This is a genomic window from Photobacterium kishitanii (assembly GCF_003026355.1).
GTDB classification, from domain to species: Bacteria; Pseudomonadota; Gammaproteobacteria; order Enterobacterales; family Vibrionaceae; genus Photobacterium; species Photobacterium kishitanii.
The window spans coordinates 1-230686 of record NZ_PYON01000003.1; the positions used below are offsets into that span (position 1 = coordinate 1).

At 40.1% G+C, this 230686-nt stretch carries 221 protein-coding genes and 2 tRNA genes (1 of these 223 cut by a window edge); 162 read left to right on the plus strand and 61 right to left on the minus strand.

All coding sequences use genetic code 11. The features are described 5' to 3' along the window. Nucleotides 1-389: 389 nt before the first annotated feature. The 3 genes from ppx to C0W29_RS03940 form a co-directional block, all read right to left on the minus strand. Nucleotides 390-1913 carry an exopolyphosphatase gene (gene ppx / locus C0W29_RS03930; protein WP_107174079.1) on the minus strand — a complete coding sequence of 508 codons (1524 nt, stop codon included), beginning with the start codon at nucleotides 1911-1913 and terminating at the stop codon, nucleotides 390-392. Beyond that, nucleotides 1900-3987, minus strand: a complete 2088-nt coding sequence (gene ppk1, locus C0W29_RS03935; protein ID WP_045045510.1) for a polyphosphate kinase 1 — start codon at nucleotides 3985-3987, stop codon at nucleotides 1900-1902. Before ppk1 ends, ppx begins: the two co-directional genes overlap by 14 nt. Before the next feature lie 115 nt (nucleotides 3988-4102). Then, entirely contained in the window at nucleotides 4103-4609 is a 507-nt protein-coding gene (locus C0W29_RS03940; protein ID WP_045043395.1) for a glycine cleavage system transcriptional repressor, read from the minus strand. Between the two features lie 175 nt (nucleotides 4610-4784). On the opposite strand from C0W29_RS03940, the gene C0W29_RS03945 reads away from it, so the two are divergent. The 4 genes from C0W29_RS03945 to phoU all read left to right on the plus strand — a co-directional run bounded on the left by C0W29_RS03945 (nucleotide 4785) and on the right by phoU (nucleotide 10250). Continuing rightward, complete coding sequence (locus C0W29_RS03945; protein ID WP_045045511.1) at nucleotides 4785-7013, plus strand: ABC transporter permease subunit; 2229 nt, start codon at nucleotides 4785-4787, stop codon at nucleotides 7011-7013. 14 nt (nucleotides 7014-7027) lie between these two features. After that, nucleotides 7028-8665 (plus strand): phosphate ABC transporter permease PstA, encoded by a 1638-nt coding sequence (gene pstA / locus C0W29_RS03950; RefSeq protein ID WP_045045512.1) that lies wholly within the window; start codon nucleotides 7028-7030, stop codon nucleotides 8663-8665. A gap of 68 nt (nucleotides 8666-8733) precedes the next feature. Then, nucleotides 8734-9531, plus strand: a complete 798-nt coding sequence (pstB, locus tag C0W29_RS03955) for a phosphate ABC transporter ATP-binding protein PstB (protein WP_173425437.1) — start codon at nucleotides 8734-8736, stop codon at nucleotides 9529-9531. An 11-nt stretch (nucleotides 9532-9542) separates the two neighbouring features. After that, the gene (phoU, locus tag C0W29_RS03960; protein ID WP_036795870.1) at nucleotides 9543-10250 is read left to right on the plus strand and encodes a phosphate signaling complex protein PhoU; all 708 of its coding nucleotides are present in this window, start codon (nucleotides 9543-9545) and stop codon (nucleotides 10248-10250) included. A 93-nt stretch (nucleotides 10251-10343) separates the two neighbouring features. Here the strand turns inward: phoU and C0W29_RS03965 are convergent, their stop codons facing one another. Further along, a complete protein-coding gene (locus tag C0W29_RS03965) occupies nucleotides 10344-11084 on the minus strand; it encodes a copper homeostasis protein CutC (protein ID WP_045045513.1) in 741 nt (246 codons plus the stop codon). Nucleotides 11085-11303: 219 nt separating this feature from the next. Then, nucleotides 11304-11915 carry a peroxiredoxin C gene (locus C0W29_RS03970; protein WP_036795868.1) on the minus strand — a complete coding sequence of 204 codons (612 nt, stop codon included), beginning with the start codon at nucleotides 11913-11915 and terminating at the stop codon, nucleotides 11304-11306. Nucleotides 11916-12046: 131 nt separating this feature from the next. On the opposite strand from C0W29_RS03970, the gene C0W29_RS03975 reads away from it, so the two are divergent. The 3 genes from C0W29_RS03975 to aceA all read left to right on the plus strand — a co-directional run bounded on the left by C0W29_RS03975 (nucleotide 12047) and on the right by aceA (nucleotide 16596). Continuing rightward, nucleotides 12047-12949, plus strand: a complete 903-nt coding sequence (locus tag C0W29_RS03975) for a hydrogen peroxide-inducible genes activator (protein WP_036795867.1) — start codon at nucleotides 12047-12049, stop codon at nucleotides 12947-12949. 688 nt (nucleotides 12950-13637) lie between these two features. Then, complete coding sequence (gene aceB / locus C0W29_RS03980; RefSeq protein WP_045045514.1) at nucleotides 13638-15251, plus strand: malate synthase A; 1614 nt, start codon at nucleotides 13638-13640, stop codon at nucleotides 15249-15251. A 37-nt stretch (nucleotides 15252-15288) separates the two neighbouring features. Then, complete coding sequence (gene aceA, locus C0W29_RS03985) at nucleotides 15289-16596, plus strand: isocitrate lyase (protein WP_045043400.1); 1308 nt, start codon at nucleotides 15289-15291, stop codon at nucleotides 16594-16596. A gap of 62 nt (nucleotides 16597-16658) precedes the next feature. Here the strand turns inward: aceA and C0W29_RS03990 are convergent, their stop codons facing one another. Further along, nucleotides 16659-17141 (minus strand): CBS domain-containing protein, encoded by a 483-nt coding sequence (locus tag C0W29_RS03990; RefSeq protein ID WP_036795863.1) that lies wholly within the window; start codon nucleotides 17139-17141, stop codon nucleotides 16659-16661. 272 nt (nucleotides 17142-17413) lie between these two features. Here C0W29_RS03990 and queA point away from each other — a divergent pair, with 272 nt between their 5' ends. From queA to secF, 5 genes are all read left to right on the plus strand, one after another. Further along, on the plus strand, nucleotides 17414-18466 hold the full coding sequence (gene queA, locus C0W29_RS03995; RefSeq protein ID WP_045043401.1) for a tRNA preQ1(34) S-adenosylmethionine ribosyltransferase-isomerase QueA: 1053 nt from the start codon (nucleotides 17414-17416) through the stop codon (nucleotides 18464-18466). A 252-nt stretch (nucleotides 18467-18718) separates the two neighbouring features. After that, nucleotides 18719-19888 carry a tRNA guanosine(34) transglycosylase Tgt gene (gene tgt / locus C0W29_RS04000; RefSeq protein ID WP_065173433.1) on the plus strand — a complete coding sequence of 390 codons (1170 nt, stop codon included), beginning with the start codon at nucleotides 18719-18721 and terminating at the stop codon, nucleotides 19886-19888. A 26-nt stretch (nucleotides 19889-19914) separates the two neighbouring features. After that, entirely contained in the window at nucleotides 19915-20253 is a 339-nt protein-coding gene (gene yajC, locus C0W29_RS04005; protein WP_045045515.1) for a preprotein translocase subunit YajC, read from the plus strand. 37 nt (nucleotides 20254-20290) lie between these two features. Next, nucleotides 20291-22144, plus strand: a complete 1854-nt coding sequence (gene secD, locus C0W29_RS04010; protein ID WP_045045516.1) for a protein translocase subunit SecD — start codon at nucleotides 20291-20293, stop codon at nucleotides 22142-22144. A gap of 12 nt (nucleotides 22145-22156) precedes the next feature. Continuing rightward, nucleotides 22157-23104 (plus strand): protein translocase subunit SecF, encoded by a 948-nt coding sequence (gene secF, locus C0W29_RS04015; RefSeq protein WP_036795856.1) that lies wholly within the window; start codon nucleotides 22157-22159, stop codon nucleotides 23102-23104. A gap of 265 nt (nucleotides 23105-23369) precedes the next feature. On the opposite strand, the gene suhB is transcribed toward secF, so the two are convergent. Continuing rightward, complete coding sequence (gene suhB, locus C0W29_RS04020) at nucleotides 23370-24170, minus strand: inositol-1-monophosphatase (protein WP_036795855.1); 801 nt, start codon at nucleotides 24168-24170, stop codon at nucleotides 23370-23372. Between the two features lie 243 nt (nucleotides 24171-24413). Between suhB and trmJ the strand changes: the two genes are divergently transcribed. The 22 genes from trmJ to C0W29_RS04130 all read left to right on the plus strand — a co-directional run bounded on the left by trmJ (nucleotide 24414) and on the right by C0W29_RS04130 (nucleotide 45039). Beyond that, complete coding sequence (trmJ, locus tag C0W29_RS04025) at nucleotides 24414-25154, plus strand: tRNA (cytosine(32)/uridine(32)-2'-O)-methyltransferase TrmJ (RefSeq protein WP_036795854.1); 741 nt, start codon at nucleotides 24414-24416, stop codon at nucleotides 25152-25154. Nucleotides 25155-25263: 109 nt separating this feature from the next. Beyond that, nucleotides 25264-25779: a Fe-S cluster assembly transcriptional regulator IscR gene (iscR, locus tag C0W29_RS04030; RefSeq protein WP_036795853.1), complete on the plus strand. Its 516-nt coding sequence runs from the start codon at nucleotides 25264-25266 to the stop codon at nucleotides 25777-25779. 31 nt (nucleotides 25780-25810) lie between these two features. Next, on the plus strand, nucleotides 25811-27025 hold the full coding sequence (locus C0W29_RS04035; RefSeq protein WP_036795851.1) for an IscS subfamily cysteine desulfurase: 1215 nt from the start codon (nucleotides 25811-25813) through the stop codon (nucleotides 27023-27025). Between the two features lie 33 nt (nucleotides 27026-27058). Then, nucleotides 27059-27445 (plus strand): Fe-S cluster assembly scaffold IscU, encoded by a 387-nt coding sequence (iscU, locus tag C0W29_RS04040; RefSeq protein ID WP_036795849.1) that lies wholly within the window; start codon nucleotides 27059-27061, stop codon nucleotides 27443-27445. 17 nt (nucleotides 27446-27462) lie between these two features. Beyond that, nucleotides 27463-27786, plus strand: a complete 324-nt coding sequence (gene iscA / locus C0W29_RS04045) for an iron-sulfur cluster assembly protein IscA (RefSeq protein ID WP_036795847.1) — start codon at nucleotides 27463-27465, stop codon at nucleotides 27784-27786. A gap of 88 nt (nucleotides 27787-27874) precedes the next feature. Next, entirely contained in the window at nucleotides 27875-28390 is a 516-nt protein-coding gene (gene hscB, locus C0W29_RS04050; RefSeq protein ID WP_045043402.1) for a co-chaperone HscB, read from the plus strand. A gap of 33 nt (nucleotides 28391-28423) precedes the next feature. Beyond that, complete coding sequence (hscA, locus tag C0W29_RS04055) at nucleotides 28424-30277, plus strand: Fe-S protein assembly chaperone HscA (RefSeq protein ID WP_045045517.1); 1854 nt, start codon at nucleotides 28424-28426, stop codon at nucleotides 30275-30277. 2 nt (nucleotides 30278-30279) lie between these two features. Beyond that, nucleotides 30280-30618, plus strand: coding sequence for an ISC system 2Fe-2S type ferredoxin (gene fdx / locus C0W29_RS04060; RefSeq protein WP_036795845.1), 339 nt, complete (start codon nucleotides 30280-30282; stop codon nucleotides 30616-30618). Nucleotides 30619-30746: 128 nt separating this feature from the next. Then, complete coding sequence (gene iscX, locus C0W29_RS04065) at nucleotides 30747-30944, plus strand: Fe-S cluster assembly protein IscX (protein WP_036795844.1); 198 nt, start codon at nucleotides 30747-30749, stop codon at nucleotides 30942-30944. A 147-nt stretch (nucleotides 30945-31091) separates the two neighbouring features. Further along, nucleotides 31092-32375, plus strand: a complete 1284-nt coding sequence (gene pepB, locus C0W29_RS04070; protein WP_045045518.1) for an aminopeptidase PepB — start codon at nucleotides 31092-31094, stop codon at nucleotides 32373-32375. 111 nt (nucleotides 32376-32486) lie between these two features. Next, nucleotides 32487-33764: an aminopeptidase PepB gene (gene pepB / locus C0W29_RS04075; protein WP_107174080.1), complete on the plus strand. Its 1278-nt coding sequence runs from the start codon at nucleotides 32487-32489 to the stop codon at nucleotides 33762-33764. 67 nt (nucleotides 33765-33831) lie between these two features. Further along, the gene (gene ndk, locus C0W29_RS04080) at nucleotides 33832-34260 is read left to right on the plus strand and encodes a nucleoside-diphosphate kinase (RefSeq protein ID WP_036795839.1); all 429 of its coding nucleotides are present in this window, start codon (nucleotides 33832-33834) and stop codon (nucleotides 34258-34260) included. A 248-nt stretch (nucleotides 34261-34508) separates the two neighbouring features. Then, nucleotides 34509-35630 carry a dual-specificity RNA methyltransferase RlmN gene (gene rlmN / locus C0W29_RS04085; protein WP_045043406.1) on the plus strand — a complete coding sequence of 374 codons (1122 nt, stop codon included), beginning with the start codon at nucleotides 34509-34511 and terminating at the stop codon, nucleotides 35628-35630. A gap of 57 nt (nucleotides 35631-35687) precedes the next feature. Next, nucleotides 35688-36446 carry a type IV pilus biogenesis/stability protein PilW gene (gene pilW / locus C0W29_RS04090; protein WP_045045520.1) on the plus strand — a complete coding sequence of 253 codons (759 nt, stop codon included), beginning with the start codon at nucleotides 35688-35690 and terminating at the stop codon, nucleotides 36444-36446. Continuing rightward, a complete protein-coding gene (gene rodZ, locus C0W29_RS04095; RefSeq protein WP_045043407.1) occupies nucleotides 36436-37401 on the plus strand; it encodes a cytoskeleton protein RodZ in 966 nt (321 codons plus the stop codon). The genes pilW and rodZ overlap by 11 nt, the downstream gene beginning before the upstream one ends. A 16-nt stretch (nucleotides 37402-37417) precedes the next feature. Further along, nucleotides 37418-38530, plus strand: a complete 1113-nt coding sequence (gene ispG / locus C0W29_RS04100; RefSeq protein WP_036795833.1) for a flavodoxin-dependent (E)-4-hydroxy-3-methylbut-2-enyl-diphosphate synthase — start codon at nucleotides 37418-37420, stop codon at nucleotides 38528-38530. 104 nt (nucleotides 38531-38634) lie between these two features. Next, nucleotides 38635-39903, plus strand: a complete 1269-nt coding sequence (gene hisS / locus C0W29_RS04105) for a histidine--tRNA ligase (protein ID WP_036795832.1) — start codon at nucleotides 38635-38637, stop codon at nucleotides 39901-39903. Between the two features lie 13 nt (nucleotides 39904-39916). Then, on the plus strand, nucleotides 39917-40528 hold the full coding sequence (locus tag C0W29_RS04110; protein ID WP_036795830.1) for a YfgM family protein: 612 nt from the start codon (nucleotides 39917-39919) through the stop codon (nucleotides 40526-40528). Between the two features lie 10 nt (nucleotides 40529-40538). After that, nucleotides 40539-41702, plus strand: a complete 1164-nt coding sequence (gene bamB / locus C0W29_RS04115; protein WP_045043409.1) for an outer membrane protein assembly factor BamB — start codon at nucleotides 40539-40541, stop codon at nucleotides 41700-41702. Nucleotides 41703-41878: 176 nt separating this feature from the next. Continuing rightward, nucleotides 41879-43384: a ribosome biogenesis GTPase Der gene (gene der, locus C0W29_RS04120; protein WP_036795827.1), complete on the plus strand. Its 1506-nt coding sequence runs from the start codon at nucleotides 41879-41881 to the stop codon at nucleotides 43382-43384. Between the two features lie 74 nt (nucleotides 43385-43458). Continuing rightward, on the plus strand, nucleotides 43459-44367 hold the full coding sequence (locus tag C0W29_RS04125) for an alanyl-tRNA editing protein (protein ID WP_235868996.1): 909 nt from the start codon (nucleotides 43459-43461) through the stop codon (nucleotides 44365-44367). Between the two features lie 441 nt (nucleotides 44368-44808). Then, on the plus strand, nucleotides 44809-45039 hold the full coding sequence (locus C0W29_RS04130; protein ID WP_045043410.1) for a zinc ribbon domain-containing protein: 231 nt from the start codon (nucleotides 44809-44811) through the stop codon (nucleotides 45037-45039). Between the two features lie 70 nt (nucleotides 45040-45109). Here C0W29_RS04130 and xseA read toward each other — a convergent pair whose 3' ends face one another. Beyond that, a complete protein-coding gene (xseA, locus tag C0W29_RS04135; protein ID WP_045043411.1) occupies nucleotides 45110-46462 on the minus strand; it encodes an exodeoxyribonuclease VII large subunit in 1353 nt (450 codons plus the stop codon). Nucleotides 46463-46735: 273 nt separating this feature from the next. On the opposite strand from xseA, the gene guaB reads away from it, so the two are divergent. The 3 genes from guaB to C0W29_RS04150 all read left to right on the plus strand — a co-directional run bounded on the left by guaB (nucleotide 46736) and on the right by C0W29_RS04150 (nucleotide 51801). Beyond that, nucleotides 46736-48199 (plus strand): IMP dehydrogenase, encoded by a 1464-nt coding sequence (gene guaB, locus C0W29_RS04140; protein ID WP_036795823.1) that lies wholly within the window; start codon nucleotides 46736-46738, stop codon nucleotides 48197-48199. A gap of 113 nt (nucleotides 48200-48312) precedes the next feature. Then, entirely contained in the window at nucleotides 48313-49896 is a 1584-nt protein-coding gene (gene guaA, locus C0W29_RS04145; protein ID WP_045043412.1) for a glutamine-hydrolyzing GMP synthase, read from the plus strand. A gap of 345 nt (nucleotides 49897-50241) precedes the next feature. After that, nucleotides 50242-51801, plus strand: coding sequence for an AbgT family transporter (locus C0W29_RS04150; protein WP_045043413.1), 1560 nt, complete (start codon nucleotides 50242-50244; stop codon nucleotides 51799-51801). Between the two features lie 142 nt (nucleotides 51802-51943). On the opposite strand, the gene fghA is transcribed toward C0W29_RS04150, so the two are convergent. Together fghA and C0W29_RS04160 are read right to left on the minus strand one after the other, a co-directional pair. Further along, nucleotides 51944-52792 (minus strand): S-formylglutathione hydrolase, encoded by an 849-nt coding sequence (fghA, locus tag C0W29_RS04155; RefSeq protein WP_036795819.1) that lies wholly within the window; start codon nucleotides 52790-52792, stop codon nucleotides 51944-51946. A 90-nt stretch (nucleotides 52793-52882) separates the two neighbouring features. Beyond that, nucleotides 52883-54013: an S-(hydroxymethyl)glutathione dehydrogenase/class III alcohol dehydrogenase gene (locus tag C0W29_RS04160; RefSeq protein WP_036794131.1), complete on the minus strand. Its 1131-nt coding sequence runs from the start codon at nucleotides 54011-54013 to the stop codon at nucleotides 52883-52885. A 226-nt stretch (nucleotides 54014-54239) separates the two neighbouring features. On the opposite strand from C0W29_RS04160, the gene C0W29_RS04165 reads away from it, so the two are divergent. Further along, a complete protein-coding gene (locus tag C0W29_RS04165; RefSeq protein WP_036795816.1) occupies nucleotides 54240-55130 on the plus strand; it encodes a LysR substrate-binding domain-containing protein in 891 nt (296 codons plus the stop codon). Between the two features lie 13 nt (nucleotides 55131-55143). Next, nucleotides 55144-55677 (plus strand): tRNA adenosine(34) deaminase TadA, encoded by a 534-nt coding sequence (tadA, locus tag C0W29_RS04170; RefSeq protein WP_045045566.1) that lies wholly within the window; start codon nucleotides 55144-55146, stop codon nucleotides 55675-55677. 68 nt (nucleotides 55678-55745) lie between these two features. Here the strand turns inward: tadA and C0W29_RS21730 are convergent, their stop codons facing one another. Together C0W29_RS21730 and mltF are read right to left on the minus strand one after the other, a co-directional pair. Beyond that, on the minus strand, nucleotides 55746-55913 hold the full coding sequence (locus C0W29_RS21730) for a hypothetical protein (protein ID WP_173425431.1): 168 nt from the start codon (nucleotides 55911-55913) through the stop codon (nucleotides 55746-55748). A gap of 273 nt (nucleotides 55914-56186) precedes the next feature. Next, nucleotides 56187-57677, minus strand: a complete 1491-nt coding sequence (gene mltF, locus C0W29_RS04175; RefSeq protein ID WP_373455554.1) for a membrane-bound lytic murein transglycosylase MltF — start codon at nucleotides 57675-57677, stop codon at nucleotides 56187-56189. Nucleotides 57678-58069: 392 nt separating this feature from the next. Between mltF and purL the strand changes: the two genes are divergently transcribed. The 3 genes from purL to glnB all read left to right on the plus strand — a co-directional run bounded on the left by purL (nucleotide 58070) and on the right by glnB (nucleotide 63019). Next, nucleotides 58070-61987 carry a phosphoribosylformylglycinamidine synthase gene (purL, locus tag C0W29_RS04180; RefSeq protein WP_045042695.1) on the plus strand — a complete coding sequence of 1306 codons (3918 nt, stop codon included), beginning with the start codon at nucleotides 58070-58072 and terminating at the stop codon, nucleotides 61985-61987. Nucleotides 61988-62176: 189 nt separating this feature from the next. Then, a complete protein-coding gene (locus C0W29_RS04185; RefSeq protein ID WP_036795813.1) occupies nucleotides 62177-62581 on the plus strand; it encodes a hypothetical protein in 405 nt (134 codons plus the stop codon). Nucleotides 62582-62680: 99 nt separating this feature from the next. Further along, complete coding sequence (gene glnB, locus C0W29_RS04190) at nucleotides 62681-63019, plus strand: nitrogen regulatory protein P-II (protein ID WP_036795812.1); 339 nt, start codon at nucleotides 62681-62683, stop codon at nucleotides 63017-63019. A 65-nt stretch (nucleotides 63020-63084) separates the two neighbouring features. Here the strand turns inward: glnB and C0W29_RS04195 are convergent, their stop codons facing one another. After that, nucleotides 63085-63693 (minus strand): YitT family protein, encoded by a 609-nt coding sequence (locus C0W29_RS04195; protein ID WP_045045584.1) that lies wholly within the window; start codon nucleotides 63691-63693, stop codon nucleotides 63085-63087. A gap of 367 nt (nucleotides 63694-64060) precedes the next feature. Here C0W29_RS04195 and glyA point away from each other — a divergent pair, with 367 nt between their 5' ends. The 9 genes from glyA (at nucleotide 64061) to pgpA (ending at nucleotide 71650) form a co-directional block, all read left to right on the plus strand. Next, entirely contained in the window at nucleotides 64061-65311 is a 1251-nt protein-coding gene (gene glyA / locus C0W29_RS04200) for a serine hydroxymethyltransferase (RefSeq protein ID WP_045042694.1), read from the plus strand. Nucleotides 65312-65529: 218 nt separating this feature from the next. Beyond that, a complete protein-coding gene (gene nrdR / locus C0W29_RS04205) occupies nucleotides 65530-65979 on the plus strand; it encodes a transcriptional regulator NrdR (protein ID WP_036795808.1) in 450 nt (149 codons plus the stop codon). A 12-nt stretch (nucleotides 65980-65991) separates the two neighbouring features. After that, complete coding sequence (gene ribD, locus C0W29_RS04210; RefSeq protein ID WP_045045567.1) at nucleotides 65992-67116, plus strand: bifunctional diaminohydroxyphosphoribosylaminopyrimidine deaminase/5-amino-6-(5-phosphoribosylamino)uracil reductase RibD; 1125 nt, start codon at nucleotides 65992-65994, stop codon at nucleotides 67114-67116. 23 nt (nucleotides 67117-67139) lie between these two features. Further along, the gene (locus C0W29_RS04215) at nucleotides 67140-67796 is read left to right on the plus strand and encodes a riboflavin synthase (RefSeq protein WP_045045568.1); all 657 of its coding nucleotides are present in this window, start codon (nucleotides 67140-67142) and stop codon (nucleotides 67794-67796) included. A gap of 47 nt (nucleotides 67797-67843) precedes the next feature. After that, nucleotides 67844-68947, plus strand: a complete 1104-nt coding sequence (gene ribBA, locus C0W29_RS04220; protein ID WP_036795805.1) for a bifunctional 3,4-dihydroxy-2-butanone-4-phosphate synthase/GTP cyclohydrolase II — start codon at nucleotides 67844-67846, stop codon at nucleotides 68945-68947. A 202-nt stretch (nucleotides 68948-69149) separates the two neighbouring features. Continuing rightward, nucleotides 69150-69620 carry a 6,7-dimethyl-8-ribityllumazine synthase gene (gene ribH / locus C0W29_RS04225; RefSeq protein WP_036795804.1) on the plus strand — a complete coding sequence of 157 codons (471 nt, stop codon included), beginning with the start codon at nucleotides 69150-69152 and terminating at the stop codon, nucleotides 69618-69620. Further along, a complete protein-coding gene (gene nusB, locus C0W29_RS04230; protein WP_036795802.1) occupies nucleotides 69620-70093 on the plus strand; it encodes a transcription antitermination factor NusB in 474 nt (157 codons plus the stop codon). Before ribH ends, nusB begins: the two co-directional genes overlap by 1 nt. A 75-nt stretch (nucleotides 70094-70168) precedes the next feature. Beyond that, entirely contained in the window at nucleotides 70169-71152 is a 984-nt protein-coding gene (gene thiL / locus C0W29_RS04235; RefSeq protein ID WP_045045569.1) for a thiamine-phosphate kinase, read from the plus strand. 9 nt (nucleotides 71153-71161) lie between these two features. Beyond that, nucleotides 71162-71650, plus strand: coding sequence for a phosphatidylglycerophosphatase A (gene pgpA, locus C0W29_RS04240; protein WP_080888876.1), 489 nt, complete (start codon nucleotides 71162-71164; stop codon nucleotides 71648-71650). A gap of 88 nt (nucleotides 71651-71738) precedes the next feature. Here pgpA and dxs read toward each other — a convergent pair whose 3' ends face one another. The 3 genes from dxs to xseB are packed head-to-tail and all read right to left on the minus strand — an operon-like array spanning nucleotide 71739 to nucleotide 74766. Further along, nucleotides 71739-73604 carry a 1-deoxy-D-xylulose-5-phosphate synthase gene (dxs, locus tag C0W29_RS04245; RefSeq protein ID WP_045045570.1) on the minus strand — a complete coding sequence of 622 codons (1866 nt, stop codon included), beginning with the start codon at nucleotides 73602-73604 and terminating at the stop codon, nucleotides 71739-71741. 24 nt (nucleotides 73605-73628) lie between these two features. Then, nucleotides 73629-74531, minus strand: a complete 903-nt coding sequence (gene ispA, locus C0W29_RS04250) for a (2E,6E)-farnesyl diphosphate synthase (RefSeq protein ID WP_036795798.1) — start codon at nucleotides 74529-74531, stop codon at nucleotides 73629-73631. Next, nucleotides 74521-74766, minus strand: a complete 246-nt coding sequence (gene xseB / locus C0W29_RS04255; RefSeq protein WP_036795796.1) for an exodeoxyribonuclease VII small subunit — start codon at nucleotides 74764-74766, stop codon at nucleotides 74521-74523. Before xseB ends, ispA begins: the two co-directional genes overlap by 11 nt. Nucleotides 74767-75125: 359 nt before the next feature. On the opposite strand from xseB, the gene pomA reads away from it, so the two are divergent. The 3 genes from pomA (at nucleotide 75126) to thiI (ending at nucleotide 78481) form a co-directional block, all read left to right on the plus strand. Next, nucleotides 75126-75887, plus strand: coding sequence for a flagellar motor protein PomA (gene pomA / locus C0W29_RS04260; protein ID WP_036795795.1), 762 nt, complete (start codon nucleotides 75126-75128; stop codon nucleotides 75885-75887). A gap of 6 nt (nucleotides 75888-75893) precedes the next feature. After that, a complete protein-coding gene (locus tag C0W29_RS04265) occupies nucleotides 75894-76808 on the plus strand; it encodes a flagellar motor protein MotB (protein WP_373455552.1) in 915 nt (304 codons plus the stop codon). A 221-nt stretch (nucleotides 76809-77029) separates the two neighbouring features. After that, nucleotides 77030-78481: a tRNA uracil 4-sulfurtransferase ThiI gene (thiI, locus tag C0W29_RS04270; RefSeq protein ID WP_036795792.1), complete on the plus strand. Its 1452-nt coding sequence runs from the start codon at nucleotides 77030-77032 to the stop codon at nucleotides 78479-78481. 100 nt (nucleotides 78482-78581) lie between these two features. Here the strand turns inward: thiI and C0W29_RS04275 are convergent, their stop codons facing one another. From C0W29_RS04275 to C0W29_RS04310, 8 genes are all read right to left on the minus strand, one after another. After that, the gene (locus C0W29_RS04275; RefSeq protein WP_045042689.1) at nucleotides 78582-79190 is read right to left on the minus strand and encodes a DJ-1 family glyoxalase III; all 609 of its coding nucleotides are present in this window, start codon (nucleotides 79188-79190) and stop codon (nucleotides 78582-78584) included. Next, nucleotides 79183-80088, minus strand: a complete 906-nt coding sequence (gene panE / locus C0W29_RS04280) for a 2-dehydropantoate 2-reductase (protein ID WP_045045572.1) — start codon at nucleotides 80086-80088, stop codon at nucleotides 79183-79185. Before panE ends, C0W29_RS04275 begins: the two co-directional genes overlap by 8 nt. 108 nt (nucleotides 80089-80196) lie before the next feature. Continuing rightward, nucleotides 80197-81000 (minus strand): nucleoside-specific channel-forming Tsx family protein, encoded by an 804-nt coding sequence (locus tag C0W29_RS04285; protein WP_045042687.1) that lies wholly within the window; start codon nucleotides 80998-81000, stop codon nucleotides 80197-80199. Nucleotides 81001-81322: 322 nt separating this feature from the next. Next, on the minus strand, nucleotides 81323-82711 hold the full coding sequence (locus tag C0W29_RS04290; protein WP_036795787.1) for an AmpG family muropeptide MFS transporter: 1389 nt from the start codon (nucleotides 82709-82711) through the stop codon (nucleotides 81323-81325). Nucleotides 82712-82890: 179 nt separating this feature from the next. Then, nucleotides 82891-83259, minus strand: coding sequence for a hypothetical protein (locus C0W29_RS04295; protein WP_036795786.1), 369 nt, complete (start codon nucleotides 83257-83259; stop codon nucleotides 82891-82893). 48 nt (nucleotides 83260-83307) lie between these two features. Then, the gene (locus C0W29_RS04300; RefSeq protein WP_045045573.1) at nucleotides 83308-83859 is read right to left on the minus strand and encodes a peptidylprolyl isomerase; all 552 of its coding nucleotides are present in this window, start codon (nucleotides 83857-83859) and stop codon (nucleotides 83308-83310) included. After that, complete coding sequence (locus C0W29_RS04305) at nucleotides 83860-84435, minus strand: YajG family lipoprotein (protein WP_230850425.1); 576 nt, start codon at nucleotides 84433-84435, stop codon at nucleotides 83860-83862. It lies immediately after the preceding gene. An 80-nt stretch (nucleotides 84436-84515) separates the two neighbouring features. Next, a complete protein-coding gene (locus C0W29_RS04310) occupies nucleotides 84516-85640 on the minus strand; it encodes a methyltransferase (RefSeq protein WP_045042685.1) in 1125 nt (374 codons plus the stop codon). Between the two features lie 148 nt (nucleotides 85641-85788). Here C0W29_RS04310 and bolA point away from each other — a divergent pair, with 148 nt between their 5' ends. The 9 genes from bolA to nqrM all read left to right on the plus strand — a co-directional run bounded on the left by bolA (nucleotide 85789) and on the right by nqrM (nucleotide 93926). Then, nucleotides 85789-86103: a transcriptional regulator BolA gene (gene bolA, locus C0W29_RS04315; RefSeq protein WP_045042684.1), complete on the plus strand. Its 315-nt coding sequence runs from the start codon at nucleotides 85789-85791 to the stop codon at nucleotides 86101-86103. Nucleotides 86104-86661: 558 nt separating this feature from the next. Beyond that, on the plus strand, nucleotides 86662-88002 hold the full coding sequence (locus tag C0W29_RS04320) for a Na(+)-translocating NADH-quinone reductase subunit A (RefSeq protein WP_045045585.1): 1341 nt from the start codon (nucleotides 86662-86664) through the stop codon (nucleotides 88000-88002). 3 nt (nucleotides 88003-88005) lie between these two features. Further along, nucleotides 88006-89250, plus strand: a complete 1245-nt coding sequence (locus C0W29_RS04325) for an NADH:ubiquinone reductase (Na(+)-transporting) subunit B (RefSeq protein WP_036795780.1) — start codon at nucleotides 88006-88008, stop codon at nucleotides 89248-89250. Beyond that, nucleotides 89240-90031, plus strand: coding sequence for a Na(+)-translocating NADH-quinone reductase subunit C (locus C0W29_RS04330; RefSeq protein ID WP_045045574.1), 792 nt, complete (start codon nucleotides 89240-89242; stop codon nucleotides 90029-90031). Before C0W29_RS04325 ends, C0W29_RS04330 begins: the two co-directional genes overlap by 11 nt. Beyond that, nucleotides 90024-90656 carry an NADH:ubiquinone reductase (Na(+)-transporting) subunit D gene (locus tag C0W29_RS04335; RefSeq protein WP_045045575.1) on the plus strand — a complete coding sequence of 211 codons (633 nt, stop codon included), beginning with the start codon at nucleotides 90024-90026 and terminating at the stop codon, nucleotides 90654-90656. Before C0W29_RS04330 ends, C0W29_RS04335 begins: the two co-directional genes overlap by 8 nt. Nucleotides 90657-90663: 7 nt before the next feature. Next, nucleotides 90664-91260 (plus strand): NADH:ubiquinone reductase (Na(+)-transporting) subunit E, encoded by a 597-nt coding sequence (nqrE, locus tag C0W29_RS04340; RefSeq protein WP_036795777.1) that lies wholly within the window; start codon nucleotides 90664-90666, stop codon nucleotides 91258-91260. A gap of 23 nt (nucleotides 91261-91283) precedes the next feature. Then, nucleotides 91284-92507, plus strand: a complete 1224-nt coding sequence (gene nqrF / locus C0W29_RS04345; RefSeq protein WP_045042683.1) for an NADH:ubiquinone reductase (Na(+)-transporting) subunit F — start codon at nucleotides 91284-91286, stop codon at nucleotides 92505-92507. A 160-nt stretch (nucleotides 92508-92667) separates the two neighbouring features. After that, nucleotides 92668-93693, plus strand: coding sequence for an FAD:protein FMN transferase (locus tag C0W29_RS04350; protein WP_045042682.1), 1026 nt, complete (start codon nucleotides 92668-92670; stop codon nucleotides 93691-93693). Between the two features lie 11 nt (nucleotides 93694-93704). Further along, the gene (gene nqrM / locus C0W29_RS04355; protein WP_036795773.1) at nucleotides 93705-93926 is read left to right on the plus strand and encodes a (Na+)-NQR maturation NqrM; all 222 of its coding nucleotides are present in this window, start codon (nucleotides 93705-93707) and stop codon (nucleotides 93924-93926) included. An 89-nt stretch (nucleotides 93927-94015) separates the two neighbouring features. Here the strand turns inward: nqrM and C0W29_RS04360 are convergent, their stop codons facing one another. Beyond that, nucleotides 94016-95230 carry a GGDEF domain-containing response regulator gene (locus C0W29_RS04360; protein ID WP_045042681.1) on the minus strand — a complete coding sequence of 405 codons (1215 nt, stop codon included), beginning with the start codon at nucleotides 95228-95230 and terminating at the stop codon, nucleotides 94016-94018. Between the two features lie 246 nt (nucleotides 95231-95476). Here C0W29_RS04360 and dinB point away from each other — a divergent pair, with 246 nt between their 5' ends. Next, the gene (gene dinB / locus C0W29_RS04365; protein ID WP_173425432.1) at nucleotides 95477-96538 is read left to right on the plus strand and encodes a DNA polymerase IV; all 1062 of its coding nucleotides are present in this window, start codon (nucleotides 95477-95479) and stop codon (nucleotides 96536-96538) included. Between the two features lie 83 nt (nucleotides 96539-96621). Here the strand turns inward: dinB and C0W29_RS04370 are convergent, their stop codons facing one another. After that, the gene (locus C0W29_RS04370) at nucleotides 96622-98082 is read right to left on the minus strand and encodes an aminoacyl-histidine dipeptidase (RefSeq protein WP_045042679.1); all 1461 of its coding nucleotides are present in this window, start codon (nucleotides 98080-98082) and stop codon (nucleotides 96622-96624) included. Nucleotides 98083-99163: 1081 nt separating this feature from the next. Between C0W29_RS04370 and C0W29_RS04375 the strand changes: the two genes are divergently transcribed. The 6 genes from C0W29_RS04375 to C0W29_RS04400 all read left to right on the plus strand — a co-directional run bounded on the left by C0W29_RS04375 (nucleotide 99164) and on the right by C0W29_RS04400 (nucleotide 105797). Beyond that, nucleotides 99164-100453 (plus strand): NCS2 family permease, encoded by a 1290-nt coding sequence (locus C0W29_RS04375; RefSeq protein WP_045042678.1) that lies wholly within the window; start codon nucleotides 99164-99166, stop codon nucleotides 100451-100453. A gap of 69 nt (nucleotides 100454-100522) precedes the next feature. After that, complete coding sequence (gene gpt, locus C0W29_RS04380) at nucleotides 100523-100981, plus strand: xanthine phosphoribosyltransferase (RefSeq protein ID WP_036795766.1); 459 nt, start codon at nucleotides 100523-100525, stop codon at nucleotides 100979-100981. A gap of 182 nt (nucleotides 100982-101163) precedes the next feature. Beyond that, entirely contained in the window at nucleotides 101164-102423 is a 1260-nt protein-coding gene (frsA, locus tag C0W29_RS04385) for an esterase FrsA (protein ID WP_036795764.1), read from the plus strand. A gap of 247 nt (nucleotides 102424-102670) precedes the next feature. After that, nucleotides 102671-103081, plus strand: a complete 411-nt coding sequence (gene crl / locus C0W29_RS04390) for a sigma factor-binding protein Crl (protein WP_036795762.1) — start codon at nucleotides 102671-102673, stop codon at nucleotides 103079-103081. A gap of 250 nt (nucleotides 103082-103331) precedes the next feature. Next, complete coding sequence (proB, locus tag C0W29_RS04395; RefSeq protein ID WP_045042677.1) at nucleotides 103332-104486, plus strand: glutamate 5-kinase; 1155 nt, start codon at nucleotides 103332-103334, stop codon at nucleotides 104484-104486. A gap of 69 nt (nucleotides 104487-104555) precedes the next feature. Continuing rightward, nucleotides 104556-105797 carry a glutamate-5-semialdehyde dehydrogenase gene (locus tag C0W29_RS04400; protein ID WP_045042702.1) on the plus strand — a complete coding sequence of 414 codons (1242 nt, stop codon included), beginning with the start codon at nucleotides 104556-104558 and terminating at the stop codon, nucleotides 105795-105797. A 96-nt stretch (nucleotides 105798-105893) separates the two neighbouring features. Here the strand turns inward: C0W29_RS04400 and C0W29_RS04405 are convergent, their stop codons facing one another. The 4 genes from C0W29_RS04405 to C0W29_RS04420 form a co-directional block, all read right to left on the minus strand. After that, complete coding sequence (locus C0W29_RS04405) at nucleotides 105894-106436, minus strand: NUDIX domain-containing protein (protein WP_045045576.1); 543 nt, start codon at nucleotides 106434-106436, stop codon at nucleotides 105894-105896. Then, nucleotides 106429-106659: a DUF2897 family protein gene (locus C0W29_RS04410; RefSeq protein ID WP_045045586.1), complete on the minus strand. Its 231-nt coding sequence runs from the start codon at nucleotides 106657-106659 to the stop codon at nucleotides 106429-106431. Before C0W29_RS04410 ends, C0W29_RS04405 begins: the two co-directional genes overlap by 8 nt. Before the next feature lie 216 nt (nucleotides 106660-106875). Beyond that, nucleotides 106876-108006: a succinyl-diaminopimelate desuccinylase gene (gene dapE / locus C0W29_RS04415; protein WP_045042675.1), complete on the minus strand. Its 1131-nt coding sequence runs from the start codon at nucleotides 108004-108006 to the stop codon at nucleotides 106876-106878. A 13-nt stretch (nucleotides 108007-108019) separates the two neighbouring features. After that, nucleotides 108020-108373, minus strand: coding sequence for an ArsC family reductase (locus tag C0W29_RS04420; protein WP_045045577.1), 354 nt, complete (start codon nucleotides 108371-108373; stop codon nucleotides 108020-108022). A 246-nt stretch (nucleotides 108374-108619) separates the two neighbouring features. On the opposite strand from C0W29_RS04420, the gene C0W29_RS04425 reads away from it, so the two are divergent. After that, nucleotides 108620-108901, plus strand: a complete 282-nt coding sequence (locus C0W29_RS04425; RefSeq protein WP_036795756.1) for a winged helix-turn-helix domain-containing protein — start codon at nucleotides 108620-108622, stop codon at nucleotides 108899-108901. Nucleotides 108902-108972: 71 nt separating this feature from the next. Here the strand turns inward: C0W29_RS04425 and C0W29_RS04430 are convergent, their stop codons facing one another. Together C0W29_RS04430 and narQ are read right to left on the minus strand one after the other, a co-directional pair. Next, nucleotides 108973-109599, minus strand: a complete 627-nt coding sequence (locus C0W29_RS04430; RefSeq protein WP_045045578.1) for a response regulator — start codon at nucleotides 109597-109599, stop codon at nucleotides 108973-108975. Nucleotides 109600-109603: 4 nt separating this feature from the next. Next, nucleotides 109604-111304: a nitrate/nitrite two-component system sensor histidine kinase NarQ gene (gene narQ, locus C0W29_RS04435; protein ID WP_045045579.1), complete on the minus strand. Its 1701-nt coding sequence runs from the start codon at nucleotides 111302-111304 to the stop codon at nucleotides 109604-109606. A 305-nt stretch (nucleotides 111305-111609) separates the two neighbouring features. Here narQ and napF point away from each other — a divergent pair, with 305 nt between their 5' ends. From napF to C0W29_RS04465, 6 genes are all read left to right on the plus strand, one after another. Then, a complete protein-coding gene (gene napF / locus C0W29_RS04440; protein WP_045045580.1) occupies nucleotides 111610-112098 on the plus strand; it encodes a ferredoxin-type protein NapF in 489 nt (162 codons plus the stop codon). Between the two features lie 19 nt (nucleotides 112099-112117). After that, on the plus strand, nucleotides 112118-112390 hold the full coding sequence (locus C0W29_RS04445; RefSeq protein ID WP_036795750.1) for a chaperone NapD: 273 nt from the start codon (nucleotides 112118-112120) through the stop codon (nucleotides 112388-112390). Further along, complete coding sequence (napA, locus tag C0W29_RS04450) at nucleotides 112387-114873, plus strand: periplasmic nitrate reductase subunit alpha (RefSeq protein WP_045042670.1); 2487 nt, start codon at nucleotides 112387-112389, stop codon at nucleotides 114871-114873. The genes C0W29_RS04445 and napA overlap by 4 nt, the downstream gene beginning before the upstream one ends. A gap of 68 nt (nucleotides 114874-114941) precedes the next feature. Next, the gene (locus C0W29_RS04455) at nucleotides 114942-115460 is read left to right on the plus strand and encodes a nitrate reductase cytochrome c-type subunit (protein WP_045045581.1); all 519 of its coding nucleotides are present in this window, start codon (nucleotides 114942-114944) and stop codon (nucleotides 115458-115460) included. 29 nt (nucleotides 115461-115489) lie between these two features. Beyond that, a complete protein-coding gene (locus tag C0W29_RS04460) occupies nucleotides 115490-116065 on the plus strand; it encodes a NapC/NirT family cytochrome c (RefSeq protein ID WP_045042668.1) in 576 nt (191 codons plus the stop codon). Between the two features lie 15 nt (nucleotides 116066-116080). Next, nucleotides 116081-116218 (plus strand): TIGR02808 family protein, encoded by a 138-nt coding sequence (locus C0W29_RS04465; RefSeq protein WP_080888875.1) that lies wholly within the window; start codon nucleotides 116081-116083, stop codon nucleotides 116216-116218. A gap of 81 nt (nucleotides 116219-116299) precedes the next feature. Here C0W29_RS04465 and C0W29_RS04470 read toward each other — a convergent pair whose 3' ends face one another. Together C0W29_RS04470 and C0W29_RS04475 are read right to left on the minus strand one after the other, a co-directional pair. Beyond that, nucleotides 116300-116755 (minus strand): DUF1499 domain-containing protein, encoded by a 456-nt coding sequence (locus C0W29_RS04470; RefSeq protein ID WP_045042667.1) that lies wholly within the window; start codon nucleotides 116753-116755, stop codon nucleotides 116300-116302. Between the two features lie 11 nt (nucleotides 116756-116766). Next, nucleotides 116767-117117: a DUF2956 domain-containing protein gene (locus C0W29_RS04475; protein WP_045042666.1), complete on the minus strand. Its 351-nt coding sequence runs from the start codon at nucleotides 117115-117117 to the stop codon at nucleotides 116767-116769. Between the two features lie 425 nt (nucleotides 117118-117542). On the opposite strand from C0W29_RS04475, the gene C0W29_RS04480 reads away from it, so the two are divergent. Beyond that, complete coding sequence (locus C0W29_RS04480) at nucleotides 117543-118007, plus strand: DUF2919 domain-containing protein (RefSeq protein WP_235868997.1); 465 nt, start codon at nucleotides 117543-117545, stop codon at nucleotides 118005-118007. 19 nt (nucleotides 118008-118026) lie between these two features. Further along, the gene (locus C0W29_RS04485; RefSeq protein ID WP_045042664.1) at nucleotides 118027-118443 is read left to right on the plus strand and encodes a hypothetical protein; all 417 of its coding nucleotides are present in this window, start codon (nucleotides 118027-118029) and stop codon (nucleotides 118441-118443) included. 260 nt (nucleotides 118444-118703) lie between these two features. Here C0W29_RS04485 and crr read toward each other — a convergent pair whose 3' ends face one another. The 5 genes from crr to cysZ form a co-directional block, all read right to left on the minus strand. Beyond that, a complete protein-coding gene (gene crr / locus C0W29_RS04490) occupies nucleotides 118704-119213 on the minus strand; it encodes a PTS glucose transporter subunit IIA (RefSeq protein ID WP_036795738.1) in 510 nt (169 codons plus the stop codon). A 43-nt stretch (nucleotides 119214-119256) separates the two neighbouring features. Beyond that, nucleotides 119257-120981: a phosphoenolpyruvate-protein phosphotransferase PtsI gene (gene ptsI / locus C0W29_RS04495; RefSeq protein ID WP_045042663.1), complete on the minus strand. Its 1725-nt coding sequence runs from the start codon at nucleotides 120979-120981 to the stop codon at nucleotides 119257-119259. A 55-nt stretch (nucleotides 120982-121036) separates the two neighbouring features. Continuing rightward, complete coding sequence (locus C0W29_RS04500; protein ID WP_045042662.1) at nucleotides 121037-121294, minus strand: HPr family phosphocarrier protein; 258 nt, start codon at nucleotides 121292-121294, stop codon at nucleotides 121037-121039. A 319-nt stretch (nucleotides 121295-121613) separates the two neighbouring features. After that, entirely contained in the window at nucleotides 121614-122582 is a 969-nt protein-coding gene (gene cysK / locus C0W29_RS04505) for a cysteine synthase A (RefSeq protein WP_045045582.1), read from the minus strand. 247 nt (nucleotides 122583-122829) lie between these two features. Beyond that, nucleotides 122830-123591 (minus strand): sulfate transporter CysZ, encoded by a 762-nt coding sequence (gene cysZ / locus C0W29_RS04510; protein WP_045042660.1) that lies wholly within the window; start codon nucleotides 123589-123591, stop codon nucleotides 122830-122832. Between the two features lie 351 nt (nucleotides 123592-123942). On the opposite strand from cysZ, the gene zipA reads away from it, so the two are divergent. The 6 genes from zipA to C0W29_RS04540 all read left to right on the plus strand — a co-directional run bounded on the left by zipA (nucleotide 123943) and on the right by C0W29_RS04540 (nucleotide 131613). Continuing rightward, nucleotides 123943-125376, plus strand: a complete 1434-nt coding sequence (gene zipA, locus C0W29_RS04515) for a cell division protein ZipA (protein ID WP_107174083.1) — start codon at nucleotides 123943-123945, stop codon at nucleotides 125374-125376. Nucleotides 125377-125516: 140 nt separating this feature from the next. Continuing rightward, the gene (gene ligA, locus C0W29_RS04520; protein ID WP_045042658.1) at nucleotides 125517-127535 is read left to right on the plus strand and encodes an NAD-dependent DNA ligase LigA; all 2019 of its coding nucleotides are present in this window, start codon (nucleotides 125517-125519) and stop codon (nucleotides 127533-127535) included. Nucleotides 127536-128070: 535 nt separating this feature from the next. Further along, entirely contained in the window at nucleotides 128071-129480 is a 1410-nt protein-coding gene (locus C0W29_RS04525) for an OprD family porin (protein ID WP_045042657.1), read from the plus strand. Between the two features lie 133 nt (nucleotides 129481-129613). After that, nucleotides 129614-129802, plus strand: coding sequence for a hypothetical protein (locus tag C0W29_RS04530; RefSeq protein ID WP_045042656.1), 189 nt, complete (start codon nucleotides 129614-129616; stop codon nucleotides 129800-129802). 175 nt (nucleotides 129803-129977) lie between these two features. Further along, nucleotides 129978-131402, plus strand: a complete 1425-nt coding sequence (gltX, locus tag C0W29_RS04535) for a glutamate--tRNA ligase (protein ID WP_036795724.1) — start codon at nucleotides 129978-129980, stop codon at nucleotides 131400-131402. Between the two features lie 135 nt (nucleotides 131403-131537). Beyond that, a tRNA-Ala gene (locus tag C0W29_RS04540) sits at nucleotides 131538-131613 on the plus strand. 41 nt (nucleotides 131614-131654) lie between these two features. On the opposite strand, the gene C0W29_RS04545 is transcribed toward C0W29_RS04540, so the two are convergent. Next, nucleotides 131655-132191, minus strand: coding sequence for a hypothetical protein (locus C0W29_RS04545; protein ID WP_045042654.1), 537 nt, complete (start codon nucleotides 132189-132191; stop codon nucleotides 131655-131657). Between the two features lie 869 nt (nucleotides 132192-133060). Between C0W29_RS04545 and C0W29_RS04550 the strand changes: the two genes are divergently transcribed. The 12 genes from C0W29_RS04550 to wecA all read left to right on the plus strand — a co-directional run bounded on the left by C0W29_RS04550 (nucleotide 133061) and on the right by wecA (nucleotide 148333). Further along, the gene (locus C0W29_RS04550; protein ID WP_045044257.1) at nucleotides 133061-135178 is read left to right on the plus strand and encodes a polysaccharide biosynthesis tyrosine autokinase; all 2118 of its coding nucleotides are present in this window, start codon (nucleotides 133061-133063) and stop codon (nucleotides 135176-135178) included. Between the two features lie 328 nt (nucleotides 135179-135506). Further along, complete coding sequence (locus tag C0W29_RS04555) at nucleotides 135507-136712, plus strand: hypothetical protein (RefSeq protein WP_146145241.1); 1206 nt, start codon at nucleotides 135507-135509, stop codon at nucleotides 136710-136712. A gap of 30 nt (nucleotides 136713-136742) precedes the next feature. After that, on the plus strand, nucleotides 136743-138131 hold the full coding sequence (locus C0W29_RS04560) for a lipopolysaccharide biosynthesis protein (RefSeq protein ID WP_045044258.1): 1389 nt from the start codon (nucleotides 136743-136745) through the stop codon (nucleotides 138129-138131). 41 nt (nucleotides 138132-138172) lie between these two features. After that, nucleotides 138173-139243 carry a glycosyltransferase gene (locus C0W29_RS04565; RefSeq protein WP_045042649.1) on the plus strand — a complete coding sequence of 357 codons (1071 nt, stop codon included), beginning with the start codon at nucleotides 138173-138175 and terminating at the stop codon, nucleotides 139241-139243. A gap of 6 nt (nucleotides 139244-139249) precedes the next feature. Next, the gene (locus tag C0W29_RS04570) at nucleotides 139250-140410 is read left to right on the plus strand and encodes a glycosyltransferase family 4 protein (RefSeq protein ID WP_045044259.1); all 1161 of its coding nucleotides are present in this window, start codon (nucleotides 139250-139252) and stop codon (nucleotides 140408-140410) included. A 155-nt stretch (nucleotides 140411-140565) separates the two neighbouring features. Then, on the plus strand, nucleotides 140566-141582 hold the full coding sequence (locus C0W29_RS04575) for a sugar-transfer associated ATP-grasp domain-containing protein (RefSeq protein ID WP_045044260.1): 1017 nt from the start codon (nucleotides 140566-140568) through the stop codon (nucleotides 141580-141582). A gap of 337 nt (nucleotides 141583-141919) precedes the next feature. Further along, the gene (locus C0W29_RS04580) at nucleotides 141920-142927 is read left to right on the plus strand and encodes a sugar-transfer associated ATP-grasp domain-containing protein (RefSeq protein ID WP_045044261.1); all 1008 of its coding nucleotides are present in this window, start codon (nucleotides 141920-141922) and stop codon (nucleotides 142925-142927) included. Between the two features lie 9 nt (nucleotides 142928-142936). Then, a complete protein-coding gene (locus C0W29_RS04585; protein ID WP_045042643.1) occupies nucleotides 142937-143809 on the plus strand; it encodes an ATP-grasp fold amidoligase family protein in 873 nt (290 codons plus the stop codon). Continuing rightward, a complete protein-coding gene (locus tag C0W29_RS04590; RefSeq protein ID WP_045042642.1) occupies nucleotides 143809-144816 on the plus strand; it encodes an NAD-dependent epimerase in 1008 nt (335 codons plus the stop codon). Before C0W29_RS04585 ends, C0W29_RS04590 begins: the two co-directional genes overlap by 1 nt. 4 nt (nucleotides 144817-144820) lie before the next feature. Then, nucleotides 144821-145933 carry a glycosyltransferase family 4 protein gene (locus C0W29_RS04595; RefSeq protein WP_045042641.1) on the plus strand — a complete coding sequence of 371 codons (1113 nt, stop codon included), beginning with the start codon at nucleotides 144821-144823 and terminating at the stop codon, nucleotides 145931-145933. A 10-nt stretch (nucleotides 145934-145943) separates the two neighbouring features. Further along, a complete protein-coding gene (locus C0W29_RS04600) occupies nucleotides 145944-147110 on the plus strand; it encodes a nucleotide sugar dehydrogenase (RefSeq protein ID WP_045042640.1) in 1167 nt (388 codons plus the stop codon). A 143-nt stretch (nucleotides 147111-147253) separates the two neighbouring features. Beyond that, on the plus strand, nucleotides 147254-148333 hold the full coding sequence (gene wecA, locus C0W29_RS04605; RefSeq protein WP_045042639.1) for a UDP-N-acetylglucosamine--undecaprenyl-phosphate N-acetylglucosaminephosphotransferase: 1080 nt from the start codon (nucleotides 147254-147256) through the stop codon (nucleotides 148331-148333). Nucleotides 148334-148400: 67 nt separating this feature from the next. On the opposite strand, the gene C0W29_RS04610 is transcribed toward wecA, so the two are convergent. Beyond that, nucleotides 148401-148477: transfer RNA gene (locus C0W29_RS04610), tRNA-Arg, on the minus strand. Between the two features lie 46 nt (nucleotides 148478-148523). Beyond that, on the minus strand, nucleotides 148524-149660 hold the full coding sequence (locus C0W29_RS04615; RefSeq protein ID WP_045042638.1) for a flagella assembly protein FlgT: 1137 nt from the start codon (nucleotides 149658-149660) through the stop codon (nucleotides 148524-148526). Nucleotides 149661-149806: 146 nt separating this feature from the next. On the opposite strand from C0W29_RS04615, the gene C0W29_RS04620 reads away from it, so the two are divergent. Next, nucleotides 149807-150442, plus strand: coding sequence for a FlgO family outer membrane protein (locus C0W29_RS04620; RefSeq protein ID WP_036795707.1), 636 nt, complete (start codon nucleotides 149807-149809; stop codon nucleotides 150440-150442). Between the two features lie 11 nt (nucleotides 150443-150453). Further along, entirely contained in the window at nucleotides 150454-150900 is a 447-nt protein-coding gene (locus tag C0W29_RS04625) for an LPP20 family lipoprotein (RefSeq protein WP_045042637.1), read from the plus strand. A 4-nt stretch (nucleotides 150901-150904) separates the two neighbouring features. Here the strand turns inward: C0W29_RS04625 and C0W29_RS04630 are convergent, their stop codons facing one another. From C0W29_RS04630 to flgA, 3 genes are all read right to left on the minus strand, one after another. Next, complete coding sequence (locus tag C0W29_RS04630; protein ID WP_045044262.1) at nucleotides 150905-151333, minus strand: flagella synthesis protein FlgN; 429 nt, start codon at nucleotides 151331-151333, stop codon at nucleotides 150905-150907. 39 nt (nucleotides 151334-151372) lie between these two features. Beyond that, on the minus strand, nucleotides 151373-151678 hold the full coding sequence (gene flgM / locus C0W29_RS04635) for a flagellar biosynthesis anti-sigma factor FlgM (RefSeq protein ID WP_045042635.1): 306 nt from the start codon (nucleotides 151676-151678) through the stop codon (nucleotides 151373-151375). 137 nt (nucleotides 151679-151815) lie between these two features. Continuing rightward, nucleotides 151816-152472 carry a flagellar basal body P-ring formation chaperone FlgA gene (flgA, locus tag C0W29_RS04640; protein WP_235868998.1) on the minus strand — a complete coding sequence of 219 codons (657 nt, stop codon included), beginning with the start codon at nucleotides 152470-152472 and terminating at the stop codon, nucleotides 151816-151818. A 170-nt stretch (nucleotides 152473-152642) separates the two neighbouring features. On the opposite strand from flgA, the gene C0W29_RS04645 reads away from it, so the two are divergent. The 11 genes from C0W29_RS04645 (at nucleotide 152643) to flgJ (ending at nucleotide 162411) form a co-directional block, all read left to right on the plus strand. Next, nucleotides 152643-153584, plus strand: a complete 942-nt coding sequence (locus tag C0W29_RS04645; RefSeq protein WP_045042634.1) for a chemotaxis protein — start codon at nucleotides 152643-152645, stop codon at nucleotides 153582-153584. 52 nt (nucleotides 153585-153636) lie between these two features. Then, on the plus strand, nucleotides 153637-154464 hold the full coding sequence (locus tag C0W29_RS04650; protein ID WP_045042633.1) for a CheR family methyltransferase: 828 nt from the start codon (nucleotides 153637-153639) through the stop codon (nucleotides 154462-154464). A 269-nt stretch (nucleotides 154465-154733) separates the two neighbouring features. After that, nucleotides 154734-155129 (plus strand): flagellar basal body rod protein FlgB, encoded by a 396-nt coding sequence (flgB, locus tag C0W29_RS04660; RefSeq protein ID WP_036795698.1) that lies wholly within the window; start codon nucleotides 154734-154736, stop codon nucleotides 155127-155129. A gap of 3 nt (nucleotides 155130-155132) precedes the next feature. After that, nucleotides 155133-155549, plus strand: a complete 417-nt coding sequence (gene flgC / locus C0W29_RS04665; protein WP_045044264.1) for a flagellar basal body rod protein FlgC — start codon at nucleotides 155133-155135, stop codon at nucleotides 155547-155549. A gap of 17 nt (nucleotides 155550-155566) precedes the next feature. Continuing rightward, complete coding sequence (locus C0W29_RS04670) at nucleotides 155567-156313, plus strand: flagellar hook assembly protein FlgD (protein ID WP_045044265.1); 747 nt, start codon at nucleotides 155567-155569, stop codon at nucleotides 156311-156313. A gap of 8 nt (nucleotides 156314-156321) precedes the next feature. Continuing rightward, nucleotides 156322-157674, plus strand: coding sequence for a flagellar hook protein FlgE (gene flgE / locus C0W29_RS04675; RefSeq protein ID WP_045044266.1), 1353 nt, complete (start codon nucleotides 156322-156324; stop codon nucleotides 157672-157674). Nucleotides 157675-157821: 147 nt separating this feature from the next. Beyond that, nucleotides 157822-158571: a flagellar basal-body rod protein FlgF gene (flgF, locus tag C0W29_RS04680; protein WP_045044267.1), complete on the plus strand. Its 750-nt coding sequence runs from the start codon at nucleotides 157822-157824 to the stop codon at nucleotides 158569-158571. Between the two features lie 19 nt (nucleotides 158572-158590). Further along, nucleotides 158591-159379 carry a flagellar basal-body rod protein FlgG gene (gene flgG, locus C0W29_RS04685; protein ID WP_036795690.1) on the plus strand — a complete coding sequence of 263 codons (789 nt, stop codon included), beginning with the start codon at nucleotides 158591-158593 and terminating at the stop codon, nucleotides 159377-159379. Nucleotides 159380-159470: 91 nt separating this feature from the next. Continuing rightward, complete coding sequence (locus C0W29_RS04690; RefSeq protein WP_045044573.1) at nucleotides 159471-160193, plus strand: flagellar basal body L-ring protein FlgH; 723 nt, start codon at nucleotides 159471-159473, stop codon at nucleotides 160191-160193. Between the two features lie 49 nt (nucleotides 160194-160242). Next, nucleotides 160243-161334 carry a flagellar basal body P-ring protein FlgI gene (locus C0W29_RS04695; protein WP_045042630.1) on the plus strand — a complete coding sequence of 364 codons (1092 nt, stop codon included), beginning with the start codon at nucleotides 160243-160245 and terminating at the stop codon, nucleotides 161332-161334. 96 nt (nucleotides 161335-161430) lie between these two features. Continuing rightward, nucleotides 161431-162411 carry a flagellar assembly peptidoglycan hydrolase FlgJ gene (gene flgJ / locus C0W29_RS04700; protein WP_045044268.1) on the plus strand — a complete coding sequence of 327 codons (981 nt, stop codon included), beginning with the start codon at nucleotides 161431-161433 and terminating at the stop codon, nucleotides 162409-162411. 68 nt (nucleotides 162412-162479) lie between these two features. Here flgJ and C0W29_RS04705 read toward each other — a convergent pair whose 3' ends face one another. Next, nucleotides 162480-162665: a hypothetical protein gene (locus tag C0W29_RS04705; protein WP_036795686.1), complete on the minus strand. Its 186-nt coding sequence runs from the start codon at nucleotides 162663-162665 to the stop codon at nucleotides 162480-162482. Between the two features lie 153 nt (nucleotides 162666-162818). Here C0W29_RS04705 and flgK point away from each other — a divergent pair, with 153 nt between their 5' ends. From flgK to C0W29_RS04890, 37 genes are all read left to right on the plus strand, one after another. Further along, nucleotides 162819-164840 carry a flagellar hook-associated protein FlgK gene (flgK, locus tag C0W29_RS04710; protein ID WP_235868999.1) on the plus strand — a complete coding sequence of 674 codons (2022 nt, stop codon included), beginning with the start codon at nucleotides 162819-162821 and terminating at the stop codon, nucleotides 164838-164840. Between the two features lie 12 nt (nucleotides 164841-164852). Further along, nucleotides 164853-166109, plus strand: a complete 1257-nt coding sequence (gene flgL / locus C0W29_RS04715) for a flagellar hook-associated protein FlgL (RefSeq protein WP_045044269.1) — start codon at nucleotides 164853-164855, stop codon at nucleotides 166107-166109. An 828-nt stretch (nucleotides 166110-166937) separates the two neighbouring features. Continuing rightward, complete coding sequence (locus C0W29_RS04720) at nucleotides 166938-168365, plus strand: flagellin (RefSeq protein ID WP_045044270.1); 1428 nt, start codon at nucleotides 166938-166940, stop codon at nucleotides 168363-168365. Between the two features lie 87 nt (nucleotides 168366-168452). Then, complete coding sequence (locus C0W29_RS04725) at nucleotides 168453-168851, plus strand: flagellar protein FlaG (RefSeq protein ID WP_045044271.1); 399 nt, start codon at nucleotides 168453-168455, stop codon at nucleotides 168849-168851. Nucleotides 168852-168866: 15 nt separating this feature from the next. Beyond that, nucleotides 168867-170252 carry a flagellar filament capping protein FliD gene (fliD, locus tag C0W29_RS04730; protein ID WP_045044272.1) on the plus strand — a complete coding sequence of 462 codons (1386 nt, stop codon included), beginning with the start codon at nucleotides 168867-168869 and terminating at the stop codon, nucleotides 170250-170252. Nucleotides 170253-170264: 12 nt separating this feature from the next. Continuing rightward, the gene (locus C0W29_RS04735) at nucleotides 170265-170582 is read left to right on the plus strand and encodes a hypothetical protein (RefSeq protein WP_045044273.1); all 318 of its coding nucleotides are present in this window, start codon (nucleotides 170265-170267) and stop codon (nucleotides 170580-170582) included. 52 nt (nucleotides 170583-170634) lie between these two features. Next, nucleotides 170635-171036, plus strand: a complete 402-nt coding sequence (gene fliS, locus C0W29_RS04740; protein WP_036795678.1) for a flagellar export chaperone FliS — start codon at nucleotides 170635-170637, stop codon at nucleotides 171034-171036. Nucleotides 171037-171287: 251 nt separating this feature from the next. Then, nucleotides 171288-172733 carry a sigma-54 dependent transcriptional regulator gene (locus tag C0W29_RS04745; RefSeq protein WP_036795677.1) on the plus strand — a complete coding sequence of 482 codons (1446 nt, stop codon included), beginning with the start codon at nucleotides 171288-171290 and terminating at the stop codon, nucleotides 172731-172733. A 313-nt stretch (nucleotides 172734-173046) separates the two neighbouring features. Further along, complete coding sequence (locus tag C0W29_RS04750) at nucleotides 173047-174069, plus strand: sensor histidine kinase (RefSeq protein ID WP_036795675.1); 1023 nt, start codon at nucleotides 173047-173049, stop codon at nucleotides 174067-174069. Nucleotides 174070-174098: 29 nt separating this feature from the next. After that, nucleotides 174099-175475, plus strand: coding sequence for a sigma-54-dependent transcriptional regulator (locus C0W29_RS04755; RefSeq protein WP_045044274.1), 1377 nt, complete (start codon nucleotides 174099-174101; stop codon nucleotides 175473-175475). 62 nt (nucleotides 175476-175537) lie between these two features. Then, complete coding sequence (fliE, locus tag C0W29_RS04760) at nucleotides 175538-175849, plus strand: flagellar hook-basal body complex protein FliE (RefSeq protein ID WP_045042620.1); 312 nt, start codon at nucleotides 175538-175540, stop codon at nucleotides 175847-175849. A gap of 62 nt (nucleotides 175850-175911) precedes the next feature. Then, nucleotides 175912-177657, plus strand: a complete 1746-nt coding sequence (fliF, locus tag C0W29_RS04765; protein WP_036795671.1) for a flagellar basal-body MS-ring/collar protein FliF — start codon at nucleotides 175912-175914, stop codon at nucleotides 177655-177657. Then, the gene (fliG, locus tag C0W29_RS04770; protein ID WP_036795670.1) at nucleotides 177650-178690 is read left to right on the plus strand and encodes a flagellar motor switch protein FliG; all 1041 of its coding nucleotides are present in this window, start codon (nucleotides 177650-177652) and stop codon (nucleotides 178688-178690) included. The genes fliF and fliG overlap by 8 nt, the downstream gene beginning before the upstream one ends. Before the next feature lie 45 nt (nucleotides 178691-178735). After that, nucleotides 178736-179542 (plus strand): flagellar assembly protein FliH, encoded by an 807-nt coding sequence (gene fliH, locus C0W29_RS04775; protein WP_036795668.1) that lies wholly within the window; start codon nucleotides 178736-178738, stop codon nucleotides 179540-179542. Further along, complete coding sequence (gene fliI, locus C0W29_RS04780; RefSeq protein ID WP_036795666.1) at nucleotides 179539-180855, plus strand: flagellar protein export ATPase FliI; 1317 nt, start codon at nucleotides 179539-179541, stop codon at nucleotides 180853-180855. The genes fliH and fliI overlap by 4 nt, the downstream gene beginning before the upstream one ends. 45 nt (nucleotides 180856-180900) lie before the next feature. Then, the gene (gene fliJ / locus C0W29_RS04785) at nucleotides 180901-181344 is read left to right on the plus strand and encodes a flagellar export protein FliJ (RefSeq protein ID WP_036795665.1); all 444 of its coding nucleotides are present in this window, start codon (nucleotides 180901-180903) and stop codon (nucleotides 181342-181344) included. A gap of 130 nt (nucleotides 181345-181474) precedes the next feature. Continuing rightward, nucleotides 181475-182845 (plus strand): flagellar hook-length control protein FliK, encoded by a 1371-nt coding sequence (locus tag C0W29_RS04790; RefSeq protein WP_052671536.1) that lies wholly within the window; start codon nucleotides 181475-181477, stop codon nucleotides 182843-182845. A 93-nt stretch (nucleotides 182846-182938) separates the two neighbouring features. Next, nucleotides 182939-183418, plus strand: a complete 480-nt coding sequence (fliL, locus tag C0W29_RS04795) for a flagellar basal body-associated protein FliL (protein ID WP_036795664.1) — start codon at nucleotides 182939-182941, stop codon at nucleotides 183416-183418. A 7-nt stretch (nucleotides 183419-183425) separates the two neighbouring features. Then, complete coding sequence (fliM, locus tag C0W29_RS04800) at nucleotides 183426-184478, plus strand: flagellar motor switch protein FliM (RefSeq protein ID WP_045042614.1); 1053 nt, start codon at nucleotides 183426-183428, stop codon at nucleotides 184476-184478. A 15-nt stretch (nucleotides 184479-184493) separates the two neighbouring features. Beyond that, nucleotides 184494-184880 (plus strand): flagellar motor switch protein FliN, encoded by a 387-nt coding sequence (gene fliN, locus C0W29_RS04805; protein WP_036795660.1) that lies wholly within the window; start codon nucleotides 184494-184496, stop codon nucleotides 184878-184880. A 9-nt stretch (nucleotides 184881-184889) separates the two neighbouring features. After that, nucleotides 184890-185246, plus strand: a complete 357-nt coding sequence (gene fliO / locus C0W29_RS04810; RefSeq protein ID WP_045042613.1) for a flagellar biosynthetic protein FliO — start codon at nucleotides 184890-184892, stop codon at nucleotides 185244-185246. Further along, nucleotides 185233-186072, plus strand: coding sequence for a flagellar type III secretion system pore protein FliP (fliP, locus tag C0W29_RS04815; protein ID WP_045042612.1), 840 nt, complete (start codon nucleotides 185233-185235; stop codon nucleotides 186070-186072). The genes fliO and fliP overlap by 14 nt, the downstream gene beginning before the upstream one ends. Before the next feature lie 36 nt (nucleotides 186073-186108). Next, on the plus strand, nucleotides 186109-186378 hold the full coding sequence (gene fliQ, locus C0W29_RS04820) for a flagellar biosynthesis protein FliQ (protein ID WP_036795654.1): 270 nt from the start codon (nucleotides 186109-186111) through the stop codon (nucleotides 186376-186378). Nucleotides 186379-186436: 58 nt separating this feature from the next. Continuing rightward, the gene (gene fliR, locus C0W29_RS04825; protein WP_045044275.1) at nucleotides 186437-187219 is read left to right on the plus strand and encodes a flagellar biosynthetic protein FliR; all 783 of its coding nucleotides are present in this window, start codon (nucleotides 186437-186439) and stop codon (nucleotides 187217-187219) included. Between the two features lie 62 nt (nucleotides 187220-187281). Next, nucleotides 187282-188412, plus strand: coding sequence for a flagellar biosynthesis protein FlhB (gene flhB, locus C0W29_RS04830; protein ID WP_036795652.1), 1131 nt, complete (start codon nucleotides 187282-187284; stop codon nucleotides 188410-188412). 159 nt (nucleotides 188413-188571) lie between these two features. Then, nucleotides 188572-190668: a flagellar biosynthesis protein FlhA gene (gene flhA, locus C0W29_RS04835; protein WP_045044276.1), complete on the plus strand. Its 2097-nt coding sequence runs from the start codon at nucleotides 188572-188574 to the stop codon at nucleotides 190666-190668. 51 nt (nucleotides 190669-190719) lie between these two features. Continuing rightward, nucleotides 190720-192342 (plus strand): flagellar biosynthesis protein FlhF, encoded by a 1623-nt coding sequence (gene flhF / locus C0W29_RS04840; protein WP_045044277.1) that lies wholly within the window; start codon nucleotides 190720-190722, stop codon nucleotides 192340-192342. After that, the gene (locus C0W29_RS04845; RefSeq protein ID WP_045042609.1) at nucleotides 192335-193225 is read left to right on the plus strand and encodes a MinD/ParA family protein; all 891 of its coding nucleotides are present in this window, start codon (nucleotides 192335-192337) and stop codon (nucleotides 193223-193225) included. Before flhF ends, C0W29_RS04845 begins: the two co-directional genes overlap by 8 nt. Next, nucleotides 193218-193940 carry an RNA polymerase sigma factor FliA gene (locus C0W29_RS04850; protein ID WP_045042608.1) on the plus strand — a complete coding sequence of 241 codons (723 nt, stop codon included), beginning with the start codon at nucleotides 193218-193220 and terminating at the stop codon, nucleotides 193938-193940. Before C0W29_RS04845 ends, C0W29_RS04850 begins: the two co-directional genes overlap by 8 nt. A gap of 79 nt (nucleotides 193941-194019) precedes the next feature. Next, a complete protein-coding gene (cheY, locus tag C0W29_RS04855; protein ID WP_036795644.1) occupies nucleotides 194020-194391 on the plus strand; it encodes a chemotaxis response regulator CheY in 372 nt (123 codons plus the stop codon). 31 nt (nucleotides 194392-194422) lie between these two features. Next, complete coding sequence (locus C0W29_RS04860) at nucleotides 194423-195142, plus strand: protein phosphatase CheZ (RefSeq protein WP_036795642.1); 720 nt, start codon at nucleotides 194423-194425, stop codon at nucleotides 195140-195142. 8 nt (nucleotides 195143-195150) lie between these two features. Then, nucleotides 195151-197259 carry a chemotaxis protein CheA gene (locus tag C0W29_RS04865; protein WP_045044278.1) on the plus strand — a complete coding sequence of 703 codons (2109 nt, stop codon included), beginning with the start codon at nucleotides 195151-195153 and terminating at the stop codon, nucleotides 197257-197259. A gap of 73 nt (nucleotides 197260-197332) precedes the next feature. Continuing rightward, nucleotides 197333-198496 carry a protein-glutamate methylesterase/protein-glutamine glutaminase gene (locus tag C0W29_RS04870; protein WP_045044279.1) on the plus strand — a complete coding sequence of 388 codons (1164 nt, stop codon included), beginning with the start codon at nucleotides 197333-197335 and terminating at the stop codon, nucleotides 198494-198496. A 10-nt stretch (nucleotides 198497-198506) separates the two neighbouring features. Beyond that, nucleotides 198507-199283 carry a ParA family protein gene (locus C0W29_RS04875; RefSeq protein ID WP_036795638.1) on the plus strand — a complete coding sequence of 259 codons (777 nt, stop codon included), beginning with the start codon at nucleotides 198507-198509 and terminating at the stop codon, nucleotides 199281-199283. Next, complete coding sequence (locus tag C0W29_RS21940; RefSeq protein WP_045044280.1) at nucleotides 199276-199992, plus strand: chemotaxis protein CheW; 717 nt, start codon at nucleotides 199276-199278, stop codon at nucleotides 199990-199992. Before C0W29_RS04875 ends, C0W29_RS21940 begins: the two co-directional genes overlap by 8 nt. A 20-nt stretch (nucleotides 199993-200012) precedes the next feature. Continuing rightward, entirely contained in the window at nucleotides 200013-200507 is a 495-nt protein-coding gene (locus C0W29_RS04885) for a chemotaxis protein CheW (RefSeq protein ID WP_045041746.1), read from the plus strand. Further along, nucleotides 200507-200941 carry a DUF2802 domain-containing protein gene (locus C0W29_RS04890; protein ID WP_036795633.1) on the plus strand — a complete coding sequence of 145 codons (435 nt, stop codon included), beginning with the start codon at nucleotides 200507-200509 and terminating at the stop codon, nucleotides 200939-200941. Before C0W29_RS04885 ends, C0W29_RS04890 begins: the two co-directional genes overlap by 1 nt. Before the next feature lie 18 nt (nucleotides 200942-200959). Here C0W29_RS04890 and C0W29_RS04895 read toward each other — a convergent pair whose 3' ends face one another. Both C0W29_RS04895 and C0W29_RS04900 read right to left on the minus strand, forming a co-directional pair. Continuing rightward, nucleotides 200960-201271 (minus strand): EscU/YscU/HrcU family type III secretion system export apparatus switch protein, encoded by a 312-nt coding sequence (locus C0W29_RS04895; protein ID WP_036795632.1) that lies wholly within the window; start codon nucleotides 201269-201271, stop codon nucleotides 200960-200962. 20 nt (nucleotides 201272-201291) lie between these two features. Next, nucleotides 201292-202146: a hypothetical protein gene (locus C0W29_RS04900; protein ID WP_045044281.1), complete on the minus strand. Its 855-nt coding sequence runs from the start codon at nucleotides 202144-202146 to the stop codon at nucleotides 201292-201294. 114 nt (nucleotides 202147-202260) lie between these two features. Here C0W29_RS04900 and ccmA point away from each other — a divergent pair, with 114 nt between their 5' ends. The 10 genes from ccmA (at nucleotide 202261) to C0W29_RS04950 (ending at nucleotide 210369) form a co-directional block, all read left to right on the plus strand. Further along, nucleotides 202261-202911, plus strand: a complete 651-nt coding sequence (gene ccmA / locus C0W29_RS04905) for a cytochrome c biogenesis heme-transporting ATPase CcmA (RefSeq protein ID WP_036795630.1) — start codon at nucleotides 202261-202263, stop codon at nucleotides 202909-202911. Nucleotides 202912-202916: 5 nt separating this feature from the next. After that, nucleotides 202917-203585, plus strand: a complete 669-nt coding sequence (gene ccmB / locus C0W29_RS04910; protein WP_036795629.1) for a heme exporter protein CcmB — start codon at nucleotides 202917-202919, stop codon at nucleotides 203583-203585. 116 nt (nucleotides 203586-203701) lie between these two features. Further along, entirely contained in the window at nucleotides 203702-204433 is a 732-nt protein-coding gene (locus C0W29_RS04915) for a heme ABC transporter permease (RefSeq protein WP_036795627.1), read from the plus strand. 7 nt (nucleotides 204434-204440) lie between these two features. Continuing rightward, complete coding sequence (ccmD, locus tag C0W29_RS04920) at nucleotides 204441-204647, plus strand: heme exporter protein CcmD (protein ID WP_036795625.1); 207 nt, start codon at nucleotides 204441-204443, stop codon at nucleotides 204645-204647. Further along, entirely contained in the window at nucleotides 204644-205123 is a 480-nt protein-coding gene (gene ccmE, locus C0W29_RS04925) for a cytochrome c maturation protein CcmE (protein ID WP_036795623.1), read from the plus strand. The genes ccmD and ccmE overlap by 4 nt, the downstream gene beginning before the upstream one ends. A gap of 3 nt (nucleotides 205124-205126) precedes the next feature. Continuing rightward, nucleotides 205127-207118 (plus strand): heme lyase CcmF/NrfE family subunit, encoded by a 1992-nt coding sequence (locus C0W29_RS04930; RefSeq protein ID WP_036795622.1) that lies wholly within the window; start codon nucleotides 205127-205129, stop codon nucleotides 207116-207118. Further along, nucleotides 207111-207692, plus strand: a complete 582-nt coding sequence (locus C0W29_RS04935) for a DsbE family thiol:disulfide interchange protein (RefSeq protein ID WP_036795620.1) — start codon at nucleotides 207111-207113, stop codon at nucleotides 207690-207692. The genes C0W29_RS04930 and C0W29_RS04935 overlap by 8 nt, the downstream gene beginning before the upstream one ends. Further along, entirely contained in the window at nucleotides 207692-208207 is a 516-nt protein-coding gene (locus C0W29_RS04940; protein ID WP_036795619.1) for a cytochrome c-type biogenesis protein, read from the plus strand. Before C0W29_RS04935 ends, C0W29_RS04940 begins: the two co-directional genes overlap by 1 nt. Beyond that, a complete protein-coding gene (gene ccmI, locus C0W29_RS04945) occupies nucleotides 208204-209493 on the plus strand; it encodes a c-type cytochrome biogenesis protein CcmI (RefSeq protein WP_036795618.1) in 1290 nt (429 codons plus the stop codon). The genes C0W29_RS04940 and ccmI overlap by 4 nt, the downstream gene beginning before the upstream one ends. Before the next feature lie 72 nt (nucleotides 209494-209565). After that, on the plus strand, nucleotides 209566-210369 hold the full coding sequence (locus C0W29_RS04950; RefSeq protein WP_036795617.1) for an MlaA family lipoprotein: 804 nt from the start codon (nucleotides 209566-209568) through the stop codon (nucleotides 210367-210369). Nucleotides 210370-210402: 33 nt separating this feature from the next. Here the strand turns inward: C0W29_RS04950 and C0W29_RS04955 are convergent, their stop codons facing one another. The 5 genes from C0W29_RS04955 to C0W29_RS04975 all read right to left on the minus strand — a co-directional run bounded on the left by C0W29_RS04955 (nucleotide 210403) and on the right by C0W29_RS04975 (nucleotide 216229). Further along, nucleotides 210403-211416: a trypsin-like serine protease gene (locus C0W29_RS04955; RefSeq protein WP_045044282.1), complete on the minus strand. Its 1014-nt coding sequence runs from the start codon at nucleotides 211414-211416 to the stop codon at nucleotides 210403-210405. A 409-nt stretch (nucleotides 211417-211825) separates the two neighbouring features. Next, complete coding sequence (locus C0W29_RS04960) at nucleotides 211826-213070, minus strand: outer membrane protein transport protein (RefSeq protein WP_045044283.1); 1245 nt, start codon at nucleotides 213068-213070, stop codon at nucleotides 211826-211828. 356 nt (nucleotides 213071-213426) lie between these two features. Beyond that, nucleotides 213427-214665: an outer membrane protein transport protein gene (locus C0W29_RS04965; protein ID WP_045044284.1), complete on the minus strand. Its 1239-nt coding sequence runs from the start codon at nucleotides 214663-214665 to the stop codon at nucleotides 213427-213429. A gap of 273 nt (nucleotides 214666-214938) precedes the next feature. Further along, nucleotides 214939-215673 carry a DUF3379 family protein gene (locus C0W29_RS04970; RefSeq protein ID WP_045044285.1) on the minus strand — a complete coding sequence of 245 codons (735 nt, stop codon included), beginning with the start codon at nucleotides 215671-215673 and terminating at the stop codon, nucleotides 214939-214941. Beyond that, entirely contained in the window at nucleotides 215666-216229 is a 564-nt protein-coding gene (locus C0W29_RS04975) for a sigma-70 family RNA polymerase sigma factor (RefSeq protein WP_036795609.1), read from the minus strand. Before C0W29_RS04975 ends, C0W29_RS04970 begins: the two co-directional genes overlap by 8 nt. 611 nt (nucleotides 216230-216840) lie before the next feature. Between C0W29_RS04975 and fadI the strand changes: the two genes are divergently transcribed. Next, nucleotides 216841-218151 carry an acetyl-CoA C-acyltransferase FadI gene (fadI, locus tag C0W29_RS04980; RefSeq protein WP_045044286.1) on the plus strand — a complete coding sequence of 437 codons (1311 nt, stop codon included), beginning with the start codon at nucleotides 216841-216843 and terminating at the stop codon, nucleotides 218149-218151. Then, nucleotides 218151-220253, plus strand: coding sequence for a fatty acid oxidation complex subunit alpha FadJ (fadJ, locus tag C0W29_RS04985; RefSeq protein ID WP_045044287.1), 2103 nt, complete (start codon nucleotides 218151-218153; stop codon nucleotides 220251-220253). Before fadI ends, fadJ begins: the two co-directional genes overlap by 1 nt. A 68-nt stretch (nucleotides 220254-220321) precedes the next feature. Here fadJ and C0W29_RS04990 read toward each other — a convergent pair whose 3' ends face one another. Together C0W29_RS04990 and C0W29_RS04995 are read right to left on the minus strand one after the other, a co-directional pair. After that, nucleotides 220322-220603, minus strand: coding sequence for a hypothetical protein (locus tag C0W29_RS04990; protein WP_045041738.1), 282 nt, complete (start codon nucleotides 220601-220603; stop codon nucleotides 220322-220324). A gap of 211 nt (nucleotides 220604-220814) precedes the next feature. Beyond that, nucleotides 220815-223580, minus strand: a complete 2766-nt coding sequence (locus C0W29_RS04995) for an insulinase family protein (protein WP_045044288.1) — start codon at nucleotides 223578-223580, stop codon at nucleotides 220815-220817. Between the two features lie 276 nt (nucleotides 223581-223856). On the opposite strand from C0W29_RS04995, the gene sixA reads away from it, so the two are divergent. Continuing rightward, on the plus strand, nucleotides 223857-224330 hold the full coding sequence (gene sixA, locus C0W29_RS05000) for a phosphohistidine phosphatase SixA (protein WP_045041736.1): 474 nt from the start codon (nucleotides 223857-223859) through the stop codon (nucleotides 224328-224330). Nucleotides 224331-224342: 12 nt separating this feature from the next. Further along, complete coding sequence (locus C0W29_RS05005; RefSeq protein WP_045041735.1) at nucleotides 224343-224702, plus strand: hypothetical protein; 360 nt, start codon at nucleotides 224343-224345, stop codon at nucleotides 224700-224702. On the opposite strand, the gene smrB is transcribed toward C0W29_RS05005, so the two are convergent. Further along, the gene (gene smrB, locus C0W29_RS05010) at nucleotides 224699-225229 is read right to left on the minus strand and encodes an endonuclease SmrB (protein ID WP_036795602.1); all 531 of its coding nucleotides are present in this window, start codon (nucleotides 225227-225229) and stop codon (nucleotides 224699-224701) included. The two genes, C0W29_RS05005 and smrB, sit on opposite strands and share 4 nt — an antisense overlap. Before the next feature lie 53 nt (nucleotides 225230-225282). Between smrB and prmB the strand changes: the two genes are divergently transcribed. Beyond that, a complete protein-coding gene (gene prmB, locus C0W29_RS05015) occupies nucleotides 225283-226215 on the plus strand; it encodes a 50S ribosomal protein L3 N(5)-glutamine methyltransferase (protein ID WP_036795601.1) in 933 nt (310 codons plus the stop codon). Nucleotides 226216-226272: 57 nt separating this feature from the next. Here the strand turns inward: prmB and cydX are convergent, their stop codons facing one another. The 5 genes from cydX to C0W29_RS05040 all read right to left on the minus strand — a co-directional run. Beyond that, the gene (gene cydX / locus C0W29_RS05020; protein ID WP_036795599.1) at nucleotides 226273-226374 is read right to left on the minus strand and encodes a cytochrome bd-I oxidase subunit CydX; all 102 of its coding nucleotides are present in this window, start codon (nucleotides 226372-226374) and stop codon (nucleotides 226273-226275) included. Nucleotides 226375-226391: 17 nt separating this feature from the next. After that, nucleotides 226392-227528, minus strand: coding sequence for a cytochrome d ubiquinol oxidase subunit II (cydB, locus tag C0W29_RS05025; RefSeq protein ID WP_045041734.1), 1137 nt, complete (start codon nucleotides 227526-227528; stop codon nucleotides 226392-226394). Between the two features lie 14 nt (nucleotides 227529-227542). Further along, nucleotides 227543-229129 carry a cytochrome ubiquinol oxidase subunit I gene (locus C0W29_RS05030; RefSeq protein ID WP_045041733.1) on the minus strand — a complete coding sequence of 529 codons (1587 nt, stop codon included), beginning with the start codon at nucleotides 229127-229129 and terminating at the stop codon, nucleotides 227543-227545. 440 nt (nucleotides 229130-229569) lie between these two features. Further along, nucleotides 229570-230268, minus strand: a complete 699-nt coding sequence (gene queC / locus C0W29_RS05035) for a 7-cyano-7-deazaguanine synthase QueC (protein ID WP_045041732.1) — start codon at nucleotides 230266-230268, stop codon at nucleotides 229570-229572. Between the two features lie 307 nt (nucleotides 230269-230575). Then, nucleotides 230576-230686, minus strand: the end of a protein-coding gene (locus tag C0W29_RS05040) for a PLP-dependent cysteine synthase family protein (protein WP_045044289.1). The gene runs 981 nt beyond the window's last position; 111 of the gene's 1092 nt are visible here — the last part of the coding sequence; its start codon lies beyond the right edge, outside the window — the gene reads right to left on this strand; the stop codon is at nucleotides 230576-230578.

The window sequence follows — 230686 nt, forward strand, 5'->3', positions numbered from 1 at the left end:
ATATAAGTATATGTTATGTTTATTATAAGCTCGATGAATTAATATAACTTGTGATAGATATAAAATCAATAAATATACAAGCTTATAAAATCTAGTAATTATATAAAATCATTGGTTGTAATAATAGTTATTGAGTGTAATTATTGTTTTTTTTAGTGTTTTTCGATATTAAATAAACGGTTTCTGATATGTGGATATATTTTATTTAAACTTTGTGGTTATTGTGATGTAGTAAAAAATATTTAAAGTTTTATTTTTTGCTATTTGAATTTTATTATTAAATTGTAAATAATAAATGTAATCAAAGAATATAACTTTTATATCCATTCTTATTAAAAAGAATTCAAAAGGTACATTTTTATATGGTGTCTAAGTGTTTTTATTGAATATTAGCTATCTAATTCTGCAATAGTTAATTGCCAGCCTGCTTTATGCCAGTATTGTTGCTCTGTTACTAGATCTGCTGCGAGTAGAGTATTGGTTGTTAGCCAATTTTTCGGCAAAGTTAATTGCCAGTGTTCGTTATTGACTGTGAGTATAATCTGCGGTAAAGGAATAATACTACGTTGACCGTTAAGAGTAACAGCAAGCCGTAATGCTCTTATTAATGGATATAACTGCTTACGTTTATAAATCGTCAGTGATGGAATTTCACCAAGTTTCAATCGCTTACGTTGGAAGCGAACTAATGTTGCGAGCAATGTTTGTTGATCGACGCTAAATCCCGGCATGATGCTATAGCGTAATAAATAGGCTGAATGGCGGTGAAACCCTGGATAACTAATACTTAAACCAACCTCATGCAATAATGATCCCCAAGCGAGTAAAGTGACTAATTCTGCGTGATTATCGGTAGGTGATGATTCAATTTGAGTATATAGCGCTATCGCGGTGCTCTTTACGCGTTGAGCTTGAGGCATATCAATATTATATTGCTGTGCTATTGCTGTAGCAGTACGGCTGCGAATATCGCAATGACGAAAACGTTGTTCCATTTCATACAATAATCCTTCACGCAGTGCTGCGTTTGAAAAATGCATTTCAGTAATATTCAATGCTGAAAATATGGCACTTATAATCGCGACCCCTGCAGCAAAAACAGGTTGTCGATCCTCACTTAACCCGACTAAGATTAATTTATGCTGATGTTTGCAAGCAATGATTGTGGTGATTAATTGCTGTAATCGAGGCTGAGTGAGTATTCCATCACGGTGCCCTTGGGCAATTAACACTGCTTGAATTGCTTTAATTGTACCGGATGCGCCTAATACTTTCTGCCAGCCAAGTTGTTTATATTGATTAACAATCGTTTCTAGCTTTTGATGTGTCGCTAATTGTGCCGCGGCGAAATTGGTTAGGTTGAGTTTACCATCGGCAAAAAATTTTTTAGTGTAACTCACACAGCCGATATGTTTGCTGCAAACCTTATCTGTTTCAAATCCTGAGCCAATCACTAATTCAGTGCTACCGCCACCAATATCAATTACCAGTCTTTTGCCTTGTTCGGGTTGAGTATGGGCGACACCTAAGTAAATTAATCGTGCTTCTTCTGTGCCAGCGATGATTTCAATGGGGTAAGGCATAATGGTTTCAGCACGACGAATAAAAATATCAGCATTACGTGCTTGCCGAAGGGTATAAGTTGCAGCGACACGTACATTTTCAGGTTCAAAACCTTGAAGCCTTTCAGCGAACATAGCTAAACATGCTAATCCGCGTTCAATGGCGTCCTGGCTAAGGTTATGTTGATTATCCAACCCTGATGCTAGATGTATACGTTGTTTATAACGGCTGATAATTTGCAGACGTTGGCCGATAACCCGCGCAATGACCAAATGAAAACTGTTAGAGCCAAGATCAAGTGCTGCAATTTGTCGTGGCTGAGGAGCGTGGTGTTGGTTATGATTTGGCATGATGTTTTTGCTCCTTACGTGCCAGACGACGTGATTGATCTTCACTACGTTTTAAATAATTATAAATAGCTGTTTGGGAACGTATTTTACGGCGTTTTCCACGTTTTATATAGTGGTTACTCATTGATTGTTCAACAATGCGCGCTTTTACAGTGTCGGCCAATTGGAGGTTAATAATGTCGATAATACGTTGTTTAAGTTGCGGTGATAGAATAGGACAGCCGACTTCAATTCGCCGATCTATATTACGATACATCCAATCAGCAGAAGAAATAAACACCTTTGGCCGGTCATTATTGGTAAAAATATACACCCGCGAATGTTCAAGAAAACGATCAACAATACTAATAATGGTAATGTTTTCACTGATGCCTTTTATATTGGCAATTAGACTGCACATGCCACGGATTATTAATTGGATCTTAACTCCATGTTGGCTTGCGCGATAAAGCTGATCAATTAAGCCTTTATCAATTAAATTATTCAGTTTGAGGGTGATACCAGCCGATCGGTTTTGTTGAGCATGGTAAATTTCATTCTCAATAAGTGCGTATAGACGAAGCCTCGCGTTGGTTGGCGATACAATTAAATAGTTGAAATTGACCTTAGTGGCGGGGTTAGCAATATAATCAAACAATTGCTGTACTTCATGAGTTATCTCTGCATGGGATGTAAATAGTGAAAAGTCAGTATAGCTTTTGGCGGTTTGCTCGTTAAAGTTACCTGTACCGATATGAGCGTAATGAACCAATTGGTGTTGTTCTTGACGGCTGACAAGGCATAGTTTTGAATGGATTTTTACTTCAGCAATACCAAATAATACCGTGATCCCGGCCGTGGTTAACTGTTGTGCCCAATCAATATTGGCTTGCTCATCGAATCGAGCTTGCAGTTCTACTACTACTGTTACCTGTTTGCCATTACGGACTGCGGTAATTAAGCTATCAATAATGAGTGACTGTTTAGCGACTCGATAAATATTAATCTTAATTTGGCGAACAGCGGGATCTAACGCTGCTTGATGTACAAAATCAAGCATATGTTGAAAGCTGTGATAAGGGTAATACAATAAAATATCTTGGGCTTTTATTGCGCTAAAAACTGTTTTAGCACCGCTGAAAGAGTAATTATCGATAGTTGGCAACGGAGCATGATTAAGGTATTTATTGCCGATAGTAGGAAAAGTGATTAAATCGTTACAGTGCTGATAACGCCCGCCTACAATAATTGTATCGAAACATGATAGCTTGAGTTGGTTAGATAACAACCGAAGCAATTTTGATGGCATGGTGTGTTGATACACTAACCTGATAGGCTTTGCCGTTAGACGTTGATTTAACTGTAGGGATAGTTGGTGCAATATATCATTGCTATCAGCCTCAAGCTTATAGTCAGCATTGCGGGTTATTTTAAGCGCATAAACGCTGAGCTGAGCGGTTGCGGTTAGATCATTAAAAATATCCCAGATACAGTGACGGATAATATTTTCAATAAAAATAAACTGATGCTGGTTGTTACTGCTAGGGAGTTGCACTAAGCGGGGTAATTTTTCAGTTAGAATTTCAATTAAAACATAATCAACCTTAGAACCTCGGTTGATCATTACCGCTAAGTACGCACAGTTATGCTGTAAACGTTGCACTAAATCAATACTGTTAGTCAGCGAAATCGTCGTAATATGGGGCAGAATATATTGACGAAAATAGGGTTTAAGCCATAGTTGCTGATGAGGGTGGAGTTGATGTTCATCTATCAGATAAATACCTTGTTGTGTCATTTCAATCAGTAGCGCATCATAAATGACATCAAAGGTTTGTTGTGCTTGTAAGCTTCGTTGTTGAATTTGATCTAATAATTGTTGTGCTTGATTATCTTGGCCGTGACTATGTAATAGTTGGCGCTTAACTTTGGCCACCCGCACTTTGTAAAACTCATCAATATTATTGGCATAGATACCAAGAAAACGTACTCGCTCAAGAAGCGGTACTGAGTTGTCTGCAGCCTCTTGTAATACCCGTTCATTAAATGATAGCCAGCTGAGCTCTTTTTCAAGATAACGATTATTGATGGTCATTCGGTGTCAATATCCTTGCTACTTTGCAGCCATCAATATGATATTTGATATAAAATGGCATGGTAAAGCATGATGATTCGCGTTACATTGCTTTAGTGTATGCCATCTGATTGATTTAGCTAAGCGTTTCAATATCTATAGTTAAATCATCTGCTAACTGCTCAAGTTGTTGCTGAATCATATCTGCGTTAATTTCTGGTGGTGTGTGTAATTGAAACTCAGCCTCAAAAATAGGGTAGCCCCAGTTAGGTGCGCTTTGAGTCGCGGTTTTTAATTTGGCAATATTAATTCCGAGCAAGGTTAAGTGACGAGTGACTTCTTTAACAATACCACGTCGATCATTGCCAGTAACTGTGAGCTGCTGGGCAACATAAGGTATAGCCGCTTGGGTGTGATCTTCGACGATGTGTATTTGTAGCGCTTCAATTTTCGTTAAAGCTTGGCGCAGTGATATAAAGTGTTCAGTTGCAACTTCTATTTGTATTATGCCTGCAAATTGACCGCCAAGCTGGCTGAGTGAACTCGTTACCCAATTAGCATGATTGAAGTAGACGGTGTCAGATAATTGCTCTACAAGCCCAGGTTTATCTTTACCAATTATGGTTACAATCAGTTGTTTCATCACGTCGGTCCCTTGTCGTTATAACATTATGGTGGCATTTTTTTGTGGTTGTTTTTTAAGCATGGCCGTAAAACGTGATTTAGCCAACTCAAATAATTCTCATGGTTATGGTTGTCATAAATCTGTCATAAAATAGCAATACACTTTTAAGCGTATAAATAGGTTAGAGGTCATAATGGCAAACGCCAGCACATTATTAAGGAAAGAGAACCGCTTTCGCCGTGGTAAAGATACATTAGCCCGGATTGGTGTTACTGCTGGCGGTATTTTTGTTTTGATCACTTTAATGCTGATTTTCTTTTATTTGTTGTATGTGATTGTACCTATTTTTTCGTCTGTTTCTGTTACTCCTAAACAGCACTTTTCATTACCTGTAGCCAGTAAAACTGCATTATTAGGGGTTGATGACAGTAATACGATTGCTTACCGTTTTAGTCGTGATGGTAAGGTTACTTTTGTAAAATTACCCTCACAGTCTCAATCAGCCGATGTGGTCAAACAGCAGGCAATTATTGCTAATCCAACCGCATATGGCGTTAGTTTGCCACGTGATGGCATGATCGCTTATGGCACTACGCAAGGTCAGGTGACGATAGTTAAACCCGAGTTTGCATTGACTTTTGCTGATGCACATAAGCAATTGCAACCCAGTATTGAATATCCTTTTGGTAAAACACCGTTAGCGCTCGCGCCAACAGGAGAAGCAATCACTCAGTTAGCTATTTCTGGTCGAGATGATCGCACCGTCGTGGTCGGTAAGACTGCGACTAACCACCTTTATGGCTTGAGTTTACTGCTACCTGAAAATGTCATACAACGCGCGCAAGGTTGGCAGCAGCAGCAGTTTGCAATTAATAATACCCCTGTGAAAATTGATGACTTTCAATTAACACCAGATGGTAAGACGCTGTATGTATTAAGTGGCTCAAATTTATATTTATATAAGTTAACCCCCAAAAGCGCTTTTCTGCGTAAAATTGAAAATGTTGCTACGGGTAGCAGTAAGCCTGTTTCCATTACCTTATTATCTGGCGCTAATTCATTATTAATAACTAACTCTAATAATACTATTTCGCAATGGTTTGAAGCAGTTAAAGAAGGGCAACGGCAATTAATTAAAGTGAGAACGTTTCAGTTCTCGGCTAGCCCCTTAGTGAAAATAGTACCAGAATATTACCGTAAGGGTTTTTTTGCGATTCAAAAAGATGGTACTACCTCGGCTTATTACACTGCCGAGCGCAAGGTAATATACAAAGAAAAAGTCTTTAGCAAAGTACCGACTGATATTGCCATTTCTCCTAAAGCTAATTTGTTAGTTACCTTTGATGATGGTCGTTGGCAGAGTTACCAAGTTAAAAATGCTCATCCTGATATTGGACTCTCATCACTATTACAGAAAGTGTGGTATGAAGGTTATGCTGAGCCTGATTATGTATGGCAATCAACCTCTGCTAGTGATGAATTTGAACCTAAATTAAGTCTAGTACCAATTGTATTTGGTACCCTTAAGGCTGCGATTTATTCGATGTTTTTTGCTATTCCATTAGCACTTGCTGGGGCTATTTACACTGCTTACTTTATGTCAAATAAAGTCAGAAAAGTTATTAAACCGACTGTAGAATTAATGGAAGCATTGCCGACGGTTATTTTGGGTTTTCTAGCCGGAGTATGGTTGGCACCGATTGTTGAGCAATATCTTGCAGGGATCGCACTTGGAATATTCTTTTTACCATTAAGTATTATTGTTGTTGGCTGGAGTTGGTCAATGCTACCGGGGCAATGGCGCTCACGTGTTCCTAATGGTTTCCATATCGCATTGTTAATTCCGGTAATTATAGCGGTGACCTATGGCTGTTTTGGTTTAAGTCCATGGATTGAAACGCAGTTTTTTAATGGTGATTTGCAAGGGTATTTAAACAACCATTTAGGTATTGGTTATGATCAACGTAATGCGTTAATTGTCGGTATAGCAATGGGATTTGCGGTTATTCCAACTATTTTTACCATTGCTGAAGATGCTATTTTCTCGGTACCAGCACATTTAACAAAAGGGTCATTAGCTTTAGGTGCAACCCAATGGCAGACCTTAACCAAGGTCGTATTGTTGACGGCAAGTCCTGGTATATTTTCGGCGATTATGATGGGTTTAGGGCGCGCGGTGGGGGAAACCATGATTGTGTTAATGGCAACGGGTAATACCCCTGTTATGGATTGGAATTTACTCCAAGGATTACGCACCTTAGCTGCAACTATTGCCATTGAGATGCCAGAATCAGAGGTGGGTAGTTCACATTATCGAGTGCTGTTCTTAGCGGCATTTGTATTGTTTGTGTTTACCTTTGTATTTAATACAATTGCTGAAGTCGTTCGACAACGATTACGCGAAAAATACAGTTCGTTATAATAAGTGATACAGCAATGATTAAATGGTTTAAATCTGGTTCACCATGGATTTGGTTAACAGCGGGTGCGGTCAGCTTAAGTTTGGTTGCTGTACTCGGTTTATTATTATTGATTGGTTATAAAGGCTTGAGTTATTTCTGGCCAGCACCTGTATATCAATTTGATGTTAACCTTAATGGTAAACAGCAAGTGGTGATTGGTGAACTTTATCAACGCACTATGGTTCCAGTAGATCAGCTTGCGGATGCTGGGGTTGATGTTAGTCAGTTTACCCAAGACAGTGTGCCGCGTTATTTAATTAAAACCGGTAATCGTGACCAGGGCGCATTAGATTTCTTAACGGTATTAAGTACCCAAATTATTCATCAACAAGTCGCTAATAATATTGCGGTGGTTGAGCGTGAAAGCAATGGTAAGTTTTATGGCTATCCAGTAAAGGTGATCGAAGCTGGTGAACCACAATCGCTATCACAATTACCAGCAGCATTAGCACAAGCCGATAAAGTACGTTCCGAATTACGCTCATTACAAGGCAACGAGATTGCAAATATTAATTGGCATTTAGAACGACTAAGAATTGAAAAACGGCGACTAGAATTAAGTGGTAAATTGACCGCAGATGATAGCTTACGTATTGAACGTGAGCAGGCAAATTACAATACGATTTATAAGAATATTGAAAATCGGTTATTTGCACTACAAGGGCAACTAGACCATGACGCGTTAGTATTACGCGATCAAAGTGGCAATAATGTAACAATTCCAATGATGCAAATTTTGGATATGTGGCGACCAAATAATTTGTCGTGGCTTGAAAAAGTGCAGCATTGGGGACGCCACGTATATAAATTTCTAGCTGAAGCGCCACGTGAAGCCAATACTGAAGGCGGTGTTTTTCCTGCCATTTTTGGTACGGTATTTATGGTGCTATTAATGAGCGTAATGGTGACACCATTGGGCGTGCTTGCTGCTGTCTATTTACATGAATATGCTAGTAATAATCGTTTTACAAAACTAATTCGGATTGCGGTGATTAATCTCGCGGGTGTACCATCGATTGTGTATGGTGTATTTGGGTTAGGCTTTTTTGTGTATATGGTTGGTGGCACTATTGATGATGTGTTCTTTTCAGCCCAATTACCAACCCCGACATTTGGTACTCCGGGTATTTTATGGTCCGCATTGACGTTAGCCATCATGACATTACCGGTTGTGATTGTGTCAACTGAAGAAGGTTTAGCGCGTATTCCGAGTTCAGTGCGTAATGGTTCATTAGCACTCGGGGCGACACAAGCCGAAACCTTATGGCGAATTGTATTGCCAATGGCGAGTCCTGCAATCATGACTGGACTTATTCTTGCCGTTGCACGAGCTGCGGGAGAAGTTGCACCATTAATGCTTGTTGGGGTGGTAAAAATGGCATCAACATTACCACTAGATATGCACTTCCCATATGTTCACTTAGATAGAAAATTCATGCACTTAGGTTTCCATGTGTATGATGTTGCTTTTCAGAGCCCTAATGTTGAAGCTGCGCGTCCATTAGTGTACGCCACCTCATTTTTATTGGTGACGGTTATTATCAGTTTGAACTTAACTGCAATTGCTATTCGTAACCACCTTCGGGAAAAATTCCGCGCTTTAGAGCAATAGCTGTGAGTATCAATAACACGAGATCAACTATGTATAACGATCGTTCTCTCTTCACCGACCACTCGCCAATGGGATTGTTTGAGCCGTTGGATTTATCGTTACTGCCTGACGATAAAACGGCATTATCAATCGAAGGCTTGAATCTCCATTACGGTCAAACTCAAGCATTGTTTGATATCAATATGCGGATTGCTAAAGGGCAAGTTACTGCGTTTATCGGTCCTTCTGGGTGTGGTAAATCAACCTTGCTAAGTTGCATAAATCGCATGAATGATCTTATTGATGGCTGTCATATTGACGGTAAAGTCATGCTTCATGGCCAGAATGTGTATGATAATAATGTCGATGTTGCCGCGCTACGACGTCGAGTCGGGATGGTGTTTCAACGACCAAATCCGTTCCCTAAGTCTATTTATGAAAATGTTGTTTATGGGTTGCGATTACAAGGGATCAGCGATCGACGAGTCCTTGACGATACCGTTGAAAACTCATTACGATCCGCAGCATTATGGGACGAAGTGAAAGGTCGTTTGCATGAAAATGCGTTTGGTTTGTCTGGCGGCCAGCAACAACGATTAGTGATTGCGCGTGCGATTGCGATTGAACCTGAAATTCTATTATTAGATGAACCGACATCTGCATTGGATCCGATCTCAACCTTGACCATTGAAGAGCTAATTAATGATCTCAAGGCTAAATATACCGTAATCATTGTTACTCATAATATGCAGCAAGCAGCGAGAGTGTCAGATCAAACTGCTTTTATGCATATGGGGGAACTAGTGGAATATACTAGTACCAATGATATATTTACCACTCCCAAAGAAAAACGTACTGAGGATTATATTACAGGGCGTTATGGTTAAGGATCGACAGAATGTTAAATACAATTAGCCTTGGCCGTCATATTTCTGGTCAGTTTAATCATGAATTAGAAAGTATTCGTACCCATGTATTAGCGATGGGGGGCTTGGTCGAGCAGCAATTAGCCGATAGTTTAAAAGCATTGCATAAGCAAAATGAAGAATTAGCTAAGCGAGTGATCAAAGATGATCACAAAGTAAACGCGATGGAAGTTGCGATTGATGAAGCCTGCACCCGTATTATCGCTAAGCGCCAGCCGACGGCGAGTGATTTACGGCTGGTGATTGCAATTATTAAAACCATTACCGATTTAGAGCGTATAGGTGATGTTGCGGAAAGTATTGCTAAAGTTGCTTCTGAGAATTTTACTAATAAGCAGTATAACTTATTAGTATCCCTTGAATCGTTAGGTCAGCATGCGGTGCGAATGTTACATGAGACTTTAGATGCGTTTGCACGAATGGATGTAAAAGCGGCGATCGAGGTTTATCAAGAAGATGACCGCATAGATCGTGAATATGAAGCTATTATACGTCAATTAATGACTTATATGATGGAAGATCCTAATTCGATACCTAATGTCATGAAGGTGATGTGGGCTGCGCGATCGATTGAACGGGTTGGTGATCGTTGCCAAAATATTTGCGAATATATTATCTATTTTGTGCAAGGCAAAGATATTCGCCATACTAATCCAGAAGATATTAAAAATATGTTATAGCTCGTTACGTTATTGCATCGCTAAAATAAACAGGGACGTGATAATCTATAGTGAGATAATACGTCCCGATTAAACGATAGCGTGGCGTTATTGTCACGCCTGAAGTTGAGTGACAACTGCAGCTATGTTTGCTTCACCTGTAATTGGGATCTCAAAATCATCAATATCAGCATTACCCATATGAGCTTGCTTAGCGACGGTGATCATGCCACTTGGGCGAGTGGTTTTGCCTGATAGATGGATCTCATTAATGCCTGTTTGAGTAATAATTTCTCGTACGTTTTGACTGTTAATGCCAGCACCCGCCATAATCTTTAACCGATTACCGCAGTATTGATGCATTTGCTTAATCATGCCAATACCGTCATAAGCGTTAGCGTGTAAACCGGATGTTAGAATTCGTTCACAACCAGCAGCCATAATCGCATCTAACGCTGCTATTGGCTCAACACACTGATCAATAGCACGATGAAAGGTGACCCCCATACCTTGAGCTTGTTTAACGAGGCGAGTAACAATATCGCTGTCTATTAATCCATGTGGCGTTAATACTCCAATTACAACACCTTGTAATTTTGCCTGCTTAGCTGCATAAATATCGGCTAGCATGATTTCGACATCCTCGCTGCTGAACAGAAAGTCACCTTGACGTGGGCGAATCATCGCATATACGGGAACGGTGGCATATTTAGCTGCGGCATGCATAAATCCCATACTGGGCGTCAATCCACCGAGAGCTAATGATGAACATAGTTCAATACGAGTTGCGCCACCTTGTGCGGCATAACGCAGTGATTCAAGATTATCGATACAAACTTCAAGTTGAATAGTCATTGATTATTAGCAGTCGTATAAAAAGAGGATGTTCAGTGTAGAAGATAATTGCAGAGGGAGCGAATAGTGGCGATTGATAATGTGCGGTGGGTAGAAAATGAAGTTAAAAAAAGGGCTCGGTATATTCCGAGCCTCATTGTATTTTTTATTTGAGCTGACTTTGGCTCTATGTAGCACTAATGCGATTTATAACACCGTGAGCATGGTGTTAACTGGTAATTACTTCTTACCTAGGTCTGCAGTGTGCTCAGATAGGTAGTCTGCTACACCTTTTGGTGATGCATCCATACCTGCTTTACCTTCTTCCCACTGTGCAGGACATACTTCGCCATGCTTCTGGTGGAAGTTCAATGCATCAACCATACGTAGCATTTCATCGATGTTACGACCTAATGGTAGATCGTTAACTACTTGGTGACGAACCATGCCGTCTTCATCGATAAGGAAAGAACCACGGAAAGCAACACCAGCTTCTGGATGCTCAACATCGTAAGCTTTACAGATTTCGTGCTTAATATCAGCAACTAATGGGTATTTAACTTGACCGATACCGCCATCTTCAACAGCAGTGTTACGCCATGCGTTGTGCGAGAACTGTGAATCAATTGAAACACCAATAATTTCTACGCCTTTCGCTTGGAAATCTTCAAAGCGTTTATCAAAAGCAATTAGCTCTGATGGGCATACGAAAGTAAAGTCTAGTGGGTAAAAGAAAACTACTGCTTTTTTACCTTTAGTAAATTCTGAAAAGTTGAATGTATCAACAATTTCGCCGTTACCTAGAACAGCTGCAGCAGTAAAATCTGGTGCCTGACGACCTACTAGTACCATTTTGGTGCTCCTTAAATATTGGGGTTTGCCAACCTTTTTAGGCGGGCTCCATACTTGGACAAGACAAACTATAGCTAAACTGTTAAATTGAAAAAAGCGGAATAAACAGATTGAAGTAATCGAAAAATACGATGAATAAATTTCCATCACTTAAACAGCTTCATTATTTAGTTACTCTATCGGAAACACATCATTTTGGCGAAGCCGCTAAACGATGTTTTGTGAGCCAGTCGACATTAAGTTCTGGTATTCAAAATCTTGAAGAGTTACTTGATTGTCACTTAGTTGAACGTGATACCAAGGCTAAAACGTTAGTCTTTACGTCTATGGGCGAACAAATAGTCAGTAGAGCACGAGAGTTATTAGCTTGTAGTCGTGATCTTGTTGAGCTTTCTCGTTGTTGTGGTGATGGTATGGAAGGACCATTGCGGGTTGGTTGTATTCCGACAATCGCGCCTTTTTTATTATGTGGTTTAGTCCAACAAGTTAATACGTTATATCCCAAGCTCAATTTGCTCTTGCGTGAAGATACCACCACTAATTTATTGGAGGCGCTTCAGCATGGTGAAATGGATGTATTAATTTTAGCATTGCCTGTCGATATTCATGGTATGTCGAGTCAGATTGTCGGTCGTGACGCATTTAAAATGGTGATCAGTAAAAATCAAGCAGCGTCGGTGACAATCCCGCTGCATTATGCTGATCTGCCTGATAAGTCAGTTTTCTTACTAGAGAAAGAGCATTGTTTGACTGAGCATGCGGTATCTGCTTGTAAATTGACGTCTAAAGAAAAAATCAATCCATTTACGGCAACTAGCTTACATACTTTAGTCCAAATGGTTGCTAATGGTTTAGGAACGACATTTATTCCACAGATGGCAATTAAACACGGTATTTTAGAAAATCAAAATCTAGTGGTTATTGAACCACCGGGTCAAGATGCTTATCGTGAAATTGGTTTGGTGTGGCGACCAACATCAAGCCGTACAGCTGCTTTTGAAAAGCTTGGAGAGATCGTTAAAAGTTTACTGTAAGTTCGTTTAATGGCTAATTATGGTATTAAAGCCTCAAGTAATGATAAAAATTATGCTGTGATTTTAGGGTAATTATTATGGTTACTTAGGCTTTTTTGTGAGTTCTATATTGACCGAGGTTATATTTAACAGTTTTTAGTTGAATATACTGCTTTTTTACTAATGATTAAAAGATTATATTATCGAGCGATCTATCTATAAGTCGCTGTTTTGTTGAATAAATTTGTTTCAGCGTGCAAATTAATCCCTTTCTTATCCGTTACCTTCTAACACAACTTGTTTTATTATTTTGTTTTTTGGCAGTTAATTATTTTACTAATCATCATCTTATATAAAAATAAACTATGACTATTTGTTTTAAACGCCTTTTTAACTCAATATTACTATCAGATTTTATGTAATTTAATTACGTAACAACTAACAAAAAATTGTTATTTATGTATAAACTTAAATTCCGAGTAAATAGCTAAGATTTTTGTGAATTTGGTATTTTACATATTTTACGGTTTAATCTAATTCATTGATAGTATTGAGTTTGTGTTTTTTGTTGCGTTTCTAATTACTGTTATTTATTTGCATTCCAACTATGGTTACGGCAACGTAAATATAGGCTTTAAATAATTTAACAGGGAATCATTGCTTTTGTTATTGATAAAAGTAGTGATTAAGTTACATGCTGGAGGCGTATATGATAAAGACAGCCATTCAAGCAAACGATCGTACTCAGTTATTACTGCAGCAACCTCTGACGGAGCAGCAACAACAAATTATAACTGCCGATGCGTTAGGGTTTATTGAGCGGTTAGTTGAACGCTTTGCTGAACGAGTACCGTTATTATTAGAGGCGCGAGAGCAACAACAATTAGCGATTGATCGCGGTCAACTTCCTGATTTTATACCAGAAACAAGAGCTATCAGAGAGGCTGACTGGAAAATACAAAATATTCCCCATGATTTACAAGATCGCCGTGTAGAAATCACTGGTCCTGTCGATCGTAAAATGGTGATTAATGCGTTAAATGCTAACGTAAAAGTATTTATGGCTGATTTTGAAGATTCTTTTTCTCCGTCGTGGAATGCGATTATTGATGGTCATCAAAATCTGCGTGATGCTGTTAATGGCACCATTAGTTATACCCATCCCCAAACAGGTAAACACTATCAGCTTAATGATGACCCAGCGGTATTGATTTGCCGTGTTCGTGGTCTGCATCTACTTGAAAAAAATATACTTTGGAATGGTCAGCCTATTCCAGGAGCATTATTGGATTTTGCACTTTATTTTTATCTTAATCATCAAGCGTTATTAGCCAAAGGTAGCGGTCCTTATTTTTATTTACCGAAACTACAGGCTTACCGAGAAGCGGCATGGTGGAGTGATGTCTTTAGTTATACCGAAGATGAATTTGGTTTAACTCGCGGTACCATAAAAGCAACGGTATTGATTGAAACATTACCTGCTGCATTTGAAATGGATGAAATATTATTTAATCTTAAAGAGCATATTGTTGGGCTTAATTGCGGACGTTGGGACTATATTTTTAGCTATATAAAAACCTTGCGTAATTTCCCTGAATGCATTTTGCCTGATCGCCAAGTGGTGACGATGGAAAAACCATTTCTTAATGCTTATTCACGTTTATTAGTGCGTACTTGTCATCGTCGTGGTGCATTAGCTATGGGGGGAATGGCGGCGTTTATTCCAGCCAAAGATCCACAACAGCAAGCATGGGTGTTAAATAAAATCCAAACCGATAAAGCACTTGAAGCTAATAATGGCCACGATGGTACGTGGGTCGCTCATCCAGGGTTAGCAGATACCGCACGGGCTATTTTTGATGATGTGCTTGGTCAGCGTACCAATCAACTGGATGTGAGCCGTGAACAAGATACACCGATTACGGCAGCAGAATTATTAGCACCCTGTGATGGTGAGCGAACAGAAGCCGGTATGCGACACAATATTCGAGTAGCAGTGCAATATATTGAAGCATGGATTTCAGGTAATGGTTGTGTACCTATCTATGGCTTAATGGAGGATGCTGCGACGGCTGAAATTGCTCGCGCTTCCATTTGGCAATGGATAAAACATGGTAAAACGTTATCCAATGGTCAAGTGGTTACTAAAGCATTATTTACTCAAATGTTGGCCCAAGAAATGCAGATATTACAACAAGAGTTAGGCCAAGAACGCATTGATAACGGCCGTTTTGAAGAAGCGACTTATTTGATGTCGCACTTGGCAACCAGCGATGAATTAGACAATTTCTTAACTCTCAAAGGTTATGACTATTTAGTGTAATAACGGATTACCGCCAATTGACTAGAGGGATATTATTATGACATTAACTCGCCAACAACAAATTGCAGCCCTAGAACAAGATTGGGCTGAAAATCCACGCTGGAAACACGTTAAGCGCACTTATACCGCCGAAGAAGTTGTTAATCTTCGAGGGTCATTTATTCCTGAGCATACTATCGCCCAACGTGGTGCCGATAGATTGTGGGAATTGGTTAATGGTAGCGCTAAAAAAGGTTATGTTAATTGTTTAGGTGCTTTGACTGGTGGACAAGCCGTACAGCAGGCAAAAGCAGGTATTGAAGCGATTTATTTATCCGGTTGGCAAGTTGCCGCTGATAATAATACCGCATCAGCAATGTACCCTGATCAGTCGTTATATCCGGTTGATTCAGTCCCTGCGGTGGTGAAGCGAATTAATAACTCTTTCCGTCGAGCTGATCAAATTCAATGGTCAAATGGCGGCTCTCCTACTGAGGGTGTCGATTATTTCTTACCGATTGTTGCAGATGCAGAAGCTGGTTTTGGTGGCGTACTTAATGCTTATGAATTAATGCGTAATATGATTGAAGCGGGTGCTGCTGGGGTTCACTTTGAAGATCAATTAGCCTCGGTGAAAAAATGTGGCCATATGGGGGGGAAAGTCTTAGTGCCAACCCAAGAAGCGGTTCAGAAATTAGTCGCGGCTCGTTTAGCTGCAGATGTTGCGGGTACAACAACGTTAGTCATTGCGCGAACAGATGCTAATGCTGCTGATTTGTTAACTTCTGATTGCGATCCATATGATAAAGATTTTATTCTTGGCGATCGCTCTGCTGAAGGTTTTTACCGGGTTCGAGCCGGTATCGATCAAGCCATTGCGCGAGGTTTAGCTTATGCACCTTATGCAGATTTAATTTGGTGTGAAACGGCAAAACCATGTTTAGAAGAAGCGCGTAAATTTGCCGAAGCGATTCATGAACAATACCCTGATCAGCTATTAGCTTATAATTGTTCACCGTCGTTTAATTGGGAAAAAAACCTTGATGCGGAAACTATCGCTAAATTCCAACAAGAATTAGCTGATATGGGGTATAAGTACCAATTTATTACTTTGGCTGGTATTCATAACATGTGGTTTAACATGTTTGAACTTGCCCATGCTTATGCGCAGGGTGAAGGTATGCGTCATTATGTTGAAAAAGTACAACGTCCAGAGTTTGAAGCCGCAGCTAAAGGTTATACTTTTGTTGCTCATCAGCAAGAGGTTGGAACGGGTTACTTTGATACCATGACTAATACCATTCAGGGTGGTAATTCGTCAGTGACAGCATTGACGGGGTCAACAGAAGAAGATCAGTTTAAATAAACGTGTTTGATACGCTGATTAATTTTATCGAGGGGAGCGTTATGCTCCCTTTGTGGTCATGGTTATAATTCTCGTAATATATCAATATCATCAAGATTATCTTGTTCTTGTTCAATCGGATCCACTTCATCTTGCATTTCAAGTAATGTTATCGCAATCGCAACAAAATCACTGTTAGTAATAATGCCAACCAGTTGTTTATTCTCAACCACAGGTAAACAGCCGATCTGGTGTTTTTGCATATACAGTGCAGCTTCTTTGAGGCCGGCATGGCTATCAACACTGAAAACATTACGGTTCATGCAATGTTCAAGTAATGCTTCTAACGGCGAGTGTGAATGGCTGGCGATAACTGATTTTAAATTAGAGTCTTGAGCAGCAAGTACATCACGTTGAGAAATTAACCCCAGTAAGTGATGATTATGATCGGTAATAGGTATATGACGAATAGACAGGGTTTGCATCATTTCTTTAGCATCAAATAAGCTGCTATTACGTGATAGTGTATGCGGTTTGGGGGTCATCATATCGGCAACTGTAAACATTAAAATCTCCCATTTTCATATAATAGTTGATATGTTTTTTTATTAATCTACTCCTTTGAATGTAGCGAATTATTGGTGATTATCCCATGACAGCGGTCATAAATTTCAAATGTCATAAACGATTAAACTTCAGCCCTTATTGTTAAATAAAGACAGAGTAGCTTGTTCGGCGAAAGTTTTTTATGGAAAAGGCGCTTTAATTGCTACGGGGTTTCGCATCTTTGGTGGAGTTAAGTATAATGCCCGCCTGCTGTTATTTAAGGCGTATTACGATGCAAGTTTCTGATTTTGATTTTGAGTTACCGGACGAGCTGATTGCTCGCTATCCACAACCTGAACGTACTGCGAGCCGTTTGTTACATATGACGGGCAATACTGGTGAATTAGCGCATAAAGGTTTTAAAGATGTGTTAGATCTGGTTGAGGCTGGGGATTTATTAGTTTTTAATAATACCCGTGTTATACCTGCGCGTATGTATGGTCATAAAGCGTCTGGTGGTAAAATTGAAGTGTTAGTTGAGCGGATGTTGGATGATAAATCTATTCTTGCTCACGTGCGCGCATCTAAACCGCCAAAGCCTGGTAATGAATTGTTATTAGGTGAAAATGGTGAGTTTTCTGCTGAAATGGTTGCTCGCCACGACGCGCTATTTGAAATTCGTTTTAACAGCGATAAAACTGTCCTAGAGATTTTAGATCAGGTGGGGCATATGCCATTACCGCCTTATATCGATCGCCCTGACGAAGATGCAGATAAAGAGCGTTACCAAACGGTATATAACGCGAAACCAGGTGCCGTGGCTGCACCTACTGCTGGTTTGCATTTTGACGATAAACTGATGGCTGATTTAAAAGCTAAAGGGGTTAATTTTGCATTTGTAACTTTGCACGTCGGCGCAGGAACTTTTCAGCCAGTACGTGTTGATGATATTAACGATCATCACATGCATTCTGAATATGTTGAAGTACCACAAGAGGTTGTTACGGCGGTTAATGAAACCCGCGCAAATGGTGGTCGTATTATTGCTGTCGGTACCACATCGGTGCGTTCATTAGAAAGTGCAGCACAAGATGCAGTTAAGAATGGTACTGAGTTAAAACCATTTTTTGGTGATACGGAAATCTTTATTTTCCCAGGCTATCAATTTCAGCTAGTGGATGTGCTAATTACTAACTTCCACTTGCCTGAATCAACACTGATTATGTTAGTGAGTGCATTTGCTGGTTATGATCATACGATGAATGCTTACCATCAAGCGGTTGCTAATCAATATCGTTTCTTTAGTTACGGCGATTCGATGTTTATTACCCGTAAAAACGTGTGATATTGATTACGTTAACATTTATTAAAAATTAAGTATTTAGGCTGCTTTTTGTTACAATTGCAGCCTTTGTTGTCTTTGCTACATGATGTAAATTTTTTCATGTAGAATTTACAACATAATAAATGCTTTTTGCTCCACTTTATCGTGACGATTATTTATTGTAACGCTAATGCTGTGAGCTACTATGGTCGTTATTAACGGCCATTATTTTTGTGGCTGATCAGGCAATCGCCTGTGGGGCTTAATCCTGTAATGGGAATCTGTCAGATTGTTTCTCTGGCTTTTGGAGGTCTTGTGAAATTTGAATTAGATAAAACTCAAGGGCGCGCACGTCGTGGTCGTTTGCAGTTTGAACGCGGTACGGTAGAAACGCCAGCATTTATGCCTGTAGGTACTTACGGTACTGTAAAAGGTATGACACCTGAAGAAGTTGAAGACACTGGTGCACAAATCATTCTAGGTAATACGTTCCATTTATGGCTACGCCCTGGACAAGAAGTGATGAAGATGCATGGTGATTTACATGACTTTATGCAATGGAAAGGTCCAATCTTAACCGATTCAGGCGGCTTCCAAGTATTTAGCCTTGGCGCATTACGTAAAATCACTGAAGAAGGTGTTCATTTCCGTAACCCGGTTAATGGTGACAAGATTTTCATGGATGCTGAAAAATCTATGGAAATTCAAAAAGATCTTGGTTCTGATATCGTAATGATCTTTGACGAATGTACGCCGTACCCAGCAACCCACGACGAAGCGAAAAAGTCGATGGAAATGTCACTTCGTTGGGCTCAACGTAGCCGTAATCACTTTGATAAGCTTGAAAATCCAAATGCATTATTTGGTATCGTTCAAGGTGGTGTATACGAAGATTTACGTGATGTTTCAGTGGAAGGTTTAACCAGCATTGGTTTTGATGGCTATGCTGTTGGCGGTTTGGCTGTTGGTGAGCCAAAAGAAGATATGCACCGTATTCTTGAGCACACATGTCCAAAACTACCAGAAGATAAGCCTCGCTACCTTATGGGTGTAGGTAAGCCTGAAGACTTAGTTGAAGGCGTTCGTCGCGGTATCGACATGTTTGACTGTGTAATGCCGACTCGAAATGCCCGAAATGCACACTTGTTTGTGACTGGTGGTGTGATCAAGATCCGTAATGCGAAACATAAAACAGATACAACACCACTAGATCCTGAGTGTGACTGTTACACTTGTCGTCATTATTCAAAAGCGTATTTATATCACCTAGATAAATGTAATGAAATTCTAGGTGCGCGTTTAAATACCATTCATAACTTACGTTACTACCAGCGTTTAATGGCAAGTATCCGTAAGTCAATTGAAGAAGATCGTTTCGATGCATTTGTAGAAGAATTCTACGCGCGTCGTGACCGTGAAGTTCCACCATTACAAATTGTATAAATCATAATAAATCGAGGACGTTATAAATGAGCTTTTTTATCTCTCAAGCACATGCTGCAACTGAAGGTGCATCTGCAGGTGGTTCACCGTACCAGTTATTCATTATGCTGGGTCTGTTTGCTGTAATTTTTTACTTCATGATTTACCGCCCACAAGCTAAACGTGTTAAAGAGCACAAAACGCTAATGAGCTCGATGAGTAAAGGCGATGAAGTAATGACTAACGGTGGTCTTTTAGGTCGTATTACTAAGTCATCATCTGAAAGTGATTACATCGTTCTTGCGCTAAACGACAATACTGAAGTAACTATCAAAAAAGACTTCATTACTGCTGTTTTGCCAAAAGGCACAATGAAGTCTTTATAAGACTATAAAAAAACATTCGCTTTGAAGGATCATAGCAGTGCTTAACCGATACCCTCTGTGGAAGAACTTACTAGTGTTGTTCGCACTAATTATAGGTTTGCTTTACGCACTTCCCAACGTATACGGTGAAGATCCAGCGATTCAAATAACCGGGGCGCGTGGCGCCTCGGTTACTATGAGCGCTTTGGATACCGTCACCGAAGATTTAAAAAAGAACAATATCCCCTATAAGTCAGTTGTCTTTGAAAAAGGCTCAGTACTGGTTCGTTTTCAAGATACTGATACCCAAATCAGCGCTCGCGATATTCTTAATAGTGAATTAGGTGACAAATATATTGTTGCACTAAATCTCGCCCCCTCAACCCCCTCTTGGTTAGAAGCTATTGGTGCTACACCGATGAAGCTTGGTTTAGACTTGCGTGGTGGGGTTCATTTCCTGATGGAAGTGGACATGGATGCGGCGATGGAAAAACTATTAGGTCAGCAAGAAGAAACTTTTCGAGTTGAACTACGCCAAGATAAAATTCGCTATCGTGCCATTGATAAAACGAAAGAAACGGTTTCTGTACGTTTGCGTGATGCCGCTCAATTAGAGCAAGCAAAAGCAGTATTAGAACCGCTTCATCCCGATATGGTGTTTACTGCAAGTGACGCGAAAGGACGTTTTGTTTTAACGGCAAGTTTTTCTGAAGCGCGTCTTCAAGAAATCCGTAATTATGCTGTTGAGCAAAATATTACTATCTTACGTAACCGTGTTAATGAGTTAGGCGTTGCTGAACCATTAGTACAACGTCAAGGCGCTAATCGGATAGTGGTTGAGCTTCCGGGTGTTCAAGATACGGCACGCGCTAAAGAAATTTTAGGTGCAACCGCAACGCTTGAGTTCCGTGAAGTGGATAGCAGTGCAGATCTTGCCGCGGCAGCTGCTGGTCGAGTTCCTGCTGGTAGTGAAATTAAGATGACCCGTGATGGTCGTCCTGCAGTATTGAAAAAGCGCGTTATTCTAGCGGGTTCTCATATTACTGACGCAACTTCAAGTGCTGATGAATATGGTCGTCCACAGGTGAACATCTCGCTAGATACTGAAGGCGGCAGTAAAATGACGGCGTTCTCACGTAATAATGTCGGCAAATTAATGGCGACAGTATTTACTGAGTACAAAGACAGCGGTAATCGTACTTCTGAAGGCAAAGTCATTCTTGAAAAGCATGAAGAAGTGATTAACCAAGCCACTATTCAAACGGCACTGGGACGTAACTTCCGCATTACTGGTATTGACTCACAACCAGAAGCTCACAACCTCGCATTGCTATTACGTGCAGGTGCGTTAATTGCACCAATTTCAATTGTTGAAGAACGCACAATTGGTCCATCTATGGGTCAACAAAATATCGATATGGGTATTCAGGCATGTATCTGGGGGATGGTGGCAGTAATGCTCTTTACCTTATTGTACTACCGTGGTTTTGGTTTGATTGCCAACTTAGCATTGATGATGAATCTAGTATTGATTATTGGTGTGATGTCGATGATTCCTGGTGCAACTATGACCTTACCTGGTATTGCCGGAATTGTATTAACCGTAGGTATGGCTGTTGATGCTAACGTGCTTATCTTTGAACGTATACGTGAAGAGTTACGTGACGGTCGAAGCCCTCAGCAAGCGATTCAACAAGGTTATGCGAATGCGTTTAGTACCATTGCTGATGCGAATATCACAACCTTAATGACAGCGATTATTTTGTTTGCTGTTGGTACTGGTGCAATTAAAGGTTTTGCAGTGACATTATCGATCGGTATTTTAACCTCGATGTTTACAGCAATTATCGGTACTCGTGCTGTGGTTAACTTAATCTATGGCGGTAAACGCATAGATAAGTTGTCAATTTAGGAGGGCGCATAAATGAAACAATTATTGAATGCGGACAAAGTTACTGACTTTATGCGTTGGTCAAAATTAGCGTTTATTTTCTCGTTAATGATGATTGCGGCTTCTATTGCGACAATATCGACCAAAGGGTTGAATTGGGGCTTAGACTTTACTGGCGGTACGCTTATTGAAGTTAGCTTTAAAGACCCTGCTGATTTACCGTTAATTCGTGAGTCATTGGCAAAATCTGGTTTTGGTGATGCGATTGTACAGAACTTTGGTACTGCTCGTGATGTAATGGTACGTTTGCAACCCCGTGACGGTGTTAAAGGTGAGACGCTGGGTAACCAGATCATTGAGGCTTTAAAAACTGGAACGGGTCAGCAAGTTGAAATGCGTCGCGTTGAGTTTGTTGGTCCCAATGTCGGAGATGAATTAGCAGAAGCGGGCGGATTGGCGATTTTAATTGCGCTAGTTTGTATTCTGCTTTACGTTTCAGTGCGTTTTGAATGGCGTTTAGCCGCAGGTGCGGTGTTGTCATTGGCACACGATATTATCATTACTGTCGGTATCTTTTCGATATTACAAATTGAAGTTGATTTAACTATTGTGGCAGCATTGCTAACAGTCGTCGGTTACTCACTTAACGATACCATCGTAGTGTTTGACCGGATTAGAGAAAACTTCCGTAAAATGCGTAAACAAACTTCTGAAGAAATAATGAATTGCTCTCTTTCTCAAACATTGAGTCGAACATTAATTACTTCCAGTACAACCTTGTTTGTAGTGATTGCCTTGTTCTTAAAAGGCGGCGCGATGATTCAAGGATTTGCATTAGCATTATTGATTGGTATTACTGTCGGTACTTACTCTTCAATCTATGTGGCTTCAGCGTTAGCGCTTAAATTGGGGATCACCCGTGAGCACTTAATGCCAACGCCATTAGATAAAGAAGGTGAAGAGCTTGATGCGATGCCATAGTGGTAACTAGTGCGCATGGGTTACACAGCATAATATAAATTATACGGAGTCTTTGGGCTCCGTTTTTTATGACCTAATTTAGCTATGCTTTCGTCATTCTCTAGCTTGGGCTTACAAATGAGAGAGGGTGTCTATGCGTTATGCTGGTGGCTTTAAGCTGACCAACAAATTATATGATCGGTATAAAGAGATAACTAATAGAAACAAAAACGCCCCGCTGTGAATATCAGCGGGGCGTTTTTATTTAGCGGGTTGTAATCAATGATTACTTAGTCAAAGCATCGCTACCGAATTCACGGATTTTAGCAAGCATTGGCTTAACTACACGTGCGTTACCAGCAACAATGTTGCCAGACGTTAGGTAGTTAGTGTTACCCGTAAAGTCAGCACAGATAGCACCAGCTTCACGCGCGATTAATTCACCAGCAGCAAGTTCCCAAGGCTTTTGGCCTAGCTTGAATACACCGTCAACGCGGCCAGCAGCTAGGTAACAAAGATCCAATGCAGTACAACCTGATTGACGCATGTCATCACATTCTACAAATAAAGCATTTTGGATTTTTAGGTAACTTTCAGCGTGTTGTTTAGCAGCAAAAGGAAGACCTGTTGCTAACACAGTACCAGTTAGATCACGTGGCTGAGATGCACGTAGACGTAGGCTGTTAAGTTGCGCGCCTGAACCACGAGTAGCCGTGAATAGTTCGTTACGAGCTGGGTCGTAAACTGCAGCAACTTCTGTACGACCACGCATACGTAGTGCGATAGAAACTGCATAGTGAGGGTAACCGCGAACGAAGTTCTTGGTGCCATCCACTGGGTCAATAATCCACTGACACTCTTTGTCACGTCCGTCTCTATTACCAGATTCAGCTGCGATGATGCAGTGATCAGGGTAAGATTTCAGGATTGTCTCGATGATGATAGCTTCTGCTTCATGATCGATATTGGTAACAACATCATTACCTTTATTAGCAACCTCAATAGATTGAGGTTTTTCTAGAGATTTAATGACATGGTCACCAGCCTTTCGCACAGCGCGAATGGCAATATTAAGCATCGGATGCATAGGATTTTCCCAACGGATGTTAAAGAACTAAAAAGCGGCGGCGAGTATAACAGAGCTATAAAAAAAAGGAAGTGGTTATTTTTTCGACGTTAGCTGGCATTGAAAAAATGAAAATGACGGTATTTTATTTATTGATGGCAGTAATAGGTAATAACAAGCATCAAACAGACATGTTTTCTTCATTTTTGTTATGGCTGTGCTACTATCTCTGAGCGTTAAATTAGACTGGAATATAGCGACATCATGTTAGATAAAATTCGCGTTGTCCTCATTGGCACGTCACATCCTGGAAATATCGGTTCTGCAGCTCGCGCAATGAAAGTAATGGGGTTAACTAACCTTGTTCTTGTTGATCCCGCATGTGAAATTGATAGTCATACAATTGCTTTAGCAGCCGGTGCTGCTGATGTAGTTGAGAACGCTAAAATTGTAAAAACATTAGATGAAGCCGTTGCTGATTGCGGTTTGGTTGTTGGTTCAAGTGCACGCTCACGTACACTTGAATGGCCACAATTAGACCCACGTGAAAATGGTATTAAAGTTATTGCTGAGTCTGAACAGCACCCAGTAGCAATTTTATTTGGTCGTGAACGTACCGGCCTTACCAATGAAGAATTACAAAAATGCCATTGCCATGTTTATATTCCAGCTAATCCTGAATATAGCTCGTTGAATCTTGCGATGGCTGTGCAAACGATAAGTTATGAAGTTCGAATGGCGTATCTTGATGCGACGAAGCATCAATCTACTGCGATTGTTGATGAATACCCACGTGCAGATGAACTTGAACGGTTTTATGATCATCTTGAAAAAGTGACCAGCCAAACTCGATTTATTAATAAAAATCATCCTGGTATGGTGATGGTGAAACTGCGTCGCATGTTTACTCGTGCTCGTCCTGAGCAGCAAGAGTTAAATATCTTAAGAGGTATTTTATCGTCAGTAGAAAAGACGATTGAAACCTTAGAGAAGAACAATAAATAACAGTGGTAGTAAAAGGGTAAAAGACCTACTGTTTTAGTGGGTTAAATACTTGACCAAATTAGTCAGGTATGAGAGACTGCTTGTATAAATTCAAGTAGGTAGCCATGTTATGAAGTTGACCTCAAAAGGAAGATACGCAGTGACGGCAATGTTAGATGTAGCATTGCATTCACATAATGGACCAGTACCGTTGGCTGATATTTCAGAACGTCAAGGGATCTCACTGTCCTACCTAGAACAACTATTTTCGCGTCTTCGTAAAGCGGGTCTGGTTACAAGTGTCCGTGGTCCTGGTGGTGGTTATCGCCTTGGTGAAGATGCCAGCAGTATTGCTGTTGGTATGGTTATCGCAGCAGTTGATGAATCAGTTGATGCAACTAAGTGTCAAGGTAAAGGCGGTTGCCAAGGTGGCGTCCGTTGTTTAACTCATACCTTATGGCATGATCTAAGTGATCGTATCAGCGGATTCTTAAATAACATCACTCTTGGTGAGTTGATGAAGGATAATGACGTACAAACTATTGCTGATCGTCAGGATGTAATCCTACAAAGTAATAATAAAACATCATTTGCAAATAAAAAATCACACGACAGCGCCCCTATCGGTGTCGATGTCCGCTCCTAGAGACCAGACGTTCGTGTTTTCGGAGAAGAAAATGAAACTGCCAATATATTTTGATTACTCTGCAACTTGTCCTGTAGATCCTCGTGTTGCTGAGAAAATGGTTCAGTGTTTAACTATGGATGGTACGTTTGGTAATCCAGCGTCACGTTCACACCGTTATGGCTGGCAAGCGGAAGAGGCGGTTGATGCTGCTCGTGAGTATATTGCTGAGTTAATCAATGCTGATCCCCGTGAAATTGTGTTTACCTCGGGTGCTACAGAATCTGATAACCTTGCAATTAAAGGTGCTGCCCACTTCTATAATAAGAAAGGTAAGCACGTTATTACATGTAAAACTGAGCACAAAGCGGTTCTTGACCCATGTCGTCAATTAGAGCGTGAAGGTTATGAGGTAACTTACCTTGAGCCTGAGTCAAATGGTCTTATTGATTTGGCAAAACTACGCGACGCAATGCGTGAAGATACTGTGCTGGTTTCTATTATGCATGTGAACAACGAAATTGGTGTTGTTCAAGATATTGCAGCTATTGGTGAAATTTGTCGTGAAAATAAGACAATTTTCCATGTGGATGCAGCACAATCTGCAGGTAAACTACCGATTGATGTGCAAACTACTAAAGTGGATTTAATCTCATTTTCTGCGCACAAGATTTACGGTCCTAAAGGTATTGGCGCATTATATGTACGCCGTAAACCTCGTATTCGTCTTGAAGCACAAATGCACGGTGGCGGCCATGAACGTGGTTTCCGTTCTGGTACTTTACCAACGCATCAAATTGTCGGTATGGGTGAAGCATTCCGTATCGCTAAGCTAGAAATGGCACAAGATTACCAGCACGCAGTTGATATGCGTGAGCGTTTGCTTAAAGGCCTTGAAGGCATTGAAGAAATGTCAATCAATGGTGATTTAGAGCACCGTATTCCCAACAACCTAAACATCAGTTTTGCGTTTGTTGAAGGCGAGTCATTGTTAATGGCATTGAAAGATCTTGCTGTATCATCAGGTTCTGCATGTACATCTGCGAGCTTAGAGCCTTCTTATGTACTACGTGCATTAGGTCTAAATGATGAACTAGCGCATAGCTCAATTCGTTTCTCTTTTGGTCGTTTTACTACTGCTGAAGAAATTGATTATGCTGTGGCTCAAATTAAAGAAGCAGTCGACAAACTACGTGCAATGTCACCACTTTGGGATATGTTCAAAGATGGCATTGATTTAGATACAGTTGAGTGGGCACACCACTAATCTGCGGTTAGACATTATTCGAGGGAATTTATCATGGCATATAGTGAAAAAGTCATCGATCATTATGAAAATCCGCGTAACGTGGGTTCATTTGACAACGACGATAAAAACATTGGTAGCGGTATGGTGGGTGCACCAGCCTGTGGCGATGTAATGAAACTTCAGATTAAAGTAACTGAAGATGGCATCATTGAAGATGCAAAGTTTAAAACCTATGGTTGCGGTTCTGCTATTGCATCAAGTTCACTGATCACTGAATGGGTGAAAGGTAAAACATTAGACGAAGCAGCATCAATCAAGAACTCTGCAATCGCAGAAGAGCTTGAATTACCACCGGTTAAGGTTCACTGTTCAATTCTTGCAGAAGATGCAATTAAAGCAGCAGTTAGCGATTATAAGAAGAAACACGAACAAAAATAATTTCTGAGGTTTGAAGTATGGCCATTACTATCACTGAAGCGGCAGCAAGTCGCGTATCGACTTTTTTAGCTAATCGAGGCAAAGGCATTGGTTTGCGTCTCGGGGTTCGCACTTCAGGATGTTCGGGTATGGCGTATATCCTTGAGTTCGTCGATGATCTTGACGAAGGGGACCAAGTCTTTGAAGAGCAAGGTGTAAAAATTATCGTTGATGCAAAAAGCATGGTTTACCTTGATGGGACTGAGCTTGATTTTGCCAAAGAAGGCCTTAATGAAGGTTTTCAATTTAACAACCCTAACGTGTCTAGCGAATGTGGTTGTGGTGAAAGCTTCAACGTATAATTGCTCATAGTGTTTTATTAAACCTGGCTACTGGCCGCCATCGTGGCGAGTGAGTTGTCAGGTTTATTTTTTATATATGGTTGCGATTATGAATCATTTCGAATTATTTGGATTACCGTTTCAATTTGATGTTGATAACGGTTTATTAGCAACACAATTCCGCGAATTACAGCGTCGATTCCATCCGGATAACTTTGCCACTGCATCCGAGCGCGATCGGTTACTGTCAGTACAAAAAGCAGCTCAGATTAACGATGCCTTTCAAACGCTAAAAAATCCTGTTTCCCGCGCTGAATATATGCTTTCTGAACGCGATGAAGATATTCGCGGTGAGCAAAAGACACTTCAAGATATGGACTTCTTAATGCAGCAAATGGAGCTGCGAGAAGCGTTGGAAGCTATTTCTGAGTGCGCTGATCCTGAAGCTGCCTTAGTGGATTTTGAACAACAAGCTGCAATTATGTATCAACAACAGCTGCATAAACTGGCACAATTGCTCAATCAAGAAAATTGGTTTGAAGCTGCAGATGCAGTACGTAAGTTAAAGTTTATTGTTAAGTTGCGTGATGAAGTCGAACGTCTTGAAGAATCATTATTCGATTAATCATTCACTTGTGTTATTTAGACAGGAACGATAATGGCATTTTTACAGATTTCTGAACCCGGTCAAAGTGCAGCTCCGCATCAGCAAAAATTAGCGGTCGGCATTGATTTAGGGACGACAAACTCATTAGTTGCAACCGTCCGTAGTGGCGTTGCAGAAACATTGAAAGATGCTGAAGGACGTTCAATTTTACCGTCAGTTGTGCATTATGCGGCGAAGCATGTACTAACTGGCGATGCTGCGCGTGCGTATGCGCAACGCGATCCCGTTAATACTATCTTATCCGTTAAACGTCTAATGGGACGCTCATTGGTTGATATTGAGCAGCGTTATCCGCAATTGCCTTATCAATTTACCGCATCAGAAAATGGCTTACCGCAATTGGTTACCCGTCAGGGTGCGATGAATCCAGTGCAAATATCAGCGGAAATCTTAAAATCATTAAGTCAGCGTGCAGTCGAAAGTTTAGGTGGCGAGCTTGAAGGGGTGGTGATCACCGTTCCTGCTTATTTTGATGATGCACAACGTGCGGGTACAAAAGACGCAGCTAAGTTAGCAAACCTAAATGTTTTGCGCTTACTTAATGAACCAACAGCGGCAGCAATTGCTTATGGCCTTGATTCTGGCCAAGAAGGTGTCATTGCTGTTTATGATCTTGGTGGCGGCACTTTTGATATTTCGATTTTACGATTATCAAAAGGTGTATTTGAAGTTTTAGCCACTGGTGGTGATTCTGCGTTAGGCGGAGATGATCTTGACCAGCTTATTGCTGAGTGGATCCTTATTCAAGCCGAGTTAACAGCGACATTAACACCACAACAGCGCCGTGAATTACAAGATGCAGCTCAACAAGCGAAAGTGGCATTAAGCGATAGTGATAGCGTTGCAATTAATGTCCTTGGTTGGCAGGGTGAAATTACGCGCGAGCAATTTAATGATTTAGTGACACCATTAATAAAGAAAACCTTATTTGCTTGTCGTCGCGCACTCAAAGATGCTGATATCACGATTGATGATGTGATTGAGACAGTGATGGTGGGGGGATCAACCCGTGTGCCATTAGTGCGTGAATTGGTTGGAACATTTTTTGGTAAGACACCATTAACTTCTATCGATCCTGATCAAGTGGTAGCTATTGGTGCCGCTATCCAAGCCGATATTCTGGTGGGTAACAAACCTGACGCTGATATGCTGCTATTAGACGTGATTCCATTGTCATTAGGCATTGAAACCATGGGCGGCATGATCGAGAAAATTATTCCACGTAACACCACGCTACCTGTTGCTCGCGCACAAGAATTTACCACCTTTAAAGATGGCCAAACAGCAATGTCTGTTCATATCGTTCAAGGTGAGCGTGAAATGGTTAATGATTGCCGTTCATTAGCGCGATTTACTTTACGTGGTATTCCACCAATGGCAGCAGGTGCTGCGCATATTCGTGTTACTTATCAAGTTGATGCAGATGGTTTATTGTCTGTAACAGCCATGGAAAAAAGCAGCGGTGTGCAATCATCAATTCAAGTGAAGCCATCTTATGGTCTTTCTGATGATGAAATTGCAACTATGTTACGTGATTCAATGACATTTGCTCAAGATGATAAAGACGCACGTGCATTAGCTGAACAACAGGTAGAAGCCGATCGTGTCCTTGAAGGGTTAATTGCTGCGTTGGCAGCAGATGGTGAAACCTTATTAAGTATTCAAGAACGCGGTGAGTTAGAAGCTGTAATGATGGAACTGGTTCAATTACGTCAGAGTGGAGACACTCGTACAATTGAAGCAGGAATTAAGAAAACTGATAAGGCCAGCCAAGAATTTGCGTCACGTCGAATGGATCAATCTATTCGTCAAGCGTTAGCTGGTCAGTCTATTGATGAGGTTTAGGCATGCCTAAGATTATAATTTTACCCAATGAAGAACATTGCCCAGAAGGCGCAATTTTAGAAGCACAATCTGGCGAAACTATCCTAGATGTTGCACTGCGCAATGGCATCGAAATTGAGCATGCGTGTGAAAAATCTTGTGCATGTACCACGTGCCATGTTGTTGTCCGTGAAGGATTTGATTCTCTTAATGAGAGTGATGAACTTGAAGATGACATGCTAGATAAAGCATGGGGACTTGAGCCAGAATCTCGTTTAAGTTGTCAGGCACGAATTGCTGATGATGACTTAGTGGTCGATATTCCACGTTATACGGTTAATCTCGCTTCTGAAGCACACTAATCGAAATACTTAAATAGGTCGCCATAATGGTGGCCTATTTTTTTAGCTATTGGTTATGGTTAACGTTACTTATCAGCGTTACGGCTGCGTAAGTTTGTTATTTTCTATTTAAAAATTGAGGATTTATTATGAGTTTACAATGGATTGATTCGCGTGATATTGCCATTGAATTGATTGAACTATACCCAGAAGTTGATCCAACCCAAGTCCGTTTTACTGATCTAAGAGAGTGGATCATTGCACTTGATGAATTTGAAGATGATATTGATCACTGTAATGAAAAGATTTTAGAAGCGGTGCAAATGTGTTGGATTGAAGAGCAATAATTACAATAACGAAAAAGCCTGTTTTCTTGTTGCCTCTCAAGGTTGATAAGCATAGTCTTATTAGTTACAAAATTAGAATAACAATAACGCAGTAATCAGCTTGTTTTAATTGCTTTGGCTGTGTGATCTTTATCAAGGAGCTTATCAATGTCTACCATGATGTCAGTATTTCTTTCTCATCAAGCAGCAGATAGTCACTGGGGTGCAAATGCGCTGGTGAGTTTTAATACCGAAGGGACTTTTATTCATGTTACCGCAACAGATCCCTTTGGTGATATTCAACGTGCTGCTCGCCGTTTGGACTCACAAGGAATTAAGCAGGTTACACTGATAGGATCTGAGTGGGATCAAGACTCTATCTGGGCTTTTTTACAAGGCTACCGTAATCCTAAAGCTGATAATAATGTGATTTGGTCGGCGTTGAATGAAGCTGATGAAGCTGAATTACAGGCACGTATTAAAACTATTAACTGGGTGTGCGATATTATTAATCAGCCAGCTGATGTGGTTGCGCCATCACAACTTGCCGCGCGCGCTGGCGAGTTTATTAAGTCATTAGCTCCTGAACATGTCACCTACAAGATCGTTAAAGGTAACGATTTATTAGATGAAGGTTGGAATGGTATTCATGCTGTTGGTCGTGGTTCTGATCATCGTCCTGCAATGCTACGTTTAGATTACAATCCGACGGGTGATGCAAATGCGCCTGTTTTTGCTTGTCTTGTCGGTAAAGGCATTACCTTTGATTCTGGCGGTTATAGTATAAAGCCTTCTGCGGGAATGGCGTCTATGAAAGCGGATATGGGTGGCGCAGCGTTAGCAACCGGCGGTTTAGCGCTAGCAATGGCACGTGGTCTCAATAAGCGTATTAAATTAGTGCTATGTTGCGCTGAGAACATGATTTCAGGCCGTGCATTAAAATTAGGCGATATCATTAAATATAAAAATGGTAAAACCGTTGAGGTGCTAAATACTGATGCTGAAGGGCGTCTAGTGTTAGCGGATGGGCTGATGTATGCCAATAGTCAGCACCCAACATTGATCATTGATTGTGCAACACTAACGGGCTCTGCCAAAATGGCATTGGGTAATGATTACCATGCATTATTAAGCTTTGACCAGGATTTATCGCGTCGAGCTTTAGCTGCGGCGTCGCAAGAAGGTGAAGGTATGTGGCCACTTCCTTTAGCTGAGATACATCGTAATATGTTGCCATCGAACTTTGCTGATTTGGCCAATATTTCGAATGGTGATTTTATGCCTGGGGCAAGTACTGCGGCAGCATTTTTATCCTATTTTGTTGATGATTATCAGCAAGGCTGGATGCATATTGATGCCAGTGGTACTTATCGTAAGAGTGCTAATGATCAATGGGCAGCTGGTGCGACGGGTATGGGTGTTAAAACTCTAGCGCGTATTTTAGCGCAATAATTATCGCAAAAAAATAAAGCCTTCTTAATCTACTTTAAGAAGGCTTTTTTTATATTTAAATTACGCTAAATATAAAATATAGACTATAAATAAAACAAGAGGTTATCAATAATGTTGACAGTAAATTTATCAAAAGAGCCCGCACGCGCTCCTTGGGGTATTAATGCTTTGATCAGTTATCAAACTGATAGTGTCACTGTGCATTATGATGATTCATTTAGTTTACGTCGTATTCAGCAAGCTGGGCGTCAAATCCAAGCTCAAGGGGTTGAAGCTGTTAGTTTAAATGGTGACGGTTGGAACTATGAACGTCAGTGGGCATTTTATTGTGGTTTTGCCGCGACGAGGCATACCGTCACTATCAAATGGGCATCAATAGATGAAGATGAGCTCGAGCTATTAAATGCTCGTCGACATAGTCATGATTGGGCGCGTCAAATTATTAATGCAGGCCCTGATAGTGTTTATCCGCAAAAATTAGCGCAAGCGGCAGTATACTTTTTATCCGAAATTGGTGGCGAGCATATTAGTGCTCAAATGATTGTTGGTGATGAATTACTCGCTGATGGTTGGATTGGTATTCATAGTGTTGGTCGTGGTAGCCAACACCCACCAGTACTGTTGGAAGTTGACTATAATCCAACCGCGGATCCAAATGCGCCAGTCAGTGCATGTTTAGTGGGTAAAGGGATCACTTTTGATTCTGGTGGCTACAGTTTGAAGCCCAGTGCCGGCATGGTGAGCATGAAGTGTGACATGGGGGGCGCGGCAACGGTTACTGCTGCGTTAGGTTATGCTATTGCACAAGGCTTAACACAACGAGTTAAACTTATTCTTTGTTGTGCTGAAAACATGGTATCAGGCGATGCTTATAAACTTGGTGATGTGTTAACGTATAACAATGGCGTATCAGTTGAAATCGTCAATACTGATGCTGAAGGTCGACTCGTACTAGCAGATGGCTTGTTACTTGCCTCTGCGACCAAAGCCCCTTTAATTATTGATGCTGCGACGTTAACGGGCGCAGCAATGATGGCAGTTGGCAGTGATTACAATGCTATTTTCGGTTTTGATAAAGCATTGTTAGCACGTGCACAACAGTTATCTGAATTGGTTAATGAGCCTGCATGGCCATTACCACTTGAAAAATGGCATCAAGATTATTGCCCATCAGCGTTTGCAGATACTGCTAATAGTCGCGTTCAGAAAGGTGGTGGTATGGGAGGCGCATCGAATGCTGCTGGTTTTTTATCGCGCTTTGTCGATACCGATAATAGTCGCTGGATTCATTTCGATTTAGCGGCGTGTTATCGTGATAGCGCTGATCCACGTTGGGCAGTCGGTGCAACGGGCTTAGGTATTGCAAATATTGCAGGATTACTGTTGTAAGTAATGGTGCTTATCAGTGGGTACTAAGTAAATGGACGGCAACTAGACTCAAAAGGAAACTATAATAATGACAATAGAAAAAACTTTTTCAATCGTAAAGCCTGATGCTGTTAAACGAAATTTAATTGGCACTATTTATCAACGTTTTGAAAATGCTGGCTTGAAAATTGTCGCAGCCAAAATGCTGCAACTTACTAAAGTTCAAGCTCAAGGGTTTTATGCCGAGCATGAAGGTAAACCTTTTTTTGATGAATTAGTTGATTTTATGACATCAGGCCCTGTAATGGTGCAAGTGCTTGAAGGGGAAGATGCCATTGTTCGTTACCGAGAATTGATGGGTAAAACCAATCCTCAAGAAGCTGCTTGCGGTACTATTCGTGCGGATTTTGCGATTAGCTTACGTTATAACTCCGTTCATGGTTCAGATAGTCCGGTATCGGCAGAGCGTGAGATTGGCTACTTTTTTGCTGCTGATGAGTTATGTCCTCGTAGTTAATGATTGCGAGGTGATGAAAAAATAAGCAAAACCAAATACTAAAGGGAGGCTCAGGCTTCCCTTTGTTATCTTAAGAGCCAAGATTGTTATAAGCGCTAAAATAACCATACAGTGAACGGGTGGAAACCCGCGCATAAAGGCTGTACAATTTCGCGCCTTAAACCCTGATAACTATGATGAGACTGCCAATTGCAGATCTCCGAGTTATAAAGGCGCAGCAATAGTCATTTTTAGTGAGGCACCAACCGATGACAACTGTCAAAATTAATCTGCTGGATTTCGATCGCAAAGGTCTGCGTAAATACTTTGCCGAAGAGCTTAATGAAAAGCCATTCCGTGCAGATCAGATAATGAAATGGATTTATCATTTCGGTTGTGATGACTTTGAGCAAATGAACAATATCAATAAAAAGTTGCGTGAAAAATTACAGCGTGTTGCTGAAATTCGTGCACCAGAAGTATCAAATGCACAATACTCATCTGATGGCACCATTAAGTGGGCAATGCGTGTTGGCGATCAAGACGTAGAAACGGTTTATATTCCTGATGAAGATCGCGCGACGTTGTGTGTGTCATCTCAAGTGGGTTGTGCACTAGAATGTAAATTCTGTTCAACAGGCCAACAAGGCTTTAACCGTAATCTACGTGTATCTGAGATTATTGGTCAGGTATGGCGCGCATCAAAAGAGATCGGCCTGCAAAAAGAAACGGGTCGTCGTCCAATTACCAATATCGTAATGATGGGGATGGGTGAGCCATTACTGAACATGAAAAATTTAATTCCAGCATTAGAAATTATGCTTGATGATCTAGGTTTTGGTTTATCTAAACGTCGTGTTACGGTATCAACATCAGGTGTGGTTTCTGGTCTAGAGCAAATGATCGGTACTATCGACGTTGCACTTGCTATTTCACTGCACGCGCCAACGGATGAATTGCGTTCACAAATCATGCCGATTAATGATCGTTGGAATATTGAGACCTTCCTTGATACGGTCCGTCGTTATGTTGACTCAACCAACGCTAACCGCGGTCGTGTAACGATTGAATACGTACTGTTGGATCATGTTAATGATGATATGGAGCATGCGCGTCAGTTAGGTCGTCTATTAAAAGATACGCCAGCGAAAATTAACTTGATCCCATTTAATCCATATCCGGGCTCTCCGTACAAAAAACCTAGTAATTCACGTATAGATCGCTTTATGAAAACTCTAATGGAGTATGATTATACGGTAACGGTACGTAAAACGCGTGGTGATGATATTGATGCTGCATGTGGTCAGTTAGTCGGTGACGTTATCGACCGTACAAAGCGAACTCAAGCAAAACTACCTGTGGGTGACGCGATTGCTGTTAAAACCCTTTAATTAGATTAGCGATTATAATCACTTCGCGGTTTAACAAGGATGTTAAGGTGAGTAAAAATGATACGATGGATGAAGTATCCATTATTTTCTTGTTTACTGGTGGCAGGATGTGCCACTGTGACGGTAGAAGATAGCGCTGAACAATTTAATGCCATTGATGCTGCTGAAGCGCGAATGACATTAGGGTTAAATTATTTAAAAGTAGGTCAGTGGCAACGTGCTCATGAAAATTTGGAGCAAGCATTACATTATGCGCCTCATTATTATCGAGTACAAAATGCCATGGCCTATTATTATCAAAAGGTTGGTGAAATAGACGCGGCAGAAAAAATGTATAAAAAAGCCTTAAAGGATGCACCTGAAAATGGTGATGTTCTTAATAATTATGGGGCGTTTTTGTGCAGTGAGGGACGTTATGACGAAGCCATCAGTGCTTTTGTTAAAGCTATTAATCAACCTTACTATTATCTTATTTCGGCAAGTTATGAAAACGCAGGTTTATGTAGTCGTAAACAAGGCAATAACTTACAAGCGATAGATTATTTTGAAAAAGCACTTTCTCATGATCCATATCGTCCGAAATCAATGTTACAACTGGCACGACTAGAATTAGACGCTAATAATTATAAAGACGCTCGTGTACTGTTGTTTAAATTTAATAAGCGATATGGGTATACAGCAAATAGTTTGTTGTTGCTTATTCAGTTAGAAAACCAAACTGGACGGTTAACTTTGGTCACCAAATACGCTAACTTATTAAAAGAACAATTCCCTAATTCTCAGCAATATCAGAATTATCTAGCCAATGAATACTGAACATAACGATTCACCGCAATCAGATAATGTTGCACGACCAGGCGATATGCTTCGTCAGGCGCGTGAGCAACTTGGTTACTCGCAAACAGATATTGCTAATCGATTACGATTACGTTTATCTGTTATTAATGATATCGAAAGTAACTGCTTTGATAGTGAAAAAATATCTACATTTACCAGAGGGTATGTGAGGTCCTATGCAAAGTATGTTGGTTTAGATGACGTTGCTGTCGTCGCTTTATTAGACGACTACGGTCATTCAAAACCTAAAGCGCAAGAAATGCAAAGTTTCTCACGCCGAACTAACCGTGAAGCACATGATAGTCGTATAATGGGGCTAACATGGATTTTAGCGGTAATTTTTGTGGGTGTTACTGCTGTATGGTGGTGGCAGAATAGTCATTTAGATCGAGACTCAACACCTGCGGTTGATGTTGCGAATGTTGAAGCATCTACACCAGCGGCTACAACACCCGCAGTGAAACCATCAGCAGCGGTTGCGACTACTGATACTACAGAAGCAAATGCTACAGTAACAGACGTTACAGCGGCTGCGGTAGCGACAGCACCGGTTAATGCCGATGCTAGTCAAACATCGTCAGCGAAGACTGAAACTGCAACACCAGCAGTTGAACCGGTTGCTGTAACGGCAACTGATACTGAAGTAAAAGATACCGCGGCAGTGGCGGCTGTTACTGCAACTGACGTTGAAGCGGCACCTGCATTACAATTAACCTTTACTGCTGATTGTTGGGTTGATGTTCGGGATGCAAATGGTAAACGTCTCGAAAGTGGTATTAAGACGGCTGGTCAAACACTGGATATTGATGGCAAGGCGCCATTCCGAGTTCGACTTGGTGTGCCGAGTGCCGTTAAAATAGAAATTAAAGGGCAACCTTTCGATCTTAGTCGTTATCCGACTGGTCGACCTGTAACCTTAACGTTGCCGCAGTAATAGAGAATGATAAAACATGCATAACGAATCACCCATTATACGTCGCCAATCAAGCCGAATTTATGTCGGTAATGTACCTATCGGCGATGGCGCTCCGATTGCTGTTCAGTCAATGACTAACACCCGTACTACGGATGTTGAAGCAACGGTTGCTCAAATTCGAGCGCTGGAAAAAGTAGGTGCCGATATCGTTCGTGTTTCTGTACCGACGATGGATGCTGCTGAAGCGTTTAAGTTGATCAAGCAACAAGTCAATGTTCCTTTGGTTGCAGATATTCATTTTGATTACCGTATTGCATTGAAAGTGGCTGAATACGGCGTTGATTGTTTGCGCATTAACCCAGGTAATATTGGTCGTGAAGATCGTATTCGCTCAGTGGTTGAATGTGCGCGTGACAACAATATTCCAATTCGAATTGGAGTAAATGGCGGCTCGTTAGAAAAAGAAATTCAACAAAAATATGGTGAGCCAACGCCGGCTGCGTTAGTTGAATCAGCGATGCGCCATGTGGAGATTTTAGATCGACTTAACTTTGATCAATTCAAAGTGAGTGTTAAAGCTTCTGATGTGTTTCTTGCAGTTGAATCTTACCGTCTATTAGCTAAGCAAATTATCCAGCCATTGCATTTAGGTATTACGGAAGCTGGTGGTGCACGTGCAGGTTCAGTGAAATCAGCAGTGGGTCTAGGAATGCTATTAGCTGAAGGCATTGGTGATACTTTACGTATTTCATTAGCCGCTGATCCTATTGAAGAGATCAAAGTAGGATTTGATATTTTAAAATCGCTGCGTATTCGCTCGCGTGGAATTAACTTTATTGCCTGCCCAACTTGTTCGCGCCAAGAGTTTGATGTCATCGCAACCGTCAATGAATTAGAGCAACGCTTAGAAGATATCGTGATTCCAATGGATGTTTCTATTATTGGTTGTGTGGTTAATGGCCCAGGTGAAGCTGAAGCCTCGCATCTAGGTATTGCTGGCGGTAATCGTAAAAGTGCCTTCTATGAAGACGGTATTCGTCAAAAAGAACGCTTTGATAACGATAATGTGATTGATCAACTTGAGGCTAAAATCCGCGCAAAAGCCTCAATGTTAGACCTAAACAATCGTATTGATATTACGCAATAACATAAAATAGTAAAAACCATGCTGTTATTGTGGCAGCATGGTTCACTATTTTTGCAATAAATTATATATTCGATTTAAATCCCCATCGAAAAATGAGAATAATCGTGGCGAAACAAATTCAAGCAATTCGAGGCATGAACGATTGCCTACCAACACAAACTCCACTTTGGCAAAAAGTCGAAGGTACAGTTAAACAAGTGATCAGTGCATATGGTTACAATGAAATCCGTATGCCAATTGTTGAGTCGACACATTTGTTTAAACGTGCAATCGGTGAAGTTACTGATGTTGTTGAAAAAGAAATGTACACCTTTGATGATCGTAATGGCGATAGTCTGACATTACGTCCAGAAGGTACAGCAAGCTGTGTGCGTGCTGGTATCGAAAATGGTCTACTTTATAATCAAGAACAACGTTTATGGTATATGGGTCCAATGTTCCGCCATGAGCGTCCACAAAAAGGTCGTTACCGTCAATTCCACCAAGTAGGTGTGGAAGTGTTTGGTATTGATGGGCCTGATGTTGATGCTGAGCTTATCATGATGACGGCTCGTTTATGGCGTGAGCTTGGTATTAATGACCATGTTCGTCTAGAGTTAAATTCTATTGGTTCACTGCAAGCACGTGCAGAATACCGCACCGCATTAATTGCGTTCCTTGAACAGCATATGGATGTGTTAGATGAAGATGCTAAGCGTCGCATGTACACTAATCCACTGCGTGTACTTGATTCTAAAAATCCGGCAATTCAAGAGATTCTTGTTGATGCGCCAATGCTTTCAGCGTACTTAGATCCGGAATCACAGCAACATTTTACTGGATTATGTGAACTATTAGACGCTGCTGGCATCAAATATCAAGTAAATGAGCGTCTTGTACGTGGTTTAGATTATTATAACCGTACTGTATTTGAATGGATCACTGATAGTTTAGGTGCGCAAGGTACAGTATGTGGTGGTGGTCGTTATGACGGTCTAGTTGAACAACTAGGCGGTAAAGCAACCTCATCAGTTGGTTTTGCGATGGGCCTTGAGCGCTTGGTATTACTGATGGAAGCATTAGAACAAGACGATGTACGTCGTTCTGTGGATGTTTACATGGTAACTGCCGGTGAAGGTACATTAGCTGCTGGTATGATGCTTGCAGAAAAATTACGAAATCAATTACCTCAGTTACGCATTATGTCTAACTTTGGTGGTGGTAATTTTAAAAAGCAATTTAAACGTGCTGATAACGTAGGAGCAGCTATTGCCCTGGTTCTTGGTGAAAATGAAATTGCACAAAACACCGTAGTGGTTAAAGATTTACATGGCGGTGAACAAACAACCATGGCACAGGACGAGGTTGCCGCGAAGTTGGCAGCATTGATTTAAGAGAGGACAGGAAGTGAACGAGTACGCCACAGAAGAACAACAGGTTGAAGCGATAAAATCGTGGTGGCAAGATAACGGCAAAGCCGTTGTTCTAGGCGCCGTGATTGGTTTAGGCGGTCTATTAGGCTGGCGTTACTACCAGTCTGAAGTCCATGCTGCGAAGCATTTAGCATCAGATTCCTATACTCAAGTAGTTACAGCTCTCGACAATAATAGTAAAACTGCTGTCACTGAAGCGCAAACGTTCATTGAAGCTAATAAAGGCAGTCAATATGCTGTTCTTGCAGCATTACAATTAGCGAAAGTTCAAGTTGAGAATAATGACCTTGATGGTGCGATTGCGCAACTGAACTGGGTGATCAGCAACACTAAAGATAACGCTATTTTACCGTTAGCTGTAACGCGCTTAGCTCGTATTTATGCAGAACAGCAAAAATTTGATCAAGCTTTAGCTGAACTTAAAAAAGTAACGATTCCAAGCTGGAACGAAAATATTGCTGAATTACGTGGTGATATTCTGCTGCAGAAAGGTGATATTCCAGCAGCTCGTGAAGCATATATAGAAGCTCAGCAAGATGGTTCATCACCAGCATTGCAGATGAAGCTTAATGACTTAGCTCAATAAGGCGGACATGATGCATAAGGTGTTAAAACGAGCTTTAGCCGTAGCAGTTGCTGTGAGCGTATTATCTGGTTGTGCCAGTGAAGTCGATTCTATTCATATGGCACCATTGCCAAAAGTCGATAATACTTTCACCCCTAAAACAGATTGGAGTCATGACGTTGGTAGCGGCGTTTCTGGCTACTATTCAAAACTGACCCCAGTTGTTGGTCAGGGTAAAGTTTTTGTTGCTGACCGTAATGGTTTGGTTGAAGCTTTAGATCCTAGTAACGGTAAAGTGTTATGGGAAAATAATTTAGAAAAAGATACCCCCGTTAAAATTTCTGGAGGCTTGGTATTAGCTGAAGGAAAGATCTTTATGGGCACCGAAAATGCGGATGTTATCGCATTAGATGCTGAAACAGGTAAAGAAGTTTGGCGGGCTAAAGTTGCTGGTGAAGTGTTATCAAAACCATTAGTAGATAGTGGTATTGTGGTTGTTAATACTAGTAGCGGTGTGCTTCAGGCACTTAATGCTGATACTGGTAAAAGCAAATGGCAAATCAGTAATGAAATTCCAACACTAACATTACGCGGTACCAGTTCGCCGGTTGCGATTGCTGGTGGTGTTTTCTGGGGGCTATCAAATGGCCGTTTAGAAGGTGCTATTTTGGATAATGGCCGTGTGTTATGGCAGCAAACTATTTCAACCCCTAAAGGTTCAACTGAAATTGATCGTTTAGTGGATGTAGATGCTGCGCCAGTAATTGCTGGCGATCGTTTATACTCTATCGGCTATAATGGTTCATTAGTATCGATTGATCTTCGTAGCGGTCAAATTGCGTGGAAACGTAATTATTCATCAGCAACAAACTTTGTGGTTGATGGCAACAAATTGTTCTTGGTAACCGCGAAAGATCATATCGTTGCAGTTGATGCGCGTAGTGGTACTGAACTATGGCAAAATAAAGATCTTCAATATCGTCAACTGAGTGCGCCAGCTGTTATTGATGGTTATTTAGTGATGGGTGATGCTGAAGGGTATCTTCATTGGTTAGATACTCAATCAGGTGAATTTGTTTCACAAGAATCGATTGATGGTAGCGGTATTGCGGTGCCACCAGTTGCGCTAGATGATAATGGTTTTATTGTTGTTACCCGTGATGGTGAAATCAACAAAATGCAAATATCGAAATAAGTCGGTATACTGTCGCTAGATTAATTTGTCGGCTCCAGCTGTCTTATGCAGTTGGAGCCGTTGTTGTTATATCCGTTGTGTATATTATTGTCGGATGAAGATAAGTAAATATGCTTATTTGAGGCAAGAATGAACGGTAAAATGTCAATTATGACTATGAAAAGTAAGAGGTAATTATGATTCCTGTTGTTGCCCTTGTCGGGCGCCCAAACGTGGGTAAATCGACGTTGTTTAATCGTCTTACTCGCACGAGGGATGCACTAGTTGCAGACTTTCCTGGTTTAACTAGGGATCGTAAATACGGTAGAGCTGAGTTAGAAGAGCACGAATTTATTGTTATTGATACCGGTGGTATTGATGGCACAGAGGAAGGTGTTGAAACTAAAATGGCTGAACAGTCATTGGCGGCTATCGAAGAAGCAGACGTAGTACTGTTTTTGGTTGATGGTCGTGCGGGATTAACATCGGCTGATGAAGCAATTGCAAAACACCTGCGTAGCCGTGAAAAGCCAACATTTTTAGTGGTTAACAAAGTTGATGGTATTGATCCTGATACTGCGTGTGCTGAATTTTGGCGTTTAGGTGTTGATGCGATGTTCCAAATTGCAGCAACCCAAAACCGTGGCGTGACAGCACTAATGGAACGCGCGTTAGCACCATTCTCTGATAAATTGAATGCAGAGTTAGCCGCTGAAAATGGCGAAGACGGTGAATTTACTCTTGAAGATTTAACCTCAGTTGCAGATATCGAGAAAGCAAACCTTTCTGAAGAAGATGCTGAAGCTGCGTATAAACGTCTACAAGAGCAACCAATTAAGATGGCTATTATTGGTCGTCCTAATGTGGGCAAATCAACGCTAACTAACCGTATTCTCGGTGAAGAACGTGTTGTTGTTTACGATATGCCGGGAACAACACGTGACTCTATCTATATTCCAATGGAGCGTGATGGTCAAGAATACGTATTGATTGATACTGCTGGTGTTCGTCGTCGTAAGAATATGAGCATGGCGGTTGAGAAGTTTTCTGTTATTCAAACATTGAAAGCTATCGAAGATGCTAACGTCGTGTTGTTAGTCATTGATGCACGTGAAAACATTTCAGATCAGGACTTAAGCCTACTTGGTTTTGTACTGAACTCTGGCCGCTCATTAGTAATTGCAATTAATAAGTGGGATGGTTTAGATAACGACGTTAAAGAGCGTGTTAAATCTGAACTAGATCGCCGTCTTGGTTTTGTTGACTTTGCGCGTATTCACTTTATTTCTGCATTACACGGCACCGGTGTTGGTCACTTATATGAATCAGTTATTGAAGCTTATAAGTCAGCGACTAAGCGTATTAGTACATCATTACTAACGCGTATTATGCAAATGGCACAAGATGATCACCAGCCACCAATGATCCGTGGCCGTCGTGTGAAACTTAAATATGCTCATGCTGGTGGTTATAACCCACCGATTATTGTTATTCACGGTAACCAAGTTAATGACCTTCCTGGTTCTTACAAACGTTACCTGATGAACTACTACCGTAAGTCATTAGAAATGATGGGTACACCTATTCGAATTCAATTCCAGAATAGCGAAAACCCATTTGAAACGACAAAGCAAAAGTTGACTGTTTCTCAAGAGCGTCAACGTAAGCGCTTAACCAGTGCTTTACACGATCGTAAAAAGTAATTCTAACGATTGTGTGTTGTTTTTAGATGTGAAAGCCCAGCCATAGTGTTGGGCTTTTTTATAAGGAAAATACCATGTCTGCTGTTACTGCAACGATTGCTATGCCTACGATTATTACACCAACCACAGTACTTTTTACTCAAAATAAGTGGCAAATAAACACCACTATTGTATGTGCTGTTGCTGCTGAAAAAAGCGGTACCTGGGTGGTGGTAGAACAAACCCCTTTTCATCCTGTGAGCCATATTTGGCCAGATCACCCAGCAGATCGTGGTGAATTAATCTATCAAGCAGTATCTTATGCTGTGAGCGATTGTGTTGTTGGTGCGATAGAAATAGCGACCCAACAATTATATATCGGGAACGATATCCCTGTTAAACGAGATACCGAAGGCTGGGCATTTGTCGTTGTACATTATATAGCATCAGCGCTGACTATTAGTTCAGGTGCAGAGGTAACATTGGTGGTTGATAAAGCTTACCAGCAAGGTTTAAGTCTCGGTCACAGCGGTGGTCATTTATCATCATTGGCATTAAATAAAGTGCTTCATAGTGATTTTTGGCGTAAAGATCCCAGTCGACGTGATGAGTTAAACCATTATGATTTTCATAGCTACGCTCAAGAAAAGAGTATCGTTACTGAAAACTGCAGTACTGATCACTACCGTTTAGGTAAGACATTACGTAAACGAGGTTTAAACAGTGCTGAAATGGTTGCCGCTCTAACGCAAATAACCTTAAAGATTAATCAGCAATTAGCGCAATGGATCCAGTTATCAACCTCGATAGTCATGCGTCGTGAGGGCGATAGTTTGACGGACTCGCGCTATTGGCAGTGTGATTTAGGTATTGAAGGTATAGTTGAAATTCCTTGCGGTGGAACCCATGCCAATTCATTAGCTGAATATAAAATGTTAACGGTTAAATTTGAGGTTATCTCTGATCAAGAGCTAATAATGATAACAACTGCCGTACCCGCTTAAGGGATTGTTAGTTATTATTTAAAATCGTCTGCGGACGATTTTTTTTGCTCTGAATGATAGATATTTATCGAAGTATCTGAAATTTTATGGCTCTAGATCGTATTTATAGTGATTTATTAAATACTGTTAATTGTGTTTTTATACGGAAAGTGTAGTTTTTTATCCTGTTTAAAATCCATATACAGAACATGTAACTTATGCTTTCGGGATGCGTATTGATAAATATTCTTTTACTACCTGATCGCTGATCGTAGTTAATAAACACGATGATCACCCATAAGGGTAATGATCATCGAGAGGATCATGCGTGTAGTATCGTCGTGAATTAATTAAAACTAGCGCCTAGTCAGCAGCGACTATTTATTGAGTTGTTTTAATTTTAGTGGCATCTAACTCAATAATTTTGCATGCTAGAGTAAATTCATTTAGGAGTTAAATAGCGTGAGTGAAAATATTTGTCCGCAATGTGAGAGTGAATTGAGTTGGAAAGATCAGGGATATTTTTGTGATTATTGCCAACAAAAAGTGACTAAAACGGCATTTTGTCCTGATTGTTCTGAGCAATTAGAGAAGCTGCAAGCCTGTGGTTCAGCAAGTTATTTTTGTAATCACTGCAATGAATTAAAATCAAAGTCTCGTGTTAAAACTGTATTTAATATCGTTGCTGATTAAGGCTGTAACGATGATATATGCCGCAATAACTGTCACTATTGCGGCATAAGAGATGAGTGGTTATTAATAATTAGTGGTTAGTGACTGTGGTATAAATTTTACCGTCAGTAACGGTTGTAATCAGTTGATCTCCCGCTTTAACCTGATCGCAATGGCGAATGACATTGCCTTTATCATCACGGGTAATTGAATAACCACGACTAAGGGTTGCCAGTGGACTTACTGTATCTAATTTCTCAGCCGCCAAGGCTAATTTATGGTTAGCATTAAGTAAGTGACGATTCATTGCATCTAATAAACGTCGTTGAGCATTATTCAGCGCTGTTTTATCGTGTTGAAGGCGCTGCTGTGGCGAATAAAGTGATAGCTTATATTGATTTTGAGTAATACGTTGTTGTTGTATTTGAATCTTTTTTAGCATTATCTGCTGTAACTTACGGCTTATATCATCTAAATGTTGTTGTTGTTGATTTAAGCGTAGTTGCGGATGTTGGCGATCTAAACGATGATTTAATTGACTAATATGCTGCTTTTGCTTCGATAAATAAAACTGAATAGCATGCTGTAATTGCTGTTGTTTATGCTTGATCTTATCCGTTTGACTACTGTTATCTCGGCTGATTAATTCTGCTGCGGCTGATGGTGTAGGGGCACGCATATCGGCAACGAAATCGGCAATAGTAACATCAACTTCATGGCCGACCGCACTCACTATTGGGATTTGGCTAGCGGCAATAGTACGAGCAACGATCTCTTCGTTAAATGCCCATAAATCTTCTAATGAGCCACCACCACGGCCAACGATTAAAATATCACATTCTTGGCGCGCATTAGCACGTCCAATCGCTTGAGCAATAGATATCGCAGCACCATCACCTTGAACCATGGTGGGATAAATAACCACGGCTAAACTTGGATCGCGACGTTTTAATACCTGCAAAATATCGTGTAGGGCAGCACCGGTTTTTGAGGTAATAATACCGACACGCTGCGGCTGTTGCGGTAATGGTTTCTTCAATGATTGTGCAAACAAGCCTTCTGCGGCAAGGGTCATTTTTAGCTGTTCAAACTGCTGTTGTAGGCGTCCATCGCCTTCAGGCTGCATGCTTTCAATGATCAGTTGATAGTCGCCACGAGGTTCGTAAATAGATAAACGTGCTTTGACTAATACTTGATTACCATTGCCCGGTTTAAAGCTTACATGGCGATTAGTACCTTTGAACATCGCGCATTTTACTTGGGCTCGAGAGTCTTTAAGGGTGAAGTACCAGTGGCCAGAGACTGGCATTGAAAAATTCGACAATTCACCAACAAGCCAAACAATCCCCATTTCATTTTCAAGGATCAGACGGACTTGGGCATTGAGACTGGAAACAGTGTAGATACGATCGTTGGATTGGCTTTGAGAAGCGAATAGAGTCACGAAGTGAAGTACCTGCTAACGAATGGGTGGCGGCAGGCGGTCAGAAAACTATCAAATAGAACGAAAAACGCCTAGGCAGATCAATGGACAGATCTTGGCCGTATTTCGTCGACCGCATCACCGGATAGTTAACCGAAATATACTACTCAGCAAATGTTTTTTGTCAATAAAAAAAATAAAAATAATGATAGCCAAACGATTGCTTCATACGTATAATCCGTTCGCAATATTTTAATCTTCTTTGTAAACCTTTAAATTGGTGTGAGATATTGCATGTTACGAATTAAAAAAGAAGCGTTGACGTTTGATGATGTATTATTAGTTCCTGCTCATTCTACAGTCCTACCTAACACTGCCGATCTGCGCACCCGCCTCACGAAAGAGATTGCTCTTAACATTCCTATGCTATCAGCATCTATGGACACCGTGACTGAAGGTCGCCTAGCCATTGCACTTGCTCAAGAGGGCGGCATTGGTTTTATCCACAAGAATATGTCTATCGAACAACAAGCGGCTGAAGTTCGCATGGTTAAAAAGTTCGAAGCTGGCGTTGTTGCAGAACCTGTTACTGTTAAACCTGATAACACTATTGCAGATGTTAAACGTTTAACCGAAGAAAATGGTTTTGCAGGTTACCCTGTGGTTACAGATAACAACGAATTGATCGGTATTATTACTGGTCGTGATGTACGTTTTGTTACCGACCTTTCAATTAAAGTTGAAGAAGTGATGACTTCTAAAGAGAAACTGGCTTCTGCTAAAGAAGGCGCATCTCGTGAAGAAGTTGAAGCTATCATGCAACAGTACCGTGTTGAAAAAGTATTGTTAGTCGATGATAACTTCCGTCTAAAAGGCATGATTACTGCGAAAGATTTCCAAAAAGCTGAGCGTAAGCCTAATGCTTGTAAAGATGAGCGCGGCAGTTTACGTGTTGGCGCTGCTGTCGGTGCTGGCGGTGGTAATGAAGAGCGTGTTGCTGCATTAGTTGAAGCAGGCGTTGACGTATTACTTATTGATTCATCTCATGGTCATTCTGAAGGTGTTTTACAACGTATTCGTGAAACTCGTGCTTCTTTCCCTAATCTTCCAATTGTTGGTGGTAACGTTGCAACAGCAGAAGGTGCACGTGCACTGATTGAAGCAGGCGTAAGCGCTGTTAAAGTCGGTATCGGCCCTGGTTCAATTTGTACTACTCGTATTGTTACAGGTGTGGGTGTTCCACAAATCACTGCTATTTCAGAAGCAGCATCAGTTGCTGATCAATACGGTATTCCTGTCATTGCTGATGGTGGTATTCGTTACTCTGGCGATTTATGTAAAGCGATTGCTGCAGGTGCATCATGCGTGATGGTTGGCTCAATGTTCGCGGGTACTGAAGAAGCACCTGGTGAAGTTGAATTATACCAAGGTCGTTCATATAAATCATACCGTGGCATGGGCTCATTAGGTGCAATGTCAAAAGGTTCTTCTGACCGTTACTTCCAATCAGATAACGCTGCAGACAAGTTAGTGCCTGAAGGTATTGAAGGTCGTGTTGCTTACAAAGGTTTGATGAAAGAAATCGTGCATCAGCAAATGGGTGGTTTACGCTCAAGTATGGGTCTAACTGGCTCTGCAACGATTGAAGATTTACGTACTAAAGCGGAATTTGTACGTATTTCTGGTGCCGGCATGAAAGAATCTCATGTGCATGATGTAACGATCACAAAAGAAGCACCTAACTACCGTATGGGTTAATTGTTAGGCAGTCAGTAGTCTTTCGACGAAAACGATTGCCTAAGTTGCGAAGTTAGATAAAATCGGGGCTAGATATAGCCCCCAATACATTCAATTTTTGAGATAGCTCTATAATGACCACTACCGCAAATATTCATGATCAACGAATTCTTATTTTGGATTTTGGCTCACAATACACTCAGTTAATTGCTCGTCGTATCCGTGAAATCGGCGTTTACTGTGAGCTTTGGAGCTGGGATGTTGATGAAGCTGATATCCGTGATTTCAATCCAAACGGTATTATTCTTTCTGGTGGTCCTGAAAGTGTAACTGAAGCGGGTTCTCCTCGCGCACCACAGTATGTATTTGAAGCGGGTGTTCCTGTGTTTGGTGTATGTTACGGCATGCAGACCATGGCAGAACAACTAGGTGGTAAAGTTGCAGGTTCTGATGAGCGTGAATTTGGTTATGCGCAAGTTAAGATTGTTGAGCAAACTGCTTTCTTAAAAGATATTCAAGATGCAGTTGCTGCTGATGGTACACCATTACTTGATGTGTGGATGAGCCATGGTGATAAAGTAGTAGAAATCCCAGCTGATTTTATTAAAGTTGCTGAAACAGATACCTGCCCATTTGCAGCAATGGCAAATGAAGAGAAGCATTTCTACGGGGTGCAATTCCACCCAGAAGTAACCCATACTCGCCAAGGTATGAAGTTAATTGAAAACTTCGTGATGAATGTGTGTGGTTGTGAAAAGCTATGGACATCAGCCAATATTATTGAAGATGCGATTGCACGTATCAAAGAGCAAGTGGGTGACGATGAAGTTATCCTTGGCCTATCTGGTGGTGTTGATTCATCAGTAGTTGCAATGCTTATCCACCGTGCGATTGGCGATAAACTAACATGTGTATTTGTTGATAATGGCTTGCTTCGTCTTAACGAAGGTCAGCAAGTAATGGACATGTTCGGTGATAAATTTGGTTTAAATATCGTCCACGTTAAAGCAGAAGATCGTTTCTTAAATGCATTGGCTGGTGTTGATGAGCCTGAAGCGAAACGCAAGATCATTGGTCATGTGTTTGTTGATATCTTTGATGAAGAATCAAAGAAATTAACCAATGCTAAATGGCTAGCGCAGGGTACGATTTACCCTGATGTGATTGAATCGGCAGCATCTAAAACAGGTAAAGCACATGTGATTAAATCACACCATAACGTTGGCGGTTTGCCTGATGATATGGAAATGGGCTTAGTTGAGCCATTACGTGAGTTATTTAAAGATGAAGTACGTAAGATTGGTTTAGAACTTGGTTTACCTTACAACATGCTTTTCCGCCACCCATTCCCTGGGCCTGGTTTAGGTGTACGTGTTTTAGGTGAAGTGAAGAAAGAGTACTGTGATTTGCTACGTCGTGCTGATGCTATTTTCATTGAAGAATTGCATAATGCTGATCTTTACAACAAAGTATCACAAGCCTTTACTGTATTCTTACCTGTACGTTCAGTGGGTGTGATGGGTGATGGTCGTAAATATGATTGGGTTGTGTCGCTACGTGCGGTAGAAACTATCGACTTTATGACAGCTCATTGGGCACATTTGCCATACGATTTCTTAGGTAAAGTATCTAACCGTATTATCAATGAAGTAAATGGTATTTCACGTGTGGTTTACGATATTTCAGGTAAGCCTCCTGCAACTATTGAGTGGGAATAATTCCCAATTTACTTGCAATAATTGAATAATAAAAAGCATCTACGGGTGCTTTTTTTATGGCTGTTATTTGGAGTAAGCAAAGCGATATAGTTCTCGCCTATGGGATGTTGTTAATAGCTTGTTCGATTTATGTTTTTTGTAAGTGTCGTATTAATGATTGGTTACAATATGTTGTGGTAGGTAAGTGCTATAAGTAGGTCTATAACACTGTTTGTTGTGGTAATTTCATTACAATCGTTCAGCGAATATTCAGATTGAAATCGAGCGAAAAAACACAATGAGATCGACTACATGTAAGTAGATCCGCACTGCAAACATAACAGCATAAGAAGGACATGGACTACCATGAACGAAAAAACACTTAAGCAAGCACCGCCTCCATCTACAAGTGCGATGGACAAATTTTTAAATGGTATTGAGCGCGCAGGTAATAAAATTCCTGATCCTGCTTTACTGTTCTTTTGGGGTTTAGTAACCGTTTGGGTTCTGTCTGCGGTGCTATCACAGTTTGATTTTGGTCTTGTGCATCCAGTAACTAAAGACGTAGTTCAAGTCAATAACTTGTTAACTGGCGATGCAATCGCGAGCTTTTTGGCGAACATGGTGAAAAACTTCACTGGTTTTGCGCCATTAGGTATTGTATTGGTTGCGATGTTAGGTGTTGGTGTTGCTGAAGCGTCAGGCTTTATTAATACTGGCCTTAAAAAGATGCTAAATGTTACGCCAGCTAAACTACTTACACCAATGCTGATTTTAGTGGCGATTGTATCGCACACTGCTGCCGATGCAGGTTATGTATTAGTTATTCCACTAGGTGGTATTATCTTCCACGCTGCAGGTCGTCATCCTCTTGCAGGTATTGCAGCTGCGTTTGCGGGTGTTTCAGGTGGTTTCTCTGCTAACTTTATTCCTTCTGGTATCGACCCGTTATTAGCTGGCTTCACGCAAGAAGCAGCACGTATTATGGATCCTACTTATATTGTTAACCCGTTAGCGAACCTAATGTTCACTGGTTTATCATCATTTGTTATTGTCGGTATTGGTTGGTACATCACTGATAAAGTGATTGAGCCTCGCTTACAAAAAACAGCAATTGATGCCGATGCTGAAGAAGCACCTGATATGGGTTCTTTTACACCACTAGAAAGTAAAGCGTTCTCATACGCTGGTTGGACTATGCTAGCGGGTATTGCACTACTAGTTGCTGCTGTATGGCCTGAAACATCGCCATTACGTTCACCAACGGGTGAAGTGGCGGCCTTCAATGCCCCTGTAATGCAATCTATCGTACCATTGATTTTCATCCTGTTTGTTATTCCAGGTATTATCTACGGTAAAGTAGCAGGCACTTTCAAGCAAAGCAGTGATGTGATTAAAGCAATGTCGACCACAATGGCTGGTATGGCTGGCTTTATGGTAATGGTGTTCTTTATTGCACAGTTCTTGGTAGCGTTCACGCAATCAAACTTAGGTACGCTATTAGCACTTTCTGGTGCACAGTTATTACAAGAAATGAACCTACCGGGTCAAGTGACCATCGTTGGTATGATTTTACTAACGGCAAGTGTTAACTTGTTAGTGGGTTCTGCATCAGCTAAGTGGGCATTGATTGGACCTATCATGGTACCAATGTTAATGGCTGTAGGTATCTCTCCTGAATTGACTCAAGCGGCTTACCGCGTAGGTGACTCAGTATCTAACATTATTTCGCCAATGATGGTGTTCTTCCCATTAGTGGTAGTTTACATGCAGCGTTATGTTAAGAGTTCAGGTATTGGTACATTAGCGTCAATGATGATGCCGTACTCAATTGCAATGCTAATTGGTTGGACTGTGTTCCTATTAGTATTCTGGACACTAGGTATTCCTCTAGGTGTTCAAGCGCCTTACACTTACAGCATGTAATGATTAGATTTTAATAACGATAGTTAGCATTAATAAATAGTTATCGTTAACGAATAAAAGCCTCGACCAGTATGACTGTTCGAGGCTTTTTTGTGTTTTATTAATCCCTGTCTGCAAAGAGGAGTTTAATAAAAATCAGTGATTATTTATTGAAGTTTTCAACGTGGAAACGAAGGTGATCGTCAATAAATGATGCCATAAAGTAGTAGCTGTGGTCATAGCCATCTTGCATACGAACTTCTAGTGGATAGTCATTTGCTTCTGCTGCTGCAACAAGTGTTTCAGTGCGAAGTTGGCCATCGTTGTAGAAATTATCGTGGGTGCCTTGATCTACTAGCATGGGTAGTTTGATTTCAGCGATACGCATCAATTCACTTGAATCGTATTGCTTCCAATTCTTAGTATTGCTACCTAAATAACCAGTGAAGGCTTTTTGACCCCAAGCACTATTCATTGGATTAGTAATTGGGCTAAATGCTGATGCAGAGCTGTAACGCTCTGGATTACGTAAGGCAATCATTAATGCACCATGTCCACCCATAGAGTGGCCAGTAATTGCACGTTGCTCAGTCACTGGGAAGTGGGCTTCAATCAATGTTGGTAATTCATTTACAATGTAATCATACATTTGGTAATGACGGTTCCACGGTGCTTCTGTGGCATTAACATAGAAACCAGCACCAAGGCCAAAGTCATAAGCGCCTTGTGGATCGTCGGCAACGCCGTCACCACGTGGGCTAGTATCTGGAGCAACAATAGCAACACCTAATTCGGCAGCCATACGTTGAGCACCTGCTTTTTGCATAAAGTTTTCATCAGTACAAGTTAAGCCTGATAACCAGTAAATAACCGGTACTTTTTTTCCTGCTGCACATTGTGGCGGCAAGTAAATAGCAAAACGCATATCACAATTTAGGACTTCTGAGCGGTGAGTATATTGCTTATGCCAGCCGCCAGCACTTTTATTACAGCTAATATTTTCTAATGGCATTGGATTTGATCTCTTGTTAAATCTGCGCAGAGTGTAAGTGCTCTGCGCATTTTTTATGGCGTTATTATAGAAAGCTTATGTATATCAAGCTTACTTATCGAAGTGAATAACCGTACGGATACTCTTACCTTCGTGTAATAGGTCGAATGACTTGTTGATGTCGTCTAGGCCCATGTTGAATGAGATGAAGTCATCAAGCTTGAATTCACCTGCCATGTAACGGTCAACGATACCAGGAAGCTCTGAACGGCCTTTAACGCCACCGAATGCAGAACCACGCCATACACGACCAGTCACAAGTTGGAATGGACGGGTAGAGATCTCTTGGCCTGCGCCAGCAACACCGATGATAACTGATTCGCCCCAACCTTTGTGACAACACTCAAGTGCTGAACGCATAACGTTAACGTTACCGATACACTCGAAAGAGTAGTCTACGCCGCCATCAGTTAATTCAACAATCACTTCTTGAATTGGCTTATCGTAGTTCATTGGATTGATACATTCAGTTGCGCCTAGTTTACGTGCTAGGTCAAACTTACTTTCGTTGATATCAATTGCAATAATACGGCTTGCTTTAGCCATAGTACCACCAATGATTGCCGCAAGGCCGATACCACCAAGACCAAAGACTGCGATAGTGTCGCCTTCTTGAACTTTAGCTGTGTTAAGTACTGCGCCCATACCGGTTGTTACACCACAACCTAATAGACATACTTCTTCAAGCGGTGCTTCTTTGCTAATTTTAGCTAAAGAAATTTCTGGTAGTACAGTGTACTCAGAGAAGGTAGAGCAGCCCATGTAATGGAAGATTGGCTGACCGTCTTTGTAGAAACGGGTTGTGCCGTCTGGCATTAGGCCTTTACCTTGAGTTTCACGTACTGCCTGACAAAGGTTCGTTTTACCTGATAGGCAGTATTTACACTTGCCACACTCTGCAGTGTAAAGTGGGATAACATGATCGCCAACCTCAACACTTGTAACGCCTTCACCAACCATTTCAACGATACCGCCACCTTCGTGACCAAGGATCGCAGGGAAGATACCTTCTGGATCGTCACCTGATAATGTGAATGCATCTGTGTGACATACGCCAGTTGCAACGATGCGAACTAATACTTCGCCAGCACGAGGTAACATGACATCAATTTCTTCAACAGAAAGTGGTTGTTTTGGACCCCAAGCAATAGCAGCTTTTGATTTGATAAATTTGTCAGTCATAATCTTCACTCTAAATGTATTTATTTCTACTTCATCAAAAGTAGATGAGAATTGGGTGGAAAGGGAAAAGTAATTATTTTCTTGCCCCGTTTCGATGGTTGCTATTGTATTTGTTTCTCGAATAATGATAATTACCTAAAAGTGCAAATTACTTTTACATATGTGTAATAATCATCAATGTAATGGTCATTATGACGTTCGATCTCGTTATCAATAGGTATCTAAGATGTTTTTATGGGAAGGTGTTACAGAGTTTGTTGCTGTAGCAGAAACAGAAAGTTTTACCGCAGCGTCAAAGCGACTCGGTATTTCTACTGCGCAAGTGAGTCGTCAGGTGAGTGCGTTAGAAAATAGACTCAACACCAAATTGTTCTATCGTACTACGCGTAAGGTTTCATTAACTGAAGAAGGCAATGTCTATTACCAACATTGTCGTCAGGTGTTAGATGGTCTTGAAGATGCTGAACGAGCGATCAGCAATTTGCGTGGTAAACCGCAGGGATTGATAAAATTAACAGCACCAGTAACTTATGGCGAAAAGTATATTATGCCATTAGTTAATGATTTTATGCTGCAGTACCCTGAAGTAGAAGTGACAATTGATATGACTAACCGCCAAGTCGATTTGGTGGAAGGCAGTTTTGATCTAGCGATTCGTTTAGGGCGTTTAACCAGTTCATCAATGATGGCTAAGCGTCTGACGAGCCGCACTATGTACGTGTGTGCTTCGCCTGAATATTTACAGAAATTTGGTATTCCACATTCATTATCTGAATTGCGCCAACATAATTGCTTGATTGGTAATTATGATCATTGGCGGTTCCAAGAATCAGGTAAAGAAAAAAGCATTCGTGTTAGCGGTACCCTTAATTGTAATAGTGGTTATGGCTTGCGAGATGCGGTTCTTAAAGGTATCGGTTTAGCGCAATTACCCGATTACTATATTGATAAAGATTTAGAGTCAGGCGCTATAGTGCCTATTTTGACTAATTATCAAGAACCTGATGAAGGTATTTGGGCGCTTTATCCACATAACCGCCATTTATCACCTAAAGTGAGAATGTTAGTTGATTATCTTGCTGAGCAATTGCCCCATGTTAGTCATTACGATTTGTAAGTATCGATAACAGATGTCAAATAAAATACTAGAAACTGTGTCTACAGCAGCAACCGATGATGCTTTTATGCGTCGAGCAATGGAATTAGCCACTCTAGCTGAGGCTGAAGGTGAGGTGCCTGTTGGTGCAGTGATCGTTCATAATGGCGTGATTATTGGCGAAGGTTGGAACCGCTCCATTGGTCATCATGATGCTACTGCACATGCGGAAATGATGGCATTACGCCAAGCAGGGCAAGCATTACAAAATTACCGTCTGATTGATACTACCTTGTATGTGACGTTAGAGCCTTGCCCTATGTGTGCTGGTGCGATGGTGCATAGCCGAATTGGTAAAGTAGTATTTGGTGCGCATGATGCTAAAACTGGCGCTGCCGGTAGTATCATGAATTTGCTTAGTTACGAGGGGGTTAATCATCATGTTCAGTATCAAGGTGATGTACTTGCTGCTGAATGCCGCGCGCAGCTACAAGCTTTTTTTAAGCGTCGTCGTGCTGAAAAAAAAGCCGCAAAGATAGCTGCAAGGCAACAGCAAGATGATGTTTGAGGTTGGGTCGTACTAAATAAAATAAGCTCGGACGTCATTTATTATATAAATTATTCCGAGCTTGTTGTTTAGTGCGTTGGGCAAGACTGTTCTGTGGTTGACGTTAGAATGCAGCTACGTTGACGCCAGAGAATTTTTTTACGGATATTACTGCTTAGGCGTTTACGGCGCGTTGCTGCTGAGGTAATACGTTTCGCGATATGCTGAGTTTTTGATTTTAATTTGGTTAATTTCATGGATCCATCCATTGAGTCGATATCACAGTGAAACAATCAACCAGCGGATAAACATCGCTGTCACTGTGAATCATGCCATTATCTAATGTCGTTAATTTATTATGCATAGCAATGCACTTATTGATAGTGATCTTTGTCGGTTAATGATCAAAGGTTGATCAATCTCCCACTCCTAGCAAAAGCAGATGATTATTCTAAGCAATGCGGCCTAAGCCGCAGAGTTTACGTTATGAAATCGAAGTGCCTTGCTTTAAAAACCTATTTTATAATCGTTTACGGCGTAGCATTTGTTTTTAGCGTTACCGTTGCTGGTGTTAGCGATGTTTGCGGAAGGCTAATGGTTTGCAGGCCATCAATAATTTTTAAATTTTCATTTTCAAATTTACTGCTATGGGTACGCTCATAACCAATAATGCTTTGGTAATAACGGCGGATCCCCTCGACATAATTTAAGGCCTCATCACCTCGAGCATAACCGTAGCGAGATTGAGTGTAATATTTACGTTGTCCCAATAATGGTAGTCGCTGTTTTACATCGACCCAAGTGTTAGGGTTGCCCCCTTGAGCTTTAGTGAGTCGACGTGCGTCCATTAAATGGCCAAAGCCGACATTATAAGAGGCGAGTGCAAACCATACTTTTTCATGTTCTTCGACACTATCGGGCACGCGAGCGATCATCTTTCGTAGATATTCACTGCCACCGCGAATGCTCTGTTCTGGGTCTAACCGATTGGTTACGCCCACTGATTCTGCTGTCGGTAAGGTTAGCATCATCATGCCACGCACGCCGGTTGGTGACACCGCTTGGGGATTCCAATGTGATTCTTGATAAGATAGTGCCGCTAACAACCGCCAATCAAAACCATTGGCATACTGTTTAAACAAGGCTTCCCATTGTGGCAAAGTATTATTAACTGCCCGCAAAAAAGCCCGTGTATCAACATAATCAAATTGATCAATATGGCCAAAATATTTTTCTTCCAGCTGAGCAATCGTACCGTTTTGCTTCATCTGTCCAAAAAACTCGATCATTAGAGCATATAAACTATCGTTACTACTTTGTTTAACAAACCAGCTTACGGGTTCATCTTGAGTTAATTCAAGCGCGACGGCGATATCTGGATGAATGCGTTGTAGTAATGCCACATCAACAGAGTCAGCAACGGTATAATCTAACTCGCCTTTAACAACTTTAATTAACAGATCGTTAATGTCTGATTCTGGAATCGATTGCCATTTTAAGCTTGGATGACTTTTACGAATAATATTGAGCTGTTGTTCATAGCTAGATTCACTTACGACAGCCAGACGACCGTTATTTTTCGCGAGTTCAGCTAAGCTTCGTGGACGACGTTGGCCTTTTTTATACACCACAATCTGACTGGCATAATAATAAGCCGGAGCGGGATGAAAACCTTGAAGGCGATCGGGAGTTACCGCGAGTCCTGCGGCAATAATATCAATATCACCACGTTCTAATGCTGGGAATAATTCTGATAAGGTAAACATTGCGGTTATTTCAAGTTTAACCCCGAGCTTTTTTGCAAAGGCTTGTGCTAGCTCATAATCCAACCCTGTTGGACCTTCCGCGCCAATATAGTAGGACAGTTGGTTATTTAAGGTCCCTACCCGTAATACGCCACTCTCCCTAATCTTTTCAAGGCTGGTGGATTTGTTTTCTTGCCATTGGCAGCCGTTGGTAAGCATGACTAATAACAGAATGCTCATAAAGCGGCGTAGTAGAGTGAAGGATTGAATATTTATCAACTAGGCAGACCTACAGTAAAAATTAACGTCTACTTATATCAAACCCTGTTAATTGCGCAAAGTTGAACGACTAAGTTGATGGGGATAATTTAGAGATTGGAAGAGATAAGTGAATATTAAGTGATTTAATGGTTAAAAAATGACCCAAAAATAACGGTGGTGAGTATTTTTTTGATGTTTTTATAAGGATTGAAAAAAAAACACGCAAACGGTTGCGTCAGGTGTTACGTCACAAAAAAAATTCCATTATACTAGGTGCTCGTGAACAGTCGCGTAATAGTGAAGCAGTGGATAGTAATGTACTAGGTGCTATTGAGGTAAGTTTCTATGGCTGTGGAACTTAGGTCAATATCACTTTTTTTAACCTGCTAATCGAGAGACCTTTGCACATGGAAATTTTGCGTGGTTCACCCGCTTTGTCTGAGTTTCGCGTTAATAAGCTACTTGAGCGTTGTCATGAGTTAGATCTGCCAATTACTAGTATTTATGCTGAGTTTACGCATTTTGCTGATGTGGCGACAACGTTAACGGTTGATGAACAAGCTAAGCTAACAAGTCTACTCACATACGGCCCAACGATTGCAGAGCACGAGCCTAAAGGCTTATTGCTACTTGTTACTCCTCGCCCTGGTACTATTTCTCCTTGGTCTTCAAAGTCGACCGACATTGCTCGCAATTGTGGTTTAACTTCCATTAAACGTCTTGAGCGTGGTACAGCATATTATGTTGAATCATCATCTGCGCTAACAATGTCACAATTGAGTGAGTTGAAAGCATTACTTCATGACCGCATGATGGAAGTGGTACTGGATAATGTTGAGGCTGCGGCAGCGTTATTTATCCAAGCTCAACCTGCTGCGGTTAAAAGCGTTGATATTCTCGTGGGTGGGCGCCAAGCATTAGAGCAAGCAAACTTAACTTTAGGCCTTGCATTAGCGGAAGATGAAATCGACTACTTAGTTGAAAACTTCACTAAGTTAGGTCGTAATCCTAATGACATTGAATTAATGATGTTTGCTCAAGCGAATTCTGAGCATTGTCGCCACAAGATTTTTAATGCTGATTGGACCATTGATGGTGTCGATCAGCCAAAATCATTATTTAAAATGATTAAAAATACCTATGAGCACAACCATGAGCACGTATTGTCAGCTTATAAAGACAACGCCGCAGTAATGGAAGGTTCTCATGTTGGACGTTTTTTCCCCGATCCACAATCACGTCAATATACTTATCATCAAGAAGATACTCACATTTTGATGAAAGTTGAAACCCATAATCATCCCACTGCAATTTCACCGTGGCCAGGTGCGGCAACAGGTTCTGGTGGTGAAATTCGAGATGAAGGTGCAACCGGTATTGGCGGTAAACCTAAAGCTGGCTTGGTTGGCTTTACTGTGTCTAACTTACGTGTTCCTGGCTTTGAACAACCATGGGAAACTGATTTTGGTAAGCCTGATCGTATTGTGACCGCATTGGATATTATGCTTGAAGGTCCATTGGGTGGTGCGGCATTTAATAATGAATTTGGCCGCCCAAATTTGCTTGGTTATTTCCGTACTTATGAAGAAAAAGTCACTTCTCATGCTGGTGAAGAAGTACGTGGTTATCATAAACCAATCATGATTGCTGGTGGTATGGGTAATATTCGTGCCGATCATGTGCAGAAAAAAGAAATTCCTGTTGGCGCTAAGTTAATTGTACTTGGTGGTCCGGCAATGAACATTGGTCTTGGTGGTGGTGCTGCGTCATCGATGGCATCAGGACAATCAGCAGAAGATTTAGATTTTGCTTCAGTACAGCGTGAAAACCCAGAAATGGAGCGTCGTTGTCAGGAAGTGATTGATGGTTGTTGGCAAATGGGGGATGACAACCCGATTGCCTTTATTCACGATGTTGGCGCGGGTGGTATTTCTAACGCCTTACCTGAGTTAGTTAATGATGGTGAGCGTGGTGGTAAATTCCAGTTACGTGATGTGCCAAATGATGAACCAGGCATGAGCCCACTTGAGATTTGGTGTAATGAATCACAAGAGCGTTATGTATTAGCGATCGCACCTGAAAACATGGCAACATTTGATGCTATTTGTCAGCGTGAACGTGCTCCTTATGCGGTAGTGGGTGAAGCAACGGCTGAGCGTCATTTAACCCTTGAAGACAGCCATTTCGATAACACTCCAATTGATATGCCAATGGATATTTTATTGGGTAAAGCGCCGAAGATGCATCGTGATGCACAAACATTAACGGTTGTTGGACAGCCACTTGATCGCAGTGATATTACGATTGAGGCTGCTACTCAACGCGTATTACGTTTACCGGCTGTCGCTGAAAAAACGTTCTTGATCACTATTGGTGATCGTAGCGTGACAGGATTGGTCGCCCGCGATCAAATGGTCGGTCCTTGGCAGGTTCCTGTTGCGAACTGTGCAGTAACTGCGGCAAGTTATGATAGCTATCACGGCGAAGCGATGTCGATGGGTGAGCGTACGCCTGTTGCCTTACTTAATTTTGGTGCATCAGCTCGTTTAGCTGTCGGTGAAGCAATTACTAATATTGCAGCAACTGATATCGGTGATATGAAGCGGATAAATTTATCGGCTAACTGGATGTCACCAGCAGGTCACCCGGGTGAAGATGCTGGTTTGTATGAAGCAGTAAAAGCCATTGGTGAAGAGTTATGTCCTGCATTAGGGTTAACGATTCCAGTGGGTAAAGATTCAATGTCGATGAAGACCAAGTGGCAGCAAGATGGTGAAGAAAAACAAGTTACATCACCATTATCGTTAGTGATCACCGCCTTTGGTCGCGTTGAAGATGTCCGTAAAACCGTTACTCCACAATTGCGTACCGATAAAGGTCAATCAAGCTTATTGCTTATTGATCTAGGTTGTGGCCAAAATCGCCTTGGTGCAACAGCACTAGCACAAGTTTATAAGCAATTAGGTGATAAGCCTGCTGACGTTGATAGCCCTGAGTTATTAAAAGGCTTCTTCTATGCGATGCAGACCTTAGTGCGAGAGCAAAAGCTATTGGCTTACCATGATCGTGGTGATGGTGGCTTGTATGTCACTTTAGCTGAGATGGCATTTGCAGGTCACACCGGTATTGAAGTGGATATTAATACGACTGCAACTGATGAATGTGATGACGTGCTGGCAGCGCTATTTAGTGAAGAACTCGGTGCTGTGATTCAGGTGCGTAGTGATGATGTTGAGGCAGTTCAAGCGGTATTAGCGGCTAATGGTTTGGAAGCATGCAGTCATATCATTGGTACTGTGATTGATGAAGATACCGTACGTATTTGGAATGGTAATGATTTAGTGCTTGAGCAGAGCCGCACTGAATTACGTGCAATCTGGGCTGAAACCACTTACCAAATGCAAGCTATGCGTGATAATCCAGCGGGTGCATTGCAAGAGTTTGAAGCGAAGCAAGACAGCCAAGATCCGGGGTTAAATACCAAGCTAACATTTGATATTAACGATGATGTTGCTGCACCGTTTATTGCTCCAGCGATTAACTTTGGTGCGAAGCCACAAATGGCTATTTTACGTGAGCAAGGAGTTAACTCCCACGTTGAAATGGCAGCCGCGTTTGATCGTGCTGGCTTTGAAGCTAAAGATGTTCATATGAGTGATATTCTTAGCGGTAAGGTACAGTTAGATGGCTTTAATGGTTTAGTTGCTTGTGGTGGCTTCTCATATGGTGATGTATTAGGTGCTGGTGAAGGTTGGGCAAAATCAGTATTGTTTAACAATATTGCTCGTGACCAGTTTGCTGCATTTTTTAATCGTCCAGATACGTTGGCATTAGGTGTGTGTAATGGTTGTCAGATGATGTCTAACCTACATGAGTTAATCCCAGGCGCTGATTTATGGCCACGTTTTGTGCGTAATGAGTCTGAGCGTTTTGAAGCGCGTTTTAGTTTGGTTGAAGTACAAAAGAGTGATTCTTTGTTCTTTAATGAAATGGCGGGTTCTAGAATGCCAATTGCCGTTTCTCACGGTGAAGGGCGAGTTGAAGTGCGTAATGCTGCTCACCTTACTGCGATTGAGCAATCTGGCACGATTGCGCTTCGTTACCTTGATAACTATGGTAACGTAACTCAAAATTATCCAGCGAACCCGAACGGCTCACCCAATGGTATTACTGGTTTAACGACCCAAGATGGGCGTGTCACTATCATGATGCCACATCCAGAGCGTGTATTCCGTACTGTCGCTAACTCTTGGCATCCAGATGATTGGAATGAAAATAGCCCATGGATGCGTATGTTCCGTAATGCACGGGTTAACTTTAGCTAACGTTGACGTTATCTAGCATTATAAAAGCTGCCATTGTTGGCAGCTTTTTTTATGTGGTAACTATGGCAATTATAAAATTAAGGATGAAGTTGACATTGATCACATTAACCGTGAAAAAACATTGGGATAATTAACGTAACCAATAAGTAAAAATGACCACAGTGTCGTTACAAGGATGAAACAATAATAATGGGATTGGATATTCCCAGCAGTTATCGCCTAATTGGTGCGACTAAATTACTTGCTGTTGTAGTGATTATTGGTCTAATTCAACATGTTGAGATGTTAATTCATGCATTAAGATTTGATTTGCTTGGTATGGTGCCAGTGATTGTCACGATATTGGTCTTGATTTCAGGTGTACTTGCCTGTATTGGATTATTTCTGGGTCAGAAATGGGGGTTTATTCCGCTCTATTTCTATATACCCGCTGTAACATTATTTCTGCAATTTAGTTTGATTCCTTTTATTCCTAATGTTTTTCCTGCTAAATATCATGATATTGCTATTATGGTGATCAATGGTTTGGTATTACTGTATTCAGTGTTGCTACTTTTGCGGCGCATGGAGACTAATTACATTCAAGACTATTAAATGTTATTAAATTACGGCATTGAATCTGTGATAATAACCTTAATTTAATCAAGTCGGTGATCTCGGTCCCGATCTTCTGCTCAGCAAAGGATGATGATAATGAAAAAAATTGAAGCCATTATTAAGCCATTTAAACTTGATGATGTTCGTGAGGCGTTAGCTGAAGTGGGTATCACAGGCATGACAGTGTCAGAAGTAAAAGGATTTGGTCGTCAAAAAGGCCATACTGAACTTTACCGTGGTGCAGAATACATGGTCGATTTTTTGCCTAAAGTTAAAATCGAAATTGTTGTAACAGATGAAGTTGCAGAGCAATGTATTGAAACAATTGTGGAAACTGCACAAACGGGCAAAATTGGCGATGGTAAAATCTTCATGTTTGATATTGAGCGTGTAGTACGTATTCGTACTGGCGAAGAAGATGAAGATGCTATTTAAATTGTGGTGATCAATCATAATTGAGATTGAATTTGGGGCAGCTAAGCAGCCCCTTTTTTATGGGATTATTTTTTAGGTTGGAGAGTTGCAGTATAGCGTTCAGGCTTGTAATTAATTGCCAATACCATATTGATCATAATCACACCCACAATAGACAGTATTAACAACTCTGGACTGATAAATAGACAAGAAGTAATTAAAATCATGCTATCAATCGCAAGTTGAATTTTACCGGCAGAAATTCCAAATTTATGCTGTAGAAACAGCACCAGTACATTAAAGCCGCCAAGGCTAGTACGGTGCCGAAAAAGGATCAACATCCCCACTCCCAGTAATAAGCCGCCAAATACTGCGGCAAAAACAGGGTTAAGTACCTCAATGGTGATCAAGTGCGGTAAAACATCAACCATTACGGAAACTAAGCCGCCACAAAGAATACTGCTAAGTGCAAACCGTTTACCCATTTGAAACCACGCCATTAAATAAAATGGGCAATTGAGAATAAAATACAATCCCCCTAATGAAATCGGTATAAAGTGACTGACTAACAAAGCTAACCCCGCAGTTCCGCCAGTTAATAAATGGCTTTGTTGGAGTAAAAAAAGTCCCACTGCGGCAAATAGTGTCCCGGTAAAAATAGCAATAACGTTTTCATAGCTTGGGTGTTTATTGATGTGCACATTATCCTCCTTGTGATGAATTACGATTGTAAAAGGATTAAGGAGTTAACAATAGTTTGCATGTTAAATTAGTGATTGTGGTACGTATTTAATTATTTACGGTAATGTAAAATAATTGAGTGATTTTGAGGTGGCTGTCTACATCAGTGTAAAGTAAAAAACAGCGTGTAAAATTCAGTTAAACCATCAAGATAATAAATAAAACATCATTTAGGACTTTCTGATTTAGATCAATTTATGTAAGATGGTCGACAGATAAAAAGTAAAACGAAAACGTTTGCGTCCCCGTGGCGCCTAGGTTTGTTGTTTTTCGTTTTTTACTTAAAAATAGTATAAAACTTAGCTGAGTCAGGAGATACAGATGTTAAAGCGCGATATGAACATTGCTGATTATGATGCGGAACTATTTGCAGCTATTCAGGAAGAAACTGCCCGTCAGGAAGAACACATCGAGTTGATTGCTTCTGAAAACTACACTAGTCCACGTGTAATGGAAGCGCAAGGTTCTCAGCTGACAAATAAATATGCTGAAGGTTACCCAGGTAAGCGTTATTACGGTGGTTGTGAGTTTGTTGATAAAGCTGAGCAGCTTGCAATTGATCGTGCTTGTCAGCTATTTGGTGCTGAATATGCAAACGTTCAACCGCATTCAGGCTCTCAAGCGAATAATGCTGTTTATATGGCATTGTTGAATGCAGGCGATACTGTATTAGGTATGAGCTTGGCACATGGTGGCCACTTAACGCATGGTTCTCCTGTAAACTTCTCTGGTAAGTTATATAACATCATTCCTTATGGTATTGATGAAAATGGTCAAATTGACTATCAAGAAATGGAAGCTTTAGCGTTAGAGCATAAACCGAAAATGATCATCGGTGGTTTCTCTGCTTATTCTCAAGTTGTTGATTGGGCTAAAATGCGTGAAATCGCTGACAAAGTTGGCGCATATTTCTTTGTTGATATGGCACACGTTGCTGGTCTTATTGCTGCTGGTGTTTATCCAAACCCAGTACCACATGCGCATGTGGTAACAACGACGACCCATAAAACATTAGCGGGTCCACGTGGTGGTTTGATCCTATCAAGCGAAGGCGAAGATCTTTATAAAAAGTTAAATTCAGCGGTTTTCCCTGGCGGCCAAGGTGGCCCATTAATGCATGTTATCGCAGCAAAAGCGGTTGCATTTAAAGAAGCGATGGAGCCTGAGTTCAAAGTTTACCAAGCAAATGTGGTTGTAAACGCAAAAGCAATGGTTGATGAGTTTATCAAGCGTGGTTATAACATTGTCTCTGGTAGTACTGAAAATCACTTGTTCCTAGTGGACTTGATTGATAAAGGTATTACAGGAAAAGAAGCGGATGCAGCACTAGGTGCAGCGAATATTACTGTTAATAAAAATAGCGTTCCAAATGACCCACGTAGTCCATTTGTAACTTCAGGTATTCGTGTTGGTACGCCTTCAATTACACGTCGTGGTTTTAACGCTGATGATGCACGTCAACTTGCGGGTTGGATGTGTGATGTGTTAGATAACGTCAATGATATTGCGGTTATTGAAGCAACTAAAGTGAAAGTACTTGAAATTTGTAAGCGTCTCCCTGTTTACGCATAATGTGGTGATGGTGGGGTGATTTAATCCCCATCATTATACGCTCATATAAGGCTTGCCTGTTTATAGGTGAGCCTTTTTTGTTTTATTAATAAAGTAACAATTATAATTATTAATGATAATTGTTACTTTTTAAGCCAATTTATTAGAAAAAAAGGGGTGATAGTCTTATTAAAGCGATGAAATGGGTTACACTGAGTCGATTGAATGTAGGAGGCTAAATGCATTGTCCTTTTTGCGGTGCAAATGACACCAAAGTAATCGATTCTCGATTGGTTGCAGATGGCCACCAAGTGCGCCGACGCCGCCAATGTTTAGCGTGTAATGAACGCTATACTACGTTTGAAACGGCAGAGCTTGTTATGCCTCGCGTAGTTAAAACAAATGGTAACCGTGATCCGTTTAATGAAGATAAATTACGCGGCGGTATTCAACGTGCGTTAGAAAAACGTCCAGTGAGTACTGATGATATTGAACGTGCGATCAATAGCATTAAATCTTGCCTTCGAGCGACGGGTGAACGTGAAGTCCCGTCAGAGATGATAGGTAATTTAGTTATGGAAGCATTAAAAGAATTGGATAAAGTTGCTTATATCCGTTTTGCTTCTGTTTATCGCAGTTTTGAAGATATTCGTGAGTTTGGTGAAGAAATCGCCAAGCTGGAACGTTAAGACTAATAAATAATGACACACACTGATCAACAAATGATGTCGCGAGCGATAACGCTTGCCAAGCATGGCTGTTATACCACCGCACCTAACCCAAATGTTGGGTGTGTGATTGTCAATGATGGCGACATTGTCGGTGAAGGTTATCATTATCAAGCAGGGCAACCTCATGCTGAAGTGTTTGCCTTGCGACAGGCACAGCAGCGTGCACAAGGTGCAACGGTATATGTCACCTTAGAGCCTTGCTCTCACTATGGACGCACACCACCTTGTGCTGAAGCCTTAATCAATGCCAAGGTCGCGCGGGTTGTCTGTGCTATGGTTGATCCTAATCCCGCTGTTGCTGGACGAGGTATTGCCTTATTGCGAGCTGCTGGTATTGAGGTTGATGTCGGTGTATTAGCATCTCAAGCACAAGCACTCAATCCTGGTTTTATTAAGCAAATGTCACATCAAATGCCGTATGTAGAGCTCAAACTAGCGGCGAGTTTAGATGGACGAACAGCATTAGCGAATGGTGTCAGTAAATGGATAACCGGCCCTAAAGCGCGCGCTGACGTACAACATTTTCGTGCGCAGGCAGGAGCTATCTTATCAACCAGTGCCACTGTTATTGCAGATGATCCTTCATTGAATGTCCGTTGGAGTGAATTAGAAGAGTCAGTCCAGCAAGCCTATCCTCAGTCCGCATTACGTCAGCCTACACGGGTTATTATTGATAGTCAGAATCGACTCACGCCTGAATACCAACTGTTTCATCTTCCGGGAGAGACCATCCTTGCTCGAACTGAAATCGGTACAGAAGCGTGGCCTGATTCAGTACAACAATGGCAAATCCCCACTCAAACCGATAGTCATCAGCTTGATTTAGTTGTTTTAATGTCGCGGTTGGCAAATTACGGTATTAATCATATTTGGGTTGAAGCTGGCGCTGGTCTGGCCGGAGCATTATTGCAACAGCAGCTAGTTGATAGTTTGATTTTATATCAAGCACCTAAGTTGATGGGCAGTGATAGCCGAGGTTTGATTGATATCACTGGGCTGACAGCAATGTCACAAACACCGCTATTAACGATAACTGATGTTTGTATGATTGATTGTGATATTCGCATTATAGCAACCGTACATAATAATAAATAAAGTAGTGAAATTAAGGGTTTATCATGTTCACTGGAATTATAGAAGCTGTCGGTAAAATATCTGCGCTAACACCTAAAGGTGCTGATGTTTCTGTTACCGTTGATTCAGGATTATTAGATTTAGCTGATGTTAAGCTAGGCGATAGTATTGCCACTAACGGCGTATGTCTCACTGTCGTAAAACTGACGGGTAAAGGTTATGTTGCTGATCTTTCATTAGAAACATTAAACCGTACTGCATTTGCAAATTATAAAGCCGGCCAAGTCGTTAATTTAGAAAAAGCCATGTTAGCAACCACGCGTTTTGGTGGGCATATGGTTTCTGGTCATATTGATGCTGTCGCTGAAGTGATTGAGCGGCAGCATATTGGTCGTGCAATTGAATTTTGGATTAAAGTACCGCCACAGCTTGCAAAATATATTTCAGAGAAAGGTTCGGTGGCTGTCGATGGTATCAGCTTGACGGTGAATGCTGTTCGTGGCGATGAGTTTAAATTAACGATTGTGCCACATACTGCTGCTGAAACGACAATGGCTGATTTCAATGTTGGTCGTAAAATTAACCTTGAGGTTGATGTTATCGCGCGTTACCTTGAACGGTTAATGCTTGGTGAAAAAGCAGCAGAGAAACAATCTAAAGTAACGATGGATTTATTGGCGAGAACAGGGTTTCTCGGTTAAGCATTGCTTTATGGTCAATAAAGCAACATAAGAATAAGGGTAGTATTATGGCTTTAAGTAGTGCAAAAGAAATCATTGATGATATTCGCCAAGGAAAAATGGTTATTTTGATGGATGATGAAGATCGCGAAAATGAAGGCGATCTTATTATTGCATCAGAAAAAATCACCCCTGAAGCCATTAACTTTATGGCAATGTATGGTCGTGGTTTAATTTGCTTAACATTAAGTAAAGCGCGTTGTCAGAAATTGGGCTTACCATTGATGGTTCAAGATAATACTGAACAATTTGGTACACCTTTTACCATTTCTATTGAAGCTGCGACAGGTGTTACAACAGGTATTTCCGCTGCAGATCGTGCCCGTACTGTACAAGCAGCCGTTGCTGCTGATGCGACGGCGGCTAATATTGTAATGCCTGGTCATATCTTTCCATTGATGGCACAAGAAGGCGGCGTACTTACTCGCGCAGGCCATACTGAAGCGGGTTGTGATATTGCGCGTTTAGCAGGTCTTGAACCATCAAGCGTTATTGTAGAGATCTTGAATGAAGATGGCACCATGGCGCGTCGTCCACAATTAGAGATTTTTGCTGAGAAACATGGTCTAAAGCTCGGTACAATTGCTGATCTTATTGAATACCGTAATCACCATGAAACCACCATTGAACGTGTTGGTGAATGTAAGCTCAATACTGAATTTGGTGAGTTTGATATGATCACTTATCGCGATAAGATTGATGATCAAATTCATTATGCGTTGTGTAAAGGTGACATTGAAGCTGATGCTGCGACATTAGTACGTGTGCACTTACAAGACACCTTTAAAGATATTCTACAATCAGGTGCGACTCAGTGGACATTGCCTGCAGCAATGCAACGTATCAGTGCAGAAAATGGGGTACTGGTGATACTGAGTAAGCAAGAATCAACTGATAGTATTATTAACAAAGTTAAAAATATTGCGGCTGAGAAAGAAGGCCGACCACAAGTGAAGATGAGTCCATATAATCCATCACGCCAAGTTGGTGTTGGTTCGCAAATTTTATCTGATCTTGGTATTGGTAAGATGCGTCTATTATCATCAAGCACACAACGTTATCATTCACTGTCAGGTTTTGGCCTTGAAGTCGTTGAATATATTTGCGAATAACGATCTATTTTGACTAACAGCATTTAGGTGTTGAGCATTATTATGATTGATAATGTGTGCTTATTGGTTGGTTCTACAACGAATAAGCAATAAATTTTAACAAATCCTCTGAAACCGACGGTTGTGCGTAGCAGACATATCGTAAAGTGTGTTAGACTCCCGCGGTTTCTCAAACCGGAAAGACATAGTCACAGGAAGGCCCATGAAGGTAATTGAAGGCGCCATCGCGGCACCAAACGCAAAAATTGCTATCGTAATTGCACGCTTTAATAGCTTTATTAACGAAAGTTTACTTTCAGGTGCATTAGATGCGCTGAAACGTCAAGGTCAGGTTAGTGAAGATAATATCACTGTTGTTCGTTGCCCTGGTGCTTATGAACTACCGCTTGTTGCCCAGCAAGTCGCGAAGAGTGATCGCTATGATGCTATCGTAGCATTAGGCTCAGTTATTCGTGGTGGAACACCTCATTTTGACTATGTTGCCGGTGAGTGTAATAAAGGTCTAGCACAAGTTGCACTAGAGTATAATACTCCAGTTGCTTTCGGTGTGTTGACTGTTGATTCTATAGAACAAGCCATTGAGCGTGCCGGTACCAAGGCTGGTAATAAAGGGGCAGAGGCTGCACTAAGCGCGCTCGAAATGGTAAATGTCCTGTCCCAAATCGAATCCTAATGGGGGTTACTGTGAAACCAGCCGCGCGTCGTAATGCACGTCAATTTGCTGTACAAGCAATTTATTCTTGGCAACTTACTAAAGGTAATGTTGCTGATATTGAACAATATTTCCTTTCTGGCGATAAGTTTGAAGAAGAAGAACATCAAGCTGATGCGCCTGTATGTAAAGCGCCTGATACTGATGTTAGCTACTTCCGTGATTTATTTGCAGGTGTTGTATTAAGTCATCAAGAACTTGATAGCAAAATGCGCCCATATTTGTCTCGTCCGCTTCAGGATCTAGACCAGATGGAACTTGCACTACTTCGTCTTGCAATGTACGAGATGGTTAAGCGTGAAGACGTACCATTTAAAGTTGTGATTAACGAAGCAATCGAATTAGCGAAACTCTTCGGTGCTGAAGATAGCCACAAATTCGTCAATGGTGTATTAGATAAAGCTGCACCATCTCTACGTAAAAAAGATAAATAATTTTTTATTGCGTTGAGTAAGATGAAAGAAGTCAGCTTATTAGCTGGCTTTTTTTTATTTAGGGAAAAGAGAACCATGGCAAAAAATGAATTTGATATTATCAAACATTATTTCGCACAGCAGCAATTACATCGCGATGATGTCGCTTTAGCGATAGGTGATGATTGCGCCTTAGTTGATGTACCTGCTGATCATTATATAGCGGTAAGTACTGACTCTTTAGTTGCTGGTACCCACTTTTTAGCCGATGCTGATCCAGCATTGGTTGCTTATAAGGCATTAGCATCTAATTTAAGTGATTTAGCTGCAATGGGTGCAACGCCAGCATGGGTGTCATTAGCGTTAACATTACCTACGATTGATGAAGCGTGGTTAGCGCCTTTTTGCCATAGTTTTTTTGAGTTAGCCAATCAATATAATATTCAATTAATTGGTGGCGATACGACTAAAGGTCCATTGAGTATCACATTAACGGTGCAAGGATTAGTGCCTCGAGGTCAAGCATTAACTCGCAGCGGGGCCCAAGTCGGTGATGATGTTTATGTTACAGGTAACCTTGGCGATAGCGCCGCAGGGCTAGCATTGATATTAAACCAACACCACTGTGATGCCAATTTAGCATCGGTACTTGTTGAACGTCATTTTAAAGCCTCTCCTCGAATTAGTGTTGGTGAGTCTTTACGTGGTATTGCTTCGGCTGCATTGGATATTTCTGATGGTGTGGTTGCAGATGTGAAGCATATTGTTGATAGATCGAAGGTGGCAATTGAGATTGACGTTGAGCAATTACCGCTATCTGCTGAATTGTTAGCATTTTGTGGTGGCGATCGACAACGAGCACAACAGTTGGCATTATCCAGTGGTGAAGAATATGAACTTTGTTTTACCGCCCCTACTGCTAAGCGAGATGCATTAAAAGCTGCTTTAGCGCATACTAATGTTAAATATAGTTGCATTGGTAAAGTGAAGGCGGGTAGCAATCTGTCATTATTACAGCTAGGTAAACCACTGACATGGCAATTATCTGGTTGGGATCATTTTGTCGTTACAAATAACTAAGGTATTCGCGTGAGCACAAATCCAAAAGATTTATTAAAAATGAACAATCCTTGGCATTTATTAGCCACAGGGTTTGGCAGTGGTTTAGCAAAATATATCCCTGGTACTATGGGAACGCTGGCGGCAATTCCTTTATACCTTATTCTGGCCCAATTACCTTTTGGTTGGTATTTAGTGGCAGTATTAGTCGCTGCTATTATCGGGATCCGTATTTGTCATATTACTTCGAGTGATATGAAGGTGCATGATCATGGCAGTATTGTATGGGATGAATTTGTTGGGTTCTGGATTACGATGGCGGTTGCGCCAACGGTATCGTGGAAATGGATCTTAACTGGTTTTATTCTATTCCGCTTTTTTGACATGCTTAAGCCATGGCCGATCAGTTGGTTAGATAAACATGTTGAGGGTGGTTTTGGAATCATGATTGATGATGTTTTAGCTGGATTTATGGCGATGATATCATTATGGTTCATTGGCTACTGGTTAGGCTTTTAAATCATAAGCACTGATAACGAACAATAAAAAAGCCATGAAGTTAATTTTTCATGGCTTTTTTGACCGTATTATTTGAGCTAATTAATGCTTATTTGGCAAGATACTCAAGAATTTGTTTCTCAATGCCTGGGCCGTCAATTTCTAGCATTTGATGCAGCTCAGCTTGGGTACCTTGTTCGATGAAACGATCAGGTAAACCAATAGTTAGTACCGGCATAATGCATTTCTGTTGCATTAGAAACTCAATCACACCGCTACCAGCACCGCCAGCAATAGCATTTTCTTCAACCGTTACTAACACATCATGGTTAGCGGCTAGTTCAAGAATTAATGCTTCATCAAGTGGCTTCACAAATCGCATGTCTGCCACCGTTGCATTCAAGTTTTCAGCAGCATCTAAGCTATAACCTAGCATGGCACCAAAATTTAAAATCGCAACTTTTTCACCTTGGCGACGGACAATACCTTTACCAATTTCTAATGCTGTCATGGTGTCTTCGACTTCAGTACCGAGACCACAACCACGCGGATAGCGTACAGCGGTAGGACCTTGATGCTGATGACCGGTATAAAGCATTTGGCGACATTCATTTTCGTCACTTGGTGCCATGATCACCATATTGGGGATGCAGCGCATAAAACTAATATCAAACGCACCTTGGTGAGTTTGACCGTCAGCGCCAACTAATCCTGCGCGATCAATAGCAAACATTACCGGTAAATTCATAATAGCGACATCATGAATTAATTGATCATAGCCACGTTGTAAGAAGGTTGAGTAGATCGCCACAATCGGGTGGTAACCACCAATTGCCATGCCGCTTGCTAGTGTAACGGCATGCTGCTCGGCAATTGCTACATCAAAATATTGGTCTGGATACTCTTTTGAAAAGCGCACCATACCTGAGCCTTCACGCATGGCTGGTGTAATCGCCATGAGCTTGTCATCGACAGCTGCCATATCACATAACCAGTCACCAAAGATTTTAGAAAAAGTTGGGCTAGTATTTTTTGCTTTAGGCAGTGGCTTTTCGCTTAAATCAAATTTTGGTACGGCATGGTAATTAATTGGATCAGCTTCTGCGGGCGCATAGCCTTTACCTTTTTTAGTCATGACATGCAGAAATTGCGGCCCTTTAAGGTGACGCATATTCTTGAGCGTTTTTACTAACTCATCAATATCATGGCCATCAATTGGACCGATATAATTAAATCCAAGTTCTTCAAACATCGTACTTGGAACAACCATGCCTTTAATATGTTCTTCAGCACGTTTAACGATTTCTTTAATCGGTGGCGCATTAGATAGTACTTTTTTTCCGCCTTCGCGAATTGATGCGTAAAAGTTACCTGCTAGTAAATGGGCTAAGTGATTACTTAAGCCGCCAACATTTTCAGAAATTGACATCTCATTGTCATTAAGGATGACTAACATATCGCTATGTATATCACCGGCATGGTTCATGGCTTCAAATGCCATTCCTGCTGTGATTGCACCATCGCCAATGACACTGACAACTTTACGGCCAAGCGCTTCTTTTTCTGCCGCAATAGCCATACCTAAACCGGCACTGATTGAGGTAGACGAGTGGCCTACTGACAGAACATCGTATTCACTTTCACCACGCCAAGGAAAAGGATGTAATCCACCTTTTTGGCGAATAGTTGACATCTGATCGCGACGGCCAGTTAAAATTTTATGTGGGTAAGCTTGATGACCAACATCCCAGATCACGTGATCAAATGGGGTATTATAGACATAGTGAAGCGCAACGGTCAGCTCGACTGTACCGAGTCCGGAGGCAAAGTGGCCGCTAGTTTGGCTAACCGTCTTGAGTAAATAAGTACGTAACTCATCACAGACTTGAGGTAGACTTTCAGCGGGCAATAATCGTAATTCATCTGGCGTATTAACTAATGCGAGATGCGGGTATTTTGATATATCCAAAGTCATAACAGTTCGGCGCTTTTACTGATTTTAGTTGTTGCGCTCGATAACATATCGGGCAAAAACTTCCAATTGATAGGTATTGTAAGGTATTGCTGCTAATGCTTGTAGCGCTTCTTGATAAAGTTGTTGTGCTTTTTGTTGCGCACCTTCTAACCCGAGTAAGGCGGGGTAGGTACTTTTATCAAGCTCAAGATCTGAACCTTGAGGCTTGCCTAGCGTTTCAGTGTCGCTGATTACATCTAAAATGTCATCTTGAACTTGAAATGCGAGGCCAATGGCATCGGCATACTTGTCTAGCTGTGGCAGAATTTGACGTCCTTTTTCGCCTGCTGCCAGCGCACCTAAGCGAACCGCACAACGGATCAAGGCGCCTGTTTTATGTTTATGAATTAATTCTAGTTGCTCAAGTCCAACATGTTGGCCTTCAGCTTCTAAATCGAGAGCTTGTCCAAGACACATTCCTGCAGCGCCAGATGCTTGTGCTAATTCACTGACCATTGCTATACGTTGTTGATGTCCTTCTGGACTCAAGCGGCCTTGGGCAATAATTTCAAAAGCTAATGTTTGTAGGGCATCACCAGCTAAAATAGCCATTGCTTCATCAAATGCGATATGACAAGTAGGCTGGCCGCGGCGTAAAGCATCATTATCCATTGCTGGTAAATCATCATGAATTAATGAATACGCATGAATGCATTCAACAGCAGCGGCGGCAGTATCGAGATCGTCATAATCGACCCCAAGCATTTCACCAGTAACATATGTTAGGTAAGGGCGCGCACGTTTTCCACCCAGCAGAGTACCATGCTTCATCGCTTTTAGCAGGGTTTGCTCTGAAAAAGGCTGTTTTGTTAACCAATTAATTAAGCATTGGTTGTTACGTTGTTGCAGCGTTTTAAGTGTCTGCGATAGCGATACACTATTCGTCATGGCTTGGCTCAAAGTCAGTTAGTGGCGCATTATCATCTGCGCGTAATAAAATTTCTACTCGTTGTTCTGCTTGAGTTAACTTTAATTGACTGTTACGAGCTAATGAAATACCACGCTCAAATTTCTTTAGCGCATCTTCTAATGGAATATCACCTGATTCTAGTTCATTGACAATGGCATCTAGCTCATCAAGTGCGGCTTCGAATGCCATATTTTCTGGTTTTTTTGCTGCCATATCATTTTCACTCTTATCTAAGTGCAAGAAAAATAACGTAGTGACTATCTAAGGTCAAATTATGTCACAGTAATCTGTGCCACAGACAGTAATTTTCATAGTTGGGATCAATAAATATCACTCAATGATAGAAATAAAACCCTAAATGAAACGTAATTATGGCCGATAAAGAGTTAGCTTGCGGTAGGTAGTGCTATTGATCTTTTATCCTATAGATCGCAATGTTTTATTTTATAAGGCGATTATGGTGCTGCTGTTTGATGAACCGTTAATATTATCCTTATAAATTCTTGTTCTATGTTAACTGGCTGTTAGATCGTTAACGTAATAATTATCAACGGCAGTTAAGGAGATTTTGCGTGGATTTGGCAACTCTTATCGGATTATTTGGAGCATTCGCTTTTATTTTAATGGCAATGTTGGTAGGGGGCGATTTGGTGATGTTTGCCGATGCTTCCTCCGTTTTCATTGTCATTGGCGGTAGTTTGTTTGTTGTACTGATGAAATACAATATCCATCAGTTTTTTGGCGCGGCTAAAATTGCAGCTAAAGCGTTTATGTTTAAAACCGATAAACCTGATGATCTGATCGCTCAAATTGTCACTATGGCTGATTCTGCGCGTAAAGGCGGTTTTTTAGCATTAGAAGAAATGGAAGTGGGGAATCCTTTTTTACGCAAAGGTATTGATTTACTGGTTGATGGTCATGATGCTGATACTGTGCGGATGATGCTAAGAAAAGACATTGCTTTAACCAATGAGCGCCATGAACAGGGCGCAAGTATTTTTTCATCACTCGGTGATGTTGCACCTGCAATGGGAATGATCGGTACGCTAATTGGTTTGGTGGCAATGCTGTCGAATATGGATGACCCTAAATCGATAGGCCCTGCGATGGCTGTGGCATTGTTAACCACATTATATGGTTCTATCTTGGCTAATATGGTGGCATTACCTATCGCTGATAAACTGATGCTGCGTAAAAATGAAGAACGTTTGAATAGGTTGTTGATTCTTGATGGCGTACTTGCAATCCAAGAAGGACAAAATCCGCGGGTGATAGATAGTTATTTAAAAAATTATCTGCATGAGAAAAAACGTCGATTAAATTTTGATGAATAAGAGCTAATGATGGATTCTTTACCACCAAAATATAAAAAAGGCTCCCCACCATGGATGGCGACATTTGCTGATCTGGCAACGCTATTGATGTGTTTTTTTGTGTTGTTATTGTCATTTTCTGAAATGGATGTACTGAAATTTAAACAAATTGCTGGCTCAATGAAATATGCATTTGGGGTGCAAAATGTACTGGATGTTAATGATATACCGAAAGGCACCAGTGTTATTGCTCAAGAATTTCGTCCTGGTCGCCCAGAACCGACTCCGATTGAAGTGATCATGCAGCAGACAATAGATATGACTAAGCGCTCCTTAGATTTTCATGATGGCGTATCAGAGCGTGAAGGTGGATCGCGTAAAGACACGGTTACATTAGATGGTGGTAAAAATGATAATACCGACCTTGAGCAACGCGACCAACAACAGCAAGCTCAATCACAAGATCAGATCACTCAAGTATTAACTCAAGCATTAGCGCGAGAGATCACTGACGATACCGTAGAGATTGAATCGTTTGGTCAACAATTGGTGATCCGCATTAAAGAAAAAGGGGCTTTTCCAGAAGGTTCTGCATTTTTACAACCTAAATTTATACCACTTATTCAACAAATTACAGAGTTAGTGAAAGATGTGCCAGGCATCATTCGTATTAGTGGTCATACTGACAATCAACCGCTAGATTCTGAACTTTATCGTTCAAATTGGGATATATCATCTCAACGAGCGGTGTCTGTCGCTCAGACGATGGAACAAGTAAAAGGCTTTAATCATCAACGGATGCGTGTTGTTGGCATGGCAGATACCGCCCCGATTGCTGATAATAAAACCATCGAGGGGCGTAGTCGCAATCGACGGGTTGAGATTTCAATTGTACAAGGTAAACCTTACTATTCGAAAGAAGTCAGCACTGATAACAACTAATCATTGAGTTTTTTGATGGGATATTTGCTGGTTGGCATGATTGTGACTAAGGTAAACACAACATAAATGCCAATAATAATCGCGCGCCACGGTAAGATAAGTGATGCTGTTAGCATATCCTTGTTTCAGTGGCAGACACCTTGCTGTATAATTTGCGCCTTTAATTCCGTTTGGTACTTTATTCTGTTTGGTACTTTAGACCCAGTGAAGCGAAGTGTGTTATGAAATTTATAGTTAAACCACATCCAGAGATTTTTGTTAAAAGTGACTCTGTACGTAAGCGTTTTATCAAAATTCTTGAATCTAACCTGCGCATTATTTTAAAGCGTCAGTCTGAGTCTGTTAGTGTTTACAACCGTCGCTTTTCATTAGAAGTGAACGAACCTGATGAAACTAAACGTGACATGGTACTTGCAGCATTAACGCAAACACCAGGTATTCACCATTCACTTGAAGTTCAACAGACGGAATTTACTGATCTTCATAATATCTTTGAGAAAACACTAGAACTTGTTGGTGATAGCCTTGAAGGTAAGACATTCTGTGTGCGCGCAAAGCGTGTTGGCCAACATGACTTCACTTCAATTGAAGCTGAGCGTTATGTCGGTGGTGGTCTTAATCAAGCGATTGAGTCCGCAAAGGTAAAACTTAAAAAACCTGATATTACCGTTAATATTGAGATAGAACATAATCTACTTAACCAAGTATTATTCCGTCATAAAGGTTTAGGTGGCTTCCCTCTAGGCACTCAAGAAGACGTATTAAGCCTTATTTCTGGTGGTTTTGATTCAGGTGTTTCAAGCTATCTCCATATTAAACGTGGCAGTAAAGTACATTACTGTTTCTTTAATCTTGGTGGTCCAGTGCATGAGATTGGTGTTAAGCAAGTTGCTCACTTCTTATGGAAAAAATACGGTTCATCTGCCAAAGTTAAATTTATTGCGGTTGATTTCGATCCTGTTGTGGGTGAGATTTTAGAAAAAGTTGACGATGGTCAAATGGGTGTGATCCTAAAACGTATGTTTATGCGTGCTGCGGGTCGTGTTGCTGATAAGTTTGGTATTCAAGCATTAGTGACTGGTGAAGCATTAGGTCAAGTTTCTAGCCAAACACTGACTAACCTTCGTATGATTGATAACGTGACCGACACGTTAATTCTTCGTCCGCTAATTAATTGGGATAAAGAAGATATTATCGATGTATCACGTCAGATTGGTACCGAAGATTTCGCAGCGACTATGCCTGAATTCTGTGGTGTGATCTCAAAGAGCCCGACAGTTAAAGCTGTAAAATCAAAGCTTGAGATTGAAGAAGCGAAATTTGACTTTACGATTCTTGATCGCGTTATAGATGAGGCACGAGTGATGGATATTCGTGAAATCGAAAAACAGAGCCAAGAACAAGCCCCTGAGGTTGAACTCGTTGATCTCATTGCTACTGATGCTGTCGTGCTTGATATTCGTAGCCCAGATGAAGAAGATGAAAGCCCGCTAGAATTAGACGGTGTGGAAGTGAAACATATTCCATTCTACAAGCTAGCTACTCAGTTTGGTGACTTACCGAAAGATAAGACTTACTTACTGTACTGTGCTCACGGTGTGATGAGTCGTTTACAAGCTTTATACTTGAAAGAGAATGGCTTTGAAAACGTGAAAGTGTATCGTCCACTGTAAATTAAAGCCTATTGGTCTTGTTTGGCCACTATAGCCTCTAAAAAAGCCCTCATTATGATCTGATCATTGAGGGCTTTTTATTTTTAAACTAAAACGTACATTAACGCTCAGGCATGACGTCGTAATGCATATTTGGCCATACCACCATTGATTCAGCGATAGGTGCTGTTTTGGCTTTGTTAGTCAGTTGGGTAACAATATCAAGTGCAAATTCTTGCGCAGTGCCTGGGCCTTGGCTGGTCAGTAATCGCGCCTGTTTGTCATATACCACCCGCTTAGGACGCAGTTGTGCTGCAGGAATTTGGTGATGAAAAGCAGGGTGACAGGTCATTAGTGCTTTAGTAAACATATCATTAGCTGCAAACATAATTGCAGGTGTCGCACAAATAGCGGCAATTAACTTACCATCATAGTGGTGCTGTTTAACAAACTCGACCACCAATGGACTATCACGAAAATGCTCGGCGCCAGCAACGCCACCGGGTAATACCACTGCATCAAATTGGTCATCAGCAATGGTTATTAATGCGGTATCAGCGACCAGTTTAATGCCACGTGAGCCCGCAACTATCAACGCACCATCTTCGGCGGCACTGGCAACAATCACTTCAAACTCTGCCCGTTTTAAAATAGCGATGGTGTTAATTGCTTCCATCTCTTCACTGCCAGGGGCAATACAAACGACAATACGAGGACATAATTCATTCATGGTCTTGTGACTCCATGTGTTTAATCGCCTGCCACAATTGTTTATTTATTGGTGTGTCAATGTGGTGGCGCTGAGCTTGTTGGACTAAGTAACCGCTAATATAGTCGATTTCCGTCAGGCGGTGATGAAAAATATCACGATTCATTGATGAATAATTGGCTGCGGTAGCAGTAATAACGGTATCAACTTGGTGGCGCAATTGTTGTTGGGTGGTACTAAACCCTTCCGCTGTCATTACTTGGGCGACTTCGTTACAAATATTATCAAGTTGTGATTGATAACAAGCTTGGGCTAAGTCACCGTTACAGCATTGGTTTACGGCTGTTAGCGGGTTAATTGCACAATTGATGGCTAATTTTTGCCATAGCGGTTGATAGATATTAGCTTGCCATTGGCTTGGAGATAATGCCGCGTTAAAGACTTTAGCAATATTGGATTGTGTTTGTGCTTGCTGATTGATAGCCCCCAGTGATGTTTGTCCTAAGCCTGTATGATGAACCGTTGTTGGGGTCGATTTGAAAGCGGCTTGAGAGGTGGTGGCATAGATAATTGGATTATGGGGTAATAATTGTTGGACTTGATGTTGGCTACCAATACCATTATGCATAATAACCACTACACAATCAGCGCTCAAATAGGGCAGTAGTGGAGTAATTGCTGTGGTGACTTGGAATGCTTTGACTGTAACAATAAGGAGCTCACTGGCTGCGAGAGCATGAGGATCATTACAGTTGAAAGAGTAGTTATTACTGGTGTTGGGTGCGTTCAATTCACTAAAATGGAGCGTTGTTTCTGTCGCAGAATTTCTGGTCCACAATTGCACATTATGCTGCTGTTGGGTTAATTTTACTGCCCATAATGCACCAATGGCACCAGCACCTAACAGGGTTATGTTCACAGTTGAGTCCGTTATTTAGCTAATTTATTGCATGATAACATTGTGATTAATAACAGCGATCAAAAAAGGCGCTATCAGCGCCTTTTTTTATGGTGTTATACCGTCAGCTTAGAATTTGTAAGATAGGCTGAAGTATTGTGAAACACCTGTTGATTTAAGACCCGCAGAGTCTTTAATGCCGTATACATTGTAGTAAGCTTTGAGGCCGTAACCAACCGCATAGCGATCTGTATGCCATACAAGGCCGTTGTACATTACACCGCCGTTGCTTGCTGATGCGTATTCTTTTTTCATACCAAATTGGTAATCAAGGTAACCTTGGTAAGAGATGAAAGTGCCGTTTTCAAAAGTATAAACAGGTTTGAACCAGTTAGTTGATACTTGGTAACCGTTCCAATCTTTTTTGTTCATGTCATACAATGAGTAAACATTGAAGCCCATTTTGCCTAACCATGGCATTTCAATGTCAGAACCTAGACCAACGAAGTAGTTATTAACGCCGCCGTTATTACCACCATAGTTAAATAGTGTCGCAACATACAATTCTTTTACAGGACCGAAAGATAAATCTTTACCAGTTAATGCATCAAGTGAAATGCGTGGTGCAAATTTCATGAACATTTTATCTGGTGAAGATGCTTTATCGCTGCTACTAGAGTTAGTTAGGTTAAATACATCAACGTAACCATAAAGATCAAAAATTCCTGAGCGACCACCAAATTCCATTTCTAAGTAGTCGTGACCTGAATGTGCATCTGCAGGACGAGGTAATTCTTTTAGCGCGTACATTAAGTTGAATTGCATCCATTTGTAATCATTCTTATGGATGTTGTCAGAGTAATCTGCCGCATTAGCTAACGAAGGTAGTGCTGTTGCTGCTAAAACGCTTAATGCTACTAGTGATTTGCGCATCTTGATATCTCGCTCATGTTGATCTAGATGGTGGGATTTTGGCCGCCCCGTTTTGTTGGCGCTGATTCTAGTGCTTTATTGCACGTTTGGGAATGAAACGATTGCGTCATCCTTTTCTACTTGTGATCATGATCTAATGTAATCGATTACACTGATTGTAAAGTGTGATATTGATCCATTGAGTAATGATAAAAGTGAACTTTAAATGTGCTTAATTGACTAACGGGCTTTAATTTTTGGAGGGCGATGTTAGAGAATAATGAAAGAGGAAGTTAGCTATGATGGCTAACTTCCTTTGGCGTGATTATTTTATAACAGGTTTTTAAGGCTGGTGGGTCGGTGTAGCGACAATATTAAGCGCTGAGTTATTGGCTAATATACGAATTAATATCAGCACTGGAATGCCCATTAATGCTGTGGTTAAGAAAAATACGTTATAGCCAAAGTGATCGATATAGACACCGGAGAAACCAGCAATAAATTTAGGGAATAACACCATTATCGAGCTAAATAGCGCATATTGGGTGGCAGAAAATGCGACATTGGTCAGGCTCGACATAAAAGTAATAAATGCTGCGGTTGCAATACCTGCCCCGAGGTTATCTGCTGAAATAACCACAGTTAACATTTCAATATTATTGCCGACGTAACTAAACACAATAAATAACAGGTTAGTGATCGCAGATAACAGTGCGCCTAGTGCCAGTATTTTGAGGGTGCCAAATTTACTGACTAAAATCCCCCCCAGTCCAGCACCTGCAATGGTCATTATGACCCCGAAAATTTTTGATACTGAAGCGACTTCATTTTTAGTAAAGCCCATATCAACATAGAACACATTTGCCATTACTCCCATTACAATATCTGAAATACGGTAACAGCTGATTAGAAGTAATATCAGTAGCGCATTTTTGCCGTAACGCTGAAAGAAATCTCGAAATGGCATAATAACTGCGGTATAGAACCACGCGCTCAAATTAGCATGGTGCTTATTGTAGCCTTTATTAAGCAGTAACTGTTTGTAATCCGCTTCTATAGAATCGATGGCACGATTATCAATTGTCGGTTCTTTGACAATCAAGGTCGTAATAACGCCAATCAACATCATGGCAGCCATCATAAAGTAAGCGCTTTTCCAGCCACTTGGATCATAACCTGTGTCCGAGCCAAACCATGCAGCAAACGCTAATGCTCCGGCTCCTGCCATGATCATAGCTAATCGATAACCTGCTAAATAGGTTGCAGATAATGCTGCTTGCATTCTTTCGGTTGCGAGTTCAATACGAAAAGCATCAATAACGATATCTTGAGTTGCAGAGGCAAAAGCGACCATGATGGCAAAAATAGCAAATTGAAGCAGGTCGGTTTGAGGATTACTTAACGCCATACCGCACAATGACAAAATAATCACAATTTGTGAAAATAGCATCCAGCCACGACGACGGCCAAATAGGCGTGAGAAAATAGGTAATGGAAAACGATCTACAAGTGGTGACCATGCCCATTTAAAACCATACGCTAAAGCTACCCAGCTAAAAAAACCAATACTGGTTTTACTTACATCAGCCTCTCGCAGCCAAAAAGACAGGGTACCAAACACTAATAAGATTGGTAAGCCTGATGAAAATCCGAGAGCTAACATGATTAAGGCTTTAGGGTTAGCATAAACTCGCCAACCTTGGGTATTTTGTTGAGGTGTCGCTTTATCCATATCTTCCTCTGGCAACCAACGTAACAATACTCGTCGTTAGCATACTGAATATTTGAGATTTTTGTTGTAAAACTAAAGCTTAGCAGCTATCAAAAATATGCGCATTGACTTGATGATTATCAGACAAATATTTTACTATTTAATTCTATTTAATCGCAGATTTATATAAATAAGTAATACTAAGGGCGATTTATTGCAGTAACTTCAGGGGATGGACCAATATTGAGTAAATAGCAGCTGAGGGTTGCTACTTTGTGCTGAATAAAGCGATCTCCGATTAACTGGTAATCACTTATACCATTTAATGTCTGTACTAAAGACCAATAGCTTGCTTCATATTGATTTGCAGGTTGTGGGTTGTCATGGGGTAGCGTCCACCATTGTGCTAATTGATGGTTAAATAAGTTTTGTAGTTGAATATAACTAATATCACCATGGCTGGCAGCTATCGCATTGAGTGCTAAAACGGGAGCGTTATCGACAACAAATTGTTGCAAACACCGTTCTTGTTCTGGCATTTCAGGACGATTATAAGCAAGTGTCAACATAGACGTCACCTGTTACGTGAGTGACTACGTACAGGTGACGTAATCACATTATTTAATGACTTTCATCGCTTCAATAATAATCGGTTGCGTTGGTATATTTTGCATACCTGTACGTAGATCTGTTGTTGTTTCTATGGTTGCCATTTTTTCAACTACAGGAAAGCCTTTTATTACCTTACCAAATACAGCATAGCCTGTTCGGTTACCTTGGGTATTTAAGAAATCATTATTTGCGAGGTTAATATAAAACTGACGCGTAGCCGAGTTTGGATTCTGAGTGCGTGCCATTGCAATTGTTGCGATATTATTGGCTAAGCCGTTGTCTGCTTCATTTTTGATTGGTGGGTAGCTAGGGCGCTGTTTTAATGCTTTATCAAACCCACCACCTTGTGCCATAAAGCCTGGAATAACGCGATGGAAAATAGTACCTACATAGCTACCATCATCGACGTAACGTAGAAAGTTTTTAGTGGTAATAGGTGCTTTAGCTTCATTCAGTTCAACGGTAAAGTTACCTAAATTGGTTGTAACCAACACTTTTGTGGCTGCGCTAACAGGTAACGCAACTAGCAAGCATAGTGCTAATAAAAAACGCGACATTTATACATTCTCCGTAAGGTATTTATTTAGTTCGCTATCGCTAGCGATTTCGTTGAGGACTGAATTCATGAGTTTATTCATGCTTGTTGCAATATCTTTATCTGATGCCTTTAGTGCATCTTCACGGCTTGAACGGCCTGAGTAACGCTTAATAAATTGTCCATCAGGAGTATTTACTGTTAATTGCAACTGTAACTCACTGTGCATGTTATATTTTACTAGCCCTTGTTTGACGGTGACTAAGGCTTTTTCAACAGTAACCATCATGGTTGATGTAGCACTATCCGTAATGCTAAATCCTTGGCCGCTAAGTTGTTGCGCTAACGCTTGGCGTAATGTGGTGGAAACGGGTTGTTGGGGTTGAATAACTTGCACATTTTCAGTACCGCTATCAATTGCCGCAATATAACTATTCGGTGCCTTATCAACACTGGTAAGGTTGAGGGCTTTATGATTTGCCCATGGCTGTGAGGTAAATACAGCGGTAGGCGTTAATGTAATCGGTGGTGTGGGTTGTGTTGCAGCACACGCACTTAATACTAATGTTGATGCTAGCAGAACGTATTTTTTTATCATAAAGCATTCCCTTTGCTTATTCGTGGAAGTAAGTAACTATTGTCGTTTAAATGTCTATTTAGACGACAATAAGGTTTAGTCTATTTTGTTGCGCGTAAGACAACAAATTTATCATTATGGCCAATGGTGTCGACTTTAGTGAAAATACGATTTAATTTTTCATGGTATTTTAACTGACGATTACCAATGATGATCAACTCGCCATGTGGACGTAATACCCGTTGTGCATCACAGAACATTTGCCAAGCAATGTGATCGGTAATGGTATTGTTTTGATGAAACGGTGGGTTACATAACACCAGATCAGCACTTTGATTGTTAAAGTTATCTAAGCAGTTAGCGACCATAACGTCGAATTTTTCTGTGCTCGCCAGGTTTAATTGTGCATTTTCTTGGCAAGATGCTGCCGCCATAAAACTTTCATCAACACAGGTAATATTAGCGTGTGGGTTTAAACGTGCCGCTTTAATGCCAATAACACCATTACCACAGCCAAGATCAATAATATCTTTGTATTGAGGCTTTGATTGAATGAAATCTAACAAAAAACGGCCGCCAATATCTAAGCTATCACTTGAGAATACATTGGCATAGTTAGTGATGGTTAGATCATGTTCTGGTACTGTCCAGCTTGTTGGCTGTGGCATTGGAGCTGCTAACGACTTATTGACAGTAGTGAAAATTAGTCGTGCTTTTTTGACCGCGAGTGACGTTTTAGTTTCACCTAAATATTTTTCAAACAGTTTTAATGTTGATGAATGAATTTCTTTTACTTTACCTGCGGTGATCACCACACAATCTTGTGGTAATAGATGACACAGTTGTTGTAACTGCCAACTAAGTAGCCGATTATTTTTAGGTTGTTTAATTAAGACTAATTGTGGATTAATTGGTAACTCAGCTAAACAATCGATAATCGCAATTGTCGGTAAATTGTTTTCGTTGAGGTTATTAGTAATGGCTTGTTGAGTAATAAATGAATCAGTTACGGTAGTGACTTGGGCTTGATTTGCAAACCAACAACTTAATGCACCGAAATTATCATTGATGATCAGTACAGGACGTTGAGGATCAAGTTCCATCGCGTGGCAATAATTGATCAAATATTCATCTGCGGCATCCCATGCTTGCAGGGTTTCATTTTTGCGTACTGGAAAACGGGTTAGCGTTAAAGTACGTTGGTGCAAGGTTAGCTCTGGTTTCATTAATAATAACTTTCGAGTATGTTGACGAAATAGTAGAGCATTTTCGCAGAACAGTGAAAGGCTTGAAAGGAAATCTATCAAGTTAACGCCATAATAATGCGCGATTGTTGTCGTTTATGGTAAAAATCGCTTTTAAACTGAGGATATTATGATTCAGCCCCAAATCGAAGCAAAGTTAAAGCACAGTTTTGATCCTGTGCATGTTGACGTAATCAATGAAAGTTATATGCACAATGTGCCTGATGGTTCTGAAAGTCATTTCAAAGTCGTCGTGGTCAGTGCTCAGTTTGAAGGTCAACGGCTTATCACCCGTCATCGAGCGGTAAATCAGTGTTTAGCTGATGAATTAGCAAACCATATTCATGCACTTGCGATTCATACTTATACTGAATCAGAATGGCAGCAACAACTGAATGCGCCAGCATCACCCCAATGTCATGGTGGCTCAACACTTGATAAGTGATAGAGCTATCAATTTTACTAAAGTCGTTAACTAAACGGCTTTTTTTATGCCATTTTGAATGACTTACAGTAATGACTGTGGTTGATTAATATTATTGATAAAATGTTAAAGATCTCTTAAAAATAATACTGATTATCTCATGGTTGATAATAAATTTGTGTTTATGTTGATATCATGTGTTGTTGAGTGGTGGTTTTTACAGCATTGTTAAATAATTAATAAATTTAAAAAATTCATATTTATGTAAAAATATCCTGTAAATGTGCAGTTGATCATGTTTATTAGTCAATAAAGCTATTGCGTCCTATTTGTTGCTTGGTTTTCACACGGAATCGCGTGGATTACCATAGAAAAAACGAGTTAATTAGTGGTAGAATCGCGGGCTGAAAAATTACTCGTTTATTAGGTTTGTAGCGAGATAGTTAACTGGATGTTGCGATGCGGAGTCGTTCTGTGGTTGTTGTCACTGCCTGTTTATCGATATCAGGCCAAGGAACGCAGTATCTTAATTACGCAATATGAAAATTCTTTTTTCCCTTTAATGTAGTGCAAGTGCGTATGATTACAATAAAAAAGGGTTTGGACATCCCAATCTCAGGGACTCCAGCCCAGGCGATACATGATGGCAATGCCATTTCTAAAGTCGCCTTGCTTGGCGAAGAATATGTTGGTATGCGTCCTACAATGCATACTCGCGTAGGGGATGTAGTGAAAAAAGGTCAGGTTCTTTTTGAAGATAAAAAGAACCCGGGTGTTAAATTCACTGCTCCAGCTAGCGGCAAGGTAGTTGAAGTTAATCGTGGTGCTAAGCGCGTTCTACAATCAGTAGTTATTGATGTAGAAGGTAATGAGCAAATTACGTTTAACAAATATGATGCAGCTCAATTAGCACAACTAGATCGTGCAGTTGTCGTTGATCAATTAGTTGAATCTGGTATGTGGACAGCGCTTCGTACGCGCCCGTTCAGTAAAGTACCTGCTGTTGGTTCAGAATCGAAAGCGATTTTTGTTACTGCGATGGATACTAATCCGTTAGCGGCTAACCCAGAAATAATCATCAATGAGCAAAATGATGCGTTCATTGCTGGTTTGACTGTGCTTTCACGTTTGACCAGTGGCAAAGTTTACGTATGTAAATCAGGTGCAAGCTTACCTCGTTCGGCTGAAGCTAACGTTGAAGAGCATGTATTTAACGGTCCACACCCAGCAGGTTTAGCCGGTACACATATTCATATGTTGTTCGGTGCTGATGCCAAGAATATTGCATGGAACATTAATTACCAAGATGTGATTGCATTTGGTAAGTTGTTCCTGACTGGTGAAATTTTCACTGATCGTGTAGTAGCACTTGCAGGTCCTGTTGTGACTAACCCACGTTTGGTACGTACACAAATCGGTGCTTCTATTTCTGAGTTAACTGATTCAGAAATGATGCCTGGTCAATTGCGTGTGCTATCAGGTTCAGTACTTAACGGTGTTAAAGCTGAAGGTGTTCATGGATACCTTGGTCGTTATCACTTACAAGTTTCTGCACTACGTGAAGGCTACGAAAAAGAATTCTTAGGCTGGATTGTTCCTGGTAAAAACAAGTTTTCTGTTACTCGCGCCTTTATGAGCCAGTTCTTCCCAGGTCAGTTGTTCAATATGACAACTACGACTAACGGTAGTGAGCGTTCTATGGTGCCAATCGGTAATTACGAAAAAGTAATGCCGCTTGATATTGAACCAACATTATTACTGCGCGATATCTGTGCCGGTGATATTGACAGTGCACAACAGTTGGGCTTACTAGAACTAGATGAAGAAGATCTAGCACTATGTACGTTCGTATGTCCTGGTAAATATGAGTTTGGTCCAATGATGCGTGAGTGTCTGGACAAAATTGAGAAGGAAGGGTAATTCATGGGTTTCAAGAATTTCCTCGAAGGTATCGAGCACCACTTTGAACCAGGTGGTAAGCATGAGCGTTGGTTTGCGTTGTATGAAGCGTTTGCCACTCTTATGTATACACCGGGACAAGTGACGCGTTCATCTGCGCACGTGCGTGACAGTATCGATCTAAAACGTATCATGATCATGGTATGGTTTGCGGTATTCCCAGCGATGTTCTGGGGTATGTATAACGTGGGTGATCAAGCGATTGCTGGTCTTAACCACCTATACACTGCAGATAAACTAACAGCAGTTATTGCTGCTGACTGGCATTACTGGTTTACCCAAATGCTTGGCGGTACGCTATCAGCGTCTGCTGGTTGGGGTAGCAAGATGCTACTTGGTGCAACTTACTTCTTACCTATCTACGCAGTAGTTTTTGCGGTTGGTGGTTTCTGGGAAGTGTTGTTCTGTATGGTACGTAAGCACGAAGTTAACGAAGGTTTCTTTGTAACGTCGATCTTATTTGCTTTGATCGTTCCGCCAACACTACCACTTTGGCAAGCAGCTTTAGGTATTACCTTTGGTGTTGTTGTCGCAAAAGAAATTTTTGGTGGTACAGGTCGTAACTTCCTTAACCCAGCACTTGCTGGTCGTGCTTTCCTATTCTTCGCATACCCAGGTCAGATTTCTGGTGACCTAGTATGGAATGCGGCGGATGGTTTTTCTGGCGCGACACCGCTAAGTCAGTGGTCTCAAGGTGGTCAAGCAGACGTAGTTAACACTATTACTGGTCAATCAATCACTTGGATGGACGCTTTTGTTGGTCATCTTCCAGGTTCAATTGGTGAAGTATCAACACTTGCTATCCTTATCGGTGGTGCATTTATTGTTATTATGGGCATTGCTTCATGGCGTATTATCGCCGGTACAATGATCGGTATGATCGTTGCTGCAACGCTATTTAACATTATCGGTTCAGATACTAACCCAATGTTCAACATGCCTTGGCAGTGGCACCTAGTTCTTGGTGGCTTTGCGTTTGGTATGATGTTTATGGCGACAGATCCAGTGTCAGCTGCGTTCACCAATAAAGCAAAATGGTGGTACGGCGCATTGATCGGTGCAATGGCTGTAATGGTACGTGTAGTTAACCCTGCATATCCAGAAGGTATGATGCTAGCGATTCTATTTGCTAACCTATTTGCACCTCTATTTGACAACCTAGTTGTTCAAGGCAACATCAAACGGAGACTGGCTCGTCATGGCAAGTAATAAGGATAGCTTCTCAAGAACGCTGATTTTTGTTGTAGTATTGAGCCTAGTGTGTTCAATCATCGTATCTACAGCAGCAGTTGTTCTACGTCCAAAACAGCAAGAAAATGCGGTACTTGACGTACAGCGTAATATTCTTGCTGTTGCGGGTCTGCTAAACAAAGACACTAACATCAAACAAACGTATAACCAGTTTATCGAGCCTAAGCTTGTAAACATTGATACTGGTAATTATGTTGCTGAAGTTGATGGCGAAAATGCAGCTAAATACAATCAACGTGAAGCAGCGAAGAATGATAAAGAATCTATCAAACTTCCAGCAAACGAAGATTTAGCAAAGATCATTCGTCGTGCAAACGTAGCGACTGTTTATCTTGTTAAAGATGCAGCTGGCACGCTAACTAAGGTGATCCTACCTATTCACGGTAATGGTTTATGGTCAATGATGTATGCATTCGTTGCTGTTGCAACTGATGGTAATACTATTGATGGCATCACTTACTATGATCAGGCGGAAACTCCTGGACTGGGTGGTGAGGTTGAAAACCCAACATGGCGTGAGCAGTTTGTTGGTAAGAAGTTGTACGATATGAACTTCAAACCTGCAATTAAAATCCTTAAGGGTGGTGCACCTGTAGGTACTGATCACCAAGTTGATGGTCTTTCTGGTGCAACGCTAACAAGTAACGGCGTACAGCATACCTTCGATTTCTGGTTCGGTGCACAGGGCTTTGGTCCTTACCTTGCTAAGTTACGTGCAGGAGATCTGAATAATGGCTGATACTAAAGAAATGAAAAAGATCCTGTTTGGACCTTTTATCAGCAATAACCCAATTGCATTACAAATTCTTGGTGTTTGTTCAGCGTTAGCGGTAACTACTAAGTTAGAAACTGCGTTTGTAATGACAATTGCAGTAACATTGGTAACTGCATTTTCGAACTTTTTTGTATCATTAGTTCGTAATCAAATTCCAAACAGTGTGCGTATTATTGCGCAAATGGCGATTATCGCATCATTGGTAATCGTGGTTGACGAAGTATTACGTGCTTACCTTTACGATGTATCAAAGCAACTATCTGTATTCGTTGGTTTGATCATTACTAACTGTATCGTAATGGGTCGTGCGGAAGCATACGCAATGAAATCAGCACCAGTACCAGCATTTCTTGATGGTATCGGTAACGGTTTAGGTTACGGTTTTGTGCTAATTACTGTTGCTTTCTTCCGTGAGCTTTTAGGCTCAGGTAAGTTATTTGGTATGCAGGTATTACCACTGGCTTCTGATGGCGGTTGGTACCACCCGAACGGTCTGATGCTGTTGGCTCCTTCTGCGTTCTTCCTAATTGGTTTCATGATCTGGATTATTCGTACTTTCCGTCCAGAACAAATAGAAGCGAAGGAGTAATAGGAATATGGAACATTATATTAGCCTATTGATTCGCTCGATTTTTATCGAGAATATGGCGTTATCTTTCTTCTTGGGTATGTGTACTTTCCTAGCTGTATCTAAGAAAGTTAAGACCTCTTTTGGTCTAGGTGTTGCGGTAATCGTAGTACTTACATTATCTGTACCGTTAAACAATCTTGTGTACAACTACGTACTTAAAGATGGTGCGATTTTCCCAGGTGTTGACCTTACCTTCTTGAACTTCATTACGTTCATTGGTGTTATCGCGGCATTGGTTCAGATCCTTGAAATGGTTCTTGACCGTTTTTTCCCGCCGCTATACAACGCGCTAGGTATTTTCTTACCGTTGATCACAGTTAACTGTGCGATCTTCGGTGGTGTATCTTTCATGGTGCAACGTGATTACAACTTCACAGAATCAATCGTCTACGGCTTCGGCTCTGGTGTTGGTTGGATGTTGGCAATTGTTGCGCTTGCGGGTATCCGTGAGAAGATGAAATACTCAGATGTACCTGCGGGTCTTCGTGGTTTAGGTATTACCTTCATCACTGTTGGTCTTATGGCGTTAGGCTTTATGTCTTTCTCTGGCGTACAGCTGTAATCAGGATAAGGAAGGAATAGTCAATGGATATTATTCTTGGCGTAGGCATGTTTACCTTGATTATCCTGGCTCTAGTTTTAGTGATTTTATTCGCTAAATCTAAGCTAGTACCATCAGGTGACATTACTATCTCAGTAAACGGCGATCCAGAAAAAGCGATCACCACAGGTGCAGGCGGTAAACTACTGAATGCACTTTCTGCTAACGGTATTTTCGTATCATCAGCATGTGGTGGCGGTGGCTCTTGTGGTCAGTGTCGTGTGAAGGTCAAATCTGGTGGTGGCGATATTCTACCAACAGAACTTGATCACATTTCTAAAGGTGAAGCACGTGAAGGCGAACGTCTAGCGTGTCAGGTTAACGTTAAATCTGACATGGATATCGAGCTTCCTGAAGAAATTTTTGGTGTGAAGAAGTGGGAATGTTCAGTTATCTCGAATGATAACAAAGCAACCTTCATCAAAGAGCTTAAGCTTCAAATTCCAGATGGCGAAACAGTACCTTTCCGTGCTGGTGGTTACATCCAGATTGAAGCGCCAGCTCACCACATTAAATACTCAGACTTTGATGTACCAGAAGAGTACCGTGGTGATTGGGATAAGTTTAACTTGTTCCGCTTCGAGTCTAAGGTTGATGAAGATATCATCCGTGCTTACTCAATGGCTAACTACCCAGAAGAATTTGGTATTATTATGCTAAACGTGCGTATTGCTACGCCGCCGCCTAATAATCCTGATGTGGCTCCTGGTCAAATGTCATCATTCATCTGGTCACTAAAAGAAGGTGACAAGTGTACTATTTCGGGTCCTTTTGGTGAGTTCTTCGCTAAAGACACTGAAAATGAAATGGTATTCGTAGGTGGTGGTGCAGGTATGGCGCCAATGCGTTCTCATATCTTCGACCAACTTAAGCGTCTACACTCTAAGCGTAAGATGTCTTACTGGTACGGCGCACGTTCTAAGCGTGAAATGTTCTATGAAGAAGATTTTAATGCACTAGCTGCTGAAAACTCTAACTTTGTATGGCATTGTGCATTGTCCGATCCACAGCCTGAAGATAACTGGGATGGCTATACTGGCTTTATTCACAACGTTCTTTATGAAAACTACTTACGTGATCATGAAGCACCTGAAGATTGTGAGTACTACATGTGTGGTCCACCAATGATGAACGCTGCTGTTATCAGTATGCTGAAAGATCTTGGTGTTGAAGATGAAAACATTCTATTGGATGATTTCGGCGGCTAATTATTAGCCCTTCGCCTTGAAAGAAGGCTGGCCTATTATGGCCAGCCTTTTTCGTCATTAATGAATAGTAATGTTATTTTTATTGTGGTTATTATCTAGAGGTAATAGCGAATGATGGTCACTAGAGTAAAAATTACCTTTATTTCATTGGAGTAGTTGAATGAAAATGTTCCTGATACGGGCTGTGGTTGTAGTTACAGCATTGTTAGCACTTGCCGGCTGTGGTGATCAGCGTCAGCAAATCACCATTAATGGCTCGACGATGGGAACCTATTATTCAATTAAAATTATTAATCAAGATGGTTTGCCTACTGCGAAAGATATTCAACAAGAGATTGACCGCCGCTTAGAGCTGGTTAATGATCAAATGTCGACTTACCGTCCGAAATCTGAATTAAGCTTATTTAATCAGGCACCAGCAAATCAACCATTTCCAGTATCAGCTGCAACAGCTAAAGTGATCACTGAAGCATTACGAATATCTACAGTAAGTGATGGTGCTTATGATGTAACTGTTGGGCCTGTAGTCAATTTATGGAGCTTTGGCCCTGAAGCGCGCCCTGAATCTATTCCAACGGATAAAGAAGTCGCAACTCGTCTTTCTGAAGTCGGTTATCAACACCTACAGGTACTAGCCGGTAATAAGTTGGTAAAAGATGAAGCTAAGCTGTATGTTGATTTATCTTCTATTGCTAAAGGTTACGGGGTTGATGTTGTTGCTGACTATCTGAAAGATGATCTTCATGTGAAAAATTTCATGGTCGATATTGGTGGTGAATTACGTCTACAAGGCAAAAATAAAGCCAATGTATTATGGCGGATTGCGGTTGAAAAACCGGTTGAAAATGAACGTGCAGTACAAGAAATTTTACAAGCAGGTGATATGGCTATCGCGACATCTGGTGATTACCGTAATTACTTCGATGAAAAAGGTGTACGCTATTCTCACTTGATTAACCCTAAAACGGGTCGTCCAATTGATAATCATGTAGTATCAGTAACGGTTATTGCACCATCATGTATGACGGCTGATGCTTATGCGACAACATTCTCTGTAATGGGAGAGGATGAATCAATTGCATTAGCAAACCAAGAAAATATCCCAGTAATGTTGATTGTAAAAACCAAAGATGGCTTTGTTGAATACAAATCAAATACCTTTGAGCAATACGTAGATAAAAAATAATAGAGGCATCCATGGCAATTTATTTAGTAACATTTGCTGTTTTTCTACTGGTTATTATTGCAATGGCAGTAGGTTATATTTTCCAGCGTAAATCGGTGAGTGGCAGTTGTGGCGGGTTAGATGGGATTGGAATCGCAAAAGAATGTGATTGTCCTGAACCATGTGATGCCCGTAAAAAGCGTGAAGCTCGTGCTGCACGTCAAGCTGAGTGGAAAAAGAACCAGATCATTTAAGTGGCTTGAATACTATTAAGTAAGTCATTACTTACTATAAAGCCTAAGTACGACTTCTGAAGTCATACTTGGGCTTTTTTATGTCATCATCACGATTGAACTAGACAGTTACGACCCTGTTGCTTAGCTAAATAGAGGTTATCATCAGCCTGTTTGATTAATAGGTTAAGCGTATTATGGGCATATACAGCCCCAATACTTATGGTTACTTTGATATAAGTATCTTGATACGGAATGTTTAGGGTTGCAATGCGAGTACGTACTAACTCTAAAGTCTGTAAAAAAAGGCGTTGAGGGCCATTATAATAAATACAAAACTCCTCTCCTCCGAAGCGAGCAACAATTGCTTCGGGAAAATGGGCTGCAATAACTTTACTGATCGTCACCAGTACAGTATCACCGCCATCGTGGCCATAGCTATCGTTCACTTTTTTGAAATGGTCAATATCAACCATGGCAATATTTTGCTTGGCTTTAGTGGTTGGTGTATTAGCAAAAAAGTAGCGTCTATTCCATAATCCTGTGAGTGTATCTTGATTGGCCATTTTATAGAGCTGCTTAGCATTGTCTTTCATATTTAAAATATGATGGATACGACAATAAAATTCTTCTTGGTTAAATGGCTTATATAAGAAATCGTTGGCGCCTGCTTTTAGAAATTGTGCTGTTAAGGTGTGATCATTGCTGGCTGATAAGCCTAATATAGCAATATCATCACGGTTATATTGATGACGAATTTCTTGAATCATGGTGATGCCATCTTTTTTAGGCATATCATTGTCAGCAATAATTAAACTTATATCGTCAGCTTTGGCAAGTAATGTAAGTGCTTGCTCGCCGTCTTCAGCTTCAATAACGGTCAAGTTTTGTTTTTCGAGTAGTTGGCAGATATGACGTCTTATTGTCGGGGAATCTTCAACGACTAAGGCTTTATAACCAATGTTGGCTTTTAAACGCTGTAATAATGGAATTAGGTAGGCAATAGAAGCTGGGCTGTCTTTTAATAAATAATCTAATACACCTTTGGTTAATATTTGCTCTCTAATTTGATCATTATATTGCGCTGTTAGCACGATCGACTTTAGCTCATGGCTTAAAACAACATCAATAATTTCGCCATTTTCAGCATCAGGTAAGCAATAATCAAGTATTGCACAAAAGAAAGCATGTGGTTGTATTAACAGTGATTGTGCTTGCGCTAATGTGGTTGCAAAGATGGCTTCAAATCCTGCTTGTTGAAGTTGATCTTTAAGGTAATGACGAAATGTGCGACTGTCCTCAACAACGAGCACTTGATAGGGCAAACTGAACTCCAAAAAAGAAATAAGGCTCTTTTATTGATAATGGTAATAATAGATCATTAATTTTAGTCATAATCGTTGGTTAATGTCATTTATTTTGTTAATTATTTTATGCTGTAATGTTTGGTTTTATATACAAAATAGGGCGTTGAGATATTTACTATGATTAAGTAAACTGAGGTAAGATAGCTGTATATAAAAACAGGTATGTGTTGTGTTTATTGATGAGTATTTGCTGTGACTAATTTGATGCCTATTCAACGCAAAATTATCCATGTTGATATGGATTGTTTTTATGCGGCTGTTGAAATGCGTGATAATCCAGCTTTACGTGATATTCCGATCGCTATCGGTGGACGCTCTGAACAACGAGGCGTGGTTAGCACTTGTAATTATTTAGCGCGTAAATACGGTGTTCATTCAGCAATGCCGACAGCGAAAGCAATGAAACTATGTCCGCATTTAACCTTAGTTCGTGGAAGGATGGATGTATATCGCCAAGTTTCGCAACAGATACGTGCGATCTTTGCGCGTTATACCGATAAAATTGAGCCATTGTCATTAGATGAAGCTTATTTAGATGTCAGTGACTGTGAGATGCTTCATGGCTCTGCAACTTTGATTGCACAGCATATTCGTCAAGCCATTGAACAAGAATTGCAATTAACGGCATCTGCTGGGATTGCCCCGGTAAAATTTATTGCGAAAGTTGCCTCTGATCTTAATAAACCTAATGGTCAATATGTAGTAACACCGGAACAAGTTGATGATTTTGTAGCGGAATTGAAATTAGAAAAGATTCCAGGGGTCGGTAAAGTCACTATCCAAAAATTACATCAGCAAGGTTTGTATGTTGGTCGGGATGTACAAAATTATGCTCAGCAGCAGTTACTGCAACAGTTTGGTAAGTTTGGGCAGTCATTATGGTTACGTGCGCATGGTATTGATGAACGAGAAGTCATTGTTGAGCGTCAACGTAAATCGGTTGGTGTTGAGCGTACCTTTAATAAAAACATCAGCAGTTATGATCAATGTTGGCAGGTGATTGAGCACTTACACTTAGAATTAGAGCAGCGATTACGTAAAGTACGTCCCCAATTGAATATTGCTAAGCAAGGGATTAAATTAAAATTTGCTGATTTTCAACAAACGACAGTAGAACATACTTGCCCCAAATTGGATAAGCAGCAATTTATTATCTTATTAAAAGAAGCACTCACACGCCAACAAGGTCGAGAAATTCGATTAATAGGTTTAAGCGTTGGTTTAGAGCAAGGATTAAAAGCGCAGCAGTTATCATTTAGTTTTTGATAGCTATCGAAGCTGTAATTACATAATAAAAAAAACGGGCGCAGAGCCCGTTTTTTATTTGGTTTGCAAATTAGCGATGCGGGTTATTTTTTAACCGGAATGTTTTTTAGAATCGCTAACATTTGATCCCAGAACATTTGTACGGTATCAATTTTCACTTTCTCATCAGGAGAGTGTGGGAACTTGATTGTCGGACCAAATGAAAGCATGTCCATTTCTGGGTAAGGTTCTTTAAATAGACCACATTCAAGACCAGCGTGGATCACCATAATGTTAGGCTTGTTACCGTACATTTGTTGGTAAGTATCACGGAAAACTTGCATGATTTCAGAGTCTGCATCAGGTTTCCAACCAGGATATGCTCCTGATACTTCACATTTAGCGCCAGCAAGCGCAGCGAGTGATTGCAACATTGCTTCAACGTAGCTACGACCTGAATCGATCAATGAACGAATAAGGCATAGGATAGTTACCTTGTCAGCTTCAGTGGTGATCACACCCATGTTTAATGATGTTTCTACGACACCTTCAATGTCATCGCTCATGCGAATAACACCATTAGGGCATACATTTAAAATATTCATTAAACGAGTTTGATCAGCCATTACCATGATATCGCTAGGCAGTGCACATGTTTCAGTAAAGATAGTAATATCAGTTTCAACATGACCTAATTCAGCTTTAACCATCTGTTGGTATTCAGCGAATAAAGTATTTAGTTGATCAATGTTTGCTGCTGGTAATGTCGCAATGACACTAGCTTCACGAGGTAGAGCGTTACGTAGGCTACCACCGGTGAAGTTATTGATACGTAAACCAAGCTCTTCGGCGTGATTAATAAAGAAACGTGCCATTAATTTGTTAGCGTTGCCACGACCAGTGTGAATATCACAGCCAGAGTGACCACCTTTTAAGCCTTTAACCACTAATTTAATTGCTTGATGTTCCGCTGGGATTGCCTCACGTTGAATATCAACGGTTAATGCTGCGTCAACACCGCCAGCACAACCCATGTAAACTTCGCCTTCTTGCTCGGAATCAGTATTCAACAGAATATCGCCCTCAAGCCAACCAGCCTCTAGGCCAAATGCGCCTGTCATGCCTGCTTCTTCATCGATAGTTAGCAATACTTCTAAAGGGCCATGCTCGATGTCTTTAGCCGCTAAAATAGCCAGACAAGTCGCCATGCCCATACCATTATCAGCACCTAACGTTGTTCCCGTTGCTGTTACCCATTCGCCATCAATGAAAGGTAAGATTGGATCTTGTGTAAAGTCGTGTACTGTTTCTTCATTTTTTTGTGGCACCATATCAATATGCGCCTGAAGTACAACACCTTTACGATTTTCCATACCAGCTGTCGCTGGCTTTTTAATAATAACGTTACCGGTATTATCGCGACGAACATCTAGCCCTTCAGCTTGTGCGAAAGACACGATGTATTGCGCCAATTGTTCCTCATATTTCGATGGATGAGGGATTGAACAAATTTGGTCAAAGAAATGCCAAACAGCTTTTGGTGATAGTTGAGTAATTTCAGACACAGTAGCCTTCCTTTATATATACGCGATTGGGCTAGTGTCATTTTGTAGGGTCTTAACCGTAAAATGACAAAATAGGTAGCGAGTATTTTTATCGCTTTGGTTTTAGCATATCACTCTGTCTTTAGGGGAGATAGGGCAAATAATAAAATCTTATACCACTGATTTCTGCAGTTATGGCGTCACTGATGACGCTATAGTCAACCATAACTATGGTTATGCAGTTAATATGATCAAAGATGCTAAAAAGCACTCAAAACGCGATACTTTGAAATATAATAAAACAATAATGTAATAAATTTACATAAAAGCCATTTCTCAAGCTTAAAATCCAAAAAGTGTGAGCTAGTTAAAAAAAATGTTGTAACTTTATTTCGTTTTGGCTATAGTTTAGACAAGCCATGATGATTGGCACAATAATTAACACGATATGTTCAGGATGAACCCGATTATCGCCTCCAAGGAACCGAGAATAAGTGAGCCATGACGGCAACCCACCATCTATATATGTTGGTGTACTTATGATTAAGGTGATTTAAATGAAAATTTTTTCTTCAATGACACATTTTTGGAATAGTCGCGCGGTATATACAAGTAATTTCTATTACCCAGCGCCTTACCGTTACTAATTAGATTTATTGTCTGGTTGTTTTACAACGAGACAAATGCAAGTTTGTTCACCCCTTATATTAAGAATATCTCGATAATGCTATCCTGTTATCTGCAACATTCTGCCGCCACTTCTATATTGAAGTGGCGTTTTTTTTATCTGCTTTAATATCATCTCTATTTCTTTGCTTTTATTATCGGTCTTTATTAACCCTTCTTTAGCGGTATAAAAAGTAAATGCTCAAAAAACAATCAAGCCAGTTTTTCTTTTAATATGCTGATAAGTATAGCTAAAAGTACATTTTATTAGAGTGTCTAAATAGCATTAGTTATTGTTTTACGCTTTTCAACGATAAAATCTGGAAATTGAGTGATCGCATGATTATAATCAGCGCCGAAATGGATTGCGCAATCGTTTTCTATTTCTTAACGTTGTTTGTTTAGTTTATTGCGTATCTCTAAGGAATCGAGAAGCATGCTAGAAAAGTTATTTAAACTCAAAGAACATGGCACTACAGTGCGCACTGAAATTATGGCCGGTGTGACCACTTTCCTGACAATGGCTTATATTATTTTTGTAAACCCCACTATGTTAGCCAGCACAGGAATGGATCAGGGTGCAGTGTTTGTTGCAACCTGTTTAGCGGCAATGATTGGTTGTTTTGTGATGGGTTTTTATGCTAACTATCCAGTAGCACAAGCACCTGGTATGGGACTAAACGCATTTTTTACTTATACCGTTGTATTAGGTATGGGTCATACATGGCAAGTGGCGTTAGCTGCAGTATTTTTATCAGGTTTGTGCTTTATTGCGCTGAGTGTAATGCGAGTACGTGAGTGGATCATTAATGCAATCCCTCATTCATTACGTATTGGTATCTCCGCTGGTATCGGTTTGTTCTTGGCTTTTATCGCCCTACAAACATCTGGCATTGTGGTTGCAAGTCCTGCGACTTTAGTAACAGCGGGTGATTTAACCAGTTTCTCAGCAATGATGGCAGGGTTAGGCTTTTTCTTAACAATTGGCTTAGTACAACGTGGTTTTAAAGCGGCGGTTTTGATTGCGATTTTAATTGTCACCGCAATCAGTATTGTTGCTGGAGAAGTTGATTACAACGGCATTATGTCAATGCCACCAAGTATCGCACCTACCTTTATGCAACTGGATTTTTCTGGTGCGATGGAAGTTGGCTTAATTTCAATTGTGTTTGCATTTTTGTTTGTAGATTTGTTTGATACTGCTGGCACATTGGTCGGTGTTGCGACTAAAGCCAACTTAATTGGCGAAGACGGTAAATTACCACGTCTAAACCGTGCGCTATTAGCTGATAGTACAGCAACCTCGATTGGTGCATTACTGGGCACCTCAAATACGACATCTTTTGTTGAGAGTGTGTCGGGTGTCGCAGTTGGCGGTCGTACAGGTCTAACAGCCGTTACTGTTGGCATGTTATTCTTATCAGCGTTATTTTTTGCACCGCTAGCGGGCATGGTTCCAGTATATGCTACCGCTGGTGCATTGTTTTATGTTGCCATTTTGATGATGTCAGGCTTGGTATCAATTGATTGGCGAGACCTAACAGAAGCTGCGCCTGTTGTGGTTGTCTGTTTACTAATGCCTTTAACATACTCGATTGCAGAAGGTATTGGTCTTGGTTTTATTACCTTTGCGGTAGTTAAAGCGTTAAGTGGCAAGGGACGTGAAGTAAATATCAGCGTTTGGGTTATTTCAGCGTTATTCCTTGCGAAGATTATTTTCTTATAAGTGTAATGTTACTTACACTTACATAAATTTATGCGGTTTTCGAATCGCTGTTTCAGAGGTTGTTTTACTATGAGTAATAAATTCGTCATCACTTGGGATAACATGCAAATGTACACACGTCAGTTAGCAGAGAAATTGCTACCGGCTGAACAGTGGACAGGTATTATTGCAGTTAGCCGTGGCGGTTTAGTGCCAGCTGCTATTTTGGCGCGCGAATTAGGCATTCGTCATATTGATACGGTATGTATTGCTAGTTACGATCATGATCATCAGCGTGATATGAATGTGATCAAGAAAGCTGATGGTGATGGCGAAGGCTTTATCGTGGTTGACGATTTGGTTGATACTGGTGGTACCGCTGAGAAAATTCGCGAATTGTACCCACGCGCTAAATTTGTGACGGTATGTGCCAAGCCTGCTGGTCAGCATTTAGTTGATGATTTTGTTGTTAGTATTCCGCAAGATACTTGGATTGAACAACCTTGGGATATGGCGGTTACTTTCGTTGATCCAATTGCTAAAAAGTAATTAAGTTGTCTCGAGCTGATTAATCGATACTGTTATTGAGTGTTGATGATCGGCTTTGGAAACTAAGTTTTATCGAAGACGCTACTTTGTTAGCGTCTTTTTTTATGGATTTAACTTATTGAGGGCGGTTTAGGTATATTATCTAGGTCTATTAAAATAAGTGATATACGTTGGAGGATGCTGTGTCTGAACCGTCAAAACAAAATCTATCAGAGAAGCTATTTGCACCACGTCAAACCAGCAAAGAAACATCGAATATTGTTAAAATTGCGCATGTTCGCAGTGGTGATGTAAACAATGCACTTGATGGTGAAAGTCAGCTTGGTTGGTATCGCGTCTTACGGCGTCCGCAATGGATATGGCAAGGTGTTGATCCTATTGAGCAAGAAGCAATTTTAGCGCGGATTGCAGCCTCAACCGCCCCTCGTACAAGTGAGCATTTATTAGATACTGTTATTGGTTATCGACCAGGTAATTGGACTTATGAATGGTCACAATTAGCGTCTAATTATCAGCAATTAGCACGTACTGCGGCCAATAATGGTGATAAGTTAGCTGCGTCAGAATTGTTATTAAAAGCCAGTACTCATTACAGCATTGCTGCCTATCCTTATATAAAAGGCGATCAACTGGCTGATCAAGCTGAGCTACAAGCTAATCAAAGTTACCGTGAGGCGATTGAGTTACGCCCGCATGATATGCGTAAAATTGATGTTAAATATGAAAATAAGACCTTTGAGGCGTTCATTCATTTACCGCGTACTGATAAGTTATTACCAACGGTAATTGTGAGCGGTGGTTTAGCAACCTTACAAAGTGATTTGTGGCGATTATATAAAGATTATTTAGGCCCTGCAGGATATGCGATGGTGACGTTAGATATGCCATCTATTGGCCATAGTGACCGTTGGAATTTAACTGAAGATACCAGCCGTCTGCATCAAGCATTATTACAACAAATTCGAGATGTGCCTTGGGTCGATAATCGTAATGTTGCCATGGTGGGGTTACGTATGGGCGGTAATGCTGCCATTCGACTGGGATTTATGGAACCTACACGTTTAAAAACCTGTGTCAGTATTGGTGGTGCAATTAATAGTTTTCTGACACAACCGAAGTTATTAGATCAAATGCCACGGATGTATTTGGATGTACTAGCATCTCGGATGGGTAAAAATGGTCAAGCAGAAGCAAGCATCAAATCCCATCTACCTGCCTGGTCATTAAAAAACCAAGGTATTTTAGGCCGTCGTCGAGTGGATATTCCGATGTTAGGTATTGGGTTGAAAAATGATCCTATTTGCCCTGAAATGGACAATCAACTGATTGCATTATCAAGTTATGGTGGTAAAGCGATTACTTTACCTGAAAAGCCAATTTATGATGGCTATCATCGAGTGATGACTGAAGTCGTTAAATGGTTAGACGATAAAATGCAGTAATTGCCATACTTAGCTCTGAGCTTCAATAGTCGCGGAATCACAGCATAATGTGATTCCGCTTTTTTATAACCAAATATATTGTCATGATATTGTTAGCAAATTTAGTCGCTATGGTTTGTTATTTTGTTAAATCTTATCCATACTATAAGAAATTATTATTGTGCTAAGCGTGTTTTAAGGCGTTATGAATAATGGTAACAAGTATTACTTGCGCATCAAATGCCGCTGACTATGGATGGAGAATATAATGACAATCGCAACGAGCTTTCCACCACATGGACGTTTAATGTCTAAATTGACCGCAATTGGTCCCTATCTTCGTGAAAAAAAATCACAGCCGCAACGGTTCTTTTTTGATTGTTTAGCCAGTTGTGTTAATGCTGAAAAAGAGCCAGAACAGCGAGAATTTTGGGGCTGGTGGTTAGTAATGACAGCCACCGATACTGGCTATGAATATGAATATGATTTTGGTCGTTTTAATGCTGCTGGAGAGTGGGTTAATGGTAAATTGCCAGCAAAACATCGAGATGCAGTATTAAAAACCTTGGTTGATTTCTATCCTAAACTGACCTTATTCATTGTTGATGAATGTGAGTTAACGTTAGTATCTGCAGCAACATTAACTCAAGTACCGCTGGCTGAATTATCAGCTCAATAAAACAATTATTATTATTGATGATCTTTTCCATCACCACTGGTGGCATTAAATTGTGATGTTATGAAATGACAATAAATAAGCACCAATATTGTCACTATGTGGTGTTGTGGTTATTCGGTGTGTGTATTTATGCTTAAACAACCCGCTAAAGCCCGTTAATATTGTTTTTGTCATTGTTTTTTTCTTGTGCTTTTCAGTAGGGATTGATACAACAAAGAACATTTATTATTTCAATCTATTGTTTGATCTCATGGCTGATTCAAAAAAATCTAATGCTCAAAAGCAAGACGTTGCTGCTGGTGCTGCAACCCATACAATTGTCGTCAAACTAGGTACTAGTGTGCTAACCGGTGGCACACTAAAACTTGATCGTGCTCATATGGTTGAGTTAGTGCGTCAATGCGCTATGTTACGTAGTCAAGGCCATAAAATTATCATTGTTACTTCTGGTGCGATTGCTGCTGGTCGTGAGCATTTAGGTTACCCCGAACTACCCAAAACCATGGCGAGTAAGCAATTGCTTGCAGCTGTTGGACAAGGACGCTTAATTCAAGAATGGGAAACCTTGTTTGGTATTTATGGGATCAACATTGGCCAAATGTTATTGACGCGTGCCGATTTAAACGATCGTGAGCGTTATTTAAATGCGCGCGATATGTTAGTTGCGCTATTAGATAACGGTATTATTCCGGTTGTGAATGAAAATGATGCGGTAGCAACTACTGAAATCAAAGTGGGCGATAACGATAATCTATCTGCTTTGGTGGGCATTTTAGGTGGTGCGGATAAGCTATTATTAATGACTGATCAGGCGGGTTTATTTACAGCAGATCCTCGTAGCAATCCTGATGCAGAACTTATTCATGAAGTACATACTATTGATGATAAGTTACGTAAATTAGCGGGCGGTACTGTCGGCGGTTTAGGTACTGGTGGTATGGCTACCAAGTTACAAGCTGCTGAAGTGGCGTGTCGTGCTGGTATTGAAGTGATCATTGCTGCTGGTCGTCGAGTTGATGTCATTATTGATCTTGCTGCAGGTAATGCTGTTGGTACTCGTTTTCTACCGCTAAAATCGCCGCTTGAAGGTCGTAAACAATGGATTCTTGCAGGTCCACCACCAGCGGGCGATATTGTCATTGATGATGGTGCCGTCATGGCAGTGAAACAGAAAGGCAGTAGTTTACTTGCTAAAGGTATTACACAAATAAAAGGCACATTTGAACGTGGCGAAGTAGTACGAATTTTTGATAGTAAGAATGTATTACTGGCACGTGGTATTAGCCGTTATTCAAGTGAGGATATGGCTAAAATTGCGGGTAAACACAGCCATGATATTCATCATGTTTTAGGTTATGAATATGGCCATGCAGCAATCCATCGTGATGATATGGTTGTTATTTAATAGCTGTGGTAAGTCACATCAATCAGTTAATTCGAATTTAATTAAGGAATTATTGTGAATCTTGAAATAATGGGACATGCTGCGCAGCAGGCTGCGTTTGAATTAGCCACCACAGCAACAGCAGTAAAAAATACTGCGTTAGCAATTATCGCTGATGAATTAGAAGCTAACCAAGTTGCCATTCTTGCCGCTAATAAACAAGATATTGATGCTGCTGTAGCAAGCGGTATGTCAGATGCTTTAATTGATCGGTTATTGCTTAATGAAGCACGTATTAGTGCGATTGCTAATGATGTGCGTAACGTGATTAATTTAAATGATCCTGTTGGTGCTGAACTTGATAGTCGTGTACTTGAAAATGGTATGCGTTTAAGTCGTCGTCGCGTTCCATTAGGTGTTGTTGGTGTGATTTATGAAGCCCGTCCTAATGTGACTATTGATATTGCAGCGTTATGCCTTAAAACAGGTAATGCTAGTATTTTGCGTGGAGGGCGAGAGACCTTCCATTCAAATATGGCGTTAGTTGAAGTGATTCAGGCTGCGTTAGCAAAAGCGGGTTTACCTGCGGCATCAGTGCAATATATTGATCAACCCGATCGCGAATATGTGTCACAGTTACTAAAGTTAGATCAATATGTTGATATGATTATTCCGCGTGGTGGTGCCGGCCTACATAAAATGTGTAAGGAAAATAGCACTATTCCGGTGATCATTGGTGGTTTTGGTATTAGCCATATGTATATTGATGATAGCGCCGATCTATCGCGTTCATTAGATGTGGTGGAAAATGCGAAGGTACAACGTCCTTCCGCATGTAATTCACTTGATACATTATTGGTTAACGAGCAAATAGCCGCGACTTTCTTATCGCGTTTAGTTGAACGGATGAATAAAGCGCAAGTAACATTCGTTGCTGATGATGCTGCGTTTAACTTACTTGAAGGTAAAGCGAGTTTATTACGTAAAGCTGAAGATGGTGATTTTGATACTGAATGGCTAAGTTATACCTTAGGCGTTAAAGTGGTTGCCAATGTTGATGAAGCTATTTTTCATATGCGTAAACATAATGCGAGCCATTCAGATTCGATCTTAACTAACAACCTGCAATCGGCTGAGCGGTTTGTGAATGCTGCAGGTTCTGCGGCAGTATATGTTAATGCTTCAACCCGTTTTACTGATGGAGCGCAATTTGGTTTAGGTGCCGAAGTTGCCGTTTCAACTCAAAAATTGCATGCACGCGGTCCTATGGGTCTCGAAGAACTGACGAGCTATAAATGGGTTGGTATTGCTGATTATTTAAGTCGTCCGTAATATCGCCGTTATGTGATTAATATCAAAGATAATAAATATCAAAAAAGCTGCCGTAAATGGCAGCTTTTTTATTGGTTTAGATTTGCTATTAATCGCTTAGATCGCCTGTTTGAGTTTTGCTAGCCCATAAGCGGCAATGGTAACGCAGTCTTTTAATTCACCATTGATAATCATTGCTTCAAAATCGGCAATGGAAAAAGATTGGCTGATTAAATCTTCTTCTTCAATATCTCGGTGCTGCTCTGGCGCTGTATGTAATTGGGTTGCTAAATAGATATGACAGGTTTGATTTAAAAAACCATAAGCAATAAATTGACTCCCGAGATAAGTCATTTTACTCGCGATTAATCCCGTTTCTTCTTGTAGTTCACCTTTAGCGAGGTCAAGATGATTAGCATCAGGATTTGCTTCCCAAGCCCCTTGTGGGATCTCCCAGCAGCGTTGCTGAATGCTATACCTAAATTGCTGTACTAAGTGAATGTAGCCATTATCAATCGCTAAAATAGCGGCACAATCAGGCTTCTCTACGACGCCATAAATACCTTCGGCACCACTTTGACGTTGGATTTTATCTTCTCGTACTGTCATCCATTTATTTTGATAAACAATACGGCTGTCTAATTTTTTTATATCAGTCATTTTTATCCTGCGGGTTACTCTTCTCTAGCATATGGTTATCATCCTGAATCTGATTAGTATCAGATTTTTCTGATGGCTGAGATTCATCATGTGGTGGTTGTGGCGGATGTCTTTTTTTGAGTCCTGTTCGCATATAGGCAGTATATTTTAACGCGGCAATATTACTGGCAATAACCGCAAGAATAATCACACAAATTACCCAAGGATTAAAAAACCATTCCATATTCACCTCACAATGATAATTTTCATTTGAACCCATCAAATGCATCACTACAGTTGATAATGAACCATAAACTAGGGTGATAGAATACCAATAATATGCATTAGCTGCGATGATTTACTTATGATAACAATGCATAATTATCTATCAATTATCGCATGATTAGCTGTTCAGTGGCGTTATCTGAACAGCTATGATTATGGTCAAAATCACGGGTGGTTATAAAATCTTACCCAGGATACGCTGGTACATATCAGTAAGTTTTTCAAGATCAGTGACTTTAACGCATTCGTTGACTTTGTGGATAGTGGCATTAACGGGTCCAAGTTCAACGACTTGTGCACCTGTACGTGCGATGAAGCGGCCATCAGAAGTGCCACCTGTTGTCAGTAATTGTGGTGGCGTGTGGTTTATTTCAGTGATAGCAGCCACAACCGCATCAACTAAAGTACCACTGTCAGTTAAAAATGGATGCCCGCTTAACGTCCATTTCAAATCATAATCTAATCCATGCGCATCAAGTATTGAATGTACTCGACGTTTAATATCAGCATCGGTTAATTCAGTGCTGAAGCGAAAATTAAATTGCACTTTAAATTGACCTGGAATGACATTGGATGCCCCTGTACCTGCTGCAACATTGGGAATTTGAAAGCTCGTTGGTGGAAAGAAGTCATTACCATCATCCCAATGGGTTGCTGCTAATTCGGCCAAAGCGGGTAGTGCTTTATGGATCGGATTATTGGCTAAGTGAGGATAGGCAACATGGCCTTGAATACCATTCACTATCAGATCGCCAGTAATTGAACCGCGACGACCATTTTTAACAATATCACCAACAGCATGAGTGCTTGATGGCTCACCAACAATACACATGTCTATTTTTTCATTACGTGCTTCTAGGGTGTCGACAACACGAGTTGTCCCATTAATGAAAGGCCCTTCTTCATCGGAGGTAATCAATAATGCAATCGAGCCGTTATGATGCGGATTTTGAGCAATAAAACGCTCAATCGCAACCACCATGCAGGCAAGTGAACCTTTCATATCTGCAGCGCCACGTCCATGTAAGTAGCCGTCAATAATCGTTGGTTCAAAAGGAGGGGTATGCCATTGTTCTACTGGGCCTGAAGGCACAACATCAGTATGGCCAGCAAACACAAACAATGGCGCTTGTGTGCCACGGCGAGCCCATAGGTTGGTCGTATCTTCAAATACCATCGTTTCAATAATGAATCCCAACGCTTGTAAGCGTTCGATCATTATTGTTTGGCAGCCAGCATCTTCGGGGGTAACTGAAGGGCGGCTCATTAAATCTTTTGCGAGTGTAATAACGGGACTGTCAGACATCCTTGTATCCTTGTTATTTAGTAAGAAAAATAGCTTGGTATTGGTCAGGTTTAAAACCGAGGTAGTAATTATTATTATGCTTTAATAATGGTCGTTTAATCATTGCGGGTTGTTCTAGCATTAATTGCAATGCTGTTTCACGATTTAACTGCTCTTTTTGTTCAGCCGTTAATTGACGGAAAGTCGTGCCGCGTTTATTGACCATTGCTTCCCAACCTAATGCCGCTTCAAAGGTTTCTAGTAACGCAAGATCAAGACCATCGACACGGTAATCATGAAATTGATACGCAATATTTTCAGCGGCGAACCAGTGCTTCATTTTTTTGATGGTGTCGCAATTTTTTATACCGTAAGCAATTGTAGTCATATTTGGGCTGGCTTTTTTATAATAAGTAAGTCGTCTTTTATAGCGAGATTATCGGGTTATCGCAACCGTTGCACTTTATTGGTTGCTATTTACAGTAAGCAACAATAATGATGATTATCATGAAAATGAGATCAAACTCGCTTTTATTAGTATCCATAATGATTAAACCGAAGACCTCGTTGATCAAACGCAACATCCTCATTTGAGAACTGGCAATAATAGGAGCAGTATATTATGGAGGCCCCAATGGAACTGAATCCAGTTTTTGCCCGTAGACTTTATCTGGCGTTACTTGTTGAACACACAGAGCGCCCTAATGTTCCTCGTCTAATTGAACAAACAGGTTGGCCACGACGGACAATTCAAGATGTATTAAAAGCCTTGCCTGGATTAGGCATCGAATTGACTTTTATTCAAGATGGACGGCGCCATAATGATGGCTATTATAAATTAAGTGATTGGGGACCTTTTGATCTGCAATGGGTTGAGTCACGAGAACAAGATTTAATAACGTCTTTAGCATTGTAAGTCATAATAAGCATCGCGCGGGTGTTATATCGACCGCAGTGTATTTATTTACACTGCGGTTTTTTATAGCATTAGTATCCTAATGTTTGTAAATAAAGTACGGTTGCTGCTGTGCGTGATTTTACTTGCAGTTTTCGCAATAAACTTTTCATATGTACTTTGACTGTTGCTTCTGAAATAAACAAAGACTCAGCAATGACTCTATTAGTATGGCCTTTAGCAACTTCTTGTAATATTTGATTTTCTCTATCTGTCAGGCTTGATAAAATCGTATTGTCAGCACTGTTATTACTTAAAAAAGCCGTCACAATCTCGCAGTATGCTTTACCCCCCATTAATGCAGTTTTTAATAATGCAATCAACTCGTCAGGTTCAGTATCTTTGAGTAAATAGCCATCAGCACCGGCATCGATGAGTGCTTTAATATCAGTATGATTATCAGATACCGTTAGAATAACAATACAAGCATCAATACCTTCATTACGTAATGTAATTAGGGTGTCTAAGCCAGACATACCTTTCATATTGAGATCTAATAAAATAAGATCAACGGGGATTTTATGTGCAAGTGCTATCGCTTCATTGCCATTACTGGCTTCACCAATAACATCAAATTCAGCTTCAAAACTGAGCAATTGCCCAATACCCCGACGCATTAACGGATGATCATCGACGATCATTACTTTCCAAGCTGACATATTTTTATCCCTCAGATAATGCAAATTGCAACTTAACTTGGCTGCCAAAACCAATTTGAGAATGAATGGTTAATTGACCTTTTAAGCATGAGGTGCGTTCTTGCATGATATTTAAACCATAGTGATTAAGTTTCGATTGCGAGGGATCAAATCCAATCCCATCATCTGTAATTTCAACGCTAATTATGTCTTGATGTTGGTGGCAACAAACTCTGATATGGCGGGCATTAGCATGCTTAATCGCATTGAGTACTGCTTCTCGAATAATCTGTAATAAATGGACTTGATTATGAGCAATCAGAGCCATTGAGGGTAATTGGTTCTCAATGCTAAATTGCGCTGAGGTTTGTTCTCGCAATGGAGCCAGTAATTGAGTGAGTGCCTCACTAAAATTGGCTTCTTTAATGGTTAGCCTAAACGTACTTAATAGTTCCCGTAATTGGGTGTAAGCATTAGCTAATTCTTCATCAATAGTTTGTACCGTTTGCCACTGGTTATTATTGCTATCAGTCGTGACGTTGAGTTGCCGCTTTAATAAGGTTAATTGAATTTTTAGATATGATAATGATTGTGCTAGTGAGTCGTGCAGTTCGCGGGCAATCGTGGCTCGCTCTTCCATTAACAGTAATTGTTCTGTCTGTTTTTGAGCGCGATTGTAATAAATTCCGCGACTTAAAATATTGGCAATATTTTCGATCAAAGCGAGATCTGGACAGGGTAGCTGATATTGCCACCATAATTGGCCCATCGTCTCGCCATCAATGAGTAATTGTTGCTGATGCCAAGCGGTTGATTGGTGTTCACCGACGATGATTTCTGTGGTGGTGCCATTGGATTCTTCAATAATGAGTTTGGCAGCGGTTAAACCATCAATTGCAATTAAGGTTTCTAACATATGTTGGAAATGGTGGTGAGTTAAGCGACTAACGGATAGTTGTTGTGAACAGTTATAAAGTACTTTGAGTGATTCATTAGCATGGCGTAGACGGTGAGTTTTCTCACTAACGCTTTGTTCTAAATCCGAGTAAAACTTATCTAAATCTGCCGCCATTTGAGTAAATGTACGCGCAAGAATACCTAATTCATTGCCACTATTATTATTGATGGTTAATGCAAATTGATGCTGCTTAATTTGTTTACATCCCGCCATTAACTGGTTAAGCGGCACTACTATTTTTCGTTGTGTAAACTGAATCGTAAATAATACCACCATTAAGATAAGCAATAATCCCACCGCACTAATTAATGCTAACAGATGTAATTTGTTTTCGGATGATTGTTGTAACTCAAATACAAATTGATCAATGCGGTCAACAAAAGGGGCGACTTGAGCTAAATATCCGTCTTTATCTATTTGATCTAACTGTGAACGTACTGCCTGCCAAGTTAACACTAATTCAGTGTAATGATTCTGTATTTTCTGCGGTACATACCAATGGTGCAATGCTTGCATGGTTGGTGATGTTAACGATTGTTCAAACGCAACGGTATGGCTGCTAAGCAGCGGTGATTGAGTTTCAATATCAAATGCTAATCGATAACTTTGCATTCTTAATGAGCCTGCAGTATTGATGGCAGCAGCATCGTTCAGGCTCGAAACTAACATGCACAACGCTAAGCTGATTGTGGTTGAGACCAAAAACAAAATTGCCACCATCGAACGACCAATTGTAGTGGTAACTGAATTAACTTTTTGTTGGTGCATTATTGGGGGGTGACCTATTGATGTGAATAGTTATTAATAGAATGAGGCGGCGTTAATCATCTCTTACTGTCATATTTATCATTTTAATTTTTAGATGACGGATTACGCGATAAATTTGCCAAATATTAGACATTATCCCGTATGTTTTATTGATCTAGAACAAGGTATAGGGGTAATTACCCCTTAGGGGGTATGTTCGTAGTTATGACGATATTTAAAAATAACGTAAAAGAACATTAATAGAAAGTGAATAGTAACAAAGAAAATGATTTGTAACCATTTACGGTTAAGCGAAAGGAGGGGCTGTGATAAATCGTTCGCGTCGAGGCTTATTTACTCGCCAACGGCCATCTCAACAGCAGCGTTTGCCTTGGATAAAGGATGAAAACACCTTTACTGACCAGTGCCAGCGTTGCAATGCTTGTGTTGATGTTTGCCAAACTAAAGTCATTGTTAAAGGCGACGGTGGTTTTCCTATGGTGGATTTTCATCATGGGGAAGGGGAATGCAGTTTTTGTTATCAATGCGCGCATGTATGTCCCGAACCATTATTTGAACCACAGCAACAACCACCTTGGCAACAAACCGTGACAATTAATGCATCCTGTATCGCATTGAATAATATTGAGTGCCGCAGTTGCGGTGATCAATGTGAAACTCAGGCTATAACCTTTGTTCTACAAGTGGGTAAGGTTGCCCAACCGATGATAAATGATGCTGCTTGTAGTGGCTGTGGTGCATGTATAAGTGGCTGTCCAGTGGCTGCGATTGAAATGATAGCGCCTGCAGTTTAAAGAATTAGAGAGAGTAAACATGACATTACATGAAGTGCATACCTCAAGCCTTATCGTTCACGTTAAGCCACAATATTTAGCAGCGATTAGCCAACAAATTTTAGCAATACCAAATACTGAAATTCCTGCGACAAGTGAAGAAGGTAAAATTATCGTAGTACTTGAGACAGAGAACCAAGGCTACGTAACTGATGCAATTGATAAAATTAATAATTTAGACCATGTGTTAATCACTTTTTTGGTCTATCACCATATTGAGCACTATGATTCACAAGCTGAGGGTAAGCTATGAAAATGACAAGAAGAGCATTTGTGAAAGCGAATGCTGCAGCGTCTGCTGCTGCGGTAGCGGGTATTTCGTTACCAGCGTCAGCAACGAATTTAATTGTGAGTTCTGATGAAACTAAAATTAAATGGGATAAAGCGCCATGTCGTTTTTGTGGCACTGGTTGTTCAGTTCTGGTCGGGACTAAAAATGGCCGAGTCGTGGCAACTCAAGGTGATCCTCAAGCACCGGTGAATAAAGGCCTTAATTGTATTAAAGGCTATTTTTTATCGAAGATAATGTACGGTAAAGATCGTTTACAAACGCCTTTATTACGTATGAAAGATGGTCAGTATCATAAAGAGGGTGAGTTTACACCTGTTTCATGGGATCACGCCTTTGATGTGATGGCTGAGAAGTGGAAAGCTGCGCTGAAAAAACAAGGCCCATCGGGAGTTGGCATGTTTGGCTCGGGTCAATGGACGGTAATGGAAGGTTACGCTGCGTCTAAAATGATGAAAGCGGGCTTCCGTTCTAATAATATCGATCCCAATGCTCGCCATTGTATGGCATCTGCAGTAGTAGGGTTTATTCGTACCTTCGGTATTGATGAACCAATGGGCTGTTATGACGATCTTGAACATGCTGATGTGTTTGTGTTATGGGGCTCAAACATGGCGGAAATGCATCCAGTATTATGGACGCGACTAACTGATCGCCGTTTGAGTCATCCTCACGTTAAAGTCAATGTATTATCGACTTATGAGCATCGTTCGTTTGAGTTAGCCGATAACGGCATGATTTTCCATCCTCAAACTGATTTAGCGATTGCTAACTATATTGCTAATTACATTATTGAAAATGATGCCGTTAATTGGGATTTTGTGAATAAACATACCCATTTTAAACGTGCTCAAACCGATATTGGTTACGGTTTACGGGATGATAATCCATTACAAAAACAAGCTGCGAATCCTAATTCTGGTGATTTATTTCCAATGACGTTTGAAGAATATAAAGCGTCAGTGGCGGATTATACTCTTGAAAAAGCCTCCCAAATGTCAGGTGTAGAGCCTGAAAAATTGGTTGAGTTAGCTAAATACTATGCTGATCCTAAACTTAAGGTGATGTCATTGTGGACCATGGGTATGAATCAACATACTCGAGGTGTATGGATGCAAAGTTTGGTTTATAACTTGCATTTATTAACCGGTAAAATCTCAACCCCAGGAAATAGTCCATTTTCATTAACTGGTCAGCCTTCGGCGTGTGGTACTGCGCGTGAAGTAGGAACATTCGCTCACCGTTTACCGGCCGATTTACTGGTCGCTAATCCTAAGCACCGAGCAATTGCTGAAAATATTTGGAAACTGCCTGAAGGTACTATTCCACCTAAACCGGGTTATCACGCAGTACAGCAAGATCGAATGCTGAATGACGGTAAATTGAATGCTTACTGGGTGATGTGTAATAACAATATGCAAGCGGGTCCAAATATTAATGAGGAACGTTTACCAGGTTACCGCAATCCCGATAACTTTATTGTATGTTCAGATCCTTATCCTACGGTTACTGCGCAAGCCTCTGATTTGATTTTACCAACCGCAATGTGGGTCGAAAAAGAAGGCGCTTACGGCAATGCTGAACGCCGTACTCAGGTTTGGTATCAACAAGTAAAAGCGCCAGGTGAAGCTAAATCTGATTTATGGCAGATCATGGAATTCTCAAAGCGATTTAAGGTTGAAGAAGTCTGGGATGAGGAGCTGCTTAATAAGATGCCGCAATACCGTGGCAAAACTATGTACGATATTTTGTTCCGTAATGGCCAAGTTGATAAGTATCCATTAACGCAAGCGCAGCCATTAAATGATGATGCGCAAGCGCAAGATTGTTATGTTCAAAAAGGCTTATTTGAAGAATATGCTAGCTTTGGTCGAGGTCATGGACATGATCTTGCTCCTTATGAAACTTATCATAAAGTGCGTGGTTTACGTTGGCCTGTTGTTGATGGCAAAGAAACTCAGTGGCGCTTTAAAGAAGGTTCTGATCCGTACGCTAAAAAAGGCTCGGGTTGGGATTTCTATGGCAAACCTGATGGTAAGGCACTTATTATTTCAGCGCCTTATGAAGCACCACCAGAAGTGCCTGATAAAGATTATGACATGTGGCTTTGTACCGGACGTGTGCTAGAACATTGGCATACTGGCACCATGACTCGTCGTGTACCTGAGTTATATAAAGCAGTACCTGATGCGTGGTGTTATATCAATCCTCAAGACGCCAAAGCTCGTAATCTTCGTCGTGGTGATGAAGTTTTATTAGCCTCTCGTCGAGGTGAGGTGCGCTGTCGAGTAGAAACTCGTGGTCGTAACCGCCCTCCCGTTGGATTAGTTTTCGTACCGTTTTTTGATGCCAATATTTTAGTCAATAAATTGATTTTGGATGCTACAGATCCATTGTCGAAACAGACAGATTTTAAAAAGTGTCCGATTAAGATCACCAAGATCTAATTCATTAATTCAGCGAACGAGGCTTGTCGTTCGCTGTGACTAGAATATGCTTAGCAACGGAGAACAGCATGAAACGATTATTTTTTGCAGTATTAGTCGCAGGGCTGATGCTTACAGGTATCGCTCATAGTGATGATAGTGATTCGGTAATAGCAACGACCACTGCAGCGAATATTGCAGCAGCAGCTAAATTAGATAATCCTGGTGGTATCGGCGGACTTGAATCATTACGAGGTATGACAGAGTTAGAGACCACACGCCCAGCCGATCCTATGAAACATTATCCTAAAGATCAGGGCGTAATTGATAGTGATTATGTTTATCAGCCACCACTTATTCCACATACTATTCGTCATAATGAAGTCTCGCTTAATGCTAACAAATGTCTTGCTTGCCATAGTTGGAAAAACGCCAAAGAGATGAATGCAACTAAGATCAGTGTGACGCATTATATATCACCTCAGCAAGGCCAAGTGTTGTCTGATGTTTCACCAAGTCGTTATTTTTGCTTACAGTGTCATGTACCTCAAGCAGATGCTAAGCCATTGGTTGAAAATGATTTTAAACGCGTAAATGCATTACGTTAATCGTGACTGAATAGTAAAAGGGCTTATCTATGAAGTTGTTAAAAACATTTTGGTTACGACTAAAAACACCCAGTAAAGTCGCAGTTGGATTAGTACTTTTTATGGGGTTTATGGGAGGGTTATTATTCTGGGGCGGATTTAATACCGTGATGGAAAAGACCAACTCTGAAGAATTCTGTGCAGGGTGTCATGCGCCAATCGTTAAAGAAATTCAAGAAACGATTCACTTTTCAAACCGTTCAGGAGTAAGAGCGATTTGTTCTGATTGTCATGTGCCGCATAATTGGACCGATAAAATTGTCCGTAAGGTGCAAGCATCAAAAGAGATCTACTCACATATGATGGGCACTATTGATACCCCTGAAAAGTTCAATGCCCGCCGTGGTCATCTTGCTGAGCGAGAATGGCAGCGAATGAAAAACAATGATTCTCAAGAATGTCGTAATTGTCATCAGTTCAATTATATGGATTTTTCTGAGCAAGCTCCGCGTAGTGCAAAGCAGCACTCAACAGCATTAGCATCCGGTGATAAAACTTGTGTTGATTGCCATAAGGGGATTGCCCATAAGTTACCTGACATGAAAGATGTGGCAGGGTGGCAATAAACCAAAGGAGAAACGATGAGTACTCTAGAATCAGTAATTTGGCATGTACTGGGTTATGCTGCGATGCCGATGATCATTTTATTTGGTTTTGCAGCAGTCGCTGCGGTGTGTGTATGGCTGTTGTCGTTAGGTAAAGATAAAAAACTTGATTAAATAGTTATAACAACATGATCTTTAAACCATGGTTGCGGTAGTGAATACTAAAGCAACCATGGTTTTTTGTTATAGGGCATGTTAATTGCTGGTGGCGGTGTCGTGTATCAGTTGCTGCTCGACTAATAACGATCTAAATTGTTGAGCTCGTTTACGGTTAACCCCGAAATCGGAGTAACCACTACGGGAAATAGATCTTACGTGCAGCTGTTGGGCTTGTTGTTTAACTTCGAAGTCATCAATGAATCCAAACATCGCACTACGGACTTCAATATGAAAATAATGGTCATCATGTTCAACGAGTTTTGCTCCAGGTAGCGTTTGTGCTAGCGCTATAATCTCTGCCCAGCTTTGTATACCTTTAGGTGTAAGCATAAAGGGGGCGAGTTTAAATTTTTCACGTTGCTCGATAGTTGATACACAATGGGATTTATTATCGCATGGTGTGTCTATTTGACGCTGCCATGGCGTTGATTGTGGATCAGCGCAGCCAGTTATTAATCCACTTAATGCTGTTATAAAGCCAACAATCTTCATATTTTTTCTCATCATAGTGTGTTGGTGTAAGTTAAATAAATGCCGAAACCAACCCAAGAAGCAATGATGATTCCCCAAGGTAGCCAATGCTGCTTATAGATAATTTGCTGGACAACCGCTGGAGTGTCGATTATTTCGGTTTGATTATTTTTAGTTTGGGCGCTTTTCTTTTTTAATTTATCACGCTCCCTTGATTTGGCTTTTTGTTGTTTTTTATATTGTTCAATGCCTTTCTGAATTCCTTGTGCGATTAGTTTGGTTTGCTCTTTGGTTTGGCCTTCTTTTTGGGTTGCTTTAGCAACTCGTAACGCTTCTATTTGTGTTTCTGCAGAAGGAGCAGCGTTCTTTTTTATGGTTGTCATGCGCACTATTGACCTTTCTGATGAATGATAACTGATTGAGATTATATCTGATTACTCAATCTTAGCAGTAGTGTTGCCATATGTGTGGTTGTTGTTATATGTGTTGAGATTTATATATTTGGTTTTTTTTGTATGAAAATTACAGTTTTAGATGAATATGGTGTTAATAGTATATTCATATTGTAACTTTATGATTAGAAATAATTTAGTTTGATAATCTGTTATTTGTTGCTGGTTAAAAAATAACCATTAGTTGTCGGTTTTAGATCAAAAAACGTGACTTGCTAGGCAATATAAATAAATGAAAAGTGCGGTGATCCACAAAAATAGCGCTTAAATTGTACTTAATATGCGTTGATCGATTAGAGTCGAAATCAAGCCATAGCGTGCTGATGTTGTCTAGATTGATGCGTGTTGAGTTGAACATGTGTGAGGAAAGTTGTTTGCTTTATCCTATCAATGCCTACGATGATCATGGGCTGTTAAAATTAAATAAGATGCTATGGCTGGCACTGATTTTTAATGCGAAAGCACTGGTGATTTTTGTCATGGCAGGTGTTAGTCGAACTCAAGGAGGACAACTTCTTGAATTGATTTACCCACTGCGAGACACACTTTATATCGGCATGGTGTTGGGAATGCCAGCCTTATTATTAATGTGGTTATCAGGTCAGCGCAATAACAATAATAAGGTTTTACATTATTTGTGGCAGCATGGAAAAAAATTATTAATAGCTGCTTACAGTATCGATTTTGCTTTGCAAATATATCACCTCGTGTTGAGTCAAGGCGCATTTTCTTGGGTGCGCGCATTAACCTTGTTGTTAACAGTTTGGCTTGGATTGTATTTAGTTCGAAGCTCACGAGTAAAAGATGTATTTGCACATTAGCTTGTAAGAGGTAGTCGTAATGGAAAAGTTCGCAATGGGTAAAGGGCAATTATTTCTAAGTACATTATTGAGCCCATTAGCAATGGCTGATTGGTTGCTGGATGTAAGCTTTGAAATGCATAGTGCTTGTCGCCTACGCCAAATGGTAAATACATCATTGTCATTATTACCTGGCGAAGAAACCATTTTTTTTGAAGGCTTAAGCCAAGATAATCATCATTCATACCGTGAAGTGGTTGGTAGCGCACAATTGTTAGATGTTTCAGCAGATAGCGTGAGCATTGCATTTCAAGTACAAGAGCGATTAGATGATGGCGGTTGGCGGACGATTCTGGCACAAACGTTATCGACAGGATTAAATATGCCGATGCTATTTGAATCAGGTGAGCCTAGCTGTGAACATGTAAAATTACAGGTTGAGGTGATGACTGCATAAGTTGTTAGCTATCTTAATGTATTATCAGACCATAAACGCGACTATTTATAGTGGCGTTTTTTTATGGGTGTATTTTATGACAACAGTAACCCAAGATTGTCGCTGAGAGACGTAAGCCTATTATTGAGTCTATGGTATTAAATTGAAGGATCACGGTGTGTCTGAGCCTTTGAGGCTTGTTTATGTAAGCTTAAATGAATTTTATTAGACATAAAAAAACGCAGCTAAAAAGCTGCGTTTTTATTAAGATATCAACAATCTTATTTCTTGATGCGTAGTACTGGTGTTTCACCAACGTTTACAGCACCAGATAGCTTGATCAACTCTTTGATCTCATCCATGTTAGAGATAACTACAGGCGTCAATGTTGACTTAGCTTTCTCTTCTAGGATTGCAAGATCGAATTCGATGATAGTGTCGCCAACTTTAACAGTTTGGCCTTCTTCAGCGATGCGAGTAAAACCTTCGCCTTTAAGTTCAACAGTATCAATACCGAAGTGAACAAAAAGCTCGATGCCATCGTCAGACTCAATAGAGAAAGCGTGGTTAGTTTCGAAAATCTTACCAATAGTACCGTTTACTGGTGCAACCATTTTGTTGCCAGTTGGTTTGATAGCAATACCGTCACCAACAATTTTTTCAGCAAATACTACATCAGGCACATCTTCGATGTTAACGATTTCACCAGAAAGAGGTGCGATAATTTCAATTGCACCAGCTTCGCTGCTGTCGTCAGAAACCATTTTCTTTAATTTGTCAAACAGACCCATATCGTTGCTCCTAAGCGTTGTTATTTTATCTGCTGCTATATTATTAGCAGATGGTCTTTTCTGCGATGAATTTTTCTACGTGCTCTTCAATCTCAGCTGCAGTAGGAAGAGTCAATGCATGCTCTGCCATTGCTTTAACGTCAGCAAAGTTAGCATTACGGATAACTTTCTTAACGCGAGGGATAGAAATTGCACTCATGCTGAACTCGTCAAGACCCATACCTAATAGCAGTAGGGTAGCACGTTCGTCGCCAGCAAGCTCGCCACACATACCTGTCCACTTACCTTCAGCGTGAGAAGCATCGATAACTTGCTTGATCACAGTAAGTACAGCAGGAGATAGCGGATTGTAGAGATGAGAAATAAGCTCATTACCACGGTCAACTGCTAGAGTATACTGGGTTAAATCGTTGGTACCAATACTAAAGAAAGAAACTTCTTTAGCTAAATGGTGCGCAATCGCTGCTGCTGCTGGTGTTTCAACCATAACACCGATTTCGATGTTAGCGTCAAATGCCAAGCCTTCAGCCGTTAATTCAAGCTTAAACTCTTCAATTGCTGCTTTTAATGTACGTACTTCTTCAACCGAAATAATCATCGGGAACATGATACGAACTTTACCGTGAGCTGATGCTCGCAGAATAGCACGGAATTGGTCACGAAGAATTTCAGGACGATCTAGGCTGATACGAATTGCACGCCAACCCAAGAATGGGTTCATTTCTTTAGGAAGATCTAAGTAAGGTAGATCTTTATCACCACCGATATCCATAGTACGGATAATCACTGGCTCGCCATGCATTGCTTCTGCAACTTCTTTGTATGCTTGGTACTGTTCTTCTTCTGTAGGCAGAGAATCACGGTCCATAAACAAGAATTCAGTACGGTATAGACCAACGCCTTCACCGCCATTACGATTAACGCCGTTACAGTCTTTAACTGTACCGACATTACCGCATACTTCAACTTGCTTACCATCAAGTGTAATAGCAGGAAGATCTTTTAGCTTTGCTAATTCTTCTTGCTCTGCTTTATCAGCATCACGGATAGCTTTAAATTTGTTTAGTTCATCTTCAGTCGGGTTGATAATAACCTGATTATTGATTGCATCAAGAATCAGCATATCGCCGCTCTTAACTTGAGATGTAACTGTATTCGTTCCTACAATAGCAGGAATTTCTAGTGAACGTGCCATGATAGAGGTGTGTGAAGTACGACCACCGATATCAGTAATAAAGCCAAGAACGAACTCTAGATTAATTTGTGCAGTTTCTGAAGGTGTTAGGTCGTTAGCGACCAAAATCACTTGCTCATTAATTGCACTTAAATTGATAACATTAATGCCTAATGCATTCTTAACAAAACGGCTACCGATATCACGAATATCACTTGCACGTTCTTTTAAGTATTCGTCATCTAAAGATTCAAGCGTTTGTGCTTGTTCTTCAATAACTGAATAAATGGCAAAGTCAGCAGACATTTTATCTTTAATAAGGGCTATAATTTCTTCTTCTAGCTCCTCATCTTCAAGCAACATGATGTGGCCTTCAAAGATCGCTTCTTTCTCTTCACCAAACGTTACACGTGCTTTTTCTTTGATTACTTCAAGTTGCTCTGCAGATTTCTTTCGAGCATCGAAGAAACGTTGAATTTCGTTATCAATCTGGTCTGCAGCGATTGGAGTTTTGTTTAAAACAACCTCTTCTTCTTGCAGCAGTAGTGCTTTAGCAAAAGCAATACCTGGAGATGCCAAGATACCTGAAATCATAGCCTTACCTTAATTTGTTCTATAAAAACTAGGGATTTAACGAATAAATTGCGAATTAGTGCAGTGTATCCATTAGAGCAACAAGGTGGTCTACTGCTTCTTGAGCTTGTGCGCCTTCAGCAGAAATTGTTACTAGTGTACCTTTTACTAAGCCTAGAGTTTGTAGTTTGAATAGGCTCTTCGCGCTTGCGCTTTTACCGTTAGAAGTAACAGTAATGTCAGCGTCGAATGTTTTCGCTTCTTTAACGAATTGAGCTGCTGGACGAGTGTGTAAACCATTTTCTGCTGTGATTTCAACTTGCTTCTGATACATATTTCACCCCGATTTAGATATAGTCGTTATATTAATAGTTTGCTTTATGAGCTATAACCTATGTGATTATAAATCTCAGCATATTATTCAAGCAGTATAAACTACCTAATAATATGGTGTCTTAGCTTTAATCCAAGTCAAAGTTTTATGAGAAACTTTTTTGGTATTAATCAAAATTGACTAATAGTTGTCCTTTTATTTTGATGCTAAAAATAAAGCGCATCAGCTTTATAGTAAAGCTGGGAATAAAATGCAACAAAAAAGCCCACAAAGGGCCTTTTTGAGTGTGGATATTCCTATCTAACATCGCAAAATGTGATCACTGTTGGGTTTCTTTTTCTGTAAAGATACCAGCGAAAAGTGCGGTTGATAAGTAGCGTTCACCCGAACTGGGTAAAATTACCACGATATTTTTATCCGCAAATTCTGGTCGAGCAGCAATGTTATTGGCAGCAACAACAGCAGCTCCTGATGAAATTCCAGCCAATATACCTTCTTCATCCATTAAACGACGCGCCATTTCAATCGCATCATCAGAGCTGACTTGCTCAATTTCATCGATAAGGGCTAAATCAAGGTTGCCTGGAATGAAGCCAGCACCGATACCTTGAATTTTATGTGGTGCAGGTTGAACTGTATTACCATTTACGGTTTGAGTGATCACTGGGGATTCTGCGGGCTCTACTGCAACGACAGTAATTGCTTTACCTTGTTGTTGTTTAATATAACGGCTGACCCCTGTAATTGTACCACCTGTGCCAACACCCGAAACGAAAACATCAATTTCACCATCGGTTGCATCCCAGATTTCAGGCCCGGTAGTTTGTTCGTGAATAGCGGGGTTCGCAGGGTTATTAAATTGTTGTAGTAGTAGATATTTACTAGGGTTTGAGTTGACTATTTCTTCGGCTTTATCAATCGCACCTTTCATGCCTTTAGCCGCTTCAGTTAGAACAAGGTTTGCCCCAAGAGCTTTTAATAATTTACGGCGTTCAAGACTCATACTTTCTGGCATGGTTAGCGTTAGTTTATAACCACGAGCAGCAGCAACAAAAGCAAGAGCAATACCTGTATTACCACTGGTTGGTTCTACAAGTTCAATCCCTTCTTTCAATAGGCCATTTTTTTCTGCTTCCCATACCATGTTGGCGCCGATACGACATTTAACACTGAAACTTGGATTACGTGCTTCAATTTTTGCAAGCACCTTACCATTACTGACACGATTAAGGCGTACCAGCGGGGTGTTACCAATAGTGAGAGAGTTATCTTTGTATATTTTGCTCATACTTCGTTCCTTCGTGACAAATTAGACTCAATGTTGAATAGATTAAGCATATACCTGTCTCGATATTTGCAAAGTAATTAATGGTTATATCTTATTGTTATTATGTGATAGTTGCTACTATTATTAATTAATTGTAGCTAAAAGGTTGCGTAAAGTTGTTGTCGAGGTGGGATTTATTTGTGGTGGATAAAAAAGAAAAGGCCAATAGCACTATAGCTATTGGCCTTAATTTAAAACTTAATTGCGCTTAATAACGTTTAAATTGGGTGCGATAATGATCCACCCACATTGCTGTTGCTCCACAAACGGCAACGGGCATTACAAATAAGTTAATAATAGGCACCATAGTTAGTAACATCACAACGGCACCAAAACTTAATGCTTGACCTCGTTTTTGTTTAAGGGCGTCTCGCATATCAGGAAAAGGCACTTTATGATTATCAAAAGGGTAATCAACATATTGAATTGTCATCATCCAAGCGTTGAATAAGAACCATAGTACTGGCGCAACAGTTTGGCCAATAGCTGGAATCCACATTAAAATGAGTAATCCAATCGCTTTAGGTAGATAATACTTAAGCTTGGTCCATTCTCGACCCATGGTTCGAGGCAGATCTTTTAATAATGCTTTGAAACTATCATCTGGTGGCGTTTGTCCGGTGAGTTTCGCTTCAAGGTATTCAGCTAATAATCCATTAAATGGTGCTGCAATCCAGTTAGCAATTGTACTAAAGAAGTATGAAAATGAAACTAAAGCAGCAATAGCCAGTAGTGGCCATAAGATATAGGAAAGCCATTCCAGCCAGCTAGGTAAATAGCTTAACCAATGATCAATCCAGCCGCTCAAATGGCTTAATAATGTCGCAAAAGCGCTACCGAGTAATACAATATTTATCAGTAGCGGGATGAGAACAAAACGGCGCGTACCTGGTTGAGACGCAAGCTGCAGGCCTTGAAAAAAATAACCAGCACCACTGGTTGCTGGTTTAATATTATGCTGTTGTGGCATTTCTTTCTCCTGAACAAGTATTTTTTAGCGATTTACTGTTCATTTGTTTAGATTTCTTTATGAATGTTAATAGCCGAGGTAGGATGGAATCAACCAACAAAATTGTTGTCACTACTTTGACGATAAAATAAAAATGATGAGTAACAATACAAAAATGATTTAAATTTGTACAAAAATTACTAAGCTTACACTATCTTGATGGAATCTCGATATTCATCTTCTCATTGTCAAGTGAGTTTTGGTACAGTAAGTCATTCGGTGAGAAATTCTAACTAGATACTAAGTTTCCTAGTAGATTTTTTTCTATTATTAACCCCGTAAAGGGACAACGAGTTAATTTAGAGTATTCATATGCAGGAATTGCGTCTGGTTCTTATTATTGTTGGTGCGTTAGCAATTGCAGCGCTTCTTTTTCATGGTCTATGGACGAGTAGAAAAGAAAAGCCAGCTAAATTTGGTGAGAAACCACTAAGTAAAATAGATGAAGCAAATCTTGATAGTCAAGATATTGCCCAAGAGAGTGTTAGTGACGTCCGTGTTGTGAATAATGCACCGGAAGTGACAGAAACTAAGTCAAATCAACCTGACGCTACTGAAACTAAATCAGCTTCTAAGCGTAAAGAGCCTGGTTTTAGTTTTGGTGAACGTCCTCAACATGATCCTTTATTGGGTGAAACAGCTCCTCAAAGTGTAACCTCGATGCCGAAAGTTACAACTCATGAGCGTATTGAGCCACAAATGCACATTGGAGCTGCGCCTCAATCAACAGTAGCAGTTCAACCAGCCGTTGCAGCTCAACCAGCCGTTGCAGCTCAACCAACAGTTGCCGCTCAACCAGCCGTTGTCGCTCAACCAGCCGTTGCCGCTCAACCAGCCGTTGCCGCTCAACCAGCCGTTGCCGCTCAACCAGCCGTTGCCGCTCAACCCGCCGTTGCCGCTCAACCAGCCGTTGCCGCTCAACCCGCCGTTGCCGCTCAACCCGCCGTTGCCGCTCAACCAGCCGTTGCCGCTCAACCAACCGTTGCCGCTCAACCAGCCGTTGCCGCTCAACCAGCCGTTGCCGCTCAACCAGACGTTGCAGCACAACCAGCCGTTGCAGCACAACCAGCCGTTGCAGCACAACCAGCCGTTGCAGCACAACCAGCCGTTGCAGCACAACCAGCCATTGCCGCTCAGCCAACTGTTGCAGCTGAAACTGTTACAATTCCAACTCCTATTTTTACGCCTGTCATTGAAGATGAGAAGTCGCAAGAACGTGCTGTTGAGAATGTTGTAACTGAAGCTGTTATAACAAAAACACCTGAGCCTGAAATTACACCAGAACCAGAACAGATCCCTGAACCTGAAGTATTACCTGAACCAGAGCCGCTACCACCAAGCTATTTGTCTGTTTGTGTGCATGCGCGTAAAGGTAAGGTATTGCGCGGGCCATCATTATTTGCATGTTTAGAGCGTAATGGTTTGATTTTTGGTGAAAACTCAGTTTTCCATCGTCATGCTGATTTAGCGGGTACTGAACCTGTGATTTTTTCTGTAACTAATTTGCTTAATCCTGGTACGTTTCCTGAAACTAATTACCAGCATTTTGAAACGCCAGGCATTGGCTTCTTCTTAATGTTGCCATGTTATGGTAAAGCGTCGAGTAACTTTAATATGATGTTACAAACCGCACAGCAAATTGCCGATCAATTGAATGCAGATGTGATGGACCAAGATCGTGTCATGATCACACCGAACCGCATTGCAGCATATCGAGAAAAATCAGTAAAATATAATCAATGTTAATCAAATAAATTATTATTACTGATTGAAATTCAGGCTCCCTCGGGAGCCTGAATTTTATTGTATCTATTGTTATAACCGTAATGATTTGAAGTTTTGTTATCAGATTCATTAATCAACATTTTCTTCAGGTAGGAATTGAAATGAGCACCGACCTTCAGCAACAACTTGCCAGCTTAAAACAACAACTCGATTATCATGGCCATCGTTATTACGTTGAAGATAACCCTGAAATACCGGATGCTGAATATGATCGTCTGATGCAACAATTATTGGCGATTGAAGCTGAACATCCCCAGTGGGTAACTAATGACTCTCCTAGCCAGCGTGTTGGTGGAAGTGCGCTTGATGGTTTTACGCAGGTTACCCATGAAATAGCGATGTTGTCATTAGGTAATGCATTTAATGATGATGATTTACGTGACTTTCAAAAACGACTTCAAGACCGGTTACGTGATAGCAGCAGCATTAGTTACTGTTGTGAGCCGAAATTGGATGGCCTAGCGGTTAGTTTAATGTATGAAAATGGGGTGCTTGTGCAAGCGGCAACCCGTGGTGACGGCGCAACGGGGGAAAATATTACTCATAACGTGCGTACTATTGGTGCGATTCCATTGCGGTTACGTGGTGATGATTGGCCACAGCGATTAGAAGTGCGTGGTGAAGTTTTTATGCCCAAAAAAGGGTTTGAGGAGCTTAATGCGACAGCGCTTAAAAAAGGTCTTAAAACTTTTGCTAATCCACGTAATGCAGCAGCAGGTAGTTTACGTCAGCTAGATCCTAAAATTACAGCGACTCGTCCACTCAGTTTTTATGCATATGCAGTCGGTGTAGTTGAAGGACGTGAGTTAGCGGATACTCAATATCAACGTCTATGCCAATTAAAAGCGTGGGGACTGCCAATGTGTCCTGAAATTCGTTGTGTAGACAGTATTGAAGCTGTGATTGAATATCATCAAATGATTGGTGAAAAACGTCAATCTTTAGGATATGAAATTGACGGGGTGGTGATCAAAGTTGATCAATTGGATCTGCAATCACAACTTGGGTTTGTTGCGCGTGCACCTCGCTGGGCAATTGCGTATAAGTTTCCGGCTCAAGAAGAAATGACACTATTAAAAAATGTTGAGTTTCAGGTTGGGCGTACCGGTGCAATTACACCGGTTGCGAAACTTGAACCAGTGTTTGTTGGCGGTGTTACTGTCAGTAATGCTACGTTACACAACGCTGATGAAGTGGCTCGATTAGGGGTTATGATTGGTGATACGGTGATCATTCGCCGTGCTGGTGATGTGATTCCACAAATAGCAGCAGTCGTTGAGTCTCGTCGTCCTGCTGATGCGACTGCTATTGTGTTTCCGACCGAGTGTCCGGTGTGTCAATCGAAGGTTGAGCGAGTAGAAGGTGAGGCTGTTGCTCGCTGTTCTGGAGGCCTATTTTGTCAAGCTCAGCGCAAAGAAGCACTGAAGCATTTTGTATCGCGTAAAGCATTGGATGTCGATGGCTGTGGTGAAAAAGTGATAGAGCAGTTGGTTGATCGTGAAATGGTTACAACTCCAGCTGATTTGTTTAAGTTCAGTGCTGGAGAAGTAACGGTACTTGAACGGATGGGTCCTAAATCAGCGCAGAAGTTAATTGATGCGCTAACGGCTTCAAAGCAAACTACATTAGCGCGGTTTATTTATTCATTAGGTATTCGTGAAGTGGGCGAAGCCACTGCGGCTAATGTCGCGAATTATTTTGAAACCTTAGAAGCAATTAGTCAGGCATCTAAAGAGCAACTAATTAAAGTGCCAGATGTGGGTGAAGTGGTTGCGGCACATTTATTTAATTTCTTCCGTGAACCACATAATATGACAGTTATTGATGATTTATTAGCGCAAGGTATTCATTGGCCTGTAATTGAAAAGCCACAAGCAGGGGTCGAATTACCGCTCGATGGCAAAGTGGTAGTACTGACGGGGTCGTTATCACAATTAACCCGTGGTGACGCTAAAGCTGCATTACAAGCATTAGGAGCGAAAGTAACCGGTAGTGTGTCTAAGAAGACGGATTTATTGGTGGCGGGTGAAGCAGCCGGATCTAAATTAGCGAAAGCTCAAGAGTTGGATATTGAAATTTGGGATGAGCAACAGCTGGTTGATTTGATCGCAAACGCATAAAAATAACATCATTTAATATTTAAGCCTCACTGAAGTGGGGCTTTTTTGTAACCATTGTTTAACAACTTGTGGCGTAAATCGTGGCTAAAAAACTTAATTTTTAAGGTTTATTTAATGGTGGTAATGAAAAATATTTTTGATTGACAGCTGTAGTTTATTATTTTGCATATTGCTAATAGTACTATTTATAAAATACGACACTGTTCACAATAATCATTGATTGTTTTTATAACATGTTGTTTTAAAGGGGTTATATTTAACTTTTGGTTTTGAAATGAAAACATATGACATTGATCACGATAGCGCCAAAAGTTTGCACTCAATCATGTTTTCACTATTTAAAAGTAAGTTCTTATTGATGTTTTGCGCTGCGAAAGTAGTCTTAACGTCGAAGTTAATTAAAAGTTCAATTTAAAACGAAATAATATGAATTGGTTGAAATGATTCGACCGACATATAAGAGATTTACTTGCTACCTTCGGCGGCCAACCTTTCAGGGACAAGTAAACAGCTAATATCTTTTAGGAGTTATTCCATGGAATCAAAGTTTTTTAAAGTTTCGGCTTTAACCGCAGCAATGGTAGGTGCATTATCAGCTGCACCTGTAATGGCAACAGAAGACAGTGCAGCTGGTCCAGAATATGTAACAGCGGTTAATGAGTTTCTTGATGATTCAACATTAGCGGGTGTTGCTGTTGTTGATACGCGTGCTCGTACTCGAACTACTGGCAAACCTGGCGGTCAAGATGGCGATACGTGGAGTCGTCTAAACTATTCTGCTTACAACCTTATTTTAGACTTCACATCTGGTTACCATAATGGTTGGTTAGGTGCTGATGTTGGCGGTTATATCTCTGGTGATTTATACAACGAGAGTGCGCAAAATGGCGATGGCGAATATTTAGCTAACGAAATTTCTACTGCTAAAAACCTTGATTGGGGTTCAGGTGAAGGCAAAACGGTTAAGATCACTAAAGCTGCATTGAAATTTAAAGCAGGTGAGAATGTAGATGGTCGTTTTGGTTTTACTCAAGCAAATGGTAACGGTGTTTTAGGTAACGTATGGTCTTTTGTACCAGGTACCTACCGTGGTGCTGAATTAAATGCAAATATTGGTAACTTTAAAGCAACTTACTTCATTGCTGATAACTACACTGCGCCATGGATTCTAACTGAGCAAGGTTATGCAGATGCTCTATGGGCTGATACTTCTTGGGGTATTGCTCACTCTTTAGGTTTACAAGGTAACGCAACAGAAGATCTATACCTACAGTTTGGTATTGGTCAAGTAACTGATGTTAAGTACCAAAATGGTGTTGACTGGGCTAATAACGTTGTAACTGGTTACCATGATGCTATCGATACAACAGGTTATAAAGTTTACGCTAAGTATAACATCAATGACACTATGTCTATTGCTTATGACTTCTATGGTACAAATGATGACGTACAATATGAAGGTCTAGGTTACACCACGGGTCTATCGTTTAATGCTAAGTTTGGTCAGTTCTCATGGATGACAGATCTTAACTACGCGAAAAGTGATAACGACCGTGATGTTAACCCTCGTATGATTTACACATACGGCATGACTAACGGTACATACTCACTATGGTGGGATGCGCTATCTGATTGGAACAAATCAGGTGAAGTTTCTATCTATAACCGCCTATCATACGATCAAGGTGATGGTTGGAATTACTACTTAGGCTTTGGTTACGGTTCTGGCGGTAAGTCAGCAGCTGAAGGTGCGAAGGGTGATTGGGATTACGAGAGTGAGTACGCGGTTAACGGTACAGTTTCTTACTCAGTACAAAATGGCGCACTTAAAGGTTCTACATTACGTCTACACGCAACAATGCTAGAGCGTGATGAGTATGCTGGTGCAGCTTCTGCAGATGAAACAGATGTACGCTTCCAAGTTATCATTCCTTATACTTTCTAATATAACAATTAGTTAGGTAAGAATTTAAAAGCCCATTTTTATGGGCTTTTTTATTGTCTCAAAAAAGAGAATCTTATTATAAATTATCTTCCTACAATTGAGCTGATTGGCTCAATTAGTTAAAGGTAGGAATATGAGAAAATATATTATTACTATTATTGCAGCTGTTACATTTACTGTAAGCATGGGCGCTTTTGCCAATGGCGGTTCTAATGGTGCTGGAGGGTTTGGTCAAACGTATTGTCATTTATCTAATAATGAAACAATTTTTGTCCCGTGGTTTATTTGTAAGCAGCATGGGGGGGAATCACACGATTTTTAACTTCATAATGGAGAAGGGATTCTCTCATTTTGTTTATATATAGCTATGATCATCACTATTTTACGCTCTATTCCTTCTGATTATTGTAGATTTACCCCACAGTGCTAGAATACCAATCAATAGATTTAGCACAGTAGCTTTTACTGTGTCATCCATCATTCATAAGGTAATCTCAATGACGGTTAAAACTCGCTTTGCACCAAGCCCAACTGGCTTTTTGCACGTTGGTGGTGCGCGCACAGCACTGTATTCATGGCTATTTGCTAAGCACATGGGTGGCGAATTCGTATTACGTATCGAAGACACGGATATCGAACGCTCAACTCAAGAAGCGATTGATGCGATTATGGAAGGCATGGAATGGTTAGAGCTGAATTGGGATGAAGGTCCTTATTACCAGACTAAGCGTTTTGATCGTTACAATGAAGTGGTTGATCAACTGCTAGCAGAAGATAAAGCTTATAAGTGTTACTGCCCGAAAGAGTTGCTTGATGAAATTCGTGAGCAACAAATGGCTGACGGTGTTAAGCCTCGTTATGATGCTAACCACCCAAAAATTATTGCAGCTAATGCGGCGGCAACAGCAGATTCACCATTCTGTATCCGTTTCCGTAACCCGAAAGAGGGCACAGTGATCTTTGATGATAAGATCCGTGGCCATATTGAGATTGCTAACAGCGAGCTTGATGATTTAATCATTCGTCGTACAGATGGCAGCCCAACATATAATTTTTGTGTAGTTATTGATGACTGGGATATGGGTATTACTCAGGTTGTTCGTGGTGAAGACCATATCAACAATACCCCACGTCAAATTAACATCTACAAAGCATTAGGTGCACCAGTACCTGAGTTTGCACACTGTGCAATGATCCTTGGTGATGATGGTGCTAAGCTTTCTAAGCGTCATGGTGCTGTTGGTGTAATGCAATACCGTGATGATGGTTTCCTACCTCATGCATTGCTTAACTATTTAGTACGTTTAGGTTGGTCTCATGGCGACCAAGAAATCTTCTCGCTACAAGAGATGATTGATTGCTTTACGCTTGAGTCAGTAAGTAAATCAGCATCAGCATTTAATACCGATAAATTGTTATGGTTAAACAACCACTACATTAAAACGGCAGCGCCTGAATATGTTGCTAAGTACCTACAATGGCATTTAGATCAAAAACAAATTTCAATTGAAAATGGCCCGGCGATCACTGAAGTGATCACTTTAGTGGGTGAGCGTTGCCATACACTGATTGAATTAGCAGAGCAATCACGTTACTTCTACCAAGATTTTAGTGAGTTTGAAGCTGGCGCGGCTAAAAAGCATTTACGTCCAGTTGCTAAAGACGCATTGGCATTAGCACTTGCAAAAGTTGAAGCGCTTGATGAATGGACAACAGAGAACTTACATACTGTAACGACACAAGTTTGTGAAGAGCTTGAGTTAGGTATGGGTAAAGTTGGTATGCCATTACGTGTGGCGGTTACTGGTCAAGGTCAATCACCATCAGTTGATGCTGTAATGCAATTGATTGGTAAAGAGCGTGTGATTACGCGTATTAAGATGGCACTAGATTATATTGCTGCCCGTGAAGCTAACGCGTAAACATTAGTTATCACACAAAAAGCGAAAGCATAACTTATGCTTTCGCTTTTTTTATAACTAGCGTAAACCGGATCACATTTTCAATTTTACAGTGGTGACATTGTTTAAAAAGAACAATATTATAAACAATATATAGGGGCTATAGCTCAGCTGGGAGAGCGCTTCGCTGGCAGCGAAGAGGTCATCGGTTCGATCCCGTTTAGCTCCACCAAATTTTAAACCTCGTCAGTTAATGGCGGGGTTTTTTCATTTTTAGAACCGAGCATTGATAATCGGGAAAATAGATAGATTCTTACTGACAAAAGTACCTGATTTGTCGTAGTTAATTAAGCCAATTTGTACACCTTTATTGATATGATCTGTAGCATTAATCAAACCAAATTGTAGCCCATTTAAGGAAGCGGCATAGTTAAAGCTACCAAACTGAGCACCAGTAAAATTGCCCCCAGTGTAGTTGACTAAACCAAAATCAGCACCTTTAGCTCTATTGTTATTCCAGTTAGCTAAACCAATCTCTAAGCCAGTCATACTTGATGTCGTATGGTTAATACCAAACGCTAATCCAAGGTTAAGTCCAGTAAAGTTATCAATAGTTGATAAGCCTAATAATGAAAAGTTAATTCCTGTTACTTGGCTTGTTTGCCCATAAAGCACATTTAAACGTACTCCTGATACATTATCAGTCGGTAAATTAACCGTGGGTAGTGAAAGCTGTATAGGTGTTGCAGCCAGTACTGTCGAGGATAAAAGAGTAGCGGTTAATGCAATGGTTACGAGGGTTAACTTCATCTAGAGTCTCAAATTGTCTGTTATTAATTTTTTAAAAACTTATATTAAATATAAGAATATATAGATAGTAACTTTTAGTAAATAAATAAAAGTAAGCTTTAAAATTGATAAAATAAGCATTTGTAGATAATCGATATTTTATTGAAAGCTATTAATGTAACTAATTTTATAATTTAGCAGCCATGATTAATCACAAGCATTTCTTATTGCTATGATATGTATTTGTTTTATATTTAATTGAAATAAATAAAGTATGTATAAATAATATATTCACCAAGCGAATCACTTTGTTTATATATATATATGTAGCAGTGTTTATGGTTTTTTTTAGCACTTAAAATGTTTTTTTTATTTTAATATTCTTTTTGATTTTAATTTATTGTTAGTGATTGTTAACTTGTATCTTGTTGTTTTTGGTGTTTTTTATTTTTTTATGTTGAGTTTTCGGGGTAATTCAAAAGATTTAAATGGTGTTGGATTATTATTTTCTTTACTGTGGAGATGTTTGAAAACAATTGCATGGATTGAAATTAATTAACCATTAAACATTTATTGGTTAATGAATTTTATTATTTAATGTAACTGTTAATTAAGTGCCATATATATATCCTTTATTTTGATGGTTTTATATGGTTATAAATAGATTTAACGAGAAAAAACAAAAGGTGAGGTAAGATTAAGCGAATGAGGGGCTGTAACCTTAGGGCGGTAGCATATTTAATCATTGGTATATATCTTAATTATTTGTCTGTATGACAGCTCATCGTTAAAGTAAATAATGACTTTAGTGTAATTGTTTACTCTTAATTATTTACTCAAAAAATTTTCAAAACTTCCTTTTAGTTAACCATATTGGATTGAAATCATTCATGACTGCCATTAGTAATAAACAAGTAAAGCCCACTTCGACAGCGAATGAAGAAATCGACTTAGGTAAGGTTTTTGGTGTTTTGCGAGATAGTAAAAAATCTATTCTTGCCATTACCATTGTCTTTACTTTATTAGGTCTGATTTATTCTGTTTTTGCGACCCCTATTTATAGATCTGATGTATTGATTCAAGTTGATTCAATAAGTGATGGTTCTCCTGCATTTGGAGAAGCAATGGCAAAAGAATTTACAACAGAATCTTCAGCGGTCACCGAGATAGAGTTAATTAAATCTCGTCGAGTGATTGGTAAAGCCGTAGATAAGTTAAATTTGACAACATCTGTTACTCCAGATTACTTGCCTATTATTGGTAAAGGATTAGCGCGTTTAACCGGGAGCCAGAGTAGTGCAACGGTTGCTCATTTTATGGTGCCTGCTGACGCTCAAAACAATACTTACAAGTTGAAAATTACTAATGCAGATACTGGTGAGTTTGTAGTAACTGATGAAGATAATAGTAATGTTAAGCTAGCAGGTTTTGTCGGCCAGCCAGTTAAAGATCAAGGATATAGTTTATTGGTAACTGCGTTAACGGGAGTTAATAACGACACCTTTACAGTTAAAAAGTTATCACGATTTGATGTTATTGCTGATTATCAAAAATCGCTAATGGCGACTGAAAAAGGCAAAGATACAGGTATTGTTGAAGTCTCATTACAAGGTCAAAATCGATTACAGACTCAAAAGATCCTCAACAGCATTAGCGAAAACTATTACTTAATGAATGCTGATCGAGCAGCAGCTAGCGCAGATAAGAGCTTAGAGTTTTTAAATTCACGCCTGCCGACAATTAAATTAGAACTAACTAATGCAGAAAATAAGCTTAATAAATACCGCGAAGCTAATCAATCAGTAAACATGGAAATGCAAGCGAAGTCATCGCTTGATGAACTTGTTGCTTTAGATGGTCAGATTAATGAATTGAGCTTCCAAGAAGCAGATATTTCACGTAGTTATACTAAAGAGCATCCACTTTACAAAGCGTTAATTGAAAAACGTAATGATCTTCTGGGCCAAAAAACACGTTTAACACGCAAAATTGATCAAATGCCGGAAACACAACGAGAAATCATTCGTTTAACACGACATGTTGATGTTAATCAGCAGACATATATGCAGATCCTTAATAAGATTCAAGAACTTGAAATAGTTAAAGCGAGTAGTTCTGCAAGTGTACAAATTATTGATACAGCATCTAGCAGTGCTAAACCTGTTGCACCTAATCGTATTCTATTAGTTGTTGCCCCTGCAATTCTTGGTTTAATTCTGGGTGCATTAATTGCTCTATTCCGTGTTATTTTAAATAATACAGTTGTTGATCCGCAGCAATTAAAAACAATTGGTCTTCCTGTTTTTGCTTCAGTACCAAAAACACCAAAAGCAAAGAAAACATCAAATGCTATTTTGGCTGAAATTGAGTCAGATGATATTTCAGTTGAAGCACTACGCACGTTGCGCAATCGTATATTTTTAGCAATGGATAGTGCGAATAACAATACAGTATTGCTAACAAGTGCTAGTTCAGTTACTAAATCAGGAAAAACATTTGTGATTACTAACGTCGCAGCATTGATGGCTGAAGCGGGTAAACGAGTGTTAATTATTGATGCTGATATGCGTAAGGGCAAAATTGCATCAGCACTTAATGGCAAGCAAGCTAACGGTTTAGCTGAATTACTTAGCGGTAAAAATGATTTAAAAACTGTGGTGAAAACATCACAAGTTACTAATATGGATTATATTTCTGGTGGTGAAAATGCACATTCACCCGCTGAACTGTTAATGCATAATGAATTTAAAACATTATTAGCATGGGCTGCTGAACATTACGATGTTGTGATTGTTAATTCACCACCAGTACTAGCTGTTGTTGATGCTGCGATTATAGGTGCAGCAGTAGGTACAACAGTAATGGTTGGTTGTTATGGTGCTGATACTTTAAAAGATGTTAAACAAGCAAAACAACAATTTGAAGATAATGGCGTTGAAGTTAATGGTTTTGTACTAAACAACACGATTAAGAAAACAAGTAATCAAGCAGTCTTTAATAAATACTGATAAATTATATTTAAGATAAAATGGTTATGGTGATAGCTTGCCATAACCATTATCATAATTAAGCAACGTAAAGATTTACATCTACTAATCATCCAAGTTAAACTTATTGAATTGTTTTGCTACGAAAATTATTAAAATAATTTTTAGAGTTGATTTTATTAAAACTCATCTTAATAGTCATCATAGTAAGTTTTAGGTTGTATAAATATAATAAAAACGTATTTTTATTATACTTTTTGATTGTAAATATAAATATCATATTACCAAGTTAAATTAATATCTTGGTATTGTATTATGTTAGTTAACCTTATACTGTGATTAAATAAATATGATTTCAAATACTAAAATAAGCCAAGTTGTATTTTGGATATCTGTAGTAATTATCTTTATCGGATTTATGGAAAATATAAATGAGCTAAGATATAACTTAATGATTCCATTAATAGCTATAGGATGGGTATTACACTTTACTTATAGTGATCATAAAATTGATAGTCATAGCACTAAATCTTTTATACTGCTTTCTGGAATAGTTGCACTAATAGCATTACCCTCATTACTAAAAATTTATCCGCATGCACATAATTTAATAAGGTATACCTACTATAGTTTTGTAGTTGGTTTAATTGTTAAATTATTCTCAGTATATAGTACTTTCGTATTCTTAAAAGGAGATATAAATAAATTAGAAAGAATGTTGAAGTATGTAATAATACTAAATTTGTCAATGTTTTTTCTACAGTTTATTGTTGTTTTTGGCACTGGGTATTATATAGATCCACTAAAAGCAATTACTGGGGAACCATCACGGTATGGTGCTCAGATAGTTCTTCCTGTTATTGGTCAAATTTACCGCTGTACTGGATTTTATGAAGAGCCATCAACATATTCTGGATTTATAGCTGTTCTGCTTGCTTGTAAGCTTTATCTAAACCCTAAAGTTGATAAGATAGTAATTTTATGTGCTATTTCAATTATTTTATCCTTCTCAGTTGCTGCTATTGGTTATGGTTCTATTATTATTCTCTACTTTTTATTAAAAAGTAAGGCTAGTTATCTAAAATATATTATATTTTTATTATCACCATTGGCTGTCGCAATTATTGCAGGCATTGCAATTGAACGATTAAACTCTCTTGGTGGTGACGCACAAGATATTCGTGCTAATCTAAATGCTATGGTATTTGCTCAGCAGCTACCGATTTTAATTTTTGGTAATGGTGCTCTAGGAATTATGCCGGCCGCTGCCGATGTGATGAATACTACAGGTGCTGTGTTCCGATTAGGAATTGCATCTTTTAATGATAATGGGATGTGGTTATTTTTTATTATTAAATTTGGATTTTTTGGTTTAGCTGTAATTGGTAGTTATTTATTTGTCAAAACAAAGACATTATTAAATAGAATCATGTTTTTTGTGATACTTTTGACTAAATTAAGTTTTTTATATTTTGGTTTTATATTTTATATTTTCTTAATATTCAACAATAAAGTTGTTTTAGATAATGATAATAAAAACATTGATAATGACTAAACAGATATTAAGTAAATAGAGGAATATATTGTGAATGTTCGCGAATTCAAAGCTTTCTTTTGGAGTTTCGTTGATGGTGTAGGCTCTCAAGGTAGCCAGTTAATTATTACAATTTTATTAGCTCGGCTATTAACACCTGCTGATTTTGGTATAATTGGCTTAATTTCTGTCGTAGTATACTTATCTAATGTTATAGGAAATGGAGGTTTAAATAATAGTTTAATAAGAAAAGATAAATTAACAGCTGATGATTTTACTTCGGTTTTTATATTTAATATTAGTATTGGTATTTTACTATATGTTATGATCTTTTTATCATCTGGTTTTTTATCTAATTTCTTAAATTTACCACAAGCAGAAGTTTATTTTAAAATATATGCGTTAAGTATTGTATTTACAGCTTTTGAGCAGATCCAACGTGTAAAATTAACAATAGATTTAAATTTTAAAACTCAGGCTAAAATTACATTGTTCTCTGTTATTCTTAGCGGAATTGTAGCGTTAATTTTAGCTAAACTTGGGTTTGGTGTATGGGCTTTAATTATACAAGCTGTTTTCTTATCAGTTATTCGATGCTTTATTTTTTGGTATGTAATAGGTTGGAGGCCTACCGGGCATTTTAAAATGCCATTATTATTAGAACATCTTAGCTTTGGATATAAGTTATTGTTAGGTAATGTTATTGATGTAGCCTATAGGTATATGTTTAATTTAGGTATAGGTAAGTTTTATTCTGTAACTGATCTCGGTTTTTATAATCAGGCAACAAAGCTTACAGAAGTACCATCAATGACGATAACAACAATTGTTCGTCGAGTTAATTATCCTATCATTAGTAATTTAAGAAATAATAAAAAATGTTATTTTAATAATTTGATTAATATAGCTTCTTATATTACAGCCATTTATTTACCGGTTTCTTTGTGGTTATCATTCAATTCTCATAACATAATATCGAAATTACTTGGTGAAAAGTGGGTTGATGCGAGTCCTTTTTTATCGATACTAGCTATAGCTTTCTTTATTGTCCCTTTTTCTAATTTATTTGGCAATATATTGTCAGTTGAAGGACGAAGCGATCTATATTTTAAAATAAGATTATTTGTAAAATTAATCCTAAGTGTTTTATTTATCATAATTCATTCTTATGGTATTAATTTTGTGTTGTTTTTTATTGCTTTCGCAACTTTTTTTGAGTGGATTGTTAATATTATAGTTTCATATGTATATTTTAAATTTCCTGTTTTTAAATATCTTAAAAGATTGACCTTTATTATTATTCCAATTATTTGTTCAAGTTATTTAATTAATAATTATATTTTGATAGATACAGTAATAGTTGATCTGGCCGTGAAGCTAACAGTAAGTATGATTATACCTGCATTTATTTTATTTTTATTATCGAGAGAAAAGGTTTAATTAATAGCCTTTATTGACTAGTTATTTTATTTGGTTATGTTATGTCACAAAAAAGTATAGATTTATTTATAGATGCAATAAGAAAAGGTGGAGCTGAACGAGTTTGTGTAAATTATGCAAATTATTTAGCTGATAACGGTTATAAAATACGAATTGTCATTTTTAAAGAATATGAAGATTCTTATATTGATCTTGTAGATAAGCGTGTTGAGATAATATCTTTAGGTTGTCATGATGCATCATCTATGATTAAAAAGATAAAAGCTATAAAGTTCATTTTTTCTGAAACAGTTATAGTCTTTAATCATCAAATGTCCATTGCATTATGGTTCTATCGTCAATTTGGAAGTAAAGATAAATTTAAATTGATATCTCGTAATGTGAATTATCTCAGTCGAGATTTATACACATCAAAAAATTCAATAAAAAAATGGGTGACTATTTTATTAACTAAAATAATCTATCGCCGAATTGATTGTTTTGTTGCTCAATGCAATGATATGAAAAAAGATATGGTAAATTATCTTTCTGTACCTGAAAGTAAAATTACAGTTATTTATAATCCAGTCTCTACTAGTGTTTATAAAAAAGAAAATATAGAGAAAGATATTGATGTACTGTTTGTTGGACGAATAAGCAAGCAGAAAGGCTTACCATATTTAGTCTCTGTTATTGATGGTATTGTTAGTAAAAAACAAGCTAAAGTTTGCATTGTTGGTAAAGGTGTTCTTGAAGATGAATTAGATAAAGAATTATCTAATCTGGAAAAGAAACATAATATTGAGATTTTGCGAGTACGCTCGACTGATGATGTTAATGGTTACTATAATCGTTCTAAGTCTACAATATTAACATCTCTTTATGAAGGGTATCCAAATGTTTTGGCTGAATCATTAACTGCTGGAACGCCTGTTGTTTCATTTGATTGCCAAAGTGGCCCTAATGAAATTATTCGAGATGGAATTAATGGCTATTTAATCCCATGCTTTGATACAGAATTATTTGTTGATAAACTAGAATTGATTCTAAATGGAAATAAATTAACTGACATTCGAGATTTTAATAGTGAAAATAGTTTCAGCATTTTAGAAGAATTGATTAATAAAGAGTAAATAATAATGAATAAAAAAATTCTGGTTATTAGTGATCATCAGGGAGGTGGTGCCGGACATGTAGCAATACAGTCTGGATTATTATTATCAGATCAAGGCTATAACGTTGACTATATTTTTGGTGATGATTTTTTCAAGTTTAATGCTATAGGTTATTGTTGTAACTATAGTGCGATTGATATAATTAGGAAAAAATTAGCAATTAGTAAGCCAGACATTATATTAATCCATAATTTTGATCACTTATGGAGTCCATTGTTTTTGATTGAAATTAATAAATATAAAGAAAAAACGGGGGCAAAAGTAATTATGACTGTTCATGATTATCATATTATATCCGCTTCGAATTCTTTATCTTATTATGAAAACGCTGAGAAAAAATTCTTTAAAGAGCCACCATCATTTAAAGTATTATTGACAAAAAAACTTGATAGACGTAGTTATGTTTATGGTTTGGCGCGTTTAGTACAATGGTATCCATATTATTCTGTATTGAATTTACAAAAAACGTTTGATCATTTTATGTGTCCGAGTGAATTCATTTATAAACAAGTAGTAAAGCGTTTCGATCCCTCTATTGTGAGTATTGTACATAATCCTACATCTGCAACTATTTCATCGTGTCAGCTTGATAATGATAATGTTGTTATTACATTTGCTGGACGTTTAAGTAAAGATAAAGGAATTTATGATTTTATTAAATCAATGGCTGACTCAAAATTAGTGTCACCTAAGAATATTACGATTAATATTATTGGAAAAGGTCCTTACTTTAATGATCTTGAAAAATTAGTAGATATTCTTAAAGCTCAAAATATTACTATCGTATTGCATGGATTACAAAAATTTGAAATTGTTAAATCTATTTTTGAAAATTCAACATATGTATTATTACCTTCATTGTGTTATGAAAATGCACCATTAACCTTGATTGAGGGTGTTTTTGCAGGCTGTAAAATATTAACAATGAATTATGGTGGCATGGCTGAAATTGCAAATAAACTTGACGATTCAATTTTAATGGATGATTTTAGCTCAACATCTATTCAGATGGTTTTGGGAAAATTAAATACAAATAAAGAAAAACAGGCTACATTGAATGATTTTTATCTAGATTATTCTAATGATAGCTATATATCAAAAGTTGAAAAATTATTTCATAATTAAATTAATTCAGTTTCTTTTTGGTACTACAGTATAAAAGGGATTTAAATACTGTTTTACTATTTTAAATATTTATCGGTTTATTAAATAACAATATAATATACATATTCATCGATATATTAAATAACAATATAATTGTTGGTAGTGTAAGGTTTAAAATGAAAAATAGCTTTTTACGTCGTCGTATTTTTGATTTTCGTGCAGGAGTAAAGGATTTAATTTGGGGGATGAAAAATCCAGAATCTTTTAAGCGAAAAAATAATCTCAGTCCAATAATGGGAAGATTTTCATCTCATAAATTTGAGCTGCTTTCGGGCGTGAAATCGAATGATTATCTTTCTGATTCTTTTTATTTTAATCAAATGGAAGGTAAAATAAATAAGTTTGAATTAAGTGATTATTTCAACCATAAAGGTTATTTACCTTCTATTTTACAATCCAATGCGATTCCATTATTGATTAATTATATCTCTGGTGTCGTTTATGATGCTGACGATAAAATTATTGATGTTAGTACTGTGGCTAGCAGGTTACGTAATGATCCTATTAATGAAGAGTTTGTCATTAAAAGGAGTGTTGGTACTGGTGGTGGAGAAAGTGTTGAGATTGGTAATGCTGATAAAATCATCCCGTTCTTTAATCTTTATCGCAAAAAGAAATATGATTTTGTTGTTCAGCCTTTAGTTAAACAACATGATAAATTAGCTGAGTTTAATCCGTCATCACTAAATACAGTGCGTATTATGACATTAGCTTATGATGGTAATGTTCACCATGTTTCAAGTATGGTGAAGATGGGAGGCCCAGGCGGAAGAATTGATAATGTTAGCGCAGGAGGTTTATGCATTGGCATTAAAAATGATGGTTCATTAACAACCTTTGGTTTTGATTGTAACTTAAATAAAACGACGCGCCATCCGCAAACTCAGCTTGAGTTTCCAGATAATTATGAAGTACCTTTCTTTAACGAGATGGTTGAAGTTGCCAGGGAAAAACATAAATTATTTAAGAGCCATGGCATCATTTCATGGGATATTAGTGTTGATAATAATGGTTACGTTACTATTATTGAATGTAATACAGCATGGAGTGGCTTAGAGTCGCATCAAGCATTTCATGGGCCAGTATTTAAAGACCATATGACATATATAAAAAATATTAATCAAAAGCATTAAATAGTATTGTAAAAGAATGATAAATTATCTTTTTTGATAAACATTTAGACTTAATACCCTTTATTTATCCTGAATTTAGAAGTTAGCTCAAATTATTAGTTAATTTATCCGAAAGTAAATGCTTATAATAGTTAACACTTAATGTTGATTTGCTTTTATATTTATATACATAGTTGATCAAATAACTATGTATATAGCAATGATAGATCTTTTTTTTTCATTGTTTTTTTATATGTTTTATTCATGTCATTATTTTTACACTTTAATCTACCAGTGGGTTTGAGATATTTGTTAATAGCGAGATGTGTATAATAAAATTGTTATATAAGGTCAAAGAATGAAAGATAGTTTTCCTCGTCGTTTTGCTTATGAGATTTTAGCAAATATCAGATTTATTAAATATGGTATTAAAAATCCAAAATCTATAAAGTATAAAAATATGTTAAGTCCATTAACTGGTCGTTTTTGGAGTTATAGATATCAAGATGTTTGTGGTATCGAATCAGATAAGTATTTATCTGAGCCTTTTTTTTATAATAGATTAGAGGCAAAAGTTAATGATTTTGGGCTAAATAAATTTCTTGATCACAAAGGTTATATTTCAAATATCTTAAATGGTAATACAGTTGCAATTATCGCAAATTGTATCGCTGGAACTATTTATGATAGTAATGATAAAGTTATCGAATTTAATGATTTAGTCTTATTGCTTGAACGATCTGACCCAAAATTAGAATTTGTTATTAAACGGAGTATTGGGACCGGGGGAGGGAATGGTGTTGAAATTGGAGTTGCAAAGCATATTGTCCCATTTTTAAAGTCCTATTTTGATGAAAAATATGATTTTGTAATTCAACCAGTTATAACTCAGCATGATGATTTGGCTATTTTTAATCCATCATCAATTAATACTGTTAGGGTGATGAGTTTTTCTTATCATGGCAATGTCTATCCTATTTCAACAGTATTGAGAATGGGTAATGGCGGCCGCATAGATAATTCGGCAGCCGGTGGAGTATCTATTGGTGTCGATAATACCGGTAAGTTACGTGATTTCGCTATTGATCACGATTTTAAAAAATACTATCAACATCCGGGAACATCAATTAATTTTTCAGATGGTTATTTTATTCCTTATTTTAATGAGTTATTGGAACTTGTTAAAGATAAGCATAAATTTTTAAAAAGCCACGGTATCATTTCGTGGGATCTGACTGTTGATAATGACGGGAATATGTCAATTATCGAATATAATGCAGGTTGGGGAGAGATAAATTTCCATCAAGCAAATAACGGTCCCATATTTAAAAATCATATCAAATATATTAGATGTATTAATAAGTGAGGTTGTAACGTGGAAAGTCTAGAATTTAGATTGTTCTCCAAGATCATCTCTAAAATACCAATAAAGACACGATTACAAATTTTATTTTTTCGCAAGTTTAAGCGATTTATTAATTTTGATAATCCTCGGACATATAACGAAAAAATTCAGTGTAAAAAGATTGCGGACCGCAGTGAATTATTAACGATTGGTGCTGATAAAATAAAAGCCAAGGAATTCGTTAAGAAAATTGTACCTGAATTATATTTACCCAAAATATTATGGATGGGTGATTCTCCTGAGTCGCTTGATAATTTAGATTTATCAACGTTACCTCAGGACTACGTATATAAAGCTAACCATACTAGTCAGACGCTTGAAATTATTCGTCATGGTAATCATCTTTCTAAATCAAAGATGAAAGGGTTAGCAAAAGACTGGCTGAAAAAAGATCAGTCTGGTGCATTAGGTGAGTGGGCATATGAAAATATTCCACCACGAGTATTTATTGAAGAATATCTTGAGTTTAATGGCCAGGAGCCAGACGATTACAAGTTATATGTTTTCAATGGTAAAGTTGGCTTCATTCAGTTAGATTCTGGTCGCTTTACAAGTATGACCCGTAACCTTTATGACACCAATTGGGAAGAACTTGGGTTTGAGTATCATCACCCTCGTCGTGATCCAGCTCCATCAAGGCCGGAATATATTGATGAAATGATCCGTATTGCTGAAAAAATTGGTCAACGATACGATTTTGTTCGAGTCGATTTATATTTTTACAAAGGAAAAGTAACGTTTAGTGAACTGACTATGTATTCAGCATCAGGGTTTTTAACTATGCCTGATGATTGGGATCTAAAAATCGGTGATCTATGGACACAAAATTATAAGGTGAAATAATGAAATATTTAGTGACTGGTGCTGCAGGTTTTATAGGCGCAAAAGTAAGTGAAGAATTATTAAAAAAAGGTCATGACGTTGTTGGTATTGATATCATCAATGATTATTATGACGTTGCGTTAAAAGAATCACGCTTAGCACCACTACTAAAAGACAGTAGATTTGTCTTCAAGAAAATTGATATTGCTCATTCTCAAGATGTACTTGATTTATTTGCTGCCGAAAAATTTGATCGCGTTGTTCACCTTGCTGCTCAAGCTGGTGTGCGTTATTCGATTGAAAATCCAATGGCATATGCCGATAGTAACCTTGTAGGTCACCTGAATATTTTAGAAGGTTGCCGTCATAATAATGTTGCTCACCTTGTTTATGCATCATCAAGTTCAGTATATGGCCTTAATGCGAAAACACCATTCTCAACTGCAGATACTGTTGATCACCCTGTTTCACTTTATGCTGCGACTAAAAAATCGAATGAGTTAATGGCTCACTCGTACTCGCATTTGTACAATATGCCGACCACTGGATTACGTTTCTTTACTGTTTATGGTCCTTGTGGTCGTCCAGACATGGCACCCTATATTTTCACCAAGAAAATTTTGGATGGCGAAACTATTGATATTAACAATAATGGTGATATGTGGCGTGATTTCACTTACATTGATGATATTGTTGAAGGCGTTATTCGTATTGCAGATGTTATCCCTACTCGTAATGATCAGTGGACGGTTGAAGAAGGAACGCCAGCTTCAAGTTCTGCGCCGTACAGTGTTTATAACATCGGTCACGGGAGCCCAATTAATTTGATGGACTTTATTAAAGCCATCGAAGCTGAATTAGGTATTGAAGCCACTAAGAATTTCCGTGGCATGCAACCTGGTGATGTGTACCAAACTTACGCTGATACGCAAGACTTATTCAAAGCAACTGGCTATACCCCTAAAGTAGGCGTTAAAGAAGGCGTTGCGAACCTCGTTCGTTGGTATAAAGAATTTTATAATAAGTGATCCCATGGCGAAGATAGCTATATCTGCCAATACGAGTTGGTATTTATTTAATTTTAGAAAGAACACTATATTAGCGTTAATCGAAGCTGGTCATACAGTGACGGCGATTGCTCCTCGAGATGATTATTCAATAAAGCTTGAACAATTAGGGGCGCGATTCATTGATATTGATATTGATCAGGGTGGCACGAACCCGGTTAACGATACTAAAACTTTTTTTGCGTTTAATAGTATTTTCAAGGCTGAAAAGTTTGACGTTGTACTAAACTTTACCCCTAAAAATAATATTTATGGCACCGTAGCGGCATCTAAAAATGGCACGAAAGTCATTAACAATATTGCCGGTCTAGGCATTATTTTTATTAACGAAAATTTGACAGCAAAAATTGCACGCGGCTTATATAAATTTAGTCAACGTCGTGCAGATAAAATTTTCTTTCAAAACGAAGATGATCGCGGATTATTTATTGATAATAAGTTGGCGGATATTTCAAAGACGGATCGTTTACCTGGTTCTGGTGCCGATCTCTCACGCTTTGCAATATCACCAGCGGCTGACGATGGCGTGGTGAGCTTTTTATTAGTAGCACGGATGCTGTATGACAAAGGTATTGGTCATTATGTTGAAGCTGCTCGTGAATTGAAGCAACGCTATGGCGATAAAGTACAATTTAATTTACTTGGCTTTCTCGATGTCAATAATCCTTCAGCAGTGTCAAAAGCTGAAATGCAAGTATGGGTTGATGAAGGTATTGTTAACTATCTTGGTTTTTCAGATAAGGTCGAAGAAGAGATTGCTAAAGTAGATTGCATGGTATTACCTTCTTTTTATCGTGAAGGTGTTCCGAAGTCATTACTTGAAGCGGGTGCAATGGGAAAGCCGATTGTTACAACAGATAATGTTGGTTGCCGCGAAACTGTCGATCATGGTGTAAACGGCTATCTTTGTCAGACACGATCAACAGTAAGCCTAGTGGAAATGCTCACTAAAATGATTGAGCAAACTCACCAAGAACGTCTTAATATGGGCTTAGCGAGTCGCCAGAAAATCGAAAATGAATTCGATGAAAAGATTATAATTAACAAGTATTTAACAGCCATTGAAAGTATTATCTAAGAGAGATTTGATGAAAATTACTATTGCAGGTACAGGCTATGTAGGTCTGTCAAATGCCATGCTATTGGCACAAAACAACGATGTTATTGCAGTTGATATTATCGAAGAAAAAGTAAATCTTCTTAATAATAAAAAATCACCGATTGTTGACCGCGAAATTGAATATTTTCTAGAAAATAAAGAACTTAGCTTTGTTGCAACGCTTGATAAGCAAATGGCTTACAAGGATGCTGAATATGTTATTATTGCAACGCCAACAGATTACGATAGCGTTAATAACTATTTCAATACTTCTTCTGTAGAAGCTGTGATTCAAGATGTGTTAGCGATTAATCCTGATGCTGTAATGATTATTAAATCAACAGTGCCAGTTGGTTATACTAAAGAAGTTAAAGAAAAGTTTGGCTGCGATAATATTATATTCTCGCCTGAGTTCTTACGTGAAGGCCGTGCACTATACGATAACTTATATCCATCACGCATCATTGTTGGCGAGCAAAGCGAACGCGCAATGGTCTTTGCTCAGTTATTGCAGCAAGGTGCTATTAAAGAAGATATAGAAGTACTGTTTACTGACTCAACAGAAGCAGAAGCAGTGAAACTATTCTCAAACACTTATTTAGCAATGCGTGTGGCTTACTTTAATGAGTTAGATACTTATGCTGAAACCAATAATTTGAATGCGCGCCAAATCATTGAAGGTGTTGGCTTAGACCCTCGAATTGGTAATCACTACAATAATCCATCATTTGGTTATGGCGGCTACTGTTTACCAAAAGATACTAAGCAGTTACGTGCTAACTATAAAAATGTACCTAATAGTATTATTGGTGCAATTGTTGATGCTAATACAACTCGTAAAGACTTTATTGCTGATTCTATTATTAGCCGTAATCCAAAGCGTGTCGGTATATATCGTCTTATTATGAAGTCTGGATCTGATAATTTCCGCGCTTCAAGTATTCAAGGTATTATGAAGCGTATTAAAGCTAAAGGTATTGAGGTTGTTATTTATGAGCCAGTACTTGCAGACGCTGAATTTTTCCACTCTAAAGTTATTAAAGATTTAAACCAATTTAAACAAGAGTGTGATGTTATTGTTTCTAATCGTATGGCTGAAGAATTGAGTGATGTAGCTGACAAAGTTTATACTCGCGATATATTCCAAGAAGATTAATTATAATAACAATCAATGAGTTTTTATCTTGGTATTAATTTAATTGATTAATGATCGCAATTAACTGAAACAGTAGGGAATTAAATGTTCGCTATTGTTTCTTTTTATTTGCGGAATGTATACGATTTAAAAAAGTGTTTGTTATGTTTACTGGATATTGTTTTATATTTATCTCATCATTGATATTTTTATTTGTGATGAGAGTTATAGCAAAATTTGTTGGTTTAGTGGATAAGCCTAATGAGCGAAAACATCATAAAGGAGCAATTCCTTTAGTTGGTGGTATTTCTATTTTTGCTGCTATATCAGTTACCTTTTTATCATTTCTACCCCATACCCGCGATTTATATTTATATTTAAGCTGTGCTTTAGTGCTGATTATTCTTGGGGCATTTGATGATCGTTTAGATATAAGTTTTAAAATACGCTTAATTGTTCAAGCAGCTATTTCTCTCGCCATGATTGTGATTGGCGGACATAGCTTACATAATCTTGGCTTTTTAATGGGTAGTGAAACGATTCATTTATCGGCTTTCATCAGTTATATTATTACTGTTATTGGTGTTATTGGTGCAATCAATGCATTTAATATGGTTGATGGTATTGATGGGTTATTAGGTGGGTTAGCTGCGGTTACTATTGGTTCGATGGGCGTTGTTTTCTACTTATCTGGTAATACTTACTTAAGTACAGTTTGTGGCTTGATTGTGGTAGCGATCATTCCTTATATCATGCTTAATCTTGGTATTCCATTTGGCTCTAAAGCAAAAGTCTTTATGGGTGATGCTGGTAGTATGTTTATCGGTTTTACCGTTGTATGGTTATTGATTAAAGCAACTCAAGATCCTGCGTCATATGCTTTTAAGCCTGTATCTGCATTATGGCTTATTGCGATCCCATTAATGGATATGGCTACAATCATGATTCGTCGTATTCGTAAAGGCCAGTCACCATTCAAGCCGGATCGTGAGCATCTACATCATATTTTTCAACGTCTTGGATTATCATCACGTCAGACATTATTAACTATTTGTTCAATGGCATTAGTGTGTTCTGTGATTGGTCTATGGAGTGATTATATTGGTATTTCAGAATCAACAATGTTCGTTGCTTTCTTAGTGATGTTTGTGTGTTACTTTACTGCAATTAGTCATATTTTTCGTATTGTGACTTTTGTTCGTAACATACTGGGTATCAAAACGCATAAATCAAGATCTCGTTAATTAGTCAATACTATCCCAGAAACGACAAAGGCTTAGCAATCGAAGATTACTAAGCCTTTGTTAAATATGGCGCTCCCTGCTGGAGTCGAACCAGCGGCCTTCCCCTTAGGAGGGGGACGCTCTATCCATCTGAGCTAAGGGAGCATTCGCACAGTATACGCGAAAATTAGCAGAGTTTAAGAAAATAGTATCATTGATTCAACTGCTTGGTTAGTAAATCACCAGGTTGGATACTTGAAGCCAGTTGTGGTTGGTTAACGCGAAGTTCTGCCGACTTTTCATAGACGCGATCAACGGTTAAGGTAATTGCGGTTTCAACCATGCGATTACGTGGAATTCCCTTTTGATCGATAAACCCAGCACTATGCCATAATTTAAGTTGATCGCCATTCCGTACGCCATGTACTCGGCCAACATTGATTTGAGCCACACCCTGATGAATATTAATGATTTCAGGCAAGCTAGCACGACACGAAAGTGCACTTTCAATATCAAGCATCATATTTTGAGTAATGCGCTGAATACTTTGGCCATAGGGTGAGACCCAAAAACGTGCGCTTTTAGTATCAACATGACTTGTGCGAGCAAAAGGCCATAAGCCAATATCACGGTAGCTATTTTGATAGATCATTTCACCGGTTTTGCCATCCATAATATCTAAGCTAACAGCAAACTGACGGTTAATGGTGTCAGCTTGTAATAAGTGATCATCAACGGTGGCTGAAATATCAGTGATCTCGCCACTGACTAAATATTGTGCGTCATTATCTTCAGCTAGCATCATCATGGCATCGGCATGATTGGCGCTAAAAGGGACTTGAGTAATTCCCGTAACTAAAAAACTTTGTGAACGTCGCTGAATGTTTTTTTGTAATACTGTTGAAAAATCTTCACCTAATCGATAAATACTCCCCATTGCCGCCTGTTGAGGCTCTGCTAGTGAAAACCTCCCCAGTAATAATCCTTTCTTATATTGTACCTTGTGGCAACTTTTTGCCGAAGGGTAAATATCTATTCTGGCTGTGACATACATTTTGCCGCCAGCATCTTTTTGTTCTAGCACACTGATATGCCGAATCTCATTGCCACTAAAGCGGTATTGTTGCCGATCTTCTTGTAAATAAGTTTTGAGCTGCGGTAGGCTCGCAATCTCACCGCCAGTAAATGTCATCGCTTGAAATACAGCATTCTCTAACGCATTCACTCGTGCTGTGGCTTTACTTTCAAGAATGATTGCTTCGCCTGTCACTTGTACCCATTGCGCGTTACTGGAGTTTGAGATCAGTAGGCACAATGCGCTCAAACAGATTAATATTTTTTTATTCATAAAAGACCAGTTTAGGTATGTTTTTTGCTTTAATCGAGACATAGCCGTAAAGGAATGCAAAGAGTGTTCCCAATTGGTGTTTATCATTAAAGAAATTGTGTTTGTGAACGATATATTTTTTATCACGCGTATCGAGAGTGGCAAAAATGAACAATATTATACTGGTGGTGTGTGCGCTGTTATTAACAGCCTGTGCAGCACCCCAAGTTTATAACGGTAAAGAGCAATTTTCCTCAGCAGGGTATTCATTAACAACAACGCCACGCCATACAGTTGATTACTTTGTTGAAGGCCTTACTAATCAGTTGATTGAATCAAATCAATATTTAACCGCCAGTACTCCTTTAGCGGTGACTTCATTTGTTGATTTGCAAGATATGGGAGCAACTAATTGGCTCGGAAATGTCGTCAGTGAAAACTTTATGTTTCAAATGCAGCAGCGCGGTTTTACGGTGGTTGATTATAAGTCAACAGGCGTGATTAAAGTCACTCGTAATGGTGATTTTAGTATTAGTCGAAATTGGCAAGAGCTATCTGCACAACAGCCTGTTGACTATGTACTTACTGGTACCATGTTACGTCAAAGTGGGGGGGTGTTGGTGAATGCACGTATTATTGGTATGCGATCGCACGTAGTGATTGCCACCGCGCAAGGCTTTTTACCTGCTGAGCGTATTGGGCGTGATTTAGACTTCATGAATAAGATTCAACTTCGTAATGGCGTGATTATGCGTACTGAACTACAACAGCCGACTACTAATAATGTGGTACTGCGACCTTAAGGATAAGCTCAATGACTCAATGGCTAATAGTAATATTATTGGTAGTAATATCAGGATGTTCAACTTCAAACGGTGGGCTTAATCCTGATTTAACTCATAGTAATGAAATCGTGTCTGCGGTTGGTTATGCATCAATAAGTGAACAAAGTGGTCGTACTCAAGAAGAAAAAAGTTTACGGGCTATGCGAGCATCCAAGCTAGATGCTTATCGTGAGCTTTCTGAGCAAATTTATGGTCTTCGAATATCTGCTACGACGTCGTTATCGAACCAACAATTAGGGCCTGAAAATACCGATGGTGCGGTTGATGGTATTATTCGTGGCGCGAAAGTGATCCGCAGTTACCCTGTTGGTGATAGTTATGTGACGGAAATGGAATTGAATCTAGGTTTAATGGAGCGCATGAAACAACACGGTGAAGTGTTTCATGTGCCTAATAATCAGCAAGTGATGTTTTAATTTATCAGGCTTTAAGGTTGGTGCCTAATGAGCGTACATTTTGCGCCTTACCATCACAATTATAGGTCATTTGATGGCGACCGCGACTTTGCTGAAAGAGGTTATTGAGTTTATGAAAACTCAATTGTGCCCGTTGTAATACTTCGCCATTGATGTCATTACGCTGTTTACATAACGTAACCAGTTGCTGAATTTGTTCAACTTGTTGGCTAAGTTGGGCATCATCATGCAATTGTTGCCGTTGCGGATGATTGGCAATTAAATAATCATGCTGTTGAACACTATTAATGATCGCAAGCTTTTCTTTAGCAAATTGTTCTATTTCTAATGCTCGTCGATGAGCGATGGCTATTTTTTCTTGGTTGAGTAATTCAGCAAGTGATACCAAAGCTGCATGTTGAAGCTCAAGCAATTGCTCAATAGTGTATTTCATAACCAAGATCCTTACAGTGAATGCACAATAACATTAGTCTTAAAGACCATTAAGTTCATCTTCAAATTTAATCATGTTATTAGCAAGTTTATCGGCATCAATAGTATAACTGCCATTGGCGATTGCTTGTTTAATTTCAGCCACTTTTGTGGAGTCAAAGCTGGTTTCAGCGGCTAATTGTTGATGGATTTGACCAACAGCTTTACCTTGAGAGCTTAATGATACCGCATCGTGCTGTGGTTCTACCGTTGTTGTTGGCGTATTCTCTGTCGCTGTTTTGGTATGATTAACAGTACGAGTTGTGTTTAGTGGTTGCCCACCGCGTAAATGATCAATACTTGTCATAATGTTGTACCTGTCGATGTCAATGGTTATAGTCAGTTATCGACGTATAAACTACAAACTTTAGCTTTTTTTATTCACTAGCGCCAAAATATTATCGCTTATTGTATTGGGCTTGATAAGCATATTTTGTGGGTGAATTAATATTTTACTGACACTTCACCTACAGCAGTAATTACGCCATCGATAATACGTTTTGATTTAGTGTTCTGGACTCGAATCTCGTCACCTATCGCCCCATCAGATAATGCCTTTCCTGTTGTTACTATAGCTAATCCAGCTTGGCCAGCTCTAATTAATACGCTGTCATTACGGCATACTAAACAGATATCATTGGCTTGAATAACATCACCTGCTTTGACGGTACGTTTTACTTTTGAGCCGATAATTTGTTGTGGATCATTAAAGCTGACACCGCGTTGAAAACGGTTTTCTACCATTGCGACTTTTAAATTGGCAGCACTAAGTAGTACGCCACGGCCTAAATGAGTAGTGGCAATCACTTGCGGCAATGTTTGTTGGACACTGACTGGTACATATAACTGCCAATTTTCACTCTCACAGCGAACTAATACCGTAACATTGCCTGATAAGGTTTGTTTACCCGGAATAGATGCTAGTAGTGGACTGGCGCAGGGAGAAAACTTTAATCGTGTATCGAGCTTGGCTGCGGTGACGTTAATGCTGCCAAAATCGGGTTGAATGAGGGTGTGTTTTATGTGATCTGCTGCTGTTTTTTGAATAAGACTTTGCTGTGATAGTGGGCTTGCATGAATATTTACACTAAAGCTCAGCAATAGACTGCCGATAATAATGCAAACTAGATTTAAATATCGATGAGTGATCACGGCGTTATATTCTCTATCGGTGTTAGAAAGTCGGTCGTTAAGTGGTATATCATAAGTAATTATTCATAACATTGCATGTATTGGTCAGGTTAATATTCTCAGGCAGGGAGCTATTTCACATGTCAGGCATTCTAGATTCCGTCAATCAACGTACTCAGTTGGTAGGACAAAATCGATTAGAGTTACTTACTTTTCGACTTAATCGGCGACAGCGATATGGGATTAATGTATTTAAAGTCAAAGAAGTTTTACAGTGTCCTAAGTTGACCTCGATGCCGAACTTACACCCATTTGTAAAAGGGGTTGCGTATATTCGTGGACAGACTATTTCAGTCATCGATATTAGTCTCGCAACGGGTGGACGACCAGTCGAGGATGTCAGTAATTGCTTTATTATTATTTCTGAATTTAACCGTTCAGTGCAAGGGTTTCTTGTCTCAGCGGTTGAGCGCATTGTTAATATTAACTGGGAAGCCATTTTGCCACCGCCACAAGGCGCTGGACGAAGTAATTATCTCACTGCAGTAACCGAAATTGATAATGAGCTGGTGGAAATACTTGATGTTGAAAAAATTCTTGATCAAATTTCACCTGTTGATACCCGTTTATCAAGTGATTTGCTTGATGAAATTAGCTTGATCACGCCTACCGTAAAAACGGTTTTAGTTGCTGATGATTCGATGGTGGCACGTAAGCAAGTTCAGCGTGCGATTGAGTCTATAGGTTGTGATTGTATTTGCGTTAAAGATGGCAAAGAAGCGCTGCAAACGTTACAAAAGATGGCGAAAAACGGCAGTATTTATGACCAATTAGCGTTGGTTATCTCTGATATTGAGATGCCAGAAATGGATGGTTATACCTTAACTGCTGCTATTCGTGGCGATCAAGCATTGAAAGATCTGCATGTTATTCTGCATACCTCTTTGAGTGGCGTCTTTAATCAAGCAATGATTGAGCGTGTTGGTGCTAATGCCTTTATCCCTAAATTTAATCCTGATGAACTAGGACGAGCAGTAAAAAATGCCATGACACCTATTGCGACAGTGAACATAAACGCTTAACCATAAATATACTCGATGTGCAGTAATAGTCTAAAAATAAAAAGAGCAATTAATGACAACATTAACGGTAAATGATCAGGATTATTATGACTTTTGTCATTTTCTTGAAGCACAATGTGGCATTGTTTTAGGGGACAGTAAGCAATATTTAGTGCGTAGCCGTTTAAGCCCATTGGTTAAACGTTTTGGGTTGTCGTCTTTGTCTGATTTGTTGCAAGTAACGCTAAAAGGGCGTAACCGTGAGTTACGGGTTGCAGTGATCGATGCGATGACAACCAATGAAACATTATGGTTCCGTGATAGTTATCCTTACGCTGTCTTAGCCGATAGGGTGTTACCTGAATTAGCGACCAATAGACGGCCATTAAAAATATGGTCTGCGGCGAGCTCATCTGGACAAGAACCGTATTCTATTGCGATGACTATTTTAGAGCAGCAGCTGAAACGGCCAGGGTTATTACCGAACATTCAGATCACCGCGACAGATATATCACAAACGATGCTCGATATGTGCCGTGAAGGAGTGTATGACCAGCTTGCGTTAAGTCGTGGGTTATCACCCGAGCGTCGACGAATATTTTTTGAGTCGCATCTCAGTGGTGGTATGCAAGTTAATCAGCGGGTGAAGCAGCTGGTTAACTTTCGCCCACAAAATTTAAAAGATAGTTATGTTTTATTGGGTAAATTTGACGTGATATTTTGCCGTAATGTGTTGATTTACTTTTCAGCTGAAACCAAAATTAAAGTACTTAATCAATTAGCTGCTAGTTTAAATCCTGGTGGTTATTTATTTTTAGGTGCATCGGAATCATTAACGGGGCTTTGTGACCGCTTTGAGATGGTGCGTTGTAATCCTGGTATTATTTATAAATTAAAATAATATTATCAATAGCAAGTGCAGGTAATTTAGGGGCGAGGTTTTGAGGCTCGAGTTTTTGAGGTTTAAAACCCGAACTGGAGAGACTGGCACAACATTGTCAACTATCAAGCTCATATTCTCGTCACTTGCTCTTCCTCGTAAACTAGCTTTTGCTTTCCCTGCTTTCCCTGCTTTCCCTGCTTTTTCCTCTTCCCCTTTTTCATGTTGGCATTGTCCTTGCTTTATTACCGCTGTCATTGTGACTGTGAATAACACCGTAGAGGCAAAGCATGTCGATTTCTTTTGATAAAGCATTAGGTATTCATCAACATACTGTTGGCGTTCGCGCAACACGCGCTGAAACCTTGGCAAGCAACTTAGCGAATGTCAATACTCCTGGCTTTAAGGCAAAAGATGTCGACTTTAGCCGCGTTCTTCAATCGGCAACCGCAGGGGCAAACGTTGGCCTTAATCGTACTAATGGGCGGCATATTGCTGCCTCATCTGCCGCTAGTGGTGAGCAGCTTTATCGCGTACCAACCCAGCCTGATACTGGTGATGGCAATACAGTTGATGCTCAACTAGAACAAAACTTATTTATGCAAAACAGTATTGAATACCAAGCATCGTTGGATTTTTTAGGTTCTAAATTTAAGAACTTAACCAAGGCATTGAAAGGGGAATAATGGATGAGTTTATTTAATATCTTTAATGTTACAGGCTCTGCCATGAGTGCAGAATCGGTGCGACTTAATACCACCTCAAGTAACCTTGCTAACGCCAACAGTGTCAGTAGCTCTGCGCAAGAAACCTATAAAGCCCGTCATCCTATTTTTGCCGCCGCGCTTGATAATGCTTCTTACCAAGGTGGTGCCAGTGTGCCAGTGCAATTGCAAGGTATTGTTGAAAGTAATGAACCATTAAGTGCGGAATATAATCCTGAGCACCCATTAGCGAATAGTGCTGGTTATATTTACAAATCTAACGTTAATGTGATGGAAGAAATGGCAAATATGATTTCTGCGTCACGCTCTTACCAAAATAATGTTCAAGTGGCAGATGCAAGTAAGCAAATGTTGATGAAAACGTTGCAGATGGGCAAATAAGTTAAGGAGTTCGCTTTATGACAACAATTAATGGCACTGGGCAATCTCTTTCTTATCTTGACCAGCTAAAAGGTATGCAAGACAAAAAAGTCGCGCAAGAGCAGCCAACCACGGGAACGAATCAATTAAAACAAGATGATTTTTTATCTTTGTTAACCAAACAATTAGCTCAGCAAGATCCGTTTAAGCCCGTGGGTAATGATCAGATGATCGCTCAAATGGCCTCTTTTGCTACCGTTGATGGTATTAATAAAATGAATGAGCAATTTGGCTCACTCAATAGTGCAATGACATCAAATCAAGCCTTACAAGCCTCATCCTTGGTTGGGCAGGATGTGTTAATTCCTAATGCATCAGCATTGAAAAGCCATGATGGTGAAATGGCTGGCATGGTACGCATGCAGCAAGGGGTTGATAACGCGATTTTACGCGTTGAAAATGAACAAGGGGTATTAGTGAAAACGGTCACTTTAGGTGCTAAGTCAGCGGGAGAACACCCGTTTGTTTGGGACGGTAAAGATGATGCTGGCAACCTGATGCCACAAGGTAAATATAATTTTTCAGTGTCTGGTGCTGTCGGCGGTGAAAGTCAGCAATTTGAAGTGTTAACCCATGCCAATGTTAATAGTGTATTGCTTGGTAATGGGGACGGTAAGGTGATGTTAAACCTTGCTGGGGTGACAAAACCAGTCAACTTAGCAGAAGTATTACAAATTGGTAAAAGTGCACAATCCGCGGCACCACTTAGTACACAACAAGGATAATTGAATTTATGAGTATGAATATCGCATTAAGTGGCTTGGGTGCTGCACAAAAAGATTTAAACACTACTAGTAATAACATTGCCAATGCTAATACATTTGGCTTTAAAGAGTCTCGGGCTGAGTTTGGCGATGTGTACTCTAATTCGATTTTTTCAAATGCAAAAACCACCACTGGTGGCGGTGTACAAACATCGACAGTTGCACAACAGTTTCATGAAGGATCAAGTATTTATACCAATAACCCATTAGATTTACGGGTTTCTGGTTCGGGCTTTTTTGCCGTTGCAGATAATAAAAATGAAGCGGCAAATAGCAATTTAACCCGTAATGGTGCATTTCAATTAAACAATGAAAACGAATTAGTTAACTCTGAAGGTAAGTTCCTATTGGGGTATCCCGTTAATAAAGATACCAATACCGTCGCTTCTTATGAAGCAAAATCATTAAAAATAAATGATATTTTTGGCCAGCCTGCTGCATCTAAAAATATTCAAGTATCGGTTAACTTACCCAATAAAGAGACGGCACCGAAAGCTCAACCGTTTGACTTTAATAATGCTGATTCATTTAGTCGTTCTACATCCTCGACTATTTATGATTCATTGGGTAAACCCTATAAAATGACCACTTACTATGTGGCAAAGTACGATCCTAATGCTGTTGCTCCTGCTGTAACTAATGCGAATACGTGGGACGTTTTTCAAACCGTTACGGATAATAACGGCACTGAAAAAGCATTAGATGCACAAGTGCCGGGAGCTGCGCCTAATCCAAATGCAGCTGCTGGTAGCAATGGACACATGGGTTACGTCTTGAAGTTTGATGCTAATGGACAGCCATTACAAACAACACCATTAAATATTCAAATGGAAACTTTTGCCAATGCTGGGATAGAGGTTGGTGGTGCCGATGCGACGCAAGCTTTAGCCATGAATTACGATGATTTGACTCAATACGCATCAGCGTTTGAAGTGCGTAAATTTCAAGATGTTGATGGCGCATCTACTGGATACTTATCAAAAGTTGATATCGATCCTGATGGTAATATCTTAGCATCATACTCTAATGGTAAAGATTTGGTTGTGGGTCGTATTGCTATGGCACGAGTTGCCAATGAGCAAGGGCTAACTCAGCTTGGTGGTTCGCTATGGAACTCGACTCAAGAGTCAGGTGAAGTTATTTGGGGCGATGCTTCTCAAGGGTCATTTGGCGCTATTAAAAGTGGTACTTTAGAGCAATCAAACATTGATATGACCCAAGAGCTAGTGGATCTGATTAGTGCGCAGCGTAACTTCCAAGCGAGCTCGCGGGCATTGGATGTTAATAACCAGCTTCAACAAAATATTCTTCAAATCCGTTAAATTAGTATTGCGATCTTCTAACGCCACCTATGCTGGTGGCGTTTTTTCCTTCTTAAGTTCTCATTTCTTACTCGTCATTATTCTCTCCTCACATCTTGGCGTAATTTTTGCTTTAAAACAGCTAACGAACAGAGGAGTGTCAAAAAAATGGATCGGGCGCTGTTTCTCGCCATGAGCGGGGCAAAACAAGATATGCAAGGTATGCGAGTTCATGCCAATAACCTTGCCAATGTCAGTACCACTGGTTTTCGTGCTGATTTACAGCAAGCACGTAGTATGCAGGTATTTGGTGAAGGTGTTCCAAGTCGTGTGTTTACTATGGCTGAACGTACAGGTAATGATTTTGCTCAAGGCTCAGTGATCAATACTGGTCGTGACCTTGATGTTGCTGTTCAAGGTGATGGTTGGCTAACCGTTCAAGATGCAAGTGGGCAAGAAGGTTATACCCGCGCAGGTCATCTTAAAGTTGATCAAATGGGAATGCTTCAAAATACCAATGGTCAGCTAGTCCTTGGGCAAAGCGACAGTCCTATTTTTATTCCTCTGCCAATCAATAAAATTGAAATCAGTAAAGATGGTACGGTGTCGGTATTACCTAAAGGCGCACCGCCAGATGCAATGGTAACGATTGATCGTATCAAGCTAGTTAAACCCGACAATCGCAGCTTATTTAAAGATACCGATGGTTTATTTAAAGTGATTGGTGATCGACAACCGTTGGATGCAGATGCCAGTGTCAGCTTAGCCAAAGGCATGCTCGAAGGCAGTAATGTTAATGCCGTGGCTGAAATGACCAGCATGATCGATTTACAGCGGCATTTTGAAATGCAAGTGAAGTTAATGAAAACAGCGGAAGAAATGGATAAATCCTCCTCTTCACTGATGCGTATCAGCTAATAACTAAAGGACAAGCATCATGCATCCAGCATTGTGGGTCAGCAAAACGGGTTTAGATGCCCAACAAACTAATATCTCAACAATTTCTAATAACTTAGCTAACGCCTCTACCATTGGTTTTAAGAAAAGTCGTGCTGTTTTTGAAGATTTGTTCTACCAAAACATTAATCAGCCGGGGGGGAAATCAACCCAAGATACTACCTTGCCGAGTGGGTTAATGTTGGGGGCTGGTGCCAAAGTGGTTGCTACCCAAAAAGTATTTACTCAGGGTAATACTCAAACGACTAACAACGCCATGGACATGATGATTGAAGGCGACGGTTTTTTTCAAGTGTTATTGCCCGATGGCAATATTGGATATACCCGTAACGGTCAGTTTACTATTAATGATCAAGGTATTTTAGTGACTAGTGGCAGTGGTTATCCGGTTCAGCCTGAAATTGTCGTGCCTGATAATGCGGTGGGTATTACTGTTGGTACTGATGGTGAAGTCTCCGCGCGTATTCGCGATCAACAAGAAAATGAAGCGCTCGGTCAGTTAACAACAGTTGATTTTATTAACCCAGCAGGCATGGAACCGATTGGACAAAACTTGTACTTACCAACGGGTGCCAGTGGTGATCCTCAAGAGGGGACGCCAGGCTTAGAAGGTTTTGGCTCTATTCGTCAATCAATGCTTGAAACTTCAAATGTTAATGTGACCGAAGAGCTAGTAAATATGATTGAAGCACAGCGAGTATATGAAATGAACTCGAAAGTGATTTCAACTGTTGACCAAATGCTGAGTTATGTTAATCAGCAGTTATAAGTTTATTTACTAGGGAATCGCTGTGAAAACACACCAAAATCGTTATTGTCGATGGGGATTTATTGCGCTGATTTGTGGTTTAAGCGGTTGCATGTCAACGCCAGATACTGTCGGTAGTGATATTGAAAAAGCCACCACCAATGTTGATGCCGTTGAAGGTAAGCAAACTCAATCTAAAAGTTTAATTGACCGTTTGCGCTCGCGTGATGATGCCCAAATGAATGATCCGGCGTGGAATCCAGTTCGTCCTCAAGAAAAACCTGAACATTATGCAACTGCAACAGGATCGTTATTTAATCAAGCTCAAGCGCAAGATTTATATGATGATACTAAGCCGCGTGGTATTGGCGATATTGTGACGATCCTACTGGAAGAAAAAACGGCCGCTAAGAAAAGTGCTAGTTCTGATCTGGATAAAAAAACCGATCTTAATATGAAGCCGATTGATCTTGGTGGTAAGCCAGTCACTTTGCATGATTTCACGTTGTCTTATGCCATGGCGAATAATAATACTTTTGCTGGCTCTACCTCGGCAGATCAAAGTAACAGTATTAAAGGCTCTATTTCGGTAGAAGTTGTTGATGTGCTCAGTAATGGCAATTTAGTGATCCGTGGCGAGAAGTGGCTAATGCTCAATACTGGTGAAGAATATATTCGAGTCAGCGGCAATATTCGCCCTGATGATATCGATCAAGATAATACTATTGCTTCAACCCGTATTTCCAATGCTCGAATTCAATATTCAGGTACTGGCGATCGTCAAGATATTCAGCAGCAAAATTGGCTGTCGCGGTTTTTTAACGTTGCCTTTTAATATTGCCTTTTAACTTGATTTATAGCTTTAACCTGTATCGGAGAGTCGCTTGAAATTTTCGACAATATGTATTTTAGCATTGGCTTTATTTACCTCAACCGCTCAGGCGGCACGCATTAAAGATGTCGCGGCTGTTGCAGGCGTGCGTAGTAACCAATTGGTTGGTTATGGATTGGTGGTTGGTTTACCAGGGACAGGGGAAACCACCCCGTTTACCGAACAAACCTTTAACGCCATGTTGCAAAATTTTGGGATTCAACTTCCAGTTGGCACTAAACCAAAAACGAAAAATGTTGCCGCAGTTGCTGTTAATGCAACTTTGCCTGCGTTTACTAAGCAAGGACAGACAATTGATATCACCGTATCTTCGATTGGTTCTGCGAAAAGTTTACGTGGCGGTACTTTATTACAAACATTTTTAAAAGGTCTTGACGGTAAAGTGTATGCCATTGCGCAAGGCAGTTTAGTCGTTGGTGGTTTTAGTGCAGAAGGCGCAGATGGTTCTAAAGTGGTCGGTAATACGCCGACAGTGGGTCGTATCAGTAATGGTGCGATGGTAGAACAAGAAGTCTCAAATCCATTTGGACGCGGTGATTATTTAACCTTTAATTTATACGAATCTGATTTTACTACTGCGCAACGAATGTCAGATGCGATTAACCAGTTTTTAGGCCCACAAATGGCATCAGCGGTAGATGCAACTTCGATTAGAGTACGTGCTCCGCGAGATGTGAGTCAGCGAGTGGCGTTCTTATCAACGGTGGAAAATTTAGAGTTTGAGCCGGCCGAAGGTTCAGCCAAAATCATTGTTAATTCACGTACTGGTACCATTGTTATCGGCCAGCATGTCAAATTACGGCCTGCTGCAATAACCCATGGTGGTATGACCGTTTCAATTAAAGAAAATGCCCAAGTTAGTCAGCCTAATGCGCTTGCCGGTGGTGAGACAGTGGTGGTACCTAATTCTCAAATTACGATTAATGAATCTGATGCTCGAATGTTTAAATTTGAGCCAGGAGTAACCTTGGACGAATTAGTACGAGCAGTTAATCAAGTTGGTGCCGCGCCATCAGATTTAATGGCAATTTTACAGGCATTAAAACAAGCTGGTGCGATTGAAGGTCAGTTAATTATTATCTAAAGCTACATCGTCATTCCCTACACTGAGTACCTGTGAGGATGGTAGGGGATCATGCTTTTTAATGTGATCAACTAATTAATATTTGAGAGAATTGCAATGAAGCAAATAGAGCCTGGTTTTATTCATGATTTAAGTAATCTAGATCGCTTACGTGCAGGGATTAGTGAGGATAAACAAGGCTCTTTGCGTGAAGCGGCAACTCAGTTTGAATCTATTTTTACACAGATGTTATTTAAATCGATGCGTGAAGCCAATAGTGCGTTTGAATCTGATTTAATGAGCAGTAATAACAGTAAATTTTATCAGCAAATGCATGATGAACAAATATCATCCCAACTCAGTACCACTGGCAGTTTGGGGCTAGCGGATATGATAGTTAAACAACTTGGGGGAGAGCCACAAGATCTGAGTCAGCATCAGCCGACAACTGATTTATCTCCACAGCAGCTATCACAACCGTTTTCAATTAGACCGATAAATGCCGATCCAGTCGCTTTACCAACAATAATGAAATCCCAACCATCAGCGTCTTTATCAGCACCACCATTACTCGAAAAAATAGCTCCTGTTGCCGCAGCTGAAACATTACCAACCAAGCAATTGCAGCCGACAAGTTTTGCCTCGGCAGAAGCATTCGTTAGTCACATGAAACCTTACGCACAACAAGCAGCGCGAGCATTAGGCACTGATCCTGCATTATTGATTGCTCAAGCGGCATTAGAAACGGGCTGGGGGAAAAAAGTGATCAGCAATACCCTTGGTTCAAGCAATAATTTATTTAATATAAAAGCGGATCCACGTTGGCAAGGGCAAAAAGTTGCCACAAAAACATTGGAATTTCATGATGGGATTGCCGTTCAAGAGCAGGCCGCATTTCGTTCTTATGATTCTTATCAGCATAGTTTTGATGATTTTGTGAATTTTTTGCAGCACAATCCACGTTATTCAAAAGCACTGACTCATAGTAACCAGCCGCAGCAATTTATTCGTGAAATTCATCAAGCAGGTTATGCCACCGATCCCAATTACAGCAACAAAGTATTAGCGGTAATGAAAAAAGTGCAGAGTTTATTGTAATCAGGGTTTATTGTGATCAAAGAAGTACAACAATAGCAGAGTTAAAGCAGCAGTAAACAGCAATTATATTACACAACAATATCAATTAAACTCGAGACCATTTTAATTAGGTCATTACTCTCAAATAACGCACCTTCTACTTCCTTATCAGATACTTGCTGTGGCTGTTGTTTATCATCGACACTATCAGTAATGAGCGGTACTACTACTTCCTTTATCGCGTAACCAATTAATCCTGAAAGTAAAATATTCATTAACTCGATCCTTTGTTAGGTATTTGATTTTGCCGTTGGTTTACCTATATCGGCAGCACAGCCAAAAGTATAAGTAAATAAATGCCAATTAACAGTATTTATTTAAATACGGATGTTACGAAGGGATTTATTTAAAAGTGGTTCATTTCTTGCTTGTTAGCTGCAGCGTTATCGCAACACGTTGTAGGTAATGGTTTAATTTTCAGTGGGGAGCAATGGGCAATGGCGTTAGATTTGATGCAAATTGGTGTGAGTGGCTTACGCACATCTCAAAAACAATTAGATGTGGCAAGCCATAACATCACCAACGTCAACACTCCTGGTTATAGCCGTCAAGTTGTTGAACAAAAAACCGATGATGCCCAATGGAATGGCAATAGTTACTATGGTACTGGTGCTTACATCGATAATGTCAGTCGTGCTTACGACCAATTTGCTGCCCGCGAACTCACACTTTCAACGACTCAGTTAGAAGAAGCGAATGTTAAACAGCAACATTTAACGATGTTGGATGACTTTACCTCTAAAAGTGCGGTCAATAGTGTTAATAGCATGAATGATTTTTATCATTCCGTACGCTCGCTAGCTGATACCCCCAATGATCTTGGTAGCCGCCAAACCGTGTTAGAGCATGCTAATCAAGCGGCGACTAATTTAAATAATGCACATGAAACGCTGACGAATATTCGCACTGATGTTAACCAACAATTAAGTGTGTCATTGGAGCGGGTGAATGCATTAGGGCAAGAACTTGCCGCGGTAAATACCAGTTTGCAACAACAATCTAGCCGTGATGGCAGTAATGATCTGTTTGATCAACAGCGTACTCTTATTAATGAATTAGCCAAATATACCCAAGTTACTGTCTTGGCGGATAAAGGCAGCTTAGCCCACACCGTTATTATTGGCAGTGGCGATACTTTAGTGTCAGGCGTGAGTGCATCACAGCTGAAAGTCGTTGATGGTGATCCAGATATTGCCAATAAACAAATAGCGTTAGTTAATGGCAATAGTAGTAAGCCAATAAAAAGTGACACCATTGGTGGTAGCTTAGGCGCGATGCTGACAGTACGTGACGATGTTATTGATAAAAGCCTAGATCAACTCGGACAGATGGCGATTGGGTTTGCTTCTCAAATGAATCAATTGCAAACACAGGGCGTTGATCTTGAAGGTAAGCAAGGACAAGATCTGTTTAACGATGTTAATAGTGCTAATGCTATGTCGCAGCGCGCGCTTAAGCCGTTTGGTAGCCAAAGCGATATTAGCGTTAAAATTGAGGATATTAATCAGCTTAAAATCGGTGACTATCAATTAGTCAGTGAGGTTGCTGGGCATACGTTAATTGATCAACAAGGTAATAAAACTCAGCTGACCGTCAATGCTAATGGTAAATTTTCTACCAAGATTGATGGTTTAGAAATTACCGTAAATACCCCACCGACGTTAATTGCAGGTGAAACAGAAACGGCAGTGATTCAACCATTGCGCCGTGGTGCTGTTGATATATCGCTCGCCATGACAGATCCTCGTGGCCTTGCTGGACATAGCCAATTAATGGCGACAGCAACAGAATCCAATACTGGCTTGGCAACCATTGCTAAAGTATCGACGGCGGTTCCCGATAATTTTGCTGGCCGTTACCAATTACAGTTGAATGCAGCGGGCGATCAAATCACGGTTACCGATTTAAAAACTAATGCTACGGTTGAATTAGCTGATAATAGTTATTCTGCCGTAAATGGTGCCACTGTTGCTTTTAAAACCGGTACTACAACGTCAACACCAGTGATGACTTTGTCGGCTGGTGCGCAAGCTAATGATAGTTTTGAAATTGAGCTCGGTGCTCAAAGTGCCCAAGGTGGTAACGGCAACTTTTTAGCAATGCAGCAAGTGCAGCATCAAAAAACCATGGCAGAGGGTAAATCAAGTGTGATTGATTTATTTGAAGGCTTAGCAACCGATATTGGTATGCTTAAAAAAAATGCCGATAAATCGAGTGAGATTAATCAGCTTGATTTTGATTCCGCGTCTGAACGAGTATCCAATTTATCAGGGGTTAACCTTGATGAAGAAGCAGCAAACTTAATGAAATTTCAGCAATCGTATATGGCGTCATCACGGATTATGTCGGTGGCAAAAGAAACCTTTGATACTTTAATGCGCGCAGTATAACGAGGAGTTGTCATGATCAATCGCGTCTCAACCGCAAGCCAATACCAAAACCTGACCTCCAACTTAATGCGTAAGCAAGGTGAGCTTAATCAAACTAATGGCCAACTTTCGAGTGGCAAACGGGTTGAAACCGCCGGTGATGATCCAGTGTCATCGGTCACTATTCAGAACTATCGCCAGCAGTTAACTCAACTTGATCAATATAATAGCGCGATCACTTTGGCTAATAATCGTCTGCAAACCATGGAAACCGCGGTGGCTGGGGTTGAAGATAATTTAAGCGCGACCAAACAAAAAGTGCTGGGAATGATCAATGGTGCGATGGCCAGTAATGACCGTACTGCGTTTAAAGACGAATTAATTAGTTTACGAGATGGTTTACTTGAATTAGCAAATAGCCGTGATGAAGCGGGTAATTACGTGTTTGCGGGTAACCAAGTTGATACCAAACCATTTATGCAAGCCCGTGATGGCAGTATGGATTATCACGGTGATAGCCAGTCACGTTATTCGCAAATAGATAAATCGGTCAATGTTAAAACCAGTTTACCGGGTGATCAATTGTTCACTGATATCCCTAATCGCTATGGTGATTTTAGGCCAGTATTTAGCGATGGAGCGAACGGATTAACGGATGATTCCAAACTGCATTTACTGTCCGCTACCACTACCGATTTTGCCAGTGCTGAAGAGATAGGTGTTAGTTTTGAGAATATTGAAACCACTGATGCTGCAGGTAATACAACCACGACCATGCATTACAGTTTAACGGTTGGTGGTAACTTAGTCGCTGATAAGCAGCCTTATGATCCTGAGCAAGGGATAAATTATCAAGACCCCGCTGTTGCAGGGAGTCCGAGCTTAGAGTTTAAATTTGGGGCGGTGAGTAGTGGTGATAGCATCACTTTACAACCTGCTCAAACCATCAATATTTTTGATTCGATTCAAGACGCGATTGATAATGCTGAGCGTCCAACATCATCACCTGCGGCAGAAGCAAACTTACAACGGGTGATTGATGATCTCGATAGTGGCTTTGTACATATGAACCAACAACGTTCAGAAGTCGGCACTATCATGCAGCAGGTTGATCGCCAGTTAGAACAACATCTTGATTTTGAGTTAACCCTAAATCAGGCCCAAAGTGGTTTAGAAGATCTTGATTACAGCAAAGCGATCATGGATATGAATCAACAAATGATGGCGCTGCAAGCTTCGCAACAAGCGTTTGGGCAAACCAAGCAATTGTCATTGTTTAATTATATTTAATGTTTTAGGCAAGAGCAGGGACGAGTTTCGAGGAAGAGCAGAGCAAGTCAAGTAAAGAGTCGTGGCTACCCATTCTCCGTTATCTCGAAAGCGAGGGACGAGGCTATTCGTGATCTACTCGACTCGTGCTTGAGCCTTAAAGATGCCAGTGAATTCAATCATTCCGCCCCAATGACTCTACGACGTGCGGGTATTCGATTCCCTATCTCGTTCGTCCCTCACTGTAGTGAATGACGGGGTTGGGCTTGTGGTACTCAGTTGGCAATAATGATCGTTAGACTTTAGCACCCACTTAGCCCATTCTCCGTCATCTCGGAAGCGGAGGAACGAGGCTATCCATGATCTATTCATCACCTGCTTGAGCTTTAAAGATGCCAGTGAACTCAATCATTACAACCCCAATGACTCTACGACGCGCGGGTAGTAGATTCCCTATCTCGTTCGTCCCTCACTGTAGGGAATGACGGGTTGGGCTTGGTACTCACTGTTGGCAATAATGATCGTTAGACTTGGCAACCACTTAGCCCATTCTCCGTCATCTCGGAAGCGAGGGACGAGGCTATCCGTGATCTATTCATCACCTGCTTGAGTTTTAAAGACGCCAGTGAATTCAATCATTACAACCCCAATGACTCTACGACGTGCGGGTAGTAGATTCCCTATCTCGTCCTTTCGAAATATTCCCCCCTATTAATAGAATGTTAATCCCACATATAAAATTCTAAAAATAATCCTAAAGCTTCGCCAAAAGGGGCCGTTAACTTTAGCACAACAGATAAAACTGTCTTCGCCCGGGATTGCTGGGTATCAAATTAAGGAGCAACAACTATGGCTGTTACAGTTAATACTAACGTTTCTGCAATGACCGCCCAGCGTTACCTAAATGGTGCAAGCAATGGCGTCGCAAGCAGTATGGAAAAACTATCATCAGGTCTACGCATTAACTCAGCAAAAGATGACTCTGCTGGTCTGCAAATTTCAAACCGTTTAACTAGCCAAACTAACGGCTTAAATGTAGCAATGCGTAATGCCAACGATGGTATTTCAATGGCGCAAACCGCTGAAGGTGCGATGTCAGAAACTACCAATATGTTACAGCGTATGCGTGATTTATCATTACAGGCAGCGAATGGTTCTAACTCAACAGAGGATCGTGAAGCTCTTCAGAAAGAAGTCAGTGCATTACAAACTGAAATGACTCGTATTGCAGATACAACAACGTTTGGTGGACAACAGTTATTAGATGGTACCTTCGGTACGAAATCTTTCCAAGTTGGTTCAAATGCAAATGAGACCATTGATGTTTCATTATCAAGTGTTGCTTCTGGCGATATTGGTCAACACCAGAAATCAGGTGCTGGTACTGTGTTTGGCGCCGCGGCAGCAGCAGGTACAGCATACGGTGTAGCAACGGGTGCAGCTGATATAGCTATATCAGGTCCAAATGGTGTTTCAGCTGGTACTGATATTTCAGCAATGGATGCTAAAGCAGCAGCAGATGAATTAAGCGCATTAGGTACTGGTGTTGAAGCTAAGGCTACAGCTCGTGTTGAGTTGGCTAATTTGACTGCTGCAGATACTGGTACATTGGAGATTGGTACAACAAGTTATGATTTAAGCTCTTACAATGGAGATATGTCTGAACTTGCAAGTGATATCGGTAAAGATGGTTATAACGCTACTTATGATAAGTCTTCAGGTAAATTACAGATCGAAGCTGAAGATGTAGCAGGTATCAAAGCTGTAGGCCCTGCAGCTGCAGCAAATCCGACTTTAACAATGGCAACTGTAGATCCTACTACTGGTAATGCAGGTACAGCAATCGCAGTAGATGATGGTGGAGCGGTAGTTAATTCAGAGCTAACATTTAGTTCTAGTGATAAGTTTTCGGTAACTGGTACAGCCGCAGCAATTACTACTGCACCTGGTAATTCTCAGTTAAGTACAGTTAAAGATCTTGATATTACAAGTCAAAGTGGGGCTCAAGGAGCTCTTGATGTGATCGATGCGGCAATCGCAGGTATCGACTCACAGCGTGCTGATTTAGGTGCGGTGCAAAACCGTTTTAACCATACGTTGAGTAACCTTGCTAACATTAATGAAAATGTAACGGCATCAAACAGCCGTATCAAAGATGTCGACTTTGCAGCTGAAACTACTAACATGACCAAGAATCAGATCCTGCAGCAGGCAAGTACATCTATTCTGGCACAAGCAAAACAAATTCCACAATCTGCGCTTAGCCTACTAGGTTAATTCGTAATCGTGTTGTGCCCTGTTTGGTATATCAAGCAGGGCATTATTGTATTTTAATCGCTAACAAATATGCTCAAGGAACTGGCTATGGCGATCAATCCTCTACCATCTTCATCATTATATAACTCTCATGATGTTCAAACTGTCGTTGATGATATTCAACCGTCAAAGATTCTTGGCAATAACGTACCATTAAATCAAACCGTCAATAAAACTGAAGCCATTAAAAATGATGACAATCCGCTTAATTCATTTAATCTCGATAATCATGAAGAGCAAGAACGAATTAAGCAGATTGAACAACTATTACAACAGGTTAATCGTAGCTTGCAGTTTCGTATTGATGATGAAACAGGCAAACAAATAGCGACCATTGTCGATAAAGAAATCGGCGATATTATTCGCCAAGTTCCGGCACAAGAATTGCTAGAGTTAAACGAAAATTTAGCCAAGCATAGCTTGAGTTCTTTAAGCCGTACTGTGTAGTTAAAGAGGCGAATTATGGGATTAAGTGCAGGTGGTTTAGCGTCTGGGTTAGATGTCGCTGGAATGACGCAACAATTAGTTGCCGCTGAGCGTGCGCCTAAAGAACAGCGGATTAAAGAACAGCAGCAAAAGCTAGAAGTTCAACTCAGTGGCTATGGGCAAATTAAATCAGCGGTATCTGGTTTAGAAGATATGGTCAAAAAGTTTGCCGAAGATAAAGTTTTTGCGGGTCAATCGGCAACCTCATCGGAAAGTGGCTTTGTTGGTGTTGAAGCCTCTGCTGATGCACAAAATGGTAGCTATAACATTGAAGTGCTTGCGTTAGCTAAATCTCATAAAGTGATGTCAAATAATTCATTTGATTCCGATCCTAAAGCGGAACTTGGTTCGGGAACATTAGATATTACTATTGACGGAAAAACATTATCACTGGATATCAATAAAGAAAAAAGCAGCCTTAAAGATATCGTTAACGCAATAAATAATGCTGAAGATAACCCTGGTGTTACCGCTACCGTTATCAATGATGATAATGGCGCTAAAATTGTTTTTTCTAGTTCTGAAACAGGTAAAGATCATCAGATATCGATCGATGCATCTAAGATGAGTGGGGATCTTGCTAAGTTAAGCTTTGATCCTGTCAACCCAGCCGCCAATACTGAGATGGTACAAATGCAGGCGGGTGAGGATGCTCAAATACGAATAGATAATCATACCGTCATTAGTAGTGGCAGTAATAAAATTGAGAATGCGATTGAAGGTGTCACGCTTGATTTAAAAAAATTAACTAATACTGATGAAGTGAAGCACGTCACGATTGATATTACGGATAATACTAAAGATGCTAAATCATCACTTGAAGGTTTTATCGAAAAATACAATGAATTTATTGATACCGCCAATAATCTTAGTAAGTATGATGTTGAGAAGAAGACTAGTGGTCCGTTAAATGGTGATAGTTTAACCCGTTCTATTAGTAGTCAAATGCGTAATTTAATGAATAAAACTATTGAGGTTGATGGTCAAAGTTATAGCTTGAGCGAATTTGGAATCACGACAGATCGTTATGGAAAAGTTGAAATTGATGATGAAAAGTTTGATGAGGCATTAAAGGATAATTTTAAAGCGTTTAATGCATTTTTTAATACTGCTGATGATGGTTTTCTTGATCAAGCTGAAGATATTTTTAAATCGTTTACTAGTTCAACTGATGGTGTATTAACTAATAAAGAAAAAACGATTAAAGAACAACAAACTCGGCTTGAAGATGATATGACGTCACTCAATGAACGAATGAAAGCTTATGAAGAGCGTACTTACCAGCAATTTACTGCTATGGATGCAGCAATAGGGAAAATGAATAATCAGCTCAACACTATGATGAGCTTAATGGTCTTTTAAAATGGATAACTGATGCATCAATTAATCACATTAGAACCACTAACTCAATTAGAACACCAAATCGAGCAATTACTGCTAGCAGAAGATTATCCTGATGATTTTCCGCAGCAATTAGAAAACTTAGTTGCTTTGCGTCATCAACAAGTGGAATTAGTACTTAAACAGCCTGATTTATCACGGGCTGTGTTTGATGATGTGGTGGCACGTACGCAAGTCATGAAAGGGTTATTACAACAACATAAAGATCGTATTGGCGCGCAGTTAGTACGCTCGAAAAAGAGTCAAAAATCATTATCGCTCTACAGCAATATTCAACAACATGGACAATAACGATTGATCTCAGGGTTATTGATAACGTCCCAGCTATTTAAAGGATAATAACATGCGTGGTTCTCTTCAGGCATATAAGCAAGTTTCAGTGAATGCACAACTCGCTAGCGCATCACCGCACCGTATCATTCAAATGTTATACGCAGGAGCGATAGAACGCCTAATTCAGGGCAAGGCGGCGATGGAACAGGGTAATATAGCGGTTAAGTGTGAGCGTTTGACTAAAGCGTTAGATATTGTATTAAGTCTACGTGATTGCTTATCAATGGAAGAAGGCGGTGATATTGCTAAGAACCTTGATGCACTTTATGATTTTATGGGGAGTGAGATTTCACGCGCTAATGCGGAAAATGTGACTCAGCCTCTTGATGATGTGATTGGTATGCTACGTGAAATAAAATCAGCATGGGATCAAATTCCAACAGAATATCACTACCTTACTGAAACTAATTAAAGGTTATTTATTATCGGTAACCATCATCAATGTTGCCGATAATAGTTATTTTTAGTGTTTTTAGGCTAAAAATGGAAGAAAAGCCGTTCAAATGCATAGTTATTTGTATTGGTATCACAGCTTTTATACGTCAAATCTTGCCTTATGGTGCACATTAATTACAATGTAGCTACCATCTTCTTGACTGTTGTTCTTTTCACTACATTGAATATACAGTCAGAGTGTACTCTTATTAAGGCAATATCCATCTTATGCTCGGTTTAGTAAATACGCTTGTTATTGATGACGATCCACAGCAACGTCATGATTTAGGTGTCATCCTCAATTTTATGGGTGAACATCATAGTGCGCTGTCATCACAAGATCTTACCGTGTCATTATGGGAACAGCCATGGGGTATTTGTCTGTTAGGTACGATCACTAATACCAAAAGGTTAACTGGTATTATCGATATGCTTAAACTATATCCACAGATTCCTGTTGTTGCATTAACTAATCATCATGAGTTGTTGTCAGAATTGCCTAATTATATTGGCGATCTTAAACTCCCGCTACATTATAACCAATTAGCAGATGCCTTCCGTCATTGCCAAGAATACTTAGGTAAACGAGTTCATCAAGTGCCTTCTTTAGGGCGTAAGAACATGCTATTTCGAAGTATGGTAGGCCGTAGTGAAGCCATTAGTGATATTCGTCGGTTAGTCGAGCAAGTTGCCGCGTGTGATGCTAGTGTATTGATTTTAGGTGAGTCAGGTACTGGAAAAGAAGTCGTCGCGCGTAATGTACATTACCATTCAGAGCGTGGTAAGGGCCCGTTTGTGCCTGTGAACTGTGGCGCTATTCCACCAGATTTACTTGAAAGTGAATTGTTTGGTCATGAAAAAGGTGCATTTACCGGGGCTATTTCAACCCGTAAAGGTCGTTTTGAGTTAGCTGAAGGTGGCACCTTATTTTTAGACGAGATTGGTGATATGCCAATGTCGATGCAAGTTAAATTGTTACGTGTATTACAAGAGCGCAGTTTTGAACGAGTTGGCGGTAGTCAAACGATTAAAGTTAACGTGCGTATTGTCGCGGCAACCCATCGCGATCTAGATAAGATGATTGCTGAAAGATTGTTTCGTGAAGATTTATATTACCGCTTGAATGTATTTCCAATTGATATGCCAGCTCTAAGGGATCGCATTGAAGATATTCCGTTGCTATTGCAAGAACTGTTAACTCGTATGGAAGCGGAAGGTGCTAAACGGATTCATTTCACACCGCGAGCAATTGCATCGTTAATGCTGCATGATTGGCCTGGAAATATTCGTGAATTAGCTAATTTAGTTGAGCGTCTAACGATTCTTTATCCTGGCGAAATGGTAGATGTAAATCATCTGCCAGTGAAATATCGTTATGGGCATTTACCTGATTTTGTACCAGAAATCAGCACGACTTCAATAGAAGAGCAAGAGCAACAAGCGTTGGCTGATATGTTTGCCGCTGAAGATACTGAGATTACACCATTAGGTAATGGTTTACCGCCAGAAGGGTTAAATCTTAAAGAGATGTTAGCAGAGCTTGAAGTGGAAATGATCCGTCAAGCATTGGGTGCTCAATCGAGTGTGGTTGCACGTGCTGCTGATATGCTGGGTATGCGCCGTACTACTTTGGTTGAAAAAATGCGTAAATATGGCTTGTCGAAAGACAGCTAATTCACCCTGACCATTTTTGTAAAAAAGCCACCGTCATTAATTTGGCGGTGGCTTTTTTTATGTGATATTGAGAATAGTTGTTTAATAAATAATCACAAAATATGGCTATTACCAATATTTGACAGCTAAATGAGAGCATAAATTCATCATTATTGATAAAGGAAGTTGATTGCATTCATTAAATTGTTACTAGTGTCATAAAAGTGACACTATGTGTGAGTGGTTGTAATTGTTAACCTGTTGATAATTAATCATTAATAGTGGTATGTAACTTGCATTTGGTTACTGTTGTTGTATTCGTTTCAGGTTAATCATGAGTGACTCACCCGCAACATTATTGGCGTTAAACCAGCAAGTAGAACGTTATCAACAGGTATTAAAAGTGATGCCCGTTGCTGTCATTTTGTTGGATGAGAAAGGTGTTATTACTGAAGCTAATCAAGAGGCATTGCGGCTGTTAGGTGAGCCATTAACAGGTCAACGTTGGGGAGAGATTATTCAACGTAGCTTTGCTCCACAAGATGATGATGGTCATGAAGTATCACTACGCAGTGGTCGTAAAGTGAAATTAGCCATTTCAGCCTCAGCAGCAGGACAGTTAATAGTGATCACCGATTTAACTGAAACGCGGCAGTTGCAATCACGGTTAAGTGAAATGCAACGTTTATCATCATTAGGGCGGATGGTTGCATCATTGGCACATCAGGTACGGACACCCCTTGCCAGTGCGTTGTTGTATGCGGCTAACTTGGCTTCATCAGGGTTAAGCCCAACGACTCGCTCACGGTTTCAAACTAAGCTAGTGGATCGATTGTACGATCTTGAAAAACAAGTCAATGATATGTTGCTATTTGCTAAAGGTGGTGACAATAAAGTGGTGAGTGAATTTACTGTTGAAAGTTTACTCAACAGTTTAGAGGCGATGATAGAAACCCAAGTACTGAGCAATGACGTTGATTTTAGTATTGACTGCGATGATGAAACATTACAGTTGCTAGGTAATGAAAATGCGTTAGCTAGTGCAGTCTGTAATTTGATCACTAATGCGATTCAAATGGCGGGTAAAAGCTGTCGCGTCGCAGTGCGGTGCCAGCAACAGGATCAGGTGTTACTACTTAGTGTGACTGACAATGGTCCCGGCATTGCTGTAGAGGATCATCAAAAAGTGCTAGAGCCCTTTTTTACCACTCGAAAACAAGGTACTGGATTAGGGTTAGCGGTAGTACAGATGGTGGTATCAGCCCATAAAGGCCGTTTGATATTAAATTCACAGCTCGGATGTGGGGCAACATTTACCTTGCAGTTACCGTTAGTTGCATCAGCCCAAATAGCATAATGGTTCAAGTTAACGATGGAGAGTAAAACATGAGTCAAACACGGGTATTAGTCGTAGAAGATGATGCAGGTTTACGTGAAGCTTTAGTCGATACACTCGCACTGGCGGGCTATCAATGGCTAGAAGCGGAAAGTGCAGAGCAGGCGTTAGTGCTATTGAAATCTGAACCGATTGATATTGTAGTGTCTGATGTGCAAATGGCTGGTATGGATGGTTTAGCTTTATTACGCAGTATTAAATTACAGTGGCCCAAAATACCAGTGCTGTTAATGACTGCTTACGCCAATATTGAAGATGCAGTCGCTGCGATGAAAGATGGCGCGATTGACTACATGGCGAAGCCGTTTGCACCGCAAGTGTTACTTAATATGGTTGGTCGTTATGCACCAATTAAACGCCATCCTAACGATACTGTCGTGGCTGATCCTAAAAGTATTCACTTATTAGCAATGGCAGAAAAAGTCGCTAAAACCGATGCCAGTGTCATGGTATTGGGTCCAAGTGGTTCTGGTAAAGAGGTGTTGTCACGTTATATTCATGATCATTCACTGCGCTGTGATGGGCCATTTGTCGCGATTAACTGTGCTGCAATTCCAGAGAATATGCTCGAAGCAATGTTGTTTGGTTATGAAAAAGGTGCATTTACAGGGGCAGTGCAAGCTTGTCCTGGTAAATTTGAACAAGCACAAGCCGGCACTATTTTGTTGGATGAAATCAGTGAAATGGATATCAACTTGCAAGCTAAGCTATTACGAGTATTACAAGAACGTGAAGTTGAGCGGTTAGGTGGTCGAAAAAGCATTAAATTGGATGTACGGATTATTGCAACCAGTAACCGTGATTTAAAAAGCTATGTTACAGAAGGGCATTTTCGTGAAGATTTGTATTACCGCTTAAATGTATTTCCAATTACATGGCCTGCGCTCACTGAGCGTGAGGGCGATATCGTGCCGTTAGCGCAGTTATTTCTCCAGCGTCATGCTTGTCAGCAAGGTATCGTTGTACCTGTGATGAGTGATTGTGCGCAGCACAAATTATTACAATATTCATGGCCTGGAAATGTACGTGAGCTTGATAACGTGATTCAACGCGCGTTAATCATACACGATAACCTTATGATAACTGGGCAACATATTCTACTTGAAGGGCTTGATTGGTTGCAGATAACCAATGTACCAGTAGCGTCTGAAAGTGCAGCAGTAGTTGCCACCTCAGCAGGATCACCAACCGTTAATGATAGTTTGGGTAATGAATTACGGGGGCAAGAATTCAGTATTATTTTAGATACTCTAGTTGCTTGCCAAGGTAATCGTAAACACATGGCAGATAAATTAGGAATTAGCCCTCGAACATTGCGCTATAAGTTAGCCAAAATGCGTGATGCAGGGATTGAGTTGCCAGTGTAAGCCTATTGACTATATACAATAACAATCCTTTTTAGTTGTAAATAAAACAGTGAGATTATGCAATGAAAGTTAATGGATTAGCGACTGAAATGCAGACGATGCGTTTAGAAGCACAGAACACTATTCGTCCAGCTACAGGCCAGCAAGTGAGTGCTGATTTTGGCAATTTACTCAATGACGCGATTAAGTCGGTTAATACCCTTCAAGGCCAATCAAGTGATTTAGCAACCCGTTTTGATCAAGGTGATCGCAGCGTGTCGTTATCGGATGTAATGATTGCGCGCAATAAATCTAGTGTGGCTTTTGAAGCGACGGTTCAAGTGCGTAATAAAATGGTTCAAGCCTACAAAGAATTAATGAATATGCCGGTATAAAGACCGTTATTATCGTCGATGTGGTAAGCGCATCATTTTGCTATATGTGTGAGTAATAAATAGTGTCAGATCAAATTGTTAATCAACAAGTTACGGTTGCAAATAATAATACTTCGCCGGTATTGCGCGATGAATCTCAAGATCCCGATCTTGCAGAGAAGAAAGCATCGCGTACCGACAGTATTTTAGGCAATCTTGATCTGTTACGGCAGGTAATTTTAGTGCTATCAGTCGCTATTTGCGTGGCGTTGATTGTGATGGTCGTGGTGTGGATAAAAGAGCCAGAAATGCGGCCATTAGGTAGCTATGATACCGAAGAATTGATCCCGATATTGGATCACTTTGATCAAAAGAAAATTGATTATCAACTTGATGGCAATACCATTCGTGTTCCGGCGGATAAATACAGCAGCATAAAATTAGATTTAACGCGTAGTGGTTTAAACAGTCGCACCGCAGAAGGCGATGACATTTTATTGCAAGATATGGGGTTTGGTGTTTCACAGCGATTGGAAAATGAACGTTTAAAATTAAGTCGTGAACGTCAATTAGCCCGTGCTATTGAGCAAATTAGCCAAGTGCGCAAGGCACAAGTGTTGCTGGCAATGCCAAAGCAAAGTGTCTTTGTGCGCCATAATCAAGATGCAACCGCTACGGTTTTTTTAACCTTAGCTTCAGGCAGTGCGCTGGGCCAACAAGAAGTTGATTCGATTGTTGATATGGTTGCAACAGCGGTTCCTGGTTTACGTCCGACTCGAGTTACTGTCACCGATCAACATGGGCGTTTATTAAGTTCTGGCACCGAAGATCCTAGTTCCAGTGCTAAACGTAAAGAATATGAACTAGAGCGTAAACAAGAACAGTCATTACGTGAAAAAATTGATGCGATTTTAATGCCCGTTTTAGGTTTGGGTAATTATACCTCGCAAGTTGATATCGCGATGGACTTCTCCGCCTTAGAAGAAACGCATAAACGCTACAATCCTGCAACGGCCGCTACTCGAAGCGAATTTACCCGCGAAGATAGCAATGGTGGCCAAGTGACTGCTGGTATTCCCGGCTCATTAAGTAATCAACCGCCAGTCAGTAGTTCTATTCCTGAAAATATTAAAGATATGCAAGCGGGTAGCAGTAGTGGCAGCGGTCGTATGCACCGTGAATCAACCCGTAATTATGAATTAGATACCACGATCAGTCATAAGCGCGCTCAGACTGGGGTGATCGATCGCCAAACGGTGTCGGTTGCGATTGACTATAAAACCATTGTTGATCCCAAAACGGATGCCGTTACGCGAGTACCGATATCTGAAGCTGAAATTATTAAAATTCGTCGTTTATTAATGGGCGGGATTGGTTTTTCAGAAGCTCGAGGTGATTTATTAGAAGTCTTATCAGTGCCGTTTGCATTACCAGAAGAGCAATTGTTAGCCGAGATGCCGATTTGGGAAAATCCTAATTTTAGTAGTTGGATTCGATGGTTGGCTGCTGCATTAGTGATTATTGTGGTGATCGTAGTATTAGTGCGTCCGGCAATGAATAAGCTGCTATATCCAAATAAAACGGCTGACGGTACGTTATTAGATGAAAATGGTGTACCCATCTTAACTCACAGCAGTAATAGTGATGGCACAGGCTTAATTGGTGGTGATTTAGACCCACATGAAAGTTTTGAGTTAAGCAGTAGTAGTTTAGATCTCCCTAACTTACATAAAGATGAAGACTTACTTAAAGCGGTGCGTGCCTTGGTTGCCAATGAGCCAGATCTTGCCGCGCAAGTAGTGAAAAGCTGGATGAATGAAGATGGCTAATGACGTAGCAACAGTTGATAATAAATTTGATATTAAAAGCCTTAATGGTGCTGAAAAAGCAGCTATTTTATTATTAAGTCTCAATGAGCAAGATGCAGCGAGTATTATTCGTCACCTCGATCCAAAGCAAGTGCAGCGGGTCGGCGGAACAATGGCAAGTATGAAAAACTTAAATCAAGATAAAGTCTCTAGCGTTCATCGTTTATTTTTAGAAGAGATTCAAAAATACACCAGTATCGGCATGGGTAGTGAAGATTTTGTTCGTAATGCATTAGTGGCAGCATTAGGTGAAGATAAAGCTAATAACTTGGTCGATCAAATACTGATGGGAAGTGGTTCACGTGGGCTTGATTCCTTAAAATGGATGGATCCACGTCAAGTTGCCAGCATTATCCTTAATGAGCACCCTCAAATTCAAACTATTGTTTTGTCATATTTAGAACCCGAACAATCTGCTGAAATTTTATCGCAATTTCCTGAGCGAGTACGGTTAGATTTGATGATGCGTATTGCTAATTTAGAGGAAGTACAACCTGCAGCATTACATGAATTAAACGATATCATGGAAAAACAATTCGCTGGCCAAGCGGGTGCGCAAGCTGCAAAAATTGGTGGTCTTAAAGCGGCAGCTGAAATCATGAACTATCTCGATAATAATGTTGAAGGGTTGTTGATGGATCAAATTCGTGAAAACGATGAAGAGACTGCTACCCAAATTCAAGATTTGATGTTCGTGTTTGATAACTTGATAGAAGTTGATGATCGCGGTATTCAAATTTTATTACGTGATGTACCTCAAGAGCTATTACAAAAAGCCCTTAAAGGTGCTGATGATATGTTGCGTGATAAGTTCTATAGCAATATGTCTAAGCGTGCGGGTGAAATGCTGCAAGAAGATTTAGAAACAATGGGACCGATTCGAGTTGCTGATGTAGAAGCGGCTCAGAAAGAGATCTTATCTATTGCTCGCCGTTTATCTGATTTAGGTGAATTAGTGTTAACGGGTAATGGAGGCACTGATGAATTCTTATAATCGCGTTGTTATTTCAGCGGTTGATGATGAGTGTGAAAATCTATTATGAGTAATGAGCGCCGCCGTGGTTTCATGCGAGTATCTGAACATCAAGCTCAAGAGCTTGAACGTTGGGCGTACCCAGATTACAGCAATGATGAGCATGAGTCTGAAAATGCCTTTAATTATGATCATCAGTATTATCTCGATCAGCAACAGCCGGAGCCCGAACCTGAGCCACCACCGCCACCATTAACGGCTGCAGAACTAGAAGCAATGCAGCAATCAGCCTATGACGAAGGGGTTGATCAAGGTCGCCAAGCAGGACATAGCGAAGGTTTTAGTCAAGGTCATGCGGAAGGGATCACTGCCGGACATGCAGAAGGGCTAGCCCAAGGACTCCAGCAAGGACTTGAACAAGCACAAGCACAAATTGATCAGCAAGTAGCATTGTTAACTGCTGTGATGGATAAATTTGCTGATCCAATCGCGCAGGTCGATGCCGACGTTGAGCAACAATTATTGTTATTAGTTAATGGTCTAACGAAGGCACTTATTCGTGTTGAGGTTAAAACTAACCCCCAAGTGTTACTTAACACGCTACGTGAAGTTGTCGCTACGCTACCGATTGTTGAGCGAGAGATCAAAATGCATTTGCATCCTGAAGACGTTGCATTAGTGAATGCCAGTTTTGATGATGCTGATTTACAGCAGCGTAAATGGTCATTAATTGCAGAGCCCAGTTTACAACGAGGCGATCTGCAATTGGAATGTGGTAGCTCAAGTGTCGATTATTTAATTGATGATCGTATTCAGCACTCATTAACGACCTTTAATGATCTCAATAGCAATTTACAAGAGCCAACGGTATGACGCTTGCGCAACGCTTAAGCCGTTATCAAACTGCTAATACTGCTTGTAAACCAGTGGCTTCTGGGCGTTTAGATCGCGTTGTCGGGCTAACTCTGGAAGCGATTGGCTGTCGAGCACCCGTCGGCAGTGTGTGTAAAGTGGAAACCCTTAATGGTGAACTAGAAGCGGAAGTGGTTGGCTTTGCTGGTGAAACGCTGTTTTTAATGCCAAGTGAGCAATTATTAGGGGTGATGCCTGGGGCGAAAGTGACTCCTATTTTACATAACAGTGGTATTCCCGTTGGTCCTGAATTATTGGGACGAGTGATTGATGGCATCGGTAATCCTCTCGATGGCTTAGGGCCCATTTTTACCGAGCAACGGGCTTCATTTACCTCTGCACCTATTAATCCCTTATCACGTAAACCGATTAAAGAACCGTTAGATGTTGGAATTAAAGCAATTAATGGCTTATTAACTGTCGGTAAAGGTCAGCGAATAGGTTTATTTGCAGGTTCTGGTGTTGGTAAATCGGTAACGTTAGGCATGATGACTCGCGGTACTAGCGCCCAAATTGTGGTTGTGGGATTAATTGGTGAGCGTGGACGAGAAGTAAAAGAGTTCATTGATGAAATTTTAGGAAAAGAAGGCCGTGAGCGAGCCGTTGTTATTGCTGCACCTGCGGATGCTTCGCCATTAATGCGTTTAAAGGGCTGCCAAACATCATTGACGATTGCGGAATATTTTCGCGATCAAGGATTTGATGTGTTGTTGCTAATGGATTCATTAACTCGTTTTGCTCAAGCACAACGTGAAATCGCGTTATCCGTTGGCGAGCCGCCAGCAACCAAAGGTTATCCCCCCTCTGTATTTGCTAAGTTACCTGCGCTCGTTGAACGTGCTGGTAATGGTAATGAAAATCAAGGTTCAATTACGGCTTTTTTCACCGTCCTAAGTGAAGGTGATGATCTGCAAGATCCTATTGCTGATGCCTCACGTGCGATCCTTGATGGACATATCGTACTATCGCGTGAAATGGCAGATGCCGGTCATTATCCTGCCATTGATGTAGAACGTTCTGTCAGCCGAGTAATGCCTGCGATTGTTAGTGATGAGCATATGCTGATGTCGAAAGCGGTACGTCAAATTTTATCTATTTGTCGTAAAAATCAAGATTTAGTCGCGATTGGTGCTTATAAGCCGGGTACTGATGCCACTATCGATCAAGCATTCAGTTTCAAACCCAAGTTAGACAGTTATTTGCAGCAAGAAATGAAAGAAGCAGTGCCCTATGAAATGTGCGTCAATATGTTGCGCTCAACATTAGGTGGCTAACAGTGCTCGAAGGTACGGTGCTCGAAGATATAAGGTCATTATAATATGCCATTGAGAACGTTTGAATTATTGATAGAACAAGCCCAACAACAAGAGCATCAAGCGAGTCTTGCTCTTAATCAAGCCCAACTAGAACAACAAAACTATTTACAACAATTAGCTCAAATTGAGCAGTACCGGTTAGATTATTGTCGTCAGCTTTCTGAGCGAGGACAGCAAGGGCTAACTGCCAGCCAATATAGTCATTTACAAAAATTTTTAACTCAACTTGATACTACCTTAGAGAAGCAAAAACAGGCTGGTGGCTATTTTGCCAATCAAATTGAACAATGCCGTCAGCACTGGCAAGCAATGCAGCAAAAAAAACGCGGTATCGAGTGGTTATTAGAAAAAAAACAGCGCGAACGGCAGCTTTTTTTAGATAGACAAGAACAAAAAATGATGGATGAATTTGTAACGTTACAATTTGCGCGTCGTCAGCAACGGTAGAAGTAAAAACTGGTTTGCTTTTTGCATTAACATAGAACATCAGTGTTGAATAAACGTTTTTTTGACGATTTATTTCAAACAGTTATTCATTTATCTGTCGTTTGTAGCGGCACGTATTAAAAGAGTTATTATGAATCTATTTAATGTGTCATCAATGCAAACGGCAAAGTTAGCAGGAGCATCTGCTGCAGCAGAGTCTGAAACCGTCGCTATAAGTGATAATGACTTTTCACAACAATATCAGCAAGCTATTGATGAAAACCAGCCGTTGCCAGTCGTTGATAGTGAGTTAACCGCGAGCATTGATGCTCCCGCAATCGATACTGAGATAATCAGTGCTGATCTCAATATTAATATCACTGATATTAGCAGCACCGATATTTCCTCTGAGCGATTAGTTAGCGATCCAATGGCAGCCACAGATGCAGTGGATAACACCTTAATCAATATCGATAATACGACTATTGTTGATGACGCGACTCAGTTAATGGCAGCTGGGAGTGCTTTCTTACAACAGTTAACCCAATCTAATCAGCAGCTTAACTCGGAAGTTAAAACGGATGCTAATGCCGTTAATACTAGCGGCAATAGCTTGCCTCTTTCTGCGCCGCTCATTACTGATGTTGTTTTAGTTGATGGTGTAAAAGTGCCGATTCAAGTATCGGCAACAGAGACTGATACAACAACAGTATCATTAGCCTCGACAGCATCATTAACTACGCCACTTACCAGTGCCACATTGGTATCACCAGCAGCAATGGTTGCTGATGGACAAAAATCTGACATGAATGTTGATGGTGGTGTCAATAATTTGCCACTACCAACAACCACAGCAACAACCGCTTCGACGTTAATAATGCCAACCCCAAATACGCCTCTAGGTGCGACAAAATTCGATGGTTCACTAGTGGATGATAGTCGTCTCAATTTGGGGGAAAGTGTCAATACTTATAATGATTCATTGGCTCAACAACTTTCTGGTTTAACTTCTACTAGTTCAGGGCTTAAGCCTGAGCAATCAGCCGTCATGACGAATGTGCAATCCCCATTAATACTCACGCGTGAACAGGCTGGTGAACAGGTACATGAGCGGATCAATATCATGATGGCAAAGAATCTTAAATTCGTTGATATTCGTTTAGATCCGCCTGAACTTGGAAAAATTCAAATTAAATTGACTCTCAACCAAGACCAAGCGTCAGTGCAATTTACCGTTAATAACCATCAAACGCGTGACATTGTTGAACAGGCCATGCCGCGCTTACGAGAGATGCTGCAACAGCAAGGACTGCAATTAGCGCAGAGCTCAGTACAACAAGAAACGAGTCAGCAATTTTCAGGACAACAAAGTAATAGTTCAGCACATTCACAGACAGGCCAGCAACCCTCGACAAAAGCAACTGCTGTAGAGGGACAATCTGTAGCAGAGAGTGATCAACTTGATCCACAAGCTAGTGTGTTTGTTACCGAGAATAAAGACCAAGTTGATTATTACGCTTAGCGTTTTTGGTCATGCTTATAACGAACACTTATTTAATAAGGACAAACATGCAGCAATGTCATGTGGCAAGAAAACAGCAACCAAGGATCAATAATGGTAGGTGAAAATAGTAAAAAAATAACCATTATTAGTTTGGTGTGTGTGGTAATAGGCGTTGCGATAGCTGGCGTTTTTTGGTTTTTTTACTCAGCACCAACAGCGTCTCAAACAACGGCGGTGTCATCATCAGAGTCTCCTCAAGCGCCACTAAAAATGTCGTCGTATTACATCGTATTACCTGATCCATTTATTTTTAATGTGAGTGGTAAAGATCGTGATCGAGTGGTGCAAATAAAAGTGCAGCTCATGGTACGTGGTGAAGTCAATGAGGCATTAGCAAATAAACATGCGCCATTAATTGAAAGTGTGTTGTTACAAACTTTTGCAGCAACCACTGTTGAACAATTACGTCAGCCTCTCGGGCGTGAGCAATTACGTCAACAAGCGTTGACGACAGTACAAGCAACAATGAACAAGATGACTGATATGCCTGTGGTTGAACGGGTGTTATTTACTGGCTTTGTGATGCAATAGGTGCGCTGTGAGTGATTTATTAACCCAAGATGAAATTGATGCATTATTGCATGGGGTCGATGAGCCTGAAGATGAGGAGGATGGCGATCAAGGTTCCGGTATTACCGCCTTTGATTTTTCCTCACAAGATCGCATTGTCCGTGGACGGATGCCGACCCTGGAATTGATCAATGAGCGATTTGCCCGCCATATGCGGATCAGTTTATTTAATATGTTGCGAAAAACGGCTGAAGTGTCGATAAATGGCGTTCAAATGATTAAATTCGGTGAATACCAAAACACGCTTTATGTGCCAACTAGTTTAAATATGGTGCGCTTTAGACCACTAAAAGGTACAGCATTGATTACCATGGAAGCACGATTAGTGTTTATTTTGGTAGAGAATTTTTTTGGTGGTGACGGTCGTTTTCACGCCAAAATTGAAGGGCGAGAGTTTACTCCCACTGAGCGCCGTATTGTACAAATGTTACTTAAATTGGTGTTTGAAGATTACCGTGAAGCATGGTCACCCGTGATGTCGGTTGAGTTTGAATATATCGATTCTGAAGTGAACCCAACGATGGCCAATATTGTGAGTCCGACAGAAGTGATCGTGGTGAGTTCATTTCACATTGAGATTGATGGTGGTGGTGGCGATTTTCATGTGGTAATGCCGTATTCGATGGTTGAGCCAATCCGTGAATTACTCGATGCGGGGGTGCAAAGTGACAAGATGGACACTGATGTTCGTTGGAGTAAAGCTCTGCGTGATGAAATCATGGATGTGCCCGTGAATCTACGCGCTAAGTTATTGGATGTTGATATTTCATTACGTGACTTAATGGAGTTACAAGCTGGTGATGTTATTCCGATTACGATGCCAGAATCTGCGACAATTTTTGTCGAAGATCTACCAACGTATCGCGCCAAAATGGGCCGCAGTGGCGATAATGTCGCGCTTAAAATTACCGATAAATTAAAACGTCCAGACATGGTGAAAACGGATTTAGCTTTCTTAGATCGTGAACTATTAAGCTCTACATTATTAGAGATGAATAGTGACAATGAAACGCACTCATAATTAGCAGGAATAATAATGTCTCAAAATGATCAACAAATGGCAGATGATTGGGCGGCAGCTTTAGCTGAACAAGAGGATCATGTTCAACCCGCACCATTAGAAGAGTTAACCGATGATACCGTGCCAATCTCAGATGATGAGCGCCGTAAATTGGATACCATCATGGATATTCCAGTGACCATTTCAATGGAAGTCGGTCGCACTCAAATTAGTATTCGTAATTTACTACAACTTAACCAAGGTTCGGTGGTTGAGCTTGATCGTATAGCCGGCGAATCATTAGATGTGATGGTTAATGGCACCTTGATTGCTCACGGTGAAGTTGTGGTGGTAAATGATAAGTTTGGTATTCGTTTAACTGATGTTATCAGTCAAACCGAACGCATTAAAAAATTACGTTAAGAGTCAGTGATGGATCAGTCAATGACATTAGGGCAAGCGCCCGATCTTAATTTAGCCACGACATTAGCGTCATTAGTACTCGTGATTGTGATTATTTTATTTTTAGCGTGGCTGCTGAAAAAAATGCGTCTGGTCGGCGTTCACAGTAATGATAATCGACTGACTATTGTTAAGCAGTTAACACTTGGACAACGGGAAAGAATCGCATTGATTCAAGTGGGCGATGAGCAATTGTTAGTAGGCATTACTCAGCATAATATTTCGTTGCTCAGTAAACTTGAACAGCCTTTAATCACGGAAGATGTGCCAGCTAAAGATTTTGCTTCTCAGCTGAGCCGGTTGATAACTACTAATGATAAAAAATAATCTTGCACTGGGTTTAAAAGTGGCATTGCTGGTGCTGTTTATCGGTAGTTGGAGCATTTCAATGCCAGTATCAGCAACAGAAACTATTACTCAAACAGCGATGACCGCAGAAGGTAGTGCTGCACATTTAACGACTGGTGCGCGTAGTGGGGGCGGTATTCCCGCATTGTCTGTCACTATGAACCCAGATGGCAGCGAAGATTATTCAATCACGCTGCAAATATTAGCACTCATGACTGCATTGGGTTTTTTGCCTGCGGTGGTGATTCTAATGACATCCTTTACTCGCATAGTGGTGGTGATGTCGATTTTGCGGCAAGCGATGGGATTACAACAAACCCCCTCTAATCAGGTGATTATTGGGATAGCGATGTTTTTGACCTTTTTTGTGATGTCACCTGTCATCGATAAAATTAATGTCGATGCAGTACAACCCTATATCAATGAACAGATCAGTGCTCAGCAAGCATTAGCTAAAGCAGAAGCCCCGATGCGGCAGTTCATGTTGAAGCAAACGCGAGTGAAAGATCTGGAAACTTTTGTCAATATTTCAGGATCAACCGCAACCGATCCACAAACTGTGCCGCTAACGGTATTAGTACCAGCATTTATTACTTCAGAGCTTAAAACCGCGTTTCAGATTGGTTTTATGTTGTTTTTACCCTTTTTAATTATCGATTTAGTAGTGGCATCGGTATTAATGGCAATGGGTATGATGATGCTATCGCCGATGATTGTATCGTTGCCGTTTAAGTTGATGTTGTTTGTGCTGGTTGATGGTTGGAATTTAATTCTGTCTACGCTAGCAGCCAGTTTTGGAACCTAATAAAAAAGTGGCTTCAATGGAGAGGATAACCCAATAATGACCCCTGAAGCGTTTGTCGGTATTTTTCAAGAAGCGTTATACATGGTGTTAATTATGGTGTGCGCGATTGTCATTCCGGGCTTATTAATAGGCTTAGTGGTGGCAGTGTTTCAAGCCGCCACCTCGATTAACGAACAAACATTGAGTTTTTTACCACGCTTAGTTGTGACCTTATTAGCATTGATGTTTTTTGGCCATATGATGACGCGAATGTTGATGGATTATTTTTTTCGCATCATCGATCAAATTCCACAGTTGTTATATTAGGATGATTAATTGCATTGCTATCACAACCTAATATTCGCTTCATGAGTAACCATAGCTTATGCACTATACCTCAAGCGTGTTATTAGAGTGGATTGCCAATTATTTTTGGCCGTTCACTCGAATCTCTTCAATGATGATGGCAATGACCTTCTTTGGGGCGCGTTTTGTGTCACCCAAAATTCGGTTATATCTGGCGTTAACAATCACTTTTACGGTGATGCCAATGTTACCCAAAGTACCGACGGATATTGCCTTACTGTCATTGGCTGGATTTATCGTTACTACCCAGCAAATCATTATTGGGGTTGCGATGGGATTAGTGACTCAGTTTATTACTCAGACATTTGTGCTGTTGGGGCAAATTATCGGTATGCAATCGAGTTTGGGTTTTGCCTCGATGGTGGATCCTGCTAATGGCCAAAACACGCCAGTGCTGGGGCAGTTTTATATGTTTTTGGCTATATTGCTTTTTTTGGCAACCGATGGTCATTTAACCATGCTTAATGTCGTCGTGTTAAGTTTTACAGCCTTGCCTGTCGGCAGCAGCATGTTGGTCGCGACAGATTATTACCAATTAGCTGGTTGGTTCGGGCATATATTTAAAGCTGGGGTTGATATGGCACTTGCGGGTGTTATTGCATTATTAACCGTTAATCTCTCGTTTGGGGTTATGACGCGTGCGGCACCACAGTTAAATATTTTCGCGTTAGGATTTTCATTTGCGCTGTTACTTGGTTTAGCCATTAGTTGGTTTATTGTGCTAGGGATTGTGCCGCAGTATGAAGCGATTTGGCAAACAGGGTTAGATCAAGTCTGTAGCTTGGCAAGGCTTAACTGTTGAGTTTTATATCGTATTAACCATCACCATTTTTTGTTGTATAACTTCACCATGGACGTACCAATATGTCGGATGCTGACGGTCAAGAACGTACCGAAGACGCCACCGCGCGAAAACGTGAGCAGGCGCGGGAAAAAGGTCAAGTACCGCGCTCAAGAGAATTAGCCTCCGTAGCAGTATTGGTGTCAGGTGCTGTGAGCTTAATGTGGTTTGGTGAAGGGCTTAGTATTGCGTTAGGTAAGGTCATGACGCGCATGTTCACTTTAAGCCGTGAAGAAGTGTTTGACGTACATTTATTGCTGACGGTAGTTTCTAATGCGGTATGGCAGGTTTTTTTGCCATTAGTACTGGTATTAGTGTTTCTCTTTACAGCTGCCTTAATCGGTGCTGCAGGCTTGGGGGGAATACGATTTTCTTCTGAAGCGGCGATGCCAAAATTATCTAAAATGAGTCCAATAAGTGGTCTTAAAAGGATGTTTGGTAGTCAAAGTTGGGTCGAATTAATTAAATCCATCCTCAAGGTTGGCTTAGTAGCAAGTGTGGCTGGGTATTTAATTTATTCAAGTTTGGATGATTTTTTTCAACTTAGTATTGAAACCTTTCCGGCTAATTATTTTCACGCCTTGGATATTCTACTTAACTTTGTGTTATTGATTTGTTGTTCGTTGCTGGTTGTGGTGGCGATCGATGTGCCTTATCAAATTTGGCATTTTAGCGATCAATTAAAAATGACCAAGCAAGAAATTAAAGATGAATATAAAGATTCTGAAGGTAAGCCTGAAGTAAAAGGTCGTATTCGTATGCTGCAGCGTGAAATGGCACAACGACGAATGATGGCGGATGTACCACAAGCTGATGTAGTGATCACTAACCCTGAACACTATTCAGTGGCATTACGTTATGATCCTAAACTTGACGCAGCCCCAGTTGTTATTGCTAAAGGTGGCGATCACTTAGCACTAAAAATTCGCGAAATTGCCAATAAACACAATATTGATATTGTGCCTGCTGCGCCATTAGCTCGTGCGATTTATTATACTACCGAGCTAGAGCAGCAAGTACCTGACGGCTTGTTTGTTGCAGTAGCACAAGTGTTAGCTTATGTTTTTCAATTAAAAGCCTACCGTCGCGGTAAAGGTCAAAAACCCATTTTATCAGCCGCAGCAACAGATATTCCCCAAGAATTACGTCATTAATAACGCGATATAGGAAGCATAATTTTGCCGTCAAAATAATGGCAGAATTATGCGGCACGATACTTGCTATAAGCGATTGTATCTGTGAAGGATTATGGTGAATTATTCGTTAATAAGTGCCGCCTTCATATCAATAAATCGTGATTTGATGATAATAGAATGAAGCTTTCAATTCCTTTTGCTGCGCGACTACCTTTAGCTCGTTTACAAAATATGCCTGCAATAGGTGCACCTGTGATGGTGCTAGCAACCTTGGCGATGATTATTTTGCCAATACCGCCACTCATGTTGGATATGGTCTTTACCTTTAATATTGCGCTGGCACTAGTGGTGTTGTTAGTCACTGTTTACACCCGTCGTCCTCTTGATTTTGCTGCCTTTCCAACGGTATTGCTTATCGCGACCTTATTACGGTTAGCGCTTAACGTTGCTTCAACTCGAATAGTGTTACTGCATGGTCATGAAGGGCCAGAGGCCGCCGGTCAAGTGATTCATGCTTTTGGCGCCGTTGTTATTGGTGGTAATTATGCTGTCGGTTTGGTGGTATTTATTATTCTAATGATTATTAACTTTATGGTAGTAACCAAAGGTGCTGGTCGTATATCAGAAGTTAGTGCTCGCTTTACTCTTGATGCTTTACCCGGTAAGCAAATGGCAATTGATGCTGATTTAAATGCAGGCTTAATTGATCAAGAACAAGCCCGTATTCGTCGTTTTGAAGTGACCAAAGAAGCTGATTTTTACGGTTCGATGGATGGTGCCTCTAAGTTTGTTAAAGGGGATGCGATAGCCGGTATTCTGATTTTATTTCTTAATATTATCGGTGGCTTAATCATCGGTATGACACAACATGATTTAGCTTTTGTTGAAGCGCTGGAAATATATAGCCTGCTGACTATTGGTGATGGGCTCGTCGCGCAGATACCGTCGTTATTATTGTCTATTGGTGCTGCAATGCTGGTTACTCGTCAAAATACTGACGAGGATATGGGCCAGCAAATGTATTTCCAAATGTTTAATAATCCTCAAGCTTTGATTATTACAGGCGCAATTTTATTTGTGATGGGTATTGTTCCTGGTATGCCCCATGTGCCGTTTTTATTTTTGGCGGCAATTATTGGCGGGGTTGCTTATTGGCGTTACAAAAAAGATCAGACTGCTGCGTTAGTGACCAAAGAACCGCAAACTCACGATATGGCGCCGATTCAACCAATGAAAGAGTTGTCATGGGATGATGTTCAACCTGTCGATACCATTGGACTTGAAGTGGGCTATCGACTGATTTCGATGGTTGATAAAGACCAAGGCGGTGAACTGTTAGAGCGAGTTAAAGGGGTGCGTAAAAAACTTTCGCAAGATTTTGGCTTCCTCGTTCCTCCGGTACATATTCGCGATAATTTGGAGTTACCACCGAACAGTTATCGTATCAGTTTAATGGGAGTGACCTGCGGTGAGGCAAATATTCATCCGAATATGGATTTAGCCATTAACCCTGGGCAAGTGTTTGGCAGTATTGATGGAGAACGAACCCTTGATCCTGCGTTTGGCTTAGAGGCGGTATGGATTCAAGTATCACAACGTGAACATGCTCAAGCTTTAGGTTATACCGTGGTTGATTCTGCTACCGTCCTCGCGACTCATTTAAGTCAATTGTTGACTAACCATGCAGCCCAGCTATTAGGCCATGAAGAAGTTCAAAATTTACTTGAAATGCTTGGGCAATCGACCCCGAAATTGGTAGATGGTTTTGTCCCTGATCAATTACCACTTGGCGCGGTGGTAAAAGTGATGCAGAACTTACTTAATGAAGCTATTCCATTACGGGATATTCGAACGATTGTTCAGACCTTGTCTGAGTACTCAACCAAGAGTCAAGATCCTGACATTTTAACTGCCGCTGCACGTATTGGCTTAAAACGTTTAATTTGTCAGGAAATCAATGGAATAGAAGCAGAATTACCCGTCATAACCTTAGTTCCTGAGTTGGAACAAATATTGCATCAGACAATGCAATCTGCTGGGGGGGAGTCATCAGGGATTGAACCTGGGTTAGCTGAGCGTCTACAACGATCATTAACAGAAGCGACCCAGCAACAAGAATTAAAAGGCGAGCCTGCAGTATTATTAACATCCGGTGTTTTACGTTCCACTTTGGCAAAATTTGTCAAAAATACCATTCCAACTTTGAGAGTGCTTTCTTATCAAGAAGTACCAGATGAAAAACAAATTCGTATTGTTAATGCGGTTGGCCATTAATGGTGTTGAAACTGAATACTAATTTAAGCGCTTGCGGATAGGGAATTAAGTTTGAAAATTAAACGATTTTTTGCCAAGGATATGAGAACAGCACTTAGCGAAGTCAAAGAAGAACTTGGCCCTGATGCAGTGATTATGTCAAATAAAAAAGTGTCTGGCGGTGTTGAAATTGTCGCAGCGGTCGACACTGATGCCAGTCCTGTGTTAGCGAAGACTAATCATGCTGTCCGTGATGAATTAGAGCATGGCTTAGGGCAAGCGCGACGTAAACTTGTTGATGATAAAGTCAATGTTACCCCGTCAGTATCTAAACAGTTTGCGAGTGTATTGCAAAATTATGCAGCAACAACTGAAACCCCTGACAATATGGCATCTGTTGATTCATTAACAGCATTATTGCAACGTCAATCTAAGCATCAAGACCAGCAGCAATCACAATCGAATCGTGCAACTGAGCTTAACCGAGATCAAGCTCGACAACATTATTATCACAGTGATAGCCATGAACAACATCGCCAACAGCATGGTATTGATCGCCAACAGTCATCGTCACGAGCGAAGCAAGGTCGTCGTTATGATGAGCATTCACAAGATCTTAATGTGGGCGATTATAACCGTCCATCATCAAAACAATACGAACGTGAAGTGAGTGTAGGTCGTAATGATTATGGCACCGCCTCACATAAACCCCGCTTAGATCCTAGCCGTTATGAAGTGAAAGGCGCTCGAAAAGATGATGAATTAGACGCTATGCGCGCTGAAATAACCTCTATTCGACGTTTATTAGAGCATCAATTATCAGGGCTAATGTGGCAGGAAGTTGAACGCCAAGAACCGATGCGGGCGATGATGATTAAACGGCTTGAAAAGATGGGATTGTCCGATCAATTAGCCGATCAATTAGCGTGTTATATTCCAGAAGATTTACCGACTAACGAAGCATGGCCTGCGTTACTAGATCTATTGTCAGATCAACTGCTTACAACTAATGATTGTATTTTAGAAACCGGTGGCGTGGTGGCGCTACTTGGGCCGACTGGCGTCGGTAAAACAACCACGATCGCCAAACTCGCAGCTCGAGCGGCAATGGAGTTTGGCCCTAATCAAATCGCACTGATCACCACTGATAATTATCGTATTGGTGCCCATGAGCAACTTGCTACTTATGGCCGAATTATGGGATGCCCAGTAAGAGTGGCTAAAGATGCGCAGGAACTGGCCGATATACTACATCAGTTACGTCATCGCCGTGTAGTGTTACTTGATACCGCAGGTATGGGTCAGCGTGATATTCGTTTATCCGAGCAATTAGATACATTGATGCAAAACAGTGGCGCCAAAATACGTAGCTATTTAGTGATGCCAGCAACTTCACAACGGCGAGTGCTTGAGGAGACGATTGAACATTTTCGTCGTATTCCATTATCTGGGTGTGTGTTGACCAAACTTGATGAATCGTTAAGTTTGGGCGAAATAATTAGTGTCGCTATTCAGAGTGCTCTACCGATTGCCTATTTAACTGATGGTCAACGGGTTCCTGAAGACTTGAAAGTAGCAACCGGAAATTACCTAGTTTCGCGTGCCAATGAGTTGTTAGAGCTAGAGCTCTCACAACAATCTCATGTCTGGTCTAGTGATAGTTCAGATAACAATGCGGCCGATTTTTATGACTGAGAACATCATGTACGATCAAGCGAGTGGTTTACGTCGAATGACCCAATTAACCTCGACGAAAGTCATTACGGTTACTGGCGGTAAAGGGGGCGTAGGCAAAACCAATGTCACTCTTAATATGGCAATTTCAATGGCTCGTCAAGGCAAGCGCGTTATGGTGCTTGATGCTGATCTTGGGTTAGCAAATGTCGATGTGATGCTCGGTTTACGTGCAGGGCGTAACCTGTCGCATGTGCTGGCTGGGTTATGCGAACTTGAAGATATTATTATCGAAGGGCCTTACGGTGTAAAAATTATTCCGTCGGCTTCTGGTACGCAAAATATGGCGGAATTAACCCCAGCCCAACATGCCGGTTTGATTCGAGCTTTCGGTAATTTGCAGCATGAGCTTGATTTTTTTATTGTCGATACTGCGGCTGGTATTTCTGACATGGTGCTGAGTTTTGCTCGTGCCGCTCAAGACATCATTATTGTGGTGTGTGATGAGCCGACATCGATCACAGATGCGTATGCATTAATGAAAATTTTGAGTCGTGAGTATGATATTCAACGATTTAAGATTGTTGCCAACATGGTTCGTAGTTATCGTGAAGGACGTGATTTATTTATTAAATTAACTCGAGTAACCGAGCGCTTTCTTGATGCCAACCTTGAACTTGCTGCGTGTATACCGCTTGATGATAATGTTCGCCAAGCAGTTAAACGCCAAAAAATTGTGATCGAGGCATTTCCACATAGTCCTGCGGCGCTAGCATTGAACTCATTAGCAGCGAAGGCGATGACATGGCCTGTTCCCCATCATCCTGGTGGGCATTTAGAGTTTTTTGTTGAACGATTGTTGGTGCATAAACCACGAGCCATGGAGGCCTTTATTCGTGAATAAGACGTTAACTTATAGCCGTTATCAACAAAGCCCACAGGCATTTATTGAACGTTACTCAACCTTGGTAAAGCGGATAGCACACCACTTAATGGCACGTTTGCCACCCAGTGTATTAGTCGAAGATTTGATTCAATCTGGCATGATTGGCTTGTTAGAAGCACAGCAAAATTATGATCCAACGAAAGGCGCTAGTTTTGAAACCTTTGCGGGTATTCGTATTCGAGGTGCAATGTTAGATGATATTCGCCGTGGTGACTGGGTGCCACGATCAGTCTATAAAAATAGTCGTCGTATTAGTGATGCGATTTCACAACTTGAACATAGTCTTGGCCGAGATCCGACCGACAGTGAAATATCACAACTGCTTGAGATGCCACTAGATCAGTATTATCAGGTGTTAAACGATGTTAATTGCGGCCGTATTGTCGGTATTGCTGATCTCGCTGGTGGCGAGGAAACGATGGCTAATGACGATGATGTTAATCAAAACTTGCCATTTCAAGGGGTTGTTGATGACAGTTTTCGTCATAGCTTAGCAGCAGCGATTAAAACCTTGCCAGAGCGGGAAGCGTTGGTGTTATCACTGTATTACGACGAAGAAATGAATTTAAAAGAAATAGGTGCCGTTATTGGTGTGAGCGAATCGCGTATTTGTCAGATTCATAGCCAAGCTATGCAGCGCTTACGGGCTAAGTTACAAGCTTGGGTTGCGTGATTTCAATAATAATAACAGTCATTATTTTATAACTTACAACAACACAGGTTTCGCTGTGGAGGCAATTTTGAATACTAATATGAAAATTCTTATTGTTGATGATTTTTCAACAATGCGCCGTATCGTTAAAAACTTACTGCGAGATTTAGGGTTTAACAATACTGTCGAAGCTGATGATGGCGTAACTGCATTGCCATTATTAAAGCGCGGTGATTTTGATTTTGTGGTGACGGATTGGAATATGCCTGGTATGCAAGGTATTGATTTATTACGCCACATTCGCGCTGATGAGCAATTAAAACATTTACCTGTCTTGATGATTACCGCAGAAGCTAAGCGTGAACAAATCATTGAAGCTGCTCAAGCAGGCGTGAATGGCTACATTGTAAAACCTTTTAATGCGGCAACATTGAAAGAAAAACTCGCGAAGATTTTTGAACGATTACAGTAGTTATTGTGTTTTGGCATAGGAAAATATAACCATGATTTCATTAGAGCAAGCACAGCAATTAGTGATGTTGCTTGAGCAAGGACAGCAGCAACAAGCTAATACTTTAGTGCAAACTTTAGTTGAACATCATCATGCGCCTATGTACGAAGAAGTGGGTAAAATGACTCGGCAGTTGCATGACTGTTTGGTGAGTTTTCGCAATGATACGCGTTGGAATGATTTAGCCAAAACGGACATTCCAGATGCACGTGATAGTTTATCTTATGTCATTGATAAAACAGAAGCAGCAGCTAACCGTACCATGGATGCTGTTGAAATAACCTTGCCTATTGCCGAACAATTACAGCAAACATTACATAACCTTCAGCCTCAATGGCAGCGATTAATGGTCGGTCAAATTGCTTTAGCTGATTTTAAACAGCTTTGTCATGATATTAATGGCTTATTACTCCAAATTGATCAAGATAGTTCGCTGTTACGTGAACATTTAACTGATATTTTAATGGCACAAGATTTTCAAGATCTTACCGGTCAAGTTATACGTCGGGTGATCACCTTAGTGCTTGAAGTTGAACAGCGGATGCTTGATATTTTACAAGCATTTGATAGTGAACAAGCCTCACTTTCTAGTGTAAAAACACCGCCGTCAGCGGTTACTGCCGAAGGGCCGATTATAAACCCCCAGCAACGTAAAGATGCACTTTCATCACAAACTGATGTTGATGATTTACTTTCAAGTCTTGGATTTTAGAGGAATTTATGAGTTTTGATTTAGATGAAGATATCCTACAAGACTTTTTGATTGAAGCTGGGGAAATTCTTGAATTATTATCTGAGCAATTGGTTGAACTTGAACGAAGCCCAGATGATGGTGAATTGTTAAATGCAATCTTTCGTGGTTTCCATACCGTAAAAGGTGGGGCTGGTTTTTTATCATTGTCTGAGTTGGTTGATGCCTGCCATGGCGCTGAAAACGTGTTTGATCTATTACGAACAGGTAAGCGTAAAGTGACATCAGAACTCATGGATGTCATTTTAGAAGCGCTCGATTGTATTAATGTTATGTTTGCTCAGGTACAGGCACATCAGCCATTGATAAAAGCCGAACAAACGTTATTGGATCAATTACACCATTACAGTTTGCCACCAACGGCAATTGAAGCGACGACGGCTAAGGTTGAGTCTCTTCCTGTTACATCCACAAGTAGTGCGATTAGTGCTGATTCGGTTGATGATATTACTCAAGATGAGTTTGATCGGCTATTAGATGAATTACATGGTGTTGGTAACTCACCCTCTGCACCATTGCCAACATCGAAGGTTGATAATGTTGTTGGTAATGTCGAAAGTAGTGACATTACTGATGATGAATTTGAACGCTTATTGGATGAGCTACATGGCAGTGGCAATGCTCCAGGTACAGCAGTTAACACCGGTATAACAACGTTAATAACTGAAGATGAAAACTTGGAGGTTGTTAACGATGATTTAATGACAGATGATGAGTTTGAAAATCTGTTAGATGAATTACATGGTATTGGTCGCGCGCCTTTAGTTGATACAACACCCGCTATTGATCTTTCATCAAGCGCTGTCTCGGCTACCGTTAATCCCCATTTAGCGACCAATAATATTGTGGCTGAGCCTACAAATAATCCCTCAATACCAGCCAGTAAAGATAAACCTAAACCTCAAGCTGAAACCACTGTCCGGGTAGATACTTCAACGCTCGATATCATTATGAATATGGTTGGTGAATTAGTTTTAGTACGTAATCGGCTAGTTAGTTTAGGGTTAAATACCACTGATGAAGAAATGTCAAAAGCAGTCTCAACACTTGATGTTGTGACCGCAGATCTTCAAGGTGCGGTAATGAAAACGCGAATGCAGCCAATTAAAAAAGTATTTGGTCGATTCCCTCGTGTTGTGCGTGATTTAGCCCGTAGCCTTAATAAAGAAATAGTGCTGGAGATGGTGGGCGAGGACACTGATCTTGATAAAAATTTAGTAGAAGCACTTGCTGATCCATTAGTGCACTTAGTCCGTAACTCGGTTGATCATGGTATTGAAATGCCAACGGTACGCGAGCAAGCGGGTAAATCAGCCGTTGGTAAAGTGTTGTTATCAGCCTCACAAGAAGGCGATCATATCCGTTTAACTATTGAAGATGATGGCGGCGGTATGGATGCTAATAAATTGCGTCAAATAGCGATTGATCGCGGCATGATGGATCATGATGCCGCTTCACGGTTAAGCGATAATGATGCCTATAATTTGATTTTTTCGCCTGGATTTTCAACCAAAAAAGAGATTTCGGATATTTCAGGACGCGGTGTTGGTATGGATGTAGTGAAAACTAGCATTAACCAACTTAATGGCTCGATAGTGATTGATTCCGTACTAGGTAAAGGGACGCGAATTGATATTAAAGTACCATTAACGTTAGCGATCTTACCGACATTGATGGTTGGTGTAGCGCAGCAACCGTTCGCTTTACCTTTGGCAAGTGTTAATGAAATATTCCATTTAGATCTTACTAAAACTCATACCGTAGATGGTCAACTGACCATTATTGTGCGCGAAAAAGCGATTCCGTTATTTTACTTGCAAGATTGGTTGTCAAAAAAATCATCAGTGAACAAACAGCAACATAACAGTTATGGTCATGTCGTTATTGTACAAACAGGACATCAACGGGTCGGATTTGTGGTCGATAGTCTGATAGGCCAAGAAGAAGTAGTGATTAAGCCGTTAGATAAGTTGTTAAAAGGTACACCAGGCATGGCTGGAGCAACCATTACTAGTGATGGTCATATCGCACTTATTTTAGATGTGCCGAACCTGTTAAATCATTATGTAAGACGTTAATAACTAGCAATAATGACCGTTAATTGTGAGTGCTTAGGCTGGTGATATTGTTTAAGTAAAGGAATAAAAACAAATGGCAATAAAGGTGTTAGTTGTTGATGATTCAAGTTTTTTCCGTCGTCGTGTTAGTGAAATAATTAATGCTGATCCTCGATTAACCGTCGTCGGTAATGCCACTAATGGTAAAGAAGCGTGTGAGTTGGTCAAAGTTTTACAACCCGATGTCATTACCATGGACATTGAAATGCCAGTAATGGATGGCATCACTGCAGTGCGTGAAATCATGAAAATTGCGCCCACACCTATTTTGATGTTTTCTTCTTTAACTCAAGATGGCGCGAAAGCAACCTTAGATGCGCTAGATGCTGGCGCTTTAGATTTTTTGCCGAAGAAATTTGAAGATATTGCGCGTAACCGTGATGAAGCTGTCGATTTATTACAAAAACGGGTCGCAGAGTTGGCAGGGAAACGTTTTTATTTACGACGTAATAATGGTTCATCTGCAGCGATAAAGTCGCTATCTATGCCGTCTGTTCGTAGTACTGCGGCAACGATGACAGAAACTAGAGTTTTATCTGATGCAACTGCAAGCAGTGGGCGTACCGTTACAGTACACGGCACAATATCTAAAATGCCATTACGTTTTCGAGCTTCAGGTAAAAAATATCAGCTGGTGGCGATTGGAACGTCAACCGGTGGGCCGGTTGCTTTACAAAAAATCCTGACTCAATTGCCAGCTAATTTCCCTTATCCGATTATCTTAGTGCAACATATGCCAATGACATTTACTGCTGCATTTGCTGCACGATTAAATAATTTGTGCGGTATAGAAGTAAAAGAAGCTCAGGATGGCGATATACTACGTGCTGGTGTGGCTTATTTAGCCCCAGGTGGACAGCAGATGATGGTCGATGGACGCGCAGTGGGAGCACGACTACGTATTATCGATGGTGGCGATAGGATGAATTATAAGCCATGCGTTGATGTGAGTTTTGGATCTGCGGCCAAAGTGTTTAATGAGCGAGTGTTGTCAATCGTACTGACAGGTATGGGAGCCGATGGTCGCGAAGGCGCACGAATGCTAAAAGCTAATGGTTCTACCGTTTGGGCACAAGATGAAGATAGCTGTGTGGTATATGGTATGCCACAAGCAGTTGCTAAAGCGGGCATTTCTAGTCATGATCTTCCCCTTGACCGCATTGCGGAATGTATTTTAATTGAATTGGGTTTGTCGTGAGGAGTTAAAGGTGGTTGTTTGGAGTATTGCAAACCAAAAAGGTGGAGTAGGGAAAACGACCACTACCATAGCATTAGCAGGATTATTAAGTGAACAAAACCAGCGGGTATTAGTGGTTGATACCGATCCTCATGGATCATTAACAACCTATTTAAATTTTGATGCTGATTATGTGCCTGCGAGTTTGTTTGATTTATTTCAATTACCACACATTGATTATGATGGTGTAAGAGAATTAATTTTAAGTACCACATTCAGCCATATTGATATTATTCCCGCCCATATGTCATTAGCGACCTTAGATCGCTCTATGGGTAACCGCAGTGGTATGGGGTTAGTATTAAAAAAAGCATTAAACGCTGTTGCCGCAGACTATGACTATGTATTGATTGATTGCCCACCGATTTTAGGGGTTATGATGGTTAACGCGCTGGCAGCCAGTGATCGTATTTTGATTCCAGTACAAACTGAGTTTTTAGCCATGAAAGGCCTAGAACGAATGTTACGTACATTGCAGATTATGCAGCGTTCTAAACCAGGTGGCTTTGATGTCACTATTGTGCCGACAATGTATGACAAGCGTACTCGAGCATCATTGCAAACATTACAAGATTTAAAAACCCGTTATCCAGATCAAGTGTGGACATCTGCTATCCCGATTGATACTAAATTTCGAGATGCGAGTATTAAGCATATGCCGCCATCATTGTATGCCCATAATTGTCGCGGTGTGTTTGCTTACAAAACGTTATTGAGTCATTTAACAAGGTTGGCGCACAATGAATAATAAGCGTTTAACCAGTGAACAAGCATTGGATGATTATTTTGGTGACTTACTGTTAGATACTGCATCAGATTCAACAGCGACGATTAAGCCGACTGAGTTTTGTGAGCCATCACCGTCACAACAGTTACAACAACTATTGGCACAAGTACCGCAGCTGCTTGACGTTGAGCCTCAAGTTGTGGTCATTGATGCAGAACCAGAACCAGAACCAGAACCAGAACCAGAACCAGAGTTTGTTGTGTGGCAACATCACGGTCAGCAACAACCGTTTCAAGCATTATTCTTTGAAGTCAATGGGATGATGTTTGCGGTGGCATTAACTGAACTTGGTGCAATTCATCAACTAGGGGAGTTGAACCATATTGTTGGTCGTCCAGCTTGGTACCTAGGACTGGCTCCATTAGCACAATATAATGTTGATGTCGTCGATACTGCAGGTTGGGTAATGGCAGATAAATTAACCAATGATCGCTATCGTGCTAATTATCGTTATATGGTGATGCTAGGTGATAGTCAGTGGGGACTCGCTTGCGATACCTTACATGGTACTCAAACCTTGATGGCTACCGATATTCGTTGGCGGCAACAAGCAGGTAAGCGCCCATGGTTAGCGGGAATGGTAAAACAAAAAATGTGTGCTCTGATCCATGTTGATGCATTAATTCAAATGTTGAATAAAGGCTTAGATGTTAATAGCGGCGCGAGTTGAGACATTAAAGAGGAAATAATATGTCCCAAGTAAATATAACGGAAATACAAAAAGATAGCGTTAATGATCAAGTATTACAGTGGGTTACATTTCAATTGGAAAATGAAACCTATGGTATTAATGTTATGCAAGTGCGTGAAGTTTTACGTTATTCAGATATAGCACCTGTGCCTGGTGCGCCTGATTACGTGATTGGCATTATTAATTTACGTGGCAATGTTGTTACCGTTATTGATACTCGTGCTCGATTTGGTTTACAGCATGGTGATATTTCAGATAGCACTCGTATTGTGATCATCGAAGCAGAAACACAAGTCATTGGTATTTTAGTTGATAGTGTGGCAGAAGTGGTTTATCTGCGTAGCTCAGAAATTGATAGTACGCCATGTGTTGGCACAGAAGAAAGTGCCAAGTTTATTCAAGGTGTAAGTAACCGCGATGGACAGCTATTGATCTTGGTTGATTTAAATAAACTCTTGTCTGATGACGAGTGGGATGAGATGGCGTATTTGTAATGGATATCATACTTCAACAATGGTTACCTGTTGCTATATCTCTGATTATTGCGTTAGCTGCCGCAGTGCTGATTAGTCGTGAGCGTCAAGCACGAAAAACATTAGAAGTGAAATTTGCAGCGATTGAAACAGTATTAAAAAATTCACGGTTACAGAATGAAAGTTTAACTAAACAATTTAATGAATTACGTACTGGTAGTATTGGTATGAGTGATAAGTTGGTTGATTTGATTGAGCTGATTGAACGGGTTGAAGTTCGTCAAAATGAAATTTCTATGAATGATTCTGGTGGGCGGCTATACAGTCGTGCTAGTAAAATGGTTGAACTTGGTGCAGATGTTAACGAATTAATGAAAGAATGCGATTTGCCAAAGGCCGAAGCTGAATTATTACTGAGTTTACAAAAAAGTATGCCCCAACATTATCGACGTTAGCCGGTTAATACATTATAGCTATGCGGTAATATCAATGTTTTCAAACCCTTCCCAACCAGGAGGGGTTTTTCCGTTTAAATACCATGAAAATGCAATTAACTCAGCAATGATTTGGTATAACTCTTCCGGAATATGATCACCAAGCTCAAAACTATTGAGATATTGTGCCAGCACAGGATCTTGGTGAATCAATCCACCTTGTTGCTTTACTTGCTCAATAATATGTTGCGCTAATTTATCGTAGCCTTTAGCTGCCACATAAGGATTTTGCTCACCATCGTAACGTAACGCAATTGCTTGTTGAACGCTTGAAGTCGATTTGGTTGTCATGTCTACAATCCTTGTAGTTACTAAATTTTTATTGATAGTCCCGATGGTGTTGGTGGCGTATTTTCTTGTTGGCGAGTGAGCAGTTTATATTGTGGTGGGGTGCTATTAATACCTAATTGCTGTAATCGTGAAATTAAATACGGTGTTACCCGTTCAATTCGGAGTAATAATTGCTGATTAGCACACTCAAACCGAGTGCTTAACTGTTGTTGATGCCAGCAGGCGGTAACATTCATATTGTCTATTGCACCAATAGGTAAACTCAATTTGACGGTCCATTGGTTATTGTTATCCTTAACAGTATTTTTTTTATTTTGCGGTTGCTTATTAATTTGTAGCTGGATAGTTTGACCATTTTCCTGCACCCATTGTAAATGGATATTGTTATTGTCTGGAGAACGTTGGTTTTCTGGGCCTCTTTGTTCACTTGCAAGACGTAGTAGTGCCATAAATTCTTGTTTTTGTTCAGAATGAAGCTGATTTAGCCATAGGTTTAGTGGACTTGATGACTGTGATAGTTGGAGTAATAAGGCTGCTAGTGTTTGATGACCGGTATTGTGTTGTAGCCAGCTAATTAATGCGGATTGGTTATTGGGCAGTAATAATTGGCTAAATAATTGCTGCAGAGATGACGGAATAGATTGAGATGATTTAGCTGTACCTAAGTTTAACGGAATCAATAAATTTGTAACTAATCGTTGCAAGCTATTCATAGATAATAATAATTGCGGCAGCTGAGAGATCAAATTTGATTGATTGTTGGCAGTGATTGTTGATGAGAGTAAATGAGAAGTTTTAGGTATTGAGGTAATCCTTTCAATTGTCGAAAGTTTTTCTATAAACAGCGATGAATTCGGCAATAGTTTAGTTTGCATTTGTTTCACATTTACTTACGTTAGTTAACGACTAAGAAGCTGAGCAGTTTAGCCAATTTGTTAGCCATTGTGGTACTATGCGGCTATTTTGTGGCACCTAGGATATAGCATTTTATGTTGTCAGTAGCAAATTTGAGCTGTGTTCGTGATGAGCGCGTATTATTTGATGAATTAAATTTCACTATTTCAGATGGTGAATTAGTTCAAATTGAAGGTCCAAACGGCGCCGGTAAGACAACCTTATTAAGGATTATTGCGGGCTTAGGGCAATCAGATAGCGGTGAAGTGCAGTGGTGCAATGAAAGTATTACCACCGCGCGTGAAGATTATCACCAATCATTATTATTTTTAGGTCATCAAACTGGCGTAAAGCGTGAGCTTACGGCCTTTGAGAACTTGGCTTTTTTTCAGGCAATGCATACCTGTCAACAAGGCTCCGATCTCAAAGGAACACCAAAAGTAAGTGGTGATGATGCGCTGTGGCAAGCGTTAGCACATGTAGGCTTAGCTGGGCGTGAAGATATTAGCGCTGGGCAATTATCAGCAGGCCAACAACGTCGAGTTGCCTTGGCGCGTTTATGGCTAAGCAATCACAAGTTGTGGGTGCTTGATGAACCATTAACGGCGATAGATAAGCAAGGTGTAAAGGTGCTTGAAGCATTATTTTTATCACATGCAGAGCGGGGAGGGATGGTGTTATTGACCACTCACCAAGACATGTTTGTTGATAGTGATCGGCTACGAAAAATTAAGTTAGGGCAATAATAACCATGCTTACCACCCTTATTCAAATTATTCGCCGTGAGTTATTGATAGCTTATCGTCGACAAGCGGATATTTTTAATCCGTTATGGTTTTTTATTATTGTTATTACATTGTTCCCATTAGGTGTTGGCCCTGAGCCTAATCTATTGGCACGTATTGCGCCTGGCATTATTTGGGTTGCAGCGTTATTAGCGGCGTTGTTATCGATGGAGCGCTTGTTCCGTGATGATTATCTTGACGGCTCGTTAGAACAAATGTTGTTAATGCCAACGCCGTTATCGGTTGCAGCATTTGCCAAAATGATCGCGCATTGGCTACTCACTGGATTGCCGTTGATTTTAATTAGTCCGTTACTGGCAATTTTACTGTCACTAAATTGGCATACTTGGATTGCGGTATTATTAACGTTGTTGATTGGTACGCCGACATTAAGCTTTTTAGGCGCCATTGGGATGGCATTAACGGTTGGATTACGAAAAGGTGGAGTTTTATTGAGCTTGCTCATACTCCCTTTATACATTCCTGTGCTTATATTCGCGACCTCAGCCATTGAGGCGGCAAGTTTAGGCATGGCCTATGATGGTCAATTAGCAATTATGGGAGCGATGTTAGTGGGGTCGTTGACCTTAGCGCCATTTGCTGTTGCGGCATCACTAAGGATCAGTGTCAATTAACCGATAAATTTTTCTTTAACGCCTGTACTAAGTAAAACGGTGGCGTGAGTAAGAAAGCGAGAGTGATGATTTACTCTCAGTGACGTATTTACTATCTATTATAAGTTGAGAGCATTATGTGGAAGTGGTTACATCCCTACGCTAAAGCAGAAAACACCTACCGATTATGTGGTAAGTTGTTGCCTTGGTTTTCTATTATCGCTTTGATTTCCATTTTAGTGGGATCTGTATGGGGGCTATTATTTGTGCCTGCAGATTACCAACAAGGCGATAGCTTTAGAATCATCTATATTCACGTACCATCTGCAATTTGGTCGATGAGTATTTATGTGACTATGGCTATTTCTTCTTTCATTGGCCTTGTGTGGCAGATTCGTATGTCAGATATGGCTGCGGCTGCGATGGCACCTATCGGCGCAGTGTTTACCTTTATTGCCTTAATTACAGGGGCTATTTGGGGTAAACCTATGTGGGGTGCTTGGTGGGTTTGGGATGCTCGTTTAACCTCTGAATTGATTCTATTGTTCTTATACCTTGGTGTTATTGCATTGTATAACGCGTTTGATGATCATAAAACAGCAGCAAAAGCCGCTGGCATTTTGTCGATTGTCGGCGTGATTAATATTCCTATCATTCACTACTCAGTTGAATGGTGGAATACCCTCCACCAAGGTGCAACGATTTCTAAATTTGGCAAGCCATCGATGTCTAACGATATGTTATGGCCATTGCTAGTGATGCTACTGGGTTTTGGTTGTTTCTTTGCTGCTGTTACCTTGGTGCGGTTACGCAATGAAATTCTATTACGTGAGAGCCATCGCCCTTGGGTGCAGAAGTTGGTGAAGTGAGATCGCTATGTATTTTGATTCTATAAATGATTTTTTTGCGATGGGTGGTTATGCGGGTTACGTTTGGAGTGCCTACGCTATTTCTTTTCTATCGATGTTATGGGTTTTATTTTCAAGCTTAACAACGAAACGTCGTTTGTTACGCGAAATAAAAAATAAAATGGCGCGTGAAAAACGCATTAAAGAAGCGAAGACATTGGAGAACACACTATGACCCCAAGACGTCAAAAACGTTTAGTGATTGTGCTGGCGTTAGTGCTTGGACTAGGTGCAACGGTTGGCTTGGTGTTATATGCATTAAACCAAAATATGAATCTGTTCTATACGCCATCAGAATTAATTAATGGTAAGCCCGATGGCACTAAACCAGAAGTTGGTCAACGGTTGCGTATTGGCGGTATGGTGGTGAAAGGTTCTGTTGAGCGTGACCCTAAATCATTACGCATTAGTTTTAAAGTTGCGGACATTGGTCCTTCAGTTACCGTAATTTATGATGGCATCTTGCCTGATTTATTCCGTGAAGGGCAAGGTATTGTGGCACAGGGTGTATTAATTAATCCAACCACAGTCAAAGCGAGTGAAGTACTTGCAAAGCATGATGAAAAATACATGCCACCAGAAGTGGCAGATGCAATGAAGATAAACCATAAACGACTTCAGTACACTGAAGAACAACTACAAGGTAAGTGATCAATGATCCCTGAATTAGGCCAATTTGCACTAATAGCCGCACTTGCGCTATCGGTGCTGGCCAGCATTTACCCATTGTATGGTGCCACGGTTGGTAACCAAGCAATGATGCGTATGGCACGTCCACTGTCCTACGGAATATTCGGCATGCTTGCATTGTCGTTTGGTATTTTAAGCTGGTCGTTCTATAGCAATGATTTTACGGTAGCGTATGTTGCCAGTAACTCAACCAGTTTACTGCCATGGTATTACCGTTTAACCGCAGTGTGGGGCGGGCACGAAGGTTCATTGATGCTATGGGTACTTATCCAAGCAGGTTGGGCTGCAGCCGTTTCACGATTTAGCCGTGGTATGCCTCTAGAAGCGGTGGCGCGTGTACTTTCCGTTATGGGTATGATAGCAGTGGGTTTCTTGCTGTTTATTATCGTAACATCCAATCCATTTTTGCGCACATTGCCAGATTTTCCTGTACAAGGTCGTGACTTAAACCCATTGCTACAAGATCCAGGTTTGATTGTTCACCCGCCGATGCTATACATGGGTTATGTTGGTTTCTCGGTTGCATTCTCATTTGCTATCGCGTCATTGATGACAGGTCGTTTAGATACAGCTTGGGCACGTTGGTCGCGCCCTTGGACAATTGCAGCATGGTCATTCCTAACTTTAGGTATCGCACTAGGCTCATGGTGGGCTTACTATGAACTTGGCTGGGGTGGCTGGTGGTTCTGGGATCCAGTTGAAAACGCATCATTAATGCCGTGGCTTGCGGGTACTGCGTTAATGCACTCATTATCAGTGACTGAAAAACGCGGTACATTTAAAGCGTGGACTGTATTACTGGCAATTTCTGCATTCTCATTAAGCTTATTAGGTACATTCTTAGTCCGCTCTGGCGTATTGGTTTCTGTGCACGCGTTTGCATCTGATCCATCGCGCGGTATGTTTATACTTGGCTTCTTAGTGGTCGTTATTGGTGGTTCATTACTACTGTATGCACTACGTGGTGGTCAAATTCGTTCTCGTGGTAACTATGCATTGTTCTCACGTGAAAACTTCTTATTAGCTAACAACTTATTATTAGTTGCAGCACTTTTAGTGGTGTTAATTGGTACACTATTACCATTAGTCCATAAGCAATTAGGTTTAGGTTCTGTTTCTATCGGTGAACCGTTCTTTAATACCTTGTTTACATGGTTAATGGTGCCATTCTCATTCTTAATGGGTATTGGTCCTCTAGTGCGTTGGAAGCGTGATAACTTTGCTTCGATTGCTAAACCAATGTTGTGGTGTGGATTATTTACTGTTCCATTCTCATTCTTGGTTATTTACCTAACAGCAAGCGTTGTTGAGCCGTTAGCTGTTGTTGGTGTAATGATGGCTGTGTGGATTATTGTTCTTCACTTAGTTGAAATTTACCGTCGTGCTACTCACCGTCACTCTTTCCTTGATGGGTTGGGTAAACTAGGGCGTAGTCACTGGGCGATGATGTTGGGCCACCTTGGTTTAGCAATTGCCATTATCGGTATGACATTAGTATCGAACTACGGTATTGAGCGTGATTTACGTTTATCACCTGGACAATCAGTTAACGTTAAAGGTTATGACTTCCATTTTGCAGGTTTACGCGATGCCGATGGTCCTAACTATGATGGCTATGTGGCTGATTTTGAAATTAGTCGTCGTGGTATTGATATCACAACGCTGCATGCTGAGAAGCGTTTCTATACGGTTGCTGGCTCGATGATGACTGAAGCAGCAATTGATAGTGGCTTTACACGTGATCTATATGTTGCGATGGGTGAGCGTTTAGGTACTGATGGTGCTTGGGCTGTACGTATTTACTACAAGCCATTTGTTAATTGGATGTGGATGGGTGCGTTCTTAATGGCGCTGGGTGGTGCTTTTGCTATTAGCGATAAGCGTTACCGATTCCGTAAGCCAGCTAATATTGCCGCGAATGACAAAAAATCGGAGGCTAAGCTAAATAATGAATAAGAAGCTATTATTTATTCCTTTAGTGCTGTTTTTAGGGTTAGTTGTGATGTTTATGGTCCAACTAACTCGTAACGCAGCAGGTGACGATCCGACCAAACTTGAATCAGTGCTGGTGGGTAAACCAGTACCAGCATTTAAGTTAGAAGATTTGTTTGAGCCTGGTAAAGAATATCAGCAAACGATTTTTAAAGGCCAACCACTACTCTTAAACGTGTGGGCTACTTGGTGCCCAACCTGTCAAGCAGAGCACCAATACCTCAATACTCTTGCAAACCAAGGGGTGAAGATCATTGGTTTAAACTACAAAGATCAGCGACCTAAAGCGATTCGATGGCTTAAAGAGCTAGGTAATCCTTATATGATTTCTTTGTTTGATGGCAATGGCATGTTAGGGATGGATCTTGGTGTTTATGGTGCTCCTGAAACTTTCTTAATTGATGCTAATGGTATTATTCGTTACCGCCATGTCGGTGATGTTAATCCAGAAAACTGGAATAAGACCCTTAAGCCTTTGTATGAAAAAATGCTAGCGGAAGCGAAAGCAAACAATACCAAAGCGGAGGTTAAAGCATAATGAAACGTTTTTTTGCTTTAATATTTGCACTTGGACTGACGTTTTCGATGGTGGCACCTGCATTAGCGGCCATTGATGTGTATGATTTTAAAAATCCAGCACAAGAGAAGCAATTTCAAGAGTTAACTGAGACTTTACGTTGCCCTAAATGTCAAAATAACAGCATCGCCGATTCTAATGCGACTTTAGCAGAAGATATGCGCATGAAAACCTTCGAGCTGTTAAAAGAAGGCAAAACCAATCAGCAAGTCATTGATTATATGATTGCACGTTATGGTAATTTCGTAACGTATGATCCAGCAGTGACAGCATCAACAATGATCTTATGGGCTGGCCCTATTGGTTTTATTGTTATCGGTTTTACTATTTTGGTTTATCGCTCACGCAAAAAAAGCGAATTAACCAAAGATGAGCCACTTGATGATGTTGAGTCGGAACGTTTACAGGGGTTGTTGGCTGAAATGGCGCAGCAAGATACTGAAGCTACCAATAATCAGACAAAGGTAAATAAATGACGCTGTTTTGGATTTTAACCGCTGTCTTGGTTTTAATTTCTATCGCAATCTTTGTGATCCCGATGTATGTCGGTAAAGAGTATGACGATGAAGCAAGCCGAGATGAGCTGAATAAAGCTTTCTTTAAAGATCGTATTCATGAACTTGAAGAAGAATCGCAAGAAGGTTTGGTCGCAAGTCAGAAAGATATGGTGGCTGACTTACAACAAACATTACTGGATGACTTGCCTGTTACTGAAAAGAAACAAGCGACACATGTTAGCCCTGCGATGGTTGTTCCTGGTCTGATCCTTATTGTAGGTATTTGTTACGGTGTTTATGGTGCAGTAGGTAGCAGTGCTAAAGTTGAAGCATGGCATCAAGCTGTCAATCGCTTACCTGAATTAACTCAACGCTTAATGGGCGATAATGCTGCTAATGAACCACTGTCTGATCAAGATATGTCGGATCTAACACTGGCATTACGTACTAAATTGCACAAAGACGGTGACGATCCAATGGGATGGTTGCTGTTAGGTCGAATTGCTATTGCTAATCGCGATGGTGCTACGGCTGAAATGGCAATGAAGCGTGCTTATGATCTTAACCCTGTCGATACCGCTATTCGTTTAGGCTATGCACAAACGTTAATGTTAAGTGGTAAGCCTGGTCAAAGTGATTTAGCACGTCAGCTTTTACGCCAAGTGATTAAAAGTGATCACACTAACGTTCAAGCGTTGTCTTTATTAGCATTTGACGCATTTGAGCAAAAAAATTACCAGCAAGCGGTTGATTATTGGACAATGATGAAAACCCTTATTGGCCCTGATGATTCACGTACGCCAATGCTAACGCGTAGTATCGAACGTGCAAAAATGCGTATCGCAGATGGGGATGGCTCAACAGTTGCACCGGATCCAACCGCAATTGATGAAACTACGCCACAATCTGAAACACAAAATGCCGATACAGCTAAGCAAGTTACTGCTACTATAGCGTTAGGTAAAAATGTTGTATTGCCAAAACAAGGTAATATTATTATCTCTGTTCACGATGCTGATGGTTCACCAATGCCAATAGCAGCGGTAAAATTACCATTGTCGACTAAATTTCCATTAACAATTACGTTAACGGATAAAGACAGCATGATTCCACAACGTCAGCTATCATCATTATCAGAGATGATTATTAAAGCGCGTGTGGATAGTGATGGTAACGTGATGACCAAAAAAGGTGATTGGTATGGTCAAAGCAGCCAAACACCTTTAGGCGGGGAAACAGCGTTTGTCATTAATAAGCAATATTAACTAATTAATTGCTAAAATGAATAAAGCAGGCTGAATATTGATGTTCAGCCTGTTTTTTATTAGGTGTATGTTTTGAATAAAAAGCTCTTACTGATAATATTTTTAAGTCTCGGCATTGTTGGTTGTGCACAATCTCCCGATAAAGCCAGTGAGCAAACAGTATCAACAAATGTTACTGATCATATTGATGGTGATAATGCGACTGCAAACACTGTTTATGATCCGTTTGAAGGCTTTAACCGCGCAATGTGGGATTTAAACTTTAATTATTTAGATCCGTACGTTGCTCGTCCTGTATCACTTGCATATGTAAACTATACGCCTTCATTTGCACGTACAGGTATTGCCAATTTCTTATCCAATCTAGATGAGCCTGCAGGAATGGTAAACAGCCTCCTGACACTGCATGGCAAAGATGCGCTAACCCATTTTAACCGCTTTTGGATTAATACTGTTTTTGGTTTAGCGGGTTTGATTGATATTGCATCAGCGGCAGATATTACTAAAGTTCAAGATCGTGATTTTGGCGATACACTTGGTTATTACGGTGTTGGTAATGGTCCTTATCTGATGTTGCCGGTTTATGGACCGATAACTTTCCGTGGTTTTACCGATTCTGTTGATGATTTATATTTACCGCTGAGTTTATTAAATTTCTGGGAAGGACTAGGAAAGTGGATCTTTGAAGGTATGGAAGATCGTGCGGCATTAGTCAATCAAGAAAGCATGTTAAATAACTCGCCTGATCCATATTTGTTTACGCGTGATGCTTATATTCAATATAAGAATTTTACTGCGAGTGATGGCAAAGTCAGCGATCAGCCTCAAGCTGAAACATTTGATAATAGCTATCTTGACGAAATCGATAATGATTAATAATAAAGCCCCCTAAAATTAGGGGGCTTTATTTTAACGGCGTTTAAAAGTGACCATTGTAAGCAGTGTTAATATGAAAATTCCTACACCACCGCCACCCTCTTTATCTTTGGTTATTACCGGCTTATTCTTATCATTATTATCTGGTTTAGTTGTTTCTTCAGTATCAGGCTGATTAATAATAATACTTTCAGTTGGTGATAAATTTAATGTTCCACTATGCCCATTACTGGTTATAACGTAAGTACAAATATCATAAGGTGATATTAAGTTGTTACTACAAGTTGACTGGTTAAAATCAATATTAACATCTCCGGTAGTCGTCGCTTGATCTTGAATGACATCATTATGTAAACTTTGTACGGTAATTATTTGACTACCATTAATATTATTAAGAGAGGTGGGATAATTCCAACCATTAATTGTATCAAGGATAAAGTCTTTAAATGCTGATACTTTAGTGCCGATGGATAAGTCAGATTGATGACCTTTGTGAATGGCAACTAAGTGGTTATTGTTATTTAGATAAGGTGCGCCAGAATCACCACCGACAGTATTGCCTTGATTATAACGATCTAGAGAAACAGTTTCAGTAGCTGGAAAATCTGCTCTAGCAATGATGTAATGTGTCGCTTTATTTAATTGATTGCCTGTTCCACCATAACCAAAAATAGTAACGTTCTGTCCAGATTCAACGGGACTTGGAGTGATAATGGTAATTTTATTTATCGCTATATTATGAGGCAGTAACCATAATGCAGCATCAATAGCTGTGCCATTATTATTCCAGTCATTATAGTTAATTTGTTGACTAACGATTGTTCTTTGATTATTTGAACTGGATATTACAGGTTTCTCTGCATTCGTTTCTGTACTGCAATGTGCCGCAGTTAAAACCCATTTACCACCAATAATTGTGCCTGAACAATATTGAGAATGTATAAATGATTGATAACTACTGTTTGCAACAGGTTGTCCATTAGTTATTGAAAATGCATTGGTTGAAAATAATAAAGCAATACTTAATAAGTACTTTTTTTTAGACATAAAATTTATTCACTGACAGAGAAAGTCCACTTTAAAAAAGAAGAAACTTTAATAAATTAATTAGTTATAGTATTTTTTTAATTAATGATAGTGAGCGAAGTACATTATATTAGGCATGTTAATTATGCTGTTGGATATAATATTTATATTTAACATGCGTTGTATTAATTATTAGTTGTTAAAGTATGATTTTTAATACAAATAATTGATAATAACAAAAAGTATATTAAATAAGCTGTATGATTAATTAGGTCAGCATAATAATTGATATGTAGTAAGCTTTCCAGTGTCTTATTTGGATGGTATTGCTTTTTACTGGTGCGTAGTGCTATTTATTTTTATTTTTACAGAATAAACAAAGGCCTCTAAAATGAGGCCTTATAAAAATAAATTAATTATTTATGACTATTTAAAAACGGTAGCTTGCCTGTACACCAGCAAGCCAAATGTGACCGGATGTTTGACCGTCAAATTGACCTAAGAATGACGTATCTTTTTCTTGTTCAAGCATGTGGGCTTTTTTAGCAAAAATATAGGTAAAGCCAGCATCTAAGGTTAGGTTTTCAGACCAAGCATAACCAGCACCAACACTTAACCAAGTACGATCAGTTTCAGGAATAGTTTGGGTACGGTTGACTTCATCAACCGCTGAGGTGTCATAAGCAATACCAGAGCGAAGTACTAACTTATTGGTTGCTTGATAAGTAGTACCAATAGCAAAGCGGTAGTTATCTTTCCAGTTTTCATCTTTGATTTTTTTATTGCCACCAAGCTGTGGAATATTAGCTTCTAGTTTTTCAAAAGCACTCCAATCAGTCCAGTTAACACTCGCATGTACTGCCCATTGATCATTTAATTGGTGGAAGCTTGCAATCTCAGCGGATGCCGGTAATTCCAACGGTAATGTACCTGCGTATACACCATTACCTTTACCATCAAAACCAAGACCAGAAGCATGGCCCTCAAGGTTTAATTTAACGGCTGATTGGTAACTGATACCAATACGATTATTTGCGTTAATTTGCCATGCAGTACCTGCCTGCCAGCCCCAAGCATTATCTTCACCTTCCATGTATTTTAGTTTTGTTTTACCTAATACTGTTGGTAGTGCAGCACCAAAATGACCACTAGCCATCACATAGCGTACGCCAGCACCCACGCTTACTTGATCGTTAATTTTGTAGCCAAGGTTAGGATTAATTTCAACGGTATGTACATCTGCTTGATTACCAAACATAGACGCCTTGAAATCAGTTCCAAGATCAGTGCGCATACCAAAGTGAGTACCAAAAGCGATACCAATTGTGGCTTTATCCGTTAACGGGCGAGAAAAATAAAAATTTGGGATAACAGCACTGTTAGCAAAATCTGAGGTACTGGTTTTACCTAAGATTGAATGTGTACCTTCAATATCAATATTAGGATCAACATAAATAGCACCAGCAGAAACTTGAATGCCTTTTAAATACGTTAGCATCGCAGGGTTACGGAATTGGGCGCTGGCATTATCAGCCATGGCGGCTTCACCAGCAAAAGCTCGTCCTAAACCTGTAGCTGAATATTCTGCTAATTGAAATCCTGCTGCAGACGCTTGACTGCTGATACCAACAGTAGCTGTAATAGCGAGAGCCAGGGTGATTTTATTTTTAGTCATGTTAGAAAAACTTATTGTTCATCGAGATAATGGTGTAAATCATACCCGTAGCAATAAAGTGCGTTAAAAGCTATCTTATAAAATAGCGTTATAAGATTTTTTATCCTTTGTTTGTGGTTGTTTGTGGTTTTTTATCGGGTAGCATTTGTTCAGTTAGCAGCTGCTATGAATATTTGAGCGTACACTTGTACGAAAAATGAGATTAGGATTACGTTTATATTTATGGGTAATTGCTATTTATTGTTCATTTTTAGCATGTTAGTTTATTGATAATAATGTTTTAGTATTATTGTACTCATAAAAAAAGAAGCCATGATGGCTTCTTTTTTATAATCTGTTATGACTGTACGCTCAAATTAAAATGAACGGCTGTACTGTAGACCGTATAGCCATGCGTTAGCACGAGTGGTTGCTTGTACTGACATACCTAGAGGATTACTTTCTTCCGCACTAACATCTTTACCGATTAGGTAGGTTAGGCCGAAGTCAATGGTAGATTTGCTATCAAGATGGTAACTAAAGCCGCCAGATAACCAATTACGAGCTGAGTCTGGGACAGATATTGATGTGTTGTTTTTTTGCTGCGCACTGGTGTCGTGCATGTAACCGGCACGTAGTGTCCAATCATTGTTGAGGTAGTAAGTACCACCTAACGAATAGTGCCAACCATCTTGCCATTGGTAATTATTAAGGTTTACATTACCTGTTGTTTCTAAAACGTCAAACTCACTCCAGCGGATCCATTGAATGCTGTAGTGAATAGCAAACTTATCGTTTAGCTTGTTGAAACCTGAAAATTCTGCCATATCAGGCAATGGCATTTTTAATTTTTGTCCGTCAATATTTGCACCTGCATAGTGCATATCCCCTTTAGCTTCAAGGGTAGGGCTATAGCGGTAAGATAAACCGAAACGATTATTATCATCTAGCTCGTAGATTGTACCAAGATTAAAACCAACGGCTACGCCATCAGCATCAATATCAAGTAGGCTTATTTTAGGGGTATTTATATTTCCAATTGGTGTAGAAGTTGTGCCAGCAGGAATATAGCGCTGTAATTTACCACTACCGTGAATAATGTCTAAGCCACCACCAATACTTATGTGCTGGTTGATGCGGTAAGCAGCACTTAAGCCTAAGTTAACACTTTTAACATCAGTTAAGCCGCCAAATGCATTTGCTGCATAATTGTCATCAAATTCGGTTTTAGTGCCAAAGTTTGAATACAGCGAAGCACCTACAGAAAATTTATCGTTAATAGGTTGAATGTAGTAGATGTTTGGCGCGTAACTAGTACCACCAATTGATGTATCACCTATTGGACGATTATTGTATTGGGCATCTTTAACATGCACATCAGTTGCAATACCAATCACACCTAGCGATAACGCTGGTGCATCAAACAATGTCATTGAAGCGGCGTTCTTAGCCATGGTTGAGGCGTTATCAGCAATAACCCCATCGCCTGAGAATGCGCGACCCAGTCCGGTAGCTGATTGGGCATTAAGCTGGAAACCTGCCGCCATTGTTTGTGATGATGCAACAGCGATAGCGACAGTAATAACTGAACGCGTGAATATCTGCTTCTTATTCATTTATGATTCCTGATCATGTATTTATATTTATTATTCCAGTCTATGTATGACTGATTGGCGATGATTGTAGGGGGGGAGAGAGCAGTATCAAAGCTGACCAGTACTTTAGACAGTTAAAAGTACTAACAAACGAATATTTGAGTTCATTTGGGCTCATTTTACGCTGGTTTCTTGTCGTTTTCGTCACAATTAGCACTATAAGCCGCAGCCAAAACTCAATACTTAATTATCAATATCGAGTTTTAGCTGTGTTATAGAAAGGATTTTATGCGGTTAGATTTGCCAATAGAACTCAGATTTGAGTTTTTCTGCGATTGGCATCAGTTTTTCATCTTTATCGCCAACAATAATTAAGCTGGCATCTTGCAGCGGTAATAATAAACTTTTATTAATATTGTCACTATCTGTAGCCATTTTTGAGCTTGTTTGCGGCACAATAAAGACCGTCATCTTGCCACTATCTGTACCTACAACCATATGTAACGCACGGTTACCATCAAAGCCGCAATAATTGAGGTAATAAATATGACCGGGTAATTGATTCATACTGGTACCAAAAGGCTTCAGTTTGGCATTTACCTGCTGTAGTGTGACAGCTTCATCGGTATGCTCTACAAATTGTGCTTCAGCATTAACGTGTTGCAAAGCAATCGCAGGCATCGACATTGATGTAAAGACTTGCTGCTGTGGTTGCTGAGGGTAAATGTCTTGTTGCCCGACCAAAAAACCCACAAAAAACATCACTGAAGCGGCCAATCCGTAAGAAAAATAACGTTTATAATGATGGTTAGCTTTTGGTTGTGCCTGGCTTGATTGATGAAACAGAATTCGATCTGCTAGGTTATCGGGAATATCCACATTAAGCGTTTGTTTTAATTGTTGATCTAATTGCTGTAATTCATTAGAAAAATGGCGATTAGAGCTAGACTGATTTTTAGCTTTAATTATCTCAGGGTCATTATCATTCGGATCAGCCAGTAGGCGGCGACGAAATTCTAGATCATCCATTATGATTCCCCCGTTGAGTTGGTTTCTTTTCAAGTTGTTCTTTTAATTGGTTACGCGCACGAAATAGTCGTGTCATTACCGTGTTACGGTTAAGGTTCAAAATCCCTGCTATTTCATCGCCATTAAAACCAGCCATAACTTGTAGAATTAATGGTTCGCGATATTCAGGTGTTAGTTTCATGATTAACCGATGCAGTAAATATTGCTCGGTATCCATTTCAACACTAGGTTTAGTATCCGCGATATGATGATCATCGATATCCACTAAATCAAATTGTTTGCGTTCAAAGCGACGGGCATTTTCGCGGCGTAGAATGGTTATCAGCCATGCTTTAGCAGCGTTATCATCTTGTAAGCTATCGAGTGATTTCCATGCGCGCAGGCAAGTTTCTTGCACTAAGTCTTCGGCAATATGAGGATCATGGCATAGCCAATAAGCGTAGCGATATAAATCTTGATGCCAAGCTCGAACAAGTGCTTCATAACGTTTTTGTTTATTCATATTTAAACAGACCGTGGCAGAAGACTTTTTGTTTCTAAAAATATTTTTTATCATTGTGTGCCTGTTTAGCGTTATTGCATCAATAACCGATGCCACCTGATAACTTTTGGATGATATATTCGGTTTTTTATGTTTTATAGGGCATAAACCGCCATAAAATTGATCTGGTTCAAATTCTGATTTGAACTGTAGGTTATAGTTGCCGCGTCATCTGATGGTTGAGGCTATGGTTAAGTTGAATAACTTAATAATAGTTAACACCGTCTGTTGAGCAAGATGACAACTTCCTTTTGAAGGCTGACTTTACTTTCTCCTATCAGGTTTTTCCTGATTTGCAATTGGCTTTATGTTAATTGATTATTTTATTACGCTGATTGATTGCTTTCTGCGTGAATTCGAACCATACCTGAGGGTGTGGTTTTTTTTTGCCTTAAGATTAGCTCACCATTATCCCTCTCAAGTAACCCATCACAACTATTGATACCTATGTTAAATTGTATCGATATTTCTTATACTATAACTGATTATAATGTCGACACTTTTTACTTAAAAATCTCATTTAATCGTCATTTTCAAACAAATGTTTTATTTTTATAACTTTATGGTTACAATTGTGTGGTCTGACCTCGAGTGGAGGTTAATTATAATTGTGACAAGGAGTTGCGATGACGGGTCTTCAAAATATCACTACACGTAGCGGTGAGCGTATTGCCATTGTTAGCGGTTTACGAACGCCATTCGCACGTCAATCAACAGCGTTTGATCGTTTATCTGCCCTTGATTTAGGTAAGTTAGTCGTTAATGAAATGCTACAAACTGCTGATTTTGATCCGCAGTTAATTGAACAAGTTGTATTTGGCCAGGTGGTACAGATGCCTGAAGCCCCGAATATTGCGCGTGAAATTGTTCTGGGTACCGGGATGAATACTCATACCGATGCTTATAGTGTCACTCGTGCCTGTGCGACAAGTTTTCAGGCCGCGGTTAATGTGACGGAAAGTATCATGGCTGGGACAATAGATATTGGTATTGCTGGCGGTGCTGATTCAACCTCAATGCTTCCGATTGGGGTTAGTAAAAAAATGGCGGCGACATTATTAGCGCTAACTAAAACAAAAACGATGCCTGCAAGGTTGAAATTACTCAGTGCATTAAGCGTTAAAGATTTGCTGCCTGTTCCTCCTGCCGTTGCAGAGTATTCAACCGGATTAAGCATGGGGCAAACGGCAGAGCAAATGGCAAAAAGTCATGCAATTAGCCGTGAGGAACAAGATGCCTTTGCGCACCGTTCTCATACATTAGCTGCTCAAGCATGGCGTGATGGTTTACTCCGTAATGAAGTTATGACTGCATTTACAGCGCCTTATAAACAATGGTTAGATCACGATAATAACGTTCGTCAAGATTCAACATTAGCAGCATATGCTAAGCTAAATCCTGCTTTTGACCGTTTGCATGGTAGTGTTACTGCTGCCAACTCAACCCCACTAACAGATGGCGCTGCTGCAATATTATTAATGCGAGAAGGGCGAGCTAAAGAATTAGGGTTAACACCACTTGGGTATATCCGTTCTTATGCTTTTGCTGCAATAGATGTAGCTGAAGATATGTTGATGGGACCTGCCTATGCGAGTCCATTAGCGCTTGAGAGGGCAGGATTAACGCTTGGTGATTTAAGCTTAATTGATATGCATGAGGCCTTTGCTGCTCAAACATTAGCCAACGTTAAAATGTTTGGTTCTAAACGGTTTGCAAAACAAAAACTAGGCCGAGACGCTGCGATTGGCGATATTGATATGGATAAATTTAATGTCTTAGGTGGCTCAATTGCTTATGGCCATCCTTTTGCAGCAACTGGTGCAAGAATGATCACTCAAACCTTGCATGAATTAAAACGTCGTGGTGGTGGCTTTGCATTAAATACCGCTTGTGCAGCCGGTGGTCTTGGCGCAGCAATGATTTTGGAGGCAGAATAATGACTCAATCAGCATTTAGTTTATCTTTTGGCGACAATGGCATTGGCTGGCTTAAAATTGATGTTGCCAATGAAAAAATGAACACCTTACAAGCGGCTTTTATCGAGCAAGTCACGACTGTTTTAACCGAGTTAAGTACGCATACTGATCTTAAGGGATTGGTCGTTTATTCAGGTAAAGTTGATAATTTTATTGCTGGGGCTGATATTCGTATGCTTGCTGATTGCGAAACCGCAACAGAAGCAGAAGCATTAGCAATTAAAGGCCAACAATTATTTGCAGCATTGGAAGATTTACCGATTCATGTTGTTGCTGCAATTCATGGTCCGTGTTTAGGCGGAGGGTTAGAGCTTGTTTTAGCGTGTCATAGTCGTATTTGTAGTGATGATGATATTACCCGTCTAGGCTTACCAGAAGTACAATTAGGTTTATTGCCGGGCTCTGGAGGTACACAACGTTTACCTCGTTTGATCGGAGTAGCCCATAGTCTTGAATTAATGTTAACCGGTAAGCAAGTACGACCGAAGCAGGCTCTTAAAAAAGGGCTCGTTGATCAAGTTGTACCGCAAAGCATTTTATTACAAGCGGCAGAGCAAATAGCATTAACCGCTAAACCTATTCGTACCCATTCATTTCAAGATTGGGCGATGGCTGGTAATGCGTTTGGTCGTAGTGTGGTATTTGATCAAGCAGCTAAAAAAGCCCAACAAAAAGCACGCGGTTGTTATCCTGCCATTGATGCGATTTTAGACACAGTAAAATATGGTTTAGAAAAAGGCATAGAGCAAGGATTAGAGCAAGAGGCAAAGGTGTTTGGTGATTTAGTGATGACTGCTGAATCGCGTGCGTTGCGTAATATTTTCTTTGCCACCACTGCGATGAAAAAAGAATTGGGTGCTGAGGCTAAACCGAAGAAAGTTAATCGTATAGCAATACTTGGTGGTGGCCTAATGGGCGGGGGAATAGCCCATGTTTCTGCAATCAAAGCTGGTTATGCGGTGCGAATTAAAGATATTAATAACGATGGTATTCAGCATGCATTAGCGTACAACTATGCTATTTTGAATAAGCAATGCCAGCGACGTATTATTAGAAAGTCGCAATTGCAGCAGCAGATGTTGCGCATTACGGGAAGCACTGATTATCGTGGTGTGGTTGACGCTGATGTGGTTATTGAAGCTGTATTTGAAGATGTTGAGCTTAAACAACAAATGGTACAAGAAATTGAAGCGAACACTTCGGAAAATACCATTTTTGCAACTAATACGTCCTCGATCCCTATTCATAAAATTGCTGCAAATGCACAACGTCCTGAAAATATCATTGGTTTACATTATTTCAGCCCTGTTGAAAAAATGCCACTTGTTGAAGTTATTCCCCATGCAACAACCTCAGCAACAACGATTGCAACTGTGGTGGCGTTAGCGAAAAAGCAGGGTAAAACACCAATAGTAGTTGCTGATAAAGCTGGGTTTTATGTTAACCGTATATTAGCGCCTTATATGAATGAAGCAGCCCACTTGCTATTAGCTGGTGAGCCGATTGAACATATTGATACTGCATTACTCAATTTTGGTTTCCCAGTGGGTCCAATCACATTACTCGATGAAGTTGGGGTTGATATTGGTGCCAAGATTAGCCCAATTTTAGAATCTGAGTTAGGCGAACGGTTTGCTACACCTGCGATGTTTGAACAGTTACAACAAGATGGTCGTCGAGGCCGTAAAAGTGGTAAAGGTTTTTATTTATACAACTCGAAAAATAAAGAAGTAGATAAATCAGTTTATGCCGTATTAGGGGTTGAACCTTTACAGCATTTGACTGAAGTAGATATTGCTGTTCGTTGTAGTCTCATGATGCTAAATGAAGCTGCCCGTTGTTTGGATGAGGGCGTTATTAAGTCGGCTCGTGATGGTGATATTGGCGCTATATTTGGTATTGGTTTTCCCCCGTTTCTTGGCGGGCCATTTAGTTATATGGATCATTTAGGCATTGATTTGGTGGTCGATATGATGCGTGAATACAGTGATTTGTATGGTGAGCGTTTTACACCATGTGATTATTTAGTTGAGATGGCACAAGCTGAACAACGATTTTATTAACGCTTTCTAGCAATGCAAACAAGAAGCCTGCTTTGATGCAGGCTTTTTTATATTTGAAATTTGTATGGTTAGTGAGTACAGCGAATTAAACGGAAGTGGGATTCAAATAATTTATTGCGACAAAGCCGATAGCTACCTGCAGCGATCACTAACGCGATAAAGGTATTAATGTGACCGATAGCAATGAGTAATAATGAGATTAATGCAATAAAGCAAAAGGCATAGAAAAAGATATCAATCTGGCTATGAGATAATGTGGCGGCACAATGAGGGCAAACAAAATTATCTTCATATGCATTTATCTTTGGTGCATCTATTTCAATTTGGCAATGCGGACATCGTTGAGTCACGTGAATCCTCTTTTAATCTATCTGGTACTATCGTGTTTATCGCTAGATTAATTAGCAATAGTAATATATTCGATATCATCAGTATGGTTTAGAGGATCTATTTTTGACCACTGAAATATTATGAAAGTCATTTTTATTAACATAAAAACGTCACAATATTACTATGAAAAAATAAAAACCCCATTTATTTAACATAAATAGGGTTTTTTATTTAGTAAGCGTTTTTCTGAAAATCAGCTATAGATTCAATAGCTTTACCTAGAGTTAATGGCTCTGAATCTTGATGTGTTTTACCTGTGTAATACATTACTAGGCGATTGGCAGTACGGGGCTTAACGGTTGCCACTATAAATTTAATCATATCGGCACGACTCAGGTTTTTTAATTTCTCGACCACTAATTGACGCTGATTAAAGCTTTCATCTTTATTACCAATACTTACCCAGAATCGCTGTGCACGTGAGCGAAGGTTGGTATCAGGTTCAGAGATTTGTGCAATTAAGCCTTTTTTACTGGCTTGCCATTGCGCTTCGCTTAGCTCTAATAACACTAAGGCAAACGCATTAGTAAAGTCGTCAATAGCATCTGATAAATAACTTGGTTCAGCTACTGGGGATTGAATATATAAGATCAATCCAGGATGGCGATTCAACGGTAAATTACCTGTACCTACCATATAACCAAGTTGTTGCTTAGTACGTAACTCATGGAAAAACGTAGTCGACATCAAATGATTTGCGAGGGTGTAAATCGCAATTTTTTCAGGTGTCGTTTTACGTGATTGGTAATACATTAAAATGGCTGAGTCTTCATGATGACAATCTAACTCATAGGTTAAGGTGCCACTATTTTCCAAATGTACTAACGGACGTTGTGATTCTCCATATAATTGGTCTGTAACTCTAAATGCATCTTTTAGCGTTTCAGCGAGAGCTAACGCATCTTTTTTTACCCAATTACCATATACAAAAGTATCAATGTGCAATTCAGCAAACATAGCATCAACGAACGGTGGTAGTTCATCAATAGTGATGGTTTCGAGCGCTTCAATTAAGTGTGGATAAGGTGGGTTATTGGGTTGTAATAAGCCCGTTAATTGATTAAATAACTGCGAGATAGGTTTATCTTCAGCGGCATTACGCCAATTACGTAACATTTGAGCTTTAATATTATTAAATCGTTGTTGGGTGAAGTTACGTTTCTTAAAGCGATCTAAAATCAGTTGCATCAACTGTGGTTGTTTTTCACTAAAGCCTGAAAGCTGAAGTGTTACGCCACCTTGGTGAGCATATAAATTGTAAGACATTCCCGCGATTTCAGCAGGGTAAGCTGATTCATTGATTGCTTCTAGTAGTAATTCGACACACAAGCGAGTTTTAACAATATTGGCCGTTGAACTGACGGCATGTGGACTATCAATTGCGACATAGACAATGCCTTTTGGTACTCGAAAGTCATGTTCTTGTTTATGCCATAATCGAAACCCAGGGAGATCTTGAATTAATTGCGGTGGTAGTTCTGAACCCGCCTCAAGTGGTAATGGCTCAAATTCCTCACACAAATAAATATTAGGTTCAGGCAATAATAGCTCAGCATCAAGGCTAATATTGGTCCAGCTTTCAATTTGCTGCGGCGTAAATGGTGTTACTGAGTAAGGTGTATCATACCAAGCCGCTAAGCGGTCGTAATGACCTCCTTGTGCTACTAGCGTTAGTCGCATATTACTTACGGTTAGGTAAGCTAATAATTGCTCAAGTAAATTTTGATCATAACCTTCCATCATATAATCGCCGTAGATGATATCTTCTGCGTTGTAATGCAGTAGGTTCATAACCAAATAACTGACGGTATCAAGTGGGCGACTTTTTTCTTGATAACGAAACGCCATTTCGAGTACTGATTTCTTTTCTTGATAACGCCAAGCATTTAACCCTTGTTGCTTGATTAGGGCAATGAAGGTAAATACACATTGCACTATCTCATCAGTATGTTGCTGACCTTTAGGGGTTAAATTTAAGCCAATAGTAAATTCGCGGAAATTGTTACCACTAACCCCACCACCAGCTGTTAGAGTATTGATTAATCCGCGCTTTTTTAAAATCGCCATTAAACTGCCCGTACCTTCATTACCGAGTAAATGGGCAATATATGATAAAGGCTTAATTTGATAGTGAGCATCGACGGATGGCATTGCAAACGATAACGTTAACTTACGCAATTCTTTGATAGGTTCAATTTGAATGAACTTCTGACACTCGTTTTCAGTAACAAATGGCACGTCGATTGCTACTTTCTTAGTGGTAGCGTTAGGGATTTTGCTAAAGAAATCTTGGGTGTAGTGCTCTAATTCATCCAGTGATTGTGGACCTAATAGTACTAATCCCATTACATCGGCAGAATAATGCTGATGATAGAAAGCTAATAAATCATCCCGTACCGATTGACCATTGCGATCGTCAAGAGTGGTGAGATCGCCCACTGAAAACTTGGCAAAAGGATGCGCTTGATTAATCGTTTCTTTTTGAACTTGATATAAACGACGCACATCGTCTTTTATTTTTAATTTATATTCAGAATCAACGGCTTGGCGTTCTTTGTCAACAGCATCTTCATTAAATAACGGTGCAGTGAAAAATTGCCCAAAGCGATCTAATCCCTCTTCAAAAGTATGGGGACTGATTTCAAAGAAAAACGTGGTGTTTTCAGTGCCGGTCCACGCATTATTACTGCCGCCATTACGATTGATGAAGGTTTGAAATTCACCAACACGGGGGTATTTCTCAGTGCCAAGAAATAACATATGCTCAAGGAAATGTGCCATGCCTTGACGATCCATCGGATCATCAAAGTGACCTATCTCAACAGACAATGCAGCAGCAGAACGAGGCGCTTCAGCATCATGAACGAGCAGTACTCGAAGTTCATTCGCTAAAGTGAGATAGCGATACTGCTTATGATCGTTAGGACTTGTATGCACAGGAAGGGCCTATTTTAGAGGGAATTAGGGTAAGTATGACGTTCAATATTAAGGCTGGCAAATTGAAGATGCGATTAGATGAATTATAAGTCTCATTTTTGTTAACAAGTTGATGAATTAGTCATTAGTTAATCAATTCAGCCTTTAAATAGTAGGCTTAGCCACAGAATTAAAACTCTATGGTTATACCAATAATAAAAGCGTGTAATAATGATCGACCAGCTCTAAGATATGAGTGGGAATAGTGATTGTTTAACTGAGGTTATCGGAATATCTATGCAAATTTATATTATGCGTCACGGCGAAGCCGAAAATTTTGCTTCTAGTGATGCTGAGCGTCCATTAACCGCGCGCGGCATCGCTCAATCACAGCAAATGGCAACATTATTGGCATCACATTTGAATGGCGAATTAGATCAAGTTTGGGTCAGTCCTTATTTACGTGCCCAACAAACGTGGCAAGCAATGGTTGATTCGTTACCAACTGCAGCACAAGTTGGCAGTGTTGAGGATATTACCCCTTATGGTGATGCTGAAACTGTTGCTGAATATATAAAAGCAACCATTGAAACTGAGCAGCCGCAATCACTATTGCTGATTTCGCATTTGCCGTTAGTTGGGTATTTAACTGCAGAGCTGGTGGCTGGTTTACAACCACCCATGTTTTTAACATCTGCTATTGCTGCCGTTGAGTATGATCCACTGTCAGGATCTAGTAAATTGTTGTGGCAACATCAACCGCATAAATAATGGATAATAACCATGACTAAGCTTGGAATAGTGGCAATCATAAACCTATTGTTTACTGCCGGATGCAGTGTTGGTGAGCCTGTTCGTATTTCTGCTAACGGTATGGTGAAGTGGTCAGACGGACATACCGAAGGGATGCATGTTTCTCAAACTGGCAGTAGCTTGACGTTTGCTAACTATTCCAATGAGGTCGGCGCACCTGCATTAGTTATTTTTGCCCGTATTGATAGCGCGCGTAATGATAATTGTGAATATTTTTACGTTGAAACCGCAGTTAAAAAACGTCTAAAAGTCTGCGAGACAGGAGAAGTGACGTTATTTAACCGTGGTAAAGTCGTTAAAGTTGGCCATATGGTAAAACCAAGGTATTAGCGCTCAGGTATATCAATTAATACCAGTAATGCACCCGCGCCACCAAATTCTAATGGTGCTTGGTGAAATGCCATGACATCAGGGTGCTGTGCCAACCACATTGGCGCTTTTTGTTTTAATATATGTTTACCAATACCATGCATCACGCATGCACATGACACATGTTCTTTAATGCAGGCTGCAATCATCGCAGCTAACTCACGTTTTGCTTCTAGTTGAGTCATTCCATGCATATCAAGGTAAATATCTGGCACATATACGCCACGACGTAGTTTTTTCACTTCATATTTAGATACCCCAGTTCGCGCGTATTGAGTTGGGCCTGTATCACTAAGATGCGGCTCAAACTCATCTGAGAAATAAAACTCATGATTTTGGGTCTCTTTACCCATCACTTTTGCTTTATCCGCTTTTGAGTTCTGTTGACGAGGCGTGATTATGGTATCATGCGTGAACTTTTTTACGCCTTTTACCTCTGCCTTGAAGAGATCAAAATCATCTTCAAGCTGTGAATTTTTTTTACTCATAATGAAATTCCAACAATTATATAGTGGTATTGTAGCGTTTATCGGAGGCTATTTTGGATAAGATTTTTGTCGACGAAGCTGTCAGCGAACTTCACACATTGCAGGACATGCTACGTTGGACGGTAAGCCGTTTTAATGCTGCTGGCCTATTTTACGGTCATGGTACAGACAATGCATGGGATGAAGCTGTGCAACTGGTATTACCGACAGTTTACTTACCGTTGGATGTTCCACCGGAAGTGCGTAATTCTCGTTTAACAAGCAGTGAGCGTCATCGTATTGTTGAACGTGTTATTCGTCGAATTCATGATCGTACACCCGTTTCATACTTAACGAATGTTGCCTACTTTTGCGGTATGGAGTTCTTCGTTGATGAGCGTGTACTTGTGCCACGTTCACCGATTGGTGAGCTCATTGAAAACCGTTTTGAACCCTTTTTACAACAAGAACCAACGCGGATCATGGATCTGTGTACTGGAAGTGGTTGCATCGGTATTGCTTGTGCACACATGTTCCCTGAAGCAGAAGTGGATATCGTTGATATTTCGACAGATGCACTCGCAGTTGCTGAGCAGAATATAACGGATCATGGCCTTGAGCAGCAAGTGATTCCGCTTCGTTCTGATCTTTTACGTGATATACCAAAAGATAAATACGATCTTATCGTGACTAATCCACCGTATGTTGACCAAGAAGACATGGACAGCTTACCAGAAGAGTTCCGTCATGAGCCTGAGCTTGGTTTAGCTGCTGGCAGCGATGGTCTAAAGCTAGTTCGTCGTATTCTTGCTAATGCGCCAGATTACCTTAAAGATAACGGCATTTTGATCTGTGAAGTTGGTAACTCAATGATTCACATGGAAGAACAATACCCGCACATTCCATTTATGTGGCTAGAGTTTGCTAATGGTGGTCATGGTGTGTTCATGTTAACCCGTGAGCAGCTAGTTGATTGCGCTGAAGATTTTGCACTTTACCGTGATTAATTAATAAAAAATCAGCCATAATCGTTATGGCTGATTTTTTTATTTTTTACGTCTGAATTATTTTAATAACTCATCATCGTCTTGTTCAAGCCATAAGGCATTAATTATAGCAAATGAACATGCGAGCAAAATACCTAAAATCCAAGCTAAATACCACATCGTTTATTTACTCCTTATTAGTACAGTGACGTCTTATTGTCTTCGATATATTTAGTATCAAGACGACCAAACATTTTGTAGTAACACCATGAGGTGTACGCCAAGATCACTGGCACCATAACAAATGCCACAATTGTAATAAGATGCAATGTGTATTTAGATGAACTTGAATCCCAAATTGTTAAGCTTGCGTTTGGTTGTAAGCTTGATGGCACGAAGAATGGAAACGTTGCAAAACCAAACGTTAACACCACACCGACAATCGCTAGGCTTGAGAACAGGAATGCAAACCCAGCACGCTCTGCACGAGAACATAGTGCTGTCAGTAATGGCATTACTACTGCAAGTATCGGCGCAATCCATAAGATAGGGTAATTGCGGTAGTTAATAAACAATGCCCCCATCTGACGAGCTACTTCTTTTGTTAATGGATCTGACGCTGCATTTGGTAATACTTGCGATGTGATCACATAACCATTAATTCCTTTAGAAACAAAGCCTGCAATAATAAATATAATCGCCATTAATATTGCAGAAATAGCCGCAACATTACGTGCACGAGCATGAATCGCATCAGTTGTTTTCATTTGAAGGAATGTGGCACCCTGAGTGAGAATCATAAGTAAACTGACACCACCGCAAAGTAATGCAAACGGATTGAGTAACTCAAAGAATGACCCTTTATATGTCGGGATCATAAACTCGTTTAGCTCAAATGGCACACCTTGCATTAGGTTACCGAAAGCGATACCAAAAATAAGCGGCGGCACAAAGCTACCGACAAAGATCGCTTTATCCCACAAGTTACGCCATTTTGTATCAGGTAATTTAGAACGGTAATCAAAACCTAACGGACGTAACCAAAGTGCCGCTAATGCCAAGATCAATGCGACATAAAAACCAGAGAATACCGTTGCGTATACTAATGGCCATGCCGCAAATAATGCACCACCGGCAGTAATTAACCAAACTTGGTTACCATCCCAATGCGGTGCAATTGCGTTAATCATTACTCGACGTTCGTTATCTGTCTTACCAATAAATGGTGACAGCATACCTACGCCCATATCAAAACCATCAGTGATAGCAAAACCGATACACAACACACCAATTAAGATCCACCAGATGACCCGCAAGCTTTCATAATCAAACATTATTCTGTTTCTCCCTATGCATCAACTTGATGTGTTAGCGCATCTTTATCGTTATCTTGTTGTTCAAAATGATAACGACCTGTTTTTAAGCTACTTGGACCTAAACGTGCGAATTTAGTCATCAAATAGGCTTCAGCAATAAAGAACAAAGAATAAAGCACGATGATTAACGATAGTGAAAACCATAGTTGTGAAGGTGCTAAATGAGATGCGGCCATATTTACTGGCAGAATTTCACCAATAGCCCATGGTTGACGGCCATATTCAGCTACAAACCAACCGGCTTCAATCGCAATCCAAGGTAAAGGTATGCCATAAAGCGCAGCTTTAAGAATCCATTTATTAGTAGGGATTTTATGACGACATGATTGAATAAATGCAGCAGCAACAATCATAAACATTAAGAAACCAGCACCAACCATGATACGGAAGCTAAAGAATAGCGGCCATACACGTGGTATCGAGTCATTAACAGCTTGCTGAATTTGCTGTGGTGTCGCATCAACAACATTTTTAGTATAAGGCTTCAATAATAGGCCATAACCTAAGTCGCCTTTTACTTCATTAAAGGCTGCGATATCAGCGGCGTTTTTATCACCTGAACGTAATTTTGTTAGTAATCCGTAAGCAACCATACCGTTACGAATACGTACTTCATGTTGTTTTTTCAGATCACGAATACCAGTTACTTGAGTATCAAGTGAGCGCGTCGCGATAATACCCATTAAGTATGGGATCTTAATCGCGTATTCTGTCTCCATCTTATCTTGGTTAGGGAAACCGAAGGCAGTAAATGCAGCAGGAGCAGGCTCAGTATGCCATTCCGCTTCAATTGCGGCTAGCTTGGTTTTTTGAACGTCACCTAATTCATAACCTGATTCGTCACCTAATATCATTACAGCAATAATTGCCATCAATCCAAAAGAGGCTGCAATAGTAAATGAGCGACGAGCAAAGGCAAGATCACGTCCTTTGAGCATATAGAATGCACTTACACCAAGAACGAACATTGAACCACAAACATAACCTGATGCTACGGTATGAACGAATTTAACTTGAGCCACAGGATTAAAGATAACCTCTGAGAAGCTTATCATTTCCATCCGCATGGTTTCGTAGTCAAAATGTGCACCAACTGGATTTTGCATCCAGCCATTGGCCACAAGGATCAATAATGCTGATAAGTTCGAACCGAGAGCAACTAACCATGTTACGCCAAGGTGTTGACGTTTTGAGAGGCGATCCCAACCAAAAAAGAACATCCCGATCATGGTTGATTCTAAGAAGAACGCCATTAAAGCTTCAATCGCTAATGGCACCCCAAAAATATCACCCACATAATGAGAATAATAAGCCCAGTTAGTACCAAACTGAAATTCAAAGGTTAAACCGGTCGCCACACCAAGTGCAAAGTTGATGGCAAAAAGTTTACCCCAAAATTTAGTCATATCCTTATAAACTTGTTTACCGGTTATGACATAAATTGACTCCATTATTGCTAATAAGAATGTCATCCCTAGCGTTAATGGTACGAATATAAAGTGGTACATTGCAGTGAATGCAAATTGAAATCGCGATAAATCAACGACATCGTGTAACATAATAATAAAGCCTTATTTATAATATTAATTTATAAAACTTTAAAAATTAATATTATATTACGAGGTGTTAGATTTATGCTTGATCATTGTTTGTGAACAATAATTGTTATAAATATAACAGCCGTTATTAAATGGAAACGTATTATAAACAACAATTTTTCACTATTTAATTTTATTAAGTCGTGTATTTTGCAATCTAAAAATCGTGTTTTATCGTTTGTGTAATATATTGTATCGTTAGTGGTTGGTTGTGTTATCAATTAGAGTGATAAATGTAAATTAGCGATAATATATATTACGGTAGGTGTTTTTTACTATTTGATTTTTATTTATAAGGGGTTAAGAAATACTGAAATGTTATTAAAATAAGCGGCTAGAAGACTCATATTTAATACTCACCCCATATAAAAATATGGAGTGAGCTAATAATCGATTATATTTTACGCTTTATGCTGAGCTTGTTTTTCTTTTAATGCTGCCATCACTGTTGGCTGATGCTGTAAGTAATCTTCTAAACCAGCACGACGTAAATCACACGATGGACAATCACCACAACCATCACCGACGACACCATTATAACAAGTTAGTGTTTGCTCACGGACATAATCTAATTTGCCATATTGATCAGCAAGTGCCCATGTTTCAGCTTTATTTAGCCACATTAATGGTGTAGCGATAGTAAATTGACGATCCATCCCCAGCACTAATGAATGATTTAGTGAGCGAACAAACTCGTCGCGACAATCAGGATAACCAGAAAAATCAGTCTCACAAACACCTGTGATTACTGTTTCTGCCCCTATTTGATATGCGTAAATACCGGCTAAAGTTAAAAATAAAATGTTACGACCCGGTACAAATGAATTAGGTAAACCATTTGCCTGTAACTCATGAGAAACAGGAATGCTATCGCGAGTTAATGAGCTAATTGCAAGTTCACCCAGTAAGCTAACATCCATTACTTTGTGCGCAGCAACACCAAGATCTTTGGCAATATGCTCGGCAATTTCAATTTCTAGTTTATGACGTTGACCATAATCAAATGTAATACAGTGCACTTCATCGTAGTGCGCTAATGCTTGAATAAGACAAGTGGTTGAGTCTTGACCGCCACTGAAAACAACTACGGCTTTTGTCATGATGAATATCCTTTATGAGTGATTACCGATAAACAGTCGGTACAACAACACCCTAATAATAATACTTTTAGAATGTCGGGGGTATGCTAACTCAGCTGGAGGCGATAGAAAAGTAGCTATCACAAATAGCGCAGATAAAAAAAACCGCACAAAGTGTGCGGTATAAAAATAAGCAATATATATTATCCATGTAAAGCTAATTGACCGAAGTGCAGAGAGCGATTAGCTTGTACTTATATTTGCTTAAAAGACACAAAATAGGGGGGCTGGCGCTTTGGCTAACCAGCCCAAGGGGTTGTTCTTTTCGTTATGCTTGCCATTTACCTGTTTGTTGTAGATGCTGTAATTGGGCAAGATAAGCACTGGTGTCACCAATATTCGCTGTGATCCATTCGTCGTTATAATAAGTTTCTAAATA

Coding starts and splice junctions, on each gene's coding strand:
- C0W29_RS04485 (WP_045042664.1), top strand. CDS start 118,027: ATGGAAAAGTTCGCAATGGGTAAAGGGCAATTATTTCTAAGTACATTA.
- rodZ (WP_045043407.1), top strand. CDS start 36,436: ATGAATACTGAACATAACGATTCACCGCAATCAGATAATGTTGCACGA.
- xseB (WP_036795796.1), bottom strand. CDS start 74,766: ATGGCAGCAAAAAAACCAGAAAATATGGCATTCGAAGCCGCACTTGAT.
- glnB (WP_036795812.1), top strand. CDS start 62,681: ATGAAAAAAATTGAAGCCATTATTAAGCCATTTAAACTTGATGATGTT.
- narQ (WP_045045579.1), bottom strand. CDS start 111,304: ATGCACCAACAAAAAGTTAATTCAGTTACCACTACAATTGGTCGTTCG.
- fliH (WP_036795668.1), top strand. CDS start 178,736: ATGAGTAATGAGCGCCGCCGTGGTTTCATGCGAGTATCTGAACATCAA.
- C0W29_RS04445 (WP_036795750.1), top strand. CDS start 112,118: ATGACATTACATGAAGTGCATACCTCAAGCCTTATCGTTCACGTTAAG.
- C0W29_RS04970 (WP_045044285.1), bottom strand. CDS start 215,673: ATGGATGATCTAGAATTTCGTCGCCGCCTACTGGCTGATCCGAATGAT.
- fliS (WP_036795678.1), top strand. CDS start 170,635: ATGCGTGGTTCTCTTCAGGCATATAAGCAAGTTTCAGTGAATGCACAA.
- C0W29_RS03940 (WP_045043395.1), bottom strand. CDS start 4,609: ATGAAACAACTGATTGTAACCATAATTGGTAAAGATAAACCTGGGCTT.
- C0W29_RS04735 (WP_045044273.1), top strand. CDS start 170,265: ATGCATCAATTAATCACATTAGAACCACTAACTCAATTAGAACACCAA.
- flhB (WP_036795652.1), top strand. CDS start 187,282: ATGTCGGATGCTGACGGTCAAGAACGTACCGAAGACGCCACCGCGCGA.
- ribH (WP_036795804.1), top strand. CDS start 69,150: ATGAAGGTAATTGAAGGCGCCATCGCGGCACCAAACGCAAAAATTGCT.
- der (WP_036795827.1), top strand. CDS start 41,879: ATGATTCCTGTTGTTGCCCTTGTCGGGCGCCCAAACGTGGGTAAATCG.
- C0W29_RS04645 (WP_045042634.1), top strand. CDS start 152,643: ATGTCAGGCATTCTAGATTCCGTCAATCAACGTACTCAGTTGGTAGGA.
- fliQ (WP_036795654.1), top strand. CDS start 186,109: ATGACCCCTGAAGCGTTTGTCGGTATTTTTCAAGAAGCGTTATACATG.
- ccmA (WP_036795630.1), top strand. CDS start 202,261: ATGTTGTCAGTAGCAAATTTGAGCTGTGTTCGTGATGAGCGCGTATTA.
- flgM (WP_045042635.1), bottom strand. CDS start 151,678: ATGACAAGTATTGATCATTTACGCGGTGGGCAACCACTAAACACAACT.
- C0W29_RS04305 (WP_230850425.1), bottom strand. CDS start 84,435: ATGATAAAAAAATACGTTCTGCTAGCATCAACATTAGTATTAAGTGCG.
- cysZ (WP_045042660.1), bottom strand. CDS start 123,591: ATGCCACAACAGCATAATATTAAACCAGCAACCAGTGGTGCTGGTTAT.
- secF (WP_036795856.1), top strand. CDS start 22,157: ATGAAACAATTATTGAATGCGGACAAAGTTACTGACTTTATGCGTTGG.
- fliN (WP_036795660.1), top strand. CDS start 184,494: ATGTCTCAAAATGATCAACAAATGGCAGATGATTGGGCGGCAGCTTTA.
- C0W29_RS04125 (WP_235868996.1), top strand. CDS start 43,459: ATGTCTGCTGTTACTGCAACGATTGCTATGCCTACGATTATTACACCA.
- C0W29_RS04790 (WP_052671536.1), top strand. CDS start 181,475: ATGAATCTATTTAATGTGTCATCAATGCAAACGGCAAAGTTAGCAGGA.
- C0W29_RS04455 (WP_045045581.1), top strand. CDS start 114,942: ATGAAACGATTATTTTTTGCAGTATTAGTCGCAGGGCTGATGCTTACA.
- flgF (WP_045044267.1), top strand. CDS start 157,822: ATGGATCGGGCGCTGTTTCTCGCCATGAGCGGGGCAAAACAAGATATG.
- tgt (WP_065173433.1), top strand. CDS start 18,719: ATGGGAATCTGTCAGATTGTTTCTCTGGCTTTTGGAGGTCTTGTGAAA.
- C0W29_RS04705 (WP_036795686.1), bottom strand. CDS start 162,665: ATGAATATTTTACTTTCAGGATTAATTGGTTACGCGATAAAGGAAGTA.
- C0W29_RS04290 (WP_036795787.1), bottom strand. CDS start 82,711: ATGGATAAAGCGACACCTCAACAAAATACCCAAGGTTGGCGAGTTTAT.
- C0W29_RS04335 (WP_045045575.1), top strand. CDS start 90,024: ATGGCTGATACTAAAGAAATGAAAAAGATCCTGTTTGGACCTTTTATC.
- flgJ (WP_045044268.1), top strand. CDS start 161,431: ATGAAGCAAATAGAGCCTGGTTTTATTCATGATTTAAGTAATCTAGAT.
- C0W29_RS04530 (WP_045042656.1), top strand. CDS start 129,614: ATGAGAAAATATATTATTACTATTATTGCAGCTGTTACATTTACTGTA.
- C0W29_RS04320 (WP_045045585.1), top strand. CDS start 86,662: ATGATTACAATAAAAAAGGGTTTGGACATCCCAATCTCAGGGACTCCA.
- C0W29_RS04480 (WP_235868997.1), top strand. CDS start 117,543: ATGTGTGAGGAAAGTTGTTTGCTTTATCCTATCAATGCCTACGATGAT.
- hscA (WP_045045517.1), top strand. CDS start 28,424: ATGGCATTTTTACAGATTTCTGAACCCGGTCAAAGTGCAGCTCCGCAT.
- gpt (WP_036795766.1), top strand. CDS start 100,523: ATGAGTAATAAATTCGTCATCACTTGGGATAACATGCAAATGTACACA.
- nusB (WP_036795802.1), top strand. CDS start 69,620: ATGGGGGTTACTGTGAAACCAGCCGCGCGTCGTAATGCACGTCAATTT.
- pilW (WP_045045520.1), top strand. CDS start 35,688: ATGATACGATGGATGAAGTATCCATTATTTTCTTGTTTACTGGTGGCA.
- purL (WP_045042695.1), top strand. CDS start 58,070: ATGGAAATTTTGCGTGGTTCACCCGCTTTGTCTGAGTTTCGCGTTAAT.
- napA (WP_045042670.1), top strand. CDS start 112,387: ATGAAAATGACAAGAAGAGCATTTGTGAAAGCGAATGCTGCAGCGTCT.
- C0W29_RS04285 (WP_045042687.1), bottom strand. CDS start 81,000: ATGCGCAAATCACTAGTAGCATTAAGCGTTTTAGCAGCAACAGCACTA.
- flgC (WP_045044264.1), top strand. CDS start 155,133: ATGAGTTTATTTAATATCTTTAATGTTACAGGCTCTGCCATGAGTGCA.
- C0W29_RS04720 (WP_045044270.1), top strand. CDS start 166,938: ATGGCTGTTACAGTTAATACTAACGTTTCTGCAATGACCGCCCAGCGT.
- C0W29_RS04650 (WP_045042633.1), top strand. CDS start 153,637: ATGACAACATTAACGGTAAATGATCAGGATTATTATGACTTTTGTCAT.
- C0W29_RS03990 (WP_036795863.1), bottom strand. CDS start 17,141: ATGTTTACAGTTGCCGATATGATGACCCCCAAACCGCATACACTATCA.
- nqrF (WP_045042683.1), top strand. CDS start 91,284: ATGGATATTATTCTTGGCGTAGGCATGTTTACCTTGATTATCCTGGCT.
- C0W29_RS04940 (WP_036795619.1), top strand. CDS start 207,692: ATGAAACGTTTTTTTGCTTTAATATTTGCACTTGGACTGACGTTTTCG.
- C0W29_RS04900 (WP_045044281.1), bottom strand. CDS start 202,146: ATGCAAACTAAACTATTGCCGAATTCATCGCTGTTTATAGAAAAACTT.
- suhB (WP_036795855.1), bottom strand. CDS start 24,170: ATGCATCCGATGCTTAATATTGCCATTCGCGCTGTGCGAAAGGCTGGT.
- guaA (WP_045043412.1), top strand. CDS start 48,313: ATGACCACTACCGCAAATATTCATGATCAACGAATTCTTATTTTGGAT.
- C0W29_RS04410 (WP_045045586.1), bottom strand. CDS start 106,659: ATGGAATGGTTTTTTAATCCTTGGGTAATTTGTGTGATTATTCTTGCG.
- C0W29_RS04630 (WP_045044262.1), bottom strand. CDS start 151,333: ATGAAATACACTATTGAGCAATTGCTTGAGCTTCAACATGCAGCTTTG.
- fliI (WP_036795666.1), top strand. CDS start 179,539: ATGACGCTTGCGCAACGCTTAAGCCGTTATCAAACTGCTAATACTGCT.
- iscU (WP_036795849.1), top strand. CDS start 27,059: ATGGCATATAGTGAAAAAGTCATCGATCATTATGAAAATCCGCGTAAC.
- C0W29_RS04745 (WP_036795677.1), top strand. CDS start 171,288: ATGCTCGGTTTAGTAAATACGCTTGTTATTGATGACGATCCACAGCAA.
- pstB (WP_173425437.1), top strand. CDS start 8,734: ATGGGATTGTTTGAGCCGTTGGATTTATCGTTACTGCCTGACGATAAA.
- C0W29_RS04375 (WP_045042678.1), top strand. CDS start 99,164: ATGCTAGAAAAGTTATTTAAACTCAAAGAACATGGCACTACAGTGCGC.
- fadI (WP_045044286.1), top strand. CDS start 216,841: ATGACGGGTCTTCAAAATATCACTACACGTAGCGGTGAGCGTATTGCC.
- ispG (WP_036795833.1), top strand. CDS start 37,418: ATGCATAACGAATCACCCATTATACGTCGCCAATCAAGCCGAATTTAT.
- thiL (WP_045045569.1), top strand. CDS start 70,169: ATGGCAAAAAATGAATTTGATATTATCAAACATTATTTCGCACAGCAG.
- ccmD (WP_036795625.1), top strand. CDS start 204,441: ATGTATTTTGATTCTATAAATGATTTTTTTGCGATGGGTGGTTATGCG.
- queA (WP_045043401.1), top strand. CDS start 17,414: ATGCAAGTTTCTGATTTTGATTTTGAGTTACCGGACGAGCTGATTGCT.
- smrB (WP_036795602.1), bottom strand. CDS start 225,229: ATGAGTAAAAAAAATTCACAGCTTGAAGATGATTTTGATCTCTTCAAG.
- dapE (WP_045042675.1), bottom strand. CDS start 108,006: ATGTCTGACAGTCCCGTTATTACACTCGCAAAAGATTTAATGAGCCGC.
- C0W29_RS05005 (WP_045041735.1), top strand. CDS start 224,343: ATGACTAAGCTTGGAATAGTGGCAATCATAAACCTATTGTTTACTGCC.
- flgB (WP_036795698.1), top strand. CDS start 154,734: ATGTCGATTTCTTTTGATAAAGCATTAGGTATTCATCAACATACTGTT.
- C0W29_RS04035 (WP_036795851.1), top strand. CDS start 25,811: ATGAAACTGCCAATATATTTTGATTACTCTGCAACTTGTCCTGTAGAT.
- ccmE (WP_036795623.1), top strand. CDS start 204,644: ATGACCCCAAGACGTCAAAAACGTTTAGTGATTGTGCTGGCGTTAGTG.
- C0W29_RS04570 (WP_045044259.1), top strand. CDS start 139,250: ATGAATAAAAAAATTCTGGTTATTAGTGATCATCAGGGAGGTGGTGCC.
- nqrM (WP_036795773.1), top strand. CDS start 93,705: ATGGCAATTTATTTAGTAACATTTGCTGTTTTTCTACTGGTTATTATT.
- C0W29_RS04915 (WP_036795627.1), top strand. CDS start 203,702: ATGTGGAAGTGGTTACATCCCTACGCTAAAGCAGAAAACACCTACCGA.
- C0W29_RS04525 (WP_045042657.1), top strand. CDS start 128,071: ATGGAATCAAAGTTTTTTAAAGTTTCGGCTTTAACCGCAGCAATGGTA.
- C0W29_RS04475 (WP_045042666.1), bottom strand. CDS start 117,117: ATGACAACCATAAAAAAGAACGCTGCTCCTTCTGCAGAAACACAAATA.
- C0W29_RS04575 (WP_045044260.1), top strand. CDS start 140,566: ATGAAAAATAGCTTTTTACGTCGTCGTATTTTTGATTTTCGTGCAGGA.
- C0W29_RS04300 (WP_045045573.1), bottom strand. CDS start 83,859: ATGTCGCGTTTTTTATTAGCACTATGCTTGCTAGTTGCGTTACCTGTT.
- C0W29_RS21940 (WP_045044280.1), top strand. CDS start 199,276: ATGAATAATAAGCGTTTAACCAGTGAACAAGCATTGGATGATTATTTT.
- fliJ (WP_036795665.1), top strand. CDS start 180,901: ATGCCATTGAGAACGTTTGAATTATTGATAGAACAAGCCCAACAACAA.
- bamB (WP_045043409.1), top strand. CDS start 40,539: ATGCATAAGGTGTTAAAACGAGCTTTAGCCGTAGCAGTTGCTGTGAGC.
- ptsI (WP_045042663.1), bottom strand. CDS start 120,981: ATGATTTCAGGTATCTTGGCATCTCCAGGTATTGCTTTTGCTAAAGCA.
- C0W29_RS04465 (WP_080888875.1), top strand. CDS start 116,081: ATGAGTACTCTAGAATCAGTAATTTGGCATGTACTGGGTTATGCTGCG.
- gltX (WP_036795724.1), top strand. CDS start 129,978: ATGACGGTTAAAACTCGCTTTGCACCAAGCCCAACTGGCTTTTTGCAC.
- C0W29_RS04430 (WP_045045578.1), bottom strand. CDS start 109,599: ATGTCAGCTTGGAAAGTAATGATCGTCGATGATCATCCGTTAATGCGT.
- C0W29_RS04930 (WP_036795622.1), top strand. CDS start 205,127: ATGATCCCTGAATTAGGCCAATTTGCACTAATAGCCGCACTTGCGCTA.
- C0W29_RS04565 (WP_045042649.1), top strand. CDS start 138,173: ATGTCACAAAAAAGTATAGATTTATTTATAGATGCAATAAGAAAAGGT.
- C0W29_RS04885 (WP_045041746.1), top strand. CDS start 200,013: ATGTCCCAAGTAAATATAACGGAAATACAAAAAGATAGCGTTAATGAT.
- flgG (WP_036795690.1), top strand. CDS start 158,591: ATGCATCCAGCATTGTGGGTCAGCAAAACGGGTTTAGATGCCCAACAA.
- C0W29_RS04545 (WP_045042654.1), bottom strand. CDS start 132,191: ATGAAGTTAACCCTCGTAACCATTGCATTAACCGCTACTCTTTTATCC.
- C0W29_RS04870 (WP_045044279.1), top strand. CDS start 197,333: ATGGCAATAAAGGTGTTAGTTGTTGATGATTCAAGTTTTTTCCGTCGT.
- fliL (WP_036795664.1), top strand. CDS start 182,939: ATGGTAGGTGAAAATAGTAAAAAAATAACCATTATTAGTTTGGTGTGT.
- C0W29_RS04460 (WP_045042668.1), top strand. CDS start 115,490: ATGAAGTTGTTAAAAACATTTTGGTTACGACTAAAAACACCCAGTAAA.
- cydB (WP_045041734.1), bottom strand. CDS start 227,528: ATGTTTGATTATGAAAGCTTGCGGGTCATCTGGTGGATCTTAATTGGT.
- zipA (WP_107174083.1), top strand. CDS start 123,943: ATGCAGGAATTGCGTCTGGTTCTTATTATTGTTGGTGCGTTAGCAATT.
- crr (WP_036795738.1), bottom strand. CDS start 119,213: ATGGGTCTGTTTGACAAATTAAAGAAAATGGTTTCTGACGACAGCAGC.
- crl (WP_036795762.1), top strand. CDS start 102,671: ATGACAATCGCAACGAGCTTTCCACCACATGGACGTTTAATGTCTAAA.
- ispA (WP_036795798.1), bottom strand. CDS start 74,531: ATGACGAATAGTGTATCGCTATCGCAGACACTTAAAACGCTGCAACAA.
- C0W29_RS04845 (WP_045042609.1), top strand. CDS start 192,335: ATGACTGAGAACATCATGTACGATCAAGCGAGTGGTTTACGTCGAATG.
- C0W29_RS04325 (WP_036795780.1), top strand. CDS start 88,006: ATGGGTTTCAAGAATTTCCTCGAAGGTATCGAGCACCACTTTGAACCA.
- pepB (WP_045045518.1), top strand. CDS start 31,092: ATGTCTACCATGATGTCAGTATTTCTTTCTCATCAAGCAGCAGATAGT.
- fliO (WP_045042613.1), top strand. CDS start 184,890: ATGGATCAGTCAATGACATTAGGGCAAGCGCCCGATCTTAATTTAGCC.
- phoU (WP_036795870.1), top strand. CDS start 9,543: ATGTTAAATACAATTAGCCTTGGCCGTCATATTTCTGGTCAGTTTAAT.
- hscB (WP_045043402.1), top strand. CDS start 27,875: ATGAATCATTTCGAATTATTTGGATTACCGTTTCAATTTGATGTTGAT.
- dxs (WP_045045570.1), bottom strand. CDS start 73,604: ATGACTTTGGATATATCAAAATACCCGCATCTCGCATTAGTTAATACG.
- C0W29_RS04615 (WP_045042638.1), bottom strand. CDS start 149,660: ATGAATAAAAAAATATTAATCTGTTTGAGCGCATTGTGCCTACTGATC.
- ccmB (WP_036795629.1), top strand. CDS start 202,917: ATGCTTACCACCCTTATTCAAATTATTCGCCGTGAGTTATTGATAGCT.
- C0W29_RS04310 (WP_045042685.1), bottom strand. CDS start 85,640: ATGAAACCAGAGCTAACCTTGCACCAACGTACTTTAACGCTAACCCGT.
- C0W29_RS04500 (WP_045042662.1), bottom strand. CDS start 121,294: ATGTATCAGAAGCAAGTTGAAATCACAGCAGAAAATGGTTTACACACT.
- C0W29_RS04185 (WP_036795813.1), top strand. CDS start 62,177: ATGGGATTGGATATTCCCAGCAGTTATCGCCTAATTGGTGCGACTAAA.
- fghA (WP_036795819.1), bottom strand. CDS start 52,792: ATGCCATTAGAAAATATTAGCTGTAATAAAAGTGCTGGCGGCTGGCAT.
- C0W29_RS04275 (WP_045042689.1), bottom strand. CDS start 79,190: ATGAATGAATTATGTCCTCGTATTGTCGTTTGTATTGCCCCTGGCAGT.
- C0W29_RS04955 (WP_045044282.1), bottom strand. CDS start 211,416: ATGTCTAAAAAAAAGTACTTATTAAGTATTGCTTTATTATTTTCAACC.
- guaB (WP_036795823.1), top strand. CDS start 46,736: ATGTTACGAATTAAAAAAGAAGCGTTGACGTTTGATGATGTATTATTA.
- C0W29_RS04150 (WP_045043413.1), top strand. CDS start 50,242: ATGAACGAAAAAACACTTAAGCAAGCACCGCCTCCATCTACAAGTGCG.
- fadJ (WP_045044287.1), top strand. CDS start 218,151: ATGACTCAATCAGCATTTAGTTTATCTTTTGGCGACAATGGCATTGGC.
- C0W29_RS04890 (WP_036795633.1), top strand. CDS start 200,507: ATGGATATCATACTTCAACAATGGTTACCTGTTGCTATATCTCTGATT.
- C0W29_RS04755 (WP_045044274.1), top strand. CDS start 174,099: ATGAGTCAAACACGGGTATTAGTCGTAGAAGATGATGCAGGTTTACGT.
- ndk (WP_036795839.1), top strand. CDS start 33,832: ATGACAATAGAAAAAACTTTTTCAATCGTAAAGCCTGATGCTGTTAAA.
- pepB (WP_107174080.1), top strand. CDS start 32,487: ATGTTGACAGTAAATTTATCAAAAGAGCCCGCACGCGCTCCTTGGGGT.
- iscX (WP_036795844.1), top strand. CDS start 30,747: ATGAGTTTACAATGGATTGATTCGCGTGATATTGCCATTGAATTGATT.
- C0W29_RS04750 (WP_036795675.1), top strand. CDS start 173,047: ATGAGTGACTCACCCGCAACATTATTGGCGTTAAACCAGCAAGTAGAA.
- C0W29_RS04400 (WP_045042702.1), top strand. CDS start 104,556: ATGGGACATGCTGCGCAGCAGGCTGCGTTTGAATTAGCCACCACAGCA.
- C0W29_RS04215 (WP_045045568.1), top strand. CDS start 67,140: ATGTTCACTGGAATTATAGAAGCTGTCGGTAAAATATCTGCGCTAACA.
- aceB (WP_045045514.1), top strand. CDS start 13,638: ATGATAAAGACAGCCATTCAAGCAAACGATCGTACTCAGTTATTACTG.
- C0W29_RS21730 (WP_173425431.1), bottom strand. CDS start 55,913: ATGAAATTAACCAAATTAAAATCAAAAACTCAGCATATCGCGAAACGT.
- pstA (WP_045045512.1), top strand. CDS start 7,028: ATGATTAAATGGTTTAAATCTGGTTCACCATGGATTTGGTTAACAGCG.
- C0W29_RS04975 (WP_036795609.1), bottom strand. CDS start 216,229: ATGATAAAAAATATTTTTAGAAACAAAAAGTCTTCTGCCACGGTCTGT.
- fliD (WP_045044272.1), top strand. CDS start 168,867: ATGGGATTAAGTGCAGGTGGTTTAGCGTCTGGGTTAGATGTCGCTGGA.
- iscR (WP_036795853.1), top strand. CDS start 25,264: ATGAAGTTGACCTCAAAAGGAAGATACGCAGTGACGGCAATGTTAGAT.
- dinB (WP_173425432.1), top strand. CDS start 95,477: ATGCCTATTCAACGCAAAATTATCCATGTTGATATGGATTGTTTTTAT.
- C0W29_RS04625 (WP_045042637.1), top strand. CDS start 150,454: ATGACTCAATGGCTAATAGTAATATTATTGGTAGTAATATCAGGATGT.
- nqrE (WP_036795777.1), top strand. CDS start 90,664: ATGGAACATTATATTAGCCTATTGATTCGCTCGATTTTTATCGAGAAT.
- C0W29_RS03970 (WP_036795868.1), bottom strand. CDS start 11,915: ATGGTACTAGTAGGTCGTCAGGCACCAGATTTTACTGCTGCAGCTGTT.
- C0W29_RS04600 (WP_045042640.1), top strand. CDS start 145,944: ATGAAAATTACTATTGCAGGTACAGGCTATGTAGGTCTGTCAAATGCC.
- flhA (WP_045044276.1), top strand. CDS start 188,572: ATGAAGCTTTCAATTCCTTTTGCTGCGCGACTACCTTTAGCTCGTTTA.
- C0W29_RS04690 (WP_045044573.1), top strand. CDS start 159,471: ATGTCAACGCCAGATACTGTCGGTAGTGATATTGAAAAAGCCACCACC.
- flgE (WP_045044266.1), top strand. CDS start 156,322: ATGAGTATGAATATCGCATTAAGTGGCTTGGGTGCTGCACAAAAAGAT.
- C0W29_RS04295 (WP_036795786.1), bottom strand. CDS start 83,259: ATGTTGACACTTGCTTATAATCGTCCTGAAATGCCAGAACAAGAACGG.
- fliG (WP_036795670.1), top strand. CDS start 177,650: ATGGCTAATGACGTAGCAACAGTTGATAATAAATTTGATATTAAAAGC.
- C0W29_RS04265 (WP_373455552.1), top strand. CDS start 75,894: ATGATGGATTCTTTACCACCAAAATATAAAAAAGGCTCCCCACCATGG.
- C0W29_RS04420 (WP_045045577.1), bottom strand. CDS start 108,373: ATGACTACAATTGCTTACGGTATAAAAAATTGCGACACCATCAAAAAA.
- C0W29_RS04860 (WP_036795642.1), top strand. CDS start 194,423: ATGATTTCATTAGAGCAAGCACAGCAATTAGTGATGTTGCTTGAGCAA.
- aceA (WP_045043400.1), top strand. CDS start 15,289: ATGACATTAACTCGCCAACAACAAATTGCAGCCCTAGAACAAGATTGG.
- C0W29_RS04960 (WP_045044283.1), bottom strand. CDS start 213,070: ATGACTAAAAATAAAATCACCCTGGCTCTCGCTATTACAGCTACTGTT.
- wecA (WP_045042639.1), top strand. CDS start 147,254: ATGTTTACTGGATATTGTTTTATATTTATCTCATCATTGATATTTTTA.
- trmJ (WP_036795854.1), top strand. CDS start 24,414: ATGTTAGATAAAATTCGCGTTGTCCTCATTGGCACGTCACATCCTGGA.
- ppx (WP_107174079.1), bottom strand. CDS start 1,913: ATGCCAAATCATAACCAACACCACGCTCCTCAGCCACGACAAATTGCA.
- C0W29_RS04580 (WP_045044261.1), top strand. CDS start 141,920: ATGAAAGATAGTTTTCCTCGTCGTTTTGCTTATGAGATTTTAGCAAAT.
- fliR (WP_045044275.1), top strand. CDS start 186,437: ATGCACTATACCTCAAGCGTGTTATTAGAGTGGATTGCCAATTATTTT.
- bolA (WP_045042684.1), top strand. CDS start 85,789: ATGATTCAGCCCCAAATCGAAGCAAAGTTAAAGCACAGTTTTGATCCT.
- nrdR (WP_036795808.1), top strand. CDS start 65,530: ATGCATTGTCCTTTTTGCGGTGCAAATGACACCAAAGTAATCGATTCT.
- C0W29_RS04935 (WP_036795620.1), top strand. CDS start 207,111: ATGAATAAGAAGCTATTATTTATTCCTTTAGTGCTGTTTTTAGGGTTA.
- C0W29_RS04350 (WP_045042682.1), top strand. CDS start 92,668: ATGAAAATGTTCCTGATACGGGCTGTGGTTGTAGTTACAGCATTGTTA.
- C0W29_RS04470 (WP_045042667.1), bottom strand. CDS start 116,755: ATGAAGATTGTTGGCTTTATAACAGCATTAAGTGGATTAATAACTGGC.
- glyA (WP_045042694.1), top strand. CDS start 64,061: ATGTTAAAGCGCGATATGAACATTGCTGATTATGATGCGGAACTATTT.
- C0W29_RS04555 (WP_146145241.1), top strand. CDS start 135,507: ATGATTTCAAATACTAAAATAAGCCAAGTTGTATTTTGGATATCTGTA.
- C0W29_RS04865 (WP_045044278.1), top strand. CDS start 195,151: ATGAGTTTTGATTTAGATGAAGATATCCTACAAGACTTTTTGATTGAA.
- fliP (WP_045042612.1), top strand. CDS start 185,233: ATGATAAAAAATAATCTTGCACTGGGTTTAAAAGTGGCATTGCTGGTG.
- proB (WP_045042677.1), top strand. CDS start 103,332: ATGGCTGATTCAAAAAAATCTAATGCTCAAAAGCAAGACGTTGCTGCT.
- ligA (WP_045042658.1), top strand. CDS start 125,517: ATGAGCACCGACCTTCAGCAACAACTTGCCAGCTTAAAACAACAACTC.
- fdx (WP_036795845.1), top strand. CDS start 30,280: ATGCCTAAGATTATAATTTTACCCAATGAAGAACATTGCCCAGAAGGC.
- C0W29_RS04670 (WP_045044265.1), top strand. CDS start 155,567: ATGACAACAATTAATGGCACTGGGCAATCTCTTTCTTATCTTGACCAG.
- C0W29_RS04425 (WP_036795756.1), top strand. CDS start 108,620: ATGGAACTGAATCCAGTTTTTGCCCGTAGACTTTATCTGGCGTTACTT.
- ccmI (WP_036795618.1), top strand. CDS start 208,204: ATGACGCTGTTTTGGATTTTAACCGCTGTCTTGGTTTTAATTTCTATC.
- C0W29_RS04620 (WP_036795707.1), top strand. CDS start 149,807: ATGAACAATATTATACTGGTGGTGTGTGCGCTGTTATTAACAGCCTGT.
- fliE (WP_045042620.1), top strand. CDS start 175,538: ATGAAAGTTAATGGATTAGCGACTGAAATGCAGACGATGCGTTTAGAA.
- sixA (WP_045041736.1), top strand. CDS start 223,857: ATGCAAATTTATATTATGCGTCACGGCGAAGCCGAAAATTTTGCTTCT.
- ribD (WP_045045567.1), top strand. CDS start 65,992: ATGACACACACTGATCAACAAATGATGTCGCGAGCGATAACGCTTGCC.
- queC (WP_045041732.1), bottom strand. CDS start 230,268: ATGACAAAAGCCGTAGTTGTTTTCAGTGGCGGTCAAGACTCAACCACT.
- rlmN (WP_045043406.1), top strand. CDS start 34,509: ATGACAACTGTCAAAATTAATCTGCTGGATTTCGATCGCAAAGGTCTG.
- C0W29_RS04895 (WP_036795632.1), bottom strand. CDS start 201,271: ATGACAACCAAATCGACTTCAAGCGTTCAACAAGCAATTGCGTTACGT.
- C0W29_RS03965 (WP_045045513.1), bottom strand. CDS start 11,084: ATGACTATTCAACTTGAAGTTTGTATCGATAATCTTGAATCACTGCGT.
- iscA (WP_036795847.1), top strand. CDS start 27,463: ATGGCCATTACTATCACTGAAGCGGCAGCAAGTCGCGTATCGACTTTT.
- C0W29_RS03945 (WP_045045511.1), top strand. CDS start 4,785: ATGGCAAACGCCAGCACATTATTAAGGAAAGAGAACCGCTTTCGCCGT.
- cheY (WP_036795644.1), top strand. CDS start 194,020: ATGAAAATTCTTATTGTTGATGATTTTTCAACAATGCGCCGTATCGTT.
- ribBA (WP_036795805.1), top strand. CDS start 67,844: ATGGCTTTAAGTAGTGCAAAAGAAATCATTGATGATATTCGCCAAGGA.
- tadA (WP_045045566.1), top strand. CDS start 55,144: ATGTCAAATAAAATACTAGAAACTGTGTCTACAGCAGCAACCGATGAT.
- C0W29_RS04590 (WP_045042642.1), top strand. CDS start 143,809: ATGAAATATTTAGTGACTGGTGCTGCAGGTTTTATAGGCGCAAAAGTA.
- C0W29_RS04160 (WP_036794131.1), bottom strand. CDS start 54,013: ATGACTGACAAATTTATCAAATCAAAAGCTGCTATTGCTTGGGGTCCA.
- C0W29_RS04595 (WP_045042641.1), top strand. CDS start 144,821: ATGGCGAAGATAGCTATATCTGCCAATACGAGTTGGTATTTATTTAAT.
- C0W29_RS04165 (WP_036795816.1), top strand. CDS start 54,240: ATGTTTTTATGGGAAGGTGTTACAGAGTTTGTTGCTGTAGCAGAAACA.
- ppk1 (WP_045045510.1), bottom strand. CDS start 3,987: ATGACCATCAATAATCGTTATCTTGAAAAAGAGCTCAGCTGGCTATCA.
- thiI (WP_036795792.1), top strand. CDS start 77,030: ATGAAATTTATAGTTAAACCACATCCAGAGATTTTTGTTAAAAGTGAC.
- yajC (WP_045045515.1), top strand. CDS start 19,915: ATGAGCTTTTTTATCTCTCAAGCACATGCTGCAACTGAAGGTGCATCT.
- C0W29_RS05030 (WP_045041733.1), bottom strand. CDS start 229,129: ATGTTACACGATGTCGTTGATTTATCGCGATTTCAATTTGCATTCACT.
- C0W29_RS04725 (WP_045044271.1), top strand. CDS start 168,453: ATGGCGATCAATCCTCTACCATCTTCATCATTATATAACTCTCATGAT.
- flgL (WP_045044269.1), top strand. CDS start 164,853: ATGATCAATCGCGTCTCAACCGCAAGCCAATACCAAAACCTGACCTCC.
- cysK (WP_045045582.1), bottom strand. CDS start 122,582: ATGAGCAAAATATACAAAGATAACTCTCTCACTATTGGTAACACCCCG.
- C0W29_RS03975 (WP_036795867.1), top strand. CDS start 12,047: ATGAATAAATTTCCATCACTTAAACAGCTTCATTATTTAGTTACTCTA.
- C0W29_RS04965 (WP_045044284.1), bottom strand. CDS start 214,665: ATGAATAAGAAGCAGATATTCACGCGTTCAGTTATTACTGTCGCTATC.
- C0W29_RS04330 (WP_045045574.1), top strand. CDS start 89,240: ATGGCAAGTAATAAGGATAGCTTCTCAAGAACGCTGATTTTTGTTGTA.
- C0W29_RS04550 (WP_045044257.1), top strand. CDS start 133,061: ATGACTGCCATTAGTAATAAACAAGTAAAGCCCACTTCGACAGCGAAT.
- cydX (WP_036795599.1), bottom strand. CDS start 226,374: ATGTGGTATTTAGCTTGGATTTTAGGTATTTTGCTCGCATGTTCATTT.
- C0W29_RS04405 (WP_045045576.1), bottom strand. CDS start 106,436: ATGACTGATATAAAAAAATTAGACAGCCGTATTGTTTATCAAAATAAA.